The following is a 226684-nucleotide window of genomic DNA, read 5'->3' as shown; positions in this document are numbered from 1 at the left end:
TATCAACAAATCTGGCGTTGATTTTTGGCACGCTGTTGAGTTCTCAAGGAACGGACGCTTCCTTTGTACTCACCCTCTCGGGCTTTCCTCCGGGCGCTTCCCTTCGCTGTTCCAAACTCTATCAGTGTTTTTCCTGCCCCCTGACCACCGTCCGCAGGCATGCAGAAGGTGACCCCGAGATAGGATCTGACAAGTTGGATGCTGCTCAGCCAAGCGAGGCGGTTGATCACGCCGCTCGGTCTCAAGCAGGAGTACGACTGTACAGGGGGCCGCGGAGCCGGGGCAAATCCATGTGAGGTGTGGTCTAGACCTCTAATCGGAGCTATCGTACGCAACTGGTACTACATACGACATACCCTGTTGCTCGGTGCACCTTCGAACACGTGCAGTGACGATCCTTCAAGATCTCCGCCCCTTGGGAGGCCCCATGACCAGCGTGACGTCCCCACTAGATGGACGCGCCATCGGACTGGCAGCGGTGCCTGATCCGGTCTTCTCCGGAGCCATGGTCGGTCCCGGCACCGCCATTGACCCGGTACGTGAGCCTTCAGTGGCGGTGGCGCCGGTGGACGGGGTGATCGTCTCCCTGCACCCCCACGCCTTCGTGGTCGTCGACGACGAGGGGCACGGTGTCCTCACGCACCTCGGTATCGACACCGTGCAACTCAACGGCGAGGGCTTCGAGCTGCTCGTCAACAAGGGAGACACCGTGACCCGTGGTCAGGGTGTCGTGCGCTGGAACCCTGCCGCCGTCGAGGCCGCGGGCAAATCCGCTGTGTGCCCGGTCGTGGCACTGGAAGCCACGGCTGACTCCCTCTCTGGTCTCCGCGACGAGGGCGACGTGAAGACCGGCGACAGTCTCTTCGGCTGGCAGTGAGGTCCTCCCCGTCCTACGACGGGGAGCAGGACACCATCGCGGCGGCGGGACCCGCCGCACTATCGGAGACGGGTGAGATGGAGACAACGCTGCGAGGCGTCGGCGTGAGCCACGGTGTGGCCATCGGCGAGGTTCGGCACATGGGGACGGCGGTGCTGGAACCGCCTGCCAAGCAGATTCCGGCCGAGGACACGGAGCGGGAACAGGGGCGCGCCCACAAGGCCGTGGAAGCCGTGGCGGCCGACCTGATGGCGCGCGGCACCTTGGCCGGGGGTGAAGCCCAGGCGGTACTCGAGGCGCAGGCCATGATGGCCCAGGACCCCGAGCTGATGGCGGACGTGGAACGGCGTATCGCCGTCGGCAGCACCGCCGAGCGGGCCGTGTACGACGCGTTCGCCTCGTACCGCGCCCTGCTCGCGGGTGCCGGGGAGTACCTGGCCGGCCGGGTGGCCGACCTGGACGACGTGCGGAACCGTATCGTCGCCCGGCTGCTCGGGGTGCCGATGCCGGGTGTCCCGGACAGCGACGAGCCGTACGTCCTGATCGCGCGTGACCTCGCGCCGGCGGACACCGCGTTGCTCGACCCGACGCTGGTTCTCGGTTTCGTCACCGAGGAGGGCGGGCCGACGAGTCACAGCGCGATCCTGGCGCGGGCGCTGGGTGTGCCGGCCGTGGTGGCGCTGCCCGGGGCCGGAGAGCTGGCCGAAGGCACGGTGATCGCGGTGGATGGCAGCACCGGCGAGATCTTCGTGGACCCCAGTGCCGAGAAGAGGGCGCAGTTGGAGGCCGCTGCCGCCGAGCGCAGGGCCGCTCTCTCCACTTCCACCGGGCCGGGTGTCACGTCCGACGGGCACAAGGTGCCGCTGCTGGCGAATGTCGGGGGTCCCGCGGACGTGCCGGCCGCCGTCGAGGCCGGGGCCGAAGGGGTTGGCCTCTTCCGAACCGAGTTCCTGTTCCTCGACGACAGTGCCAACGCGCCGTCCGAGGAGAAGCAGATCGAGGCCTACCGACAGGTACTCGAGGCATTCCCCGAGGGCCGGGTCGTCGTACGGGTGCTGGACGCGGGGGCGGACAAGCCGCTGGACTTCCTTACTCCGGCCGACGAGCCGAACCCGGCGCTGGGTGTGCGCGGGCTGCGGACGCTGCTGGATCACCCCGAGGTGCTGCGTACCCAGCTGACGGCGCTCGCGAAGGCGTCGGAGGGGCTGCCCGTCCACCTTGAGGTGATGGCGCCGATGGTCGCGGACCGTGCCGACGCCAAGGCGTTCGCGGACGCGTGCCGTGAAGCCGGCCTGCGGGCGAAGTTCGGTGCGATGGTGGAGATTCCATCGGCCGCGCTGCGGGCGCGCTCGATCCTGCGAGAGGTCGAGTTCCTCTCCCTGGGGACCAACGACCTCGCGCAGTACACCTTCGCCGCCGACCGTCAGGTGGGCGCGGTCTCCCGTCTGCAGGATCCTTGGCAGCCCGCGCTGCTCGATCTGGTCGCGCTGTCCGCCGAGGCGGCGAAGGCCGAGGGCAAGAGCTGTGGCGTCTGTGGTGAAGCCGCGGCCGACCCGCTGCTCGCGTGTGTGCTGACCGGTCTGGGTGTCACCTCCCTCTCCATGGGTTCGGCGTCGATTCCGTACGTGCGGTCGGCGCTGGCCAAGTACACGCTGGCCCAGTGCGAGCGGGCGGCTGCCGCGGCGCGGGCCACGGACAGTGCCGCGGATGCGCGTGCCGCGGCTCAGGCGGTGTTGTCGGGCGAGTAGGCGGCCCCTTCCGGGCGGTTCGCGAGGGGCGCTCCATTTGGTGGGGCGCCCCTCGGGCGTTCAGTGCCGGTGTCCCGCGGGGGCTCCGTCGTCGCCCAGGTCCGGCGGTGCGCAGTAGTCGACGCCTGACTCCGGGGAGATGAGGTCGCCGGATTCGACGTCGGTGCAGTAGGCGTCGAAGACCTCGCCAGCGGTGAGGGGTTCGAGGCTCTCGCCGCGCAGGCGCCAGCCGTAGACGCGGTCGGTGGTGCCCTGGCTGGTGGTGCGCATGACGAGTCCGCCGGGGTCGCGGGTGGCGATGCCCAGGGCCAGGACCGTGGTGAATTCCAGGGCCTCGCCGTCGTCGAGGTGGGTGTTTCCCTCGTCGTCCTGGTCCGCGTGGAGGACGGCGATGAGGGTTTCCGGTGTTCCCGAGACGCTGCAGACCAGGTGCCGGTGTCCCGGCCGTGCCGTGTCGAGGATGCGGACGAGGAGGTCGGAGGCGCGGTGGAAGGCGGCGCGGCCGAGGTCCTCGCCGCAGGAGGCGCAGGTGCCGAGGCGGGCCAGGAGCGTGCTGGCGTACTCCCAGGTCGCCTGGCGGACGGCCTCGTCGACGAGGGCCGGGACCAGGTCGGCCAGGGGCTGGCCCTCGTAGGGCACGGTGGGGCCCGTGGTCGCGAGTTCCGCGGTGAAGCGGGTGCGGCTCGACGGGAGGTCGGGGTCGAGGCTCCTCCGCGCGCAGAAGTCGGCGTACTCCTCGGGGTCGAAGAGGGCGACGGTGGTGTGGCTGCCCTGGGCGGCGCGGGTCTTGAGGAGGGCCTCGACCTGTTCGAGGTAGACGGTGTGGTCGTCGAAGGCGAAGCTGCGGTAGCGCCGCATGACGTGGAAGTCCTGCTCGTCGGTCAACAGGCCGATGGTTCCGGCGAGTTCGCGGCGCAGAACGCGTCGCATGGTCTGGTGGTCGGTGTGTGTCATGTTTCCCCCTGCACGCGGTCGATCAATGCTCACTCACAGTAACCGGCGGCACTGACAACGATGCCGGGGCCAGGCGCTCCTGGCCCGGGCGGGGGGTGTCCGTGTTCAGGCGCGTTTGCGCGCGAGTTCCTCGTAGACGCTCAGCAGGCCGAGGTTGTCGATGGAGCCGGGGTTGACGGCCTTCTCCAGCGGGGTGCCCTGGAGGAGACGCTTGACCGGGACCTCGATGCGTTTGCCGGTGAGGGTGTGCGGGACTCCCGGGACCTCGATGATCTCGTCGGGGACGTGGCGCGGGGAGAGCTGCTCGCGGATGGTCCGCTTGATGCGGTCCAGCAGGGCGTCGTCGAGGCGGTGTCCCGGCGTCAGGTGGACGAAGAGGGGCATCCAGTACCCGCCGTCGGGCAGTTCGACGCCGATGACGAGGGATTCCCTGATCTCGGGGAGCCGTTCCACGGCTTCGTAGATGTCGGCCGAACCCATGCGCACGCCTTGGCGGTTGAGCGTGGAGTCGGAGCGGCCATGGATGATCACGGAGCCGCGCGAGGTGACGGTGATCCAGTCGCCGTGGCGCCACACTCCGGGGTAGGTGTCGAAGTAACTGCCGTGGTAGCGGCTGCCGTCGGGGTCGTTCCAGAAGTGGATCGGCATGGACGGCATGGGGTTGGTGACCACTAGTTCGCCGACCTGGTCGACGAGGGGTTCGCCGTTCGGGTCCCAGGACCGGAGGTCGGTGCCGAGGCCGGGGGCCTGGAGTTCGCCGATGTACACGGGGAGGGTCGGTACGGCTCCCGCGAAGCAGGAGCAGACGTCGGTGCCGCCGCTGACCGAGGCGACCCACAGGTCCGCCCCGCTCTCCGCGAACTCGTCGTGCAGCCAGCGGAATCCGTCGGGTGGCAGCGGCGATCCGGTGGTGGCGACGCACTGCACCCGGGAGAGGTCGAAGTCGCGGGCGGGGTGCACGCCGGCCTTGCGGCAGGCCATGACGTACGCGGCCGAGGTGCCGTAGAGCGTCGCTCCGGTGCGTTCGGCCACCCGCCACTGGGCGCCGGTGTCGGGGTAGCCGGGGCTGCCGTCGTAGAGAACGATCGTGGTGCCGGTGAGGAGGCCGGAGACGAGGAAGTTCCACATCATCCAGCCGGTGGAGGTGTACCAGAAGAAGCGGTCCTCGGGGCCGAGGTCGCAGTGGAGGCCCAGTTGTTTGAGGTGTTCTACGAGGATGCCGCCCTGGGACTGGACGATCGCCTTGGGCAGGCCGGTCGTGCCGGAGGAGTAGAGGACCCACAGGGGGTGCCCGAAGGGGACCTGTTCGAAGTCGGGTTCCGTGTCGGCCGAGGTGAGGGCCGACCACTCCAGGGCTCCTTCGGGGGCGTCGGTCCCCAGGAGGGGGATGTGGACGACGGCGCGCAGGGTGGGCAGGTCGCGACGGAGTTCGGCGACGGTGTCCCGGCGGTCGTGTTCCTTGCCGCCGTAGCGGTAGCCGTCGACGGTGAACAGGACGACAGGCTCGACCTGTTGGAAGCGGTCGAGGACGCTGCGAGCGCCGAAGTCGGGGGCGCAGGAGGTCCAGACGCCGCCCACCGTCGCCGTCGCCAGGAAGGCGACGACGGCCTGGGGGACGTTCGGCAGGTAGCCGCTGACGCGGTCTCCGGGGCGCACGCCGAGGGCGCGCAGTTCGGCGGCGAGGGAGCCGACCTGGCGGCGCAGCGCGTCCCAGGTGACCGGTCGCGGCTCGTGGGTCTCGTCGACATACAGGAGGGCCGGTTCGTCCGCGCGGGTCGTGGCCGCGCGCAGGGCGTGCTCGGCGTAGTTGAGGGTCGCTCCGGGGAACCATTGGGCGCCCGGCATCGCCCGGTCGCCGAGTACGCGCGCGTAGGGGGTGGAGAACCGCACGTCGAACCACTCGGTGACGGCTCTCCAGAAGGTGTCCAGCTCCTCCACCGACCAGCGGTGCAGCGCCGCGTAACCGCCCTCGGCGGGGGCTCCGTGGTGTTCGGCCGCCCAGGACTGGAACCTGGTGATCTGTGCCTGGGCGATGCGTTCCGGCTCTGGCTGCCAGAGCGGCAGGGGGTTCGCGGTCGACATGGGGCGGCTCCCGGACTGTGCGCTTCGTGTGCGTCGGCCGCGCACGGGCGGGGGTGTGCGCGTGACGCGGCTGACACGGACGATGCCATGTGATCGACTCTCGCACCAGGGCGCGTCCTCTGTGGACCCCGACGTGAAGATCTGGTCCCGGGGCGGGTGAACGGAAGTTGAACGACGCGTGGTTGCGCGGCCGGTGGTGACAGGGTGAGCAGCATGAACGGTCGTGACCTGGTGCGTTCGGTGAAGGTGATCGGTTCGACGGGGGCGGCGCAAGGATTGCGTACCGTACGGGCGGCGTGGCGCGGGAGGCGTGCGGATGCCGCCGGGCTGCCCTCCCGGGGGGCCGAGCGGGCGCGGGTACCCGGCCCGGTGCTGGCGGCGGAGCCGGGGCCCGGGGGTGGCGTGATCAAGTTCAGCCGCTCCGAGCTGCGGGTCACCGTCGCGGTGAACGGGGCGGTCTTCTGGGGCTGGGACGGGGCCGGTCCGGAGCCGTCGTACGCGCTGGCGGGGCACTGTCCCGAGCCGGATCCCCGGGCCGCCCTGGAGCCGGACAAGGACGGCGGCTGGCGGGTCGTGGCGGAGCGGGTGACGGTCGTGGTCTCGCGGCACGGCGCGCTCGAGGTATGTACGCCCGGTGGGGTGACGCTCCGCCGTGAGCTGCCGCCGCGCTGGTGGGAACCGGTGGGCGGTGGCACGGCGCGCTGGGCGCAGCGGTCGGAGGTGGCGGCGGACGCCCGCTTCTTCGGCCTCGGGGGGCGTGGGGGCGGGCCCGTACTGCGGGACGGCGTGTACCGGCTGTGGAACACCGCTCCCGGTCGCGCCCCCGGTCCCGGTGACGATCCGCTGTCGCTGACGATGCCGGTGCAGTTGGTGGTGGCGGACGCGGCGACGCATCTGGCGTTCTACGACACCTCGTGGGACGGCACGGTGACGCTGCGGGAGGGCGAGGAGGGCGCCGGTTCGGGGCATGACCGGTGCGGGGGGTCGCAGCTGCGGATGGACGGCGGTCCCCTGCGCTGCTGGGTGATGGTGGGTACTCCCGCGCGCGTGCTGCACGCCTGGGTGTCGCTGACCGGGGCGCCGGCACTGCCGCCGGCGTGGGCGCTGGGTCATCACGTGCGGTGGGGTGCCGGGGGTGAGCGGGAGATACGGCGGTTCGTGGCCGACTGCCGGGAACGCGGTCTGCCGCTGGACGCCGTGCACCTGGACAGCGCTCACCACGACGGGCACCGGGTGTTCACCGTCGACCGGGACGGCTTCGCGCAGGTGCCGGTCCTCGCCGAGGAGCTGCGGCGGGACGGCGTCCGGCTGGTGTCGGTGGTGCAGCCGGGGGTGGAGGCCGCCCCGGGGAACGCCGTTCATGACAGCGGGGCGGCACTGGACGCGTTCGTGCGGGACGCCGCGGGTCGCGTGGTGCGGGGAGTCGCACGGTCCGGGGAGGCCGTTTTCCCGGACTTCACCCACGCGCGCGTGCGGGAGTGGTGGGGGCGGCTCTACGGGGAGCGGCTCTCACAGGGGTTCGCCGGCTTCTGGCACGACATGAACGAGCCCACGTCCTTCGCGGCCTTCGGGGAGTCGACGCTGCCTCGGTCTACCCGGCACTCCCTGGAGGGGCGCGGAGGTGACCATCGCGAGGCGCACAACGTGTACGCGCTGTGCATGGCCAGGGCGGTCCACGAGGGAGTGCGTGAACTGGTGCCCCGGGAGCGGCCGTTCGTCCTCTCGCGCTCGGGCTGGGCCGGGATGCAGCGCTACGGGGGCACGTGGTCCGGCGGGGTGGCGCCCGGCTGGGCGGGGCTTCGGACCGCGCTGTCACTGGTCGTGGGCCTCGGGCTGTGCGGGGTGCCGTACTCCGGGACGGACGTCGGCGGCCCCGACGCGGGCCGGTCGCCCGAACTGTTCCTGCGCCGGCTCCAGTTGGGCGCGTATCTGCCGTTGTTCCGTACGTGGGCGGGGCTCCGGGAGCCCCGGGAGTTCGGGGCGGACGTGGTGGAGCACGCGCGCGTGGCGCTGGTCGAACGGCGGCGGCTGCTGCCGTACTTCATGACGCTGGCCCACGTGGCGCGGTGGACCGGGGCGCCCTATGTGCGGCCGGTGTGGTGGGGGGCGCCGGAGGACCGTGCGCTGCGCGACTGCGAGGACGCCTTCCTGCTCGGCGACTGCCTGCTGGTGGCGCCGGTGCTCGTTCCTGGCGCGGACCGGCGTGCGGTGCAGCTGCCCCGGGGGCGCTGGTACGACACGGCGACCGAGCGGGCGTACGAGGGGCCGGGCCGGGTGCTCGTCGACGCTCCGCTGTCCCGGATACCGGTGTTCGCCCGTGCGGGTGCCGTGCTTCCCGTGCGCGGTGCGGACGGTGGTACGGAGCTGGAGGTATGGGCCCCGGCCCTGGGAGGGACCGGGGGCGGCCTGGTGGTGCCGGACGTGGGCGACGGGTGGGACGAGCCGGAGATCGAGCGTTACGTCGCCCGCTGGGAGCGTCGGCGGGTGGTCGTGGAGCGGGAGCGGGAGGGCGGCGTGGACGAGCCGGGCCGCCCGGTGCGGGTACGGGGGCTGGGCGAGCGCTGAGGCTCAGATGTACCGGCCTTCGAACCAGGCCCGTACCACCAGCGTGTGGAGCGGGAAGGCGAGCTCTTCGGGCCTGCGCAGGAGGTGCCAGCCCTCCGTCTCGTCCGTGGCCGCCGGCTTCGGGAGGCTCTCGGCCGGGCGCTCCGGGAGGAGTCCGAAGAGCAGCAGGTGCCCGTCGGACGAGCTCAGGGCGTCGATGAGGCGTACGTCGCGGCTCGCCGCTTCGATGCCCGTCTCCTCGACGAGTTCGCGGACGAGGGCCTGCCGCCAGTCCTCGCGGTGGTCGAGGTAGCCGCCGGGCAGGGCGATGCCTCCGCGCGCGGGGTCGATGGTTCGGGTGATGACGACGAGGGCGGTGCCCTTCGTGTCGTACACGGGCTGGAGGGCGACCGCTACGGGGAGCGGGTTGCGGTACGCGACGGCGCCGCAGGCCTGACAGCTGCGGGGCCAGTCGGTGACGCCCTCTCCGTAGGGCGACCCGCAGCTCGAACAGTGGGAGTCCGGCGCGGAGTTGGGGACGGAGGCTTGAGTTTCGGACACCCGGCGGACTGTATCCGATCAACCGGAGCACGTCGTACCGGGGCGGGTGAGGAGCGCCCGGAGCCACCCCCGTGGGCCCCGGACGCTCCTCCCGTAACGACGACGCTGGGAGGGCGTCCACGGTTCGCCGGACGCCCTGCCTATTTCCCGGGGCCCGTGGCAGACTTCTGACGTTCCGTCAGATTCGGTGCCCTGGAGGAGACTTGTCGCGCACACGTATGCCTGTGGTCGCCGGGTGGTTCACCGGGGACGGGGACGGTTTCCGGCTGCTCGGCACCCGCTGCTCGGCCTGCGCCTCGGTCTTCTTCCCGCGCGAGGACGGACACTGCCGCAACCCCGCGTGCCCGGGCGGCGAGCTGGAGGAGGTCGGGCTGTCGCGGCGCGGCCGGGTCTGGTCGTACACGGACGGCCGCTACCGGCCTCCGTCACCCTATGTGAGCGATCCGGAACTTCCGTGGGAGCCGTACGCGTTGATCGCTGTGGAGCTGACGGCCGAGCGGATCGTGGTGCTGGGACAGGCGGTTCCCGGGATCACCGTCGCCGATCTGACGGTGGGCATGGAGATGGAGGTCGTCCCCGGTGTGCTCGGTGAGGACGCGGAGACGACCTGGACGACCTGGCACTGGAGGCCCGCGGGGGTGACGGCATGACAGGAGAGGTGGCGGTGCTCGGCGCCGGAATGCACCCCTGGGGTAAGTGGGGGCGCGGCTTCGTCGAGTACGGGACGACGGCGGCCCGCGCGGCCCTCTCCGACGCCGGGCTGGAGTGGCGGGACGTCGGTTCGGTCGTCGGCGCGGACACGGTGCGTGGCGGATACCCGGGGTACGTGGCGGGCGCGACGTTCGCGAAGGCGCTGGGCTGGCAGGGGGCCCGGGTGACGAGTGTCTACGCGGCGTGCGCTTCCGGGGCGCAGGCGATCGACACCGCGCGCGTGCAGATCCTCGCCGGGCGTTCGGACGTGGTGCTGGTGGTGGGTGCCGATGCCGCGCCCAAGGGGTTCTTCCGGCCGGCCGGCGGGGACCGGCCCGACGATCCGGACTGGCTCCGCTTCCGCGTGCTCGGGGCGACCAATCCGACGTACTTCGGGCTGTACGCGCGGCGCCGGATGGCCGTGTACGGCGACACCCCGGAGGACTTCGCCCGGGTCAAGGTGAAGAACTCGGCCTCGGGGGCGCTCAATCCGAACGCCCGCTACCGCAAGCGGGTCACCGCCGAGGAGGTCGCCGCCTCCCCCGTGGTCGCCGATCCGCTGCGCCTGCTGGACATCTGCGCCACCTCGGACGGCGGGGCCGCGCTGGTGCTGACCAGCATGGAGTTCGCCCGCCGGCACGCGAGGACCGAGCCGGTGCGGATCCGGGCGGTGTCCACCGTGACACCCCGGTACCCGCAGACGGTGCTGGACCTGCCGGACATCGCGACCGACTCGGCGGTGGCGGTGGCGCCCCCCGCCGAGACGTTCCGGGCGTCGATCGCGCGCGCGGCCTACGAGGAGGCGGGTATCGGGCCCGAGGACCTGTCCCTGGCCGAGGTGTACGACCTGTCCACCGCCCTGGAGTTGCAGTGGTACGAGGATCTGGGGCTGTGCGGCGAGGGGCAGGGCGCCGAGTTGCTCCTGGCGGGCGTGACGTCTCCGGGCGGTCGCGTCCCGGTCAACGTGAGCGGTGGGCTGGCCTCCTTCGGGGAGGCGGTTCCGGCCCAGGCGATCGCCCAAGTCTGCGAGCTCACCTGGCAGTTGAGGGGTGAAGCGGGTGACCGGCAGGTCGCTGGGGCCCGGGTGGGCATGACCGCGAACCAGGGTCTGTTCGGGCATGGTTCGGCGGTGGTCGCGGTGCGGTGAGGCGAGGGGCGAGGGGGATGAGGTGGAGCAGGACGGAGCGGACGGGACGGGGAGCGCCGGGACCGGGCGCTCCGGGGAGCCGGTGTCACCGTTGGTGCCCGCGACCTTGACGGTCCCCGAGCGCCGGTGAACACTTCCCGGCGCGTGGATCCCGGTGGCGGGGCCGCTGATCGGCGGGGCGCTCGCCGGAGTCGTCCGCAGCGCAGCCTTCCGCGGGACCTGAGGGATCCGAAGGACCGCACGTTCCGGAAGGACACGACAAAGGGGTCGTCATGACGGACAGGTTCGTCGCCGCAATCGACCAGGGCACCACCTCCAGCCGTTGCATCGTCTTCGACCACGACGGCGCGATCGTCGCCGTCGACCAGCGCGAGCACCGCCAGATCTTCCCCAAGCCGGGCTGGGTGGAGCACGACGCCACCGAGATCTGGTCCAAGGTCCAGGCCGTGGTCGCCGGAGCGCTCGCCAAGGCCGGGCTGCGCGCCGACCAGCTCAGCGCGCTCGGCATCACCAACCAGCGGGAGACGACGGTCCTCTGGGACCGCACGACGGGCAAGCCCGTGCACAACGCCATCGTGTGGCAGGACACCCGTACCGCCGCCCTGTGCGACGCACTCGGCGGCTCGGACGGGCAGGACCGGTTCCGCGAACAGACCGGTCTGCCGCTCGCCAGCTACTTCTCCGGGCCCAAGGCGGCCTGGCTGCTCGACAACGTGCCCGGTCTCAGGACCCGGGCCGAACACGGCGAGATCGCCTTCGGAACCATCGACTCCTGGCTGATCTGGAACCTCACCGGCGGCACCGACGGCGGCCGGCACGTCACCGACGTCACCAACGCCGGACGCACCATGCTGATGAATCTGCGGACCCTCCAGTGGGACCCGGCCATCCTCTCCGCGATGGACCTGCCCGAGACGATCCTCCCCGAGATCCGGTCCTCCGCCGAGGTCTACGGCACGGCGGTCGGCCAACTCGCGGGCGTACCCGTGGCGTCGGCCCTCGGTGACCAGCAGGCGGCCCTGTTCGGGCAGGCCTGCTACGGCGTGGGCACGGCGAAGAACACCTATGGCACGGGCAGCTTCCTGCTGCTCAACACCGGTGACCGGCCCGTTCCTTCGAAGAACGGGCTCCTCACCACGGTGGGTTACAAGATCGGCGGGGAGGCGCCGGTGTACTGCCTGGAGGGATCGATCGCCGTCACGGGCGCGCTCGTTCAGTGGTTCCGCGACCAACTCGGCATCATCCGCGACGCCGACGAGATCGAGACGCTGGCGGCGAGCGTCGAGGACAACGGCGGGGCGTACATCGTGCCCGCCTTCTCGGGCCTGTTCGCCCCCTACTGGCGTTCCGACGCGCGAGGTGTCGTCACCGGGCTCACCCGGTACGTCACGAAGGCGCACCTCGCGCGCGCGGTGCTGGAGGCGACGAGCTGGCAGACGCGCGAGGTGGTGGACGCGATGTTCCAGGACTCCGGGGTGCGGATCACCTCCCTGAAGGTGGACGGCGGCATGACCAGGAACAACCTCCTCATGCAGCACCAGGCGGACGTCCTCGGTGTGCCGGTGATCCGCCCGGTGGTCTCCGAGACGACCTGCCTGGGCGCCGCCTACGCGGCCGGACTCGCCACCGGGGTCTGGAACGACCTCGACGAACTCACCTCGCACTGGCGCAAGGACGTCGAGTGGACGCCGTCCATGGAGCCGTCGGCGCGGGACCGCGAACACCACAACTGGCGCAAGGCGGTGGAGAGGAGCTTCGGCTGGGAGGAGGGCGACGCGTAAGGCGTCCTGGGCTCCGGGCGCGTCGAGCGGCCCGGACGGACGGTCGCGCGGAGCGGCCCGAAGGGCGTGGCGGGCTCCCCACACGCGCGTGCCCGTCCGGCGGCTCGTACCCCTGCCCGTGGAGGTACGGGCCGTGGGCGCGGGTCAGGCGGTGGCGCCCCGGCGGGCCGTCGCGTTCTCCATCGCGTGCTGGACGACGCCGATGAGGACCTCCTTGGCCGACGTCCGGTCGCGGGCGTCGCACAGGAGGATCGGTACGTCGTCGTCGAGGTCGAGGGCCTGCCGTATGGCGGATTCGGGGTAACGGGCGGCGTCCTCGAAGCAGTTGACGCCGATCACGAAGGGTATGGAGCGCCGCTCGAAGTAGTCGACGGCGGCGAAGCAGTCCTCCAGGCGGCGGGTGTCGGCGAGGACGACGGCGCCGAGCGAGCCCTCGGACAGCTCGTCCCACATGAACCAGAACCGTTCCTGTCCGGGTGTCCCGAAGAGGTACAGCACGAGGTCCTCGCGCAGGGTGATGCGGCCGAAGTCCATGGCTACGGTGGTGGTGTGCTTGCCCTCCACGCCGCTCGTGTCGTCGACCGGGCGGCCGGCCTCGGTGAGCAGTTCCTCGGTGCGCAGCGGCCTGATCTCACTGACCGCGCCGACGAGGGTGGTCTTGCCCACGCCGAAACCGCCGGCCACCAGGATCTTGAGGGTGACGGGCTCGACCGGGGGCTTGCCACGCTCAGAACGCCCGAAGATCATCGATCTGTTCTCCTGCTTGATGGGGTCGAGGGGCCGCGGCCGGTGCACCGCGCCACCCGGGGATCCGAGGTCGACTCCGTTGCCACGCGCGTCCGTTCACAGCGCCCGGAGGCCGCTTATCACGTCGCGCAGGATACTCTCGTCCACCAGTTCCGCAGGGGGTACGGGACGCGATACATGGACGAGTTCCTCGTCCACGAGGTCCCCGATGAGGACCCGGACGACTCCGATGGCCAGGTCGAGTTCGGCGGCGAGTTCGGCGACCGACTGCGGGGCGTCACGGCAGAGTTCGACGATGCGCACATGCTCCGGGGAGAGCGACTCGTCGGCGCCGGGGTCGTCCGCGTGGGACTCCGCGATCACCACCGCGATCAGGTCGAGGCGGTGCTGGGCCGCGCTGGTGGTGCGGCCGCGTGTCATCGCGTAGGGGCGGACGACCGGTCCGGCCTCGTCGTCGAACCAGTGCCTTCTTCCCTGTCCGTCTCCGCTCATGCCATCCCACTACCCGCCGGAGGGCAGCTCGGTGCGCGGCACGGCGGCGAGATGTACGCCCACGCGCTTGACCAGCAGGGTCATCTCGTAGGCGACCTGGCCCACGTCCGAATCGGCGTCCGAGAGGACGGCGAGGCAGCTGCCGTCGCCCGCGGCCGTCACGAAGAGGAAGGCGTCGTCGAGTTCCACGATCGTCTGCCGTACGCTGCCCGCCTCGAAGTGGCGGCCCACGCCCTTGGCGAGGCTGTGGAACCCGGAGGCAACGGCCGCCAGGTGCTCGCTGTCCTCGCGGGTCAGGTCCTCCGAGAGACCCGTCGGCAGACCGTCGCCGGAGAGCACGAGCGCTTTGCGGATGCTGGCGACGCGCGCCACCAGGTCGTCGAGCAGCCAGTTCAGCTCGCGCTTGTCGCCCTTGGTGCGGCCGGTCGGCTCTGGTGCGGTCATCGACCGTCCCCCTCTGTGGTTCCTTGTGCTGTGCTGCCAGGGGCGTCGTCGCCCTCGGCGTTCTCCTCGCGGCCACGCTGCCAGCCGCGCTGGAGCGAGGCCATACGGCTGCGTACCTCGTCGGCGTCGCGCTCGACGGCCTCGTCGGGGCTCGCCGGGCGCGGTTCGGGGCTCCGCTTCAACTGCGAGGCCAGGCTGGCCTGTCGTACCCGCCGGGGCAGCGCCTCCTGGCCCGGATCCGCGCCTCCCGGCACGGTGGCGGAGCGCAGGCCGGTCTCAGCGGGCTCGCCGCTCCCGAGTGCGGGACGGCGGGAGCGCCGGGGCAGTGTGGGGGCGTCGTGGAGTTCGTCGGGGCCGGGGCCCGGAAATGCGCCGGGGCGGTCGGAGCCGCCCGTCCCGCGTCGCGCCGGTGGGTCGCCGCGCCGGCGCGCGGGCAGTGGCGGCGGCCCTTCAAGACCGGTTCTGCCCGTGCCGGGAACCGCCGGGGGTTCGCCGTCCGTACCGGCCGCCGCGTCCCGTCGGGAGCGCTGCTCGGCCACCGGGCGTCCGTGCGAGCTGACCAGTTTGGGCGTACGGCGACGGGGCAGCGGGACCGGTTCGCCGCGGCGCTCTTCGCCGGTAACCCGGTGCGGCGGTCCCTCGACGGTGTGCGGCTGCTGATCGGCGCGGACCGGCGCGGCGTCGGAATGAAGGGCGGCGGAACGGCGCGGGCGGAAGAGCCGGCCGCCTTCGCCGTCCTCGTCGTCGAGAGCGGCCGGGTAGGTCTCCACGGCGTCCAGTCCGACGGGTGCCTCCAGCTCGACCGGCCCGTCGATGAGCGCCGGGAGGTCGGGCAGCCGTACCGGGACCTGGGAGAGCGCGGCGCGGCGGCTCTCCTCCAGCTCGGCCTCCTTCGTCGGCCGGGGCCGGTCGAGGCGGAAGCCGATGCCGTTGGTGTCCGGTACGTCGTCGGTCAGCAGGGCGTCCGGGACGAAGACCACGGCGGTGGTGCCGCCGTATGGGGAGGGCTGGAGCGAGACGCGGACGTTCTGGCGCTGGGCGAGGCGGCTGACCACGAAGAGGCCGAGCCGGTCGGTGTCGGAGAGTTCGAACTCGGGGGTCTCGGCGAGGCGCAGGTTGGCGTCCAGGAGCGCTTCGGCCGTCATGCCGAGGCCGCGGTCGTGTATCTCCAGGGTGAATCCGTTGGCGACCCGCTCGCCCAGGACGTGGACGGCGGTGTGCGGCGGGGAGAACACCGTGGCGTTCTCCAGGAGTTCGGCCACCAGGTGGGTGAGGTCGGCGACGGCGGGGCCGGTGACGGCGATCCGCGGCAGCCGGCGCACCTCGACGCGTTCGTAGTCCTCGACCTCGGCGACGGCGGCGCGCACGATGTCCATCAGCTGGACGGGCTTGCGCCACTGCCGGGAGGGGGCGGCCCCCGAGAGGATCACCAGGCCCTCGGCGTGGCGGCGCATCCGGGTGGTCAGGTGGTCGAGGCGGAAGAGGTCGGCGAGTTCGTCGGTGTCCTCGGTCCTGCGCTCCATCGTGTCGAGCAGGGTGAGCTGCTTGTGCAGCAGGACCTGACTGCGCCGGGCGAGGTTGACGAAGACCTCGGAGACGCCCGCGCGCAGTTCGGACTGCTTCACGGCGGCCTCGACGGCGGCCCGTTGCAGGGTGTTGAGGGCCTGGCCCACGTCGCCGATCTCGTTCCGGTCGTACTCCAGGCGCGGCACCTCGGTCTCCACGTCGACCTGTTCGCCCGCGGAGAGCCTGCGCATCACGCTGGGCAGCCGTACGCCGGACGCCTCGTGGGCCTCCAGGCGCAGTTGGCGCAGGTCGCGGATGAGGCCGCGGCCGACGCGAACGGAGAGGAAGAGCGAGAAGAGCAGGGCGATCAGACCGAGGATGCCGGCCACGGCCGCCTTGAGGATGACGTCCATCGCGACCGGGTGGACCCGGTCCTGGTAGCGGTCGTTGGCCTGGTCGTCGAGGGTGCCGAGGTCGCCGAGGACATTGCCGGCGGCGGTGTTCCAGGTCTGCGCGGTGACGCCGTGGGGGGTTCCGGAGGCGGCGGAGACGGCCGACTCCTCGGCGACGCGCAGGGGGCCGCTGGCGGCGTTCTTCCAGAAGTGCTCGTAGCGGTCGCGCTCGGAGCCGGGCAGCAGCGGCAGGTTGACGTCGTACAGCAGGGTGCGCTGGGCGATGAGGTCGGAGACGTCGCGGGTCTCGTCACGGGTGAGCGTGCCGACGACGAGGGAGGAGCCGAGCAGGGCGTCCTCGCGGGAGAGGAGTTCGCGGGCGCGGGCGAGGTTGACGAGTGCGCGGTACTCCTTGTCCATCTCCACGTTGTCGACGACGCGGAGGTTGGTGAGCAGGACGTAGCACGGGTCGACCAGGCGGTTGTAGAGGTCGAGGGTCTGGGAGCGGTTGACCGTGCCGTCCTCGATGCTGCGGCGCAGCGAGTTGATGCCGTCGAAGGCGTCGAACACGGCGGTGAGCCGGTCGTCGGTGCCCTGGCCCATCGCGCCGCGCACATCGGGGTTCCGGGCGTTCCTGCGGATCTTGGCGACGGCCTCGTCGGTGGCGGCGCGGCTGCGCCGGAGGTCGACGAGCCCGTCGGCGGCGCGTGGGTCGGCGAGGTAGACGAGCGACTGGCGGCGTTCCCGCTGGAGAACACGGACGGTGTCCTCGGTCGGGTAGCCGATCTTCTCCACGACGGAGGAGACGTGGAACAGCTGCTCCGCCGCACGGCCCGTGAGTACCGTGGCGAAAGCCCAGATCGCGGTCAGGGACACCAGCGGCACGAGAAGCAGCGCCACGATCTTCCGGCGGATCGACTTCCCGCGAAAGCGCATGGCCTCCCCCAGCTCGTCCCCCGTCGGCCGGGGGTACACATGTGCGTCAACAAACGGCGCGAGCCTACTACCGACCCACAGTTAACTCGAAGGCCTGTCCGGAGTCTGAAGTTCCGCTCCCGGGGCGGGATATGGGTACTTGTCGGGAATGCCTGGAGATTGTGGACCGGAATCCGACGGGGAGGCCCGCACACGGTGTGGGCGGGACGGCGGAGCAGTTGGCCGGAATTTTGCCCCCGTTGGGAATCTTCGCGGCATCTCGTTCGTCTTTCTCCACGGGATGTGCGGACGGAGCCGGCCACAGGAGCCGGATCCGGACTCGTGCGGCGTAAAAGAGCGCAAGCCGGGCAGCCAGAGAGATGCGGTGTCTTCGGACGCCGGCTGGGGCGGTCATCCGGCGTTGGGGAGGACACGTTGATGGGCACGGCGGAGCGGCGCGAGGCGCCCGAGGACGGCGCGGGAGCGCGGTCGACGGCGCGACTGCGCCGCCAGGCACCGGATCCCGACATTCCGGCGACCGGTGTCGATCCGGTCCGTGCGAGGGGCGTGCAGGCGCCCCCGGCGGGACGGGGTGCGGCGGTGAGTGCGCCCCGGCGGGCCCGCCGCGGGGAGGAGCGCGAGGAGGAACTGGCCGCCTCCTACCGGACGTTGTGGGTGGAGGAACCGGCGCGTCGGCGCCGGCTGCCTGATCCGGTGCGTACGGCTGCGGTGCGGGCGGTGCTCATCATCGCCGTGACCCTGATGCAGGCGACGGTGGCGTTCCTGTGCACGATGGCCGGGTCCTGGCTGGCGTTCCCGATGGTGATCAGCAGCGTGGCCAGCACGGTGTTGGCCACCTGGGGCGCGCTCGACGTATGGGTGACCCGCCAGATGTGGAACCAGCGCAACGGCGTGATCTCGGAGCCCAGCAGCACGGCGCGCGCGCTGCGCCGCGAGCGCCGCAAGGCCCGTCACCATGCGAAGGCCACGACGCGGCACCAGGAGCGGATACGCCGGCACGGCGGCTCGGGGCAGTTGTCGCACTCCTGAGACGCGGGCGGCTGAGGCGCGGGCGGCGAGAGCTGTTCGTCCGAGACCTGTTCGACTGAGAGCTGTAGGGCAGCCCGAGGCGTCGACGCGCTCACGCCGCCGTGCCCTCCCGCGCCTCGGGGTGTACATGGATGATGCCGTCGTCGACCGTGACGCGGTGGGTGCGGACGGGACGCCGGGCCGGCAGGCAGGTCGGCAGGCCCGTCCGCAGATCGAACGTGGCCGCGTGGAGCGGGCATTCGATCAGGCGGCCCTCCAGCCAGCCCTCGGAGAGCGAGGCGTCCTGGTGGGTGCAGGTGTCGTCGATGGCGTACAGCTCGCCGTCGGCGTTAAACACGGCGATGGGCGGGGTCGTCCCGACACGGACGGACTCGCCCTCGGGGAGTTCTTCGAGGCGGCAGACGGGAATCATGGGCCCCCTCTCGGTCCCGGAGACTGGGTCCGGAATCAACTCGGCGCAGACAAAAGGGAGTTCGGACCGTCGTCGGTCCTCGGAGCGTGACAGGTGCTGAAGCCGTGGACCTTCGTCGGTCCGGTCGTCCGGCCCCTACCGGGCCGCGGACGCTTCGGTAGCATGATGTTTCACATGACGCATGAGCGAGCGCTGTGCGCAACAGAATCCGGGCGGGACGACCGTCGCGTCAAGGGTCTCCCGCAGATGCGGCCCGAACCCGGCCCCACGCGGTGAGAGTTGAGCCATGACCCGCACGCAGAAGCAGCCCGATCGCGACCACGGTGACGCGACCGCCGGGCACCGGGAGAAGCCGGTCGGAAGAGCTGCGGCCGGTGCCGTCCAGTCGGTGGACCGCGCGGTGAGCGTGCTGGAGATCCTGGCCCGGCACGGCGAGGCGGGCGTGACCGAGATCGCCGAGGAGCTGGACGTACACAAGTCCACCGCCTTCCGGCTGCTCGGCGTACTGGAGAACCGCAATCTGGTGACCCAGGCCAAGGACCGCGGCAAGTACTACCTGGGCGCCGGCGTGCTCCGGCTGGCGGGGGCGGCCGCGGTGCGCCTGGACATCTCACAGGAGGGCGTCCCCGTCTGCCGGGAGGTCGCCGACGAACTGGGCGAGACGGTCAACATCGCGGTGCTCGACGACAACGCGGCGGTCAACATCATGCAGGCCAGGGGCACGGCGTCGGTGACCGCGCAGAACTGGCTCGGCCGGCGGACCCCGCTGCACGCCACCTCCAGCGGCAAGGTGCTGCTCGCGCACCTGCCGCCGACGCTCCGCGAGAGCCTGCTCGCGCGTCCGTTGCCGCGGTTCACGGAGCGCACGGTCACCGGGGCGTCGATGCTGCGCGCCGAGTTGGATGCCGTCGTCGAGCAGGGCTACGCCCTCACCGTCGAGGAGCTGGAGCTGGGGCTCACCGCGGTGGCGGCGCCGGTGCGGGCGCACGACGGCAAGGTGATCGCGGCGATCAGCGTGTCGGGGCCGGTCTACCGGCTCGGCGCCGACCGTTTGTCCGAGGTCGCCAAGCGGGCCGTGACGGCCGGGGCGGTGCTGTCCCGCCGTATGGGATACGGCTTCTGACGGAGACGGGAGAAATGTCGGCACGGTGCGGTCAGCGACAGCGGGTGGGCGAGAGCGCGGTGCCGGGGTCGTCCCGGAACCGGGCCGCTGTGTGTCGCCGTTGCGCGTCGCCACTGTGTGTCGTCGTTGCTCATCGGCGCTGTGTGTCCGGCGGGTTTCGTCCCTCCCGTTCCTTTTGCCAAGGGTTAACTTCCGCCTCTTGACGGCTGCTTGCGGGCGTTCAGTATGTTCCTCACAGCGCAACCCACCGTGCACTGCGCAACAGCAGAGGAGCGTGGTCGTGCCCCACGGCCCGATGAAGCTGATCGCCGTCGACTCGCTCGGTGGTCGTCCTGTGCGCCGCGCCGAGCCCGGCACCGTCCCCGGCGCCGACTTCGCCCCCGTTCTCGCTCCCGCTCCCGCTCCCGCTCCCAACACCGTCCCCTGACCCGCGGCCGTCCCGGGCCGCCCTGCGGAGCCCAACTCCGCACGCCGGTCAGCGCGTTCACTCCCCGTCCCGGCAAGGAGGGGCATGTCCAGCACGCCTGCAAACGGCTCGTCCGAACCCGAATCCCCGTCCGGAGACCGTCCCCGGGGCCCCCGCGTGGTCGTCGTGGGCGCCGGCATCGTCGGCTGTTCGCTCGCCGACGAACTGACCGCCCGCGGCTGGACCGACGTCACCGTCCTCGAACAGGGCCCGCTGCCCGCCCCCGGCGGCTCCACCTCGCACGCGCCCGGTCTCGTCTTCCAGACCAACCCCTCCAGGACGCTGACCGCGTTCGCTCAGTACACCGTGGAGAAGTTCTCCGCGCTGGAGACGGACGGCGGCCCCTGTTTCCAGCGGGTCGGCGGCCTGGAGCTTGCGACCACCCCCGAACGCCTCGCCGACCTGCACCGCCGGGCCGGCTACGCGGCCTCCTGGGGCGTCCGGGGCGAGGTCGTGGGCGCCGCCCGCTGCAAGGAACTCTGGCCGCTCATCGACGAGTCGGTGGTCCTCGGCGGCTTCCACACCCCGGACGACGGCCTGGCCCGCGCCCTGTCCGCCGCCCGCGCGCAGCTGGACCGCGCCACCGGCCGGGGCGCCCGCTTCCTGGAGCGGCACACCGTCACCGGCGTCGAGAGCGCGGACGGCAGGGTGACGGGCGTGGTCACGGACCGGGGCACCTTCCCCGCGGACCATGTCGTCTCGGCGGCCGGCTTCTGGGGCCCGGTCATCGGCCGCATGGCCGGCATCGACGTCCCCCTGCAACCGCTCGCCCACCAGTACGCCAGGACGTGCCCGCTGCCGGAACTCGCCGGAGCGACCGCCGAGGCCACGAGACCGATCCTGCGTTTCCAGGACCGCGACCTCTACTTCCGCGAACACACCGACCGCCTCGGCGTCGGCTCCTACGCCCACCGGCCGCTGCTCGTCGACCCGTTCGCCGTCCCGCCCTACGACGAGGCCCGCGCCCGGAACATGGACATGCCGTCCTCGTTCCCTTTCACCGAGGAGGACTGGGCACCGAGCTGGGACGACTGCCGCTGGCTGATCCCGGCGCTGCGCGAGGCGGAGATAGAGGAGGGCTTCAACGGCGTCTTCTCCTTCACCCCGGACGGCATGCCGGTCCTCGGCGAGTCGCGGCGGCTGCGCGGTTTCTGGCTGGCCGAGGCGGTCTGGGTCACCCACTCCGCCGGCGTGGCCAGGGCCGTAGCCGAGTGGATGGTCGACGGCCGGCCCCAACTCGACCTGCACGAGTGCGACCTCACGCGTTTCGAGGAGGCGCAGCGTTCACCGTCGTACGTCCGTGAACGCGGTTCACAGCAGTTCGTCGAGGTGTACGACGTTCTCCACCCGCTCCAGCCGGTGGAGCGGCCACGGCCCCTGCGCGTCAGCCCCTTCTACGCCCGTCAGCAGGAGCTCGGCGCCTACTTCCTGGAGGGCGGCGGCTGGGAACGCCCGCACTGGTACGAGGCCAACGCCCCGCTCACGGACGGGCTGCGCCTCCCCGAGCGGGACGCCTGGTCGGCCCGCTACTGGTCGCCCGTCGCGGCGGCGGAGGCCCGCGCCACCCGGGAGCGGGTCGCCCTCTACGACATGACCCCGCTGCGCCGGCTGGAGGTCACCGGTCCCGGCGCCCTCGACCACCTGCACCGCATGACCACCAACAACCTCCGCAAGAAGCCCGGCGCGGTCACGTACACCCTGCTGCTCGACGAGAGCGGAGGCATCCGTTCCGACCTCACGGTGGCCCGGCTCGCCCCGGACCGCTTCCAGGTCGGCGCCAACTCCCCCGCCGACCTCGACTGGCTCACCCGGCACGCCCCGGACGGCGTCCAGATCCGCGACATCACCGCCGGCACCTGCTGCATCGGGGTCTGGGGTCCCCTCGCCCGCGACCTCGTCCAGCCGCTGGCCCCCGACGACTTCTCGCACGAGGGCTTCGGCTACTTCCGCGCCAAGGAGACGTGGATCGGCCAGGTGCCCGTGACGGCGATGCGGCTGTCGTACGTCGGCGAACTCGGCTGGGAGCTGTACACCACCGCCGATCTGGGCCTGCGCCTGTGGGACACCCTCTGGGCGGCGGGACAGGAGCTCGGTGTCGTCGCGGCCGGCCGTTCGGCCTTCAACTCACTGCGCCTGGAGAAGGGTTACCGCTCCTGGGGCACCGACATGACCGACGAACACCACCCGTTCGAGGCGGGCCTCGGCTTCGCGGTCCGCATGGACAAGGAGTTCGTCGGCCGCGAGGCCCTGGTCGACGCCCCCGTCACCCGCAGGCTCACGCCCCTCCTCCTCGACGACCCCGCCGCCGTGGTCCTCGGCAAGGAGCCCGTCCACGCCCCCGCCCTCGACGCCGCGCGAGGAGGCGCCCCCCTCGGCTCCCCCGCCGGTTACGTGACCAGCGCCTCCTACGGCTACACACTCGGCCGCTGCGTCGCGTACGCCTGGCTGCCGGCCGGCCTCGCCACCGGCGCCACGGTGCACATCGAGTACTTCGGGGAGAGGGTTCCCGCGACCGTCGCCGAAGAGCCGTTGTTCGACCCGAAGATGACCCGCATCCGACGCTAGGGGCAAGCCGTGTCACCCACATACGACGTGATCGTCGTCGGTCTCGGCGGCATGGGCAGCGCCGCCGCCCACCATCTGTCCGCCCGGGGAGCCCGGATCCTGGGCCTGGAGAAGTTCGGTCCGGTGCACCACCACGGCTCCAGCCACGGCGGTTCACGGATCACCCGGCAGTCCTACTTCGAAGACCCCGCCTACGTACCGCTGTTGCTGCGCGCCTACGAGCTCTACGACGACCTGGAGCGGGCCACCGGCCGGTCCATCGCCACCCTGTGCGGCGGGGTGATGGTCGGCCGGCCCGAGTCACGGACCGTCGCGGGTTCCCTGCTCTCGGCCCGGCGGTGGGACCTGCCGCACGAGATGCTGGACGCGGGCGAGATCCGGCGCCGGTTCCCGACGCTCGCGCCGCAGGACGACGAGGTGGCGCTGTTCGAGCCGAAGGCGGGCCTCGTCCGGCCGGAGAACACGGTCGCCGCCCATCTCCAGCTCGCCACCCGGCAGGGCGCGGACCTGCACTTCCAGGAGCCGATGACGCGCTGGGAGCCCTACCGGGACGGCGTCCGTGTGCACACCGCCGAAAACACCTACACGGCGGGACAGTTGGTGATCTGCCCGGGGGCGTGGGCGCCGCGGCTGCTCGGCGACCTCGGCGTGCCGTTCACCATCGAGCGACAGGTCATGTACTGGTTCGAGCCCGCGAACGGCGTCGCCCCCTTCCTGCCGGAGAACCACCCCATCTACATCTGGGAGAAGCCCGACGGCGTCCAGGTCTACGGCTTCCCCTCGATCGACGGCCCTGGTCTCGGCGTCAAGGTCGCCTTCTTCCGCAAGGGGCGGGTGACCACTCCGGAGACGATCGACCGGACGGTGCACGAGGACGAGGTACGGGCGATGGCGGACCAGATGGCCGGCTGCGTCCCGGAGCTGCCCGGCACCTTCCTCAAGGCCGCGACCTGCATGTACTCCAACACCCCGGACGAGCACTTCGTGATCGCGCGGCATCCCGCCCACCCGGAGTCGGCCACCGTCGCCTGCGGCTTCTCCGGGCACGGCTTCAAGTTCGTGCCCGTGGTCGGCGAGATCCTCGCCGACCTGGCGCTGAACGGCACCACCGGGCATCCGATCGGCCTGTTCGACCCCGCCCGTCTCGACCCCGCCCGTCTCGACCCCGCCCGTCTCGACCCCGCCCGTCTCGACCCCACGCCCGCGCGAGGAGCCCGCACGTGACGACGCCCCCGCTCTCCCCGAGCCTGGCCGCCACCCTGCCGGGCCGCTACTACACCGACCCGGCGGTCTTCCGGCAGGAGCAGGAACGCCTCTTCGAGTCGATGTGGTTCTGCGCCGTCCGCGGTTCCGACCTCGACGCGCCCGGCGCCTTCCGGACCGTCCAGATCGGCCGGGAGAACGTGTTGATCACCCGGACCCGCGCGGGTGGGCTGCGCGCCTTCCTCAACGTCTGCCGTCATCGTGGAGCGCGGCTGTGCGCCGAGGAGTCGGGCCGGGTTCGCCGCACCCTCCAGTGCCCGTACCACGCGTGGACGTACGATCTCGACGGCAAGTTGATCGCCGCCCCCAACTTGATCAATATGCCCGACGTTGATCGGGTCGCCTACGGACTGATCAATGTGTCCCTGCGTGAGTGGCTGGGCTACGTGTGGGTGTGTCTGGCCGACGAGCCCCCCTCCTTCGAGGACACCGTGGTGCACGCGGCCGTGGAGCGGCTCGGCTCCGCCGCCGCCATCGAGCACTACGGCACCGAGGACCTCGCCCTCGGCAAGCGCGTCACGTACGACGTGCGGGCGAACTGGAAGCTGATCGTCGAGAACTTCATGGAGTGCTACCACTGCGCGACGATCCACCCCGAACTCACGGACGTACTGCCGGAGTTCACGGACGGCTACGCGGCCCAGTCCTACGTGGGACACGGCGCCGAGTTCGGCGCGGAGGTCAAGGGCTTCACGGTGGACGGCAGCGCGGGCTTCGCCAGGCTGCCTGCCGTCGGTGACGACCAGGACCGTCGCTACTACGCCATCACCGTGAAGCCGACGGTGTTCATCAACCTCGTACCGGACCACGTCATCCTGCACCGCATGTTCCCGCTGGCCCTGGACCGCACGGTCGTCGAGTGCGACTGGCTGTACGCGCCGGAGGTGGTGGCGTCCGGGGCGGACGTGTCGAAGTCCGTGGAACTGTTCCACCGGGTCAACGAACAGGACTTCCGGGCCTGTGAACGAACGCAGCCCGCCATGACGTCGCGGGCGTACCGCAACGGTGGTGTCCTGGTTCCCAGCGAGCACCACATCGGGCTCTTCCACGAGTGGCTGATCGAGACGCTGGGAGGCAGTCGTGCCGGAACTGTTCATTGACGGCGAGTGGAGGGGCGCACTCGACGGGCGCACCCGGGAGATCCGCTGTCCGGCCGACGGCTCCCTCGTCGCGGTGGTGGACGAGGCCGGCGGCAAGGACACCGTCGAGGCGCTCGCCGCCGCCCGCCGCGCCTTCGACGAGGGCCCCTGGCCGCGCACCGCCCCGGGCGACCGCGGTGACCTGCTGCTCCGGGTCGCCGATCTGCTCGTACGGGACAAGGATCTCCTCGCGCGGGCCGAGTCGCTGGACACGGGGAAGCGGCTCGTGGAGAGCGAGTACGACATTGACGACATCGTCAACTGTTTCCGCTACTTCGGGCGGCTGGTCGCGAGCGAGACGGGCCGGGTGATCGACACCGGCACGGCGGGCGTCGACAGCCGGGTCGTCCACGAACCGGTCGGTGTCTGCGCGCTCATCACGCCCTGGAACTACCCGCTGCTCCAGACGGCCTGGAAGGTCGCCCCCGCCCTCGCCGCCGGCAACACCTTCGTCCTGAAGCCGAGCGAACTGACCCCGCACACCGCGATCCATCTCCTGCGGCTCCTCGCCGAGGCCGGGCTCCCCCCGGGCGCGGGCAACCTGATCCTGGGCGCGGGACCGGAGACGGGGGCTCCGCTCGGTGACCATCCGGACGTGGACCTCGTCTCCTTCACCGGCGGCGTGCGCACCGGCCGCCGGCTGATGGCGGCCGCCGCCGCCACGGTGAAGAAGGTCGCCCTGGAACTCGGCGGCAAGAACCCGAACATCGTCTTCGCCGACGCGGACTTCGACACGGCCGTCGACATGGCGCTGACCGCGGTGTTCCTCCACTCCGGCCAGGTCTGCTCGGCGGGCGCGCGGCTGCTGGTGGAGGAGTCGCTGCACGACCGGTTCGTCGACGAGGTGGTACGGCGGGCGCGGGAGATCCGGCTCGGGGGGCCCTTCGACGAGCGGGCGCAGACCGGCCCGCTGATCTCGGCTGCCCACCGGGAGAAGGTCGAGGCGTATGTCGCCCGGGGTCTGGAGGAGGGCGCGGTCCTGCGCTGCGGTGGCGTACGCCCCGCCGGGCCGGGCCTGGACGAGGGGTTCTACTACCCGCCGACCGTGCTGGACGAGTGCACCGGCGGGATGTCGGTGATCCAGGACGAGTCCTTCGGCCCGGTGCTGACCGTCGAACGCTTCACCACCGAGGACGAGGCGGTCCGGCTCGCCAACGACACCGTCTACGGTCTCGCCGGCGCCGTGTGGACCGGCGACGAGGCGAAGGCGGCGCGGGTCGCGGCGCGGCTGCGGATCGGCACGGTCTGGATCAACGACTACCACCCCTACGTGCCGCAGGCCGAGTGGGGCGGTTACAAGCAGTCCGGCTTCGGACGCGAGCTCGGGCCGTCGGGGCTGGCCGAGTACCGCGAGACCAAGCACATCTGGCGCAACACCGACCCCTCCCCGCAGGGCTGGTTCGCCTGACCCACGGGTCAACAGCGCGCGCCTGGCCGCCCTTTCACCCGTTCCATCACCCCCGCACCGATTCAGGCACCGATTCAGGCACCCGCAACGAGCACTCCCTCCCGCCCCCGGCCCCTCTGGAGTCCGCTCATGACGAGAACCGAGCCAACCGAGCCGTCCGCCGGCGCGCAGCACGGTCACGACGACGCCGAACTCGCCGAGTTCGGCTACCGGCCCGAACTCAAGCGCACCCTCGGCAACTTCCACACCTTCGCCGCCGGCATCAGCTACATCTCGATCCTGACGGGCACCTTCCAGCTCTTCTACTTCGGTTACGGCAGCGGCGGTCCCGCCTACTGGTGGTCGTGGCCGATGGTGTTCGTCGGGCAGTTCACGGTCGCCCTCTGCTTCGCGGAGCTGGCGGCCCGGTATCCGGTCGCGGGGTCCGTCTACAACTGGTCGAAGAAGATCGGCAACGCGCACCTGGGCTGGCTGGCCGGGTGGATGATGCTGGTCGCCTCGATCGTGTCGATCGCCGCGGTCGCGCTCGCCTACCAGCTGACGCTGCCGCAGATCTCGTCGACGTTCCAGTTCGTCGGGGACGGCACCGGCACGTACGACGTGGCGACGAACGCGGTCGTCCTCGCGACGGTGTTGATCCTGTTCACCACTCTGGTCAACGCGTTCGGTGTCAAGTTGATGGCCACGATCAACAGCGCGGGGGTGTTGATCGAGTTGATCGCCACCGTCGTGCTGATCATCCTGTTCGCCGTGCACATCACCCGGGGACCGCAGGTGGTGACCGACACCCAGGGCACCGGTGCCGGGCACTCGGCGGGCTACCTGGGCGCGTTCATGGTGGCGTCGCTGGCGTCGGCGTACGTCATGTACGGCTTCGACACGGCCGCCTCGCTCGGCGAGGAGTCCCTCGACCCGTCACGGAACGCGCCGCGCGCCATCATCCGCGCGATCGTCGCGTCGTTCGTCCTCGGCGGGTTGGTGCTGCTGTTCGCGCTGATGAGCGTGAGCAGCCTGAAGGGCGACAAGCTGTCCACGGACGGTCTTCAGTACATCGTGCTGGACGTGCTGGGCCCGACGGCCGGCAAGGCGATGCTGTGGTGTGTGCTGATCGCGGTCACGGTGTGCGCGCTCGCGGTGCACACGGCGGCGATCCGGCTGGCCTTCGCGATGTCCCGGGACAACAACCTGCCGGCCTCCGCGCTGCTTGCCAAGGTCAGCCCGCGCTTCCGGACCCCGGTGCTGCCCGCGGTGGTCATCGGGGTGCTCGCCGTGGCGATCCTGGTGGTCAATATCCGCCAGCCGCAGATCTTCACCGTCGTCACCAGCATCGGCATCATCATGATCTACCTCGCCTACCTCGGCGTCACCGCTCCGATGCTGGTGGCCCGGTTGCGCGGGAAGTGGCAGCCCGCGGGTGACGGCAAGTTCTCGCTGGGCCGCTGGGGGCTGCTCGTCAACCTCGTCGCCGTGGTCTGGGGCGCGGCCATGACGGTCAACCTGATCTGGCCGCGTGCCGAGGTCTACAACGCGACGGCCCCGTTCCACTGGTATCTGCGCTGGGGCGCGGTGCTGTTCGTCGTGGTCATCGCGGGCGGTGGTTTCGCCTACTACTGGTTCGTCCAGCGGCACCGCACCGGCGTCCTGGAGTCGCACCGGCTGGAGAACCCGGCCGAGCCGGCCGGCCCGTTCGCCGCTCCGGCGACCGACTGAAGGGGGTCAACCACCCATGAGCAGCGACGAGTTCGACTACGTCGTGGTCGGCGGCGGTACGGCCGGCAACGTGGTGGCGGCCCGGCTCTCCGAGGACCCGTCCGTCACGGTCTGCGTGCTGGAGGCGGGCCCGAGCGACGTCGGCGACGACGCCGTCCTGCGACTCGACCGCTGGATGGGCCTGTTGGAGTCCGGTTACGACTGGGACTACCCGGTCGAACCGCAGGCCACCGGCAACAGCTTCATGCGACACGCACGCGCCCGGGTGCTGGGCGGCTGTTCCTCGCACAACTCCTGCATCGCCTTCTGGGCGCCGGCCGAGGACCTCGACGACTGGGCGGCCAAGGGCTGTACGGGCTGGAGCGCCGCCGAACTCTTCCCGCTGTACCGGCGGTTGGAGTCGAACGACGCTCCCGGCGACCACCACGGCCGGACCGGCCCGGTGAAACTCCGCACCATCAAGGGCGAAGACCCGTGCGGCACGGCCCTGTTGGCGGCGTGCGCCGAGGCGGGCATCCCGATCACGCCCTTCAACTCGGGCACCACGGTGGTCCGGGGCGCCCACTGGTTCCAGATCAACTCCGACGAGAACAACACTCGTCAGTCGTCCTCGGTCGCCTACCTCCACCCGGTACTCGGCAAGCGGCCCAACCTGGACGTACGGACGGGCGTACGCGCCAAGAGGCTGGTCCTCGACGGCCGGCGGTGTGTCGGCGCCGAGTACCAGGACCCCGGCCTCTTCCACACCCGGACGGTCCGGGCGCGGCGCGAGGTGATCGTGTCGTGCGGCTCGATCGACACCCCCAAGCTGCTGATGCTGTCGGGCATCGGACCGGCCGAGCGGCTGCGCGAGGTCGGCGTCGAGGTGGCCGTCGACTCGGCGGGCGTCGGCGAGAACCTCCAGGACCACCCCGAGGGCGTCATCATGTGGGACGCCAGGCAGCCGATGCCCACCACGTCCACCCAGTGGTGGGAGGCGGGCATCTTCTACGACACCGAACCCGGCCTGGACCGGCCGGACCTGATGTTCCACTACGGCTCGGTCCCCTTCGACATGAACACCGCGCGGTGGGGCTACCCGACCTCCGAGAACGCGTTCTGCCTCACCCCGAACGTGACCCGCGCCAGGTCCCGCGGCACGGTCCGGCTGCGGACCCGCGACCACCGCGACAAGCCCCGGGTCGATCCGCGCTACTTCACCCACGAGCACGACGTGCGGGTGATGACGTACGGACTGCGGCTGGCCCGGAAGATCGCCTCCCAGCCGGCCCTGAGCGGCTGGACGGGCGCCGAACTGGCCCCGGGCCCCGACGTCCGTACCGACGACGAACTGCTCGACTACATCCACCGGACCCACAACACGGTCTACCACCCCTCCTGCACCGTGAAGATGGGCGCGGACGACGACGCCTCCGCCCCGCTCGACGCCCGGTTGCGGGTCAAGGGCGTCGCGGGCCTGCGGGTCGCGGACGGCTCCGTGATGCCCGACCTGATCTCCGTCAACCCGTGCATCACGACGATGATGATCGGCGAGAAGTGCGCCGATCTGCTGAAGGAGGACGCCTAGGGAAGCGCCTCACTGGTGGCGGGCGCGGGCCGCTTGAACATCCGCGTGGCCGTGATCTCGCTGTGCCCCGCCTCCCCGGCGGGGACCGGCAGCCCGGGCCGCAGGTGCTCCTCCACGCTGATGTACTTCAGCCCCGCCCGCAGGTCGGCGTCGTTGCGCAGCCGGATGACCAGGGGGAACTCGGCCAGTGCCGTGGTGTCGAACAGGCCGGTGGTGTACAGGAGTTGCACCCCGAGCGCGTCGGAAACGGCCCGCTGGAGCTCCAGCAGATAGGTGGCGTTGGCCCGGCCGATGGGGTTGTCCAGGAAGAGCGTCCCGGCGTGCCGGTGCTTGTCGCGGCCCCGGTCGTTGGAGCGCAGCGCGGCCATCGTGCAGTACAGGGCGATCGCCGCGGTGAGGAGCTGGCCACCGGAGAACACGTCGCCCATCTGTCCGACCGGTACCCGCTCGGCTCGCAGCACGGCGTCCGGTTTGAGGATCTCCACGGCGACGCCCTTGGGTTCGAGGGCGGCGCCGACTCCCCTCAGCAGCAGGGACACTCCGTCGCGCCGCAGGTCGGAGTTCTTGCGGACAGCGGCCCGGGTCGCCTCGTCGACGACCTCGCCGAGCCGCTCGGTGAGCGTGGCCTGGTCGGGCTCCTCGAAGCGGATCCGCAGGAACTCCTGTCCGGACCACTCCCCGAGTCCCTCGGGCAGCCGGGAGAGCCGCTGCGCGGAGCGGAGGGTGGCGAGGGCGGACTCGACGAGCCCGCGCAGCCGGTCCACGATCGAGTCGCGGTTCCGCTCCAACTGCGCCAACTCGTCGGTGAGAACGCGGAGTCGGGGCGCGAAGGCGTCCGCCCACTTCTGCGCGTGCTCGGGCAGTGTGGCGGCGGGCAGCTCACGGATCTGCTGCCGCGCGGGGGTGCGGACCTGTTCGTACCGCGTCGAGTTGGCGTGCCGTACGAGCACGTCGCTCGCCTCGCGTACGGCGGACTCGGCGGCGGACAGCTCGGCGGCGCAGCCGCGCAGCGAACGGCGGGCCTCCCCCGCCGAGTCGCGGGCCTCCTCCAGCCTGCCGGCGTACGGCTCCGGCTCCTCGGTCTCGTCGTCCGAGGCGTGTTCACGCAGCAGGTCGCGCAGGAGAGCGGCCGTCTCGTCGAAGCCGCCGGCGCCGTCCTCGGCCACGCGGTGGGCATCCTGGAGTTCGGCGTGCGCTTGGCGGGCCCGGCCCAACGCGTCGGTGTACGCGCCGAGTTCGGCCATCGCCGTGCGCAGCAGCGCCTGGGCGTGCTCGGCGTCGCGCGGGACCAGTTCCTCGGCCAGTTCGGTGTGTGCCCCACCGTCCTCGGGGGCGTGCCGCTCGGCCTCGCCGCGCAGTCGGCCGAGCTGCTCGCTCGCGGTCGACACCCGGGTCTCCAGGAGCTGCACCAGTTCCTCGGCGCGGGCCGCGGCGGCCTGCCGGGACGGTCCGTCGGAACCGTCCGGGGACTCCAGCAACTGCGCCGCCCGGGTACGGACCTTGTTGCTCACCCGGTCCAGCTCGGCGATGGCCGCGCTCTCGTCGCTCTCCGCCCGCGCCTGCTCGGCCCGCAGGTCGGCGCCGACGCCGACCTTCTCGTAGAGCTGCGAGGCGGCCCGGTAGGCCTCCCGGAGTGCGGGCAGCGACGACCTGGCCGCCGCGGGATCACCGTGCGGTACGTCGTCGGGGGCACCGGCGATCTCGGAGCGCTCGGCGCGCAGGGCGCGGGCGGTGCGGCGGGCGTCGTCGGCGGCGCGCTGGGCGGCGCGCCGGTCCTCGTCGGCGGCCCGGGCACGCTCCAGACAGGACTGGGCGCGGGCCTCCGACTCCGCTGCCTCGTCGGCGAGTTCACGCAGTTGCACCTGCCAGCCGGCGCGTTCGCGGAGCCGGAAGGCGAGGCCGGCGAGGGCGTCGGCGGCGCGCCGGGCCCGTTGGGCGGCCTCCTGGCGGTCGTCCCGTACCCCGGCGGCCTCGGCGGCCGTCTCGTCGGCCTCGGCCCGCACGACGCGCGCCTCGGCCAGCTCTGCCTCGGCCTCCTCGGCGAACGCGCGCGTCTCCCGCGCGGCCTGGGCCAGCTCCACCAGCCGGCCGGCCGGGCAGCCGGTGCGCCAGGACGCCAGCCGCGCGGCCAGCTCCCGGTCCTTGCCGAGCCGCGCGGCGAGCGCGCGGATCTCCTCGTCCCGCTCGGTGGCCCGGGTCCGCAGCGCCCGCCGCTCCTGGTCCGCGGCGTGCTCGTCGTGCATGGCCGGGTTGGGCGGTACGAGGAAGACGGCGCCGTCGTCCGTGTCGAGCGCGGGGGCCGGTGCGAGCAGGGCGGCGGCCGTGCCGACGGCGACGGCCGACCGGGGCAGCAGCGCCGCCTCGCCGAGCGTCTGCCGGGCCCGGGCGTGGGTGTCCGGGTCGGTGATGATCACGCCGTCGACCAGTTCGGGGCGGGCGGCCAGCACGCGCGCGTGGTCGGCGGGGTCGACGGCCTGGGCGAGGTAGCGCCAGCCGGGCAGCGCGGGGATGCCGTGCTCGCCCAGGAACTCCACGGTGGCCAGCACGTCCGGGCCGGGCGGCAGCAGTCCGCCGTCACCGAGGGCGCCGAGGATCCGGGAGTCGTCGGCCGCGGCGGTCCGCAGTTCGAAGAGCTGCCGTTCGGCGGAGGCCACCGAGTCGTCGAGCAGTTCCCGCAACTCGTCGGCGTACCGGTCGAGTTGCTCGGGGGCGAGCGGACCGTCGGCGCGGGCGGGCGCGGGCCGGCCGGCGTCCCCGGGCCCCGTTCCCTCCGCGGTCCGGGGCATCGGCACTGCGGGGCGGGCGCCGGGCAGGCTGAGCAGTTCCGCGAGCCGCTCCTCCGCGGCGAGGCCGTCGGCGAGGCGCCGCTCGGCTTCGTGGCTCCGCTCGGCGGCGGTCGCCGCGTCGGCGGCCCGGGCGGCCGTGAGTTCGGCGCGGGACTCGGCCGACGCGGCTTCGCGGGCGTGCTCAGCGGTCCGGCGCGCGGCCTCGCGCGCGGTGTCCCAGGCGGCCACGGCGGTCTTCTCCGCGTCGCTGGCCGCGAGCGCGGCCCGGGCGGGGTCGGCGTCGGGGGCGCTGTCGTCGAGCCAGCCCGCGCGCACCGCCTCGGCGGTCTCCTGCTCGACCTCGGACAGGCGCTGGCGCAGATGACCGGCCTCGCTGCGGGCGCGCTGTGCCTCGGTGGCGGCGGAGGTCGCGTCCCGGTGGGAGGTCTCGCCGGCCTCCAGCAGGGCGGCGGAGCGTTCCTCGCCCTCGTTGGCGAGGCTCTCGGCGCTCTCGGCGGCGGCGTGCAGGGCGCCCACGAGGTCGGCGGCGGCCTGGGCGCGGGCGGCGAGCGCCGGGGCGGCGTCCCGCTCGGCCTCGCGGATCGCGACGGCCACGCGCGCGGAGCGGTCGGCGGCGGCCCGGTGGCGCAACACGGCCTCGGCGGCCTGCCAGGCGGCGTGCAGGGTGCGCGCGTCGGCCAGTTCGCGCTTCTGCGCCGCGGCCGACCGCTCGGCGGCGGCGAGCGCCAACGAGGCGTGCCGGTACGCGAGTTCGGCGGCGATCCGCGCGCCGCGCGAGCGGTCACGCTCCGCGTGCGTGACGGCGTCGGCGGCGGCGGTGACCCGCTGGGCGAGGTCGGCGGCCCGGACCCGCTCCAGCGCGCCGCGGGCGGACAGCCGCCGGGCGAGGGCGCGGGTGCGGCGCTCGGCGGCGGTGTGGACGTCACGCGCGCGGGCCCGCGCCTCGGCGGCGTCGACGATCCGGCCGAGGAGGTCGACGGAGCCGGCCGTGAACTCCCGCTCGGCGATCAGCTCGGCCCGTCGCCCCAGCTTGTTGCCGAAGCCGCCGACCAGGTCGGCGAGGCCGTCGGTGTCGCGGGTGTCGGTGACCGCGCGGAGCAGCAGGTCGGTGAAGTCGGAGTCCTTCTTGACCGCGAAGAGGCCGGCGGCCTCGCCCTCGTCGGCGTTCATCTCCCGCTGGTAGCGGAAGAGTTCGGGGTCGAGGGAGAGGTCGCCGAGGTGCTCGATCCAGCGGTCGTGGATCTCCTCCCAGTGCACTTCGAGGTGGGGGTACGCCTTGCCGGCCTCGGTGAGGGCGTCCCGGAAGCCCTTCATCGTGCGCCGTCGGCCCTGGGCGCCGGAGGCGCCCTCGACGGGGCGGCGGACGGCGGTGGACTCCGCGACGGGAAGGCTGTCCAGGCTCAGGCCGGGGCCGGGCCGGAAGGAGTACCAGGCCTCGGCGAACTTCCGCGGGTCGTTGGAGACCTGGCGTCCGCGCCACTCGCTGACCTTGCCGACCACGACGCACTCGCCGGTCAGGGTGTGCTGCCACTCCAGGGCGACGTGGCCGCAGTCGTCCGCGAGGAGGAACTTGCGCAGCACGCCGGAGCTGGCGCCGCCGAGCGTGTTGCGGTGGCCGGGCAGCATCACCGAGAAGATCAGCTTGAGCAGGACGGACTTGCCGCCGCCGTTCTCCAGGAAGAGCACTCCGGCGGGCGCGGGGCGGCGGGGCGGTCCGACGGGCTCGTCCTGGAAGAACTCGGCCTGGGCGGGTGCGGGTTCGGGCACGGGCTCGCCCACGCCTCGCAGGTCAAGCACGGTGTCGGCGTAGCGCGCACCGGCGGGCCCGATGGAGTAGAGGCGGACCCGGGACAGCTCGTACATGGCGGACTCTCGTCGTAAGTCTTCGGCAGGTGTGGGGGGTTCAGGAGTGGAACGGCAGCCCTGCGTCGGCCACCAGCTCCAGGTCGTCGGTCTGCTCGGCGGGCAGCAGCGTCGCGGTGCCGTCGGTGACCGGGACGACGCCCAGTTCCAGCAGCTCGGCGAGGGCGGCGCTGCCGGCCATGTCGCGCACCTGGAGCTGGTAGCGGGCGGTGGTGCGGTACGTGCCGCCGTTGTCGTCGCCGGTGCGCTGGAGGAAGCCGGATTCGGTGAGGAAGGCGGTCGCCTTGCCGACGATGCCGGTGGTCGAACCGGCCAGTCTGCGGGCGTCCTTGGTGGCTCCGGTGGCGCTGCGTCTGACCCAGATCCGCCACGCGGCCTCCAGAGCGGGCGCGTCGGTGGCCGGGTCGGTGTTCTCGCCCTGCTCGTCGGCCCGCTCCTCCAGACGGCGGCAGGCCTGCCGTACGAAGGCGTCGACGCCGTTGACGGTGACGCGCCCGATGTAGCCGTCGTCGGCGAGGTCCTCGGGGCGCGGGAACGCCATGGCGGCGACGGCGAGATGGGCGAGGCCGTGCAGGAAGCGGTCGGCGGCGTCGGCGGAGGTGCGGCGGGCGTAGTCGCCCATGCGGACGGCGAACACCGAGTCCTCGGCGGCGGTCACGGCCATGCCGGCGCGCGGGGACACCTCCAGGACGACCAGGCCGAGTCCGGTGGCGACGGCGTCGGCGAGGCGGGCGAAGGGCGGGTCCTCCCGGTAGCGGCGCAGCAGCTCCGTGTACTCCTGGTCCCGGGCGGGCTGGAGTCTGGGCTGCAGTCCGAACGCGACGAGGCGGGCCGCGTCGGCGGCGTCGGCGGGCGTGACGGGGGTGCTCACCGGTGCGGCGGCGGCCTCCGGCTCGCTCCATTCGACGTGCTCGGTCACGGTCGGGACTCCTTGCTGAGGTGGTGCGCAGGGCGGTGGGTCATGGTTCAGGCGGCCTCCGTCCGGTCGGCCGCCATGCCCGCCGCGTCCAGCAGGGCCGTGCCGACTATGAGGTCGGCCCCGCCGAACTCGATGTCGTCCAGTTCGGTCCCGTCGTCCACGGCGAAGAGCAGCTTCTGCTCGCCCTGCCGGTAGGCGGTGCCGACCGGCGGGCTCGCCGCGTGCACGGCCAACAGGGCTACCAGGTACGGGAGTTCGGCGTCCTTGCGGCGGGCCTCGGCGAGCAGGCCGGAGAGCCGGCGGGGCGCGTCGGCGGGCAGGTCGAGCAACTCCGTGGCGGCCGCCAGCTGTTCCTCGCTGAACCGGCTGTCGTCGGGGGTGGCGATGAGGTCGGGCTCGGGCATCTCCGCGCCGAGGTGCTCCCGTTCGGCGGGCGGGGTGAGGAGGATCTCGACGAGGTCACCGACCCGGACGGAGACGGGGGTGCGCAGTCCGGTGCCGCGCGCGAAGAACGCGTCCGTGACCCGGATCGCCCGCTCCAGGGGCAACGGCATCACGGGGGCGACGAGATGGCCGTAGAGGTCGATCCCCGAGGTGGTCATGGGGGTGGCGAAGGCCTGTCGGTCCTGTTCGGCGCGGAAGAGCGGGCCGGCCTCCAGGAGGCGTGCCTGGAGCTGGGTGTGGCGTCGGATGCAGTCCTTGACGATGTCGACCAGTTCGGCCGCGCGCCGCTTCTGTTCGGGATCCTCGGACTCGTCGCGGGCCTTGCGGATGTTGGTGAGGATCGCGTTCTCGTGGCGGTACCGGTCGGCGACGTGGTCGAGGGCCTCGGCGATCAGGTCGGGCACGGCGTTGAGCCAGTCCACCGCCCGGACGTTGCGCCGGGTGGCGTCCAGGGCGCGGCGGAGCGTCTCCGCGTACTGCACGGTGCGGTAGCGGGCCTGTTCGGCGGCGAGCTGGGCGTCGGCGAGCCGGCCGCGGCTGATCAGCACCTCCAGCTTGACCTCGGCGGCGATCTGCGCGCTGGTGACGTCGGTGTCGAGGGCGCCCACCAGGACGTTGACGGCCTCGTCCGTCGTGCGGAGGTAGACGCCGCCGCCGTAGCCGGGGACCTCCTCGATCAGCTTGAAGTCGTAGTCGCGGCGCACGTAGGTGCCGTCCGTCGTGAACGTGCCGTACACGGCGCGGAAGCCGCGGTCGACGCTGCCGACGTTGATCAGGTTCTCCAACACCCAGCGGGCCACGCGCTCGTGCTCGGCGACGGGCCGCCCCGGCGCCTGCGCGGAGATGCGCGGGATGAGCCTGGCCACTATCTGGTCGTGGTCGGCGCCGGTGTCGAAGTCCATGTTCAGGGTGACGAGGTCGATGGCGGCGAGGGCCACCTCGGCCATGCCGTAGACCGAGTACTCGCCCGCGAGGTTGGCCTTGCGGGCGTCGAGGTCGTGCAGGGGCGCGGTGCAGGCGAGGGCGCGCAGCCGCCGGGCCAGTCCCTCGTCGGCGGCCGGCCCCGGCGCGGGGCGCGGCCCCGCGCTGAACTGGGGCGGAACGCTGTCCGTCGATGCAGGCGAAGTCACGGTGCACAGACTAGGTCCTCGGTCTGACAACGACCCAAACGACGCAGAAGCCACCGCCCGCCGCACCCGCCGTGCCGGGCGCGCGGGGTCAGCCGGGCGACGGGCCGTCCGCGCCGACCCGCCGCCGGTACGCGTCGACGACCCGGTCCAGCGAGTCGTCGAGGTAGACGGCGAGGAGCCGCTCGGCGCCGGCGCGGTCGCCGGCCTCCAGCGCCCGCAGGATCTGCCGGTTTCGCTGGAGGTAGGGCTCGTGCAGCCGCTCGGGGTCGTCCACCAGGTGGAAGGCGAGGCGCAGTTCGGCGAAGACGCTGCGCATCAGCTCGTCGGTGCGGGCGCTGTGGGCGAGCGCGACGAGGCCGCCGTGGAAGTGGATGTTGGCCGTGCCCACCGCTTTCCAGTCATTCTCGGCGGCGGCCCGCTGCCCCTCGACGACGGCGGTGTCCAGTTGTCGGAGGGCGTACGGCGGCTCGGCCAGGCCGCGTACGACGGCGCACTCGACGAGGCGGCGGGTGCGGTAGATGTCCTCGACGTCCTCGACGGTCAGCACCCGGACGAAGACGCCCCGGTTCAGCTCGTGGACGAGCAGCCGCTCGTGGGTGAGCAGCCGGAAGGCCTCCCGGAGCGTGTTGCGGGAGACGCTCAGGGCGCCGCCGATGCTGTCTTCGGAGAGCCGGGTGCCCGGCGGGAAGTAGCCGTCCGCGATCCGGCTCCGGAGGATGTCCGAGACGCGTTCGGCGGTGCTCGTACGGCCCAGGAGGGCGCGGTCGTCGGCCAGTCCCGCCAGCTGATCTGCCATGCCCGGAATTCAACCGCAGAGAGAAGAACGAAACAACATAGGTATTGAAGGATCGTTCAACGATCCTCTACCTTTCTCCTCAGGGCGCCACCCGCTCACCCGGCGCCGACGGCTCCCGCACGGCACGGCTCATCCCTTCCGCACCCTCCGTCCTCCTTCTGCGAGGTGCACATGAGCACCACTCCTCCACCTCAGGCCCTGACCCCCGGCGCACCGCCGGACGGGGACGAACTCACCGCCGACGACGGCACGTTCGCCTGGCTGCGCGCCCTCGGCCCGCAGGGTCGCCGCGCCTTCGGCGGCGCGTTCGGCGGCTACGCCCTGGACTCCTACGACTACTTCACGCTGCCGCTGAGCATGGTCGCCCTGGCCGCCTACTTCGGCCTGGACAGCGGCCAGACCGGCCTGTTCACCACGGTCACCCTGGTCGTCTCGGCGGTCGGCGGCGCCGTCGCGGGCGTCTTCGCCGACCGGATCGGCCGCGTCCAGGCCCTGCTGGTCACGGTGATCACGTACGCCGTCTTCACGGTCGCCTGCGGCTTCGCGCCCAACTACGGGACGCTGCTGGTCTTCCGCGCCCTCCAGGGCCTCGGCTTCGGCGGCGAGTGGGCGGTCGGCGCGGTGCTGGTCGCCGAGTACGCGAGCGCCAGGCACCGCGGCCGTACCCTCGGCGCGGTGCAGAGCGCGTGGGCCGCGGGATGGGCGCTGGCCGCGGTCGTCTACACGCTGGTCTTCTCCTTCGTCGGCGACGACCTGGCCTGGCGGGTGATGTTCTGGACCGGCGCGCTGCCCGCGCTGCTCGTGCTGTGGGTACGGCGCCGGGTGCACGACGCCCCGGAGGCGAAGGCCGCGCGCGAACGGAGCACCCGGAAGGGCTCGTTCGCGGCGATCTTCCGGCCGGCCACCGCGGACACACCGGGGCTGCTGCGCACCACGGTCTTCGCGGGCCTGCTCTCCACCGGCGTCCAGGGCGGCTACTACACCCTCGCCACCTGGGTGCCGACCTATCTGAAGACGGACCGCGGTCTCTCGGTCGTCGGCACCGGCGGCTATCTGAGTTTCCTGATCTCCGGTGCCTTTCTCGGCTATCTCACCGGCGGTCATCTCACCGACCGGCTGGGGCGCAGGCGCACCATCTGGCTCTTCGCCCTGCTCTCGGCGATCTGCGTGGTGGCCTACACGCACATTCCCGACGGCGCCAATACCCTTGTCCTGGTACTGGGTTTTCCGCTCGGGTTCTGCATGTCGGCGATCTTCAGCGGCTTCGGGTCCTACCTGAGTGAGCTGTACCCGACCGCGCTGCGCGGCACGGGACAGGGCTTCACCTACAACACGGGCCGCGCGGTGGGCGCCGTCTTCCCGACCCTGGTGGGCTATCTGGCCGACAGCTGGGGCGTGGGCGGCGCGCTCGTCTTCGGGGCGATCGGCTACGGCATCGCGGCGCTGGCCCTCCTGGGACTGCCGGAGACCCGCGGAAAGGAACTGGAGTGAACCGCACCGAAGACCGCCCGGTGACCGTCGTCGACGACCACGCGCACGCGTGGAGTCCGAAAACCGCCCGGACCCGCTTCCGCAAGGGGCTGACGGGCCCCACGGCCGGGGTCGCGACAGGCCACACCCAGGTCAACCTGATCTCGGTCCCCGCCGACTGGGCGTACGAGATGCTGCTGTTCTGCCAGCGCAACCCCAAACCCTGTCCGGTGCTCGACGTCACCGACGCCGGTTCCTGGACGACGGTGCTGGCCGACGGCGCGGACCTGCGCACGGATCTGCCGCGCTACCGGGTGTGGCGGGACGGCGAGTTGGTGGACGAGCCGACGGACACGCGCGCGTACTGGCGGGGCGACCTGGTGACGTTCCTCATCGGGTGCAGCTTCACCTTCGAGTGGGCGCTGAGCCGGGCCGGCGTCCCGATCCGCCACATCGAGCAGGGCCGCAACGTCCCGATGTACGTCACCGACCGCGCCTGCCGGCCGGCCGGGCGGCTGCACGGGCCGATGGTCGTCTCGATGCGCCCGGTGCCGGCCCGGCATCTGGCGACCGCGATCCGGGAGACCAGTCTGCTCCCGGCGGTGCACGGCTCGCCCGTCCTGTGCGGCGATCCCGCGGCGCTCGGCATCGCGGACCTCGGCCGTCCCGACTTCGGCGACCCGGTCGTCGCCGGGCCGGACGACATCCCGGTCTTCTGGGCCTGCGGAGTGACCCCGCAGGCCGCGGTGATGGCCTCGCGCCCGCCCTTCGCCATCACGCACGCCCCGGGCCAGATGTTCCTCACCGACGCCCGCGACGAGCAGTACCGCGTGGCCTGACCAGGAGTGATGATGATCGATCTGAACGCCGACCTCGGCGAGGGCTTCGGCCGCTGGCGGCTGACCGACGACGAGGAGCTGCTCTCCGTCGTCACCAGCGCCAACGTGGCCTGCGGCTTCCACGCCGGGGACCCGGTCACCATGCGGCGGGTGTGCGAGCTGGCGGCCGAGCGCGGCGTACGGATCGGCGCGCAGGTCTCCTACCGGGACCTGGCCGGGTTCGGCCGGCGCGCGATGGACGTGCCGGCCGCCGAGCTGACGGCCGAAGTGGCTTACCAGATCGGCGCGTTGGAGGTGTTCGCCCGTGCGGCGGGCGCGCGGGTGGCGTACGTGAAGCCGCACGGCGCGCTCTACAACCGGGTCGTGCGCGACGAGGAGCAGGCCGCCGCGGTGGTCGCCGGCGTGCTCCTCGCCGGCGCCACGCTGCCGGTGCTCGGGCTGCCCGGCTCGCGGGTGCTGGCGCTGGCCGCGGAGGCGGGGCTGCCGGCCGTCACGGAGGCGTTCGCGGACCGGGCCTACACCGACGCGGGCACGCTGGTGCCGCGCGACCGGGCGGGAGCGGTGGTCACCGATCCCGACACCGTCGTGGAGCGCTCGCTGGACCTGGCCCGCTCCGGGACGGTCACCGCGCTCTCCGGGACCCGCATCGAGGTACGCGCCCGCTCCCTGTGCCTGCACGGGGACACGCCGGGCGCGGTGGAGCTGGCCCGCCGGGTCCGGGCACGCCTCCTGGAGTCGGGTGTCCGGGTGGGGGCCTTCGTATGAGGGCACTGCCCGTCGGCGACAGCGCGCTGCTCGTCGAGGTCGCCTCCGGGGAGGAGGCACAGGCCGTCCACGCGGAGCTGACGCGCCGCCGCGCGGAGGGCTCGCTGACCGTCCGGGAGCTCGTCCCCGCCGCCCGTACGGTCCTCCTGGACGGCCTCGACGACCCCCTCGGGCTGGCCGCCGAACTGACCGCCGCCGACGTACCGCCCGCTCCCCCGCGCACGGGCGAGGTGGTCCGGCTCCCCGTGCGCTACGACGGTCCCGACCTCGCCGACGTCGCCGCCCTGTGGGGCATCGCCGAACGGGAGGTGGCGCGCGTCCACGCGGAGACCGAGTTCCGGGTGGCCTTCTGCGGGTTCGCCCCCGGCTTCGCCTACCTCTCCGGCCTCCCGGACCGCTACGACGTGCCGCGCCGGGCCACTCCGCGCACCGCCGTCCCGGCCGGCGCGGTGGGCCTGGCGGGTCCGTACACCGGCGTCTACCCGCGTTCGTCACCGGGCGGCTGGCAGCTGATCGGCACGACCGACGCGGTCCTCTGGGACCCCGCACGCGTACCGGCCGCCCTGCTGACACCGGGGACGCGGGTGCGGTTCGTCGCGGAGGGGGGCGCATGACGGACCGCGCGTTGTCCGTCGTACGGGCCGGGGTGCTGACCACCGTGCAGGATCTGGGGCGGTCCGGTCACGCGCACCTCGGGGTGCCGCGCTCCGGGGCGCTCGACCGGCCCGCCGCCGCGCTCGTCAACCGGCTGGTGGGCAATCCGCCCGAGGCCGCCGTCCTGGAGACGACCCTCAACGGGTGTGCGCTGCGGCCTCGTTCGGCGGTCACCGCCGCGGTCGGGGGTGCGCCCTGTCCGGTCACCGTGGACGGCCGGCCGGTCGCCTGGGGTGCTCCCGTGCGCGTGCCCGCGGGGGCCGTCCTGGACGTCGGAACGGCCGTCTCCGGAGTGCGCGGGTATGTCGCCTTCGACGGCGGGGTCGGCGTCGAGCCGGTGCTCGGCAGCCGCTCCACCGACCTGCTCTCGGGGCTGGGCCCGCCACCGCTCACCGACGGCACGGTGCTGCCCCTGGGGACCCCGACCGGTCTGCACGCGTGCGTGGACGTCGCCCCGCAGCCCTCTCCCCCGGCCGAGCTGGTGCTCCGTGTGACGCCGGGGCCCCGGGACGACTGGTTCACCCCGGAAGCGCTGCGCGTGTTCACGTCCCGCGCGTACCGGGTCTCCTCGGCGAGCAACCGCATCGGGCTGCGTACCGAGGGGCCCGCCCTGGAGCGGGCCCTGACCGGTGAACTGGCCAGTGAGGGCATGGTACTTGGCGCTGTCCAGGTACCGCCGGACGGCCGCCCGGTGGTGTTCCTGGCCGACCATCCGACCACCGGGGGCTACCCGGTGATCGCGGTCGTCCGCGCCGCCGACCTGCCTGCCGCCGCCCAGGCGACGCCCGGCACACCGATCCGCTTCGTGGCCGTGCGACGCCGTTGACGGCGAGGGAGACGCCCTTTCGGCGGCATGCCCCCGGGTCGGGCGATGTACGGCGACACCCGGGTCGACCGGCTGGGAACGGCACCACGGAGCGGACGCCTCCGGGACCGGACCGAACGCTTCCGGTGGCGCCCCCCGGACCGGGCTGGTCGCCGCCGCTCCGGAGTCGGCCCCCTCACGCGACGTCCGGGGGCCGGTCGGTCACCGTCAGGGCTGCCAGGGCTGTCGACACCGCGTGCGACGCGCGCAGGTCCAGGCGTCCGCTGGTGCCCCGCGCGCGGTGGCGCAGTTCCTCGGCGGCGAGGTTGAGGAGTTGCGGGAGCAGGTCGGTGCAGCGGCGCGCCACCCAGCCGGTGCCCGCCGTGGCCAGCCACAGCAGACTCGCCGACCTGGTGGGCGCGGGGAACTCGGGCACCGGTGAGGGCGGCGCCCCGGTCGCGAGGCGTTCACTCATGAGCAACGTATGGAAACGGGCGGCCAGTTGACGGTGGCCCCGCTCCCCGGGGTGCAGCCGGTCCGCGCTCCACATCGCGCGCTCCTTGAGCCACGCCCCCTCCGCCGCGTGCAGATGCACCGCCCCGTACCGCTCGGAGAGCGCGTGCACCACGGCGTTGACCGCCCGCTGCCGCCGGGCCAGCGGACGGGCCAGCACACCCGGCAGGCCGAGCCTCGCCCCCGGGTCGGGCAGACAGGCGGTGAGCAGGACCGCGCCCTGGGCGGTGAAGGCCGCGTACACCTCGTCGAGCCGGGCGGCCACGGCGTGGATGTCGAAGGTGCAGCGCAGGGTGTCGTTGACGCCGATGACCACCGACACGACGTCGGGGCGCAGGGCCAGCGCGGCCGGCGTCTGGCGTTCGAGCACGTCCCGGGTCTGGGCCCCGCTGACCGCGAGGTTGGTGAAGTCCACCGATTCCGCCGCGAGTCCGCCGGCCAGCAGCGCGGCCCAACCGCGCCACCCCGCGCCCACGGGGTCGCCGACCCCCTCGGTCAGCGAGTCCCCGAGGGCCACGAAACGGACGCCTCTCACGCCGCGCTCCCGGGCGCCGAGGGAGCGAGACCCCGTGCCGGCACGTCGGCGTCGTGGGCGGTCAGGAAGGCGTCGACCGCGGCGTTCCAGCCGAAGCACTCCGCACGCGCGCGTGCGACCTCGCGCCGCTCGGCCTCGGGCCGGTGCAGGAGCGTCCGCACGGCGTCCGCGAAGGCCTCGCCGTTGTCCGCGGCCATGGCTCCCGCGGGCCCGATGACCTCCGGGAGCGCCGACGAAGCGCTGGCCACCACGGGCGTGCCGCAGGCCATCGCCTCCAGCGCGGCCAGCCCGAACGTCTCGGCCGGCCCCGGCGCCAGACAGACGTCGGCGGATGCCTGGAGCGCGCCCAGCAGCCGCCGGTCGGGGACATGCCCCAGAAAGGTGACCGGCAGCCCGCGGTCCCGGGCCCGCTGGTGCAGCCGGGCCCGCAGCGGCCCGTCCCCGGCCACCACCAGCACGGCCCGTCGCCCGCGCCGCAGCAGCGCCTCCAGGGCGTCCAGCGCGGTACCGGGCCGCTTCTCCACGGAGAGCCGGGTGCAGGTCAGCAGCAGCACCTCGTCCACGCGCGCGTACCGGGCGCGCAGCCCGGGGTCCCGCAGCGCCGGGTGGCGTTCGACCAGATCGACCCCCAGGGGTGCCCGTACGACGTTGCGGGCGCCGATCCGCACGAACTCCCGCTCGGCGAACTCCGTGGTGCACACCACACGCGCGTAGGTGTGCGCCGTACGGAGGTTGAGGGCGTCGGCGGTGCGCCGGGACAGCTCCTCCGACAGCCCCCAGGTGCGCAGCACGCCGTCGGCGCTCTCGTGGGAGACCATCACGGCGGGGACCCGGGCGCGCCGGGCCCACTTGCCGGTCCACCTGAGCGTCGTACGGTCGGACACCTCGATGCGGTCCGGGGCGAGCTGTTCCAGGAGGGCGGCCACGCGCCGTCTGTCGGTGAGCACGCGGTAGCCCCCGGTGCCGGGCAGCAGCGGTCCGGGCAGGGTGATCACGCGGCCCTGCTCGGTCTGCCGGTCGCTGTGGCGTTCGCCGGGGACGACGAGGACGGGGTGGTGGCCGGCCGCCTGGTAGCCCTTGCCCAGTTCACGCAGTGCGGTGCGCAGTCCGCCGGAGGCGGGGGTGACGAAGTTGGCGAGCCGGACGATCCGCAGGGAGGCCGTGTTCATGCCGCCACCGCCGTCCGGCGACCGGCGAGGACATCGCCGTAGTGCGCGATGAGCTGGTCGCCGACCGCCGCCCAGGTGCGTCCCTCGACGGTGGCGCGCCCGGCGGCGCCGTAGGCGGCCCGTAGCACGGGATCGGCGGCGAGGACGCGTACGGCGTCCCGCACGGCGCTGCCGTCGCGGGGTGGGATGAGCAGTCCGGTGCGGCCGTGGGCGACCAGGTCGAGCGGGCCGCCCGCGGCCGGGGCGATGACGGGGACGCCGCTGGCCATGGCCTCCTGGACGGTCTGGCAGAAGGTCTCGAAGGGGCCGGTGTGGGCGAAGATGTCGAACGAGGCGAAGATGCGGGCGAGTTCGTCGCCGGTGCGCCGGCCGAGGAAGACCGCGCCGGGCAGCGCCTCGTCCAGGTGCGGGCGGCTGGGCCCGTCGCCGACCACCACCACGCGGACTCCTGCCACGTCGCAGGCGGCGGCGAGGAGTTCGACCTGTTTCTCGGGGGCGAGGCGGCCGACGTAGCCGACGATCACCTCGCCGTTCGGGGCGAGTTCGCGGCGCAGCGCCTCGTCCCGGCGGGCCGGGCGGAAGCGTGCGGTGTCCACGCCGCGCGGCCAGAGCCGGACCCGGGGCACCCCGTGTGTCTCCAGGTCGCGCAGGGCGGCGGTGGAGGGCGCGAGGGTGCGGTCGGCGGCGGCGTGGACGGAGCGGATGCGGCGCCAGGCGGCGGCCTCGCCGGCCCCCATGTAGGTGCGGGCGTATCCGGCGAGATCGGTCTGGTAGACGGCCACGGCGGGGACGCCGAGCCGGGCGGCGGCCGCCATTCCGCGGACTCCGAGCACGAAGGGACTGGCCAGGTGGACGAGGTCGGCGCCGTGCGCGGTGATCGTCGCGGCGACCCGCCGGGTGGGGAGGGCGACCCGGACCTGGGGGTAGCCGGGGAGCGGGAGGGAGGGGACTCGGATGACGGGGCACGGCGACCGGGCGTCGGACCCGGGACCGGCCGCGGTGGCCGGCGCGACGACGAGCGGATGGTGACCGCGGTCTACGAGGTGCCGGGCGGTCTGGAGGGCGCAGTGGGCCACGCCGTTCACATCGGGGGGAAAGGATTCGGTCACGATGACGACACGCATACCCGTGTTGTCGCCGTACTGGACGTGGCCGCGTCAACGTGGATCTGTGTCGCCGATGAACGTCCCATGAGCGTTGGACTGCTCACCCGCGCGGGGCGGGCCGCGTCCATGCCCAGCCGGTCCGCGGGTCACCCGGTGTTCACGCGGCGGGCTGATCGGGCCCGATCCGGCTCCGTACGGCCGTCTGCACCTCGGCCTCCTCGGCTGGGTCGGCGGCGAGCCGGCGCAGCCGTTCCACGACGCGGGTGTCACCGGTCTCGGCGTGCCGGGCGGCGATCTCGCGGGTGGTCTCCTCGCAGTCCCACAGGCACTCGACGGCGAATCCGGTGGCGAAGGAGGGGTCGGTCGCGGCGAGGGCGCGGGCGGCCCGGCCGCGCAGATGGGACGAGGCGGTCTCGCGGTACACGTGGCGCAGGACGGGGGCGGCGCAGGCGATGCCGAGCCGGCCGGCGCCGTCGACCAGGGTCCAGAGCGTGGGCGCGTCGGGGCCCTCGCCCATGACGGCCTCCCGGAGAGCGCCGAGGACGAGGTCGCTGTCCTGGGCTCCGCCCCGGCAGGCGAGCATCCGTCCGGCCGCGGCGCCCAGCGGGTCGGGGCGGCGGGCCCAGCCGCGGGCCCGGTCGACCGCGGCGGCGGACCGCATCCGTTCGAAGGCGTCCACGGCTGCCTCCACGACCGGCGCGGAACCGGTGGCGACAGCCCGCTCGATCAGGTCGAGGGCCTCGGTGGCGCCGCTGTCGGCCAGATAGCGCAGGGCCGTGCAGCGGGCGCCCTCGCCGCCGTCCCGGGCGGCCTCGACGATCTCGGGCCGGTCCTCGGGACCGGCGACGGCGGAGAGGCAGCGGGCGGCCGGGACATGGAGGGCGGCGCCGCGTTCGACCCCCTGCTGGGCCCATTCGAAGACCGCGCGCACGCTCCATCCGGGCCGGGGTCCGCTGGGTCGCATCTGGCGTTGCCAGCGGTCGAAGCAGCCGGCCTCGTGGGCGGCACGCACGCGTGCGGCGACCGATTCGCGCGGATCCTCGGCCCACAGCCGCCAGGGCCGCGGTTCGAAGGCGTCGCGCACGGTGGCGGCCAGTTCGGCCTCGCCCTCGGGGTCGGCCGTGAACCGGGCCAGGACGGGGGCGGCGAGGGCGCGCAGGCCCGCGTCGTCGTCCCGGAGCGCCAGTTCGTCCAGCGCCCAGGCCCAGTTGGTGCCGTGCGCCGCGTACCTGCGCAGCAGTTCCAGCGCGTCCCGCCGGCCGTAGGAGGCGAGGTGGCCGAGGACGGCGAGCGCGAGGCCGGTGCGGGACTCCTCGGTGTCGAGGACGTCCTCGACGTCGAAGAGGTGGGCCCGGACGGCGTCCAGGTCGCCGTTGAGATCGAGGTAGAGGCGGGCGTAGTAGAGCGAGCGGTTCTCCACCTGCCAGTCGTGGCGGGGGTCGCGCAGCACACAGTGGTTCAGCGCCGCGAGCGCTTCCGCCCGCGGTGCGGTGAGCGCGTGCAGTGTGCCGTCGCCGCGGCCCCGCTGGAGCAGGCCGAGCAGCGTGCCGCTGGGCGCTATGACCGGATCGAACATGGGAAACAGCCTCACATCAAGCGTCGACGCAACCGGGGGACGTGCACTACCTGGCCGCGTGACAACACGTGGGGGCGCCCGCCGTTTCCTGCTTGCTGTGTCCCATTTTCCTCTGCCTCTCGTCGGTGGCCCGTGCGGGCCCTTCACGGGCCGCGCGGTGCGGCAACTCCTGCCCGGCCACCGCGTCCGTGAATCACGACGTCATGATGACCCGGCGGTTCTCGCCGCCGCGACCGAAATTTCGGGCGGCGTCGTGCTGCCTTCCCCCCGTTTTCCCCCGTGATCCCCCGTTTTTCCTTGTGCTGCCTGGTCAGACGGCCTGTTCCGGGCGGCTCCCCGGGCGCGGATCAGCTGGTGCCGAAGAGCGCGAGCAGCTCCGTCTTGCCGAACATCCGGGCCGTGTCGACCGCCGAGGGGGTGCCCGAGGCGGGGTCGGCGCCGGCCTCCAAAAGGGCCTTGATGACCTCTTGCTCGCCCTTGAAGACGGCTCCGGCCAGCGGGGTCTGCCCCCGGTCGTTGATGCGGTCGGCCTCGGCGCCCCGGGCCAGCAGGGCCCGTACCGCGTCGGCGTGGCCGTGATAGGCGGCGAGCATCAGCAGGGAGTCACCGCGGTCGTTGGTGAGGTTCGCCGGAACGCCGGCGTCCACGTACGCCACGAGCGCGTCGGTCCCGCCCTGCCGGGCCAGATCGAAGATCTTGGTCGCGAGCTCCACGACCTCGGGATCGGGGGCTTCACTCATCGGTCCGGCCGCCTCTCACTGGTTCGGGTGAATCGCCAGCGTACTGGCTCGGCGCAGACAGGACGGAGCGCCGGTGAGGCGAAGATCACCCTCCGGGGCGGTCGAGCCCTCACCCCGGCGCGGACCGGCCGGCTGGCTCGGCCATCGGGGGGAAATCCACCAAGATTCACCTAGTTGCACCTTTTATCGTATAGATACATCCTGTGATCCTGGAACAACTCATGGTGACCGTCCCCACGAACCAGGAGAGCTCAAATGATTCTGTCCATGTCAGGCGTCGTCCTTCTCGGCATCATCGTCTTCCTCTTCTTCAAGAAGGACGGCCTCAAGGCCTCCCACGCCGTGGTGGCCGCGCTCTTCGGCTTCTACATGGCCAGCACGGCCATCGCACCGAGCATCAAGGCCGGCGGCGAGAGCCTGGCCAGTCTGCTCGGCGGAATCAAGTTCTGACGCCCCCACCCGTACGCACCTCCAGGAGACAGCAGTGGCCCGGCGCCCCCTCCCCCGCATCCTGAGCAACGGCAGCGCGCAGATCGCCCGGAGCCGGGAGCTGGCCAGGACGGCGGCGGACGGCGCCACCGACGTCCTCCACCCGCTGATCACCATCACGCGCGGGCTGCGCCGGCTGGCATCGGCCGGGCGGCGCAGATGGGCCGCGACCCCCAAGGACAGGCGCGGCCCGCTGCTCTTCCTGGTGGCTTCGGTGGTCCTGGTCATGGCGCTGGTGCCGTACGGACCACTGCTCGCCGTCGTCCTCCTGATGGCGGCGGCGGCATGGCACGGCAGGGACCGGACCCCGGGGTCACCCGAGGGCCCGGACGAGTTCCAGACCCAGCGCCTGCGGTCCCTCTACGAGGCCCTGGTGCCCTACTTCTCGGCCGCCGAGGACCCGGACCCCCTCTTCACCCACGGCGGCGACTGGGAGAAGGCCTTCCCCGACTTCGAGTTCGACGACGAGAACCGTGTCGGCCACCTCGTCATCAGTTACCCGCCGTACTTCACGGACGGCGAGGCCGAATCCCGCGCGCGGATCGAGCAGCTGCTCACCACCAAGGCCGGCCGCGGCCGGGAGTACCACTTCGACTGGGATGAGGAGGGCAACGAGCTCGCGGTCACCGTCCTCGCCCCGCTCCGCACCGACATCGCCGCCCAGCGCTTCGTCACGGCTCCCGGCGAGACCGTCCTCGGCTTCACCGACCCGACCCGGGTCCGGCGCACGCTCCCCCTCGCCCACGGGGCGGAACACCGCGACGTCCCGCCCGTCGTCTGGCGCACCGGCATCCGCTCCACCGAACCGCACCTCCTCGTCATGGGCCAGCCCGGCAGCGGCACCTCCACCCTGCTGCGCTCCATCGCCCTCCAGGCCCTGCGGTACGGCGACGTACTGATCGTCGAGGGCGGCGGCACCGGCGACTACGCCTGCCTCACCGGCCGGGACGGTGTCCTCGGGATCGAGTGCGGGCTGACCGGCGCGCTGGCCAGCCTGGAGTGGGCCGCCCACGAGACGGAGCGCCGGCTGGTCGCCGTCAACCGCGCGCGGTCGGGGGGGCACCCCGCACCGGACGACACCCAACGGCCCCTCTGGCTCCTGCTGGACCGGCCGACCGCCTTCGCGTACGTGGCCGCCGCCGACGGCCGCAAGGACCCCCAGTCCCTGCTCCACGTGCCGCTGCGGCACGGCCGCGCCGCCCATGTGACGGTCGTGGTGGCCGAGCAGTTCGACAGCGCGGAGACCCTCAGCGACGCCGTACGGCAGCACACCCGCGCGCGGGTCGTCCTCGGGCCCGCCACCACCGCCCAGCTGGAGGGCGTACTGGGCGCTCCCCCGCACACCACACCGACCGCCCAGCTGCCCCCGGGCCGCGGCTACGCCCGGCTCGGCAACGGACCGGTCCTCCGCCTCCAGGTCCCGGCGACCCCGGACCCGTACGACGACGCGACGAGCGACGCCGACCGCCAGGCGGTGCTGGCCCTGCTGCCACCCCGCACGACACCCGCGGACGCGGCGGAGCGGCTGCCGGCGGAGACGGCGGTCGAGGCCGCGACGGCGGCGGAGACGTCGTGACAGCCCGGCGACACCGGGCGGAGGGCGGGCCGGGCGGGTCTACGCCACGAAGGTGCGTGGCGACTCGCCGTTCCCGCCGGAAACTCCGCTCTCCACCAGCCGGGCCGCCGCGGCCAGGCGTACGGCGGCCTCCTCGGCGACCGCGCCACCCACGGTGAACGGCAGCCGCACATAGCCCTCGAAAGCCCCGTCGACCCCGAAGCGCGGCCCCGACGGCACCCGTACGCCCACGCGCTCCCCCGCCTCCGCCAGCCGGGACCCGGAGAGGCCGCCCGTGCGCACCCAGAGCGTGAGTCCGCCCCGGGGCACCTCGAACTCCCAGTCGGGCAGCTCCCGCCGGACCGCGGCGACCAGCGCGTCCCGGTTCTCCCGCGCCTGGCTCCGCCGGATCTCCACGGCCTGCTGCCAACCGCCGGTGCTGAAAAGCCAGTTGACGGCGAGCTGTTCCAGTACGGGGGTGCCCAGGTCGGCGTAGGCACGCGCGGCGACCAGGCTGCGGATCACGTCGGGGGCCGCCCGCACCCAGCCGATGCGCATCCCCGCCCAGAACGCCTTGCTGGCGGAGCCGACGGTGACGACCGTCGAGCCGGCGGGGTCGAAGCCGCAGACGGGCCTCGGCATCTCCACGTCCGGGTCGAGCCACAGCTCGCTCATCGTCTCGTCGGCGACCAGCACGGTGCCCGCCGAGCGGGCCGCGTCCACCAGCCGGCGGCGCTGGTCCTCGTCGGCGAGGGCGCCGGTCGGGTTGTGGAAGTCGGCGACGACGTAGGCGATCCGGGGCGCGGCCTCGCGCAGCACCTGGCGCCAGCGGTCCATGTCCCAGCCGGTCAGCCCCTCGGCCATGGCCACGGGGACGAGGCGGGCGCCCGCCTCGCGCATCAGCTGGAGGATGTTGGCGTAGGAGGGCGACTCGACCGCGATGCGTTCACCCCGGCCGGCGAAGAGGTGACAGATCGCGTCGATGGCGCCCATGGCGCCGGTGGTGACCATGATCTGCTCGGGCATGGTCGGGATCCCGCGCAGGGTGTAGCGCTCGGCGATCATCGCGCGCAGCGCGGGCAGCCCGGCGGGATAGTCGCCATGGGTGTGGGCGTACGGCGGCAGCTCCTCCAGGGCGCCCCGGACGGCCCGGGTGAGCCACGGTTCCGGGGCGGGCAGGGCCGCGCAGCCCAGGTCGATCACCGACCCCAGGGCCTCGGGCGGCAGCGGCTCCAGCCCGCGCGCGGGCAGCGGGTTCCCGGCCGGTACGGCGGTCCAGCTGCCGGCCCCGCGCCGGGACTCCAGGAACCCCTCGGCGCGCAGCGCCTCGTAGGCGGCGGCGACGGTGGTGCGGCTGACGGACAGGGCCAGCGCCAGTTCGCGCTCGGCGGGCAGCCGGGCGGCGACCGGTACGCGCCCTTCGAGCACCAGGAGGCGGATGCCGTCCGCGAGGGCCCGGTAGGCGGGCGGGCGGCGCGTGCCGGGGCCGGCCGGACGGTCCTGCTGGGAGTTGAGCAGCCGGGCGAGCTGAGCGGCACCGATCGCCGAGGTCCACTGCGCCATGAGAACCAGTCCACCTTCCCCGAATTGGCCATGGATCACATGCCATCCATGGCCACAGGGTGACATGGGTCAGGCCACTACCACCACCAGGGGGCACCACTTGTCCGCACAGAGCCGTCTCGGGCGACGTCTCGTCCAGCTGTACGCCGGACTCGCGCTGTACGGCGCCAGTTCCGCGCTCCTGGTGAGGGCCGGCCTGGGCATGGAGCCCTGGAACGTGCTGCACCAGGGCCTCGCCGAGCTGACCGGCCTGACGATCGGCGTGGTGTCGATCATCGTGGGCGCCACGGTGCTGCTCCTGTGGATACCGCTGCGCCAGCGCCCGGGCCTCGGCACCGTCTCCAACGTGTTCGTGGTCGGCCTCGCCATGGACGGCACCTTGGCCCTGCTGCCGGACGCGCACGCCCTCGCGGCCAGGGTCGCCCTGCTCGCGGCGGGCATCGTCCTCAACGGCGCCGCCACCGGCCTCTACATCGCGGCGAGCTTCGGGCCGGGACCGCGCGACGGCCTGATGACGGGGCTGCACCGGCGTACCGGCCGCTCGATCCGGTTGATGCGGACGGCCGTCGAGGCGACGGTCGTTGCCACCGGCTTCGCGCTCGGCGGCACGATCGGTGTCGGCACCCTTCTGTACGCCCTGTCGATCGGCCCGCTCGCCCAGCTCTTCCTGCGGATCTTCGCCGTCCGGCCGGCATCCGACGGCGGCGCCCTCGTCGCCGCCGGGTCACCGGGACCGGCGATACTGCCCCGGTGACCACGCGCATACGTCATCCCTACCTCGACCATCCGGGCCCGATCCCGTTCGCCCACCGGGGCGGCGCGGCGGACGGTCTGGAGAACACCGCGCTCCAGTTCCGGCGCGCCGTGGACCTCGGCTACCGGTACATCGAGACCGACGTGCACGCCACCGCGGACGGCAGGCTCGTCGCCTTCCACGACCACAGCCTGGACCGGGTGACCGACGGCGTGGGCCGCATCGCCGACCAGGCGTGGCGCGACATCAGCCACGCGCGCGTGGCGGGCCGGGAGCGGGTGCCCCTCTTCGAGGAACTCCTGGAGACCTTCCCCGGGGTGCGCTGGAACGTGGACGTCAAGGCCGAGGCCGCGCTGCTGCCCCTGCTGGACCTCATCGGGCGGACGGACTCCTGGAACCGCGTCTGCGTCGGTTCCTTCTCCGAGGCCCGCGTGGCGCGTGCCCAGCATCTGGCCGGCCCGCGCCTGGCCACCTCGTACGGCACGCGCGGGGTGCTGAACCTGCGGCTGCGTTCATGGGGCGCACCGGTCGCGGTGCGCCGTTCGGCGGTGGCCGCGCAGGTGCCCGAGGAGCAGTCGGGCATCCCCGTGGTCGACCGGCGCTTCGTCCGCGCCGCCCACGCGCGCGGGGTGCAGGTCCACGTCTGGACGGTCAACGAGGCCGAGCGCATGCACCGGCTCCTGGACCTGGGGGTCGACGGCATCATGACCGACCACATCGACACGCTGCGCCAGGTCATGCGGGACCGGGGCGTCTGGGCCTGAGAGGTCCACTGTCCGGGGTGACCCACCGGCTGACGGGGAGTCATCGGGGCGCGATCATCTCCCTGGTCGTCCTTCTCGCCCTTTCGCCCTCGGGCGCGCCGCTCGCGCGGGTCACCGGTGGGGCGTGCGATCCGCGAGGCGGGGAACGCTGTTCCCGAGACGATTTAGCGCTGAAGGCGAAAGGGCGGTAGTGTACGCGTTTGGCCTGCCAGGCGTACCGTTACTGCGCGTCAAAGATGCCGAAACGGTGGGTGACATCTACTCGTAGATGTGACAAACCGGGCGTCGGTGGGTACAACAAGGGCGGCTATGACGGCGACGCACGACCCGGAACGGGAATCTTTACCGCCGACCGGACGTTGAACGGATGACGACGACAGCGACACCTGTCCTGTGGGCGACAAGCCCGGGAGGCACGATTCATGAGTGAGCGAGCTCTTCGCGGCACGCGCCTCGTGGTGACCAGCTACGAGACGGACCGCGGCATCGACCTGGCCCCGCGCCAGGCCGTGGAGTACGCATGCGAGAAGGGACATCGTTTTGAGATGCCCTTCTCGGTCGAAGCGGAGATTCCGCCGGAGTGGGAGTGCAAGGTCTGCGGGGCTCAGGCACTCCTCGTGGACGGCGACGGCCCAGAGGAAAAGAAGGCCAAGCCCGCGCGTACACATTGGGACATGCTGATGGAACGGCGCACCCGCGAGGAGCTCGAAGAGGTCCTCGCGGAGCGTCTCGCCGTTCTCCGTTCCGGCGCGATGAACATCGCGGTTCACCCCAGGGACAGCCGCAAGTCGGCCTAGTTCCCGGGGAACGGGGCGGTACTACCGAGAACACAGGGATCGCGGACACCGTACGAATGCGTACGGTGCCGCGATCCTGTGCTTTCCGGGGTCAGCGCGCGAGCGGCGGGCGCGGGCCCTGAGAGCCGTCTCCCGGCTCCTCCCGGATGACCTCACCGGGGACGACCTTGCCGTCCGGGCGGCCCATACGGGCCTGCTGGAAGGCGTCCCCGAAGGTGCCCGGGACAGCCTGGCGCAGCTTGCGCTCGACCGTGCGCTCCAGGAAGCGGCTGAGGCCCTTCTGCACCGGCGGGAGGAGCAGGAGCAGGCCCACCGCGTCCGAGAGCAGACCGGGGACGACGAGCAGCAGACCGCCGAGCATCATCGGACCGTTCCCCCCGCCGCCGGCCGGCGCTGGGGTGGCGCCCTGCTGGACCGCGCGGCTCAGGTTCCGGAAGGCCCGCCGGCCCGCCCGCTTGATGACCAGGGCACCCGCCACCAGCCCCGCGACCAGCAGCAGAAGGACCGTGAGCCCGCTCGTCGCGCCGGCCACCACGATCAGCAGCCAGATCTCCAGTACCGCCCACACGGCGAGGCCCAAGGGCAGCGCGGTGCGCAGGCGGAAGCGCCGGGGCCGGGCGGGGGGCGAGGGCGAGGGCGTGGTCGGAACACCAGTCGTCATACGTCCAGTGTGCCTGGGCCCGGCGCCGTGCGGGACGACGGAACGATCAACGACGCCGGTGAGGCGCCGGCGTCACCGCGGTGCGGAGCCGCCCTTGCCGCGCAGCTTGCCGACCCGCTCCCCCACACCCCACGTGGTGACCCGCCACAGCGCCTCGACCAGGATGTCTCGGCTCATCTTGGAGTCGCCCAGCTCGCGCTCCACGAACGTGATGGGCACCTCGACCACGTGGTAGCCGGCCTTGACCGCGCGGCGCGCCAGGTCGACCTGGAAGCAGTACCCCTGGGAGGCCACGTCGTCCAGGCCGAGGCCCTCCAGGGTCTCCCGGCGGAACGCCCGGTAGCCGCCCGTGATGTCACGCAGCGGCAGGTCGAGCGCGAGACGTGAGTAGAGGCTGCCGCCCCGGGAGATGACCTCGCGGGACTTGGGCCAGTTCACCACCCGGCCGCCGGGCACCCAGCGGGAGCCGAGCACCAGGTCCGCGCCCTTGAGGGCGGTGAGCAGCCGGGTCAGTTCCTCGGGCTGGTGGGAGCCGTCGGCGTCCATCTCGACGAGGACCCCGTAGTCGTTCTCCAGGCCCCAGCGGAATCCCGCGAGGTAGGCGGCGCCGAGGCCCTCCTTGCCCTTGCGGTGCAGCACCCGGACCTGTTCGTCCCCGGCGGCCAGTTCGTCGGCCAGCTTGCCGGTGCCGTCGGGGCTGTTGTCGTCGGCCACGAGGACGTGTGCTCGGGGGACCGCCTTCCGGACCCGGCCGACGATGGACTTGATGTTCTCGGCCTCGTTGTAGGTCGGGATGATCACCAGGGCCGTGCCGAGCGGGCCGAACCGCCGCCCCTGGGCCTGTGCCGCGAGGGCTCCGTCGCCGTCGTTCACTGCTGCCCCTTCTGTCCGTACGCAGGGGTCCACCATAGTGGCCGCGGCCTGCGATGACGTGACAGCCGGTTCGTACGGTGGTGTCGATTCCGCAAGAACGGGGTAAGAACACCCTTTTCGCGGCGTGTGCGCGGCGGATGGGGGCCCGGCGCCCTTCGGGCCGACCTGGGGCCCGCTGGCTGCGGGTCGACCGAAAGCCGTTGTCTACTGAACGTCCGGGCCCCACCCGGGTCACACCCAGCCGACCGGAACGTTCCCTCGCCGAGGCGCCGACGCTGAGCCTGGCTCCCAGTGACGGTGCCCCGGTGCGGCACACCGTCCCTCACCCAGCGGCGCTTCGGCGATTGCTCGGAGGTTCCCCGGTCGGACGTCCGGTGGTGGACTCGGACGAACCTACCGGCCCGCCGCCGTCGCCTGTCAACAGCGGTTTGACCTGCGCGTTCGTCAGCAATCAGCTGGTCAGGGCAGACACCGCGCAGGTCGGGCGACAGGGCGGCGGCCGTCGATCGGGAGCGCGCCACCCCGGTAGATCACTCGCCCGGCCGTACGAACACGGGCCGGCCTCCCACCACCGTCCGCAGGCAGACGGGAAGGTCGGCGCCAGGCGTCAGGTCGGGCAGTCCGGGGGTGCCGGAGCGCGGGTCGGTCGACCAGCGCGCGACCCGGTCGTCGGGTGCCTGGACGACGAGGGCGTCGGTGCGCCAGACGGCGTAGTCGGCGGGGGCGCCCGGGACCAGGACACCCGCGTCGTCCCGTCCCACCGCACGCCAGCCGCCGCGCGTATGGGCGGTGAACGCGGCGCGCACGGAGACCCGGTGCTCGGGTGTCCGGTGGAAGGCGGCGGCGCGGACGGCCGCCCAGGGGCCGAGCGGCGTGACGGGGCTGTCGGAGCCGAAGGCGAGCGGGACACCGGCCCGCAGCAGGGCCGCGAAGGGGTTGAGGGTGCGGGCCCGGTCCCCGCCCAGGCGCTGGGCGTAGAGGCCTTCCTCGCCGCCCCACAGCGCGTCGAAGGCGGGCTGCACGGAGGCGGTGAGGCTCAGCTCGGCGAAGGCCGCGACCGTCTCCGGGGTGAGCATCTCGGCGTGTTCGACGCGGTGCCGGGCGGCCCGGATGCGGGGCAGGCCGACCTTCTCGGCGGCGGCGCGGACCCCCTCGACCACGGTGGTCACGGCGGCGTCCCCGATGGCGTGGAAGCCCGCCTGGAGGCCCGCCTCCGTGCAGGCGGTCACGTGGGCGGCGACGGCGGTCGCGTCCAGGTAGGCGGTGCCGGTGTGGCCGGCGTCGGCGTACGGCTGGTGCAGACAGGCGGTGTGCGAACCGAGGGCGCCGTCGACGAAGAGGTCACCGGCGGCGCCCGCCGCGCCCAGCTCCGCCGCCTTCTCCACGTCCGTCTCCGCCCAGTAGCCCACCACGCGCGGGCCCGGTTCCGCCGCGGCCAGCCGCAGCAGGCCGGTGAGGTCGTCCTCGGAGGAGATGTCGGGTCCGGCGCACTCGTGGACCGAGCCGATGCCGAGGGAGGCGGCGTGGGCGAGGGCGGTGCGCTGGGCCTCGGCGCGCTGTGCGGGCGTGACGGCGGCCAGCGCGGCGGCGCGTACGGCGTGGTGGGCGTCCCGGGTGAGCGGGGCGTCCTCGCGGCCGAGGCCCCCCGGAAGTCGGTCGAGGAGGGCCGAGCTGACGACCGCGGAGTGGACGTCGATCCGGCTGAGGTAGAGCGGGCGCCCGCCGGTGGCCGCGTCGAGCTCGGCGCGTGTCGGCGGGCGTCCGCCGGGCCAGCGGGAGGCGTCCCAGCCGTGGCCGAGGAGGACCTGGTCGGCCGGGCGGGCGGCGGCGAAGTCCCGGACTAGGGAGAGGGCCGCCTCCAGGGAGGGCGCGTCGGAGAGGTCGAGGCCGGTGAGCGCGAGGCCGGTGGCGGTGGTGTGCACGTGGGCGTCGGTGAACGCGGGGGTGACCAGCGCCCCGTCCAGGTCGACCACCTCGTCGACGCCGTCCGCGAAGGCGTCGGCGGCCCCCTCGGAGCCGACCCAGGCGACCTGGCCGCGCTCGACGACCATCGCGGTGGCGAAGGGATCGGCGGGACTGTGGACCTCGCCGCGGCGGAGCAGAACGGTTCTCGGCTGGTCGGTGCGCTCACTCATGGGACCAGTCTCGCGTCCCGCGCGAGCGGTCCGGCGCCCGGGGCCGCACTCGGGACCGCGCTCAGGGCCGCCGAACGCCCCCGTGGGTCAGATGCGCGGCGGGCGTGCCTCGTACGGCGTGGAGAGCACCACCGTGGTGCGGGTCGAGACGCCGGCCAGGCCGCGCAACCGGGCGAGCAGTTCCTCCAGCTCGTGCGGGGTGGCCACCCGCACCTTGAGGATGTAGTTCTCCTCGCCCGCCACGCTGTGACAGGCCTCGATCTCGGGCACGTCGGAGAGGCGCTCCGCGATGTCGTCGGGGGCGCTGGGATCGAACGGTTTCACCGAGATGAAGGCCGTCATGGGCAGTCCCACGGCCTCCGGGTCGACGACCGCCGCGTAGCCGCGGATGACGCCACGCTGCTCCAGCCGGCGCACCCGCTGGTGCACGGCCGACGTGGACAGGCCCGTGGCCTTGCCCAGGTCGGTGTAGCTCATCCGCCCGTCCTTGACGAGCAGCTGCACGATCTGTCGGTCCAGCTCCTCCATGGCGCAGAACCTACAGTGCGGCTGATCTCCGGCGATAGCCGAGCGGCGCAGGTCATACCCGGTTCGTGATGTGACCCGCGAGCCCCGCGTGCGGCGCGTGCGGGACGTATCGGCCGCCGGGGGCATCTGCGCACGGCATGTGACGAAGACCACAGGCCGTGGAAGGGGTGTGTGGAGATGGCGTGATTACCGCCGCGACGGGACGGGAAGTGCTTGCTGTGGTCGAGGCCGCAGCGCCTTCAACGGCCCAGCCCATAGGGGGAGTAGCCCATGCAGAGTCTCAAGCGCCCTGGTCGTACCGCACCCAGGCGGTCGCAACTCGTCGTCGAACCCGAGCCGGAGGGCGTCGAACCGGACGGTTTCGAAGCCGAGGAGTTCGACGCGTACGACACCTTGGAGATGTACCGGGTGATCTGCCCGGACTGCGCGCAGCCCATCGCCCTGCTGGCGGACGAGGAGTTCCTGCCCGAGCACGCGCTGTGCGCCTCGCCGTGGAACCCGTTCGGGCTCACGGTCTGCGCCGGTACGGGACGCGAGGCGGCCGAGGCCCGGCCCGCCGACGAGTCGGTGGAGCCTCAGGAGCAGGACACCGCCCTCCTGTTGACGCTCCCGCAGGGACTCGACTGGCGCACCCAGCCCTTCTCGCACGTCGGCGGCCCGGGTTCGCGCCCGATCCGTGTGCCCGACGCGCGCCCCTACGCCGCCTGAGCGCTTCCGCCCGGCGCCCGTTCCCCTACGAGTAACTCGGCCATCCGTCAGCGGACTTGTGCGTACAGCCGAGCCACGCAGCGACCAAGGGCAGCGGTCGTAGACGTAAACGTGGTCGGCGATCGCGGTGCATGTGCCGCACGTAGCAATTCGATTGACGGTACGTCAGCTCACGTACCGTCAATTTGCCCTGCGCACCGGTAGTGCGCCCCGTGGCGCGCCCGGAGAACCCGTCGCACCCGGCGTCACAGCGGCCCGAAGCCCGCCAACCACCTCACTTCGATGCAGAGTTCGGCCGCCCAGGCAGCACGCCGCCAGGCCGTCACGGCACCGGGCGGGGGCGGCCGGGCGGCGCTTCCTCCGGTCGGGGTCAGTCGGTTCGGCGGGCCTCGGGACCGGCGAGGTGACGGGCGATGACCATCCGCTGGATCTGGTTGGTGCCCTCGACGATCTGGAGGACCTTCGCCTCGCGCAGGTAGCGCTCGACCGGGAAGTCCGCGGTGTAGCCGTAGCCGCCGAGCACCTGCACCGCGTCGATGGTCGCCTTCATCGCGGTGTCGGTGCAGTGCAGTTTGGCCATGGCCGCCTGCTTGGCGAAGGGCCGGCCCGCGTCGCGCAGCCGGGCCGCCGCGAGGTACAGCGCCCGGCCGGCCTCGATCTGGGTCGCCATGTCGGCGAGCATGAAGCGCAGTCCCTGGAAGTCGGAGATCGGCCGCCCGAACTGCTGCCGCCCGGTCGCGTACGCCACGGCCTCGTCGAGTGCCGCCTGGGCCAGGCCGATCGCGCAGGCCGCGATGCCGAGCCGGCCGGAGTCGAGCGCGGAGAGGGCGATCGCGAAGCCCTGGCCCTCCTCGCCGATGCGCCGCTCGTCCGAGACCCGGACGCCGTCGAAGTGGACCTGCGCGGTGGGCGAACCCTTCATGCCCATCTTCCGCTCGGGCGGGGCGGCGCTCAGCCCGGGGGCGTCACCGGGCACCAGGAACGCGGTGATCCCGCGCGGCCCCTCCTCGCCGGTGCGGGCCATGACCGTGTAGAAGTCGGCGATGCCGCCGTGGGTGATCCATGCCTTGGTGCCGTCGATGACCCAGTCGTCGCCGTCCCGGACCGCCCTGGTGCGCAGGGAGGCCGCGTCGGAACCGGAGGACGGCTCGGAGAGGCAGTAGGCGCCCAGCAGTCCGCCGCCGAGCATGGCGGGCAGATGCTCCACCTGCTGCTGCTTGGTGCCGTAGCCGGCCAGCGCGTGACAGGAGAGGGAGTGCACGCTCACTCCGAGGCCGACGGTGAGACGGGCCGCGGCTAGTTCCTCCAGGACCTGGAGGTAGACCTCGTAGGGCTGGTCGCCGCCGCCGTACTCGACGTCGTAGGGCAGGCCGAGCAGGCCGGAGCGGGAGAGGAGGGTGAAGACCTCGCGCGGGAAGTGTCCGGCGTCCTCCTGCTCGGCCGCCTCCGGGGCGATCTCGCGCTGCGCGATGTCACGGACGAGCGAGATCAGCTCGCGGGCCTCGTCCGTGGGCAGTTGCCGGTCCACCGGCTGCGGGGCGCGGTCGGGCATGGCGACGCTCTCCTCCCTGTCGGGCAGATCGGCGGGCGTACGCCTTGGGTGGGGCGGCTCCGCCGGGACTCACCAAGCTGCCTGCCGAGGCGCGCGCTCCGGGTCTCGGAAGCGGCTGACCAGCGGCTCTGGGCTGTGAGTATGCCCGATCGGCAGCCCCTCGTCACCAGTTAACGGCCGCTTACTTCGAGAATAGCCTCCCCCTGCTTCCGGCCGGTCCGAACCGCTGAGCGCGGGGGTGGGCCGCGCCACCCGGACGGCGGTCAGCCGTCGCGGCGGGCCGGTCCGGGCGCGGGGTAGGAGGGGTCCAGTTCCTCGATGGCGCGCAGGGCGCCGCCGAGCGTCTTGACGAGGAGTTCGCGCATCCGGTCACGGGAGAGTTCGGGGCGGGCTATCCAGTCCAGGGTGCTGCCCTCGACCGCGCACACCCAGCCCAGCAGGCCCATCCGGGCCAGCGGCGAGATGTCGCTCCGCCCGTAGGCCCCCTCAGCGATGGTGGCGACGATCGCCGCGCGCACCGCGTCCCGGATCGCCTGCACCTCGGTGTCGAAACCGACGCCCCCGCTGACGATGGTGCGGTAGGCGGCCTGGTTGTGTTCGGCGTAACGGAGATAGCCGTCGATGGTGCGATGCACCCGGTCGACGGCCGCCAGCTCGGCGCCGCTCGCCGCGAAGGTGACCAGCCCGGCGACCGAGTCGTTGATGATCGCCAGGTAGTAGCCGCGCTTGGACTGGAAGTAGTAGTAGATCAGCCCCTTGGCGACATGCGCCTGCCGGGCGATGTCGTCCATCGACAGCGCGTCGTAGGACGTGTCGGCGAACAACTTCCGCCCGATGGAGATGAGTTCGGCGCGGCGGGCCAGTGAGCGCTCGGTGCCGCGCGCCCGGGGGCGTACGGCGTCACGTTGTTGACTGATACTCAATGTCGACTCAGGTCTCCAACTGGGCTTGGTCCACCGCAGTATGGCAGGTCCGGAATGCGTCAGGTCACAGCAGACCGACCTGCGTGACGAGCATCGCGACCACCACGACGAGGACCCAGCCCAGGACCTGTTCGGCGATTTTCGGGCCGTCGTCCTTCGGGCCGCCGGTACGGGTGCGGGCGCGGTTCGCGAGCGCCGGGTGTGCGGTCATCGTGGCTCACTGAGGTCGGATGTGCGGTGGACTCCCCCGTTGTGTCCACCTTGCCATCCGACGCGCCTTTTGCCGCCGAGACCTTGGTCACAGCGCCCGGCTCAGCGCACGCCCGCCGCCGCGAGCGCCTTGCGCCGGCGCTCCGACGGGTGCGCGGGGAAGTAGAGGTAGCAGATGCCGCCGGTGCCGGAGACGACCTTGCCCGCGGCGTTGTACCGCTTGGTGCGCAGCCAGATGTTCTCCCACTCGCGCCGGTCGTAGACCCTGCGCACCGCCTCGTCGGTCGCCGAGTTGGGGTCGTTGGCGATCACGTCCCCGTCGGCGGTGAAGCCGATCACGGTCATCAGGTGGCCGGAGGTGCCGTACCCCGCACCGGTCAGCTCGCTGCTGAGGAACGACTGGGACGTTATGGCCGGGATGCCCGCCGCGATCAGCGTCTCCAGGTCGGTGAGCGAGCCGAGCCGGGTGACCACGCCCTGGAGGTCCTGGTAGGTCGCGGCGTAGGCGGCGTTGAAGGGCCAGTTGCCGCAGCCCTGGTACTGGTAGTCGTAGGTGGCGCGGGCCGCCTGGTCCACCTGGGGGTCGGCGTAGGCCGGGTCGACCCAGGCCAGTTGCTCAGGGGTGGGCCGGCCGCCCCAGTACTCGATGATCATCTGCGAGGAGGTGGGGCTGCACCAGGCCTCGCCGCCGTTGTCGTACTCGGGGTACTGGCCGAGGTGGAGCTCCTGCGAGTAGCGCGGGACGATCAGCTCCTGGGCGAGACCGGGCGTGGAGGCCGGCACCGTGAACCGGTCCGGGATGTCGGAGCCCATCGCGCCCAGCCGCCACACCGTGGGGGTCAGCCCGGTGCCGGGCCGGCGGTAGAGGGTCAGCCGCAGCCGGTACGACGTCAGGCGCAGACCCGTGGTGGCGTCGTCGATGGCGAAGGTGTCCGTCCAGACGGTGCTCCTGCCGTCGGTCTGGCCGTCGACGGAGGTCCGCTTGATGTCCCGGTCGCCCGCGGCCCAGCGGCCCATCACGTACCAGGGGGTGTCCGTGCCGTCGGTGTACGTGCCGCGCAGCTCCACCTGGAGCCAGGTACCGGCCGGGGTGTGCGCGTTCCAGGAGGCGATGGCCTCCGTCGCCGGGACCCGCAGCCGGTGCGCGGGGGACGTCCAGGTCGCGTACTCCCAGGTCGCGGTCGTGCCGGTGTGCGGGTCGGTGTACTCGGTGGTGCCGTCGGGGACGCCGACGACCACTCCGGGACGGGCGCCCGCGACGGCCCGCGCGCCCTTCCCCGCTCCGGCGCGCCAGTCGGAGTACGTGGTCCACGACCGGTAGTCGACCGGGCGGGCCGGGGCACCGCCGGCGGCGGCTCGGCGAGCGCCGCCGGCCTCGGTGGCGGCGGTCGCCTGGCCCGTGCCGCTCACCACGGCGGCGGCCACGGCGGCGGCCAGGACGGTTCTGCGGGACGGCTGTTCGGCTCTGCTCATGGGCGGAGGACCCCCAGGTGTCCGAGTCGGAGCGGGACCAGTGCACGGCTGTGCGCCAACTATGGCCGCCCGTACCCCGGCCCGGCCAGCACTTCCGGCCATGCCGCGCCCACGAATATTGGTATCGACCACTGGCATGACCTGGGGCGCGGACCGTCCGGCGGTAAAATGAGGACCGCCCACGTCCGCCCGCCACCCCTCCGGGAACCAGCCATTCACCGTCTCGCCTCCGAACTGCGCGGACTGCCGCCGTCCTGCGGGCCGGTCCGGCTGGTCGGGATCGACGGGCACGCCGGCTCCGGGAAGTCGACGTTCGCCGGCCGGCTCGCCACCGCACTCGGCGGCGCGCCGGTGCTGCGGCTGGACGACATCGCCTGCCACGAGGAGCTCTTCGCCTGGCCCCGGCGCCTCCTCGACCAGGTCCTCACCCCCCTCGGCCGTGGCGAGACCGCCCACTACGCCCCCTACGACTGGACCGCCCGCCGCTTCGGACCTCCCCGGGCCCTGCCGCCGGCCCCGGTGGTCCTGCTGGAAGGGGTCGGCGCCGGACGCCGGGAGCTGCGCCCGTGGCTGGCGCGGCTGCTGTGGATGGAGGTGCCGGCCGAGGAGGCGTGGACGCGCGGGCGGCGGCGGGACGGGACGGCGCAGCGGGAGTTCTGGGACGCGTGGGTCGCGGCGGAACGCAAGCACTTCGCCAAGGATCCCTCAAGACCCCAAGCACACGCCCTGGTACGGCAGTTGACCGTGGGGTACGAGGTGCTCCCGGGGCCTTCCGGGACCCCTGGACCGGACCAGGAAATCACCCACGGTGACGGACCGCCCGCAGTGTGCTGAACTCGTGAAGACCCCTTCACGCGAACTTGCCTGAGTGCCCCAACCCCGCTTGACCGAGGGACCGTACAGGTCTTACGTTCTGCAAGAGCGGCCGTTCGGAGCCGCCCGCAGTCGCGAAGCCCCCGGTTGTTCCCCCGTGATCGGGGGCTTCGTTCTGCCCTCACCACCGTCTTCGGCCGCCTCGGGCGCCGTTCCGCTCACCCTCGGTCACCGGCTCCGGCCCGGCCCGTCCGCTCCCACCTCGTCAAACGGCCTGTGCGCCACCCTTCGGCGGGCCCCTCCCCCGCAGGTACGATGCCCAGGGTGCGACCCTCGGACGGCTGCTTCGCGCACCACTGCAACTCCCGTCCGCAGCACAGCGGTTAGACCCAGACTGCCGACGGGCGCCGGCCCGGCGGTGAATCGACGGGGGCACGGTTTGTGGGGGGACGCGATGGACTTCGGCACGCAGGGCCCCGAGGCCCCGGCCGACCTCGCCTGGCTGCGAGGTGTGGACGCCTACACGATGGGCGCCTATCCACAGGCGGAGGAGGAGTTCAGGACCGCGGTGCGGATGGACCCCGGGATGGCCGACGGATGGCTCGGACTGCACGCGCTGCGCGTCGACACGACGACCGCGCTGCTGCGCATGTACCGCCACCGGGACCGCTTCGGGGAACAGCGCACACGGCACCGCCGCACGCTCAACTCCTGGTACTGGCTGGGCTGGTGGGTGCAGCCGGTACTGGAGAGCCCCCGTGATCTGCTGCTCGCGCACGCCTCGCACTGGCTGGACGGCCGGCATGTGCCGGAGCTGGACCGGGCGCTCGCCGGACTGCCGCCCGTCGACACCGACCACCAGGTGCGGTTCCTGCACGCGTGCCGCGCCTATCTGGTCAAGGACTGGGAGCAGCTGGTCCGGCACACCGACCCGCTGGTCAACGATCCGCTGCTGGGCATCGAGGCGGGGCTCTTCGGCGGGATGGCCCGGGTCCGGCTGGAGATGTTCGGCCAGGCCGAGCCGCTGCTCTCCGCGGCGCTGATGCGCTGTCGCAGCGAGCAGCCGCAGCGCAAGGAGCTGCGGTACTGGCTGGCCCGGGCCCACGAGGGCACCGGCCGCAGCGCCGCAGCGCTCCCCCTGTACCGGGCGGTGCACCGGGTCGACCCCGCGTTCATGGACACCTCGGCCCGGCTCGCCGCGATCTCCGACTCCGACGGGTACGACGGCTACGACGACGCGGCCGACCTCGCGGCGATCACGCTCTCCGGGGCGCAGGACGCGCTGGAGAGTCCCGACGGCCTCGATCCGCTCTTCGGCGGCGAGGGCCGCGACCTGAAACTCTCCGGCCCCGATCTGCCGACGTCGGGCCCGCGCTCCTCGGCGACCGACTCGGTGCGCGAGAAGACGACGGCGCCGGTGGAGCCGCTGCCCACCGGACCCACCGACCCCGCCCTGCTGGAGGAGGCGCTCGACGAGCTGGAGCGGATGGTGGGACTTGAGCCGGTCAAACGCCAAGTCAAGGCGCTGTCAGCCCAGTTGAACATGGCACGGCTGCGCGCCGGACAGGGTCTGCCGGTGCAGCCGCCCAAGCGGCACTTCGTCTTCTCCGGCCCCTCCGGCACCGGCAAGACCACCGTGGCCCGCATCCTGGGCCGGGTCTTCTACGCCCTCGGACTGCTCGGCGGCGACCATCTGGTCGAGGCCCAGCGGGCCGACCTGGTCGGCGAGTACCTGGGCCAGACAGCAGTGAAGGCCAACGAGCTGATCGACTCCGCGATCGGCGGGGTGCTCTTCGTCGACGAGGCGTACTCGCTCTCCAACTCCGGTTACGGCAAGGGCGACGCGTACGGCGACGAGGCGTTGCAGGTGCTGCTGAAGCGCGCGGAGGACAACCGCGACCACCTGGTGGTCATCCTGGCCGGCTACCCCGAGGGCATGGACCGGCTGCTCGCCGCCAACCCCGGACTCTCCTCGCGCTTCACCACCCGGGTCGACTTCCCCTCCTACCGTCCCCTCGAACTCACCTCCATCGGCGAGGTGTTGGCCGCCGAGAACGGTGATGTGTGGGACGAGGAGGCGCTCGACGAGCTGCGCTCGATCGCCGGACACGTCGTGGACCAGGGCTGGATCGACGAGCTGGGCAACGGACGGTTCCTGCGCACCCTCTACGAGAAGAGCTGCGCGTACCGCGATCTGCGGCTGTCGGTCTACCCCGGGAGCCTGTCCCGGGACGACCTGTCCACGCTGCGCCTGCCGGATCTGATGCAGGCGTACGGCGAGGTGCTGTCGGGGCGGGGACCGCAGGATCCGTCGGCACCGTGACGGTTCCCGGGGCCCCGGCCCCGGACGCTCAGCCGGCCAGCGCCTCCTCCTGGGCGCCGCTGACCCGCGGCTCGGCCACCCGTACCTCCGGGGTGTCCCGGTGGGCCGGGTCGTTGACCTCGCCCACCAGCAGTTCCAGGACGTCCTCCAGGGCGACCAGGCCGAGCACCCGGCCGGAGGCGTCGGCGACCTGGGCGAGGTGGGTGGCGGCCCGGCGCATGACCGTGAGGGCGTCGTCCAGGGGGAGTTCGGCCCGCAGGGTCGTCATCGGACGCCAGATGTGCTGGGGCACCGCCCGCTGCGACTCCTCCAGGTCGAGGACGTCCTTCACGTGCAGATAGCCCATGAAGGCCCCGGTCTCCGCGGCGATCGGGAAGCGCGAGTACCCGGTCCGCGCGGTGAGCGCGACGATCCGGCCCGGGGTGACCGCGGGGCTGACCGTCACCAGGGACTCCCGGCGCAGCAGGACGTCCGTCACCGGGCGGGAACCCAGCTCCAGCGCGTCCTCCAGGCGCTCCTGCTCCTCGGGGTCGAGCAGCCCGGCCTGGCCGGAGTCCTCCACCAGCCGGTTGAGCTGCTCACTGGTGAAGACGGCCTCGACCTCGTCCTTGGGCTCCACGCCGAAGAGGCGCAGGATGCCCCGGGCGCAGGCGCCGAGGGCGACGGTGATCGGCCGGCAGACCCGGGCGAAGGCCACCAGCCCCGGACCGAGCCAGAGCGCGGCCTTCTCCGGCGCTGCCATCGCGAGGTTCTTCGGGACCATCTCGCCGATGACGAGGTGGAAGAAGACGACCGCGGCGAGCGCGATGACGTAGCCGAGGGGGTGGATCACGCCCTCGGGCAGGCCCGCCCACGCGAAGACCGGCTCCAGCAGCTGTGCCACCGTCGGCTCGGCGACCGCGCCGAGGGTCAGCGAGCAGACCGTGATGCCGAACTGCGCGGCGGCCATCATCTGCGGAAGCCGCTCCAGGCCGTAGAGGACCTGGCGGGCGCGGGTGGTGCCGACCGGTTCGATCTGGCTGCGGCGGACCGAGACCAGGGCGAACTCGGCGCCCACGAAGAAGCCGTTGGCGAGCACCAGGAGGGCGGCGAAGAGGAGTTGGAGGAGGCTCATCGGGTCGTCTCCGTCACGTTGACCGCGGCGGCGGTGCGGACCAGCCGGACCCGTTCCGCGCGGTAGTGGCCGACCTGGCGCACCGACAGCCGCCAGCCCGGCAGTTCGGCCCGGTCACCGGGGGCCGGGATCCGGCCGAGCAGGTCGGCGACGAGGCCGGCGACCGTCTCGTAGGGGCCCTCGGGCACGTCCAGGCCGATCCGCTGGAGGACGTCGACGCGGCAGCTGCCGTCGGCGTCCCACGCGGGTCTGCCGTCCTCGGACGGGGCGGGGGCGAGCTCGGGCGGTTCGTTGAGCACGTCGTCGTGCTCGTCGCGCACCTCGCCGACGAGTTCCTCGACGATGTCCTCCAGGGTGACCACGCCGGCCGTACCGCCGTACTCGTCGACGACCACGGCGATGGGCTGTTCGCTGCGCAGCCGGGCGAGCAGGGGCTGCACGGGCAGCGTCTCGGGGACCAGCACCGGGACCTTGGCGATCCGGGTGACGGAGGTGCGGAGCCGGTCGTGGGACGGCACCGCCAGGGCGTCCTTGAGATGGACCATGCCGACGATCTCGTCGATCTTCTCGCGGTAGACGGGGAAGCGGGACAGGCCGGTGGCGCGGGTCAGGTTGACCACGTCCTCGGCGGTCGCCGAGGACTGGAGCGCGCTGACCCTCACTCGCGGGGTCATCACGTGCTGCGCGGTGAGCTCGCCCAGTGACAGCGTCCGTACGAAGAGGTCGGCCGTGTCCTGTTCCAGGGTGCCGGCCCGGGCGGAGTGCCGGGCCAGCGAGACGAGTTCGCCGGGGGTGCGGGCGGAGGCCAGCTCCTCGGCGGGCTCGACGCCGAGGGCGCGGACGAGCCGGTTGGCGACCGTGTTCAGCGCGGCGATCACCGGGCGGAACAGCCGCGCGAAGACGTGCTGGGGCCGGGCGACGAAGCGCGCGACCTGCAAGGGCCGCGACACCGCCCAGTTCTTGGGGACGAGTTCGCCGATCACCATCTGTACGGCGGAGGCGAGCAGCATGCCGACGACGACGGCGACACCGGAGACGGCGCCCTCGGGGACGCCGAGCGCGCCGAACGGGCCGTGCAGCAGTTCGGCGAGGGCCGGTTCGGCGAGCATGCCGACGACCAGCGAGGTGATGGTGATGCCGAGCTGGGTGCCGGAGAGCTGGAAGGACAGCTCCTTGAGCGACTCGACGACCGTGGCGGCCCGTCGGTCGCCCTGGGCGGCGGCCTGCTCGGCCTCGGGACGCTCCACGGTGACGAGCCCGAACTCGGCGGCCACGAAGAAGCCGTTGGCGAGAATCAGCAGGATCGCCGCTCCGAGGAGCAGCAGGGGGATGGTCATGCCGCCGCCTCGAAAGGTCGGGGAGGGGCGGCGCAGGTACTACAGGACGATCCGTCCATCGCTGGAGGGAGTCACTCCTCGGGTCGCAGGGGGGCCTCTGAGGACCGGAACGGCAGCAGAGGCGGAGGCGCAACGAGAACGCCTCCGCCAACAGGTTAATCAAGACATGGGTGCGAACGGCAGGGTGGGCCGCCCCGAGTCAGCCCTGATGTTGCCCGGGATCCACCGTGGCGCGGGTTTCGGCGAGCGCGCGCAGGGTCCGCGCGTCGGCGATGGCGCGTTCCTTGGCGATGCCCGGCTGGATGCCGAGCGCGGGCAGGCTGGTGCCGTCAGTGAGGTCGAGGAAGACCCAGGGGTCGCCGGGACGCAGGTTCACCTGGACGATCTCCGCCCACTCCAGGTGGCGTCGGCCGACGATGTTGACGACGGTGACACCGGAGTCGTCGGCGACGACCTTGACGCGGGCGAGCAGGGCGAGGACGCCGAAGAGTACGGCCGCCGTGATGACGAAGCTGAGCCGCTCCCCCGGGCCGAGCTGCTCCAGGAGCAGCGCGACGGCGGTGATGACCACGAAGATCGCGGCGCCGGCGGTGAGCAGCACGGCACGGGTGCGGCCCGGCCGGAACGTGACGGGCAGGGCGGGGAGAGCGGGCTGTGCGGGCATGGCGTACGCGTTCCTCAGAGACGGCAGGCGTGGATGGCCGTCGTCAGGATGGCCCGGGCGCCGATGTCGTACAGGTCGTCCATGATCCGCTGGGCCTCCTTGGCGGGGACCATCGCGCGGACGGCGACCCAGCCCTCGTTGTGCAGCGGGGAGACGGTCGGCGACTCCAGTCCCGGAGTGAGCGCGACGGCCTTCTCCAGCTGCTCGACCCGGCAGTCGTAGTCCATCATCACGTAGGTCCGGGCCACCAGGACGCCCTGGAGGCGGCGCAGGAACTGCTGGACCTTCGGGTCGTCCGCCTCGGCTCCCCGGCGGCGGATGACGACGGCCTCGGACTTCATGATGGGCTCGCCGAACACCTCGAGGCCCGCGTTCCGCAGCGAGGTGCCGGTCTCCACGACGTCCGCGATGACCTCGGCGACGCCGAGTTCGATGGCGGTCTCGACGGCGCCGTCGAGGTGGACGACGGAGGCGTCGATGCCCTGGTCGGCGAGGTGGGCCGCGACGATGCCCTCGTAGGAGGTGGCGACCGTCTTGCCCTTGAGGTCCTGGATGCCGGTGGCCGCGCCGGGACGGGAGGCGAAGCGGAACGTGGAGCGGGCGAAGCCGAGCGGGAGGATCTCCTCGGCGTCGGCACCGGAGTCGACGAGGAGGTCGCGGCCGGTGATGCCGATGTCGAGGCGGCCGGAGGAGACGTAGATCGCGATGTCACGGGGGCGGAGGTAGAAGAGCTCGACCTCGTTGACCGGGTCGACGACCCGCAGCTCCTTGGACTCGCGGCGCTGCCGGTAGCCGGCCTCATGCAGCATGTCCGCCGCAGGTCCTGAGAGGGAACCCTTGTTGGGGACGGCGATGCGCAGCATGAGGTCGGCTTCCTTCGCGTGGTGGGTGGGTCGGTGCGGGGCGGAACGGGTGCGGACTACAGATGGGAGTAGACGTCGTCCAGGGAGATTCCCCGGGCGACCATCATCACCTGGACGTGGTACAGCAGCTGCGAGATCTCCTCGGCCGCCGCCTCCTTGCCCTCGTACTCCGCGGCCATCCAGACCTCGGCGGCCTCTTCGACGACCTTCTTGCCGATCGCGTGGACGCCCTTGCCGACCAGTTCGGCGGTGCGGGACGTGGCGGGATCGCCGGTGGCGGCCTTCTGCTGGAGCTCGGTGAAGAGCTCCTCGAACGTCTTATTGGACATGATGGTGTTCACCCTATGCGCAAGTGCGCCGCGCTCACCGCCAGGGTTCGGATACTGAGCGGAGGGTGGCCGCCGTCGCCACCGCCGCCGTCACCGCCTCGTGCCCCTTGTCCTCGCGGGAGCCGTCGAGACCGGCCCGGTCGAGGGCCTGCTCCTCGGTGTCGCAGGTCAGCACGCCCATGCCGACGGGGACACCGGTCTCCACGGAGACCTGCGTCAGGCCCTGGACCACGCCCTGGCACACGTACTCGAAGTGGGGGGTGCCGCCGCGGATGACGACGCCGAGGGCGACGATCGCGTCGTAGCCCCGGCCGGCCAGCGCCTTGGCGACGACCGGGAGTTCCCAGCTGCCGGGGACGCGGAGCAGGGTCGGCTCGTCGATCCCCAGGTCGTGCAGGGCGCGCAGGGCGCCGTCCACCAGACCGTCCATCACCTTCTCGTGCCACTGCGCCGCGACGACGGCGACCCGCAGGTCCCCGACATCGCGTACGGACAGTTCCGGTGCACCCTTGCCGCTCACGTCTGCTGTCTCCTCGGTTCGCTTGCTTACTGGTTGCCGCAGGCGGACACGGGAACCGTGTCCAGCCAGGGCAGGTCGTGCCCCATCCGGTCCCGCTTGGTCCGCAGGTAGTGGAGGTTGTGCTCGCCCGCCTGTACGGGCATCGGCTCCCGGCCGTTGACCTTGAGTCCGTGCCGGACGAGCGCTTCGCTCTTCTCCGGGTTGTTGGTCATCAGCCGCAGGCTGCGCACCCCGAGATCGGCCAGCATCCGCGCGCCGGCGCCGTAGTCCCGGGCGTCGGCGGGCAGGCCCAGCTCCAGGTTGGCGTCGAGGGTGTCACGGCCGCGCTCCTGGAGCTCGTAGGCCCGGAGCTTGGAGAGGAGGCCGATGCCCCGGCCCTCGTGGCCGCGCAGATAGACCACCACTCCCCTGCCCTCCTGCTGGATGCGCTCCAGGGAGGCCTCCAGCTGGGGGCCGCAGTCGCAGCGCAGGGAGTGGAAGACGTCGCCGGTCAGGCACTCGGAGTGGACACGGACGAGGACGTCCTCGCCGTCGCCGATGTCGCCGTGGACGAGGGCCACGTGCTCGACGCCGTCGGCGACGGAGCGGTAGCCGTACGCCGTGAACTCGCCGTGACGGGTGGGCAGTTTGACCTCGGCCTCGCGGCGGACGGTGGGCTCGGCACTGCGCCGGTAGGCGATCAGGTCCTCGATGGAGATGATCGCCAGGCCGTGCTTGCGGGCGAACGGGATCAGTTCGGGGAGGCGGAGCATACGGCCGTCCTCGCCCGCGATCTCGACGATCGCGCCGACCGGTCGCAGGCCCGCGAGGCGCGCGAGGTCGACGGCGGCCTCGGTATGGCCGTCGCGTGCCAGCACGCCGCCGGAGCGGGCGCGCAGCGGGAAGACGTGGCCGGGTCGGACCAGGTCGTCGGGCTGGGCGTGGCCGCCCGCGAGCAGGCGCAGGGTGGTCGCGCGGTCGGCGGCCGAGATGCCGGTGGTCACGCCGTGGGCGGCCGAGGCGTCGACCGACACGGTGAACGCGGTCTTCATCGACTCGGTGTTGTCCTGGACCATCTGCGGGAGCCGCAGCCGGTCCAGTTCGTCGCCCTCCATGGGGGCGCAGATGAGGCCCCGGCACTCGCTCATCATGAAGGCGACGAGTTCGGGGGTCATCTTCTCGGCGGCCATGACGAGGTCGCCCTCGTTCTCCCGGCTCTCGTCGTCGACGACCACGACCGGGCGGCCGGCCGCGATGTCGGCGACGGCCCGCTCGACGGGGTCGAGTACGAACTCCTCCACGGTGTCCGCGCGTCGGGGGACGGAGGGGGTGGCGGGCTGCGTCTTGTGCGGGGCGGTGACGGGTGCCGGGCGGGCGGTCATGCCGGCGCTCCTTCCAGGACGGGCCGCGGGGTCTCGCGGGAGCGCAGCCACCAGTCGCGCATGCCCCACAGGACGAGCGCGCCGTAGATGACGTAGACGAAGCCGGAGAAGGCGAAGCCGTTGGCGAAGTTGAGGGGGACGCCGACCAGGTCGACGAGGAGCCAGGCGAACCAGAACTCGACCATGCCGCGGGCCTGGGCGTACATCGCGACGACGGTGCCGACGAAGATGTAGGCGTCGGGCCAGGGGTCCCAGGAGAGCGAGGGGAACGCCTTGAAGAGGGCGGCGACGGCGACGGTTCCGACGGCGGCGGTGCCGGCCAGGACCGCGCGCTCGCGCCAGGTGGCGAAACGGGGGACGACGCGGCCGTCGGCGGAGTCGCCCCGGCCGCGGCTCCACTGCCACCAGCCGTAGACGGCGACGACCATGACCACGGCCTGCTTGCCGGCGCTGCCGGAGAGGTGGGCGGTGGCGAAGGCGGCGAAGAGGATGACACCGGAGAGGAACTGGACGGGCCAGCTCCACAGGGAGCGGCGCCAGCCGAGCGCGAGGGCGGCCAGTCCGATCACGTTGCCGGTCATGTCCGACCACTTGATGTGCTGGCCGAACAGGACGAAGGCCTCGGAGTTGAGCCAGTTCACCGCTCGGCCCCCCGGGCGCCGAGCAGCCGCTCCACGTACTTGGCGACGACGTCGACCTCCAGGTTGACCGGGTCGCCCGGCTCCTTGAGGCCGAGGGTGGTCAGGCCGAGGGTGGTGGGAATGAGGCTGACGGTGAAGTAGTCGGGTCCGGCGTCGACGACGGTGAGGCTGATGCCGTCGACGGTGATGGAGCCCTTCTCGACGACGTAGCGCGTGAGGTCCGCGGGGAGCGAGATCTTGACGATCTCCCAGTTCTCGGACGGCTTGCGCTCCACCACCTGGCCGGTGCCGTCGACGTGTCCCTGCACGATGTGGCCGCCGAGGCGGGCGCCGAGGGCCATCGGGCGTTCGAGGTTGACGCGGGCGCCGGCGGTGAGTCCGTCCAGGCTGGAGCGGTTGAGCGTCTCGGCCATGACGTCGGCGGTGAACTCGTCACCTTCGAGGTCCACGACGGTGAGACAGACCCCGTTCACGGCGATGGAGTCGCCGTGCTTCGCGCCCTCGGTCACGACGGGTCCGCGGAGCCTGAAGCGAGAGGCGTCGTCGAGGGTCTCGACGGCGGTTACCTCACCCAGCTCTTCGACGATTCCGGTGAACACTTCCCGGGTCCTCCTGCCACTTGGGGCACGGACTCCGGGGCTGTCGATGACGACAGAGGAACGGACGTGAACACCACGAGCGACGCCGGACGCGGCCCGTCCGGACAGGACGAACCGATACGGCGGCGCGCACGAATGCCCGCCCGCCGCGCACTGCCTCCCATCCGGACTTTAACCGTCGGTCCAGGAATTCCACCTGGTCAACCGGCCGCTGGAAGCGGCCGGGTCGCGGACTATAACCGCCGGTTCGGACTTTCACCGACCCCGGAGTGCGCTGCTACTGATACATCGCAAGTCTGCCACGCCCGGCAAGGGTCCATCCAGGTGGCGGATGTGGGGTGGATCACAGCGCGCCCCGGCATTGACGTATTGGTCTAGTCCTTTTAGGGTGCACGAGGACCCGGCGGCGGTGACGACGGCCCTTGCCCGCCGTCGGGCCACCCCGCCCCGGCCCTATCGCCCCGACGGCGCGAAGAGCTCGTCCTGCGCGCCGTCGCGCGCCGTCAGCAGCGCCCCGCGCAGTACGGCCGCGCCGCCCAGGAGACTCGGCCGCACCTCCGCGGAGAGCGGTGACATCCGGGCGACCCGCGCGGCGACCCGCCGGGCCAGTTCGTCCCCGCCGGCCTGTCCGGCCTCCCCGCCGAGCACCACGCACCCCGGGTCCAGCAGGGCCACCACCGAGGAGACCCCGAGCGCGAGCCGGTCGGCGAGGGCGTCCAGGAAGGCTTCGGCGCCCGGCCGCCCGGCATCGGTCACGGCGGTCCGCACCAGCTGTGCCGCGGTGGCCCCGGCGGGAGCCGACAGGCCGTTCGCGTACGCCAGTTGGACGATCGCCGCCGAGCCGACGAGCGAGTGGAAGCCGCCCGCGCAGTCCGTGGCCGACGGCAGTCCGGTCGTGCCCGGCACCGGCAGGAAGCCGATCTCGCCGGCCCCGCCGGAGGCCCCCCGGCGCAGCGCGCCGTCGAGGACGACCGCGGCGCCGACGCCCGCCCCGAGCCAGAGCAGGACGAAGGTGTCCCGGTCCCGCGCGGCGCCCTCTCGCTGTTCCGCCAGCGCCGCCAGGTTGGTCTCGTTCTCGACGACGACCCGGGCCTCGGGGAGCCGCTCCTGGAGGGCCGCCACCAGCCGGCGGTGCCACTCGGGCAGGCCCGTGGTGTCCCGGAGTTCGCCGGTCGCCGGGTCGACCAGACCGGGCGCGCCGACGCCCACGGTGTGCAACCGCCCCCAGCCGCGCACCAGTTCACGCGGTGGCGCGCCTCCGGCACCGGCTTCCTTCGCGGCCCGTTCGACCAGCGCCACGGCCTGCTCGACCGCCGGTCCGGTGTCCGTGTCGCCGCCGATCGGCAGGGAGGCCTCGGCGAGGACCCGGCCGAGCAGGTCGGAGACGGCGACGGAGACGCCCTCCGTGCGGATGTCCAGCGCGGCCAGATGGGCGCGGTCCGCGACGATGCCGTACAACCGGGCGTTCGGGCCCCGGCGTTGGGCGCCGGACTCGCCGGCCGTCTCGATCAGTCCGGCCTCCGTGAGGCGTTCGACGAGGTCGGCGACGGTCGGCCGGGACAGACCCGTGAGCTGCTTCAACTGGCTTGCCGTCAGGGGGCCTTGCTGCTGGAGCAGGCGCAGGGCGAGCCGGTCGTTGATGGCCCGTGCGGTGCTCGGGGATGCGGGCATGCCGGGAATCCTCCCAGATCGGCGGGGTGCGGCAGGCGGCCGGTGACTCCCTTTCTATCAGGCAGGGTTCCTGATAGTTTACGGCGTCGCGGACGGGGAGCCGAACAGCGGGAGGGGCCGAGGATGAGCGGAACCGGCGAGGGGGCCGAACGCGGTGGAGGCGAGCGCGAGGTGCGGCGCGCCCGGTACGCCGTGGCGGCGGTGTTCGCCGTGCACGGCGCCGTGACCGGTTCGTTCGCGACCCGGGTGCCGTGGATCCAGGACCACGCGCACGTCGGCACTGGGCAGTTGGGCCTCGCGCTCGCCTTCACCGCGTTCGGCGCCTCCTGTTCGATGCCGCTCGCCGGCCGGATCACCCACCGCTTCGGCAGCCGCGCGGCGCTGCGCGGGCTGATCGCGCTCTGGACGCTCTCGCTCGTCCTGCCCTCGCTCGCGCCGAACCTGGGCACGCTCTGCCTGGCGATGTTCGCCTACGGAGCGAGCGCGGGGACGGCCGACGTCGCGATGAACGCGCTCGGGGTCGAGATAGAGCGACGGCTCGGTAAGTCGATCATCTCCGGGCTGCACGGCATGTGGAGCGCGGGCGCGCTGACCGGTTCGGCGGCCGGCACCCTCGCCGCGCACCTCGGGGCGGACGCCCGGCTGCACCACGTACTGGCGGCGGCGGTCCTCACCCTGTTCGGGGTGGGCGCCTGCCGCTGGGTGCTCGACCTCCAGCCGGCCGAGGAGGAGGAGCCGCCGCCCCGGTTCGCGCTGCCGCCCAGGTCGGCGCTGCTGATCGGCGCGGTGGGGTTCTGCGCGGTGTTCGCCGAGGGGGCGAGTCTGGACTGGTCCGCGGTCTTCCTGCGGGACCGGCTCGGCACTTCCGCGGGGCTGGCCGCGGCCTCGACGACCGGGTTCATGCTGACCATGGCGGTGGCCCGGCTGGTCGGCGACGCGGTCGTGAACCGGTTCGGCTCGGTGGGCACGGTCCGCGCGGGCGGCGGTCTGGCCGTCTGCGGCGGGCTGCTGATCGTGGTGGCCAACAGTCCGGCGCTGGCGATGGGCGGCTTCGCGCTGCTCGGCCTCGGTATCGCGGTGGTGGTGCCGCTCTGCTTCGCGGCGGCGGGCCACAGCGGGCCCAACCCGAGCCAGGCCATCGCGGGTGTCGCGACGATCACGTACACCTCGGGGCTGATCGCGCCGAGTCTGATCGGCGGGGTGGCCCAGGCGACGAGCCTGGTGGTGTCGTTCTGCCTGGTGACGGTCGCGGCGGGCGGGCTCGCCGCGTTCGCGGGCGTCCTGCGCGCCGGGGACCGCGACCGCCCGAGACTCAGTCCCGCGAGCGCAGCAGTGCCCGGCCCGCGACCCTGAACCGCTCGCTCCAGGGCGCCGGGCGCAGGGTGTGGGCGTCCAGCCGGACGAGCACCCGAGTGCCGTGCGCGTAGGTCTCCGTGCCGTCGGCCGAGCAGAGGCGGAAGCCGTAGGTCAGGCCGGTGGTGCCGAGCCGCTCCAGCCAGAGGTGGACGGCGTACGCGCCGGGCCGGGTGACCGGTGCCTCGTAGCTGACGCGCAGTTCGCGGACCGCGTGGCAGGCGTCGCCCGCGGCCGCCCAGTCGCCGTCGAAGGTGATGCCGTGTTCCCGCCACAGCTCGGCCCAGGCGCGCTCGGCCATGAGCGGGTAGCGGGCGTTGTGGAGCAGTCCGAGCGCGTCCAGGTCGTCGAAGTGGACGGTGACCGGGATGAGCCGGCCGTACGGCAGGGCGGGGACGAGGGGCGCTTCGGCGGTCACGGGCGGGGCTCCTGGGCGGTGCGGGTGAGGCGGTGGGGACACCTCATCCTAAGCGACCGCTCAGGAGCCCCTGTCGGGAAGGCCCTGGTCAGGGCGGTGGACGGAGTCCGTCAGCCGGCGGCGATGGAGTCGAGCTGCTCCGCCGCCGGGCGCAGCGCCCACAGGTCACCGCCGGGGGGCGCCTCCAGTCGCGGCAGGGCGGCCCGGGCCCTGGCGTCCCCGGCGTCGGCCGCCGCGTGGACGACGTCGCTCGCCGCGTAGCGGTGGAACTCCAGCTCCGGATACGGCCACGCGGCGGCCCCGGTCGCGGCCGGCAGCAGATGGTCGACGGCCTTGAACAAGCTCTGCCCGTCCGGTCCTCGATAGCGCCACAGGTCCACGCCGACGTGACCGCCGATCGCCGCGAGCCGGGTGTAGGCGACCAGGTCGAAGGTCGAGTAGTGCCAGCTCCTGGTCCGCGCCAGCTCCTGCGGCTGGCCGCCGTCGGCCGCGATCTGCGGGTCGATGCGCCGGGCCCGCGCGTCCAGCACGGTCCGGCGGGCCAGCGCGTCGTCGCCGGTCGCGTAGGCGAGGGCGGCGAGCTGCATGTCGTAGAAGGTGCCGTGGTTGTTGGCGGCGGCGTTCTCCTCCTGGCCGAAGGCGCTGTTCTTCAGCCAGCCGAGGAAGTCGGAGTTCCACGTGGTCATGGCGGTGCGGTCGGCCCTCGTCCAGCCGGGGGCGCCGGTGCCGAGGAGCGCGATGGCGTCGACGACGCTGGTGTACGACTGGGAGAAGTCGATGATGCCGATGGCCCGGCCGTCGTACTTGCAGGGGATGAACTGGCCGTGGTCCAGGTCGGGGTTCATCCGGGTGGCCGGGGCGAGGAACCAGGTGCGCAGGACCTGACCGGCCTTCCGCGCGTACCGCTGGTCGCCCGTGTAGTACCAGGCGAGCGAGAGGTCGTAGGTGGAGTCGAAGACCTTCTCCACGTCCTGGCGGTCGGTGCCGGTGTCGACCTCGGGGTTGCGCTGCCCGTCGCGCTGGACGTAGGGGCAGCCCCAGGGGTTGTCGGTGGTCGGGGCGGTCGTGGGCCACCAGTAGGGGGCCTGGCTCAGGTATTCGTGCACATCGCCGCCGGGCGCCGGCTTGGGCTTGTCGACGACCGTCCAGGGGCCCTGGTCGAGCCAGTTGTCGGCCCGCTCCTTCAACTCCTCGACGGAGCGGCGCAGTTGGGGGTCGCCGTGGTCCAGTCGGACCTTGGTCCGCTGGAGCCGGGCGCCGTCCAGGACGGCGGTCCTGGGGACGGGCGGGGCCGCGGCGGGGTGCGCGGCGGCGGGCGGCACACCTGTCGCCGCGAGGCAGACCACGGCGGCGAGGAGGACTCCTAGGCGGGATCCGGCGCGGGCTGGGGCACTCATCAACCAACTCCGATCAGATATGTGAACGCAGTTCATGAGTGGAGCCGTGTGAGCGTAGAACCCCGAGGTACCCGTGACAATGGTGCGGACCATCTTCAGGTACAGAGAAAGCGAATCCCCACCATGGACCTCGGCGTGTGCTGGAAGCTGCACGGTGACGGGCGGTCGCCCGCGCCCGGAGCGGTCGTCCGCCCCGACGAACGGCTCTCCTGGCCCCGCACCATCGGGCTCGGCGCCCAGCACGTGGTGGCCATGTTCGGCGCGTCCTTCGTCGCCCCGGTGCTGATGGGTCTCGATCCCAACCTCGCGATCATGATGTCCGGGGTGGCGACCGTGATCTTCCTGCTCGCCACCCGCGGCCGGGTGCCCAGCTATCTGGGCTGCTCGCTCTCGTTCGTGGGGGTAGCCGCGGTCATCCGCGCGCAGGGCGGCACGAGCGCGACGGTGACCGGCGCGGTCTTCGTCGTCGGGGTCGCGCTGTTCCTGGTGGGCCTGGCCGTACGACGGTTCGGGGCGCGGATCGTGCATGCGGCGATGCCGCCGGTCGTCACCGGCGCGGTGGTGATGCTGATCGGCTTCAACCTCGCCCCGGTGACCGCCGCCACCTACTGGCCGCAGGACCAGTGGACGGCCGTGCTGGTCATGCTCTTCACCGGTCTGGCCGTCGTCTGCCTGCGGGGCTTCTGGTCCCGCGTCGCGATCTTCCTGGGCCTGGTCCTCGGCTACGGCATCTCGTGGGCGTTGGACCGGGTCTTCGGCAGGATCCACTCCCCGAACGCGGCCGGCACGGTCAGCGACCACTGGCGCCTGGACCTCTCCGGTGTCGGCCGGGCCGAGTGGATCGGGCTGCCCCACTTCCACGGGCCGTCCTTCCAGTGGTCGGCGGTCCTGGTCGCGCTGCCGGTGGTGATCGCGCTGGTCGCGGAGAACGCCGGGCACGTGAAGGCGGTCGGCGAGATGACCGGCGACCCCCTGGACGACCGGCTGGGCACCGCGATCTCGGCGGACGGCGTGGCGTCGATGCTCTCCACGGCCGTCGGCGGCCCGCCCAACACCACGTACTCCGAGAACATCGGCGTGATGGCCGCCACCCGCGTCTACTCCACGGCCGCCTACTGGGCCGCCGCCTGCTTCGCGCTCCTCTTCGGCGTGTGCCCCAAGTTCGGCGCGATCGTGGCCGCCGTCCCGGGCGGAGTGCTCGGCGGAATCACCGTCATCCTCTACGGCATGATCGGCCTGCTCGGCGCGCAGATCTGGCTCAACGCCGGGGTGGACCTGCGCAATCCGCTGAACCTGGTGCCGACCGCGGCGGGCATCATCATCGGCGTGGGCGGCGTCTCGCTGAAGTTCACCGACACGTTCACGCTCAACGGGATCGCGCTCGGCACGCTCGTCGTCATCACCGGCTACCACACGCTGCGTCTGCTCGCCCCCGCCCACCTCAAGACGGGGGCACCGCTGCTCGACGAGGGCACGTCGTCCTACGACGCGCCGGCCGACGGCGACGGTGGGCACCCCACGTCGTAGACGTGCGCCGCCCCGACGCGCGGGCCGGGTCCCGTTCCCCCGTTCTGGGGACGCGCCGGGCCCGTCCGCGCTCCCGCCGCTGCCGGGCTGGGACCCTGCCCCCATGCGGCAATCGGCACACTTCACCACACCCGCGGGTGTGGACACGGTCGTCTCCCGGATGCGCGCCCTCGACGAGGCGCTGCCCGGACGGGACGGGGTCGCGGTCTTCAATCGCGTCTACCTCGCCGTCACGGAGGCCGTCGACCGGCGTATCGACAGCGGCCGGCTGGGCGACGCGCGGACCGCGATCGCGCTGGACGTACGGTTCGCGGAGCGCTACCTGACCGCCGTGGACGCGGTGTCGGACGAGCGGCGGCCACCGGCCTGCTGGCGGCCGCTGTTCCAGTTCCGCCGCCATCCCGGGGTACGTCCGCTCCAGTTCGCGCTGGCGGGCATCAACGCGCACATCGGGCACGATCTGGCGCTGGCCGTGGTGGACGCCTGTCGCACGCTCGACTGCGAACCCGCCGACCTCGAGGACGAGTTCGACCGGGTGGGCGAACTCCTCGGCACGCTGGAGGAGCGCATCCGCGAGGAGCTGATGCCGGGCCCCGACCTGCTCCAGATCGCCGATCCGCTCACCCATCTGCTCGGCTCGTGGAGCCTGGAACGGGCGCGGGACGCCACCTGGTCGGCGGCGCGGGCGCTGTGGGCTCTGCGCCGACTCCCCGAGCTGGCCGAGGAGTTCACCGAACGGCTGGACGCGGCGGTGGGGTTCGCCGGGCGCATGCTGCTCACCCCGCTGCCCGAAGTCACCGACCGGACGCGGTGAACCGGGTTCAGTCCTCCGGGAGTTCGACGGGGGCGATCTCGTCGTAGACGTCGCCCGGACCGGGGTTGGCCGGGTCGGTCGTCCCGCCGAGCTGGTGCATGACGCCCCAGACCGCGTTCAGCGCGGTCTGCACGGCACCCTCGGCCCAGCCGGCCGTCCAGGAGATGTCGTCGCCGGCCAGGAAGATGCCCCGCTTGTCCGCGGGCAGCCGGTCCTGCATGAAGTGCGTGAACAGGCGCCGCTGGTAACGGTAGTGGCCCGGCAGGTTGGCCTTGAACGCGCCCATGAAGTAGGGCTCGTTCTCCCAGGAGACGGTCACCGGGTTGCCGATGACGTGCTTCCTGATGTCCACCCCCGGATAGATCTCGCCGAGCGACTTCAGCATGACCTCCATCCGCTCGCCGGCGGAGAGCGGCAGCCACTTGAGGCTGTCGTCGCACCAGGTGTAGGACAGGCAGATCACGGCCGGCCTGTCCGGGCCGTCGTCGAGGAGGTAAGTACCGCGCGTCATACGGTCGGTGAGCGTCATCGACATGACGTCCCGGCCGGTCCGCTCGTCCTTGTCCAGCCAGAACGGCCGGTCCACGGGGACGAAGAGCTTCGAGGACTCCATGTAGTGGGTGCGCTCGATCGCGGTCCAGTGGTCGATCGGGAAGAGCGAGTCGTCGCAGGCGATCTTCGACAGCAGCATCCAGGACTGGGCGGTGAAGACGGCCGCCCGGAAGGTGCGGATGGAGCCGTCGGCGTCGGTGACGGTGATCCCGTTGCCCGCGGTGCGGTGCAGCCGGGTCACGGCCGGGCGGGGCACGCCGCCCTCGTGCAGGGAGGCGAGGGAGGTGCCGTACGGCCAGTGCACGATCTTCTGCGGCTCGCGTTCCCACAGGCGCAGCGGGAGTTGCTGGGAGCCGCCGACGATGCCGCGGTGGTGGTCGTCGGCCTCGGAGTAGACGACGCGCAGGATCTCCAGGATCGAGTTGGGGAAGTCGGTGTCCCAGCCGCCGGTGCCGAAGCCGACCTGGCCGAAGATCTCGCGGTGCCGGAAGGACCTGAACGCCTCGGAGTCGCAGAGGAAGCCGTAGAAGGTCTGGTTGTCGAGCTTCTCCACCAGCCTCGACCAGATCTCCCGGATGCGCGGGACGTCCCGCTCGCGCATCGCCCGGTTCATGTCGGAGAAGTCGGCGCCCTCTTCGAGGCACGCGTTCCAGGCGTGCATCACGTCGCGGTAGACCTGCGGCAGGTCGTCGACGGTGGTCGCGTAGTGCGACTCGCCCTTGAGGTCGACGACGGTCGAAGGCGTCGCCTCCGCGAGGGGGTTGGGGAACGGCCGGGTCTCCAGTCCCACCAGGTCGATGTAGTGCTGGAGCGCGGTGGAGGACGGCGGGAAGCGCATCGCGCCCATCTCGGCGGTGAGGGACGGGTCGCACCCCTCGAAGCCGACCGTGCGCAGTCGGCCGCCGATCCGGTCGGCCTCGTAGACGACGGGCTTCAGGCCCATCTTCATCAGCTCGTAGGCCGCCACGATGCCGGAGAGACCGCCGCCGACGACCGCGATTTCGGTGCCGTGCTCGGTCGCGGGTATCTGGCCGAGACCCGCCGGGTGGGCGAGGAAGTCGTCGTAGGCGTACGGGAAGTCCGGCCCGAACATGGTGATCGGCGGCTGCTGCGCGTCGGCGTGCTGGACGGCGTTGGGCACCGTGGACGTCATGGGGTACGGACTCCTTGCGACAGAACTGCGGTGAGCGGAGGGGAAGTTCAGACGAGGGACCGGTAGAGGCCGGGGCGCCGGTCCGTCAGGTACGGGTTCGCCTCGCGGGAGGCGGCCAGGAACGCGGGGTCCACGTCGGCCAGCAGCAGTTCGGCGGCGCGGCCCGCGCGGGCGCGGGCGACTCCGTCGGGACCGGCCAGGGCGGAGAGGCCGACGAAGTCGAACTCCCCTTCCACGCCGGTCCGGTTGACATACGCGACGTACATCTGGTTCTCGAACGCGCGCACCGGGACGACGGACTCGGCGACGAACTGGAACGGATGCATCTGCGCGGTCGGCACCAGGAGGAGGTCGGTACCGGCGAGGGCGTGGGCGCGGACGTACTCCGGGAACTCGACCTCGTAACAGATCATCAGTCCGACGCGGAGGCCGTTCAACTCGGCCTGAGTGACGGACTGTTCGCCCGGGGTGAAGTGGTCGCGCTCGAAGCGGCCGTAGAGGTGGGTCTTGCGGTGGTTGGCGAGGCGGCTGCCGTCGGCGGAGATCAGCTGGGCCGAGTTGTGGACGGTGGGGCCGTCCTCGTCCGCACGCTCGGGGTAGCCGTAGGCGATGGCGAGGCCGTACCGGGAGGCGGTCTCGGCGACCGCGTCGGCCGACTCGCCGTCGGCCGGCTCGGCGAGCCGGGCGACGTCGTCGCCGATCGCGTACCCGGTCAGGAACAGCTCCGGCACGGCCAGCAGCTCGGCTCCCGCGGCGGCGGCCCGCTCCGCCGCCTCGTCGAGAACCCTGAGGTTCGCGGCGACGGAGCCGGGCCGGCCGGAGCTCTGGAGCAGGGCGGTGCGCATGCGGGTTCCTCACCGGTACGGAGGGGTTCGGGGGTCACTCAGACGGTACGGTCGGCGGCGACCCCCGAACAAGGAGCACCCGTTGCGCACCGACCGGCGAAACGTTGCGTCCGTCCGCCGCTCCCCGGAGATTCGTTGCGCCACCCCCCCTGCGCCCCCGCCACGCCTGCCGCCGGGCCGCGGGTTCAGCTCATGACCGGAGTGCGTACGTCACCATCGCGCGCAGGTCGGCGGGGGCGACCCCGACCAGGCCGGCCCGTACGGTCCGGCCCGGCGCCGGGGTCGATCGGCGCGAGCGAGGGCACCGCGAGCACCGCGCACCCCGCCGCCTCCGCGGAGCTGACGCCGACCTGGGTGTCCTCGACGGCGACGCAGGCGGCCGGATCGACGCCGAGGGCGTGGCAGGCGGCGAGGTAGGGGTCGGGGGCGGGCTTGGTCCGCCCGGTGTCGTCGGCGGTGACGGAGACCGCGAACCGGCCGGCGCCGAGGGCGTCGAGCACCGTGTCGGCGACCGCGCGGGACGGGCCGAGCAGCGCCGGAGTGCGCCACAAGGGTGAGGATGAAGCGGGAACCTGTCCGAACAAGTCGGCCTCAGTACGCCCGTCCACGGTGTCCGGTCCATGAACGCCGCCGGAACCCTGGACCCCGGTTCTCTGCACAGTCCCGACGGCGACGGACCGCGGGCGGAACTGGATTTAGGCTGCTCACGCTGTGCACAGTGACCGACTCAGAGGGGAAGCATGACGGCGCGACACGAGGAGATCGCCGACGAGCTGCGCCGGGCGATCGACCGCGAGGAGTACACGGTCGGCAGTCTGCTGCCCACCGAGACGGACCTCGCCGCCCACTACGGCGTCTCGCGCGGTACGGTCCGCCAAGCCGTCGCGACCCTCACCGCCGAGGGCCTGATCGGCTCCCGTCAGGGCGCCCGCCGGATGGTCCTGGCCAGCCGCCGCAGCCAGAGCTTCGCCGAACTGCGCAGCTTCGCCCAGTGGGCCCGCGCGATGGGCCACGAGGCGACCGGCCGGGTGGTCGCGCAGAGCTACCGGCCGGCCACCAAGGAGGACCTCACGCGCCTCCAACTTCCCCCGGAGTCAACGGTGTTGCACGTCCTGAGGGTACGCGGCCTGGACGGTGGACCGGTGCTCCTGGAGCGGACCGTGTACGCCGGCTGGATCGCCCCCGCCGTCGAGGTGATCGAGGCCGACTGCCCGTCCGTCACCCAGCGCCTCTTCGACGACACCGGCCTGGTCTTCGCCTACGGCGAGCATGTCATCGACGCGGTGTCGGCCGGCGCCCGCGACGCCGAACTGCTCGGCGTGCGGCGCACCAGTCCGCTGCTGCGGGTGCGCCGGGTGACCACGACCCGCGAGGGGCGCCCGGTGGAGTGGTCGGACGACCGCTACCGCTCGGACGCCGTGAGCTTCAGCGTGCACAACTCGATCGGGAACAACGCGCTGGCCCGCAAACCGGTGGAGTGAGCGGCTACGCCGGCGGGCCGGACGAGAAGCGGCGCAGCAGCGGCGAGAGCACCAGCACCGACTTCGTCCGCTCCACGAACGGCTCCCCCGCGATCCGTTCCAGGACCCGCTCGAAGTGGCGCATGTCGGCGGCGAAGACCTGCACGACCGCGTCCGCGTCACCGGTGACGGTGGATGCCGCCACCACCTCCTGGTAGCGCTCCAGGCCCCGTCGGATGGTCTCGGGCGAGGTGTTGTGCCGGCAGTAGATCTCCACGAAGCCCTCGGTCTGCCAGCCGAGCGCCGAGGGGTCCACCCGCACCGTGAAGCCGGTGATGGCACCGGTGGCGCGCAGCCGGTCCACCCGGCGTTTCACGGCCGGCGCGGAGAGCCCGACCAGGTGCCCGATGTCCGCGAAGGAGCGGCGGGCGTCCTCGGCGAGGGCGTGCACGATGCGTTCGTCGAGTTCGTTCAGCACAGGGGTTGATCACATTTCGGGTGGTGCCTGCCGGGACCGGCGAAAGCCGTATACGAAGTAGAACACGAGCCCGACGGCCATCCGGATTCCGCGGACCGCCCAGGTACCGGCCGGCGGACCACCCGCTGTCCGGACGTGCGGGCGTCGTGGCCGGGCGTCGTGGCCGGGCAGGGGCGTTCGTGGCGCGGGCGTCCGTGGCGCGGGCCGCGCGACCCCCCGAACGGCGCTCCAGCCGCTCCAGCGAGAGGGCGCCGCGGCCCGCGGACGGTGGGCCGACGCCCGCGGACGACTTCCGGGTGACCCGGGTGGGGATCAACACGAGTCGTGCACGCGGGAGTTGGGCCTCAGCTCCAGCTGGCGTGGAGCGGCTTGCCCTCGGCGTAGCCGGCCGCGCTCTGGATGCCGACGATCGCCTTCTCGGCGAACTCCTCCAACGAGCCGGCGCCGGCGTAGGTGCAGGAGGAGCGGACGCCCGCGATGATCGAGTCGATCAGGTCCTCGACGCCCGGCCGGCCCGGGTCGAGGTACATGCGGGAGGTGGAGATGCCCTCCTCGAAGAGCGCCTTGCGGGCGCGGTCGTAGGCCGACTCGTCCGAGGTGCGGTTGCGGACCGCGCGGGCGGACGCCATGCCGAACGACTCCTTGTAGAGGCGGCCGTCGGCGTCCTGCTGGAGGTCGCCAGGGGACTCGTAGGTGCCCGCGAACCAGGAGCCGATCATCACGTTCGAGGCACCGGCGGCGAGGGCCATGGCGACATCGCGGGGGTGGCGGACACCGCCGTCGGCCCACACGTGCTTGCCGTGCTTCCTCGCCTCGGCGGCGCACTCCGCCACGGCCGAGAACTGCGGCCGGCCGACGCCGGTCATCATGCGGGTGGTGCACATCGCGCCAGGTCCGACACCGATCTTGATGATGTCGGCGCCCGCCTCGACGAGGTCCCTGACGCCCTCGGCGGCGACGATGTTGCCGGCCGCGAGGGGCACCCGCGGGTCGAGCGCGCGGACCGTACGGACCGCGCTGATCATCGACTCCTGGTGGCCGTGCGCGGTGTCGATGACGAGCGTGTCGACGCCCGCGTCGAGCAGCTGCTTGGCCTTGCCGGCCACATCGCCGTTGATGCCCACGGCGGCGGCGACCCGCAGCCTGCCGTCCGCGTCGACGGCCGGCGAGTAGAGCGTGGCGCGCAGGGCGCCCTTGCGGGTGAGGATGCCGGCGAGCCGGCCGTCCCGGTCGACGGCGGGGGCGTAGCGGCGGTTGGCGCCGTCGAGCCGGTTGAACGCCTCACGCGGGTCGATGTCCGCGTCGAGCAACAGCAGGTCCCGGGACATGACCTCGGAGAGCTGGGTGAAGCGGTCCACGCCGGACAGGTCGGCGTCGGTGACCACACCGACCGGCCGCTGCTCCTCGTCGACGACCACGCCGGCGTTGTGCGCGCGCTTGGGCAGCAGGGCCAGCGCGTCGGCGACGGTCTGGTGCGGGACCAGCCGGATCGGGGTGTCCAGCACCAGATGGCGGCTCTTCACCCAGGAGACGACCTCGGTGACGACGTCGATCGGGATGTCCTGCGGGACGACCACGAGCCCGCCGCGCCGGGCCACGGTCTCGGCCATGCGGCGTCCGGCGATGGCGGTCATGTTGGCGACGACCAGCGGGATCGTGGTGCCGGTGCCGTCCGGGGAGCGGAGGTCCACACCCTGCCGCGAACCGACGGCGCTACGGCGCGGCACCATGAACACGTCGTCGTACGTCAGGTCGTACGGGGGCTGGATGTCGTTGAGGAAACGCACGTGCTGCACATCCCAGTCGATCAGAGGTGGCCCCCGGACCGGCCGGCCAAGGGGAAGAGCACGTACCTCATTGTCCCATGCCGACCGGAACGCACCGCCCCGTACCATCATCCAGGCAGGTCAGAGGCGTCCTTGGAGGAACCTCCGACGGCGAGCAGGACGGCGAGCCCGGGTACCAGGTCCACCGCCCCACCGAACACGTCGAGGGCGGTCGCCCACTCCTCGGGCCGCGCCTTCGCGTACCCGTGCCAGTTCCGTACGACGATCCACAGCCCCTGCTCGGCGGCGGCCTCGGGCCAGACGGAGTGGTCGGTGAGGGAGTCGGCGAGGGCGTCCCAATTGCGGCCGAACCAGTCGGGCAGCTCCAGCGCGCGGACGCAGCGGTCCATCAGGCCGTCCTTGTCCCTGACCCCGTGGAGGTCGAGCGTGACCACGAGTTCCGTCATCTCCGTACCACCCCGAACGACTTGTAGTGATCACCGGTGGAGTGGATCCGGCCGCCCTGTCCGGTGACAATGCGCGGGCGCGCGCGCCCTGTTGAGCCGCGATCGCCTCCGCAACCTACCTTCTGATGCCCCGGTCCGGCGCCCGCGCACCTCCCCTGACATACGCCCCGCACCGACCTTGTTCTTTACGTCGATCGCCGTCACGGAAGTGACACGGTTCGCGGGTCGACGGCGGAGGTCGCCCCGTACCGGCCTACGCTGTGCCGGTGACCAGTGTCGATGTCGCCGCCGGAGCCACCGCCGAGAGCGGTCCCGAGCCGCGCACCCAGTCCCTGATGCTCACCTTCTTCGGCGCTCATGTGCTGGGGCGGCCCATCGCCGTGTCGACGGGCAGCGTGATCGCCGCGCTCGGACGGCTGGGCAACACCGAGGAGGCGGTCCGGACCACCCTCAACCGGATGGTCAAACGCGGCCTGCTGGAACGCAGCCGCCAGGGCCGCAAGACCTACTTCGGGCTGACCCCGCACGCCGTTCAGGTACTGACGGACGGCCGGGACCGGATCTGGCGCACCGGCGCGGTGAACCGGGACTGGGACGGCCGGTGGACGATGGTCGGCTTCTCGCTGCCCGAGGCGTGGAGCCGCGAACGGCACGACCTGCGCTCCCGCCTGCTCTGGGCGGGCTTCGGCCCGCTGCAGAACGGCATGTGGGTGGCCCCGGCGCGCGTCGACGTCCGCGAGATGGTGGCGGGTCTCGGGCTGGAGGCGCACCTGCGGGTGTTCCGGGCGGAGGTGGAGTCGCCGACCGACGTGCGCCAGGTGCTGGAGCAGGCCTTCGACGTCCCGGCCATCGGGGCGAGGTACCGGGCGTTCCTGGAGCGCTGGGACCGCACCGACCCGCTGCCCGCCGCGGCCTCCGGCGACGAGCTCGCCGGCCAGCTCCTGCTCCACACCGACTGGCTGGATCTGGTCCGACGGGACCCGCATCTGCCCGCCGAGCACCTGCCCGGGGACTGGCCCGCCGCGGAGGCGGAGACCGTCTTCCGCGGCCTGGCCAGCCGCTGGGAGCGCCCGGCGGCGCGCGCCGCGGCCCGGCTGCTCGACACCCTGACGCTGGGCTGAGCCCGCGGGCTCCGTGCGCCCACTCCGGGGACCCGGCTGTCCCATTATTGGTCAATCTATTGACGGCCATAAAAAAAGAGACCTACATTCTCAGCGCCCGCCCACCCCAGGCGGGCGCCGAGTCGTGGGGCCTCGGCCGTGCCGCCCTCACCGACCACCGGCCGAGCCGTCCGACCGGTGGTCGCCGACCCCGAGCCCGCCATCACCCCGCCGTCACCCCGCCGTCACCCCGCAGCAGCCCGCACGCCCCAGGAGTCCACCGTGTCGATGACGACCGAACCCACCGCGCCGACCGCCACCGGACGGGGCCTGGCCACAGGCACCCTGGTCGCCGGTCTCCTCGCCGTCTGCCTCGCCCAGATCGGCCTGGCCATACCGGCCACCCTCAACGGGCTGTTCCAGTCCGACCTGCACCCGGTCGGCTCCCAGCTCACCTGGATCTCCGACGCCTTCCTGCTCCCGGTCGCCGTACTGGAGCTGACCTTCGGCCTGCTCGGTGACCTCTTCGGCCGCAAACGCCTGCTGGTCGGCGGCGCCCTGCTGCTGGCCGCGGGCGAACTGGTCAGCGCCACCGCCTCCGGCATCCACCAGCTCTGGACCGGACAGGCCCTGGCCGGGCTGGGCGCGGCGGCGCTCTTCCCGACCTCGCTCGCCATCCTGGCGGCCGGCACCACCTCGCCCGCGCAACGCGCCCGGGTCATCGCGATGTGGGCCGCCCTGCTCTCCACCGGCGGCTTCCTCGCCCCGCTGCTCGGCGGCGTCACCGCCACCTACGGCTCGTGGCGCTGGTCCTTCGTGGTGGTCACCGCCGTCGCCGCGGCGAGCGCCGCCGTCAGCGCCCTGTTCGCCGTCAACTCCAGTGCGCCAGAAGGGCGTTCACTCGACATCGCGGGTCAGCTCAGTATCGGTCTGGGCCTCTTCTCGCTGCTCTACGCGATCATCCAGGGCCCGACGGACGGCTGGGCCTCCCCCTCGATCGTTCTCGCCTTCGTCCTGGCGGCCGTGTTCCTGGCCGCGTTCGTCCTGGCCGAGAAGCGCGCCAAGTCCCCGCTGCTGCGCCTGGACCTGTTCGGCAACCGGGCCTTCGCGGTGGCCTCGGTCGTGGCGGTGGTCGGCATGTTCGCCTTCCTCGGCACCGCCTACTCGGTCAGCATCCGCCTCGGCCCGGTGCAGGACCAGGCACCGATGCGGACGGCCCTGGCGTTCGTCCTGCTCAACGGGATCGCGCTGGTGATGCTGCCGCTGACCGAGCGGCTGCTGAGGACCGTGGCGCCGGGGCTGCTGCTGGGGGCGGGGCTGCTGCTGATCGGTGCGGGCGACTACTGGGCGGCCACCCTCCCGATCACCGACACCGCCTTCACCTCGCTGATCCTGCCGCTCGGCCTGGTCGGCCTCGGCTTCGCGATCACCGTGTCGTCGATCACCGCGACCGCCGTCAACACCGTGCCCGTACACCTGGCGGGCATGGCGAGCGCCACCACCAACCTGCTGCGCGACTTCGGCTTCACCCTCGGCCCGGCCGTCATCGGCGCCGTGGCCCTGAGCCGCGCGGCCGGCAGCTTCTCCACCTCACTGCACGGCTCCGCGCTGCCCCCGGCGCTGAAGGGCGCGGGCACGGCCGTACTGGAGGAGGGCGGCCCGCTGGCGGTCAACGGCGCCTCGGCGGCCTCGCCGAAACTGGCCGACCTGCATCCGCTCGCGCTGGACGCCCTCGGCCACGGCTACTCCGTGGGCTTCGTCGTCTGCGGCACGGCCGCCCTCTTCTCCGCGCTGCTGGCCCTCGTCACCCTCCGAGGACGAGCCGCCGCGCACGAGGAGCCCGCGGCGCGCTAGTGCCGCAAGGGGCAACAGTCGCCCCGTCGTGACGCCATGCACGCACTCTCGCCGCACCGGCCGGGAGCGGATGCGGTGGGTGAACTCGCGTACCAGGGCGGGCCGCTCGCGACCCGGGCCAGGCGCAGAAAGTCAACGCGGTTCTGCGTGACGAGAGTTGCCCGGCCGGCATTGGTGTCTACGGTCAACGCGGCCCGCCACGGCGGAGGTTCATCCCGAGGTCCGGCCGTGGTGGCATCACGCGGATGCCACCACGGCCGGACGGCGCCGGTGTGGGTCAGGGGCCGTCGGGGTCGGTGCGGCTGAGCGCCGACTTGGGCGGGCTGCCCGCCGTCATCAGATAGTCCGCGGCGGACGTGTCCGTCACCAGGCTGGTGACGAGCCCGGACCGCAGGACGGCGTCGATCGCCGCCGCCTTCCGCTGCCCGCCCGCGATCGCGACCACCTCGGGGATACGGCGCAACTGGTCCGCCTTGACGGTGATGCACCGCTCGCCCAGGTCCCGGCCGACCCGGCGGCCCTCGGCGTCGAAGAGGTGGGCGGACGTCTCGGCGGCGACACCCAGGGTGGAGTAGTGGGCCCGCTCCTCATCGCTGAGCATGTCGTACACCGTGGAGATGCCCGGCTCCCAGGAGCCGATGGAGACACAGGCGACGGTGACCTTGTCGAAGTACTCGAAGGCCCGGGCGATCCCCGTCTGGTGGCGCAGCGCCACCGCGGTCGCCGCGTCCGGCAGCAGCATCGGCGCGTAGATGGGGTGGGCGTCGCCGCCCGACACCTGCGCCGCCCGCCGTACCGCCTCGACCGAGCCGCGCTCGGCGGTCCCGGCGTCGTACACCCCCGTCAGCTGGACGACCGTGCAAGGCGGCAGCCGGTCGAGGGCGGCCGCCATGTGAATGGTGGACCGGCCCCAGGCGAGGCCCAGCACAGCGCCCTCGTCCACCAGTTCGCCGAGCAGGTCGGCAGCGACCTCGCCGAGGTTCTCGGGGTCGGGCGACTCCTCGGCGTCGGCCGGGGACTCCACCACGACGGCGTGCCGCAGACCGTAGCGGGCGCGCAGCGCGTCGGAGCGCTCCGCGTCCAGCTCGGCCGGCACCCGGATCTCGATCCGGACGAGATCCCGTTCGAGAGCGGTCTCCAGGACCCGGGCCACCTTGAAGCGGCTGACGCCGAACTCCTCGGCGATCTGGATCTTGGATTTGCCCTCCAGGTAGAAGCGGCGGGCCATGGCCGCCGCCTGCACCAGCTCAGCGGGTCCCATCCGCATGGCTGACCGGCCCGCCGACATACCCGACACGGCGTTCTCCTCACTGCTGTTCACACTCTGGATACGCCGTTCATCCTCGCAGATGCGGCGCATTTGATCAGCCTCGAAGGCCGCCGTTCATATACCTGCCGTTCAGTGGTCGCACGCCCAGGACGCCTTGGCAGTGACCGCCTCCGCCTGGGTGCGCAGTGCACGTACCGCCTGGGCCGGGTCCGATGCCCCGTAGACGGCCGAACCGGCGACGAACACATCCGCCCCCGCCTCCGCGCACCGCTCGATCGTCGACGCCGAAACCCCTCCGTCGACCTGGAGCCAGAGGTCGAGTCCGTGCTTGCCGATCAGCTCCCGGGTCCGGCGGATCTTCGGCAGCATGATGTCGAGGAACGCCTGGCCGCCGAAGCCCGGCTCGACGGTCATGATCAGCAGCATGTCCAGCTCGGGCAGCAGATCCTCGTACGGCTCGATCGGCGTCGCCGGCTTGAGCGCCATGGAGGCACGGGCCCCCTTCGCCCGGATCTCCCGGGCGAGCCGCACGGGTGCGGCGGCCGCCTCGACGTGGAAGGTGACGGAGGAGGCGCCCGCCTCGACGTACTGCGGTGCCCACCGGTCGACGTCCGCGATCATCAGATGGCAGTCCAGCGGGGTGTCCGTCGCCCGCGCCAGTGACTCCACGACGGGCACCCCGAGCGTGAGGTTCGGCACGAAGTGGTTGTCCATGACGTCGACATGGAGCCAGTCCGCCCCTTCGACCGCCTTCGCCTCCTCGGCGAGACGGGCGAAGTCGGCGGACAGGATGCTGGGGTTGATCTGCACGGCCATGCCCCAAGCCTGCCACGACTGGGGACGGTTGTTCGCCCCGATGCCGGGTCGGCCGCTCCGGGCGCGCATCAGACGCCACCGGGGTCCGCCCCGGCGCACCACTCACCTGTGGGTCAGCCGGTCCGGCGGACGAGCGCCAGGTACATGGCGTCGGTCCCGTGCAGGTGCGGCCACAGCTGTACGTCGGGCCCCTCGCCCAGCGCCGGCACGTCCGGCAGGAGCGGGCGGGCGTCGATCAGTTCGGTGTGCGGGTACTGCTTGAGGACGTCGTCCACCACCGCCCGCGTCTCGGCGAGGTGGGGCGAGCAGGTGGCGTACCCGACGACCCCGCCGACCCGTACGGAGTCGAGCGCGGTGCGCAGCAACTCCCTTTGCAGCGGCGCGAATCTCTCCAGATCCTCCGGGCGGCGCCGCCAGCGCGCCTCGGGGCGCCGGCGCAGCGCGCCGAGACCCGTGCAGGGCACGTCCATCAGCACCCGGTCGAAGGTGCCGGGGAGCCACGGCGGCCGGGTTCCGTCGGCGGCGATGACCTGGTAGGGCCCGGGGTTCCCGGCGAGCGTCTTCGCGACCAGGCTCGCGCGGTGCGGCAGCTTCTCGGCGGCGAGCAGCGCGGCGCCGCGCCCGGCGGCGAGCGCGGCGAGCAGGGCGGCCTTGCCGCCGGGCCCGGCGCACCCGTCGAGCCACTTCTCGTCGGGGCCGTCCAGCGGGGCGTTGGCCAGCGCGAGCGCGACGAGCTGACTGCCCTCGTCCTGCACCCCCGCCCGGCCCTGGCGCACGGCGTCGACGGCACCGGGCTCACCGCCCTCACTGAGCCGCACGGCATACGGCGACCAGCGGCCCGGCAGCGCGGCCTCCTCGCGGAGCAGCTCGTCCGTGGTGGCCCGGCCGGGGCGGGCGACGAGGGTCACCTCGGGCCGTTCGTTGTCGGCCGCCAGCAACTCCTCGATGCCGGTCCGGCCGCCGCCCAGCGAGTCCCACAGCGCGGAGACCACCCACCGCGGGTGCGAGTGCACGACGGCGAGATGGTCCTCGGGGTCCTCGTCGTAGGGCGGTGCCACCCGCTCGATCCAGGTGTCGAGATCGTCCTGCGCGACCTTCCGCAGCACGGCGTTGACGAACTTGGCCCGTCCGTCGCCGAGGACGACCCGGGCCAGCTCGACGGAGGCGGAGACGGCCGCGTGGGTCGGGATGCGCGTTCCCAGCAACTGGTGCACGCCGAGGCTCAGCACGTCCAACACCGGCGGGTCGACCTCGCGCAGCGGCCGGTCGACACAGGCCGAGATGATCGCGTCGTACGTGCCCTGCCGGCGCAGCGTCCCGTAGACCAGCTCGGTCGCGAGCGCCGCGTCCCGGGCGTCGAACTTCTCCGGCCCCTCCTTCTCGCGCGCCTTGCGCAGCAGCGGCGGCAGCACGAGGTTGGCGTACGCGTCCCGTTCGTCCACCGCCCGCAGCGCTTCGAAGGCGAGGAAACGGACGGGGTCCTTCTGGGGCCGGCGGTAGGGCTTGCCCGGTTTACGGGGCCGGGCGGACTGCTCGCTCACGAAAAAGGTGCTCCGGTTTTCTGGCCGAGATGTGCGCCCAGCCTACGTCGCACCGCCGGGCCCGTGCGCGGGGAGTCAGCCCGCGAGACCGCCTCCGAGGCTCTCGCCGTCGGCGATCCGCGCCCCGCGGGCCCAGTCCGCCGCGCGCATCGGCTTCTTGCCCTGGGCCTGCACCCACAGCAGCTCGACGGCGTACGAACCGGTGCCGACGTACACGTTGTTCTTGCCGGCGGCGAGCGCGCCGGGCGCGAGGTCGTCCCGCCCGGGGACCGGCACGACGTGGACGAGCTTGAGCCGCTCGCCCCGGAAGACGGTCCAGGCGCCGGGGGCGGGCGTGCAACCGCGCACCACCCGGTCGACCCGCAGGGCGGGCGCGGTCCAGTCGATCCTGGCGTCCTCGACACTGATCTTCGGGGCGAGGGTGACGCCGTCGTGCGGCTGCGGTACGGCCTTCAGGGTGCCGTCCTCGATGCCGTCCATGGTCGCGGCGAGCAGGCCGGAGCCGGCGAACGCGAGTCGGGTGAGGAGGTCGCCGCTGGTGTCGGTGGGCCGGATCTCCTCGGTGACGGTGCCGTAGACGGGCCCGGAGTCGAGTCCCTCCTCGATGAGGAAGGTGGAGGCGCCGGTGATCTCGTCCCCGGACATGACGGAGTGCTGCACGGGGGCGGCGCCGCGCCAGGCGGGCAGCAGCGAGAAGTGCAGGTTGACCCAGCCGTGCGCGGGGATGTCGAGGGCGACCCGGGGCAGCAGGGCGCCGTAGGCGACGACGGGGCAGCAGTCGGGGGCGATCTCCCGCAGCCGCTCGAGGAACTCCGGGTCCTTGGGCTTGAGGGGCCTGAGCACCTCGATCCCCGCCTCGGCGGCCCGCTCGGCGACGGGACTCGCGACCAGCCTGCGCCCGCGCCCGGCCGGCGCGTCGGGGCGCGTGACGACGGCGGCCACCTCGTGCCGCCCGGAGGCGATCAGGGCGTCCAGGGCGGGAACGGCGACCTCGGGGGTACCGGCGAAGACCAGCTTCATGGGTGGGTTCGGGCCTCTCGGGCGGAACGACTGCGGGCAGCGCACCAGTCTATGGCCCCGACGGCACGGCCGCCCGAGGCGGTCGGACAGGTAGTGCGCGGGCAGCGGGGAGGGCGTACGCACATGTCCGTACGCCCCCGCTGCGTGACCAGCGGAGCGAATCCGCGTTGGTCAAGAAAGAGTTGACCACAGCGGGCCGCGAGCGCGCGGCCCGATCCTTTTCAACGCCTGTTCGAGAGGCTTGTTCATGGCCGACCACGCAACCCACGACGCCCAGGCTCGGGCCAGCCTGCACTTGCTGGTGCGGGACATCGAGCGGGTCCGCCGGCAGGTGGACGCACTGCGCACACTCACCGCCCAGCTGGGCAACGTCTACCGCCCGCGCCGCTCGGGCCCCTCCACGGGCTTCGTCGTCTACGGGCGTGCTCCCGCCCCGACGGTCCGGCTCGCCCAGGAACTGCGGGACAGCGTCGAGACCCTGGTCACCGCCGCCGTGGACTTCGACCGCTCGCTCGGCTTCTCGTGGGACGCGGTCGGTTCGGCCCTCGGGGTCACCAAGCAGGCGGTGCACCGCCGTTACGGTGCCCGGCGTGCCGCCGCCCAGGCCGCGGCCGACGCCGAGCGCACGACCGAGGCCGCGGTGACCCGCCCGGTCGGCGTCAACACCGGCCTCCCCCCGATGCCCACGATGCCCACGGTCCCGGCGGCCCGCTCCATGCCCGCCCAGCCGACGGCCGGCAGCCCCACCACCCTCCGCGAGGAAGCCAGGCCGACGGCGTTCCCCGGCCCGCGCAACGGCTGAGTCCCGCCGGAAGCCCCTCCGCACCACCCCCACCGCCTACTTGTCTCGACTGCCTCGACTGCCTCCCGGAGTGCGACCGGGAGGCAGCTGTTGTTATGGGCACGCGCGGAGGTCAGCCTCGTGAGGACGGTCAACGGGCTTTGCACGGAAGGGGGTTGGGCGGACGACGCAGACCCGATCAAGGTGCGCGGCCCACCGCGGGCGGCCGTCAGCCGATGTCCGGGGGATCGATCCGCACCCGCACCGGTTCGTCGCCGCCCCTGGCCATCCGGGCCGCCTGCGCGGCCTTCAGCGCGGCGGCCAACGCGGCCCCGCTCCCCGGGCGTACCCGCACCAGAGCCCGCTCCCAGTGCTCCCCGAGCGGCGGCCCGCCCGCGCGTCTCGGGCGCCCGATCACCGCGTCCGCGACCGGCACCGGCCCCAACACCTGGGCATCCGGGGGCAGTTCGACCGCAGCGAGGAAGTCTGCCACCGCCTCCCCTGACCCGGTGACCGCGGCCATCCGTGACACCGGCGGAAACCCCAGCTCCGCCCGCTCGGAGAGTTCCCGCACCGCGTGCCCGACGGGATCCCACCGCACCAGCGCCTGCACCGGCCGCAACGTGGGCTCCGCGACCACGACCACCGTCCCCCCGGCACCCTGCGGCCGCACCAGCGCGCTCGCCCCGATCCACCGCCGCAGCGCGTCCTCCCCGGCCCGCAGGTCCGGCCGTCCGACCATGGCCCAGCCGTCGAGCAACAGGGCCGCCGCGTACCCCCCGTCGGCGACCGGCTCGGCCCCGGGGGTGCTGACCACCAGCGCGGGCGTCCCCGGCACCGTGTCCAGCACCTGCTCGCGCCCCGACGTGCGCACCGGCACCGCCGGGAACGCCCGCCCCAGCTCCTCGGCCGTCCGCCGCGCCCCGACGATCTGGGCGCGCAGCCGGAACCCCCCGCACTCGGGGCAGTGCCACGCGGTCTCCGCGCGACCGCACCAGGCGCAACCCAGCGCCCCGGCGTCGTGCGCCTCCAGCGGGCCGGCGCAGTGCCGGCAGCGCGCCGCCGCCCGGCACTGGGCGCAGGCCATCCGCGGCACGTATCCGCGCCGGGGCACCTGTACCAGTACGGGCCCGTGCTTCAGCCCCTCCCGCACGGCCTGCCAGGCCAGCGTGGGCAGCCGGGCGGCCCGGGCGGCCTCGTCCCGCGCGAGGTCCCCGTCCCCCACCGTCCGCACCAGCGGAGCCGACTGCCGCACCTGCTCGCGAACGGCGACCAGCGGTCCGGCCCAGCCGCTCTCCACCAGCTGTGCGGCCTCCACCGTGCAGCTCCAACTCCCCAGCAGGAAAGCGCACTTGTCCTGCGCCGCCCGGAGCAGCAGCACTTCGCGCGCGTGCGGCTGCGGGGCGTGCTGCTCGCTGTGGCTGTCGTCCCCGTCCTCCCAGATCGCGACGAGTCCGAGAGCGCGGACCGGGGCGAACATCGCGGCCCGGGTCCCCACCACCGCGCGCACGGAGCCCCGCCGGACGGCCAGCCACTGCCGGTACCGCTTCTCGGGCCCGGCCTCGGCGGTGAGCAGCGCGTGGTGTCCCGTACCGAGCAGGGCCGTCAGCGCGGCGTCGACCCGGGCGGCGGCCCGTCCGTCCGGGACGACGACGAGCGCTCCGCGCCCGGACGCGAGCGTCGCGGCGACGGCCCGCGCCAGTTCCTCGCACCACTCGGGTCCGGGCAGCGCGTTCCACACGGCCCTCGGCGCACCTCCCGTGGCGAGCGCCTCCAGGAACCCGGCCCCCCGCTCGTACCGCGCCCAGGTCCCCACGGCGGGCGCCTCCGGCACCGGCAGCGGGGCGGGCGACGGTTTCTGTTCGGCCCGGGCGCTGCGCGGCGGCACGGCCAGTTGGAGCACGTCGGCGAGGCTTCCGGCGTACCGGTCGGCGACGGCGCGGGCGAGTCCGAGGAGTTCCTCGCTCAGCACGCGCTCCGGTGAGACGACCTGGGCCAGTGCGGCGAGCGGCCCGGCGTAGTCGGACTCGGGGAGCCGCTCCACGAGGAAGCCGTCGATGAGTCCCCCGCCCTCGCGGCGCCCGTCCCGCACCCGGTGCCGCCCGGCCCCGAACCGCACCCGGACCCGCACCCCGGGCTGCGCGTCGGCGTCGAGTTCCTCGGGCACGGCGTAGTCGAAGTAGCGGTCGAGGTGCAGGACGCCCTTGTCGACCAGCACCCGGGCGACGGGCAGCCGCTCGGCGAGCGCCGCCCCCCGCCAGGTCCGGGGCTTGGCGCGGGGGCCCTTGGCCTGCCGCACGCTCTCCCGGATGAGCGCAAGCTGCTCCGGCGGCGCACCCTCCGCACCGCCGTCCCGGTCCCCGTCCTCGCCGCTCACACCTGCATTTTTACCGCACGGCACTGACAACGACGGGCGGCGCCCGTCGCGCGGCCGCCCGGGAACCGGCCGCCCGCCGCGTCCGTCGCGGGCTGTTCCTGCGCCCCGCAACGCCGAAGTCCGGCCCCCCGACGGGAGACCGGACTTCGTCGGTGCGTGCGGGTACGGCGCTGGGACCTACAGGCCCGCCGCCGTGCGCAGGGCGTCCACGCGGTCGGTGCGCTCCCAGGTGAAGTCGGGGAGTTCGCGGCCGAAGTGACCGTAGGCCGCCGTCTGGGCGTAGATCGGGCGGAGCAGGTCGAGGTCGCGGATGATGGCGGCCGGACGGAGGTCGAAGACCTCGTCGATCGCCTTCTCGATCTTCTCGGTGTCGACCTTGGCGGTGCCGAAGGTCTCGACGAAGAGACCGACCGGCTCGGCCTTGCCGATGGCGTACGCCACCTGGACCTCGCAGCGCGAGGCGAGCCCGGCCGCCACCACGTTCTTGGCGACCCAGCGCATCGCGTACGCCGCCGAACGGTCCACCTTCGAGGGGTCCTTGCCCGAGAAGGCACCGCCGCCGTGGCGGGCCATGCCGCCGTACGTGTCGATGATGATCTTGCGGCCGGTGAGGCCGGCGTCGCCCATCGGGCCGCCGATCTCGAAACGCCCGGTCGGGTTGACCAGCAGGCGGTAGCCGTCGGTGTCCAGCTTGATGCCCTCGTCGAGCAGCGCCTTCAGCTCCGGCTCCACGACGAACTCGCGGATGTCCGGGGTCAGCAGCGACTCCAGGTCGATGTCGCTCGCGTGCTGCGAGGAGACGACCACCGTGTCCAGCCGGACCGCCTTGTCACCGTCGTACTCGATGGTGACCTGGGTCTTTCCGTCGGGACGCAGGTAGGGGATCGTCCCGTTCTTGCGGACATCGGAGAGGCGCTTGGACAGGCGGTGCGCGAGGAAGATCGGCAGCGGCATCAGCGTCGGCGTCTCGTCCGTCGCGTAGCCGAACATCAGGCCCTGGTCACCGGCGCCCTGACGGTCCAGCTCGTCGTCGTCGCCCTCGACCCGGTTCTCGTACGCCGTGTCGACGCCCTGCGCGATGTCCGGGGACTGCGCCCCGATCGACACCGACACACCGCAGGAGGCGCCGTCGAAGCCCTTCTTCGAGGAGTCGTAGCCGATCTCCAGGATCTTCTCGCGGACCAGCTGCGGAATCGGCGCGTACGTCTTGGTGGTGACCTCTCCGGCCACATGCACCAGACCGGTGGTGATCAACGTCTCCACGGCGACCCGGGACGTCGGGTCCTCCCGCAGAAGCGCGTCGAGAATGGTGTCGCTGATCTGGTCAGCGATCTTGTCGGGATGTCCTTCGGTCACGGACTCCGAGGTGAAAAGACGACGGGACACAACGCTCCCTGAGGTTGCAGCGGCTGCTGGCTGATCATTGGCGGACGGGACGGGGGCTGCGCCCGGCGTCGTCCAGGAACAGTTTATCGGTCGCGGTCGGTCGGCGGCCTTCCTGTCTCGCTGCTCGGAAGCGCTGTGACCTGCGGCACGGGCATTCTGCCCGCTGCCCTGCCGTGTCCGCCAGGGTCGCCACGCGCCAAAATGGCGGCTTCGGGAAGCCGAGAGACGAATGAAACATTCAGCCCAGACGTTCCGCCACCAGGTCCCACACGGTTTCGGCCAGGGCTTCCTTCGGCCCGTACGGCACGGGCGTCTCGCCGCCGTCGGCGCCCAGCACCACCGCCTCGTTCTCCTCCGAGCCGAAGGTTCTGCGCTCCCCCACCTCGTTCACCACCAGCAGATCGCACCCCTTGCGGGTCAGTTTGGCGCGGCCGTTGGCGAGGACGTCGTCCGTCTCCGCGGCGAACCCGACGATCACCTGGCCGGGCCGGGGCCGGTCGGACGAGATCTCCGCGAGGATGTCCGGATTCCGCACCAGGACCACCGGCTCGGGCTCCTGGCCGTCCTTCTTCTTGATCTTGCCGGTCGCGTACTCCGCCGGGCGGAAGTCGGCGACGGCCGCCGCCATGACGACCGCGTCCGCGTCCGCCGCGGCCTTCAGGACGGCCTCCCGCAGCTGGACGGCGGTGCCGACCGGGACGATGTCCACGCCCGCCGGGTCCGGCAGTGCCGTGTTCGCCGCGATCAGGGTGACCCGGGCGCCCCGGGCCGCCGCCGTACGGGCCAGCGCGTAGCCCTGTTTGCCGGAGGAGCGGTTGCCGAGGAAGCGGACCGGGTCGAGGGGTTCGCGGGTGCCGCCCGCGCTGACGACGACATGGCGGCCCGTGAGGTCGGGCGCGGTGACGCCCCGCGCGAGGACCCGGCGGCAGACCTCGAAGATCTCGGCCGGGTCGGGCAGCCGCCCCTTGCCCGTGTCGGCGCCGGTCAGCCGGCCGACGGCGGGTTCGATGACGAGCGCGCCGCGGCGGCGCAGGGTCGCCACGTTCTCCCGGGTGGCGGGGTGTTCCCACATCTCCGTGTGCATGGCCGGTGCGAAGACGACCGGACAGCGGGCGGTGAGCAGGGTGTTGGTCAGCAGGTCGTCGGCCAGACCGTGGGCCGCTCTGGCGAGCAGGTCGGCGGTGGCGGGGGCCGCCACCACCAGGTCGGCCTGCTGTCCGATGCGCACGTGCGGGACCTCGTGGACGCCGTCCCACACCTCGGTCGACACCGGGTGCCCGGAGAGCGCGGACCAGGTGGCGGCGCCGACGAAGTGCAGGGCCGAGGCGGTGGGGACGACCTGGACGTCGTGACCCGACTCCGTCAGTCTGCGCAGCAGCTCACAGGCCTTGTACGCGGCGATGCCACCGCTGATCCCCAGCACGACCTTGGGCTTGTCCACCGTCTCTCCCCGAGTTCGGAAAACGTACGAGTCCATCGACTCCATGACACACCGCAGGCCCGGCAGTCGCGCTGCCGGGCCTGTGGACAGAATTGTTGCGGTCCGCGGGGACGACTGTCCGCACTGCCCGCGTACGCCTCACGGCGTCGAACCGTCAGGTCGCCGGACCCTCGACCGCCTCGGAGGTCAGCAGACCCGCGTTGATCTCGCGCAGGGCGATGGAGAGCGGCTTCTCGTGCACGTGGGTGTCGACGAGCGGACCGACGTACTCGAGGAGGCCCTCACCGAGCTGCGAGTAGTACGCGTTGATCTGACGGGCGCGCTTGGCGGCGTAGATCACGAGGCTGTACTTCGAGTCGGTGGCCTCGAGGAGCTCGTCGATCGGAGGGTTGATGATGCCCTCGGGCGCGGTGATGGAAGAGGACACGCTCTGCCTTCCGAAAGGGGGAATGGGATCGAAACGATCACACAACTTCCGTCAAGGCTAGCAGCTCGCGTGCCACGTCCTCGACGGAGGTGTTGACCAGGGTCACATCGAACTCGGGCTCCGCCGCCAGCTCGACCCTGGCCGCGGCCAGACGGCGCTCGATCACCTCGGGCGGCTCGGTGCCCCGTCCGGTGAGCCGGCGCACCAGCTCCTCCCAGGAGGGCGGGGCCAGGAACACCAACCGCGCCTCGGCCATGGACTCGCGGACCTGGCGGGCGCCCTGGAGGTCGATCTCCAGGAGTACCGGCGCACCGGACTCCAGGTGCTCCAGGACGGCCGCCCGGGGCGTGCCGTAGCGGTTGCCCGCGAACTCGGCCCACTCCAGCAGCTCGCCGTTGGCGATCAGCTTGTCCATCTCCTCGTCGGTGACGAAGAAGTAGTGGACTCCGTGCTTCTCCCCGGGGCGGGGCCTGCGGGTCGTCGCCGACACCGAGAGCCAGACCTCGGGGTGTTCCTTGCGCATATGCGCGACGACCGTGCTCTTGCCGACCCCGGAGGGGCCGGAGAGCACGGTCAGCCGCGGACCTACGTCCGGGGGCTCGGGGGTCGTCCCCCGGAATGTTGCAGCCATGCGGCGATTATTCCAGCAATTCCGGGGTGTCCGGGACGCCGAGCCCCGGACACCCCGGCACTCAGGAGCCGGTGCTGCCGAACTCACGCTCCAGAGAAGCGATCTGGTTGGAGCCGAGACCACGCACACGGCGGCTCTCGGAGATGCCGAGTCGCTCCATGATCTGCTTGGCGCGGACCTTGCCCACGCCCGGCAGGGACTCAAGCAGGGCGGAGACCTTCATCTTGCCGATGACGTCGTTCTCCTGGCCCTGCTTGATGACGTCGTGCAGGGAGGCGCCGGAGTGCTTGAGTCGATTCTTGACCTCGGCCCGCTCCCGGCGAGCCGCGGCGGCCTTTTCGAGCGCGGCTGCGCGCTGTTCAGGGGTAAGGGGCGGAAGAGCCACGCCTACGTCACCTCGGATGTCGAACTGTCGGATACGGACCGGTGAGGAACCTAGTCGCCCCACACCTGGGGAGCCACGAGCAACACGCTTGCCCGTTGACTCTCGTCGGAGACTAGCGGCCAACTCCGCCGGAGTCAGCGAGAACAGAGGAAAAGTCCTGGTCAGCCTCTGCGAGGCCGGTCATTCCCGACATAACGCCCGGGATTTGAGGATGTATTCAGAATCGAGTCGGTCCGCGGCCACTCATCGGAGGACTGGACCGACCCGTTCGAACACCTCAGACCGCGGCGACCGCGACCCGGATCTCGTCCGCGAAGCGCTCCGCGGCCGACCTGAGCGCGCCCGCGTCGGGACCGTGACGCAGAACACCCCGGCTGACGTTCGGCACGACATTGCGCACCGCGGCCCCGAAGACCTCCGGCAGGTCCGCCGGAGTGGCCCCCTGGGCGCCGATCCCGGGCGCCAGGAGCGGACCGTTGACGTCCAGGTCGTACGAGGACAGATCGCCGAGGGTGGCGCCGACGACCGCCCCGAAGGAACCCAGCGGCTCCTCCCCCGCGTTCTCGGCCGCCAGATGCGCAAGCACCGTCGCTCCGACGTTCCGTCCGTCGGCGCGGACCGCGTGCTGGATTTCGCCGCCCTCCGGGTTGGAGGTCAGCGCCAGCACGAACAGGCCCGCGCCGCTCTCCCGCGCCAGCGCGACCGCCGGGGCGAGCGAGCCGTAGCCGAGATACGGCGAGACCGTGAGCGCGTCCGAGAAGAGCGGGGCGCCCTCCCGCAGGAACGCCTCGGCGTAGGCGGCCATGGTCGAGCCGATGTCGCCGCGCTTGGCGTCCATCACGACCAGCGCGCCGGCCGCCCTGGCCTCCTCGACCGACTTCTCCAGGACGGCGACGCCGCGCGAGCCGAAGCGCTCGAAGAACGCGCTCTGCGGTTTCAGTACGGCGACGCGGTCGGCCAGCGCCTCGACGACCGTGCGGCTGAACCGCTCCAGGCCGGCGATGGAGTCGTCCAGGCCCCACTCGGCGAGCAGCGACGCGTGCGGGTCGATGCCGACGCAGAGCGGGCCGCGCTCGTCCATGGCACGGCGCAGGCGGGCGCCGAAGGGGTCCAGAGCGCTCATGCGGGCTTCCTCACGTCGGCGCCGACCGCGTCGGCGAGGGTGGCGTACGGGCTCGTGCGCAGGCGGGCGGCGAGCCCCTTGTGGACGGCCCGGCCCCAGAGGGGTCCTTCATAGATGAAGGCGCTGTAGCCCTGGACGAGGGTGGCGCCCGCCAGGATGCGCTGCCAGACGTCCTCGGCGTCCTCGACGCCGCCGACTCCCACGAGCGTGACGCGGTCGCCCACGCGCGCGTAGAGGCGGCGCAGCACCTCCAGGGAGCGGGCCTTCAGCGGAGCCCCGGACAGGCCGCCGGTCTCCTTGACGAGGGCGGGCGCGGCGGTCAGCCCGAGTTCCTCGCGCGCGATGGTGGTGTTGGTGGCGATGATGCCGTCCAGGCCGAGTTCGACGGCGAGGTCGGCGACCGCGTCGACGTCCTCGTCGGCGAGGTCGGGGGCGATCTTCACCAGCAGCGGGACCCGGCGGCCGCTCACCGTACGGTCGGCCGCCTCGCGGACGGCGGTGAGCAGGGGGCGCAGCGTCTCGGTCGCCTGGAGGTCGCGCAAGCCGGGCGTGTTGGGCGACGAGACGTTCACGACGAGGTAGTCGGCGTGCCGGGCGAGCCGTTCGGCCGACTTCACGTAGTCGCCGACGGCCTCCTCCTCCGGTACGACCTTGGTCTTGCCGATGTTGACGCCGACGACGGTCCTGAAGACGGCCTCCCGGGCCGCCAGCCGGGCCGCCACCGCGGCGGAGCCCTCGTTGTTGAAGCCCATGCGGTTGACGAGGGCCCGGTCCGGCACGAGCCGGAAGAGCCGTTTCCCGGGGTTGCCGGGCTGCGGCTCGCCGGTCACCGTGCCGATCTCGACATGGTCGAAACCGAGCATCGACATGCCGTCGATGGCGACCGCGTTCTTGTCGAAGCCGGCCGCGAGCCCGAACGGACCGTGCATGCGCAGTCCGAACGCCTCGGTCCGCAGCTCCTCGTAGCGGGGCGCGAGGGCGGCGGCGAGGAACGTGCGCAGGACGGGGAGGCGGGCGGCGAGCCGGATCCAGCGGAAGGCGAGGTGATGGGCCTTCTCCGGGTCCATCCGCTGGAACACCAGACGGAAGAAGAGCTTGTACATCACTGGGTCCTCTTGAAGTGCGGGTGGGCGACGGCGGGCAAGAAGGAGCAAGAAGGAGGGGGACACCGTTGCCGGTGTCCCCCTCCCCAGCGCGCTAGCCGCGGGCCGCTGTCAGGTGTTCGGCGTGTTCCTGGAGCGAGCGGACGCCGACGTCGCCGTGGTTGAGGGCGTCGATGCCCTGGACGGCGGCGGCGAGCGCCTGGACCGTCGTCAGGCAGGGCACGGACCGGGCCACGGCCGCCGTACGGATCTCGTAGCCGTCGAGGCGGCCGCCGGTGCCGTAGGGGGTGTTGACGATGAGGTCGACCTCGCCGTCGTGGATGAGCTGGACGATGGTCTTCTCGCCGTTGGGGCCGGGGCCCTCGGACTGCTTGCGGACGACCGTCGCGTTGATGCCGTTGCGCCTGAGTACCTCGGCCGTGCCGGACGTGGCGAGCAGTTCGAAGCCGTGGGCGACCAGTTCGCGCGCCGGGAAGATCATCGACCGCTTGTCGCGGTTGGCGACCGAGATGAAGGCGCGGCCCTTGGTGGGCAGCGGGCCGTAGGCGGCCGCCTGGGACTTGGCGTACGCCGTGCCGAAGACGGAGTCGATGCCCATGACCTCGCCGGTGGAGCGCATCTCCGGGCCGAGCACGGTGTCGACTCCGCGGCCGTGGATGTCGCGGAAGCGCGACCACGGCATGACGGCCTCCTTGACGGAGATCGGCGCGTCGAGCGGCAGTTCGCCGCCGTCGCCGTGGGCCGGGAGCAGCCCCTCGGCGCGCAGTTCGGCGACGGTCGCGCCCAGCGAGATCCGGGCGGCGGCCTTCGCCAGTGGTACCGCGGTCGCCTTCGAGGTGAAGGGGACGGTACGCGAGGCGCGCGGGTTGGCCTCCAGGACGTAGAGGATGTCGCCGGCCATCGCGAACTGGATGTTGATCAGGCCCCGGACGCCGACGCCCTTGGCGATGGCCTCCGTCGAAGCCCGCAGCCGCTTGATGTCGAAGCCGCCCAGGGTGATCGGCGGCAGCGCGCAGGCCGAGTCGCCGGAGTGGATGCCGGCCTCCTCGATGTGCTCCATGACACCGCCGAGGTAGAGCTCGTGGCCGTCGTAGAGGGCGTCCACGTCGATCTCGATCGCGTCGTCGAGGAAGCGGTCGACCAGGACCGGCCGGGAGGGGCTGATCTCGGTGGACTCCGCGATGTAGGACTCCAGCCGGGTCTCGTCGTAGACGATCTCCATGCCGCGGCCGCCGAGGACGTACGACGGGCGGACGAGGACCGGGTAGCCGATCTCGTCGGCGATGGCCTTGGCGCCGGCGAAGGTGGTGGCGGTGCCGTGCTTGGGGGCGGGCAGGCCGGCCTCCGCGAGGACCTGGCCGAAGGCGCCGCGGTCCTCGGCGGCGTGGATCGCCTCGGGGGGCGTGCCGACGACCGGGACGCCGTTGTCCTTGAGCGCCTGGGCGAGGCCGAGCGGGGTCTGGCCGCCCAGCTGCACGATGACGCCGGCGACCGGTCCGGCCTGCTGCTCCGCGTGGACGATCTCCAGCACGTCCTCCAGGGTGAGCGGCTCGAAGTAGAGCCGGTCGGAGGTGTCGTAGTCCGTGGAGACGGTCTCGGGGTTGCAGTTGACCATCACGGTCTCGTAGCCGGCGTCGCTGAGCGCGAAGGAGGCGTGGACACAGGAGTAGTCGAACTCGATGCCCTGGCCGATGCGGTTGGGGCCGGAGCCCAGGATGATGACCGCGGGCTTCTCGCGCGGGGCGACCTCGCTCTCCTCGTCGTAGGAGGAGTAGAAGTACGGCGTCTTCGCGGCGAACTCGGCGGCGCAGGTGTCGACCGTCTTGTAGACCGGGCGGATACCGAGGGCGTGCCGCACCTCGCGGACGACGTCCTCGCGCAGGCCGCGGATCTCGGCGATCTGCTGGTCGGAGAAGCCGTGCCGCTTGGCCTCGGCGAGCAGGTCGACGTCGAGGCGGTCGGCGGCGGCCAGGTCGTCGGCGATCTCCTTGATCAGGAAGAGCTGGTCCACGAACCAGGGGTCGATCTTCGTGTGGTCGAAGACCTCCTCCCGGGTGGCGCCGGCCCGGATGGCCTGCATCACGCTGTTGATCCGGCCGTCGGTGGGCCGTCCGGCCTCCTCCAGCAGCCGGGTCTTCTCGCCGGGCTCCCGGACGAACGTGAACTGGCTGCCCTTCTTCTCCAGGGAGCGCAGCGCCTTCTGGAAGGCCTCGGTGAAGTTGCGGCCGATCGCCATGGCCTCGCCGACCGACTTCATGGTGGTGGTGAGGGTCGAGTCGGCGGAGGGGAACTTCTCGAAGGCGAAACGGGGCGCCTTGACGACCACGTAGTCGAGGGTCGGCTCGAAGGAGGCGGGGGTCTCGCGGGTGATGTCGTTCGGGATCTCGTCGAGCGTGTAGCCGACGGCCAGCTTGGCGGCGATCTTGGCGATCGGGAAGCCGGTCGCCTTGGAGGCGAGGGCCGAGGAGCGCGAGACGCGCGGGTTCATCTCGATGACGATGACCCGGCCGTCCTCGGGGTTCACCGCGAACTGGATGTTGCAGCCGCCGGTGTCGACGCCGACCTCGCGGATCACGGCGATGCCGATGTCCCGCAGGATCTGGTACTCGCGGTCGGTCAGCGTCATCGCCGGGGCCACGGTGATCGAGTCGCCGGTGTGCACGCCCATGGGGTCGAAGTTCTCGATGGAGCAGACGACCACGACGTTGTCGTTCCTGTCGCGCATCAGCTCCAGCTCGTACTCCTTCCAGCCGAGGATGGACTCCTCCAGGAGCACCTCGGTGGTGGGCGAGAGCGTGAGGCCCTGGCCGGCGATCCGGCGCAGTTCCTCCTCGTTGTGGGCGAAGCCGGAGCCGGCGCCGCCCATGGTGAAGGAGGGGCGGACGACGACCGGGTAGCCGCCGAGCGTCTCGACACCGCCGAGTACGTCGTCCATGGAGTGGCAGATGACCGAGCGGGCCGACTCGCCGTGGCCGATCTTCTGGCGTACGGCCTCGACGACGCCCTTGAAGAGTTCGCGGTCCTCGCCCTTGTTGATGGCCTCGACGTTGGCGCCGATGAGCTCGACGCCGTACTTCTCCAGGGTCCCCGCCGCATGCAGGGAGATCGCGGTGTTGAGCGCCGTCTGGCCGCCGAGGGTGGGCAGCAGGGCGTCCGGCCGCTCCTTGGCGATGATCTTCTCGACGAAGTCCGGGGTGATCGGCTCGACGTAGGTGGCGTCGGCGATCTCCGGGTCGGTCATGATCGTCGCCGGGTTGGAGTTGACCAGGATGACGCGGAGGCCCTCGGCGCGCAGGACGCGGCAGGCCTGGGTGCCGGAGTAGTCGAACTCGGCGGCCTGGCCGATGACGATCGGGCCGGAGCCGATGACCAGGACGGACTGGATATCGGAGCGCTTAGGCACGCTGGCCCTCCATGGGGACGGTGTTCATCAACGACGTGAAGCGGTCGAACAGGTAGGCGGCGTCGTGCGGGCCGGCCGCCGCCTCGGGGTGGTACTGGACGCTGAAGGCCGGCCGGTCGAGCAGCCGCAGCCCCTCGACGACCTGGTCGTTGAGGCAGACGTGGGAGACCTCGGCACGGCCGTAGGGGGTCTCGGAGACCTGGTCGAGGGGCGCGTCGACGGCGAAGCCGTGGTTGTGTGCGGTGACCTCGACCTTGCCGGTCGAACGGTCCTGCACGGGCTGGTTGATGCCCCGGTGGCCGTACTTCAGCTTGTACGTGCCGAAGCCGAGCGCGCGGCCCAGGATCTGGTTGCCGAAGCAGATGCCGAAGAGCGGGGTGCCGCGCTCCAGGACGGCGCGCATCAGGGCGACCGGGTGGTCGGCGGTGGCCGGGTCGCCGGGGCCGTTGGAGAAGAATACGCCGTCGGGCCGGACGGCGTAGATGTCCTCGACGGTCGCGGTGGCCGGCAGGACGTGCACCTCGATGCCGCGCTCGGCCATGCGGTGCGGGGTCATGCCCTTGATGCCGAGGTCGACGGTGGCGACGGTGAACTTCCTCTCACCGATCGCGGGGACGACGTACGCCTCCTTGGTCGCGACCTCGGCGGACAGGTCGGCGCCCGTCATCTGGGGGGCCTGGCGGACCTCGGCCAGCATCGCCTCGTCGGACCGGACGGTGCCGGTGCCGGAGAAGATGCCGACGCGCATGGCGCCGCGCTCGCGCAGATGGCGGGTGAGTGCGCGGGTGTCGATGCCGGAGATGCCGACGACGCCCTGGGAGCGCAGTTCGTCGTCGAGGGAGCGCTGGGAGCGCCAGTTGGACGGCGTGCGCGCGGGGTCGCGCACCACGTAACCGGCGACCCAGATCCGCTTCGACTCGAAGTCCTCGTCGTTGACGCCGGTGTTGCCGACGTGCGGGGCGGTCATCACGACGACCTGGCGGTGGTACGACGGATCGGTGAGGGTCTCCTGGTAGCCGGTCATGCCGGTGGAGAAGACGGCCTCGCCGAAGGTCACCCCCACGGCCCCGTAGGCGCGACCGCGGAAGATCCGGCCGTCCTCCAGGACGAGTACGGCGGGAGCCCTGTCGGCTCCCCTGGTGGAGGTGGTCATCGTGCGCCTTCCGTCTCGTTGATCATGCTGTTCAGGGTCTCGACCCACTCGGTGTGCTCGGCCGCGCGGTCGGAGCGGAAGCCGGAGTCGATCAGCTTGGAGCCGTGCTCCCAGGTGATGACGAGCAGTCCGCCCTCGCTGAGCACCTTCCCGGCGATGCCCTTGCCGAGCAGGGCCTCGCGCAGCGCGCCGACCGGGATGAAGAAGTCGGTGGCGCCGGGCCGTACGACCTCCACGCCCGCCTCCGTCAGGGTCAGCTCGGCCCGGCTCCGGGTGCCCAGGCCGTGCGCGACGATGCGGTCCAGCCACTGACCGGCGGTGGTGGAACCGTGGTAGCGGCCGCTCATGGCCAGTCTCACCGGACCCGGGTCCTCCGGCGCGGTGGGCAGCTCCGGCAGGTCGCCCTGGAGGGTGCCGCGCCACTTCCAGCCCTCGCGCATCAGCCAGTAGACGAGCACGACGAAGAGGGCGAGGCCGACGAGCCAGCCGATACGGGCGGCCCAGTCGGTCACCGGGGCGGACTTCTCCACGGCGGCGAGGTACGTCGGATGCTGAGGTGTCACGTGAGCTTCCCGTCGACGAGCGTGGCCTTGCCCCGGAGCCACGTGTGCGTGACACGGCCCGGCAGCTCACGGCCCTCGTAGGGGGTGTTGCGGCTGCGGGAGGCGAAGCCCGCGGGGTCCACCGACCCACGGTATGCGGTGTCGACGAGGGTGAGGTTGGCGGGCTCACCTGCCGAGACGGGACGGCCGTGGCCGGCGGCCCGGCCGATCGCGGCGGGCCTGACGGACATGCGGTCGGCGACGCCTGCCCAGTCGAGCAGTCCGGTCTCGACCATCGTCTCCTGGACCACCGACAGCGCGGTCTCCAGGCCGACCATGCCCATGGCGGCCGCGGCCCACTCGCAGTCCTTGTCCTCGTGCGGGTGCGGGGCGTGGTCGGTGGCGACGATGTCGATCGTCCCGTCGGCGAGCGCCTCGCGCAGCGCCCGCACGTCCCGCTCGGTGCGCAGCGGCGGGTTGACCTTGTAGACCGGGTCGTACGTGCGGACCAGCTCGTCGGTGAGGAGGAGGTGGTGCGGGGTGACCTCGGCGGTGACGTCGATGCCGCGGGACTTGGCCCAGCGGACGATCTCGACGGAGCCGGCGGTCGAGAGGTGGCAGATGTGGACGCGGGAGCCGACGTGCTCGGCGAGCAGGACATCCCGGGCGATGATCGATTCCTCGGCCACCGCGGGCCAGCCGCCGAGCCCCAGTTCGGCCGAGACGACGCCTTCGTTCATCTGGGCGCCCTCGGTGAGGCGCGGCTCCTGGGCGTGCTGGGCGACGACTCCGCCGAAGGCCTTCACGTACTCCAGCGCCCGGCGCATGATCACCGCGTCGTCGACGCACTTGCCGTCGTCGGAGAAGACGGTGACACCGGCGGCCGACTCGTGCATGGCGCCCAGCTCGGCGAGTTTCCTGCCCTCCAGGCCGACGGTGACGGCGCCGATGGGCTGCACGTCGCAGTAGCCGTGCTCCTGGCCGAGCCGGTAGACCTGCTCGACCACACCGGCGGTGTCGGCGACCGGGAAGGTGTTGGCCATGGCGAACACGGCCGTGTAGCCGCCGCTCGCCGCGGCTCGGGTACCGGTCAGGACCGTCTCGGAGTCCTCGCGGCCGGGCTCGCGCAGATGGGTGTGCAGGTCGACGAGGCCGGGCAGCAGCACCCTGCCGTCGGCGTCGACGACCTCGGCGCCCTCGGACGGCAGACCGGTGCCGACCGCCTCGATCAGCTCGCCGTCGACCAGCACGTCCTGCGGCTCGCCGCCGAGCACCTTCGCACCACGGATCAGGATCTTGCCCATGTGACTTACTTCTCCTCGATACGGCTGTGGCTGACGGCGGGTTCGTTGCCGCCCAGGAGCAGATAGAGCACGGCCATGCGGATGGAGACTCCGTTGGTGACCTGTTCGACGGCCGTGCAGCGGTCGGAGTCGGCGACCTCGGCGGTGATCTCCATGCCTCTGACCATCGGCCCGGGGTGCATCACGATGGCGTGTCCGGGCATCTTCGCCATCCGGTCGCCGTCGAGGCCGTAGCGCCGCGAGTACTCGCGCTCGGTCGGGAAGAACGCGGCGTTCATCCGTTCGCGCTGGACGCGCAGCAGCATCACCGCGTCGGACTTGGCGAGCGTGCCGTCGAGGTCGTACGTGACCTCGCAGGGCCAGGACTCGACGCCGACCGGGACGAGGGTGGGCGGGGCGACCAGGGTGACCTCGGCGCCGAGGGTGTGCAGCAGGTCCACGTTGGAGCGGGCGACGCGGCTGTGCAGGACGTCGCCGACCAGGGTGATGCGCTTGCCGGCCAGGTCCTGGCCGATCCCGGTGTCCCGGCCGACCAGCCGGCGGCGCATGGTGAACGCGTCGAGCAGGGCCTGCGTGGGGTGCTGGTGGGTGCCGTCGCCCGCGTTGATGACGGCGGCGTCGATCCACCCGGAGGTGGCGAGCCGGTAGGGGGCTCCGGAGGCGCCGTGCCGGATGACGACGGCGTCGACGCCCATGGCCTCCAGGGTCTGGGCAGTGTCCTTGAGGGACTCGCCCTTGGAGACGCTCGACCCCTTGGCGGTGAAGTTGATGACGTCCGCGGAGAGGCGCTTCTCGGCGGCTTCGAAGGAGATCCGGGTCCGGGTGGAGTCCTCGAAGAAGAGGTTGACCACGGTTCGGCCGCGCAAGGTCGGCAGTTTCTTGATCGGCCGGTCGGCGACCCGGGCCATCTCCTCGGCGGTGTCGAGGATCAGGACGGCGTCGTCGCGGGTGAGGTCGGCGGCCGAGATGAGATGACGCTGCATCTGTCAGGCTCCGTAAGGCAGTTCAGGTTCGGGGCACGGGGGTCCGGGGGTCTCCCCCAGGTGGCACGGACCGGGCGGGCGTGGGCAGCGGCGTACGGGGGTGCCGTACGCGGGCGTGCTACTGCCGTTCGCCCGGGGCGGGCCGCTTCGCGCCGAGCAGCACGGTGTCGCGACCGTCCTCCTCGGCGAGCTGGACCTTGACCGTCTCCCGCAGCGACGTGGGGAGGTTCTTGCCGACGTAGTCGGCGCGGATGGGCAGTTCGCGGTGGCCGCGGTCGACGAGGACGGCGAGTTGCACGGCACGGGGGCGCCCGATGTCGTTCAGGGCGTCCAGGGCGGCGCGGATGGTGCGGCCGGAGAAGAGCACGTCGTCGACGAGGACGACGAGCCGGCCGTCGATGCCGTCACCGGGGATGTCGGTGCGGGCCAGCGCGCGCGGCGGGTGCATGCGCAGGTCGTCGCGGTACATGGTGATGTCGAGGGAGCCGACCGGGATCGTGCGGTCGGTGATCTCCGCCAGCTTGACGGCGAGCCGCTGGGCGAGGAAGACGCCCCGGGTCGGAATGCCGAGGAGCACCACGTCGTCGGCGCCCTTGGCGCGCTCGACGATCTCGTGGGCGATGCGGGTCAGTACCCGTGCGATGTCAGGGCCTTCGAGTACGGGCCTGGCGTCGGACGCTTGAGTGTCCATGAGAAACGGACCTCCTTCTCCGCCTCACTGGACGGACGTTAAAGGACGTCGGATTTGCGCCATCCACGGTAGCAGGCTCCAGCCGCCCCCCAGATCACCCGTGTGGAGCAATCGGCCACGGCCGCCGCGGAACCGTCGGTGCGGACCATTCGGCTTGACGCAACAGAGTAACGCTGCGTAACCTCACAGTGAGTTACCAGCCGCGCGGCGCGGAACCCAGCCTGCCGCGTCGACACAGTGTCCGGGGAGCCATATGTCCAGCGAATACGCCAAACAGCTCGGGGCAAAGCTCCGGGCCATCCGCACCCAGCAGGGCCTTTCCCTCCACGGCGTCGAGGAGAAGTCCCAGGGGCGCTGGAAGGCGGTCGTGGTCGGGTCGTACGAGCGCGGGGACCGTGCCGTGACCGTGCAGCGCCTTGCCGAACTGGCGGACTTCTACGGGGTCCCGGTGCAGGAGCTGCTGCCCGGCAGCACGCCCGGCGGGGCCGCCGAGCCGCCGCCGAAGCTGGTTCTCGACCTGGAGCGCCTGGCGCACGTGCCGGCCGAGAAGGCGGGCCCGTTGCAGCGCTACGCGGCGACGATCCAGTCCCAGCGCGGTGACTACAACGGCAAGGTGCTCTCGATCCGCCAGGACGACCTGCGCACACTCGCCGTCATCTACGACCAGTCGCCCTCGGTCCTCACCGAGCAGCTGATCAGCTGGGGCGTCCTGGACTCGGACGCGCGGCGCGCGGTCTCCCACGACGAGGGCTGAGCCGCTCCACGCCTGAGCAGAAACGTGCCGCCGGGGCGGCCGGAACTTCACGGTTCCGGCCGCCCCGGCGGCTCTCTGCGGGCCTCGGAGGCCTCACGGGCATCAGGAGACGCCGGAGGGCCCGCAGCATCGGTGACGTCCGTGCTGCGGGCCCTCCGGCGTTCTTCGTACCACCTGTACCGCCTGTACCGCCTGTGGTGCGTGGATCGCCTGAGCCCGAGAGGGCCTAGGACTCGTCCCGGCGCAGCGAAGGCTTGAGGTCCTTGAACCGGCCGAGCAGGCCGTTGACGAACGAGGGCGACTCGTCCGTGGAGAACTCCTTCGCCAGCTGCACCATCTCGTCGAGGACGACGGCGTCCGGGGTCGCGTCGACCCAGATCAGCTCGTACGCCCCCAGCCGCAGGATGTTGCGGTCCACGACCGGCATCCGGTCGAGCGTCCAGCCGACCGAGTACTGCGCGATGAGGTCGTCGATGCGGCGCGCGTGCTGTGCGTACCCCTCGACGAGCTCCATCGTGTACTCGCTCACCGGCGGCTGCCGGGTGTCGTCCCGGGAGAGCCGGATCCAGTCCGCGAGGACGGTCAGGACGTCGGCGTCGCGCTGGTCGCCCTCGAAGAGGATCTGGAAGGCGCGCTTGCGGGCCGTGTTGCGGGCAGCCACGGTTAGCTGTTCACCCGGCCGAGGTAGTCACTGGAACGCGTGTCTACCTTGATCTTCTCACCGGTGGTGATGAAGAGCGGGACCTGGATCTGGTAGCCCGTCTCCAGGGTGGCGGGCTTGGTGCCGCCCGTGGAGCGGTCGCCCTGGAGGCCCGGCTCGGTCTCCTGCACGACCAGTTCGACGGCGGCCGGCAGCTCGACGAAGAGCACCTCGCCCTCGTGCTGGGCGACCGTGGCGGTGAAGCCCTCGATCAGGAAGTTGGCGGCGTCGCCGACGGCCTTGCGGTCGACCATGAGCTGGTCGTAGGTCTCCATGTCCATGAAGACGAAGTACTCGCCGTCCATGTAGGAGAACTGCATGTCGCGCTTGTCGACAGTGGCCGTCTCGACCTTGACGCCGGCGTTGAACGTCTTGTCGACGACCTTGCCGGAGAGCACGTTCTTGAGCTTGGTGCGCACGAAGGCAGGGCCCTTGCCGGGCTTGACGTGCTGGAACTCGACGACGGACCAGAGCTGGCCGCCTTCGAGCTTGAGTACCAGGCCGTTCTTGAGGTCGTTCGTGGAAGCCACGGTTGCGGAATCTCCTGGACTGACGTGGACGACCACGGGGCGGGCGCACAGCGCGAGGCTAGAGCGCGAGCAGCTCCTTGGTCGTGATGGTGAGTAGCTCGGGTCCGCCGTCCGCCTCTGGGCGCACGACGAGCGTGTCATCGATCCGGACACCGCCCCGGCCCGGGAGGTGGACCCCCGGTTCGACGGTGACAGGCACGCAAGCGTCCAGTTTACCCATGGCGGAGGGGGCCAGCTGCGGGTCCTCGTCGATTTCGAGCCCGACCCCGTGCCCGGTGAGCGGTACGAGGTGCTCGGCGTACCCGGCGGAGTCCAGTACCTGGCGGGCCGCGCGGTCCACGTCACGGCAGGCCGCACCGGGTACCAGAGCCTCGCGTCCGGCGCGCTGGGCGGCGAAGACCACGTCGTACAACTCGATCTGCCAGTCGGCCGGAGAGGTGCCGATGACGAAGGTACGGCCGATCTCGCAGCGGTAGCCGCGGTAGGCGGCACCGAGGCAGACGGAGAGGAAGTCGCCCTCCTCGACGCGGCGGTCGGTGGGGGCGTGGCCGCGCCGGCCGGCGTTCGGGCCGGTGGCGACGGAGGTGGCGAAGGCGGGCCCGTCGGCGCCGTGGTCGACCAGCCGCCGCTCCAGTTCGAGGGCGAGATGGCGTTCGGTACGGCCGACCAGGATCGACTCCAGCAGCTCGCCGAGGGCCTGGTCGGCGATCTCGGCGCCGATGCGCAGGCAGGAGATCTCCTCCTCGTCCTTGACCACCCTGAGCTGCTCGACGGCGCCGCCGAGGTCGGCGAGGCGGAGCGTGGGGGCGACCGAGCGGAGGGCGCGGTGGCGGGCGACGGTGAGGTGGTGCTCCTCGACGGCCATCGACTCGGCGCCCTGCGCCGCCGCCAGGCCGGCGGCGGCCACGGCCGGGTCGCCGCCCGGGGCGCCGTCCAGGATGTGCAGGCGGAGGGACTCGTCGGGGCGGCCGTCCGCGGGGCGTTCGTCCGGTGGCCCGGCGCAGAGGAGGAGGTCCTCGCCCCCGCCCAGCAGCAGGACGGCGTCCTGCGGGGCCGCGCCGGTCAGGTAGCGGACGTTCGCGGGGCGGGTGACCAGCGCGGACTGGCTGCCGCCGGCTTGGCCGCGTTCCCTGAGTCGTGCCCGGCGGGCTGCGTAGACCTCTGACATGAGTCGAGCGTAGGAGCGCTGCCGGGATTGTGCCGGTTGGGAGGTCGTTCGGGGGACGGCGGGCGGGCGCGTCCGGCTGGACGCCGGGTGCGGGGCGGCGGGGGCCGGTCGCGTGCTTCTCCGCGCCTCCGGGTGGCAGCGGCCGCCCTCACCACTGGGGCGGGCTCGCTATCGAGCGTGCGAGCACGTCGTCCAGGAGCTGGGCCGTCTGCGCTATGTCCAGCTGGGAGTTGTCGATGATCGGCAGCCCCGACCCGTACCAGCCGGCCATGCGGCCGTGGATACGAGCGACCTCCTCGTCGCTGAGGCGGCGGTTGCCGGAGCGTTCCGCGTTGCGTTCCAGGACGATCTCCAGGCCCGGCAGGAGGACGACGGGGAGGAGGCCGGGGCCGACATGACGCTTCCAGCCGCCGAGGCCCACGACGGGGCGGTCGGGGAAGACGGCGTCGTCGAGGATGCAGGAGATGCCGTTGGCGAGGAAGTTGCGCGCGGCGAAGCCGCAGGTGCGGCGGGCCAGGCGGTACTGCGCCTCCGAGTGGTCGTTCCACCCCGACTGCGGGTCGGCGAAGCCCGAGCGCACCCATTCGCGTACGTCGTCCAGGCTGATGTGGGCGGTGGGCACCCGGCGGTGGTCGGCCCAGTACTTCGCGACGCTCGTCTTGCCGGCGCCCGCGGGGCCGATCAGCAGCACCGCGAGGGTGGTGGACGTCGGGTCGGGGGCGGTCGCGGCCGGCGGTGCGGCGGGCATCGGCACGGGGCCGCCCGGGGGCAGCCGTACGTGGCCGGTGGTGTCCGGGACGGGCGGCGCGACGGGTTGCTGCGGCACGGGCGGCACCGGCCCCACGGAAGGCGGGGCGTAGCCCGGGGGCGCGGGCGGGGGGCCCGGATGGTGCGGACCCGGCTGCTGTCCGGCCGGCGACCAGCCGCCGGGGGGGCCCTGCCCCGGCTGGTGGGGCGGCGGCAGCGGAGACCCCACTGCGTGCTGCATCCGGTGCCACTCCATCTCGTCTGTTCTCGCTCGTTCGCCTCCGGGGCGGCACAGCCGGGGTCGAGTCCGCGACCGTGCTCACCGCACCGGCTCACTCGCAGCGGGCAATGGGCGCTGGCAGCGGGGCACGAACCCCACTCCCTACCGAACGGTACCGTCCCCGGCCGGCATTTGGTGAACGGCCGGGACGGACCCGAAGTGCCCGGCCCCGCACGGCACATGGGGCGGACGGCACCGCCGGAGGCCTACTCCCCCACTTCGCCGTAGGCGGCGAGCAGCACGGCCGGGTCGGGTCCCTCCAGGACGGTGGGCTTGGCGAGGCCGTCCAGGACGATGAAGCGCAGCAGGTCGCCGCGGGACTTCTTGTCGACCTTCATCGCCTCCAGCAGCTTGGGCCACTGGTCGTGGCGGTAGTGCAGGGGGAGGCCGACCGAGGCGAGGACCGCGCGGTGCCGGTCGGCCGTGGCGTCGTCCAACCGGCCCGCCAGGCGGCCCAGTTCGGCCGCGAAGTGCATGCCGACCGAGACCGCCGCGCCGTGCCGCCACTGGTAGCGCTCGTTCTTCTCGATGGCGTGCGCGAGGGTGTGGCCGTAGTTGAGGATCTCCCGCAGGCCCGACTCCTTCAGGTCGGACGAGACGACCTCGGCCTTGACCTTGATGGAGCGCTCGATGAGTTCGGCGGTGTGCGGTCCGGCCGGGGTGCGGGCGGCCTCGGGGTCGGACTCGATGAGTTCCAGGATCGCGGGGTCGGCGATGAAGCCGGCCTTGATGATTTCGGCGAGCCCGGAGACGTAGTCGTTGACGGGGAGGGAGTCCAGAGCGGCCAGGTCGCAGAGCACGCCGGCCGGCGGGTGGAAGGAGCCGACCAGGTTCTTGCCCTCGGCGGTGTTGATGCCGGTCTTGCCGCCGACGGCCGCGTCGACCATGGCCAGCACGGTCGTCGGTACGGCGATCCAGCGCACCCCGCGCAGCCAGGTCGCGGCGACGAACCCGGCGAGGTCGGTGGTGGCGCCGCCGCCCACGCCGACGATGACGTCGGAGCGGGTGAACCCGGACTGGCCGAGCGCCTTCCAGCAGTAGGCGGCGACCTCGGCGGTCTTCGCCTCCTCCGCGTTCGGCACCTGGATGGCGACGGCCTCGAAGCCCTGTCCGGCCAGGTCGGCGCGGAGCGCGTCACCGGTCTCGGCGAGCGCCTCGGGGTGCACGACGGCCACCCGCTTGGCCTTCTCGCCGATCAACCCGCCCAGTTCGCTCAGGAGTTGACGGCCCACCAGGACCTCGTACGGGTCGCTGCCGGCCGTGCCGCCGACCTGGATCCTCGTCACTGACTCGCTCATGCTTCCTTCAACTCCAGTGCGTCCAGGACGGCTTGGGTGACCTCTTCGGGGGTGCGGCCGTCTGTGGCCACCACCGCCCGCGCGACCTCCGCGTACAAGTGGCGCCTGGCGTCCATCAGTTCGCGCCACTGCTTGCGCGGGTTGATGGTGAGCAGCGGCCTGGCCACGTTGAGGCCGGTGCGCCTGACGGCTTCCTCGACGTCCATCGAGAGGTAGACGACCCGGTGTCCGGCGAGCAGGGTGCGGGTGTCCTCGTCGAGGATCGAGCCGCCGCCGAGCGCCAGCACACCGGTGTGGTCGGCCAGCGCCGCACGCACCGCACGCTTCTCCAGGGCACGGAAGACCGGCTCGCCCTCGTCGACGAAGATCTCGGCGATGGTGCGGCCCTCGGCCGCGACGATGTCGTCGTCGGTGTCCCGGTAGCCGACGCCGAGCCGCTCGGCGAGCCGCTGTCCCACGGTGGACTTGCCGACGCCCATCGGGCCGACCAGGACGACGAGCGGGGCGGCGCTCACCGGATGACCAGGTGGTCGAGGTAGGACCGGACGTTGCGGCGGGTCTCGGGGACCGAGTCGCCGCCGAACTTCTCCGCCACCGCGTCCGCGAGGACGAGCGCGACCATGGCTTCGGCGACGATGCCGGCCGCCGGGACGGCGCACACGTCGGAGCGCTGGTGGTGCGCCTGCGTGGCCTCGCCGGTGGCCACGTCCACGGTCCGCAGGGCGCGCGGCACGGTGGCGATCGGCTTCATCGCGGCGCGTACGCGCAGCAGCTCGCCGGTGGTCAGACCGCCCTCGGTACCGCCGGAGCGGCCGGTGGAGCGGCGGATGCCGTCGTCGGTGGTGACGATCTCGTCGTGCGCCTGGGAGCCGGGCACCCGGGCCAGGTCGAAGCCGTCGCCGACCTCGACGCCCTTGATGGCCTGGATGCCCATGAGGGCGGCGGCGAGCCGGGCGTCGAGCCGCCGGTCCCAGTGCACATGGGAACCGAGGCCGACGGGCACGCCGTACGCGAGCACCTCGACGACTCCGCCGAGGGTGTCGCCGTCCTTGTGGGCCTGGTCGATCTCCGCGACCATCGCCTTCGAGGCGTCGGCGTCGAGGCAGCGCACCGGGTCGGCGTCCAGCTTCTCGACATCGGCCGGGGTGGGGTAAACGCCGTAGGGGGCCTTGGCGGCGGCGAGTTCGACGACGTGCGAGACGATCTCGATGCCGGCGGTCTCCTTGAGGTACGACCGGGCGACCGCGCCGAGCGCGACCCGGGCGGCGGTCTCCCGCGCGGAGGCGCGCTCCAGGATCGGCCGGGCCTCGTCGAAGCCGTACTTCTGCATACCGGCGAGGTCGGCGTGGCCGGGGCGGGGGCGGGTCAGCGGGGCGTTGCGGGCCAGGCCGGCCAGGATCTCCGGGTCGACCGGGTCGGCCGCCATGACCTGTTCCCACTTGGGCCACTCGGTGTTGCCCACCATGACCGCGATCGGGGAGCCGAGGCTGAGCCCGTGCCGGACGCCGCCCAGGAAGGTGACCTCGTCACGCTCGAACTTCATCCGGGCACCGCGCCCGTAGCCGAGCCGGCGCCGGGCGAGGTGGTCCGCCACCATCTCCGTGGTGATCGGCACGCCGGCGGGAAGGCCCTCCAGCGTGGCGACGAGTGCGGGCCCGTGGGACTCCCCCGCGGTCAGCCAGCGCAACCTGCTCAACGGTGTGCTCCTCAGTCCTCGCGCCCTGGTTACTGCCCTGCGTACGCGCGTCCTCGCGTACGGCGACGGCGGACCGGGTGCGCGGCCCGGGCACGCCACCACGATCCTCCCATGTCCGGGCCCGAAACCCGGCCGGAGGTCCAGGAAGCGGACACGGGCGGCAGGAAGCTGACAACGGCGGGAGCCGGACGCGGGATCAGCGCCGGGCGAGCGCCTTCTCGCCGGCCCGGCGCATGGCGTCCAGCGGGGCCGGGGTGCGGCCGGTCATCAGCTCCACCTGGAGAACCGCCTGGTGGACCAGGAGGTCGAGGCCGCTGACGACGGCGCCGGCGTAGCCCGACCAGCGGGCCGCGAGGTCCGTGGGCCAGGGGTGATAGAGCACGTCGAAGAGGGTGGCCGGACGTTCCGGAACGGCGGCGGCGAGGGCGTCGGTCGTCCCGGCGGGGGTGGTCGCGAAGACCAGCGGCGCGCGCAGCCCCTCGGCCGCGTCGGCCCAGTCCGCGGTGCGGAGTTCGACGTCGAGCCGCTCGCCCCAGCGGCGCATCTCGGCGGCGCGAGCCTCGCTGCGGACGTAGACGACGACCTCGCCGGTGCAGATCCGGGCCAGGGCGGCGAGCGCGGAGGAGGCGGTGGCACCGGCGCCGAGGATGGCGGCGGAGTCGACCTGTTCGATGCCCTTCTCCCGCAGCGCTGCGACCATGCCGGGGATGTCGGTGTTGTCGCCGTGGCGCCGGCCGTCCGCGGTGCGGACGACCGTGTTGACGGCCTCCACCGACGACGCCGTCTCGCTGATCTCGTCGAGCAGCGGAATGACGGCCCGCTTCAGCGGCATCGTCAGCGACAGCCCCGCCCACTCCGGTCCGAGCCTCTCGAAGAATTCCGGAAGCCCGGCCTCGTCGACGTCGAAAAGGTCGTACGACCAGTCGGCGAGCCCCAGTTCCGCGTAGGCCGCGCGGTGCAGCACCGGGGAGAGGGAGTGGGCGATGGGCGAACCGAGAACGGCCGCCCGGCGGGCGTCAGTTGCCCGAGTTGGCATTGAACTCTTCCTTGAGATGCTGGAATTCGGCGTAGGTCTTGGCGAATTCGGTCTTGTTCTCGCCGTCGGTCGCCACGAAGTAGATCCAGCCGTCGTGCGTCGGATGCAGCGCGGCCTGCAGCGCCTCGTCACCGGGATTGCCGATGGGGCCGGGCGGCAGGCCCTTCTGCGTATAGGTGTTGTACGGGTCCTTGTTGCTGTTGATCTCGGACTCGCTGATGTGGATGTTGCTCTCGCCCTTCAGGTAGTTGAAGGTCGAGTCGAACTGGAGCAGTTGGTTGGTCTCGGTGTTCGTGGGCTTGAGGCGGTTGTAGACGACCTCGGCCATCTTGCGGAAGTCGTCGTGCGTCTTGCCCTCGGCCTGGACGAGGCTCGCGACCGTGATGACCTGCAACGGACTGTCCAGGTTGAGGGCCTTGGCCTTCGCCGCGAGGTCGTAGGCGCCGTACTTCTCAGTGGCCTGCGCGACCATCTGTTTCAGTAGCGTCTCGGGTTTCATGCCCTTGGCCGCGGCATAGGTTCCGGGGTAGAGGAATCCTTCCAGCGGATCCTTGACGTTCTGGTCACTATTGGCCCAGCTGGGCAGACCGAAGGTCCGGTATTCCTTGTGGGCGACGTCCTTGGTGGTGCCGTCGGAGAGCTTGAGCGCCCTGTCGATCGCCTCGTAGACCTTCACGTCCCGCATACCCGGGGGGACGATCAGATTCTGCTGACTCTTGGGATCGAGCATGAGCGTGACAGCGCTCATCCCGGACATTCCCTTTTTCAGCAGATAGACGCCCGCCTGGATTTTCTTCCCGTCGGGGTTCTGCGACTGGGCGGCCACGAACGCGTCGACGCTCTTGACCACGCCCCGCTTCTTCAGCTCCTGGCCGATGGTGTAGCCGCCCGCGCCCTTGGGGATGGTGACGCTCACCGAACCGCTGCCGCTCCCGGCGTAGTCGGGCACCGGCCCGAAACGCGCCTGGTAGAAGTGCCAGCCGAAATAGCCGACGCCGGCCAGGCCGCCGCCGAACACGAGGGCCACGACCAGGCAGGCGCATCCGTTGCGGCTCTTCTTCTTTCCCTTGCCGCCCCGGCCCCGCCGGTCATTGCGGCCGTCCGCCTCATCGTCGTCGTCGGCGGCGTCGTCGTCATCGTCGCCCGCGAAGAAGGCGTGTTCGCCCTGGTCGGGCCCGGGGTCCCAGTCGATCGGCGGCTCGGGCTCCGGTTCCGCGCGACGGCGGCTCGGGGGCTCGGGCGGCGGAAAGGCGTCGGGGGTGCCGTAGTAGTCGGGCTGCTGTTCGCCGTAGGCGACGGCCTGCTGGCCGTACGGGTCGCCCGGGTCGGCGGCGTAGGGAACCTGGGCATGGGTGCCCATGCCGTCCCATACGCCCTGCTGGTACTGCTGCTGACCGGGGTGCTGGCCCTGTTCGGCGTACTGCTGCTGGTGCTGCGGGTCGGGGTACTGCTGCTGGTGGCCCTGGTCGTCGGGGTACTGCTGGTGGCCCTGCTCGTCGTAGACCTGGTACTGCTGGGGGGCATGGCCGTACTCGGGCTGCCGGCCCTGGTCCCAGTCGCCGTACTGCTGCTGCGGCTGCTGCGGGTAGTGCTGCGGCTGGCCGCCGTAGGGGGACTGCGGGGCGACCTGGCCCTGCTGTCCTCCCCATCCGTCGTCCCCGTACAACGGGTCCTCCGGATGCCACGGTTCGGAGCCAGGGCCCCGGCCATACTCAGTCATCGATCCCCTAGAGCCGCGAGGCGGCGGTCGCGGCGCCGGTGACTCGGCCGCCGTCCCGCCTCTTGCTGTGCGGCGGCTGTTCGAACGCCACCGCATTGCGCGGAACGTTACCGTATCGCGATCAGATGACCACTTCGACGCCCTCGCCGGGTGGTTTACCTGACACCCGTTCGGATTCCAGGGCCTGCTGCAGGATGATGACCGCGGCCACCTGGTCGATGACCGACCGGCCCTTCTTCGCCTTCACGCCGGACGCGCGGAGTCCCTGACTGGCCGTCACCGTGGTCATCCGCTCGTCCAGCAGTCTGACCGGAACCGGTGCGATGCCCCTGGCGATCTCCTGGGCGAAGGCCCGCACCTTCACGGCGGCCGGACCCTCGCCCCCCTTGAGGGAGCGGGGGAGACCGACGACGACTTCGACCGGTTCGTACTCCGCGACGAGCTGCCGAAGCCTGCGGTGGGCCGCCGGGACGTCCCGGCCGGGCACCGTCTCGACGGGAGTGGCGAGGATCCCGTCGGGGTCGCACGAGGCGACCCCGATACGGGCGTCCCCGACATCGATCGCGAGCCGACGTCCTCTGCGCATCTTCTCGGCCGTTTCTTACTTGGCCGTGTCGGCGACGAGGCGTTCGACGGCGTCCACGGCCGCGCCGATGGCGGCCGGGTCCTGGCCGCCGCCCTGGGCGACGTCCGGCTTGCCGCCACCGCCGCCGCCGAGGGTCTTGGCCGCCGTACGGACCAGCTCACCGGCCTTGAGTCCGCGCTCACGGGCCGCCTCGTTGGTGGCGATGACGGTGAGCGGCTTGCCGTTGACGGTGGTGAACAGCGCGACGACGGCGGGCCGTCCGCCCTGGATCCGGCCGCGTACGTCGAGGACCAGCCTGCGCAGGTCGTCGGCGCTGGTGCCGTCGGGCACCTGGCCGGTGACCAGGGCGACACCGCTTACGTCCTGGGCGGAGGCGGCGAGACCGGCGGCGGCCTGCAGCACCTTCTCGGCGCGGAACCTCTCGATCTCCTTCTCGGCGTCCTTCAACTTGCCGAGCATGGTGGAGATCTTCTCCGGCAGCTCCTCCGGGCGTCCCTTGACCAGCTCCTGGAGCTGGGCGACGACCGTGTGCTCGCGGGCGAGGAAGTTGTAGGCGTCGACTCCGACGAGCGCCTCGATACGGCGGACGCCGGAGCCGATCGACGACTCACCCAGCAGCTTCACCAGGCCGAGCTGGGCGGTGTTGTGCACATGGGTGCCGCCGCACAGCTCCTTGGAGAAGTCTCCGATGGTCACGACGCGGACCCGCTCGCCGTACTTCTCGCCGAACTCGGCGATGGCGCCCTGCTTCTTGGCCTCGTCGAGGCTGAGGATCTCGGCGTGCACGTCCAGGTCACGGGCGAGCACCTCGTTGATCTTCTGCTCCACGTCCGTCATCACGGCCGTGGGCACGGCGGACGGCGAACCGAAGTCGAAGCGGAACCGGCCGGGCTGGTTCTCCGAACCGGCCTGGGCGGCCGTCGGGCCGAGGGCGTCCCGAAGCGCCTGGTGGGTGAGGTGCGTGGCCGAGTGGGCGCGGGCGATGGCCGTACGCCGGCGGTTGTCGATGGCGGCTTCGACCTTGGCGCCGAGCGTCACCTCGCCGACCTGGACGACGCCCTTGTGGACGTAGACCCCGGGCACCGGCTTCTGGCAGTCGCGGACCTCGATCACGGCACCGGACTCGGCCTTGATCCGGCCGGTGTCGCCGATCTGGCCGCCGCCCTCGGCGTAGAACGGGGTGCGGTCGAGGACGATCTCGACCTCGTCGCCCTCGGTGGCGGCCGGGGAGGAGACGCCGTCGACGAGGATGCCGACGATCGTGGACTCGCCCTGGGTGTCCGCGTAGCCGATGAAGTCGGTCTCGCCGGCGCGGTCGGCGATCTCGCGGTAGGCGCCGAGCGAGGCGTGGCCGGTCTTCTTGGCCCGGGCGTCGGCCTTGGCCTGGTCCCGCTGCTGCTTCATCAGGCGGCGGAAGCCGTCCTCGTCCACGGAAACGCCCTGCTCGGCGGCGATTTCGAGAGTGAGGTCGATCGGGAAGCCCCAGGTGTCGTGGAGCAGGAAGGCCTTGTCGCCGGCGAGCACCGTGCCGCCGGACTCCTTGGTGTCGGTGATGGCCGTGTCGAGGATGTTGGTGCCGGCCCTCAGCGTCTTGAGGAAGGCGGCCTCCTCGGCGAGGGCCACGGTCTCGATGCGCTGCCTGTCGGTGACCAGCTCGGGGTACTGCCGGCCCATCATCGCGATCACGACGTCGATGAGGTCCTTGACGACCGGACCGGTGGCGCCGAGCAGCCGCATGTTGCGGATGGCGCGGCGCATGATGCGGCGCAGGACGTAGCCGCGGCCCTCGTTGCCGGGGCTCACGCCGTCGCCGATGAGCATGACCGAGGTCCGCATGTGGTCGGTGACCACGCGCAGGGAGACGTCGGACCCGTGCGCGTCGCCGTACTCCACGCCGGTCAGCTCGGTGGCCTTCTTGATGACGGCCATCGAGGTGTCGATCTCGTACATGTTCTGCACGCCCTGCAGAATCATCGCGAGGCGTTCCAGGCCGAGGCCGGTGTCGATGTTCTTGCTCGGCAGGTCCCCGAGGATCTCGAAGTCCTCCTTGCCGATACCCTCGCCCCGCTCGTACTGCATGAAGACGAGGTTCCAGATCTCCACGTACCGCTCGTCGTTGACGGCCGGGCCGCCCTCGACGCCGAACTCGGGGCCGCGGTCGTAGTTGATCTCGGAGCACGGGCCGCAGGGGCCGGGGACGCCCATCGACCAGTAGTTGTCCTTCTTGCCCAGGCGCTGGATGCGCTCGGCCGGGACGCCGACCTTCTCCCGCCAGATGGTCTCGGCCTCGTCGTCGTCGAGGTAGACCGTGATCCACAGGCGCTCGGGGTCGAGTCCGTAACCACCCTTGTCCTGGGGCGTGGTGAGCAGCTCCCAGGCGTAGGTGATGGCGCCTTCCTTGAAGTAGTCGCCGAAGGAGAAGTTGCCGCACATCTGGAAGAACGTGCCGTGCCGGGTGGTCTTGCCGACCTCTTCGATGTCGGGCGTGCGTACGCACTTCTGCACGCTGGTGGCGCGCGGCCACGGCGGTTTGACCTCACCGAGGAAGTACGGCTTGAAGGGGACCATGCCCGCGGGGACCAGGAGCAGAGTCGGGTCGTCCGCGATGAGCGACGCCGAAGGGACGACGGTGTGACCGCGCTCCTCGTAGAAGCTCAGCCAGCGGCGGCGGATCTCGGCCGACTCCATCAGTGGTCCTCATTCCGGTTGGGCGAGTGCTGCGTCCTGTCGTTGTCGACGGACCTCGGGTGGGTGTTCTCGATGACGGGATGGCGGCGGGGCGGGGGGAGTTCACGGCCTACGGGGGCGTTGATGCCCAGCGCGTCGCCGAGTTCGGCCTCCCGCTGTGCCATGCCGGCGCGGACGTCGAGCGCGAAGCCCACCGCGCTGTCCTTGAGCCGGTGGCCCGCCTCGATCGCCTTGTTCGCCGCGGAGACGGCGAGGTTCTCGGGCGTCAGCTGCTTCAGCTTGCGGTTGACCTTGGTGGTGGCCCAGACACCGGCGGCGACGCCCGTGCTGAACCAGAACGTACGGCGGAACATCGCTCGCTCAGTCCTTCTTCCGGGTGCGCCTGCCCCGGCGCGCGGCCGGGACGGTACGGCCCACGATCACGGTGCGCCGGGGCGCCTTGACGGGCATCTCCTCGCGGCGGACGCCGAGGGCGCGGCGCACGCCGTAGCCGAAGGCCGCGACCTTCACCAGGGGGCCGCCGAAGGTGGAGGCGACGGTGGTCGACAGCGCGGAGGCGTTGGAGGTGACCTCCTGGACGTCCGAGGCGATCGCGTCGACCCGGTCGATCTGGGTCTGCGCCGAGCGCACCGCGGAGGATGCCTCCGCCAGCAGCGGGACGGCCTGTTCGGTCACGTCCGCCACGAGCTTGGTGGTCGCCTTGAGCGTCTGGGCCAGCCTCACCAGTGCGACGGCGAGGAAGGAGACCAGGATCGCCCAGAAGACGGCCACCAGGATCCCGGCCACCTCACCACCGGACACTGTGTGCACCCGCTCCCTAGACATGCGGTCGACATCGGACCATGAAAGTCAGTGGTCCGAGCCTATCGCGCCGGCAGTCCCGCTCCGAACCGGATTACCGCCTGCCCGTGGCCCCGCCGGGCGCAGCGCTCGTACGGACCGGATCGGGCGCCGTACGCTCCGTGCCCCATCCCGGGTTGTCGGCGCCCCGGCCCGGTCGCACGTGGTCAACTGCCTTTCAGCCTGCGCCCGTTGAGGTCCGCTCGGTCGAACTCGCCGCTCCAATGCGGGCGTTCGTCGCCACACGCCCTGTCGCCCTGGCCCTTCTCGCGCGTCTCGGGTGGGGTGAACTCCCCCTGGCGACGGGCGGATGCGGCGGCGGGCGTGGGTACGCAGAAGCCCGCCGCCTCGCCCGCCCGGAAGGGCGGGGAGACGGCGGGCTGACGCGCTGGTGGTGCTACGGCCGTGAGGTGATCAGCGGGCGTAGTACTCGACGACGAGCTGCTCGTCGCAGATCACCGGGATCTCCTTGCGGTTCGGCTCGCGGTCCAGGCGGAACGCCAGGGCCTTGAGGTTCACCTGGAGGTAGCGCGGGGTCTCGCCGTCGGCGGCGAAGCCACCCTCGCGGGCGATCTCGAACAGCGGCTTGACACGGCTGCGCTCGCGGACCATCACGACGTCGTCGGGACGGACACGGAACGACGGCTTGTCGACCTTGCCGCCGTTGACCTCGATGTGGCCGTGGACGACCATCTGGCGGGCCTGGTAGATCGTGCGGGCGATGCCCGAACGCAGGACCAGCGCGTCGAGACGGCGCTCCAGCTCGATGATCAGGGCCTCACCGGTCTTGCCCTGGACCTTGGAGGCACGCTCGTAGGCGCGGACGAGCTGGCGCTCGGACACGTCGTACTGCGCGCGCAGACGCTGCTTCTCCAGCAGACGGACCTTGTAGTCCGAGTTCTGCTTGCGGCCACGGCCGTGCTCGCCCGGCGGGTAGGGGCGGGCCTCGAAGTACTTGACGGCCTTCGGGGTCAGCGCGATGCCGAGGGCACGCGACTTCTTGACCTTGGGGCGGGGCTGGTTCGCCACTTCTTTTCCTTTTCCTTTTCGGCTGCCTCAGGGTTACGGGAGGTCGCATCCGCAGCCGGGGAATCCCGTCAGGTCCGCGAGGACATGCCGGGTAGCCGTTCCCCTGGTCTGGGCACATACGTGCAGCACACGAACGGCCCACCGACCGGTCCCGGAACCCCGGGTGGTGGTGGGCTGCCCGCGACACCTACGACGGTGCGCGACGCTCCTGGATCAAAAGATCCGGCTGGTTGTCCCGTCTGAGGCGCCGACCGGAGTCGGCACGGGACGCAGCACTTCGCAGGATTCTACAGGGTGGTCAGGACCGCTGACGACCGAGGTGTGCGCGGGTCCACTCCACGGCGTCCGCGTACCGCGCCTCCGCGCCGTGCCGGGTGGGCTCGTAGTACTCGCGGTCCTTGAGCTCCTCCGGGGCGTACTGCTGGGCGGCGATGCCCTCCGGCAGATCGTGCGGGTAGACGTAGCCCTGGGCGTGGCCGAGCTTGGCCGCGCCCTTGTAGTGGCCGTCGCGCAGGTGCGCGGGGACCGGCCCTGCGTGCCCCTTGCGTACGTCCGCCAGGGCGGCGCCTATCGCCGTGGTCGCCGCGTTGGACTTGGGGGCCAGGGCGAGGGCGATGGTGACGTGGCTGAGGGTGAGGGCGGCCTCGGGGAAGCCGATCATGGCGACGGCCTGGGCGGCGGCGACCGCGATCGGCAGGGCGTTGGGGTCGGCGAGGCCGATGTCCTCGCTGGCGGAGATCATCAGCCGGCGGGCGATGAACCGGGGGTCCTCGCCGGCGTCGATCATCCGGGCCAGGTAGTGCAGGGCGGCGTCGACGTCGGAGCCCCGGATGGACTTGATGAGGGCGCTGGCCACGTCGTAGTGCTGGTCGCCGTCGCGGTCGTACTGCACGGCGGCGCGGTCGACCGTCTCCTCCAGGGTCTGGAGGGTGAGCTGCGCCTCGCCCTTGTCGAGGGCGGCTCCGGCGGCGGCCTCCAGGGCGGTCAGCGCGCGCCGGGCGTCGCCGCCGGCGATCCGCAGCAGGTGGTTCTCGCTGTCCTCGGGGAGGGCGACCGCGCCCTTCAGGCCGCGCTCGTCGGCCAGGGCGCGGCGGAGCAGGCCGCGCAGGTCGTCGTCGGTGAGCGATTCGAGGGTGAGCAGGAGGGAGCGGGAGAGCAGCGGGGAGATCACCGAGAAGTACGGGTTCTCCGTGGTCGCCGCGATCAGGGTGACCCAGCGGTTCTCGACGGCCGGCAGGAGCGAGTCCTGCTGGGCCTTGCTGAAGCGGTGGATCTCGTCGAGGAAGAGGACGGTCTCCTTGCCGTAGCCGCCGGTGGCGCGCCGGGCGCCGTCGATGACCGCGCGGACCTCCTTGACGCCGGCGGTGATCGCGGACAGCTCGACGAAGCGCTTGTCGGTGGCCTTCGACACCACGTACGCGAGGGTCGTCTTGCCGGTGCCGGGCGGCCCCCAAAGGATCACCGAGGACGGTCCGGCCGGGCCGCCCGCCCCCTCGCCGACCAGTCTGCGCAGGGGCGAGCCCGGCTTCAGCAGATGCTGCTGGCCCACGACCTCGTCGAGGGTGCGCGGGCGCATCCGCACCGCCAGGGGGCTGCTGGACGGGTCCTTCTCCTGGCGTTCTTCTGCGGCGGCGGTGAACAGATCGGGCTCCACGTACGAAACCCTATGTCACCGCACTGACAATCCCGCCGGGCCGCCGTCAGGCCCAGAGCTGGCTGCCCCAGCGGGTCAGGATCAGCATGGCGATGATGCCGACGTGGGTGACCGGGATGACCCAGGTGAACTCGGCGAGGAAGTTCTTCAGCGGACGCGCGGCCGGCAGGAAGCCGTTGCGGACGTTGAACGACGTCACGTACCAGAACATGGTGATCGTGGCGACCCAGGCGAGCGAGCACCAGAGGCAGAGCGCGTTGATCTTGTACAGGGACTGGTACTGGAGCCAGGTGACGAAGACCACCCCGAAGAGGGTGCCCGCGTTGAAGGTCAGCCAGTACCAGCGCGGGAAGGTGACCCGGGTCAGCAGGGTCACGCCGACGCAGATGACGATGCCGTAGCAGACCAGGCCGAGCATCGGGTTGGGGAAGCCGAAGACCGCGGCCTGCTTGCTCTGCATGACGCTGCCGCAGGACACGATCGGGTTGATGCTGCAGTTCGGGGTGAAGGTCTTGCCCTCGACCTTGGCTTCCAGCAGCTTGAACTTGTCGATCGTGATGACCCACGCGGCGAGCAGGCCGGCCGCGCCGGTGATCACCAGCAGCAGGGCGAAGGCCCGGCTGCCGCCGACCGTCCGCGGCTCCGGGCGCGCGCTTTCCGGCTCGGGCTCGATGGAGACGTCCTTCACTGTCGTCTTGCTCATCACGGCGATCCGTCACTTGAGAGGCTGACCTGCTTCGGGCACGGACATTGTGCCGCACGCGCGCGTGCGTTCACCGTTCGATGCGGATAAGGAAGGCCGCGCGGACGGGCCCGGACGCGCGGTTTCGGCCGGAGCCCGGGGCGGCACCGCACACGCGAACGATCTCGTGGTGGAGGCGGGGGGACGGGACCACCGCAGACGGTAGGGACCCGTCGGTCCGCGGGACGGGGCGTTCGCCCTGCTCCGGCCTCGCGGCGGCCCGCCGCGGCCGGGACGCCGACGAGGCGTCGGTCCCCGGACGGGACCCGGCGACGGCCACGCGCGCGTGGCGTTCACCTGTCGGAATCGTCCGCCAGGACGAACCGGTGTCCGCCAGGTTGACGGCCCGGGAACGCCCGCCTCCGACGGCAGGGGCGCCGGACGCCTCGACGGCATCCGGCGTCCCGACTCCGTCGACTAGCCGAGCCGTGCGGCCAGTTCCGTCACGATCTCGTCCAGGCCGACCGCCGTCTGCTCGCCGGACTCCATGTCCTTGAGCTGTACGACGCCCTCGGTGAGGTCGCGTTCGCCGGCCACGAGTGTGTAGCGGGCGCCGCTGCGGTTGGCGTTCTTCATGGCGCCCTTGAGCCCCTTGGCGCCGTAGGAGAAGTCGGCCGCGACGCCGAGCCTGCGCAGCTCGGTCACCTTGGCGAAGAGGACGCGACGCGCCTCCTCCCCGAGCGGGACCGCGAACACACTGGTGGTGGCGGGGAGTTGGAGTGCGACGCCCTCCGCCTCCAGGGCCAGGACCGTGCGGTCGACGCCCAACGCCCAGCCCACGGAGGGCAGTGCGGGGCCGCCGATCATCTCGGAGAGTCCGTCGTAGCGGCCGCCGCCGCCCACCGCGGACTGGGAGCCCAGGCCGTCGTGGACGAACTCGAAGGTCGTCCGTGTGTAGTAGTCCAGGCCGCGCACCAGCTTCGCGTCGTCCTCGAAGGCGACGCCCGCCGCGGTGATCAGCTCGCGCACCTCCTCGTGGTAGGCCTTGCAGGCGTCGCAGAGGTAGTCGCGCAGCAGCGGGGCGTCCGTCAACTGCTTCTGCACGTCCGGGCGTTTGTCGTCCAGGACGCGCAGCGGGTTGATGTCGGCGCGCCGCAGCGTCTCCTCGTCGAGGTCGAGGCCGTGCAGGAACTCCTGGAGCGCGGCCCGGTAGACCGGACGGCACTCCTTGTCGCCGAGGCTGTTGAGGAGGATGCGGAAGTCGCGCAGTCCCAGGGAGCGGTACGCCTGGTCCGCCAGGATGATCAACTCCGCGTCCAGCGCCGGGTCCTCGGCACCGATCGCCTCGGCGCCGACCTGGGAGAAGTGCCGGTAACGGCCCTTCTGGGGACGCTCGTAGCGGTAGTAGGAGCCCGAGTACCAGAGCTTGACGGGGAGGTTGCCCGCCTTGTGCAGGTTCGCCTCCAGGGCGGCGCGCAGCACGGAGGCGGTGCCCTCGGGGCGCAGCGCGAGCCGGTCGCCGCCCTTGGTCTCGAAGGCGTACATCTCCTTGGTGACGATGTCGGTGGACTCGCCGACACCGCGCGCGAAGAGTTCGACGCTCTCGAAGCCGGGCGTCTCGATGTAGCCGTAGCCGGAGTCGCGCAGCGGGGCCGCGATCGCCTCGCGTACGGCGAGGTACTCGGCGGACTTCGGCGGGATCAGGTCGTACGTGCCCTTGGGGGCCTTGAAGGTGCTCACGGGAGGTCTCTCGTCACATTCCTCGTCGGGGAGCGCCGGGGCCGCCGTGCTCCGGGCGGCCCTCGGCCACCTGCCGGAGATACGGGTTGGCGGCGCGCTCCTGGCCGATGGTCGTCTGGGCGCCGTGGCCGGACAGCACCACGGTCGAGTCGTCGAGCGGCAGGCACACGCGGGCCAGCGAGTCGAGGATCTCGGCGTGGGAGCCGCCGGGCAGGTCGGTGCGTCCGATGGAGCCGGCGAAGAGCAGGTCCCCGGAGAAGAACACGGAGGGGATCTCCGCGCCCTCGGGCAGCCGGAAGGTCACCGACCCTTTGGTATGGCCGGGCGCGTGCGCGACCGAGAACTCCAGTCCCGCCAGCTCCAGGCGCGCACCGTCGGTCAGCTCCCTGACGTCGTCCGGCTCCCCCACGGTCAGCTCGCCCATCAGCGGCATCCCGAGGGAACGGCCGAGCGCCTTCTCCGGATCGCTCATCATGAAGCGGTCCTCGGGGTGGATCCAGGCCGGCACGTCGTGCGCGCCGCACACCGGGACGACCGAGGCCACATGGTCGATGTGGCCGTGGGTGAGAACGACCGCGACGGGCTTGAGCCGATGCTTCCTGAGCGTTTCCTCGACTCCCTGGGCGGCCTGATGGCCCGGGTCGATGACCACGCACTCCTCACCGGCGGCGGGGGCGACGAGATAACAGTTCGTCCCCCAGGCCCCGGCGGGGAACCCGGCAATGAGCACGATCGTCCTTCGTTGTGTCGATACGGGATGGCTTGACGACGGTGCGTCAGTGGTCAGAGCCTACCGGCGCTGCCGAATCCTCAGCGAACCCATATACGGTACGGGGCACACGCAGGCGGTCGACTCACACGACGCACGCGTCCCAGTCGGCGTACGAGACGCATGAGGAGAGAACGCGGTGGTCACCCAGGAACAGCGGAAGCGGCAGCTCGCCCGGGAGAAGTTCTTGCGGCAGCAGCAGCGGCGGACGGCCGCTCGGCGCAAGGCGCGCATGCGCAACTCGGTGATCGCGTCGGTGCTCGGCGTGGTCGTCATCGGCAGCGTGGCGCTGTACACGACCGGGGCCCTCAAGGACGACGGCAAGAAGACCGCCGCGAGTGCCGACGTCACGCCCAGCGCCTCCGCGACCAGCAAGGCGCCCGACCCGTGCGCGAAGCCGGCGTCCGGCAAGGTCAAGACGATGACCTGGAAGAAGGAGCCGGCCGTCACGGTCGACAAGTCGGCGAAGTACACGATGAAGCTCGCGACGACCTGCGGTGACATCGCCATCGCCCTGAAGGCGTCGGTCGCGCCGCACACCGTGAACTCGTTCGCCTTCCTGGCCGGCAAGGGCTACTTCGACCACACGAAGTGCCACCGCCTCACCGACAGCGGCATCTACGTGCTCCAGTGCGGCGACCCGACGGGGACCGGCAGCGGTGGTCCCGGGTACACGATTCCGGACGAGAATCTGAAGGACAAGAGCCTCAAGGGCGGCATCTACCCGGCGGGCACGGTCGCGATGGCGAACACCGGGCAGAAGCACACCGGCGGCAGCCAGTACTTCCTCGTGTACCAGGACAGCCAGCTCCCGGCGAGCTACACGCCGTTCGGTACCGTCTCCGCCTCCGGCATGAAGGTACTGAAGAAGATCGCCGCCGCCGGCGCCCAGGCCGCGGACCCCACGACGGGCAACACCGCGCCGAACGCGACCGTCGTGATCAACAAGGCCACGGTCACCAAGTCCTGAGCTGCGGCCCGGGGTTCGGCACTGCTCCGGGGTGCGAATTTTTCGGTCGCGCGGGATGCGGACAGGCAACCCGCCGGTCGCCTATGTTGGCCGTGACGAAACTGTGGACGATGCCCCGGGACGAAGCCCCGCGCGGGCATCATGTGGAGGAGGCGCTGTGAGCAGCGACCCGTGGGGCCGCGTCGACGAGACGGGGACCGTGTACGTGCGTACGGCCGAGGGCGAGCAGGTCGTCGGTTCCTGGCAGGCGGGCTCCCCTGACGAGGCGCTGGCCTATTTCGAGCGCAAGTACGAAGGCCTGGTTGTCGAGATCGGCCTCCTCGAGAAGCGGGTGAAGACCACCGACCTGTCGTCGAAGGACGCGCAGGCCGCCGTCGGTCATCTGCGGGAGCAGGTCGACGCCCACCACGCGGTGGGCGATCTGGCCGCGTTGCGGGTCCGGCTGGACAAGCTCGTGGAGACCGTCGAGGCGCGCCGTGAGGAGCGCAAGCAGCAGCGCGCCAAGCAGTCCGACGAGGCACGCAACGCCAAGGAAGCGCTGGTCGTCGAGGCGGAGGAGCTGGCCCAGTCCGACCAGTGGCGGGCCGCCGGTGAGCGGCTGCGCGCCCTGGTGGACACCTGGAAGGGGCTGCCGCGGCTGGACCGCAAGTCGGACGACGAGCTGTGGCACCGCTTCTCGCACGCCCGGTCGGCGTTCTCCAAGCGCCGCAAGGCGCACTTCGCCTCGCTCGACGCACAGCGCGAGGAGGCCCGCAGGACCAAGGAGCGGCTGGTCGCCGAGGCCGAGGCGCTGTCGGGCTCGGCGGACTGGGGTCCGACGGCCGCGCGGTACCGCGATCTGATGACCGAGTGGAAGGCGGCGGGCCGCGCCCAGCGCGAGCACGAGGACGATCTGTGGAACCGCTTCCGCGGCGCCCAGGACGTCTTCTTTGCCGCCCGCGGCTCGGTCTTCGCCGAGCGGGACGCGGAGCAGACGGAGAACCTCAAGCTCAAGGAGGAGCTGGCCGAGGAGGCCGAGAAGCTGCTGCCGGTCACGGACCTGAAGGCGGCCCGCGCCGCCTTCCGCTCGATCAACGAGCGGTGGGAGGCCATCGGTCACGTGCCGCGCGACGCCCGGCCGAAGGTCGAGGGCCGGCTGCACACGGTCGAGCGGGCGCTCCAGGAGTCCGAGGAGGTCGAGTGGCGCCGGACGAACCCGGAGGCACGCGCGCGTGCCGAGGGTCTGACCGGTCAGCTCCAGGCCGCCGTGGACAAGCTGACGGGCCAGATCGAACAGGCCCGGGCACAGGGCAACAACTCCCGCGCGGAGAAGCTGGAGCGCGAGCTGGAGGGGCGCAAGGCCCTGCTGGACCAGGCGCTGAAGGGTCTTCAGGAGTTCGGCGGCTGACACCCGCACGCACGGCGAAGGGGCTCCCGTACCTGGTGTACGGGAGCCCCTTCCGCGTCTTCCGCGTATCCGCTAGGACTTGTTGCGCGCCGACGTCACCCGGTAGACGTCGTAGACGCCCTCCACTCCCCTGACCGCCTTCAGGACGTGACCCAGGTGCTTGGGGTCGCCCATCTCGAAGGTGAAGCGGGAGGTGGCGACACGGTCGCGGGAGGTCTGTACGGCCGCCGAGAGGATGTTGACGTGCTGGTCGGACAGGACGCGCGTGACGTCCGAGAGGAGCCGGGAGCGGTCCAGCGCCTCGACCTGTATGGCGACCAGGAAGACCGACGACTGGGTGGGCGCCCACTCCACTTCGAGGATGCGCTCGGGTTCACGGGAGAGCGAGTCCACGTTGACGCAGTCGCTGCGGTGCACCGAGACGCCGCTGCCCCGCGTGACGAACCCGATGATGGGGTCCCCGGGGACGGGTGTACAGCAGCGGGCCAGCTTGACCCAGACGTCGTCGACGCCCTTGACGACCACACCCGGGTCGGCGTTGGAACGGCGCTTGCGACCACGGCCGTGCGCCGACGGCACGCTGTCGTCGATCTCCTCGGTGGCCGCCTCCTCGCCGCCGAGCGCCTGCACCAGCTTCTGTACGACGTTCTGCGCGGCGACATGGCCCTCGCCGATCGCCGCGTAGAGCGAGGAGATGTCCGGGTAGCGCATCTCGTGCGCGAGCGTGACCAGCGAGTCGCCGGTGAGGATGCGCTGGATCGGCAGGTTCTGCTTGCGCATCGCGCGGGCGATGGCGTCCTTGCCCTGCTCGATCGCCTCGTCCCGGCGCTCCTTGGAGAACCACGCCCGGATCTTGTTGCGGGCGCGCGGGGACTTCACGAAGCCGAGCCAGTCGCGGGAGGGGCCCGCGCCGGCCGCCTTAGAGGTGAAGATCTCCACCAAGTCGCCGTTGTCCAGGGTGGATTCGAGCGGTACGAGGCGGCCGTTGACCCGTGCTCCTATGGTCCGGTGGCCGACCTCGGTGTGCACCGCGTACGCGAAGTCCACCGGCGTCGCCCCGGCCGGCAGCGCTATCACGTCGCCCTTGGGGGTGAAGACGAAGACCTCGTTGCGGGAGAGGTCGAAGCGCAGCGACTCCAGGAACTCGCTCGGGTCCTCGGTCTCCTTCTGCCAGTCGAGCAACTGGCGCAGCCACGCCATGTCGTTGACGGTGTCCTGGCCCGCGCTGCCCTTGGCCGCCCGGGGCACGTCGGTACGGATCTTGGAGGAGCCGGCGACCGTCTCCTGCTTGTACTTCCAGTGCGCGGCGATGCCGTACTCGGCGCGGCGGTGCATGTCGAAGGTGCGGATCTGGAGTTCGACCGGTTTGCCGTTGGGGCCGATCACCGTCGTGTGCAGCGACTGGTACATGTTGAACTTGGGCATCGCGATGTAGTCCTTGAACCGGCCGGGGACCGGGTTCCAGCGCGCGTGCACCGTGCCGAGGGCCGCGTAGCAGTCGCGGACGGTGTCCACCAGGACGCGGATGCCCACCAGGTCGTAGATCTCGGCGAAGTCCCGGCCGCGGACGATCATCTTCTGGTAGACGCTGTAGTAGTGCTTCGGCCGGCCGGTGACGGTCGCCTTGATGCGGGCGGCCCGCAGGTCGGCCTGGACCTCGTCGGTCACTATGGCCAGGTACTCGTCGCGCTTCGGCGCCCGCTCGGCCACCAGCCGGACGATCTCGTCGTACATCTTGGGGTAGAGGATCGCGAAGGCGAGGTCCTCCAGTTCCCACTTGATGGTGTTCATGCCCAGGCGGTGGGCGAGCGGCGCGTAGATCTCCAGCGTCTCGCGCGCCTTCTTCTCCTGCTTCTCGCGCTTGAGATAGCGCATGGTGCGCATGTTGTGCAGGCGGTCGGCGAGCTTGATGACCAGGACGCGCGGGTCCTTGGCCATGGCGACGACCATCTTGCGCACGGTCTCGGCCTGGGCGGCCTCGCCGAACTTGACCTTGTCGAGCTTGGTGACGCCGTCGACGAGGAGGGCGACCTGGTCGCCGAAGTCCCGGCGGAGCTGGTCGAGGCCGTACTCGGTGTCCTCGACCGTGTCGTGCAGCAGGCCCGCCATCAGCGTCGCCGGGTCCATGCCCAGCTCGGCGAGGATGGTGGTGACGGCGAGCGGATGCGTGATGTACGGGTCGCCGCTCTTGCGCTTCTGGCCGCGGTGCCAGCGCTCGGCGACCTGGTAGGCGCTCTCGACCTGGCGGAGGGTGGCGGCCTCGATCTTCGGGTCGTTGCTGCGCACTATCCGCAGCAGCGGTTCCAGGACCGGGTTGTAGGGGTTGGAGCGCTGGCCGCCGAGCCGGGCGAGACGGGCGCGGACGCGGTTGGAGGAGCCGCCGGAGCGCGCGGGCTGGCCGGAGCCGGGACGGGCCGCCGGGGTGACCGCGGGGCGCTCGGCCGGAGCCGGGTCGGGGCGCGCGGGCTCGGCCGCCTTGTCGTCGGGCACCGACCGGGCGCGCTCGTCCGTCCCGCCGGTTTCGCTCCGCGTGTCCGGCGCGGGCCGCGCGGGCTCGGCCGAGGGGCCCGGGGCCGGGGTGGGCTCGGGCTTGGCGGCGGTCAGGGGCTGCGCCTCGTCTGCCAAGAGGACTCCTCGTACGCGATCCGGGTCCCCCGGTCAGGCTCCGGGGACCCCATGGTAGCGAGCCCGGGCTCCGGGCTCGCCTTCAGGCCGCTGTGAAGGCCGCACACTCGTGGAACGCGAGAGGCGGGCGCCGGATTCCTCCGGGCCCGCCTCCGCGGTGTCCCGCGGGTGCCTGAGGCCTTTCCCGCGGCTTTCCAGGACCTTGCGCGGGAGTGGCGTACGTGTGGCTCAGACCTTGAGCAGGGCCTCCAGGGGCGCCCCGTCGAGGGACGGTTCCAGCCGGGCCCGCCCGCCGAGGAAGCCGAGCTCCATCAGGACGGCGATGCCCGCGACCTCGGCACCGGCCCTGCGGATCAGCTGGACGGAGGCCTCCGCGGTGCCGCCGGTGGCCAGGACGTCGTCGACGACGAGGACGCGGTCGCCCGCGCTCAGGTCCTCGGCGTGCACCTCGATCTCGGCCGAACCGTACTCCAGGTCGTACGCCTGGCTGAGGGTGGCTCCGGGGAGCTTGCCCGCCTTGCGTACGGGGATGAAGCCGACGCCCGCGCGGACGGCCACCGGGGCGCCGAGGATGAAGCCGCGGGCCTCCAGGCCGACGACCTTGGTGGCGCCGGTGCTCGCGACGATCCCGGCCAGCGCGTCGGTGAGCGCGGTGAAGGCCGCCGGGTCCGCCAGGAGCGGGGTGATGTCCTTGAACATCACGCCCGGCTCCGGGTAGTCGGCCACGTCACGGATACGGCTGAGCAGCAGCTCGCGTACGTCGGTCATCGGCGCTTCCCGGAGGGACGGCCGCGACCCCGGTTGCGGGAGGCGGGCTGGTTGCGCGGGCCGACGACCGCGGCGGCCGAGTCGTCCGGCTCGTCCGACTCGTCGTCGTAGGCGTCGTCCGCCCGCTCGGTGGCGTCGGCAGGCGACGGCTCGCCCTGCGCGGCGGCCTGCGCCCGCTTGGCGAGGACGCGCTTCCTGAGCGCCTTGATCTGCGGCTCGCGCTCCTTGAGGTCGGCGACGAGCGGCGTGGCGATGAAGATCGACGAGTACGCACCGGCCGCGAGACCGACGAACAGCGAGAGCGAGATGTCGTTGAGCATGCCCGCGCCGAGGACGCCGCCGCCGATGAAGAGCAGGGCCGCGACCGGCAGCAGCGCGACCACCGTGGTGTTGATGGAGCGGACCAGGGTGCCGTTGATCGAGCGGTTGGCGACGTCGCTGTAGGTCCAGCGGGTCTGCTTGGTGATGTCCCTGGTCTGCTCCTTGAGGCTGTCGAAGACGACGACCGTGTCGTAGAGCGAGTAACCGAGGATCGTGAGCAGACCGATCACCGTGCCCGGGGTGACCTCGAAGCCGACGAGGGCGTAGATGCCGGTGGTGATGGTGATGTCGTGGATCAGGGCGACGAGGGCGGCGATGGCCATGCGCCACTCGAAGGCGATCGCCAGATAGATCACGACCAGCACCATGAAGATCGCCAGGCCTTCCCAGGCCTTGTTGGCGACCTGGTCACCCCAGCTCGGGCCGACCAGGTCCGCGGCGATGTCCTCGGAGTTGATCTTCAGGTCCTTGGAGAGCTGCGCCTTGATGCCGTCGGACTTGTCGGTGTCGATGCCCGCGATCTGGACGCGCAGGCTGCCGTCACCGAGCTTCTGCACGATGGCGTCATGGCCGGACGCGTCCTCGGCGAACTTCTCGGCCTGGTTCACCGAGACGGTCATGTGCTTCGGGGTGGTGAAGACGGCGCCGCCCTGGAACTCGATGCCCATGTTCAGGCCGCGCACCGCCAGGCCGAGGATGGCCGTGATGGTGATCAGGATCGAGATGCCGTACCAGATCTTGCGATTGCCGACGAAGTCGTACCCGACCTCGCCACGGTGCAGTCGGGCGCCGAGGTTGCCGAGCTTCGACATCTCACGCCTCCTTCGGGTCGACGGGGGCGGAGGAGCGGCGGGTGCGGCGCAGCGGCGGCTTGACGCCCAGGGCCTTCGGGTCGAGGCCGGACAGCTTGTGGCCCTCCGCGAAGAACTTCCTGCGCGCCAGCAGCGTCATCAGCGGCTTGGTGAAGAGGAAGACGACGACGACGTCGAGCACGGTGGTCAGACCGAGCGTGAACGCGAAGCCCTGGACCTTGCCGACCGTGACGATGAAGAGCACCGCGGCGGCGAGGAAGGAGACGAAGTCGGAGACCAGGATCGTGCGCCGGGCACGCGGCCAGGCGCGCTCGACGGCGGGGCGCAGGGAGCGGCCCTCGCGGATCTCGTCCCGGATGCGCTCGAAGAAGACGATGAACGAGTCCGCCGTGATGCCGATCGCGACGATCGCGCCGCAGACGGCCGGCAGGTTCAGCGCGAAGCCGATGGTCGGGCCGAGCAACGCCATGATCACGTAGGTGAGGATCGCGGAGACCAGCAGCGACGGGATCGCGATGACGGACAGGCCGCGGTAGAAGACCAGCAGGTAGATGACGACGAGCGCGAGGCCGATCGCGCCGGCGATCAGACCGGCGTGCAGCTGCTCGCCGCCGAGCGCGGCGGTCACGGTGGTGACGCTGTCCTCCTTGAAGGACAGCGGCAGGGCGCCGTAGGACAGCATGTTGGCGAGGCTCTGGGCCTCTCCCTGGCTGAAGCGGCCGGAGATCTCCGCGTTGCCGCCGGTGATGGACTGGCTGACGTACGGGCTGGAGACGACCTGGCCGTCGAGGACGATGCCGAACTCGTTCTGCGGGGACTGGTTCTTGGCGAGCTGGCCGGTGATCGAGGAGAACTTCTTGGAGCCGCTCCCCGTGAAGTCCATGGTGACCTGCCAGCCGGAGGCACCCTGAGTGTCGTAGACCGCCTGGGCCTTCTTGACGTCGGTGCCGTCCACGGCGGCGGGGCCGAGGAGGTACTTGTACCAGGTGCCGGAGGACTTGCCGCAGGCCACGGTGGAGTCGGTGGGCTTGGCGGTCTTGCCCGCGGTGTTCTGGGTCGCCTTCTTGGAGCAGTCCAGGGCGGTGTACGCGGCTTCGAGCCTGGTCGCCTCGGCGCTGGCGGCGCTGGAGGCGCTCGCCGACGGGGAGGCCGACGAGGAGGCCGAGGCGCTGGACGACGGGGAGGCGCTGGCGTCGGCCTTCAGGGCGTCGGTGACGGCGCGGCCCTGGGCGGTGGCGGAGGACGTCGGGCTCGCGGAGCTCGACGTGGACGCGCTCGCCTTGGGGTTGGCCGAGGACTTGCCCGAGGCGCTGGAGGAGGCGCTGGGCGACGGGGTCGACTTGGCCGCTCCGGCGGAGGCCTCGGTGGCCAGGACCGGGCGGAAGTAGAGCTTGGCCGTGGTGCCGACCTGCTGGCGGGCTTCCTCGGAGTTCGTGCCCTTGGGGATGTTGACGATGATGTTCTTGGAGCCCTGCGTCTGGACCTCGGCCTCCGAGACACCAAGACCATTGACACGGCGGTTCATGATGTCGACCGCGGTGTCCATGTTGGTCTTGTTGATCGAGGACTCCTGGCCGGGTTCCGCGACCGCCCTGAGCGTGATGCTCGTACCGCCGGCCAGGTCGATACCGAGACGCGGAGTGGTGTGCCCGGAGGCGAACATGCCCCCGGTGAGCGCCACGATGGCGATCAGGATGAGGGCCAGCGAGCGCCCCGGCTTGCTCTGGGCGCTCGCGCTACGGCCCCTCTTAGGTGCTGCCACCTTCTCGTACTCCCTCTCGGGCCGCTTCGCGCCGGGTGAACGCGGTGGCGGCCATGACATGGTGTCGGGATCCCGTGCGGGCGACGCACGTGCCCTGGAGCGCGGGGCGCGAGCGGGTCGCGCCCCGCGCCCCCGGGACGTGACTACTTCGCGTCGGTGTCGCCGTCGGTCTTCTTCGGCTCTGCGTCCGTCTTCTTCAGCTCCGCGTCCGTCGTCGGCTCGGCGGCCGTCTTCGGCTCGGTGACCTCGTCGACCGGCTCGCCGGTGGCGTCGGCCGGTCCGTCGGCCGCGTCCTTCTTACCGAGGTCGATGGGCTTGTCGTCGGAGGCGACGGAAGCGTCGGCGGCGGGCTCGTCGGTCTCGGTGAGGGAGGAGGCGTCGTCCGGGACCAGGCCGGCGTCGGCCTTCAGGTCGTGCTCGATGCCGTGGACGATGCGGTTGTACTCGTCGTCGGTGAGGACGGCGCCGATCGAGTTCTTCGCGAAGAGCAGCTCGACGCCGGGACCGGCGTCGAGGAGAACCGTCTCGTCGTTGACCTCCTTGACCGTCGCGAACATGCCCCCGATCGTGCGGACGCCGGTGCCGGGCTGCATGTCGTTGCGCATCGTCGCGGCCGCCGCTTGCTTGCGCTTGGCGGAGCGGGTCATCAGGAACATGGCCCCGATGAGCACGATGAACGGGAGGAGGGTCAGGATATTCACGGGACGGAGTTTCCTTCGCACGACCGGGCGGGGAGCGGCCTGGTGGATGGGGGTGGGTCGGCGCCGCCCACAAAGGCGGCATCGGCGGAGTCTAGGCGAGTCCGCACCGATGGAACAACGCTCAGCATGGCACCGGGGTTCCGCACCCGGCCACTGTCCCTGCCGTCACGCCCCGAACAGGTCCTGTTGTCCGGTTCCCCCGTTTGACGAGCCGGGCGGGGTCAGGCCGAGGTGCGCCCACGCGGCGGGCGTCGCGACCCGCCCGCGCGGGGTGCGGGCCAGCAGTCCCTCCCGTACGAGGAAGGGCTCGGCGACCTCCTCGACGGTCTCGCGCTCCTCCCCCACCGCGACGGCGAGCGTGGACAGGCCCACCGGGCCGCCGCCGAACAGCTTGAGCAGGGCTTCGAGGACTCCGCGGTCGAGCCGGTCGAGGCCGCGGGCGTCGACCTCGTACACCTTGAGGGCGGCTCCGGCGATCTCCCGGGTGATGAAGCCGTCGGCCTTGACCTGCGCGTAGTCCCGTACGCGGCGCAGCAGCCGGTTGGCGATACGGGGGGTGCCGCGGGAGCGGCCGGCGACCTCGGCGGCGGCGTCGGCGGCGATCTCGACGTCGAGCAGGTTCGCCGAGCGGTGGATGACGCGCTCCAGCTCGGCTGGCTCGTAGAACTCCATGTGGGCCGTGAAGCCGAAGCGGTCGCGCAACGGGGGCGGCAGCAGGCCCGCCCGGGTGGTGGCGCCGACCAGGGTGAACGGCGGCAGTTCCAGCGGGATCGCGGTGGCGCCGGGGCCCTTGCCGACGATGACGTCGACGCGGAAGTCCTCCATCGCCATGTAGAGCATCTCCTCGGCGGGCCTCGACATGCGGTGGATCTCGTCGAGGAAGAGGACCTCGCCCTCCTGGAGGGAGGAGAGGATCGCGGCGAGGTCACCGGCGTGCTGGATGGCGGGGCCGCTGGTGATGCGGATGGGGGCGCCCATCTCGGCCGCGATGATCATCGAGAGGGTGGTCTTGCCGAGGCCCGGGGCGCCGGAGAGCAGCACGTGGTCGGCGGTGGCACCACGCGCGCGTGCGGCGCGCAGGACCAGGTCGAGCTGTTCGCGGACCTTCTCCTGGCCGATGAACTCGTCCAGGTCCTTGGGGCGCAGGGCGGCCTCGACGGCCTGGTCCTCGCGGTCGGCGACAGAGCCCACGAGCCGCTCGGGGGCGGTCTCTTCGGTCGTGTCGTCCCAGTTCACTCACGTTCTCCTAGCGGGCGCGGTTCAGGGTCTGCAGGGCCGCCTTCAGCAGCCGGCCCACCTGGGGCGGCCCCGCGGCGGCCTCGGCCTGCGGTGCTACGGCGGCCACGGCCTCGTCGGCCTCGCGGGTGGCGTACCCGAGGCCGACCAGGGCGGCGTGCAGCTGCTCGCGCCAGCCGTCGGTGACCGGGGTGCCGACCGCGGGGGCGCCGACCGGGGCGCCGAGCCGGTCCTTGAACTCCAGCAGCAGCTTCTGCGCGCCCTTCTTGCCGATGCCGGGCACCGCCATCAGCGCCTTCTCGTCACCCGCGGCCACCGCCCGGCGCAGGGCGTCCGGCGTGTGGACGGCCAGCATCGCCTGGGCGAGCCGGGGGCCCACGCCGGTCGCGGTCTGGAGCAGCTCGAAGATCTGGCGCTCGTCGTCGTCCACGAAGCCGTACAGGGTCAACGAGTCCTCGCGGACGACGAGGGAGGTGGCGAGCCGGGCGGGCTTGCCGAGCCGGAGCGTGGAGAGCGTGTTCGGCGTGCACTGGACGGCCATGCCGACGCCGCCGATCTCGATCACCGCGGTGTCGGGAGCGAGGGCGGCGACCGTGCCGCTGACGAAGGCGATCATGCGGGGCGGCCTTTCGGTGCTGTGGCCGCGTGCCGGGCGACGGCCTGCTGGAGTCGGTTCTGCGCGGGGGCGCGCCAGATGTGGCAGATGGCGAGGGCGAGGGCGTCGGCCGCGTCGGCCGGCTTGGGGGGCGCGTCGAGCCGGAGCAGGCGGGTGACCATGGCGCCGACCTGAGCCTTGTCGGCGCGTCCGCTGCCGGTGACGGCGGCCTTGACCTCGCTGGGGGTGTGCAGGGCGACGGGGATGCCGCGCCGGGCGGCACAGAGCATGGCGACGGCGCTGGCCTGGGCGGTGCCCATCACCGTCCGGACGTTGTGCTGGCTGAACACCCGCTCCACGGCGACGAGTTGGGGGCGGTGCTCGTCCAGCCAGGCTTCGATGCCCTGCTCGATCGCGACGAGCCGCAGCCCCAGCTCGGCGTCGGGCGGAGTCCGTACGACGCCGACGCCCACCATCGTGAGCGGCCGGCCCGCGACGCCTTCGACGACTCCGACACCGCACCGGGTCAATCCCGGGTCGACGCCCAGTACCCGCACTTCGGCCCCCTCGTTCGCTCTCCCCCGGCCGCGGCCGGGGGCTTCCCCCGATTCGAGCAGGCTATCGGGTGCCACTGACAGAGCGACGGGCCGACAGGGTGTGTCCCGTCGGCCCGTTCGGCTTGTCGGCGGCTCAGGCGTCGACCTTCTCCATGACTTCGTCGCTGACGTCGAAGTTGGCGAAGACGTTCTGGACGTCGTCGCTGTCCTCCAGGGCGTCGATCAGCTTGAAGATCTTCCGGGCACCGTCCTCGTCCAGCTCGACCTGCATGGTCGGGACGAAGTTGGCGTCGGCGGAGTCGTAGTCGATGCCGGCGTCCTGGAGGGCGGTGCGGACCGCGACCAGGTCGGTGGCCTCGGAGAGGACCTCGAAGGACTCACCGAGGTCGTTGACCTCCTCGGCGCCAGCGTCGAGCACCGCGCCCAGGACGTCGTCCTCGGCGAGCTCGCCCTTGGGGACGATGACGACGCCCTTGCGGTGGAAGAGGTACGAGACGGAGCCGGGGTCGGCCATGTTGCCGCCGTTGCGGGTCATGGCGACGCGGACGTCGGAGGCGGCGCGGTTGCGGTTGTCGGTGAGGCACTCGATGAGCACCGCGACACCGTTCGGGCCGTAACCCTCGTACATGATCGTCTCGTAGTCGGCGCCGCCGGCTTCGAGGCCGGCCCCGCGCTTGACCGCGGAGTCGATGTTCTTGTTCGGGACCGAGCTCTTCTTGGCCTTCTGGATGGCGTCGAACAGCGTCGGGTTGCCGGCCGGGTCGGCACCGCCGGTCCGGGCCGCGACCTCGATGTTTTTGATCATCTTCGCGAAGAGCTTGCCGCGCTTGGCGTCGATCACGGCCTTCTTGTGCTTCGTCGTAGCCCATTTAGAGTGGCCGGACATCTGCCTGTCTCCTTCGCGTAACCCAACTCTTGACGAACCCCAGAGATCCTACAAGGACTCGGCAGTCCGGTTCGCGCGCACCATGTCGACGAAAAGGGAGTGCACGCGGTGGTCGCCGGTCAGTTCGGGGTGGAACGAGGTGGCGAGCGCGTTGCCCTGGCGGACCGCGACGATGTGGCCCTCGTGCTCGGCGAGCACCTCGGTCCCGGCACCGACGGACTCCACCCAGGGGGCGCGGATGAAAACGCCCTCCACGGGGGTGCCCGGAACGCCTCGGACGGCGACCGCGGCCTCGAAGGACTCGTTCTGCCGTCCGAAGGCGTTGCGGCGCACGATCATGTCGATGCCGCCGACGGTCTCCTGGCCCGAGCGCGGGTCGAGGATCTTGTCGGCGAGCATGATCATGCCGGCGCAGGTGCCGTAGACGGGCATGCCGGCGCGCACGCGGGCGCGGAGGGGGTCCATCACTCCGAAGAGGACGGCCAGCTTGGAGATGGTGGTGGACTCGCCGCCGGGGATGACCAGGCCGTCCACCTCGGCGAGTTCCTCGGGGCGCCGGACCGGCCTGGCCACGGCGTCGGCCGCGGCCAGGGCCACGAGGTGCTCCCGTACGTCGCCCTGGAGGGCCAGGACGCCTACGACAGGGGTGCTCATGGGTGACTACCAGCCGCGGTTGGCGTAGCGCTCGGCCTCGGGGAGGGTGTCGCAGTTGATGCCGACCATGGCCTCGCCGAGGTTGCGGGAGGCGTCCGCGATGATCTTCGGGTCGTCGTAGAACGTGGTGGCCTTCACGATGGCGGCGGCGCGCTTCGCCGGGTCGCCGGACTTGAAGATGCCGGAGCCGACGAAGACGCCCTCGGCGCCGAGCTGGCGCATCAGGGCCGCGTCGGCGGGGGTGGCGACGCCGCCCGCGGAGAACAGGACGACCGGGAGCTTGCCGAGTTCGGCGACCTCCTTGACGATCTCGTACGGGGCGCGCAGTTCCTTGGCGGCGGCGTACAGCTCGTTGTTGTCGTAGCCGCGCAGGCGGGCGATCTCGTTCTTGATCTGGCGCAGGTGGCGGACGGCCTCGACGACGTTGCCGGTGCCGGCCTCGCCCTTGGAGCGGATCATGGCCGCGCCCTCGGCGATCCGGCGCAGGGCCTCGCCCAGGTTGGTGGCGCCGCAGACGAAGGGGGTCGTGAAGGCCCACTTGTCGGAGTGGTTGACCTCGTCGGCCGGGGTGAGGACCTCGGACTCGTCGATGTAGTCGACGCCGAGCGACTGAAGGACCTGGGCCTCCACGAAGTGGCCGATACGCGACTTGGCCATCACGGGGATGGAGACCGCGCCGATGATCTCCTCGATCATGTTCGGGTCGGACATCCGGGCCACGCCGCCGTCCTTGCGGATGTCGGCGGGGACCCGCTCCAGGGCCATGACGGCCACGGCACCGGCGTCCTCGGCGATCTTCGCCTGCTCGGCGTCGACCACGTCCATGATCACCCCGCCCTTGAGCTGCTCGGCCATGCCGCGCTTCACGCGCGCGGTGCCGGTCTCGGGAGTCTGGGCGGAGCTGTGGAGCGTGCTGGACACGGGGCGACCTCACTCGGTGGAAAAGGGGTTTCTGCACTTCCGAGGAAACGCCCGAGGCGCAGGCCACAGCAAGGGCCAATGAACAGCCGGTGGATCGTTTTCGAACCGCTGTGCCCTACGCGGCCCGGTCGACCAGGGCCGCCGGAGGCTCGTCGTCCATCTCGAAGGCCATCGGGAACGGGGCGTGGCCGGCCAGCCGGAACCAGCGCACCTTGCGGTGCCGGCGCAGGGCGCGGGCGGCCCGTACGGCGTCGTTGTGGAAGCGACGCGCCATCGGCACCCGGCGTACGGCCTCGGTGAGTTCGTGGGCCGCGGCCTCTCCTCCGGGCGCCTCGCGGACCCCCTCCACCTGCGGGGCCTCGGCGAAGACGGCGCGCAGGGCCTGGCTCAACTCGCTCTCGGCGAACTCCCGTTGCTCCTCCTCGGCCTGCCGCGCGGCGTGCGCGGCCTCGTAGAGGACGATCGAGGCGGCCGGGTCGAGGACGCCGGAGGTCGCCAGTTCCTGGGCCACCGAGGCCCGGCGCAGCAACTGTGCGTCGAGGGCGGCGCGCGCGGCGTCGATCCGGACGTGCAGCCGGTCGAGCCGGCCCGCGCTCCAGCTCAGGTAGAGGCCGATCACGACGAGGGCGACGAGGATCCAGATCAGGGTTGCGGTCACGGGCGGCAAGGCTACCGGGCCGCTCCGCTGGGGTTGGGCGGGTGTCGTGCGGGGCGTTGGAGCAGGGCGCTGATGCGGGCGTCCGGGGGCTGCCGCCCCCAGGTCCCCGCTCCGGCCTGAACGGCCTCGTCCTCAAACGCCGGACGGGCTGGGAGGAGGCGCTCGCCCCGGCCACCGGGCGGGGGCCGCCACCCCCAGGCCCCCGGCTGTCAGTCCCGGGCCAGGCCGAACCGGGCCCGCAGGCCGGTGCGTTCGTCCGTGGCCACCGCCGCCGCCCCGGCCGTCACCGTCTCGTACACGGACAGGATGTCGGCCCCGACGGTGGACCAGTCGAACCGCCGGACGTGGGCGCTGCCGCGGCGGCGCAGCTCGCCCCGCCGTTCGGGGTCGCCCAGGAGCCGTACGGCGGCCTCGGCGAGCGCGTCCGCGTTCTCGTTGGCGAACAGTTGGCCGGCGGCGCCCTGGTCGAGCACCTGGGCGAACGCGGCGAGGTCCGAGGCGAGCACCGGCGCCCCGGCCGAGAGCGCCTCCACGAGGACGATCCCGAAGCTCTCGCCGCCGGTGTTCGGCGCGACGTAGAGGTCGATGCTGCGCAGGAGGCGGGCCTTGTCCTCGTCGCTGATCATGCCGAGGAACTCGACGCGCGAGCGCAGTTCCTCGGGCAGCGTCGCCACGGCCTCCTCCTCGTCCCCGCGCCCGGCGACCAGCAGCCGGGTCCCCGGGCACTCGGCGAAAATCCTCGGCAGGGCCCTCATGAGCACCGGCAGGCCCTTGCGGGGCTCGTCGATCCGCCCGATGAACCCGATGGTGCCGCCCTGCCACTCGGGCTTCGGCTCGGCCCGGGCGAAGAAGTCGACGTCGACGCCGTTCGGGATCACCACGGCGTCCCCGCCGAGGTGTTCGACAAGGGTGCGGCGGGCGTACTCGCTCACGGCGATCCGCGCGCTGATCTTCTCCAGGGCGGCCTGGAGGATCGAGTACGCGGCGACCATCGCCCGGGAGCGCGGGTTGGAGGTGTGGAAGGTGGCGACGATGGGCCCCTGCGCGGCCCAGCAGGTGAGCAGGCCGAGCGAGGGCGCGGTCGGCTCGTGGATGTGCACGACGTCGAACTCCCCGTCGTGCAGCCAGCGCCGCACCCGGGCCGCGGAGAGGAACCCGAAGTTGAGCCGGGCCACCGAGCCGTTGTACGGCACCGGCACCGCGCGCCCGGCGGAGACGACGTACGGCGGCAGTGGGGTGTCGTCGTCGGCGGGTGCCAGGACGGAGACGTGGTGGCCGAGCCGGACGAAGTACTCGGCGAGGTCGCGGATGTGGAACTGGACGCCGCCGGGGACGTCCCAGGAGTAGGGGCAGACGATGCCGATTCTCACGCGGGCCCCTTGCCGGGATCGAGGTCCGCGAGCCACAGCCGCTGGAGCATGTGCCAGTCCTCCGGGTGGTCGGCGATGCCGGTGGCGAAGGTGTCGGCGAGCGCCTGTGTCATGACGGACGTCTTCTCGGTCCGGTCGCCCGACCCGGGGACCTCGACCGGCGGGTGCACGCGCCCCTTCATGACCGGCGACGCGTCGTACCAGAGTGTCACCGGCAGCAGCAGGGCGCCCGTCTGCTGGGCGAGGAGGGCGGGTCCGGCGGGCATCCGGGTGGCCTCGCCGAAGAACTCCACCTCGACGCCGGAGGCCGACAGGTCACGCTCGGCGACCAGGCAGACCACGCCGCCGTCGCGCAGCCGGCGGGCGAGGGTGCCGAAGGCGGTGCCGCCGCTGTGCGGCAGCACCTCCATGCCGAGGCCCTCGCGGTAGGCGACGAACCGGTCGTAGAGCGTCTCCGGCTTGAGGCGTTCGGCGACCGTGGTGAACGGTGTCTCCAGGGCCGTGGTGAGCCAGGCACCCGCCAGGTCCCAGTTGGCCAGGTGCGGCAGCGCGAGGATGACGCCCCGGCCGGCGGCGATGCCGTCGGTGAGATGGTGCAGGTCCTTGGCCTCGAAGCCGGCCCTGATCCGCTCGGCGCTCCAGGAGGGAAGCCGGAAGGACTCCATCCAGTAGCGCAGGTAGGAGCGCATACCGGCCCTGGAGAGCTCGGCGAGGCGCTCTGGGCCGGCGTCGGGCACCACGCGCGCGTAGTTGCTCTCCAGCCGCAGTACGCCCTTGCCGCGCCGCTTCCACGTGAGGTCGGCGATGGTGCGGCCGAGCCGTACGGCGACCGGTTCGGGGAGCTTCTTCACCGTCCCCCAGCCGAGGCCGTACAGCGAGTCGGTCAGCCGCTCGCGGGCACCGCTCACTGGGCGGCCTCGCTGCTGTGCCGGCCGGCGGCCTCCCGCTCGTCGGCAGCGTCGGCCTCGGCGGACTCCCGGCGGACCGTGACGACCCGCTGGACGAGCGTCACCAGGCTGCCCACGGCGACGATCCACAGGGCGCCCGGCAGCAGCCACTGGATGCCCGGTACGCCGAACTTGTGCAGACCGGCGAGACCGGCCGCGACCAGGGAGATCACCAGTCGTTCGGCCCGCTCGACGAGTCCGTTGACCGCCACCGGCAGTCCGATCGACTCGCCGCGCGCCTTGGTGTACGACACCACCTGGCCGCTGGCCAGGCAGAAGATCGACACCGCGCACAGGGCGATGTTGTCGCCGCCGCCCGCGTACCAGAGCGCCAGGCCGCCGAAGACCGCGCCGTCGGCGACCCGGTCGAGGGTGGAGTCGAGGAAGGCACCCCACCGGCTGGACCGGCCGAGCTGACGCGCCATGTTGCCGTCGACGAGGTCGGAGAAGACGAAGAGCGTGATCACGACCGTGCCCCAGAAGAACTCGCCCATGGGGTAGAAGACCAGCGCGCCCGCGACGACTCCGGCGGTGCCCAGGAGCGTGACCGTGTCGGGGCTGACGCCCCGGCGGATCAGAAACGCGGCGAACGGTGTGAGGACACGCGTGAAGAATGCACGCGCGTACTTGTTCAGCATGGCCTTCCCGAGGTTCGGTGTGGCCGCGCGGCCCCTGCTGGCCACCGGCTGGCCCATCGTAGCCACGCGCGCGTACGGGCGGCGGAGGGGCACCGGCGGACGAGGGCCCCGGACCGCGTCCGGCCGGGGTCCCAGGAGCGCGATCACGTCCGCCGTATGGACGCACCGTGACCGGAGTGGAAAGCTCGAAGAACAGCGGGCGTCACCGGAGCCGCACCGCACGGGGGGTCCGCGCATGTCCGCGCCACAGTCCTGATCGACCTCACCGTGTACGGGAGGCAAGGCCATGGGCGACAAGGCGAACGCACACCCCGGAGCCGCCGGCAGGGCGACAGCGGCCGACCACCCCACGTCCGTACGGAACGTGGTGCTGGTCGGCCACTCCGGATCGGGCAAGACCACGCTGGTGGAGGCCCTGGCGCTGACCGCTGGGGCGGTGAACAGGGCGGGCCGCGTGGAGGACGGCGGCACCCTCTCCGACTATGACGAGATCGAGCACCGGCAGCAGCGCTCGGTCCAGCTCTCCCTGGTCCCCGTCGACTGGGACGGATACAAGATCAATCTTCTCGACACCCCCGGGTACGCGGATTTCGTCGGCGAACTGCGGGCCGGTCTGCGAGCGGCGGACGCGGCCCTCTTCGTCGTCTCGGTCTCCGACGGCGTGGACGGCTCCACCCGGATGCTGTGGGAGGAGTGCGCCGCCGTCGGCATGCCGAGGGCCATCGTCGTCACGCACCTGGAGTCCGCGCGCGCCGACTTCGACGACATGACGCGGATCTGTGCCGAGGCCTTCGGCGGCGACGACCCCGACGCCGTACTGCCGCTCTATCTGCCGCTGCACGGCCCGCAGGGGCCCGACGGGCACGCGCCCGTGTCGGGTCTGGTCGGGCTGCTGTCGCGGACGTTGTTCGACTACGCCTCCGGGGAGCGCCGGGAGTCCCAACCCGGCGCCGACCAGCTGCCGCGGATCGAGGAGGCCCGCAACCGGCTGATCGAGGGGATCATCGCGGAGAGCGAGGACGAGACCCTCATGGACCGTTATCTCGGCGGCGAGGAGATCGACTTCAAGACGCTCGTGCAGGACCTGGAGCGGGCCGTGGCGCGCGGCACCTTCTTCCCGGTCCTGGCCGCCGCCCCCGCGGCCGAGGGCGCCCGTCAGGGCCTCGGCACGGTCGAGCTCCTGGAACTGGTCACCGGCGGCTTCCCGACCCCCCTGGAGGGCACCGCCCCGACGGTCACCGCGCCGGACGGCCGGGCGGGCCGGTCGCAGCCCTGCGATCCGGCGGGCCCCCTCGTCGCCGAGGTCGTGAAGACCGCCTCCGACCCGTACGTCGGCCGGGTCTCCCTCGTCCGCGTCTTCTCCGGCACCCTGCGCCCCGACGAGACCGTGCACGTCTGCGGGCACGGCCTCACCGACCCGGGCCACGAGAGCCGCGCCCTGCACGAGGTCGACGAGCGCGTGGGCGCCCTCTCCTCGCCGTTCGGCAAACACCAGCGGCCCCTGACGCACTGCATCGCGGGCGACCTCGCGTGCGTGGCCAAGCTCGGCCGCGCGGAGACCGGCGACACCCTCTCGGCCAAGGACGAGCCGCTGCTCATGGAGGCGTGGGAGATGCCGGACCCGCTCCTGCCGCTCGCCATCCGGGCCCACAGCAAGGCCGACGAGGACAAGCTCTCGCAGGGGCTGGGCCGGCTGGTCGCCGAGGACCCCACCATGCGGCTGGAGCAGAACCGGGACACCCACCAGCTCGTCCTGTGGTGCCTGGGCGAGGCGCACGCGGACGTCGCCCTGGAACGGCTGCGCAGCCGCTACGGCGTCCAGGTCGACGTGGTGGCTCACGCGGTCTCCCTGCGGGAGACGTTCGCGGCCAGGTCGGCGGGGCGCGGCCGGCACGTCAAACAGTCGGGCGGGCACGGGCAGTTCGCGATCTGCGAGATCGAGGTCGAGCCGCTGCCGGGCGGTTCGGGCATCGAGTTCGTGGACAAGGTCGTCGGGGGCGCGGTGCCACGGCAGTTCATCCCGTCCGTGGAGAAGGGTGTCCGGGCCCAGGCGGCGCGGGGCGTGGCCGCCGGCCATCCGCTCATCGACGTCCGGATCACCCTGCTCGACGGCAAGGCGCACTCCGTGGACTCCTCGGACGCCGCGTTCCAGACGGCCGGCGCGCTGGCGCTGCGGGAGGCCGCGGCCGACGCGCGGATCCATCTCCTCGAACCGGTGGCGGAGGTGACCGTGCTGGTCGGTGACGACTACGTGGGCGCCGTGATGAGCGACCTGTCGGGACGGCGCGGCCGGGTGCTGGGCACCGAGCAGCGGTCCGGCGCGCGCACCCTCGTACGGGCCGAGGTGCCCGAGATCGAGATCGGCCGGTACGCCGTCGACCTGCGGTCCCTGTCGCACGGCACGGCCCGCTTCAACCGCTCCTACGCACGGCACGAGCCGATGCCCCAGCAGGTCGCCGACCGGATCCGCCAACAGGCGCACGCCGGGGCGTAGTCGGCGACGGGCGGCGCTCGGCACGCGTGTGCGGAACGGTTGTTCCCGCGTCGGCGGCCCGCTTCGGCGGTCCGCCGACGGATGTCGGTGGCGACGGATACCCTGATCACCTGATCAACAGGTGTGCGGAGCAAGGAAGTCGGGAAGGCCGCAGGAGCGAGGGCGGCGGCGATCGGGGGCGGGTAATGACCGTTGACGGCGGTTACGCGAATTTCTTCGGGCCACAGGTCCCGCTCGCGGGCGACGGCGGCCAGACGCCGACGTTCGCGCTGGCCTCGGCGGCCTACCGCGACAGCCCGGTCGCGGAGATCAAGAAGGCCGACAACGAATGGCACCAGACGGCCGTCAAGGCCGGCCGCGGCTGGGCGACGATCTTCCGCCCCAACCTCGGCGAGGCCTTCTCCGCCGCGGTGGTCGCCCGCATGCTGGGCCCCGGCCGCAAGCCGCTCATCCAGTCCTTCGGCACCGAACCCCAGGCCGTGGTCGAGCACTGCCTCGCGGCGAACAACATCCGCCGGGACCGCGACAACAGACTGTCCATGATCATGGTGCTGTTCGGTCTGGTCTTCCTGCCCGGACTCATCATCTGGCTGCTCATCTTCCAGCTGCGCAGCCTGGTCTCCAAGGGCACCAACAAGCGGGCCGGCGCCCTCGCCACCACCCTGCTCCTGGCGGTGGGCGTCCTCGCCGTCGTCTTCCTGATCCGGATGCCGTTCGGCGGCTTCTGGGCCTGGTACGGGCGCGCGTGCGTCGTCGCCCCCGTGGCCGGCTGGGTGTGGGCCAAGCGGATCTGCGAGCGCACCGCGCACGACCTGCGCAGCCGCTGGGACAGCCTCCTGTCCGGCAGCAGCATCGGCGCCAAGGTGCCCGAGGCGGTGCCGAGCAACCCCGGCGAGACCGCCGCCGAGCAACTGCGCCAGTCCCTCGCCAAGCTCAGCGCGGAGCAGCAGTCCAACGCGGTCTTCTACGCCGGCCCCAAGGGGATACTGGGCATGGGCACCCGGTGGGGCAGCTGGCAGCTCGCCGAGGACCTGGTGGCCCGGGACGCCGACCGGGAGATCCACCCCTTCCGCAGCTGGGACGTCATACGGTCCATCCACGACCGGCTGCGCATGCTGGAGCGCAACACCCTGCACACCGGCGGCTTCCCCAAGCCGTCCGTGCGCCACTGGATCGTCTCCCCGATCGGGGAGAACGCGGGGGCGGTCTCCCGGCCCGAGGGCACCGACGTCGAGGCCTACCAGATCAAGTCGCACGCCATACAGGACATCTGCAACAAGCAGCAGTTCGGCAGCGGTGAACGGCACTACCTGGGCGTCCAATGGACGCTCTGGGACGGCCAGTTGGTCATCACCATGCTGATCACGGTGACCGTGCTGCACGAGACGCTGCGCATCGAGGTCACCGGCCACGCCCTGGGTCCGGTCAACCCGCTCTTCACCACCAAGCCGTCGGCTCCCACGAAGTCCGTGCAGAAGACCTTCAAGCCGTGGGAGAGCCGCTCGGTCAAGCTCCCGCTGGTCACCAGCGACGAGGTGGTGCGCCTCGCGGTGCGCGCCCCGATCACCTGGTACCCGCCCCTGCTGAACTGGCTGGGCGGTTCGATCAGCCTGCCCGAGCCGTTCGGCCTCCGGCACGCCTGGGCCGACCAGCCCTGGCGCCACCGCTTCATGGCGGACGACGCCCTGCGCGCCGCGACCCCCGTGCTGCGGGTGGTGCACGCGGCGGCGATACGCGTCCTGGCGGAGAACGGCGTGGACACCGAGAAGTTCGGCGCCCGCTCGTCCTTCCTCAGCGGCGCGGTCCAGGACCCGTCGCCGAGGAAGGCCGACCTCTACGACGCGTAGCGTCCGCGGGGCGCTGCCGGACCGGCGGGACGGGCCGTGCGGCTCACGCCGCCGGCCACGCCTCCGCCAGCATCTTCCGTGTGTCGGCGAGGAGTTGGGGCAGCACCCGGGTGTGGCCGACGACCGGCATGAAGTTCGTGTCGCCGCCCCAGCGCGGGACGATGTGCTGGTGGAGGTGGGCGGCGATGCCCGCGCCCGCCACCCCTCCCTGGTTCATGCCGATGTTGAAGCCCTGGGCGCCGGACGCGGTGCGCAGGGCGGTCATCGCCTGCTTGGTGAGAGCGGCCAGCTCGACCGTCTCGGCGTCCGTGAGGTCCGTGTAGTCCGCGACATGGCGGTAGGGCACGACCATCAGATGGCCGCCGTTGTACGGGTACAGGTTGAGGACCGCGTACACCTGCTCGCCGCGCCTGACGATCAGCCCGTCCTCGTCGGACTTGGCCGGGATCGAGCAGAACGGACACCCGTCGTCGGCCCCGGGGCCGGTGGGCTTGTTCTCGCCCTGGATGTAGGCCATCCGGTGGGGCGTCCACAGGCGCTGGAACGCGTCCTGCGTCCCCACTCCGATCTGCTGCTCCGGCTCACTCGTCATGCGGGAAAGCATATGGCTTCGCCCGTTCGCGCCGTGGAGCCGGGGCTGCGCACAGGGCCGTCCCGGGCCAAGCTGGGCCGATGGACCACGACAGCCGCAGCGCACGCTGGGAACGGCGCACCGAAGTGCCCCTCGCCGTGGCGTCCCTGGTCTTCCTCGCGTCGTACGCGGTCCGGGTTCTCGGGCACGGGCTGCCGCGGGCGCTGTACGACCTGTGCGCGGCCCTGCTGCCGGCCGCATGGGCCCTGTTCATCGTCGACTACGCCGTGCGCTGGCGGCTCAGCGGAGAGCGGCTGCGCTTCGTACGGACGCACTGGCTGGACACGCTGGTGGTGATCCTGCCGCTGCTGCGCCCGCTGCGGATCGTGCGCGTCTACGAGGCCGTGCAGCGCCGGCACGGCGAGCCGCGGCTGGCGCTGCACGCACGCGTGATCGTCTACGCCGGGCTCTCCGCCCTGCTGCTCGGCCTGGCCGGCTCGCTCGCCGTCTACCAGCAGGAGCACACCGCCCCGGGCGCGACCATGCGCACCTTCGGCGACGCCGTCTGGTGGGCCTGCGCGACCTTCTCCACCGTCGGCTACGGCGACGTCGTCCCCATCACGCCCATCGGGCGCCTGATCGCGGTCGGCATGATGTTCATCGGCCTGGCCCTCCTCGGCGCGGTGACCGGCACGTTCGCCTCCTGGCTGCTCCAGGTTTTCAGCCGGGAGGACGACGAGAGGCGCCCGGGGAGCTGAACTCCCCGGGCGCCCGGAGTCGACCGGATCAGATCTGCGCCCGCTCCACCACGATCTTCTCGATCTTGGCGATGGCGTCGTCGAACGGGATGCCGTTCTCCTGCGAGCCGTCGCGGTAGCGGAAGGAGACCGTGCCGCCGTTCATGTCCTCGTCGCCGACGATGACCATGAAGGGCACCTTCTGCTTCTGGGCGTTGCGGATCTTCTTCTGCATACGGTCCGAGGAAGAGTCGACCTCGACGCGCAGGCCCTTCTTCCTGGCCGCCGCGGCGAACTTCTCCAGGTACTCGACGTGCCCGTCCCCGATCGGGATGCCGACCGCCTGCACCGGCGCCAGCCAGGCCGGGAACGCGCCCGCGTAGTGCTCCAGGAGCACCGCGAAGAACCGCTCGATGGAGCCGAAGAGCGCCCGGTGGATCATGACCGGCCGCTGCTTGGAGCCGTCGGGGCCGGTGTACTCCAGGTCGAAGCGCTCCGGCAGGTTGAAGTCGAGCTGGACGGTGGACATCTGCCAGGTGCGGCCGATCGCGTCCTTGGTCTGGACGGAGATCTTCGGGCCGTAGAAGGCGGCGCCGCCCGGGTCGGGGACGAGGGGCAGCCCCTGCTTCTCGGCCACCTGCCGCAGCGTCTCGGTGGCCTCCTCCCAGGCCTCGTCCGAGCCGACGAACTTCTCCGGGTCCTTGGTCGACAGCTCCAGGTAGAAGTCGGTCAGGCCGTAGTCGCGCAGCAGGCCGAGGACGAAGGTGAGCGTCTTGTCCAGCTCGTCGGCCATCTGCTCGCGGGTGCAGTAGATGTGCGCGTCGTCCTGGGTGAAGCCGCGGGCGCGCGTCAGACCGTGCACGACGCCCGACTTCTCGTACCGGTACACGGTCCCGAACTCGAAAAGGCGCAGGGGCAGTTCACGGTAGGAACGGCCGCGGGCGTCGAAGATCAGGTTGTGCATCGGGCAGTTCATGGGCTTGAGGTAGTAGTCCACGCCCTCGTCGAGCTGCATGGGCGGGTACATGCCGTCGGCGTACCAGTCCAGGTGCCCGGACGTCTCGAAGAGCTTCCCCTTCGTCGCGTGCGGGGTGTAGACGAACTCGTAGCCCTCCTCCTCGTGGCGGCGCCGCGAGTAGTCCTCCATGACCCGGCGGATGATGCCGCCCTTGGGGTGGAAGACGGCGAGGCCCGAGCCGATCTGGTCCGGGATGGAGAAGAGGTCGAGTTCGCTGCCGAGCTTGCGGTGGTCGCGCTTCTCGGCCTCGGCGAGGAAGTCGAGGTGGGCCTTCAGCTCCTCCTTGGAGGGCCAGGCGGTGCCGTAGATGCGCTGGAGCATGGGGTTCTTCTCGCTGCCGCGCCAGTAGGCGGCCGCGTTGCGCATCAGCTTGAAGGCGGGGATGTTGCGCGTGGTGGGCAGGTGGGGACCGCGGCAGAGGTCCTTCCAGCACAGGTCGCCGGTCTTGGCGTCGAGGTTGTCGTAGATGGTCAGCTCGCCGCCGCCGACCTCGACGTCCGCGCCGTCGTCGGCCGACGCGGCGCCCTTGATGCCGATCAGTTCCAGCTTGTACGGCTCGGCGGCGAGCTCCTCGCGGGCCGCCTCGTCGGTGACCACGCGGCGGGAGAACCGCTGCCCGCGCTTCTGGATCTCCTGCATCTTCTTCTCGACGGCCTTGAGGTCCTCGGGCGTGAACGGCCGCTCGACGTCGAAGTCGTAGTAGAAGCCGTCCTTGACCGGCGGGCCGATGCCCAGCTTGGCCTCGGGGAAGAGCTCCTGCACGGCCTGGGCCATCACGTGCGCGGTGGAGTGGCGCAGGATGTCGAGGCCGTCGGGCGAGGAGATCTCGACGGGCTCGACCGCCTCGCCGTCCTTCACCTCGTACGCGAGGTCCTTGAGCTCTCCGGCCACCCGCGCGGCGATGATCGAGCGCTCGCCGGCGAAGAGTTCGGCGGCCGTAGTGCCCGTCGTCACCGTGCGCTCTTCCCGCTCGGAATCGCGTTGGATGATCACACGGACGTCTGACACCGGTCTCTCCTGACTGCAGGGTGGGTACGGCGCCATACCGGGGGCGCGCGCACTGGGGGATGGTACCGGCCGCACGGGTCCGACCGCGAAACGGTTGTTCCCGCCCCCGGCCTCACCGTTCCCCGCCGCACGCCTCCCCGAAGAAGGCCGCGCTGTCCGCGTGTCCCTGGAGCGACTTCATCAGCCGGTCCCGCTCCGCCTCGTCCACCTGAACCGGTACGACCCCGCGGGCGCCGGTGAGCCGCCGGAAGCCGCCCCGGCTCTCCAGCCGCCCGTGCACCCGCACCGGCAGCCCGAGGAGGTGGGCGTGACCGGCCGTCCGGTACGCGTCCTCGTCCAGCACCATCCGCAGGTGCGGGACCTCGGCCCCGGTGATCACCTGGAGTCCCACGCTGCCCTCGCCGCGCGGGGAGGACCTGCGCATCCGCACCACGGACCCGGTGACGCAGACGGGCGTGGACGGCTCGTCGCGCAGATAGCGGGCGCCGGCCTCGCGCAGCGCGGGCAGGTCGCCGGGCGAGAACTCGACGGCCTCGCCGGCGGCGGCACAGCCCTCCGGGACGCCGGCGGCGGGCGCCCAGGCGACGGCGACGCGGGCCCCCTGCGTACCGCGGACCAGGGCCACGAGGGCGTCGGTGAGTTCGCGGCTGACGCCCGCCTCGACGGCGCCGTCGAAGGCGTCCGGGGCGCCGGTGGCCCGCTGGTAGTCGACGGCCTCACGGGCGGCGCACAGGGCCTGGTGGAGGCGTACGGCGAGGGGACGGCCGGTGAGCAGGGGGACGAACGCCGTCAACCGGCGGCCACCGGGCGCGGGGCCGACCAGGACGCTCGCCAGGGAGACGGCCGCCGGGCGGCGGTGCCGGGCGCCGTGGTAGCCGGCCCGCGCGTGGGTGGCGAGCGCGGCGGCGAGGAGCATCTGGCGGGCGGCGGTGCGCAGTTGCTCCTCGACGTTCCAGGAGGCGGTGCCGGCCGGGCCGGTGGGGACGTCGCGGAACCAGCGGATCTCGTCGCTGGGCACGGCGAGGGCGACGAGGACCTCGCGCGCGGAGGGCGTGCCGCTGCGGGCGAGGGCGGTGAGGGCCTCGCCGAGCAGGTCGTCGCTGTCGGGGAAGGCCCGGCTCTCGGGCACCAGGAGGCTGGTGCCCGAACCGCCGGGCCCGGGTGGGGTCCAGCGGCCGTAGCGGCCGGGGGCGCCGCCGCGGCGCCGCCAGCCGTGCCGGTGCAGCAGGGCGCCGAGTACGGCGGGGTCGACCTCGGCGGGCTCGGGCGGGCGGTCCCAGCCGTCGGCGGGCTGGTCGCCGGGGTGCGGCCGGACGGACCGCGAGGTCTCGCCGAGGGGGCGGTGCGTCATGGTCTGCCTCCGGTCCCGACCCGCGTCATGATCTCGCAGAGCGCCCGGTCGTCGAAGATGCGCGCGGTCGGTATGCGCACGGTGGTGCGGGTGCGGCCGGTGATCGGGTGGCCGGCGAGGTTGACCCAGTAGCAGCAGTGTCTGAGGTCCAGGCGGTCGTGGCCGGCCCGCAGCCAGTCGTCCTGGGCTCTGGGGACCAGCATCACGACGAGGATCTTGTGCACGGAGACCGGGGTGCGGGCGAGCTTGCGCAGGTGGTCGTTGTCGAGCGTGAAGGAGAAGGAGCGGCCCGGCGGGTCGGGCGGGACCTGATAGGTGCATTTGAGCTGCACCTTGACGGTGACCTCGTCGTCGACGGTGTGGCCGGGCGAACCGTGGCTGACATGCCAGTCGATGCCGTTGTCCGGGAAGGGCTGGGAGAGCGAGCAGCCGGCCGCCGCAGCGACCGCGTGCAAGTAGCCGACCTGGAGTGTCTCCATGCAGGCGGTGGTGGCGAGGGAGCCGCGCCGGGGTGCCGTCCGCTCGGGCAGCAGCCCGCCCCGCTCGGGCTGCGCTATCGCCATCGCCAAAGAGCCTTCCCCGCCGGATGATTTCTCGCCTCGGGTCGCTGAACTGCAAAGACCCGTACTCCTGTTGTCTCCTTCCGGCGTACGGCGCAAACAGCCCGGGTATCACCAAACAGGCAGAAGACGGTGCGTCAGCTGCCGTAGGTGAACGAGGAGTTGAGTGGGCATGACGTGCTGGTACGAGGGGCCGCTGGCCGCGTTCGACACGGAGACCACGGGTGTGGACGTCGAGTCCGACCGGATCGTGTCGGCCGCCGTCGTGGTCCAGGACGCGGCCGGTCACCGGCCGCGGGTGACCCGGTGGCTGGTGAACCCGGGGGTACCGGTGCCCGCCGGGGCGACGGCGGTGCACGGGCTGACGGACGACTTCCTCCGGCGCAACGGCCGTTGGCCGGCGCCGGTGTTGCGGGAGATAGCCGAGGAGCTGGCCGGGCAGGCGGCGCTGGGGCGTCCGCTGGTGGTGATGAACGCGCCGTTCGATCTGACGCTGCTGGACCGGGAGTTGAGGCGCCATCGCGCCTCCTCGCTGGCGCCCTGGTTCGAGGGATCGCCGCTACGGGTGCTCGATCCGCGGGTGCTGGACAAGCAGCTGGACCGCTACCGCAAGGGCCGTCGCACCCTCACCGACCTCTGCGCGCACTACGGCGTCTCCCTGGAGGGCGCCCATGACGCGGGGGCGGACGCGCTGGCCTCGCTGGAGGTCGTCCGGGCGGTCGGGCGCCGGTTCGCGGCCCGCCTGGAGCGGCTCTCCCCCGCCGAACTGCACGCGCTCCAGTCGACCTGGCACGCGGCGCAGGCGCGGGGACTCCAGGCGTGGTTCGCGCGCAGCGGTACCCCGGAGTCGGTGGACCCGTCGTGGCCGCTGCGCCCGGACCTGACGGCGGAGGCCGCCTGACCGCTCGCACGACGGCACGACGGCACGACGGCACGAAAAAACCGGCCCGCTGCGGCGGACCGGCCTTTCCCGGTGGGCGATACTGGGTTCGAACCAGTGACCTCTTCGGTGTGAACGAAGCGCTCTCCCACTGAGCTAATCGCCCGGGAACGGACTGAACCATACAGGCCCCCGCGGGTTTCCTTCAAACCGCTTTCAGGTACGCGAGGAGCCCGCGCCGGCCGGCCCGCATCATCAGCCGGTGGTTGAGGCGGAAGACGGGACGCCCGGGTACGGCGAGCCGGCGCAGCAGCTCCTTGTTGACCACGACCTCCTGGTCGTAGCGGGCGAGCGTGCCGGCCCCGTCGGGGGTGAGCGTCCAGCGCGCCGAGCCGTCGAGGTCACCGGTCATCGCGGTCTCCAGGACCCCGGCCGCCGGATCGCGCCGCACCTCGCGCACGGTGATCGCCAGCTCGTAGGGGAGGGCGGCGCGGACCCGGACGAGTGCTGTGCGGTCGTCGATCCGGGTGACCTCGCGCACCTGCGGCCACCAGCGGGGGTAGTCCCCGGGCCGGGCCAGGGCGTCGTACACGACGGGGGGCGGGGCGGGCAGTGCCCACAGGCTGCGGAAGCGGTACCGGGTCCAGTCCATGGGCCCGAGTCTGCCCGCCCGCCGCGCCGCCCGCGATCGTCCGCGCGGGCGGCGGGGCCGGGCCGCCCGGCGCGCAGCGGGTCCCGGAAGGGATCAACTTCGGTGTGGCTACGGCATGTTGTCACCGAGCAGGGCCAGATTCTCGATGGCGGCGAGGCCGTAGAGGGCGGTGTCGTTGGAGGAGACCCAGCTCGCCTCGCTGCCCGGGACGAGGGTGACCGGGCCGGTGAGTGCCTCCGTCTTCCAGGGCGCGGACTCCAGGTAGCCGTCGGAGCCGTAGAACTTGCTCCAGGCCCGCCTGGCGAGCGTCGCGTCGCCGGTCTGTACGGCGGCGTAGGCGTCCAGGCGCGAGTGGCCCTGGAAGAGCAGCAGGGTGCCGAAGTTGGTGCCGTAGCGTGCCGCCTGTTCCGTCTTGGAGGCGTTGAAGTAGCGGCAGTACTCCAGGTACGCCTGCTTGAAGGCGTCCATGTCGACCAGGTGGATCAGCTCCGCGCACAGCTCGTTGAGGCCGAAGACCGCCGAGAGGTGCGAGACGGAGACGACGGGTGCGGCGGCGACGGCGAACCTGCCGGTGTCCAGGTCGTACAGGCCGCTGCCCTGGACGAAGCCGTTGGGCTGGGCGGCGATCCCCTCCATCGTGGAGAGGACGCGCGCCTTGGCCTTCTCCCACTTCGGTCCCCGGCGCTCCCACTCGGTCAGCCAGGCCGACACCAGGCCGCTCCAGTCGGTACCGAAGCCGATCGAGAGGGCGTGCCGGTCGGGTGTGTAGGGGTCGGTGCGCACCTTGCGCTGCGGGTCGAGGACGAGGAACGTCTCGTCGGAGTCGACGTTGGCGGCCATCAGGTCGCCGACGCGTTCCTCGGCGGTGAGGAAGTAGTAGTAGCGCCGGTAGGTGGTGTTGGCGATGCGTTGCTGCTTGGCGCTGTCGGCGTAGTGCTGTACGCCGTGCCGGGTGCCGAGGCCGGCCCACTGGCCGAGGTGGTAGACGTCGACCTCACCGGTGTGCCGGGTCAGTGACTCGGCGAAGCGGAAGATGTCCGCGCGGCCGGAGCGCAGGTAGGCGAACCAGAGCCAGATGTCCGGCGACAGTTCGGAGTTGTCCCAGGCGTAGCCGCCGACGTCGTACCGCCACTGGTGGCGCACGGTGTCGTAGGAGTGCATGAAGTCGCCGTACTCCCAGAAGCCGTACCAACGGCGTTGCGCCACCTGGTCCTTGTAGTAGGTGAAGAGGAAGTCGAGGTGGTCCTCGATCCTCGCCTTGGCGGCGGTCGAGCGGTCGGGCTCGGAGTAGAGGTCGGGGCCGAAGACCTTCGCCTCGACGAGTTGCTGCGGCGGGGCGGCGAGTTGGGGCAACACCCGGATGGCCGCGACCTGTTGGGCGAGCGTTTCCGGCGCCGGGGTCGACTCCGCGGCCCAGAAGAGGAGTTCGGAGGTGCGGGCGATGCCGTACGGGGTGCCGAAGCCGGGTTCGTAGTCCTCGTAGGTGATCTCCAGGCCTTCGAGCTGCTTGGCGTACGTGTCCTGGCCCATGCCGTCGTGGTAGAAGCGCAGGTCCATCGGCTGGGCCTGCGGCGACCAGAGCCAGAGGGTGACCTCGGCCTCGGCGGTGTGCGCGTCGCGGATGTCGAGCTGGGCGGGGAACTTCTCCCAGAAGTCCCGCAGCCCGAAGGAGAGTCCGCCGCTCGCACCGCCGACGTACCCGAATCCGGAGGCGTGTCCGCCGCCGCCCGCGGCGATCCAGCCGTGGCCCTTCGTGGTGCGTTTGCGCAGGGTGAAGCCGTCGGCGGAGAGCTGGGAGAGGGTGTAGTCGCCCCACCGCGGGATGTACGGGAGGCGGGTGGTGACGCGCTGGTCCCAGGTGGCGGGGTCGGGCAGCTTCCGGCCCGCGTACTGGGCCGCCTGGACGGCCGCGCCGGGGTCGCGGCGCAGACCCGTGACGCCCTGGACCGCCTCCCGCAGCAGGCCCGTTCCCTCGCCGCCGACGCGAATGTGCCGGTCGTAGGGGGCGTCGCGCATCGGCACGTTGAAGCGGACGCCGAGGCCGCGGACGAAGTCGCCGCTCGCGCGGCCGGGCTCCTGGCTGCCGTCGAAGGTGATGGTGTGCACCATGCGGAAGGAGTCGGCGCCCGCGTAGAAGTAGAGGCGGACGGAGAACGGCAGCCAACTCCGGTCGCCCCTACGGTGTTTGCCGTCGAGGCGGACGACGGCGCGGACCGGGCCGTCCTGTTCGACGGTGACCGAGGAGATGGCTCCGTCGAAGCGTTCGGTCTTCACCGAGCCCTGGTCCTCGTCCTCGATCTCGGGCTGTCGGATCAGGACGAGTCGGCCGTTCCTGGCGATCTCGGTGGAGCCGCGGAGGACCGACTTGATGAGGGTGGAGCCGTTCTTGCCGATCCTCGCGGTGATGACCCCGGTCGACACGTCGACGGTGCCGCCGCTCCTGTCGACGGTGACCCTCCGCTCGGGGACGGCCGCGTCCCCCGCGCTGAGGGTCAGTGCGCCGGAGCCCGAACTCACGGCGTGGGCGGTCCACTTGAGGGAGCCGTCGGGCCAGTAGGCGAGCGGCCAGCTCTGTACGGGCAGCGCGTGGCCGTCGGCGTCCGTCAGCGCGAAGGTCTGGTCCTCCCGGTAGGTGCCCATCGGCCACGGCACGCCGACCGTGCAGCCGGGTGCGGCGCCGAGGCCGCCGTCCTCCAGCCAGTCGAGGGTCACCGGGTCGGCGTCGGCCGCCCCGGCTCCCGGCGCGGCCTGCGCCGGGCCGCCGCCGAGCGCCCGGCTGAACTGCGCGGCGGCTCCGGCGACGGCGGCTGCCTTGAGAAGGGTCCTGCGGGGAATGGGGGACATGGGTTTTCGGCCTTTCCTTCCGTGCGGGGGTCGTACGGGGGCTTTTCCGTCCCACCGGTCCGTTCGAGCGGTCAGGGGCATGACAGGGCAGGGGTGGCGGGGGGCCCGCGCCGGGGGCTCCCTCAGCGGCGCCGGTGACGTTCCTCGACGGCGACGGCCGCGGCGGCCACCGCGCCGAGCGCGGGGATCGCGAGGGGTGCGACGAGCAGGGCGGAGCAGCCGACCAGCACCAGGCCGCCGACGAGCAGGAAGGAACCGGCCGGGTCCAGGACCGTACGGCGGCCGGCCGCCGCCCACAGCGACCGCCAGCTCTCCCCCGGCGTCCAGACCGCCGCCGCGCGCATCCCGGCGACGACGGCCCCGACCAGCGCGAACAGGACGGCGGCACCGACGAGGGGCCCGCCGGGCAGCCCCGCGCGCACGGCCAGGACATCCGTCCGCACGACGGCCGCCGCGGCCCACCCGGCGACCCCGACGACCCATCCGCCGGGCACCGCCGCCCGGAAGTCCGCGACGAACTCCCGCCACCCGCCGCCCTCGTGGGCCGTGCACCTCCTCAAGTGCCGTGCGCCCGCCGCGAAGGCGGCCGGGTAGGTGACAACTCCCAGTGACGCGACAGCGATCCACACTCCGGTGAGCAGGGACTCGGCGAAGACGCCGAACCGTTCGGCGAGGACCGGCTCCGCACGCCTCCGCACACGCTTCGTTGCCATGCCGGCCGCTCAGCCCTTCAGTCCCGAGGTGGCCATCCCGTCGATCAGATACCGCTGGAAGGCGAAGAAGAACAGCAGCACGGGCAGCAGCGCCACCAGCGACATGGCGATCATCCCGCCGTAGTTCGCCGCCACGCCGTCGGAGTCGCGGAACATCATCAGGCCGAGGGAGACGGTGTACTTGCCCGGCTCGTTGAGGTAGATCAGCGGGCCCATGAAGTCGTTCCAGGCGTTGATGAAGGTGAAGATGGCGCTGGTGATCAGCGCGGGCCGGCACAGCGGCAGCACGATCGACCAGTAGATGCGCAGATGCCCGCACCCGTCGAGACGGGCCGCCTCGTCCAGTTCCCTGGGCAGCGCGCGCATGAACTGCACCATGAGGAAGACGAAGAACGCCTCCGTGGCCAGGTACTTGCCGATCAGCAGGGGCGTGTAGGTGTTGATCCAGTGCAGCTTCTGGAACATCACGTACTGCGGGATCAGCAGCACGTGGTACGGCAGCAGGAGCGTGCCGATCATCAGCGAGAAGAGCAGGTTGCGGCCGGCGAACCTGATACGGGCGAAGGCATACGCCGTCAGGGAGCAGGAGACCAGGACGCCAACGACCGAACCCAGCCCGTAGAAAAGGGAGTTCAGGAAGAAGGTCCGGATGGGGACGTCGGCGATGCCGTCCGCGAGGCCCTTGAAGTTGGACAGGATGGGGTGGCGCGGGAACAGCTGGAGGCTGTTGACGATGTCCTTGCTGGGCTTGAACGAGGCGCCGACGACCCAGACGACCGGGTAGAGGATCACCGCGAGGAGCAGCAGGGCGCCCAGGTGCCAGGCGAGCGAACCGCCGCGCCGACGGCCCAGGGCCGCCGGGGGTTCGGTGGTGGCGGCGCTCATCGGGCGTCCTTTCCCTGATCGTCGTGGTCGTCGTGGTCGTCGTAGTGCACCCACTTCTTCTGCGACCAGAAGAGAACGGCCGTGACCAGCGCCACGGCGAGCAGCAGCATCCAGGCCATCGCGGCGGCGAAGCCCATCTGGGAGTCCCTGAAACCCTTCTGGTAGAGGTAACAGGTGTAGACGAGCGTGGCGTCGGCGGGACCGCAGTACGTGTTGGAGACGACGTACGCCGAGCCGAAGACCTGGAACGAGTGGATGGTCTCCAGCAGCACGTTGAAGAAGAGCACCGGGGAGATCATCGGCAGCGTGACGTTCCAGAACCGCCGGAAGGGTCCGGCACCGTCCATCTCGGCGGCCTCGTACAGCTCCTGGGGCACCTGTTTGAGTCCGGCCAGGAAGATGACCATGGGCGCGCCGAACTGCCAGACGGTCAGGGCCACCAGGCAGTAGAGGACCCAGTCGGCGTTGCCGACCCAGCCGCCGACCGGGAAGCCGAGGAAGGACTGCGTACGGTCCACCACGGCGCCGTCGGAGAAGAGCGACCGCCAGACGAAGCCGACCGAGACGCTCGCGCCGATCAGCGACGGGGCGTAGAAGGCGGCCCGGTAGACGGCCTGGCCGCGGCGGCTCTGGGCGAGCAGCAGGGCGACACCGAGTGCGAGCAGCAGCTTCAGGGGGGTGCCGATGACCACGTACTTGGCCGTCACCTCGACCGACTTGCGCCATCGCGGGTCGTCGAACATCGCGGTGAAGTTGTCGAGGCCGACCCACCGGGGACTGTTGAAGAGGTTGTAGTCGGTGAACGCGAAGTAGAGCGAGGCGGCCATGGGGCCCGCCGTCAGGAGCACGAACCCCGCGATCCAGGGGGACATGAAGAGATAGCCGGCGAGGTTCTCCCGGCGGCCCCGCCGCCTGCGGGTGGCGGGGGCGGCGGAGGGAGTCTTCCGGAGGGCGGGTACGGAGTCCTTGACGAGCGTCACGACGGTTCCCCTCGTCAGGACCGGAAGGCGGCCTCGGCCTCGGTGAAGAACTGCTTCACCGCGTCCGCGACCTTCGTCCTGCCCTGGCCGAGGTCACCGCCGACGCGCAGGAAGGCGGCCTCGACGGTGTCGGCGCCGGAGGGATGCGGAGTGATCGTGCCGAGGACGCCGGACTTGGCGGTGCTCGCCTCGTAGGCCGCTATCTCCTTGCTCACCGCGTCGGCCGGCCGGAACGCCGCGTACTGCTCGGTGCTGGCCAGGATCCCGCGGTCGTAGCCCATGATCCGGCCGACCGCCGGGTCGTGGACCATGAAGTCGATGAACCGGGCGGCTTCTTCGGGGTGCGAGGTGTGGGCGGAGGCGCTCAGCATCAGGGAGGCGAGGTACTGGCCGGTGTGCTTGCCGTCCGTGGTGGGGATCGGCGCGAGGCCGTAGGTGCTGGCGCCCTCCGCCGAGTAGCGGACCGTGAAGTTGTCCCAGGTGAACTCCGAGGCGCCGTGCCCGGCCGAGAGCGACGACTTGGGCTGGTCCTGGGAGACGACCTTGGGGTCCGTGACGATTCCGGCCCTGACCCGGCCGTAGCCGTCCGCCCACCACTCCGTCAGATCGGAGCGGTCGAAGCCGAGTCCGTCCTTGGTGAAGAACGCCTTGCCGTTCTGCCGGAGGTAGAGGTCGTACAGGTACATGATGGCGAAGTAGCCCGTGTCGCCGGGCACGCCCGTCCGGTCGTGGATCGTCTTGAGGGCCTTGAAGTAGTCGTCCCAGGTCCAGCCCGCCACCGGGTCGACGCCCGCCCGCTGGAAAACCTTCTTGTCGATGACCAGGGCCATGGTGTTGGAACCGACGGGAACCCCGAGCTGCTTTCCGTCGACCTTGCCCACCTCCGTGACCCCGGGCCGGAAGTGACCGAGGCTCAGATTGCCGGCCTTCACCTGTGAGCCGAGGTCGAGGAGAATGCCTCTCGCGTCGTACTTCCGGAGAAATCCGACGGCATTCTGGAAAACGTCCGGAGGATTTCCGCCCGCGGCCTGCGTCTGGAACTTCTCCCAGAAGGACTGGTACGTCTGAAAGTCCGTCTTCACCTTGATCTTCGGGTACTTCTTCTCGAAGAGGGCGATGGACTGGTTGATCCTTTTCGCCCGCTCCTCGGCGCCCCACCACGAGTAACGGATCGTCACCGTCCCGTCGGCGGAGGTGCCGTGGCCTCCACCGCATCCCGTCGCGGCCAGTCCCAGCGTGACCGCCGAGACCCCCGCCGCCCTTAAGACCGTACGTCTCTCCACCTTCGTGCCGGTTCCCACAGTCGGGCCTCCCCGCAGCTCTGCCACACGTGCGTGAATCGTTTCAAGTAAGCGCTTGCTGGCACAAGCTACGGAGACCCCCGGGGTGCGTCAATGAGGTGCGCAGGAATTTCTCGCGGTCCGGCCCGACAGGTCTCCGGCGGCCCGCGCGGGCCCGTCCGGGCCGCCGGAACGACGTCGCAGGTGAGGGGCGCGTGGTCGGCGGGCCGAACGGGGCGGCACGCGTCGCACCGCCGGGAGATCGGCCGGAAAACGCCTGGACCCCGGCGGGGACGGCCCTCGTGGACGACCCGGGAACGTCGACGGCCCGCCTGGCATGCCAGGCGGGCCGTCGGTCGGGGTGGGCGATACTGGGTTCGAACCAGTGACCTCTTCGGTGTGAACGAAGCGCTCTTCCGCTGAGCTAATCGCCCGGACGCACGGAGAACATTACCCCATGTCAGGGGGTGCCCCCCACCAGCGCGAACGGGGGCCGACGCGGCCCCCGGAGCACGTCGCGCCGGTCACTGGTCCTTGATCTTCCAGGGCATCACCGCGCCGAACCGCCACAGGTAGACCGCGCCGAGGGCCGCGACGATCACCAGGCCGACGGAGGTCAGGACGATGTTGCGGCGGCGCACCGCCGGGTCGAGCGCGCGCCGCGTCGCCTCCGTGACCTTGCGCTTGGTCCAGCGCAGCACCAGCTGGGCCCAGACGAACTCGGTCGCCCAGATCGCCATACCGGCGAAGATCACGACCCAGCCCGGCCCGGGGAGCGGCAGCATGATGACGCCGGCCCCCACCACCGCCAGCCCGAGCACGAAGACGCCGACCTGCCAGCTGAGGTGCAGTGCTCGGCGGCGCTTGACGAATTCCGGCGCCTTGGAACCGAGCCCCTGCTCGTCCCGTGACTCTTCGGCCCCGTCCGACTTCTCCTCCGACACCACGGCGACCTCGCCCGAATCGTCACTCCCCGTATTCATATGACCCAACCCTACCCGAGGGAAACCGGTCACCGGAATGGCCGCACGGACCGCACGGCTTCTCGGCCGGAAGAGTTACGTAAAGGCACGCAAAACACTCAGAGGGGTTTACAACGGCACCGTAGGTGGCATGTCGATTTCGCCGACGTGCGAATCCCCGAGCGCACACTGAGCGAAAGGCCCTGGCGCTTATGAACACCACGGTCAGCTGCGAGCTGCACCTGCGCCTCGTTGTGTCGAGCGAGTCGTCCTTGCCTGTCCCCGCAGGCCTGCGGTACGACACGGCCGACCCCTACGCCGTGCACGCCACCTTCCACACCGGAGCCGAGGAGACCGTCGAGTGGGTGTTCGCCCGTGACCTCCTCGCCGAGGGCCTCCACCGGCCCACCGGCACCGGCGACGTCCGAGTCTGGCCGTCGCGCAGCCATGGTCAGGGCGTCGTCTGCATCGCCCTGAGCTCTCCCGAGGGCGAAGCCCTGCTGGAGGCTCCCGCGCGGGCCCTGGAGTCCTTCCTGAAGCGGACGGACGCGGCCGTGCCGCCCGGCACGGAGCACCGGCACTTCGACCTGGATCAGGAGCTGTCGCACATCCTGGCGGAGAGCTAGGGCCCGGCCCCACCAAGCCGCCCGGCGCCGTCCACTCGGGGAGACGGCTCGGGCTCAGACAACCGCATAGGGCACACACCGGCGCCGTCGCCGCGATTCGTCGCGGGGGCGGCGCCGGTGCGTGATCCAGCCGAGGGCGCGCGCCAGAGTGCGTGGCCGAGTCTCCCCCGCGCACCGTTACTCCGCGTAGTCACGGACGCCGGGCCGCCGGCGGGAACCCGGGGCGACGACGGGGCCGTCGCACCGGAAGCCACTACCATCGGCCAGCATCGGCGGGCGCCGCCCGACCCCAGGCCCAGGGAGCCAACGTGCTGATCACCCACGACACGCGGTGCGCGCTCGACGCCGTGGTGGATCTGGTGAACACCGCGCCGGAGGGGGCCACGACCCCGGACGCACTGCAGGATGTGGCGATGCTCGCGCACTTCGTGGAGAAGCACGCCGTCAGCGACATCGGGGTGCTGTCGGAGTGGGATCTCTCCGCGGTGCGCCGGCTCCGCGGGCGGTTCGCCGCCGTCTTCGCCGCGCCGGACCCACGGACCGCCGCCGGGCTGATCAACGAGCTGATCGCCGCCGCCGGCACCACTCCTCGGCTGACGGACCACGACGGCTACGACTGGCATGTGCACTACTTCGCGCCCGGCGCCTCCGTCGCGGACCATCTCGCCGCCGACTGCGGGATGGCGCTGGCGTTCTTCGTGGTCGCCGGGGAGCAGGAGCGGCTGCGCCGCTGCGAGGCCCCCGACTGCCGGCGCGCCTTCGTCGACCTGTCCCGCAACCGTTCGCGCCGCTACTGCTCCAGCCGCACCTGCGGGAACCGGCTGCACGTGGCGGCCTACCGGGCCCGGCGCAAGGAAGCGGCGAGCTGAGGCCCGTCGTTGGAGGATGAGGTCGTGGTCCCCGGCGGGTGACGCCGGGGACCACGAGTACGGCTCAGAGCATCAGCAGGTCGTGCAGCGAGGCCATGAGCAGCAGACACCCGATCACCGCTAGGAAGATCATCAGCGGTGGCTGGGAAAGGGCGAAAAGGCAGCCACGCGGTTCGTCTTTCGGCGGCGCGGCGTCGCTCTGTGTGGTGTCCAGCATCTCGCGGCGATGATGACGCAGCCGAGACCCTCACCGCGTCCAACGCGCCCGGATTGAGAGGGAGTTCGCTTAATTCCGTATCGCCCGTTACGGGTCGCGTCGGGTCCTGATCGGTTCAGGACAGAGCTCGGTCGCTCTGTGCCGTTTCAGCTCCTCGTACGACAGTCATATGCCGTGCTTCTTCAGAATCGCCTCGATGTCGCTGAAGTCGTCTCCGCTCCCGGACGCGCGGGGTGCGGCGGCGGGCCGGGGCGCCGGACGCGTGGCCGGGCGGGTGGCCGGACCCAGGGAGGGTGCCGAGGACGCCGGGGCCACCGTCTCCGGCCGCGCCGCCTCACGGGCCGCCGCTCTGCGCTCCTTGCGGCTGCCGCCGCGGCGGCGTTCCACCCCACGGGTGCCGGCGAAGAGCAGCCAGGCGCCGGCGAGTACGACCACCCCGGCCCAGGCGGTCGGGCTGAACGCGGTGTGCGCGGCCCAGCCGACGACACCGGTCATCACCAGGCCGATCGGCACCAGCGAGTAGGCGGCGATGCGGGCGGCGGAGAGGAAACGCTTGCGGTAGGCGGTGACCGCGGCGATACCCAGGCCGGCCACGGAGACGGCGGAACAGACGGTCTCGGCAATCATCCGGTCCTCCATGCGGCTCGGGCGGCCACGACGTGCTTGACCCCTCCATCCTGCACCGTTCCCTCCCCGCGAGGCCATGCCCCGGCCCGACATCAGGGACATCTCCGGGTCGGGTCCTCCCCAGGTGCCGGTCGGCGACGGACGCGCTGGCGGGGTCGGCCGGAGAACGCTCCCGCGGGGGACGGTGCGAGCGGGACCGGCGGAGCTGGGAGACTGGGCCCATGAGTGACTCCTCCTCCGAGCCCACCCCCGTCGTCCCCGTTCTCGACGTCTGGTGCGAGCTGCAGTGCCCGGACTGCCGTACAGCCCTGGACGACGTGCGGGCGCTGCGTGCCCGCTACGGCGACCGGTTGGAGCTGCGGTTGCGGCACTTCCCGCTGGAGAAGCACCGGCACGCGTTCGCCGCGGCGCAGGCCGTCGAGGAGGCCGTGGAGCAGGGGAAGGGCTGGGCGTACGCCGAGGCCGTGCTCGGCCGGGTCGCGGAGCTGGACCGGGCGGGGGAACCGTTCCTGATCGAGGTCGCCCGTGAACTCGGCCTGGACGCCGAGGAGTTCGACACCGCGCTGATCGACGGGCGGCACATTCTGATCGTCGACGCGGACCAGGCCGAGGGCAAGGCGATCGGCGTGACCGGGACCCCGACGTACGTCATCGGCGGCGAACGCCTCGACGGCGGCAAGAGCCAGGCGGGGCTGCGGGCCCGGATCGAGGAGATCGCCGACCGGCTGCTGGCCGGGGGTGCGTGAGCCCCGGACCGGGGCCCGGCAGCGCGCGGCTCAGAGCAGGCTCTTGTACAGGTAACGGACGCGCGTCTCGTAGCCGAGCGACTCGTAGAGCCGCTCGGCCGGGATGTTGCCCACGAAGACGTTGAGTCCGATGCCGCTCCAGCCGGCCGCGACGGACTGAGCCTCCGCGAGGAGCATCAGGGTCCGGCCGTGACCCCTGCCCCGGTGCCCCGCGTCGGTCGCCACGTCGTAGACGAAGCCGCCGCCCTCCCGGGGGCCCAGCCAGAGGGTGCCGACGAGTTCGCCCTCGTGCTCCAGGCAGCTGATGAGCATGCCCTCGGTGGCGAGGCCGTCCGGCAGCACCGCGGCGTGGCCCCTCTCGGCCATCGACCGGGCCTCGGCCTCCGGCACCCCGTGCGGGACGCAGCTGCGCGCGTACGTCTCCTTCTCGTGCGCCTGCCAGGGCACGAACTCCTCGGCGGTCATAGGGCGGGCGCGGCTCCCGTCCGGCAGCCGGGGCGGGGTGTCCCCGAGGGGCTTGCCCATGACGCGGCTGCGCGGGACGTAACCGAGGGCCGTCGCCCCCTTGAGCGCCGCCTCGGCGCCGGCCGGCACCGCGACCTCGATCCGGCCGCAGCCCCAGCCGCGCGCGATCTCCTCGGCGGCGAGCGCCGCCACCGTGCCGCGTCCGCGCCGACGGTCCGGTTCCTCGATGCGCAGGTCCCGGATGAGGGCCACCGCCGTACCGAACTGCGGACTCGTGCCGAGGTGGATCGCGCCGACGGGACGGCTGTTCACGCACACCTGGTACCGGCGTGAGAGGGTTCCGTCGGCCTCGCGCTGAAGCGGCTCGGTCGGCCGCAGGGTCGTGGTCATCGGGGGTGTTCTACCCGTGACGGAGCCCCAGGTCAGCCCCGGAGGGCAGGTTTTTACGGATCGAGGTCGTCGCCCGAGCGCTCCTCGAACACCCGCATCGCCTTCGCCGTCACCGGCCCCGGGGCGCCCGGGAGTTCGCGTCCGTCGACGCGGTGCACGGCCTGGACGTCGCGCAGGGTGGAGGTGAGGAAGACCTCGTCGGCCCGCTCCAGGACGTCCAGCGGCAGCTCGGTCTCCCGGGCGCCCGTCCACTCGACGGCGAGGGCGCGGGTGATGCCCGCGAGGCAGCCGGAGGCGACGGGCGGGGTGTGGATCTCGCCGTCCAGGACGACGAAGACGTTCGACCCGGTGCCCTCGCAGAGCTGCCCGACCGTGTTGGCGAACAGCGCCTCGGACGCGCCGTGTTGGCTGGCGCGGGCGAGCGCCACGACGTTCTCGGCGTACGAGGTGGTCTTCAGGCCGGTGAGGGCGCCGCGTTCGTTGCGGGTCCAGGGGACCGTGATCACGGCCGTGGAGTCGGGACGGCGGCCGGTCTCGCCGAGGGCGACGACGAGCGTCGGGCCGCGGTCGCCCCGGTCGGAGCCGAGGGGTCCGTGACCGCCGGTGTAGGTGATGCGCAGCCGGCCGAGCGGCACGGGGCCGGCGTCGAGCACGGCGGCGCAGGCCCGGCGGACCTCGTCGAGGTCGGGCTCGGGGAGGCCGAGGCCGCGTGCCGAGCGGGTGAGCCGGTCCAGGTGCCGGGTGAGCGCGAAGGCCGTGCCGTCGACCGCCTTCACCGTCTCGAAGACGCCGTCGCCCACGGTCAGTCCGTGGTCGAAGACGGAGACACGGGCGGACTCGGTGTCCCTCAGTCCGCCGTCGAGCCAGATCTTCACGTCAGGGTCCCTCCACTCGCTGGTACCCGCCCGACGCTATCGCGAGCAGGCGGGACGCCTTCAGCTCGGTCTCCCGCCACTCGCCCTCGGGGTCGGAGCCCCAGGTGATGCCGGCTCCGGTGCCGAAACGGAGCACGCCGTCGGCGCGGTCGATCCAGAACGTGCGGATGCCGACGGCCAGTTCACCGGTGCCCCGGTCCGCGTCGACCCAGCCGACGCCCCCGCAGTACGGTCCCCGGGGCGCCGTCTCCAACTCGCCGATGACCCGCAGGGCGGCGGCCTTGGGAGCGCCGGTGACCGAACCGGGCGGGAAGGCGGCGGCCAGCAGCCGCGGCCAGCCCACGCCGGGCGGCAGTGCGCCGCGCACGGTGGAGACGAGGTGGACCAGGCCCGGATGCTTCTCCACCACGCAGAGGTCGGGGACGGTGACGCTGCCGGTGGCGCAGACCCGGCCCAGGTCGTTGCGGACCAGATCCACGATCATCACGTTCTCGGCGTGATCCTTCTCCAGCAGGTCCGCCTCGGTCCGGCCGGTGCCCTTGATCGGCCCGGACTCCACGACGGAGCCGGCCCGGCGCAGGAACAGCTCCGGCGACGCGGTGGCCACCTCCACCCCGTGCCCGGGGAGGCGGATCGTTCCCGCGTACGGCGCCGGGTTGCCGCGGGCCAGCAGCGAGGCCAGCGCGTCCACATCGGCGTCCGGGCCGACCGGCGCGGAGAGCACCCGGCACAGGTTCACCTGGTACACAGCGCCGGCCGCGATGCGCCCGCGGATGTGCCGGACCCCGGCGAGGTAGCCGGCGCGGTCCAGGGAGGAGGTCCACTCCCCCGCCGCCGGTCCGCGCCAGGCTCCGGCGGCCGGCGCGGGCACCGGCTCACGGCGTACGTCCCGGAAGCGGGCGCAGGTCAACCGGCCCTCGAAATCCGCGCAGACCGCCCAGAAACCGGACGAGTCGAGAGCCGCCGGGTCACTGGTGACGTCCACCAGACCGGTGGCGACGCGGTCGCCGAACCGGGCGAGGGGAGCGAGAGGGGACACGTCGCCGAGTCTATGGCGGGTGTCTCATGGATGGCTTCGGTATGTCCCCGCGGGTGCCCTGACCACGACGTACGTCCCGTACAGGGCAGCACGCTGCACAAACGTGTTTTTGTGCTGGCCGCGGAATCCGCTAGAGTTCACCACGTCGCCGGGACGCGTGAGCCGACCGAACCGACAGGCGGACGTAGCTCAGTTGGTAGAGCGCAACCTTGCCAAGGTTGAGGTCGCGAGTTCGAACCTCGTCGTCCGCTCGAAGGTACAGGGGATCTTCCCGAACCCCTGCGCTCCTGGTGGAGTGGCCGAGAGGCGAGGCAACGGCCTGCAAAGCCGTCTACACGGGTTCAAATCCCGTCTCCACCTCCAAGGACGATTAGCTCAGCGGGAGAGCGCTTCCCTGACACGGAAGAGGTCACTGGTTCAATCCCAGTATCGTCCACCGAGGCCTCCGGGCCTCTGGAGCCGCAAGGCTTCGACCCGCGCGATTAGCTCAGCGGGAGAGCGCTTCCCTGACACGGAAGAGGTCACTGGTTCAATCCCAGTATCGCGCACGCACCACTCGTGACCCCCGGGTCGCGTCCCGAGGACGATTAGCTCAGCGGGAGAGCGCTTCCCTGACACGGAAGAGGTCACTGGTTCAATCCCAGTATCGTCCACACCTTGAAGCCCCCGGCCGTCTCGTACGGCCGGGGGCTTCTGCCGTGCGCCGGTCAGCTGGAGAACAGCATGTGGCCGAAGCTCTTGTGCCGGTGGTGGCCGCCGTGCCCGCCGTAGTGGCCACCGCCGTGTCCGCCGCCGTGCGGGGCGCCCCAGGCGGGCGCGGGCGGGGCCGGGTACGCCTGCGGGACGCCCGGGGGCGGCGGCGCGGGCTGCTGGTACTGGGACTCCACCCGGGTCAGCGCCTCCAGTTCGCCGTAGTCGAGAAAGATGCCGCGGCAGCCGCTGCACTGCTCGATCTGGATGCCGTTGCGGTTGTACGTGTGCATCGGCGCATGGCACTTCGGACACTGCATGGTCGGCTCAACTCCTCGCCGGTAGGTCCTGCTTGACGTTTCCCCAGGACAGACTCCGTGCGGTCCCGGTCGGTTGCACCCTACTTCGCCGATCCGGCCGCCAACTCCGGCGGGACGGACGCCATTCGCCGGCACGCGTCGACGACGGCCCCCTCCACCTCGTCGAGCGGGCGGTCCGCCGCGATTGCCTTGACTATTGCCAGGGCGGCGGTCTGCGCGGTGAGAGCGCGGGCCGGTACGTCGAGTGCGGGCCACGGGTCGCCGTCGCCGGGGACCGCCGGACCGGCCGCCGCGCGGTAGGCGTCCAGGAACCGGGTCCACTCGTCGGGCGGCAGCAGCCCGCAGGCGTACCAGGCCGCCGGGCGCGCCAGGTCCCACGCAGCGACTCCGGTGCCGAGATCGTCGATGTCGATCAGCAGCCAGGGACCGTCCGGCGCCGGGTGGCGCACGAGCTGGCCGAGGTGGAGGTCGCCGTGGCAGAGGGTGGTGCGGTCGGGCTGCGGGGCTTCGGCGCGGGCCCAGGAGGGGAGGAGGGCCCAGGCCCGCAGGACGGGGGCGGCGGCGGGATGCGGGCCGGCGGCGCGGAGGCGGGCGATGGCCCGGGCCGCCTTGACCGGGCCGCGCATCGAGGGCAGCGGGCCGCCGGGGTGCGCGGCGGGGCCCGAGCCGTGCAGCCGGGCGAGGAGGGTGGCGGCGGCTTCCCAGGGGGCCGCGTCGGGGTCGTCCGGGTCGACGGGGGCGCCGTAGGGCCAGAGGGTCAGCAGGCGGTCGCGCGTGGTGGAGAGGGCCGGGGTGAGCGGGGGCAGGAGGATGCCGGGGAGGCGGGCGGCCGTGATGAGGCGGCGGCCGAGGTCGCCCGGGTCGGTGTCCGGGGCGTGCGCCTTGGCGACCGTGCCGGCGTGCCGCACGACGGTGCCGTCGGGGCGGTCGGCGAGGGTGCCCGTCGGGGCGCACGGGCAGGTCGGGGTCCGGGCGTGGGCGGCGGCCCGGGCCCGGGCGGTCAGCGCGGACAGCAGCGGATCGACGGTCACGGGTCTCCCGGGTCGCGGACGGCTCTGGCCGTGAGCGTACGCAATCGGGTCCGGCACCGGCCGGGGCGGAGGCGGGCATGGCAATGCCGGCGCAGCTCCCCAGCTGCGCCGGCATTTTTTGCCGTCCGCCGCACCCCCGTCCCCACGGGGTTTCCTGGCCGGATGTCCCCGCCCGGACCGCTCTCCGGGCCTGGGGTCGCCGCTCAGCGCCCCAGCATCACGCCCACGGACGACGCCTGTGTGGCCACCGTCTCCCAGCCGTCGAAGACGACGAGGAGGAGAACCGCCAGGGGAAGGGCCATCAGGGTCGCCACCAACGGGTGGCGACGGCCTGTACGGCGGGTGCGGAACGCCGCGGTGTACACCTTGCGTCCCTCGGTGCGGATCGCTGTCCGCGGTGCCGTAAGGGCCATGGCCCCTCTCCTGACCGTGCTTCGGTTGCCTTGCTCGGTTGTCGTTCGCAGCGGCGGGTGTCTGACCTCGGGGGACGAGTGCTGCACCCGCCGCTTGACCTCAAATCTAGGCGCGGGGCGGCGATGGGTCGTCATGCCCTCGTACCGATTGGCGGGCCTCCCGGAGGATGAGCCATGAGCCGCCGACTACTCCCCTGGGTGGAGAAGGCCGCGCGGGTCTCAGGGTGTTCCCGGAGGGGGCGTCCGGAGCGCGGTCCGGTGTGCCCCTACTTTTCCGAGCTGTCCTCGCGGGGCACCGGCTGCTCGACCAGGGCGAGGACGCGGGTGGCCATGAAGCGGGCGGTGCGCACCACCGAGCCGTTTCGGGTGACTTCGCTCACTTCGACCACCCCCCGGCGCACCGCGGTCTCCACCCGGCGGCCCGCTCTGCTCGCCACCATCTCGTAGGTACGGGTCGTGTCACCGGCGTCCACGACTATCTCGACGCGATCACCTTTCACGGTCTCAATCCCCCTTGTGTGAAAGCTGGTTGGGCCGGCCGGTAGCGCCGAGTCCCGCTGTGGGCGCGCTCCCTGACCACCTCTCAAGTCTCCCACCCGGCACTGACAATCCGTCCGGCCGAGAGGGCGCGGCCTCTGCGCGCGGGCGGGCGCGGAAACGTAAGCTGTCGCTCGTCACACGGACCGGGCAGCGGGGATGAACATGGCGATGATGCGCCTGAGGCGCGAGGACCCGCGCGTCGTCGGCTCGTTCAGGCTTCACAGACGGCTGGGCGCGGGCGGGATGGGCGTGGTCTACCTCGGCTCCGACCGCAAGGGCCAGCGGGTCGCGCTCAAGGTCATCCGGCCGGATCTGGCGGAGGACCAGGAGTTCCGGTCGCGGTTCGCGCGCGAGGTGTCGGCGGCGCGGCGGATCCGGGGCGGGTGCACGGCGCGGCTGGTCGCGGCCGACCTGGAGGCGGACCGTCCGTGGTTCGCCACGCAGTACGTGCCCGGGCCCTCGCTGCACGACAAGGTCGCCGACGGGGGGCCGCTCGGCGCCGCCGAACTCGCCTCGATCGGCGCGGCCCTCTCCGAGGGGCTGGTCGCGGTCCACGAGGCCGGGGTCGTGCACCGCGACCTCAAGCCGTCCAACATCCTGCTCTCCCCCAAGGGCCCGCGGATCATCGACTTCGGCATCGCCTGGGCGACGGGGGCCTCGACGCTCACCCATGTCGGTACGGCCGTCGGGTCGCCGGGTTTCCTGGCGCCGGAGCAGGTGCGGGGCGCGGCGGTCACGCCGGCCACGGACGTGTTCTCGCTCGGAGCCACGCTCGCGTACGCCTCGATGGCCGACTCGCCCTTCGGGCACGGCAGTTCGGAGGTGATGCTGTACCGGGTGGTGCACGAGGAGGCGCAGCTTCGGGGGGTGCCGGACGCGCTGGCCCCGCTGGTGCGGGCCTGTCTGGCGAAGGATCCGGAGGAGCGGCCGAGCACCCTCCAACTGTCGTTGCGGCTCAAGGAGATCGCGGCCCGCGAGGCCCACGGCATGGCCGACGTACGGCCGCCCGCGCCGCGCGCCGCCGAGGCGGACCGGCCGACCGGGCGGCTCTCCGAGAGCTACCCGGAGCAGCAGCGCACCCAGGGCCAGAGCCGGCGGCGTCCGCAGGGGACTCCGGCACCGCGCGGTGCGGCCCCCTCCCGGGGCGGCAGCGGGTCGCGCGGCGGCGGTACGGCGTCCCGGGCGGGCGGGCCGCGGGCGACTCCGTCGGGGCGGAACACCCGTTCCGGTGGCGGCGGAAGCCGTCCCGGGCAGCGCGGCGGTCCCGGTCGGCCGGGACCGCGGACCACCGGGACCGGACGGCGGCCCGCCAACCCGCGGCTGCTGCGCCAACGGCTCTTCGTCTTCGTCGTCGTGACGCTGCTCGTCGCGCTCGGCATCGCGGTGGCCCAGGGGTGTTCGGGGCCGGCGCACGGCCTCGGCAACGACGGGCACGGCGCCCGGACGCGGTCGGGACAGGAGCAATCCGTCCGGGCCGGTCCCCGCCCGCCGGACGCGGCGAAGCCCCAGCCCCTCGGCGCCCCCGACAGCTGACGGCCCTCGAAGGGCCTCGGGGTCGCGCTCGCGGGTGACGTCGCCGGTGGACCACCGCGACGAAGGGCGGGGCATCGCCAGCCAACACCCGCTTGCCGCAAGCGAGTTGGCACCCGGAGACCGGCGCCGCGTCGCCGACCGGCGCCGTCGGGCTCCCCCGAACCTCACCGCTCTCCCCGCGTCCGGCGGCGCTTTCGCCGGGTCGCGGCCGAAGCGGGCGCTACAGCTCGGGGCGCCCCGTGGCCACCGCGTAGAAGGCCACCGCCGCCGCCGCGCCGACGTTGAGGGAGTCGACGCCGTGGGCCATGGGGATGCGGACCCACTCGTCGGCGGCCACCAGGGCCTGGGTGGAGAGGCCGTCGCCCTCCGCGCCCAGCATGAGGGCGACCCGGTCCATCCGGTGCGGGGCCGCCTCGTCGAGGCTGCTCGCCTTCTCGTCGGGGGTCAGGGCGAGGAGGGCGAAGCCGGCCTCGCGGACCGACTCCAGGCCCTTGGGCCAGCGGTCGAGGCGGGCGTAGGGGACGGAGAAGACCGCGCCCATCGAGACCTTCACGCTCCGGCGGTAGAGGGGGTCGGCGCAGTCCGGGGAGAGGAGGACCGCGTCCATGCCGAGGGCGGCGGCGGAGCGGAAGATCGCGCCGATGTTGGTGTGGTCGTTGACCGACTCCATGACGACGACACGGCGGGTGGTCTGGAGGAGGTCGGCCGCAGTGGGGAGCGGCTTGCGCTGCATGGAGGCGAGCGCGCCGCGGTGGACGTGGTAGCCGGTGACGCGCTCGGCGAGTTCCGGGCTGACCGCGTAGACGGGGGCCGGGAGTTCGTCGATGACGTCCCGCATCACGTCGACCCACTTCGCCGACAGCAGCATCGAGCGCATCTCGTACCCCGCGCTCTTGGCCCTTCTGATGACCTTCTCGCCCTCGGCGATGAAGAGGCCCTCGGCCGGTTCGCGCTTGCGGCGCAACTCGACGTCGGTCAGGCCCGTGTAGTCGCGCAGACGCGGGTCGTCGGGATCCTCGACGGTGATGAGATCGGCCACAGGGTGATACTGCCTTGTCCTGGGTGTGGTGCCAACGGCTGGGGACGGGTTGTGTTACCCGGGGTTACGCCACTGTCGGCGGCCCGACGGCCACGACCTCGCCGACGACGATCACCGCCGGGGGCCTGACCTCCCGCGCGAGGACCGTCTCGGCGACCGTGGCGAGCGTCGCGTCGACCCGGCGCTGGGCGGCGGTCGTGCCCTCCTGGACGAGGGCGACGGGCGTGTCGGGCGACTTGCCGTGCGCCACGAGCGTCTCGGCTATCTTCCCGATCTTGTCGACGCCCATCAGGATCACCAGCGTGCCGGTGAGCTTGGCGAGGGACGGCCAGTCGACTAGGGAGCGCTCGTCGTCAGGGGCGACATGGCCGCTGACCACCGTGAACTCGTGCGCGACCCCTCGGTGGGTGACGGGGATGCCGGCCGCGCCGGGGACCGAGATCGAGCTGGAGATGCCGGGCACGACCGTGCACGGGATGCCCGCCTCGGCGAGGGCCTGGAGCTCCTCCATGCCCCGGCCGAAGACATAGGGGTCGCCCCCCTTCAGCCGTACGACGGACTTGCCCTGCTTGGCGTGTTCGATCAGGGCGTTGTTGATCGCCTCCTGGGCCATGAAACGGCCGTACGGGATCTTCGCCGCGTCGATCACCTCGACGTGCGGGGGCAGTTCGGCGAGGAGGTCGCGGGGGCCGAGGCGGTCCGCGATGACGACGTCGGCCTCGGCGAGCAGGCGGCGTCCGCGGACCGTGATCAGGTCGGGGTCGCCGGGGCCGCCGCCGACCAGCGCGACCCCGGCGGTGCGGGTGCGGTGGTGGGGCGCGACCAGGGTGCCGTCGCTCAGGCCCGCGACGACCGCGTCCCGGATCGCGGCGGTGCGGCGGGGGTCCCGGCCGCGCGCGTCCGTGGTGAGTACGGCGACGGTGACGCCGCCGCTGTGGCCGGTCGCCGGGGTCCAGGCGGTCGCCACGTCGGCGTCGTCGGAGCGTACGCACCAGACGCGGTGCGTCTCCGCCTCGGCGGAGGCGCGGACGTTCGCCCCGGGGTCGCTGGTGGCGATGAGGGCGTACCAGGCGTCGGCGAGGTCGCCGTCCGCGTAGGGCCGCCGCTCCCAGGTGATCTCGCCGGAGTCCGCCATCGCCTCGACCGAGGGGGTCGCCTCCGGGGAGACGAGGCGGATGTACGCGCCGGCCGCGATCAGGGCCGGGAGACGGCGCTGGGCGACCTGGCCGCCGCCGAGCACGACCACTCGGCGGCCGGCGAGGCGGAGGCCCACGGGGTAGGCGGGGTGTTCGGCCATGGGGGTGCGGCTCCTCGGACGGGCGGGGTGGGCGCTACGGCTCTGGAGCGGCCCTGACGTGCGGATTCACAGGTGCGTTCAGCGTACGGCGGGGGCGGGACGGCCGCGACGGTACTCGGCCGGCCCCGCCCCCGCTCCGGGTCTGCTACTTCTCGGTGACACCGGCCGAGTCGAACGTCGCCACCTCGTGCATCGCCCGCGCGGTGCTCTGCACCAGCGGGAGGGCCAGCAGGGCGCCCGTGCCCTCGCCCAGGCGGAGGTCGAGGTCGACCAGGGGGCGCAGGCCCAGCTTGTTCAGGGCGGCCACGTGACCGGGTTCGGCGCTGCGGTGCCCGGCGATGCAGGCCGCGAGGACCTCGGGGGCGATCGCGCGGGCCACCAGGGCGGCGGCACCCGCGCTGACCCCGTCCAGGATCACCGGCGTACGCAGCGACGCGCCGCCGAGGAGCAGGCCGACCATGGCCGCGTGCTCGAAACCGCCGACCGCGGCGAGCACGCCGATGGGGTCCGCGGGGTCCGGCTGGTGGAAGTCGATCGCGCGGCGCACGACCTCGGTCTTGCGGGCGAGGGTCTCGTCGTTGATGCCGGTGCCCCGGCCGGTGACCTCGGCCGGGTCGGTGTCGGTGAAGACCGAGATCAGCGCCGCGGACGCGGTCGTGTTGGCGATGCCCATCTCGCCGGTGAGCAGCGCCTTGTTGCCCGCCGCCACCAGGTCGCGGGCCGTCTCGATGCCCACCTCGATGGCCTGCTTGGCCTCCTCGCGGGTCATCGCGGGGCCGGTGGTCATGTCGGACGTGCCCGCGCGGATCTTGCGCGGCAGCAGGCCCGGCGTGGCCGGCAGGTCGGAGGCGACGCCCACGTCGACCACGCACACCTCGGCGCCCACCTGTGCGGCGAACGCGTTGCAGACCGCGCCCCCGCCCAGGAAGTTGGCCACCATCTGGGCGGTGACCTCCTGCGGCCAAGGCGTGACCCCCTGCGCGTGCACCCCGTGGTCGCCGGCGAAGATCGCGACGGCCGCGGGCTCCGGGATCGGCGGCGGGCACTGCCGGGACAGCCCGGACAGCTGTGCGGAGATGATCTCCAGCATGCCGAGCGCGCCGGCCGGCTTCGTCATCCGCTTCTGCCGCTCCCACGCCTCGCCGAGCGCCTTGGCGTCCAGCGGGCGGATCCCGGCGACCGTCTCGGCGAGCAGGTCGTGCGGGTCCTCGCCGGGCAGCGCGCGGCGGCCGTACGTCTCCTCGTGCACGACCCAGGAGAGCGGGCGGCGCTTGGACCAGCCGGCCTGCATCAGCTCGGGCTCGTCCGGGAACTCGTCGACGTACCCGACGCACAGGTAGGCGACGACCTCCAGGTGCTCGGGCAGGCCGAGGGCGCGGACCATCTCGCGCTCGTCGAAGAAGCTGACCCAGCCGACGCCCAGGCCCTCGGCGCGCGCGGCGAGCCAGAGGTTCTCGACGGCGAGCGCCGAGGAGTAGGGCGCCATCTGCGGCTGGGTGTGCCGGCCCAGGGTGTGCCGGCCGCCGCGGGTCGGGTCGGCGGTGACGACGATGTTCACCGGGGTGTCGAGGATGGCCTCGATCTTCAGTTCCTTGAACTGCTTGGCCCGGCCCTTGGGCAGCGACTTGGCGTAGGCGTCGCGCTGGCTCATGGCCAGTTCGTGCATGGCGCGCCGGGTCTCGGCGGACCGGATGACGACGAAGTCCCAGGGCTGCGAGTGCCCGACGGACGGCGCGGTGTGGGCCGCTTCGAGGACGCGGAGCAGCACCTCGTGCGGGATCGGGTCGCTGCGGAAGCCGTTGCGGATGTCCCGGCGCTCGCGCATCACCTTGAGCACGGCCTCGCGCTCGGCGTCGTCGTAGCCGGGCGCCGCGGGACCGGTGGACTCTCGTACGCCTTCCACCGCTGGCACGCCCTCTTCTTCCTGGTCGGCGGCGCGGGTGTCCAGGTCGTCCGCCCGCTGTACGAGTCCGGGGTCGTGCTGCCCGGCCGGGGCGGGGTGCGCCTCGCGGGGGGCGGGGACGGCGGCCTCGGGGGCCGGCTCCTCCGTGGGCAGGACCAGGGGGTGCGGCGGGGTCGGGGCGAGGTGCGGGGTGGTGGGCACCGAGCCCTCGACCGGGACGAACCGGCCGAGCGGCGGTTCCTCCGCCGGGTGGGTCGCGTCCGGCGGCGGAACGTGGCCGGGCTCGCCGTGCGCACCGGCGGCCGGCGTCATCACCGGGACGGCGTGCGGGAATTCGGTGTACTGCTGGGCGTCGGTGTGCTGCGTCTGGGGTCCGGCCGGCGGATGCGGCTCGGGAGCGGTGCCGGGCACGGCGGCCTCGATTCCGAATGCTTCGACGGGGACGTGCCGCGCGTCGGGGACGAACTGCGGTTGCGCTACCGGTACTTCCTGCGGCTGCGGCACGTCCGGCGCGAACGGCCCGTCCGCTACGGCGGCTTCGGCGAGGACCGCCATGCTGTCCGCCGCGATGTCCGGGGCGGACGGCGGGGCCGTCGCGAACTCCGGCTCGGGCTCGGGCTCCGGTTCCGGTTCCGGTTCCGTGAACGGGGCCGACTCGGCGAAGTCCGCCGCAGGGGCGGGCTCGGCGATCCGCGCGGCGGTCACGGACTCCGGGACCGCCGGGGTCTCGGCGTACACCGGGGCCGCTGGGCTCGCACCGGTGTCGTGGACCTCGACCGGCTCGGGGACGGCGGCCGTCGGCGCCTCCGGGACGTGCGCGACGACGACGGCGTCGACGGGCTCCGTCGTGACGCCCTCTGCGGGCAGGTGAACGGCCGGTTCGGGAGCGGGCAGGGGCTCGAAGACGGGCTCCGCGTGAGGCGGGGCGAACGGCGCCTCGGGCGCCTGCACAAGGCCCGGAGCGAACACGGTCCCGGCAGCGGCCTCGTCGGGCAGCGGCACAGCCGAGGTCTCCGGAACGGCCACCGGCTCGGCAACGGTGACGGCGGCGGGCTCGGGAACGGCCACAGGCTCAGGAAGCTGCCCGGCCACGGCGGCGACCGCGTCCGGCACCGGCTGCTCGGCCTGCTCCGCGTAGGCGGCCTCGGGGGTCTCGGGCGCCTCGGGGGTTTCGGGCGCCTCGGGGGTCTCAGGGGCCGCGAGCTCGGGAGCCGGGGCGTCCACCGGCGCGTACCCGGTCGCGAGTACGTGCTCCGCGAGCTCGACGTGCACCGCGTGCTCGACGTGCTCGGCCGTCACGGCGTACGCGGGCGCCTCGCCGGCGTCCGGTACGTGAGCGACCGCGTCCGGTACCTGCGCGACGGCCGGTGCCGTGACCGTGGGGTCCGCCGCGGCGTCCGCCGCGCCGACGCCCACCCCGGCGGCATCGGTGGTGAGCCGGGCCACCGCCGCGCGGGCCGCGTCGGCCGGTTCCGCCACCGGGGCGGAGGGAAAGGCCGACAGGTCGGACGGAGCCGGAGCAACCGTTTCCGCACTCCGCACCCCGGCGCTCACCGGCGCCTGCACGGCCGCCGTTCCCCACGGGCTCGCGCCCTGGGGCGGGAGGTCCCGCAGCTGGGAGGCGTCGAGGTAGTCGGGGCCCGTGACCTGCGCCGCGCGGACCGGTGCGCCGGCGGGGCCGCGGTCGGCGAGGGAGCGGACCGGGCTGGCGGAGGCGTCGGGGGTCGGCGGCCCGAGGTGCAGCGGCCGGCGCGGCGCGGCGGAGGCCGTGGCAGCAGCGGGCAGGCGGACGCCGTTGAGGTCGACCGAGCCGCTGTCGCGGCCGTCCGTCTCGTGCGGGCCCGGCTCGTGGACGGCTTCGACGACGGGCTCGGGGACGGGCGGTGGCACCTCGTTGCCCCAGGCGCCCTGGGCGCCCGGCAGCAGCAACAGGTCTTCGTCCTCGGCGGTGGTCTCGGAGAGGTAGGTGTACGCGCCGTGCGCGGGGACGCCCGGCTGTTCCACCATGCCTGCGTTCTCCGGCAGCCCCTCGGCCGGGACCTGGCCGGTGTCGGTCATGCGTACCCCTCGCCCATCGGTTAGTGCTTCTACGACCAGCTCACCGGGAACGGCGCACCGACCGCTCCGCAGTGGAGAACGAGCGTGCGTGTCCAGCGGCACGAACGGTTCGTCGCCGACAGGGCGACGAAGCCACTGGCTCGCATTCTCGCGGCCGTTCCGCCGTCACGACAGCCGGTTCCGCGACGACCCGCTGTGGACTGCGCCACGTTGCGCGTCCTCCGGTTCTGCCGTACCACACCCACCCCAAAAGGGGCGCGTTTTCCGGACATTGGCCTACGAAGTGCCGGGTCACCGGGCGGGGTACAACAGTCGGCCAGCCTACCGCGCGCAGTACGACAACAGGATCACGGGGACGACAGAACGGGTCAGGAGGCGCGGTCCGGCAGCAGGCCGCTGAGCAGGAAGACCACGCTCCGTTCGGTCTCCGTCCAGGCCCGCGTGTCGAGTTCGACGGACTGGAGGAGGGCGCACTCGACCCGGTAGCCGTGCTCGGTGAGGGCGCGGCCGAGCAGCTCGGCCTCGTCGCGGGTCGACGCGTGCGCCACGATGCGCTGCGGGCGCCGGTCGGCGACCGCGGAGACGACGGCCACTCCCCCGGCGCCGACCCGTACGACGTCCGGTTCGGGGAGGTTCTCCAGGATGTGCGGGGCGCTGCCGTGCACGATCTGGACCTGGACGCCGACGCTCCGGGCGGCCGTCTCGGTGCGGACGCAGGCGGGGAGGGCACGGTCGACGGCGATGACGGCGGCGCCGGCCCGCGCGGCCTCGGCGGCGAAGGCACCGGCGCCGCAGCCGATGTCCCAGACCAGGTCGCCCGACCGGGGCCCCAGCCGGGCGAGTTGGGCGGCGCGCAGCAGTTCGGACTCGCCCTCGCCGAGGGCGCCGTCGTAGGTCTCGGCTGGCAGTGTCCAGCCGCGCGGGCCGGCCGACGGGTCACGGCCGGCGATCCAGCCGCCCGCGTCGTGGGCGCCCGCGGGGCCGGTCGGGCCGCCGATGACGATGACGACGTTGGGGTCGCGCCAGATGTGGTCGGCGGCCTTGTCCGAGGTGAGGACGGTGACTTGTTCGCGTTCGGTGCCGAGCTCCTCGCAGATCACGAAGGTGCGGTGCACGCCCTCCATGAGCAGGCCGAGTTCGGCGGGTCCCGCGCCGGGCGAGGTGAGGACGGCGACCTTGGGGTGGGCCCGGCAGACGTTCACCGCGCGGCGCAGGGTGCGGCTGTGGGCGACGACCACCTGCGCGTCGTCCCAGGGCATGCCGGCCCGGGCGAAGGCGGCGGCCACCGCGGAGACGGCGGGCACCACCTCCACCTCCAGGCCGAACTCCGGTGCGTGCAGGGCCCGTACGACTCCGAAGAAGCCGGGGTCCCCGTCGGCGAAGACGACCGCGGTGCCCCGGTGGGCGGCGATCCGGCGGGCGGCGAGGGCGACGCTGCCGAGGCGGACGCGCTCGGCGGTCTCCGCGACTTCGGGAAGTTCCAGGTGGTGGGGGGCGCCGGCCACCAGGGTCGCGGCACCCAGGGCGGAACGTGCCGCGGCGGTGAGCGGAGAGCCGTCCCAGCCGATCACCGTGACGCGGTCGGCCATGGTCCTCAGTCTCCAGGGGTTTTGCGCAAGTCGTCAGGGGATGGGCCCATGTACGGGCTCCGTGAGGGTACCTGGTGGAGCTGGGACGTGCGGCGGGGCGGGGGGCGGCCGGTTCAGTTCCAGTCGGCGAGCGAGGTGAAACCGTCGGCGTCCGCGTGCTGTCCGCCCGCGCCCTCCAGGTCCTCCGGCAGCAGGCTCCACACGATGAAGTCGGTACGGGTGTCGGTCCAGGTGCCGTCGTCGCCGCGGACGTGCGCTATACAGGCGCCCCGCAGGACGCCCTCGCTGATGCAGCCGATCTTCTGGGCGACCTGCTGGGAGGCGGTGTTGTCGGCGGCGGTGCGCAGCTCGATGCGCTCCAACTTCTGGTCCCCGAACAGCCATTGGGCGGTGGCGAGCGCCGCCTCCGAGGCGTAGCCCTCGCCGCGCGCCCAGGGGGCGATGATGTACGACAGCTCGGTGGACCGGATATGCCAGTCGGTCTTGGTCAACTGGACGATTCCGACCAGCCGTTGGGTGAGGAACTCAGTGACGGCGAGGTCCAGGCCGCGGCCGGAGACGCGTTCGGCGGGCGCGTACCCGGTGATCCAGTCACGGGCGGCGGCCCCGGTGAACGGCTGGGGTACGTCGGTCCAGGCGCCGACCTGTTCGTCGTTCATCATCTCGGTCAGGGCGGGCACGTCGTCCTCGTCGAGGGGCCGCAGCACCAACCGCTCCGTGCTGATGGAGATGTTGGGGAAGGTGCTCGTCATGCGCCGCTCCGTAACCTTCGGAAAACCTGCAGTCCTGCTGAACTGCCCAGCATGCAGCATGAAAGCACCGTGCCGCATCACGGGGTCCACCGTGGGTGAGGAGGCGGACCCCGTGAGTTGCGGCGAGTTGTCCGCAAGACGGCTCAGAAGTACGGGACGACTCGGAAGGGCGGAGACGACCCGGAAGTGACGGGACGGCTCAGAAGGACAGGATGACTCAGAAGGACGGGATGACCGAGCCGTCGTACTTGTCCTCGATGAACTTCTTGACCTCGGTCGAGGTGAGGAGCTTGGCGAGCTTCTTCACCCGGGGGTCCTTCTCGTTGCCCTTCTTGACGGCGAGGAAGTTGCCGTACGGGTTGTTCTTCGCGGACTCCAGGACGAGGGCGTCGGTGGCGGGCTTGAGGCCGGCGGAGAGCGCGTAGTTGCCGTTGACGACCGACGCGTCCACGTCGTCCAGGGAGCGCGCGGTCTGCGCCGCCTCGACCTCCTTGAACTTCAGGCCCTTGGGGTTCTTCGCGATGTCCTGCGGGGTCGCCTCGGTGCCGGCGCCGGCCTTGAGGGTGATGAGCCCGTTGGCGGCGAGCAGCTTGAGGGCGCGGGCCTCGTTGACGGCGTCGTTCGGGACGGCGACCGTCGCGCCGCTCTTGAGCGCGTCGGCCGACTTCACCTTGTGCGAGTAGAGGCCGAGCGGCTCCAGGTGCACGGTGACGACGGGCACGATGTGGGTGCCGCGCTTCTTGTTGAAGTCGTCGAGGTAGGGCTGGTTCTGGAAGTAGTTGGCGTCCACCGAGCCGTCCTCGGTGGCGGTGTTCGGGACGATGTAGTCCTGGAACTCCTTGACCTCCAGGTCGAGTCCGGCCTTCTTCGCCAGGTTCTTCTTGACGAAGTTCAGGATCTCGGCGTGCGGGGTGGGGCTGGCGGCGACGATCAGCGGTCCGCTGTGGTCGGCGGCGCCGGAGTCCTTGCCGGAGCCGCAGGCGGTGAGCCCGAAGGTGAGGGCTCCGGCGGCGAGGACGGCGGTGGTGATCTTGGTCGAGTTACGCACGAAAAGTGCCTTTCCTTATGGGTGCAGCGGCCCCGCGAAGGGTGTGCGGGGGGTTCTCGGGGAGGGGTGGCTCAGACGGTCTTGCTCGTCGCGGTGGACGCCTTGAGCAGCCGGAGCCTGGGGGCGGCGCCCGACTGGCCGGCACGCCGGTGCAGCGAGCGGGCCGCGTAGTCGCCGGCGAACTGGATCAGCGAGATGACGACCGCGAGGATGGCCACGGTGATCCACATCAGCTGTGTCTCGAAGCGCTGGTAGCCGTAGCGGATGGCGATGTCACCGAGGCCGCCGGCGCCGACCGTGCCGGCCATGGCGGAGTAGCCGATGAGCGCGACGACCGTGGTGGTGGTGCTGGAGATCAGCGAGGGCAGCGACTCCGGTACGAGGACCTTGCGCACGATCGTCCAGGTGTTGCCGCCCATCGCCTGCACGGCCTCGACGAGCCCGCCGTCCACCTCGCGGACAGCCGTCTCGACGAGCCGGGCGAAGAACGGGATGGCACCGATGGCGAGCGGCACGATGGCGGCCTCGCGGCCGATGGTCGTCCCGGTGACGGTCCGGGTGAAGCCCATCAGCGCGACCATCAGGATGATGAAGGGCAGCGAGCGGCCGACGTTCACGATCTGCCCGATGACCCTGTTCGCGACGAGGTTCTGCAGCAGTCCGCCCCGGTCGGTGAGGACGAGGACGATGCCGAGCGGAAGTCCGCCGACGACGGCGATGAGCGTGGACCAGCCGACCATGTAGAGGGTGTCCCAACACGCCTGGGACAGCAGGGGCTGCGCTTCGGACCAGGTCACTCGGCACCTTCCTCGGTCGGCTGGGCCTCGCCCACCACGTCGATCTGGAGTCCCTGTTCGCGCAGGAAGCCGATCGGTACGACGTTCTCCTCGTAGCGGCCTGGCAGTTCGATGCGCATGCGGCCGATCTGGAGTCCGCCGACGGTGTCGATGGCGGCCCCGAGGATCGATATGTCGATGTTGTAGGTGCGGGAGAGCCGGGAGATGACGGGCCGGGTCGCGGCCTCGCCGTGGAAGGTGACGTCGACGACGGTGCGGTCCTCGCCGGTGGCTTCGCCGTCGAGCGGGAAGAGCGCGGCGGCCAGCGTGGAGCCCGGGGTCGCGAGCAGTTCGCTCACGGTGCCGGACTCGACGATGCGGCCCCGCTCCATGAGGGCAGCGGAGTCGCAGACGTGCTTGACGACGTCCATCTCGTGGGTGATGAGCAGGACGGTGAGTCCCAGCTGCCGGTTCAGGTCGCGGAGCAGCTGGAGGATGGAGCGGGTGGTCTCCGGGTCGAGGGCGCTGGTGGCCTCGTCGGAGAGGAGCACCTTGGGGTCGCCGGCGAGCGCGCGGGCGATGCCGACGCGCTGCTTCTGGCCGCCGGAGAGCTGTGCCGGGTAGGCCCTGGCCTGGTCGGCGAGGCCGACGAGGTCGAGCAGTTCCCCGGCCTTCCGCGAGCGCTCCCGGCCGGTCCTGCCGAGGATCTCGAGCGGCAGCTCGATGTTGTCCTGGACGGTCCGGGAGGAGAGCAGGTTGAAGTGCTGGAAGACCATGCCGATACGGCTGCGCGCCCGGCGGAGATCGCGGCCGGCCCGGGGGCCGGGTCCGGCGAGGGCGGTGAGGTCCTCTCCGGCGACGGTCACCGTGCCGGCGGTGGGCCGTTCCAGGAGGTTGACGCAGCGGATGAGCGAGGACTTGCCGGCGCCGGACTGGCCGATGACGCCGTACACCTCGCCTTCGCGGACGTGCAGGTCGACGCCGTCGAGGGCGGTGACCTCACGGCCGCGTGAGCGGTAGACCTTGGTCAGGCCCGATGTGGTGATCACTGGGGTTCCATGACTGTCGAGTACGCGGGCGTGGGTGTGCCCCGTACGGGGAGGAAGGATGTGCGCGGGAGGCTCGGTCACCTACGCGTGACGGCGTACGGACATGCCTCTACTGCCGGCTTCGGGGGCGATGCCCGGGGGTGGTGCGGGGCCCTCTAGAAGGCGCACATTCGACACATACAACGAGCACCGGGCGTCAGGGTCGCCTCGGTCGCAGAGCTGCGGTTGCTCGTCATGGTCATACGATCAGTAAAGCAGACGTACAGGCTCGACAAAGCGCGGCTGTCCGCATGATGGACAGCGGCGGACGTCCGTCAGCCGCGCGCGGAGATCTCCACTCCCGCGTCGGTGACCAGCGCCGACAGGGCCGACAGGTCCCTGACCACGAGGTCGGCGTCGAGCTCGTGGACCTGGTGGGTCGTGGCCAACGCCACCGTGGTCATGCCCGCCGCACGGCCGGCCCGCAGTCCGGCCGGGGCGTCCTCGAAGACGACACAGCGGGCCGGGTCGGTCCCCAGCCGGCGGGCGGCGAGCAGATACGGCTCCGGGTCGGGCTTGCCCCGGGTGACGTCCTCGGCGACGACCAGCACCCTGGGCAGGATGCCGGCCGCGGCGAGCCGGGCCTCGGCGAGCCGCCGGGTGGCGGAGGTCACGACGGCCCAGCGGACGGCGGAGGGCAGCGCGTCGAGGAAGTCCCGGGTGCCGGGGAGCAGCACCGCGCCGCCGTTGGGCACGTCCGCCACCTCCAGCGCCTCGATCCGCGCCACCGCCTCGGCGACGCGGGCCGCGGGCAGCAGGTCGGCGGCTATCTCCCCGGCGGTCCGCCCGTGCAGCTCGACCCGCGCGAACTCCTCGGCGGCGATCCCGAACTCCGCCGCCCAGCGCGCCCAGCACCGGCGCACCGATTCGAGGGAGGAGACAAGGGTGCCGTCGTTGTCGAAGAGGAGGGCCTCAGCGTGGATCTTCATGTTCCCGACCCTACGGTCACCGGGTCTTTTGGCCCGTAATAGGGTCGCGGCATGGTTGATGCCCTGACGCTGGTGACCGGTGTCGCCGCGCTGCTGCTCGCCGCCTGGTGCGGCTGGGCGGCCTACCGAGACCAGCCGACGAAGGACTGGCACTTCATCGCGATGGCGGTGGTCACCCTGCTGGCGACCGTCCAGCTGGTGATCGGGATCGTGGAGCTGGCGCGGGGCGAGAAGGCGGAGCAGGGCACGACGATCTTCGTGGCGTATCTGTTGGGCGCGTTCGCGTGCGTCCCGGCGGCGGGCTTCATGTCCCTCGCGGAACGCACCCGTTGGGGTTCGGTGACGGCCGCGGCCGGCGGGATCGTCCTCGCCGTTCTCGAAGTGCGGCTCTACGACATCTGGGGAGGCTGAGTTGACCGCCACGGACGACATGTCCCAGCCCGGCGCGGACGACGCGGCACAGAAGAAGCCGCCCAGGACCCGCCTCATCGGCGGCCCCGGCATGCTGCTCGTCTGGTTCTACGGCGTGATGGTCGTCGGCGCGGTGTCGCGCTCGGCGGTGCAGATCTCCACCGACTTCGGCCGGGCGCCGCTCGCCTACTCGCTCTCGGCGGTGGCGGGCCTGGTCTACGGCTTCATCACGTACTCCCTGGTGCGCGGCGGCGAGACGGCCCGCCGGGCGGCCCTGGTCTGCTGCGCGGCCGAGCTGGCGGGCGTGCTCATCGTCGGCACCTGGACGCTGGCCGACCCGTCCGCCTTCCCCGACTCGACGGTCTGGTCGGACTACGGCATGGGGTACGTCTTCATCCCGGTGCTGCTGCCGCTCTCCGCGCTGTACTGGCTGCGCAAGGCCGCCGCCCGACGGCGACAGCCGGGCGCGGCAGCCTCCTAGCGCGGCGGCACCGGCGCGTCACGCCGTCGCGACGTACGCCTCGACGGGCTTCTCCAGGACGATCATCGGTACGCCGTCGTCGCCCTCGGAGGTGCCTACGGCCTGGTAGCCGACGCGGCGGTAGAGGCGGAGGTTTCCCTCGCTGCGGTGGCCGGTGTGGAGCCGGAACCGCTTGGCGCCGCGCTCCTCGGCGAGGGCCGCTTCCGCCGCGCGGAGGAGGCGGGCGCCGATGCCGTGGCCCTGGAGACGCGGGTGGACGCAGAGTTTGCCGATGGCCGCGGCGCCGTCGCCGGTCACCGTGCCGCGCACCGAGCCGACCACTTCCTCGCCCAGCCGGGCGACGAAGACACAGTCGGAGGCGACCTCTTCGCGGACCGAGTCCAGGCTCTGGACGAGCGGGTCGATCCGGTAGTTGCCGTACAGCGCCGCCTCGCTCTGGAAGCACAGGTACTGCAGCCTGAAGATCTGCTCTGCGTCCTGCTCGGTCGCCACCGAGATGGTCACGCTCATGCCCATGTGCGCACGCCTCCCGCTCACCTGATCACCGTCTGTCCCTCACTCCTATCCCCGTGGTTCACCGGTCGCAACCTCCGGCGCCAGCAATCGCCGCAGACATGCCAGACATCTGGAACGTTCCGGGCCGAGACTTCCCTGTGAGATACCCAACTCCCCCGCGATCTCGCGGTAGGTGAGGTCCTCGGCTGACAGGAGGGCCGCCAGCAGACGCGGGCAGCGGCCCGGCAGCCGGGCCACCGCGTCGTGCAGCGCGCGGTGCCCGGCCGCGGTGACGGCACGTTGCTCGGGACCGCGGTCACCGTGGTCCGCGGGATCGTCCCGGTAGCCCTGTTCCAGGCGGGCGGTGCGGCGGGTGCGGCGGGCCTCCGAGCGGACGGCGCGGCGCAGCCAGCGCTGCGGGTCGACGGGCGGGCCGGCGGCGTCGAGGCGCTCCAACAGGCGCAGCCAGACGGCCTGTTCGAGGTCGCCCGGTTCCGTTCCGGAGGCATGTGCCTCGGCTGAGGCCTCGGCGGTGAGCAGCGGGCGCAGGGCGGTGAGCAGGTCGGGTGTCATATGCGGCACGACGCGGCCGTCCCGGCGTCGGTTGCCGGGACGGCCGGCTGTCACCCCAACCGGGGCCGCGGGCTCAGCCGTTGACGAAGTCCGCGCGGGCCAGCAGGCCGGTGTCGGCGTTGTCGGTGAAGACACCGTCGATGCCGGTCGCGAAGTACGTCCTGAACGCGCCGAACGCGTCGCCGTAGGCGTCCGCCGCCGTGCCCTTGCGGAACTCCGCCGGCAGGAAGGGGTTCTCGTTGCGCATGGTGTACGGGTGGAGGACCAGCCCCGCCCGGTGGGCGTCGGCGACGAGGGCGCTCGGCGCGGCGAGGGTGCCGTCGGCGTTCTTCGGGATGACCAGGTCGAGCGTGGGGCCGATGCCCTGCGCGTAGCGGGCCAGTTCGGCGAGGCCCTTCGGGGTGATCAGGTCGTCGACCGTGCGCGGGTCACCGGTGCTGACGAAGTCCCAGGGACGGGTGCCGGTGCCGGAGAGCAGCACCACGAGCGGGTTGCCGACGAGCTTGTTCAGGCGCTGGATGCTGGTCGGTTCGAAGGACTGGATGAGGACCGGCGCGTTCTTGCCGTCCTTGCCGTGCCGGCGCAGCGACGTGGCGAGCAGGTGCTCCACGTCGTGGCCGAGCGCGCGGAAGTAGGTGGGGTGCTTGGTCTCGGGGTAGATCAGGACCTGCTTGCCGCGCTTGCGGGTCTGCTCGTCCTGCCACCGGAGCACCTCTTCGAAGGTGGGGATCTCCCAGCGGCCGTTGTAGAGGGTGTTGTGGGGGCGGTTGGCCGGAATCCGCTCGATCGCGCGCAGCGTCTTCAGCTCGGCGAGCGTGAAGTCCTCGGTGAACCAGCCGGTGATGGAGACGCCGTCCAGCAGTTTGGTGGTCCTGCGGGCGGCGAACTCGGGGTGGTCGGCGACGTTCGTGGTGCCGCCGATCTCCGGCTCGTGCCGGCAGACCAGGTGGCCGTCCTTGGTGGGGACCAGGTCACCGGCCTCGACGATGTCGGCGCCCAGGTCGAGGGCGAGCTGGTACGAGCCGAAGGTGTGCTCGGGGCGGTAGCCGCTGGAGCCCCGGTGGCCGATGATCGCCGGGACGGGCAGGCCCTTGAGGACGCTCCCGTGACCGGTCGCGCCGGCGGCCCCGGCGGCTCTCGCGGTGCCCGCGGACCCCAGGGCCGCGGCGCCCGCGCCGAGCACCGCCGCGCCTAGCAGCGCCCGCCGTCCGGTCCCGCGTCCTCGCTCGTTCGGCCCCTGTGTCGCCTGCGTGTCCATGAGTCCTCCGTGCGTCCGCCCGTCCGTGCGCGCCGATCGTATGGGCGTGAGCATGACGGGCGGGAGACGTCGGCCGGAACACGGCGGTGACGGTGGATGTCGTACGGGATACGGGGTTTGACGCCGCGTGGGCCCGGTACGCGATGTCCGTCACATCGTTGCGGCCGTGTTTCCGGTCGTCAGCCGTACGCCACCGCAGGTGAACCCGCGTCAACACCGTGTAAGACACCCGTGAACCCGATGTGCGATTCCCCCGGGCCCGCGAGTATCGTCCTCACCTGCACAGACTCAACCGAATACCTCGACATATCCCGGCTTGCCTCGTCACTCGCCCGACACCGGAGGAACCGTTGTCCCGCTTCGCGCTCATCAAGGCACTGCTCGGACCGATCATGCGCCTGATGTTCCGCCTCCAGGTGGAGGGTGTGGAGCACGTTCCGGGCGACGGTCCGGTGATCCTGGCCGGCAACCACCTCACGTTCATCGACTCGATGATCCTTCCCCTCGTCTGCGACCGGCAGGTGCTCTTCATCGGCAAGGACGAGTACGTCACCGGCAAGGGGCTCAAGGGCCGCCTGATGGCCTGGTTCTTCACCGGTGTCGGCATGATCCCGGTGGACCGGGACGGGGCGAACGGCGGTGTGGCGGCCCTGATGACCGGGCGCCGCGTCCTGGAGGAGGGCAAGGTCTTCGGGATCTACCCCGAGGGCACCCGGTCGCCCGACGGACGGCTGTACCGGGGCCGCACCGGGATCGCGCGGCTCACGATGATGACCGGGGCGCCGGTGGTCCCGTTCGCGATGATCGGCACCGACAAGCTCCAGCCGGGCGGGTCGGGGATGCCCCGGCCGGGGCGGGTCACCGTCCGGTTCGGCGCGGCGATGGAGTTCTCCCGGTACGAGGGGATGGACCGCGACCGCTATGTGCTGCGGGCCGTGACGGACTCCGTGATGACCGAGGTCATGCGGCTGTCCGGGCAGGAGTACGTGGACATGTACGCCACGAAGGCGAAAGCGGCGTAACCCCGCCTCACCGGCCCGGCCGCGGACGCGTTCGCCCGCGTCCGTGCCGCGCGCTCGCCTACCCGGCGTCTGCCAGTTCCTGGCCCTTGAGCAGGAACCAGGCCGCCAGCGCCGTCGCCAGCAGCACCGCCGCTCCCGCGCCCGCCGCCAGGGTGAGGCCGTGGACGAAGGCGTCTCGCGCCGAGGTCAGCAGGGCGTCGGCGGTGCGGGGCGGGAGGCCCGCCGCCGCCTCCACCGCGCCGCCCAGGGACTCGTGGGCGCCGGACGGGGTGCCCGCCGGAGCGGCGAAGCCCCGGTAGACGCCCGTCACGATCGACCCCAGCAGGGCGATGCCGAGGGCCGCCCCGAGTTCGTAGGCCGTCTCCGAGACCGCCGAGGCCGCGCCCGCCTGGTCGCGGGGGACGCTGGAGAGGATCACGTCGGCGGTCACCGTGAACGAGAAGCCCGCGCCGACGCCGACGACGAGCAGGGCCGCGCCGAGCAGCGGGTAGCCGGTGGACCGGGTGAGCAGGGTGAGGACGGCCAGGGCGACGCCCACGGCCGCGAGGCCGCCGGAGACCACCGCCCGGACCGAGTAGCGGCGGGCCGTCGCACCCGCGACCAGACCGGCGGCCACCGCGCCGACGGCGGCGGGCAGTTCGGCCAGCCCCGCCTCGAACGGGCGCCTGCCCTGGACGAGTTGCAGGTACTGGGAGAGGAAGAAGACCAGCCCGGAGAGGCCGAGGACGGTCAGCAGGTCGGCGAGGACCGCCCCGCTGAAACCCCGGTCGCGGAAGAGCCGCATGTCCAACAGCGGCACGGGCATGGTCAGTTGGCGGCGGACGAAGCCGTACAGCGCTCCGGTGCCGAGCAGCGCCGCGGCGCCGGTCTGCCAGGTGAGGCCGTGGGTCGCCGCCTCCTTGACGGCGTAGACGACGGCGATCACGCCGACCAGGGAGAGGACGACACTGCGCGAGTCCCAGGGGCCCGGGTGGGGGTTCTTGGACTCGGGGAGCATCCTGCTGCCGACCAGCACCAGGACCACCATCACCGGCAGGTTGATCAGGAAGACCGAGCCCCACCAGAAGTGTCCGAGCAGGAAACCGCCCGCCACCGGACCGACCGCCGTGCCGGCGGAGGCGGTCGCGCCCCAGATGCCGACGGCCAGGCTCCGTTCGCGCGGGTCGTGGAAGAGGTTGCGGATCAGGGCGAGGGTGGCGGGCATCAGGGTCGCGCCCGCGACGCCGAGCAGCGCCCGCGCCAGGATGAGCAACTCCGGTGTGAACGCGTAGGCGTTGAGGAGCGATATCGCGCCGAAGGCCGTGGCGCCGACGAGCAGGATCCGCTTGCGGCCGATGCGGTCGCCGAGGCTGCCCATGGAGACGAGCAGACCGGCGATGACGAAGGAGTAGACGTCACCGATCCACAGGAGCTGGGTGCCGGTGGGGTTCAGGTCCTCGCTGATGTAGGGGGTCGCCAGGCCGAGGACGGTCGCGTCGACGGCCACCAGCAGCACGGCGAGCACGAGGACGCAGAGCGCGAGCCAACGGCCCGGGCGCCTCTCCGTCTCCGGCACGCTCACCGGCCGCAGGGTGCTGGTCATGATTCCTCTCTCCGGGTCGCACCGCCGAGCAGCAGCTCGACGATCATGTGGGTGAAGTCGTTGGCGGCGACGCGTCCTTCCGTCACGGCCCAGGCGCCGGAGGCCAGCAGCCCGTACAGGGCCTCGGTGAGCCAGACGGGGGTGAGGTCGATACGGAACTCGCCGCTCCGCTGGCCGCGCCGGAAGAGGTCGGCGATCCGCTGGTCGATACGGGTCCAGCCCGCGTTCTGCCGCTCGCCCTCGAAGAGCTGGTTCTCGCTGTAGAGGAAGGCGAGCAGGCCGGCCGCGGGCTCGATCGCCCGTACCAGCCGCCGTACGGCGTCGCCGGCCGGGCCCTCGTCGAGGCGGGCCGCGTCGAGGGCGGCCTCGCACTCCTCGATGCCGAGCGTCTCCAGCGCCCGGACGAGCGCGTCGCGGCCGGCGAAGTGCCGGTGGAGCGTGGCCCGGCTGATGCCGGCGGCCCGGGCGACCTCGTCCATGGTGGACGTGGCCCTCCGGGTCAGCAGGGCGGCCGCACTGCGCAGCACGTGGTCACGGTCGACAGCCATGAGACAATACTAACCCACATGAGACACAGACGTCTCAGCATGGGCACACGGGTCCGAGTCGCGTCCGGCGACCGTCCCGTACCGGACGAGTCAGTGCCAGGGCAGCCGCCCGCGCCGCTCCCAGTAGGCGCGCGGTTCCTCCACGAGCGCGCCGAGGCGGGCCAAGCCGGTCCTCGTCGAGGTCGACCACTGCCGCGTGCAGATTGGAGGCGAGCTGCTCCGAGGTCGCGGCGCCGGAGAGGACCACCCCCGCCCACGGCATGCGCAGGACGAGGCCCAGCGCCACGGCGTCGGCGCCGAGGGAGAGCTCCGCGGCGACCGCCGCGAGCGCCTCCGGGGCGTAGGGCCCGGCCAGCCGCCCGTTGGCCGTGCCCTCCTTCACGATCACCGTCAGGCCCGCGTCGTGCGCCTCCGCGAGGGCCGGTCCCGCCGAGGTCTCCAGGGCGTTGTAGGTGGACTGGACGGTACGGAAGAGGGGCTCGCCGTCGACCGTCACGGCGAGGGCGGCGCGGATCGCGTCGGCCTGCGCGGGGCCGCTGGTGGAGAAGCCGACGGTGACGCCCGCCGCCGCGGCCTCGGCGAGCCGCGCGTGCAGTTCCTTGTCGGTGAGGGCCGGACTGTCCGGGGTCACCGAGTGGATCTGGTAGAGGTCGAGTCGGTCGCCGAGGAGTTCGGCGGTTTCGGCGCGCTGCCGCTCGTACGTCCCGAGGCCGTGGTCCTTGACCTCGTGCCGCTCGGCGTCGGTGGTCCAGCCGGCGGTGTAGGTGTAGCCCCACTTGCTGCCGACCACGATGTCGTCGGCCTCGGGCCGGCCCTTCAGCCAGTCGGCGAGGAACTCCTCGGAGCGGCCGTAGGAACGGGCCGCGTCGAAGTAGCGCACGCCCTGGGCGTAGGCGGCGTCGAGGAGTTCGTGGGTCCGGGCGCGCATCGCCTCGACGCCCCGGCCGGCCGGGAGGTCCTGGTCGCGGCCGAGGTTGATGTACCCAGGGCGGCCGACGGCGGCCAGGCCGAGACCGAGACGGGCGGTGGGGGTGGTGGCGCTGGCGAGGCGGGCGAAGGACATCGCGGGCTCCGTTCGGTCGGCTCCTTGACGGCGTGCGACCAACGTAACCCGCGATGACCTTGGCGCGACCGGAGGGCTACTTCCGCTGCTTCGCGGTCGCCCACGCGTGCTGTGCGGCCACGTCCGTCCGCACCTCGGCGAGCTGGACGGCGACCGCGCTCGGCGCCGTACCGCCGCGGCTGTCGCGGGAGGCGAGGGCGCCGGGGACGTTGAGGACACCGCGCACCTCGGGGGTGAGGTGGGCGGAGATCTTCGCGAACTGCTCGTCGGTGAGGCCGTCCAGCTCGACGCCCTCGGCCTCGGCCACCTTCACGCACTCACCGGCGACCTCGTGCGCCACCCGGAACGGCACGCCCTGCCGGACCAGCCACTCGGCGATGTCGGTGGCGAGCGAGAAGCCGGCCGGGGCCAGCTCCTCCATGCGCTCGCGGTGGACGGTGAGGGTCGCCATCATGCCGGTGAACGCGGGCAGCAGGACCTCCAGCTGGTCGCAGGAGTCGAAGACCGGCTCCTTGTCCTCCTGGAGGTCGCGGTTGTACGCGAGCGGAAGCGCCTTGAGGGTGGCCATCAGGCCCGTCAGGTTGCCGATCAGCCGGCCGGACTTGCCGCGCGCCAGCTCCGCGATGTCCGGGTTCTTCTTCTGCGGCATGATCGAGGAGCCGGTGGAGAACGCGTCGTGCAGGGTGACGAAGGAGAACTCCTTCGTGTTCCAGAGGATGATCTCCTCGGCGATCCGGGAGAGGTTGACGCCGATCATCGCGGTGATGAAGGCGAACTCCGCGACGAAGTCACGCGAGGCCGTGCCGTCGATGGAGTTGGCCACCGACCCGTGCTCGAAGCCGAGGTCCTTGGCCACCGACTCGGGGTCGAGACCGAGCGAGGACCCCGCCAGCGCGCCCGAGCCGTACGGCGAGACGGCGGTCCGCTCGTCCCACTGACGCAGCCGCTCCGCGTCCCGCGAGAGGGACTGCGCGTGGGCGAGGACGTGGTGGGCGAAGAGCACCGGCTGGGCGTGCTGGAGGTGCGTACGGCCGGGCATCGCCACGTCCGGGTGCGCATCCGCGAGGCCGATCAGCGCGTCCTGGAGGTCGGCGATCAGGCCGCCGATGATCCGGGCGTGGTCGCGCAGATACATCCGGAAGAGGGTGGCGACCTGGTCGTTGCGGGACCGGCCGGCGCGCAGCTTGCCGCCGAGGTCCGCGCCGAGCCGCTCCAACAACCCGCGCTCCAGGGCCGTATGGACGTCCTCGTCGGCGATCGTGCCCACGAAGGAGCCGTCGGCGACGTCCGCCTCCAGCCGGTCCAGACCGGCGAGCATCCGGGTCAGCTCGTCGTCGTCGAGGAGGTGCGCCTTGTGCAGCACGCGCGCGTGGGCGCGGGAGCCGGCGATGTCGTAGGGCGCGAGCCGCCAGTCGAAGTGGACTGAGGCGGAGAGCTTGGCCAGGGCCTCGGAGGGGCCGTCGGCGAAGCGCCCGCCCCAGAGCCGTACGTCACCGCTGTTGCTGCTCACTTGCGCTGCTCCTCAAGGCTGGGGACGGGCCGCCGTGGTGCGTCCTGCGGCATGCATGATTATGCAGAGCTCTGCATGTTTCGTCAATCTCGCCGACTCTTGAACGACCGCAACCGCTTACCCGTATCTCTCGCCGAACGCAGGCGCCGCGTTTCGCACAGCAGTCACACCTGTCGCCCGTCCCACCTGACCCGAGTGAGGCATCCGCATGTCCAGGGCTCTCCCCAAGTACAACAAGCGTCGCGTCGTGTTGATCGGCGGTGCCGCCGCCGTGGTGCTCTCCGGCGCGGTGATCGCCGGGTCCGCGCTCGCCGGGACACCCGACAAGGGCACCACGCAGAGCGCCCGGACGCTGGCCGACCCCGGGACCATCTCCTGCCCCGACGTGAAGTCGCAGCTCCCCGCGGTCCCCGCCACCGCCCAGGCCGAGGTCGACCGCAACCTCACCCTCCTCGACACCCAGATCACCGAAGCCAACCAGCGGCTCGTCGACACCGTCGGCCAGGGCGGAGCCAACTTCGTCCAGAACGCCATCCTCGGCCCCCTCAAGGACAAGCGCGTCTCCACCATCGACCGCATCGCCATCGCCATCGGCCGCCAGGGCACCAAGCCCCAGGGCCTCGACGCACTGGCCGCCTGCACGCTGAACGCGGCCGGAACGACGAACACGGGCGGCACGGCCACCGGCGGCACCGCCACCGCGGCCCCGAGCGCCACGGCGGCGGCCACCCAGGCGGCGGGCGGCACGGCCGCCACCGCGGCCGGGACCATCTCCTGCCCCGACGTGAAGTCGCAGCTCCCCGCGGTCCCCGCCACCGCCCAGGCCGAGGTCGACCGCAACCTCACCCTCCTCGACACCCAGATCACCGAAGCCAACCAGCGGCTCGTCGACACCGTCGGCCAGGGCGGAGCCAACTTCGTCCAGAACGCCATCCTCGGCCCCCTCAAGGACAAGCGCGTCTCCACCATCGACCGCATCGCCATCGCCATCGGCCGCCAGGGCACCAAACCCCAGGGCCTCGACGCACTGGCCGCCTGCACGCTCACCAAGTGACGTGACAGGCAGCTGTGGCCGCCCCGATGAACGCCGGCCGGGGCGGCCACAGCGGATGTCGTCGATAATCCCCGGACATGGGAAAGACTTATGAGCGCATAGACGGCAGGCTCCGTACGTTCATCGAGAGTCAGCCGGTCTTCTTCACCGCGACCGCCCCCCTCGCCGGGGACGGCACCGTCAACCTCTCCCCCAAGGGCCTCAAGGGATCGTTCGCCGTGCTCGACGAGACGACCGTGGCCTACCTGGACTTCGCCGGATCCAACGCCGAGACCATCGCCCACCTGCGGGAGAACGGCCGGATCACCCTGATGTGGTGCGCCTTCCAGGGACCGCCCAGCATCGTGCGGGTGCACGGCCGCGGCGAGCCGGTGTTCCGGGACGATCCACGCTTCCCCGCCCTCCTCGCCCGCTTCCCGGACATCGACCCGGCGCGGCACGGGCTGCGCGCGATCGTCGTCGTCCGGGCCGAACTCGTCCGGGACACCTGCGGTTACGCGGTGCCCTTCATGACGTACGACGAGGACCGCGATCTGCACGCGCGGCGGTTCGAGCGGGAGGACGACGCGTCCCTGAGCGACTACTTCCGGGGGAAGGAGCATGTGGCGAGCAGCCTGGACGGCCTACCCGGGCTGCCGCTCCCGCTGCCGCCTTCTACCGTCTGAGCCATGCGCCCCGGTGTCGTCGCCCTCGTCTCCGCCTGCCTCCTCGTGGCCGGCGCCGCGCCCGGCGACGGCGGGCCCCCGGCGCCCGCGCGCCTGGCCGACACCGGGGGCGGCGACCAGCTGCTCCTCGCCGAGGCGGCCCGTCCCGCCGCCACCTCGGGGACGCTGAGCTGGTGGGAGCGGCGGAACGGGACGTGGGTGCGGGCCGGTTCCGCCCCGGCTCGGTTCGGGGCGCGCGGCCTCGTCGAGGGGAGCGCGCGCCGGCAGGGCACCGACACCACCCCCACTGGGCTCTACGACCTGCCGTACGCCTTCGGCAGCGAGCCGGCGCCGCCCGGGACGATGGTCAAGTACCGCCGGGTGACGCCGAGTTCATGGTGGTGCGAGGACACCCGGTCGCGGTCCTACAACCGGTGGAGCGAGCCGCTGGCCGGGGACTGCCGTGCCGCCGAGTCCGAGCGGCTGCTCGACTACGGGACGCGGTACGCGTACGGGTTCGTCATCGGCTTCAACTACCACCGGCCGGTGCGCGGACGCGGCGCCGGGATCTTCCTGCACGTCAACGGGCTTGGCGCGACGGCCGGTTGTGTGTCCGTGCCGGCGGCGGCGATGCGGGCGCTGCTGGCGTGGGCCGATCCGGCCCGGGCGCCGCACATCGCCATCGGCACGGCGGGCGGGGCGACGGCGCTCACCCGGTACTGAGCCGCACCGTGAACGTCGTCGATCCCGGACGGCTCTCCAGCTGCACGCCGCCGCCGTGCGCCTCCGTCACCGCGGCCACGATCGACAGGCCGAGACCGGCTCCGCCGCCCGTCCCCTCCGCGCGGCGGCGGTCCGCCCGGGTGAAGCGTTCGAAGACTCCGGGCCGTACGTCCGCGGGGACGCCGGGGCCGTCGTCGTGGACCTTCAGCTCGACCGTCGTACCGTCGGTCTCCAGCGAGACCGTCACCTTCGTGCCCACGGGTGTGTGCGAACGCGCGTTGGCCAACAAGTTGGCCAACACCTGTTGCAGACGGTGCGCGTCGCCCGTCACCGTCACCGGCTCCTCGGGGAGTTCGAGAGCCCAGCGGTGCCCGGGCCCCACCGCCCGCGCGTCGGTGACCGCGTCGAGGACCAGGCGGGTGAGGTCGACGGGCAGGCTCTCCAGCGGGCGGCCCGCGTCCAGCCGGGCGAGCAGCAGCATCTCGTCGACCATCACGCCCATGCGCGCGGACTCCGCCTCGATCCGCTCCAGCGCCCGGGTCACCTTGGGCGGCACGGGGTCGGGGTGGAGCAGCGCCAGTTCGGCATGGCCGCGGATCGACGCCACCGGGGTGCGCAGCTCGTGGCTGGCGTCGGCGGCGAAGCTGCGCAGCCGCTCCTCGCTGGCGTGCCGCTTGGTGAGCGCGTCCTCGACATGGCCGAGCATCCGGTTGAAGGCGCCGGCGACCTGGCCCACCTCGCTGCGCGGGTCGGACTCCGGCGCCCGTGGCGGCAGGGCCACCTCGCCGCTGGCGAGCGGGAGTTCACTGACCCGGGTGGCGGTGGCGGCGACCCGGCTCAACGGCCGCAGCGACCAGCGCACCCAGAGCGCGCCCACCACCCCGGCGATCGCGAGGGCCACGCCGAAGACCACTCCCGCCACCAGTTCCAGGCGGTGCATGACGGCCTCCACCGGTTCCATCGGCAGGCCGGTGATGAGGACGTCGCCGTCCAGTCCCCGGGCGGCGAGCACCCGGTACGTGCGCAGGGTGGAGAGGTGGACGGTGTGGGCCCGGCCGTCGACCGGGACCGCCGCGAGTTCCGCCTTGTCGTGGCCGGTGAGGTCGACGTCCAGATCGGTCGCGGCGGTGTCGGTGTCGGCGGGCACGACCCCCGTGTTGGTCACCGTGCCGCCGACCAGCCGGGCGCCGAACGTTCCGGCCGCCTGCCGCCGGGTGTCGCCGTGCACGTTGTCGCTGTCGTGGTCGTTCGGAAGCTTCCCGCCGTGCTCCAGGCTGGCCGGGAACCGGGTGCCCACGTCGGTCAGCTGCTGGTCGATCCGCCCGGTGAGGAAGCCGGCCACCTCGACCACGGCGGCCACGCCGACGGCCGCGCAGCTCACCGCGAGCAGGACGACCAGCCCCGCGGTCAGCCGGGCCCGCAGGGTGTGCGCCCTGGGCACCCTCCTCAGCAGGCGCCGGGCTCCGCGCAGCGCCGCCCTCACCGGACGGCCGGCTTGAGCACGTAACCGGCGCCGCGCATGGTGTGGATCATGGGTGCCCGGCCCGCGTCCACCTTTTTGCGCAGATACGAGATGTACAGCTCGACGACGTGGGCCTGCCCGCCGAAGTCGTAGGACCAGACGCGGTCGAGGATCTGTGCCTTGCTGAGCACCCGGCGGGGGTTGCGCATGAGGAAGCGGAGCAGTTCGAACTCGGTCGGCGACAGCTCGATCAGTTCGCCGGCCCGGGTGACCTCGCGGGACTCCTCGTCCATCACCAGGTCCCCGACGGTCATCCGGGGCCCCTCCTCCAGCTGGCGGGCCATGCCCGCGCGGCGCAGCAGCCCGCGCAGCCGGGCGACCACCTCCTCCAGGCTGAAGGGCTTGGTGACGTAGTCGTCGCCGCCCGCGGTGATGCCGGCGATCCGGTCCTCCACGGTGTCGCGCGCGGTGAGGAAGAGCACGCACACGTCGGGCTTCACCTCGTGCAGGGAGCGCAGGACGGTGAGGCCGTCGGTGTCCGGGAGCATCACGTCCAGGACGACGGCGTCGGGCAGCAGCTCGCGCGCGCCGGTGACCGCGGCGGCTCCGTCGCCGGCCGTGCGCACCTCCCAGCCCTCGTAGCGGAGGGCTCCGGAGAGCACCTCGGCCAGATCGGGGTCGTCGTCGACGACGAGGACGCGCAGCGGGGTGCCGTCGGGGCGGGCGAGGGCCGGTCGGCCGGAGCGGGTCGTGTTCATCTCGCCTACCAGCATCACCCCCGGTCACGCCGACGGGCACACCGGGCCGCTCTGAGTCTCCTCTGAGTTCGCTGTGAAGGGGCCGCCGGGGCGTCCGCTCAGAGGTCCCTGAGAGGTTCCGCCCGCACAGTTGCGTACAGGACGACCGAAAGGACGCGTTGATGACCACCGTGTACGAGCGGCGGACGGCACCGCCCGTACCGCTGACCGCCCGGCGCTCGCCGGCGGGCCCGGTACTGGCGCTGCTGTGGGCGGGCGCGGCGGCCATGGTCGCCCTGTGGTGGACGGACACCGGTTCGGTGGTCGGCGCGGCCGGCTGGCTGACCGGCGCCGGACGGATCGCCGGACTGCTCTGCGGGTACGCCTGCGCCGTCCTGGTGGGTCTGATGGCGCGGGTGCCGCTGCTGGAGCGCCGGATCGGCTCGGACCGGGTGGCGCGCTGGCACGCGATGGCCGGCCGCTACACGGTCTGCCTGCTGGTGGCGCACATCGTCCTCATCCTCCTCGGGTACGCCGCCCAGGACCGCGCCTCGATCGTGCACGAGACGGTCACGGTGGTCCTGGACTACCCGGACATGCTCAAGGCGGCCTTCGGCACCCTGATCCTCTTCGCGGTCGGCGTCACCTCGGCCCGCGTCGCGCGCCGCAGGCTCGGCTACGAGTTCTGGTACTACGTCCACCTGCTCACCTACGTCGCCGTCTTCCTCGCCTTCTTCCACCAGCTGACGCTGGGCAACGAGTTCAACGGCCACGCGGGAGCCACCGCCGCCTGGTACGCGCTGTACCTCGGTGTCGCCGCCCTGGTCCTCTGGTACCGGATCCTCGCCCCGGTGCGGTTCAACCTGCGCCACCGGCTGCGGGTCGACTCCGTGCACAGGGAGGCGCCGGGCGTGTACTCCGTCGTCGTCCGCGGGCGCCGGCTCGACGAGATGGGCGCGGAGGCCGGGCAGTTCTTCCGCTGGCGGTTCTTCGGCGAGGGCCTGGGCTGGACCTCGACGCCGTACTCCCTGTCGGCGCCGCCCCGTCCGGAGCGGGTGCGGATCACCGTCAAGGCGCTCGGTGACCACAGCGCGGGCGTGGCCCTGCTGCGGCCGGGCACCCGGGTGTGGGCCGAGGGCCCGTACGGGGCGCTCACCGCCGACCGGCGCACCTCGTCCAAGTCGCTGCTGATCGCGGGCGGGGTCGGCATCACCCCGCTGCGGGCGCTCTTCGAGACGCTGCCCGGCCAGGTGACGCTGCTCTACCGGGCGCGTACGGCCGAAGACCTGGCGCTGGGCGCCGAGTTGGAGGCGATAGCGCAGTGGCGCGGGGGGAAGGTGCTGTACGCGCTGAACGGGCCGCGGGGTGAGCGGCCGAGGCTGACCGCCGCCTCCCTGCGCGAGGCGGTCCCCGATCTCTCCGGCCACGACGTGTACCTCTGTGGTCCGCACGCGTTCGCCCAGGATCTCTACGAGCAGTTGCGCGCGGCCGGTGTGCCGGACCGCCGTATCCACCACGAGTCGTTCGAGCTGTGAGGCCGCCGTGCACCCTCTGAAGAAGAACCGTCCGCTGCGCCGCGTCGTGCTGGCGAGCGCGGCCACCGCCTCCGGCCTGGTGATGCTGCTCTCGCTGAAGCCGCACACCGCCCCCGAGATCGCGGCGGCCCCGGCGCCCGCGCCGTCCAGCAGTGCGAGCGCGTCCAACGGCTCGGGTGGTTCCGGCAGTTCGAGCGGTTCGAGCGGTTCGAGCGGTTCGAGCGGCAAGGCCACCACCGGCACCAAGACCGTCACCGGCAGTACCGCGCAGACCCGTTGGGGCCCCGTCCAGGTGCGGATCACCGTGCAGAACGGCAAGGTCACCGATGTCACGGCGGTCCAGTCCCCGTCGGACAATCCGCGCGACCAGGAGATCAACTCCTATGCCCTGCCCGAGTTGCGGAGCGAGGCGCTCGCCGCGCAGAGCGCGAACATCGACACCGTGTCGGGCGCCACCTACACAAGTGACGGATACCGCACCTCACTTCAGTCCGCACTCGACTCCGCGAATCTCTGAACGCACGGGCGCGACGGCACGTACTTCAGGGCCAAGGGACCAGCCACCCCCCTTGCCCCGTCCACGGAGGAACCGTGACCACCACGCTCGCAGGCGGACGTGCCGCCCGCCGCCAGACGATGCGCCGCATCCGCCCGCGCCGCTCCCCAGCGACCCTGCTGCTGCTCGCCGTCTGGGCGGGCGCGGCGGGGGTGCTGTGGCTGTGGTGGACCAACACCCCGTCCATCGCCGACACCAACGGCAAGATCCTCAACGCGGGCCGGATCACCGGCCTGCTCGCCGGCTATCTGATGGCGCTCGTGGTGCTCCAGATGGCCCGGGTGCCCGCCCTGGAACGCCGGGTGGGCTCGGACCGGGTCGCCCGCTGGCACGCGATGAGCGGCCGGTACACCCTCTGCCTGGTCTTCGCCCACGTCTTCCTCATCATGTGGGGCTACGCCCTCCAGGCGGGCAAGTCGCTCGGCGACATCGTCCAGCAGACCATCGACTCCATCAACCAGCTGCCCGACATGGGCAAGGCCGCCATCGGCACCGGCCTGCTGGTGCTGATCGGGCTCTCCTCGATCGGCGGCGTCCGCCGCAGGCTGCCGTACGACACCTGGTACCACGTGCACCTGTTCACGTACGCGTCGGTCTTCCTGACCTTCTGGCACCAGCTCACCACGGGCAACGACTTCGCCCTGACGCCGGTCGCCAAGACCGTCTGGTACGCGCTGTACGGCTCGGTCACCGCGCTGGTGGTCTGGTACCGGATCCTCACCCCGATCCGGCTCAACCTGCGCCACCGGATGCGGGTCGAGGCGGTCATCGAGGAGACGCCCGGCATCGTGTCGGTGCTGATCAGCGGCCGGAAGCTGCACCGGATGGGCGCGGAGGCCGGGCAGTTCTTCCGGTGGCGGTTCCTGGCGCCCGGCATGCGCTACAGCTCCCACCCGTACTCCCTGTCGGCGGCGCCCCGCCCGGACATGCTGCGGATCACGGTCAAGGCGATCGGCGACCACAGCGCCCGGCTGCGCGAACTGCGCCCCGGCACCCGGGTCTGGGCCGAGGGCCCGTACGGCGCCCTCACCGCCTCCCGGCGCAGCCGCGGCAAGGTGCTGCTGGTGGCCGGCGGGGTCGGTATCACGCCGATGCGGGCGCTGTTCGAGACGCTGCCCGGCGCGGCCGGGGACATCACCCTGCTCTACCGGGCCAACAGCACCCAGGACCTCGCGCTCTGGGACGAGCTGGCGAAGATCGCCGACGAGCGCGGCGCCCGGCTCATGTACGCGGTCAACAGCCCCGACGGGGAACGCCCCGACATCTCGGCGGAGTCACTGCGCCGGAAGATGCCCGACATCGACGACCATGACGTCTTCATGTGCGGGCCGCCCGGCTTCGCGCAGTCGGTCTACGAAGCACTGCGCGGCGCGGGGGTTCCCGCCCGCCGCATCCATCACGAGTCGTTCGAGATGTGAGCGACGGGAGCCAGGAGCGATGAAGAAGAGCCACCCCATCCGGCGTGTCGTGCTCGCCAGCGCCGCCACCGTGTCCGGGATCGTGCTGCTGCTCTCCCTGAAGCCGGCGTCGGACCCCACCTCCGCGTCCGCCCAGGGAGCGGCGGCCCAGGGGGCCGCCGCCGCGCAGGAGTCGCCGCAGGGCGGCACCGCGGGCGCGGGTGCCTCGACGGTGACCGGCGCCGTGGCCCAGACCCAGTACGGGGCCGTCCAGGTACGCCTCACGGTGAGCGGCGGGAAGATCACCAAGGCGGAGGCGGTGCAGGCCCCCAAGGGCGGCACCAGCGACCAGAAGACCGCCCTGTCGGTGCCCAAGCTGAACCAGGAGGCGGTCGCCGCGCAGAGCGCGCAGATCGACTCGGTGTCGGGCGCCACCTACACCAGCGGCGGCTACAAGCAGTCCCTCCAGTCCGCGCTGGACAAGGTGAAGACGGCTGCCGGGAGCGGCGGCGCGGCGGCCTCGCCGTCGCCGAGCGCGAGCGGTGCGCAAAGTGGCAGCGGCTCCGGTACCGGTACCGGTTCCGGCTCCACGGCCGCCCAGGCGAAGACCGTCACCGGTGCGGTCGCGCAGACCGAGTACGGACCGGTCCAGGTGCGGATCACCGTCACCGACGGGAAGATCACCAAGGCCGAGGCGGTGCAGGCCCCGAAGGGCGGCACCAGCGACCAGAAGACCGCCCTGTCGGTGCCCAAGCTCAACCAGGAGGCCGTGGCCGCCGGCAGCGCGAAGATCGACTCGGTGTCGGGCGCCACCTACACCAGCGGCGGCTACAAGCAGTCCCTCCAGTCCGCGCTGGACCAGGCCGGTGGCTGACACGATGACCGGGTCCGCGGAGGCGCCGGCCGCGGTGCGGCACGCCGAGGAGGTCATGGGGACCGTTTTCTCCTTCGACATCCGCGGCGGGCAACCCGAGCCCGTCCAGGCCGCGTTGGAGCAGGCGGTCGCCCAACTCCACCGCGTGGACGAGGTGTTCAGCACCTACCGCGAGGACAGCCAGCTCTCCCGGCTCGCCCGGGACGAGCTGACCGTGCGCGAGTGCGACCCCGAGATCGCCGAGGTGCTCGAACTCGCCGCCGAGGCCGAGCGGTTGAGCGAGGGCTGGTTCAGCACGCGGTACCGGGGACCGCTCGACCCGACCGGCATCGTGAAGGGCTGGGCCGCCGAACGGGCGGCCCGGATGATCGCGGCGGCCGGGGTGCGCGGGGTCAGCGTGAACGGCGGCGGTGACGTCCAGATGCTCGGGACGCCCGGACCGCACCGCCCCTGGCGGGTCGGGGTCTCCGATCCGCTGCGCCCGGGCGGTCTCGCGGCGGTGATCTCGACCGCCGGCGCAGACGAGCTGGCCGTGGCCACCTCCGGTACGGCGGAGCGCGGCGCGCACATCGTGGACCCCCGCACGGGCAGGTCGGCGGTGACCGACCTGGTCGCGGTGACGGTGGTCGCGCCCCGGCTGACCTGGGCGGACTGCTGGGCCACGGCCGCGTTCGCGATGGGCGCGCGGGAGGGGCTCCGGTGGCTGGAGTCGCTGCCGGACGTCGAGGCGCTGCTCATCACGGCCGGCGACGAGGTCCGCTGCACCGGAGGGCTGGCGGCCCGGCTGGGCTGAGACTCCCCCATGCGAGTCGGGGGTGCACCGGGAAACTCCGGTGCACCCCCGACTCGTCGGCGCGGGTCAGTGGTGGTTCTGTGCCAGCCGCAGCAGATGGTCGGCCAGCGCCTGGCCGCCGGTCGGGTTCCGGCTGATCAGCAGCAGGGTGTCGTCGCCGGCGATGGTGCCGAGGATGTCCTGGAGCTCCGCCTGGTCGATCGCCGAGGCGAGGAACTGCGCGGCGCCCGGAGGGGTGCGCAGGACCACCAGGTTGGCGGAGGCCTCCGCGGAGATCAGCAGCTCCGCCGAGAGCCGCCGCATCCGCTCCTCCTTCGCCGACTCCCCCAGCGGGGCGCGCGGGGTGCGGAAGCCGCCCTCGCTCGGTACCGCGTAGATGAGGTCGCCGTCGTTGTTGCGGATCTTCACCGCGTTCAGCTCGTCGAGGTCGCGGGAGAGCGTCGCCTGGGTGACGCTGAGCCCGTCGTCAGCCAGCAGCTTCGCCAACTGGCTCTGCGAGCGCACCGGTTGGCGGTTGAGGATGTCCACGATCCGGCGGTGGCGGGCGGTGCGGGTCTGCGGCACGGCCGGTCCCGCGACGTGCTCGTGCTCCTGCGCCTGACTCATCGTCGTCTCATTCCCCGGATCATCCGTCCCCCTCGGTCACGTCCAGAATGCCGGGCAGTGCCTGGAGGAAGGCGTCCGCCTCGTCGTCGCCGAGGTTCAGCGGCGGCATCAGTCGTACGACATCGGGGGCGGGCGCGTTCACCAGGAAGCCGGCGTCCTGAGCCGCCTGCTGCGCCCGGGGCGCGAGCGGCTCGGTGAGCACGATACCCAGGAGGAGGCCCGCGCCCCGGACATGGTCGACCAACGGGTGGGCGAGCGACTCGATTCCGCCGCGCAGCTTCTCGCTCTGCCGCTTCACGTTCGCCAGCAGTCCCTCGGCCTCGATGGTGTCGAGTACGGCGATTCCGGCGGCGCAGGCGACCGGGTTGCCGCCGAACGTCGTGCCGTGCTGGCCGGGCTGGAGCAGCTCGGCGGCGCGTCCGAAGGCGACGGTGGCGCCGAGCGGCAGCCCGCCGCCGAGTCCCTTGGCCAGGGTGACGACGTCCGGCAGGACGCCGTCGTGGGCCTGGTACTCGAACCAGTGCCCGGTACGGCCGATTCCGGTCTGCACCTCGTCGAGGACGAGCAGCGACCCGGAGGCCGCGGTGATCGCGCGGGCCGCCTTCAGATAGCCGGAGGGCGGTACGACGACCCCGTTCTCGCCCTGCACCGGTTCGATGATCACGAGGGCGGTCTCCGGGGTGACCGCGGCGGCGAGGGCCTGCGCGTCGCCGTAGGGCACGTGGGTGACGTCGCCGGGCAGCGGCCGGAAGGGCTCCCGCTTGCCGGGCTGGCCGGTCAGCGCGAGGGAGCCCATGGTGCGGCCGTGGAAGCCGCCCTCGGTGGCGACCATGTGGGTGCGGCCGGTCAGCCGGCCGATCTTGAAGGCGCCCTCGTTGGCCTCGGCGCCGGAGTTGCAGAAGAACACCTTGCCGTCGCGGCCGAAGCGCTGGAGCAGCCGTTCGGCGAGGGCGACGGGCGGTTCGGCGATGAAGAGGTTGGAGACGTGGCCGAGGGAGGCGATCTGCCGGCTGACGGCCTCGACGACCGCCGGGTGGGCGTGGCCGAGGGCGTTGACGGCGATGCCGCCGACGAAGTCGGTGTACCGCTTGCCGTCGGCGTCCCAGACCGTGGCGCCCGCGCCGCGGACGAGGGCCAGGCGCGGGGTGCCGTAGTTGTTCATGAGCGCACCCCGCCAGCGCGCGGTCAGTTCCTGGTTGTTCACAACTCCCCCTGTGCGTCCGGGTTTTCGTCGGGCTTGCGGTCGGGCACGACCATCGTGCCGATGCCCTCGTCGGTGAAGATCTCCAGCAGGATCGAGTGCGGGACCCTGCCGTCGATGACCCGGGCGGTGTTGACGCCGTTGCGCACGGCGTGCAGACAGCCCTCCATCTTCGGCACCATGCCGGCGGACAACTCCGGCAGCAGCTTCTCCAGTTCGGCGGCGGTGAGGCGGCTGATCACCTCGTCGCTGTGCGGCCAGTCCTCGTAGAGACCCTCGACGTCCGTGAGGACCATGAGGGTTTCGGCCCCCAGTGCCGCAGCGAGTGCCGCAGCCGCCGTATCAGCATTGACGTTGTAGACATGCCCGGTGTCCCCTTCGTCCTGGCTGCGGGCGATCGACGAGACGACCGGGATACGGCCGTCGGCGAGCAGCGCCTCGATGGCGCCGGTGTCGATCGCGGTGATCTCGCCCACCCGCCCGATGTCGATCAACTCCCCGTCGATCTCGGGCTGGTGCTTGGTGGCGGTGATGGTGCGCGCGTCCTCGCCGGTCAACCCGACGGCGAGCGAGCCGTGTTGGTTGAGCAGCCCGACCAGTTCGCGCTGCACCTGTCCGGCGAGCACCATGCGGACGACGTCCATGGCCTCCTCGGTGGTGACGCGAAGGCCGGCCTTGAACTCGCTGACGATGCCGTGCCGGTCGAGGGCGGCGCTGATCTGCGGGCCGCCGCCGTGCACGACGACGGGCTTGAGGCCGGCGTGGTGCAGGAAGACGACGTCCTGGGCGAACGCGGCCTTCAGCTCGTCGTCGACCATGGCGTTGCCGCCGAACTTGATGACGACCGTCCTGCCGTTGTGCCGGGTCAGCCAGGGCAGCGCCTCGATGAGGATCTGCGCCTTGGGGAGCGCGGTGTGCTTCCTGGTCACGTTGGTCATGAGGAGTACGCGCTGTTCTCGTGGACGTATTCGGCGGTGAGGTCGTTGGTCCAGATCGTCGCGGTCTCGGTGCCGGCGGCGAGGTCGGCGACGATGTGCACCTCGCGGTAGCGCATGTCGACCTTCTCCCGGTCCTCGCCGACACCGCCGTTCTTGCACACCCAGACGCCGTTGATCGCCACGTTGAGCCGGTCGGGTTCGAAGGCGGCGGCGGTGGTGCCGATCGCGGACAACACCCGTCCCCAGTTGGGGTCTTCGCCGTGGATCGCGCATTTGAGGAGGTTGTTGCGGGCGATGGAGCGGCCCACCTCGACGGCGTCGTCCTCGGTCGCGGCGTTCACCACCTCGACCTTGATGTCCTTGCTGGCGCCCTCGGCGTCCCGGATCAGCTGCTGCCCGAGGTCGTCGCAGACGGCCCGCACCGCCTCGGCGAACTCGGCCTCGTCCGGGACGAGTCGGGAGGCGCCGGAGGCGAGCAGCAGCACGGTGTCGTTGGTGGACATGCAGCCGTCGGAGTCGACCCGGTCGAAGGTGGTCCGGGTGGCGGCGCGCAGCGCCCCGTCCAGCGTCTCGCTGTCGAGGTCGGCGTCGGTGGTGAGGACGACGAGCATGGTGGCGAGGCCCGGGGCGAGCATGCCGGCGCCCTTGGCCATGCCGCCGACGGTCCAGCCGTCCTTCGTCACGACGGAGGTCTTGTGGACGGTGTCGGTGGTCTTGATCGCGATGGCGGCCTTCTCCCCGCCGTGCGGCGAGAGCTGGGCGGCGGCGGCGTCGACTCCCGGGAGCAGCTTCTCCATCGGCAGCAGCTGCCCGATCAGACCGGTGGAGGCGACGGCGACCTCGGCGGCGTTGTGGCCGAGCACGGCGGCGGTCCGTTCCGCCGTGGCATGGGTGTCCTGGAAGCCCTTGGGTCCCGTACAGGCGTTGGCGCCACCGGAGTTGAGGATCACGGCGGAGACCCGGCCGCCCTTGAGGACCTGCTCGGACCAGAGGACCGGGGCGGCCTTGACGCGGTTGGAGGTGAAGACGCCCGCGGCGGCGAGGCGGGGCCCGTTGTTGACCACGAGGGCCAGGTCCGGGTTGCCGTTCTCCTTGATTCCGGCGGCGATGCCCGCCGCCGTGAATCCCTGTGCTGCCGTGACGCTCACGGTGCGACTCCGATCGTGGAAAGCCCGGTGGTCTCGTCGAGCCCGAGGGCGATGTTCATGCTCTGTACGGCACCGCCCGCGGTGCCCTTGGTCAGGTTGTCGATGGCGCTGATCGCGATGATGCGGCCCGCGTCCCCGTCGTACGCGACCTGCACCTGAACGGCGTTGGAACCGTGGACGGCCGCCGTCGCCGGCCACTGCCCCTCGGGCAGCAGGTGGACGAACGGCTCGTCGGCGAAGGCCTTCTCGTAGGCGGCGCGCACCGCGTCGGCGGTGACGCCGGGCCTCGCCTTGGCGCTACAGGTGGCGAGGATGCCGCGGGACATCGGCGCGAGGGTGGGCGTGAAGGAGACGGTGACCGGCTCGCCGGCCGCGGCGCCGAGGTTCTGCACCATCTCGGGGGTGTGCCGGTGGCCTCCGCCGACGCCGTACGGCGACATGGAGCCCATGACCTCGCTGCCCAGCAGATGCGCCTTGGGGGACTTGCCCGCCCCAGAGGTGCCGGAGGCGGCGACGATCACGGCCTCGTTCTCGGCGAGCCCGGCCGCGTACGCGGGGAAGAGCGCGAGGGAGGCCGCGGTCGGGTAACAGCCGGGCACCGCGATGCGCTTGGTCCCCTCCAACGCGGCCCGCGCGCCCGGCAGTTCGGGGAGGCCGTAGGGCCAGGCGCCGGCGTGCGCGGAACCGTAGAACCGCTCCCAGTCGGCCGCGTCCCGCAGCCGGAAGTCGGCGCCCATGTCGACGACGAGGACGTCCGGGCCGAGCCGCTCGGCGACGGCGGCGGACTGTCCGTGCGGCAGCGCGAGGAAGACGACGTCGTGTCCGGCGAGGGTCTCGGGGGTGGTGTCCGCGAGGACCCGGCCGGCCAGCGGCAGCAGGTGCGGCTGGAGCGCGCCGAGCCGCTGTCCGGCGTTGGAGTTGCCGGTCAGGACGCCGATCTCGACCTCGGGGTGGGTCAGGAGCAGGCGCAGCAGCTCCCCGCCCGCGTACCCGCTCGCTCCGGCCACTGCCGCACGTACCGTCATGGAACCCTCCTCCTGGGATGGCATGACTATACGTTTCGCTGCACGTTTATGCAATCTTGGGGTCACCCGGAACCATCGGCTGCTGTGACCGGGCGCCCCCTTCGGCCGGTACGGCACCGGTCGCCCCGATCACGGTGATCTTCACTCGGCTTCCTTCTCCTCTCTGGCGAGGCGGAGCGGGAGGGGGGCCAGCGGGAAGTTGGCCCAGACGTACGTGTCCATCTGGTGTTGGTCGCCGCTGAGGTTGACCACTCGGTCGACCCGGCCGTCGGCGTCGAAGTGCCACACCAGCGCCCACATCGTGTCGACCTCGCCCACGCCCCGGGTCGTCCAGCCTCGGTGGATGTCGACGACGTACTCGCCGTCGCTGCCGAGGAACACGGGTTCGGCCTGGAAGCCCGCCCTGCCGAGCTGGTCGAAGAAGCTGACCACTTCGTCGAGTCGTCTGCTGAGGTACTTCGCCGCGGTGGTCGAGGAGGGCAACCTCACGCGGGCCGCCGAGCGCCTCCACCTCTCGCAGCCCGCGCTGACGAAGCGGATACGGCAGCTGGAGGCCCAGCTGGGAGTGGACCTGTTCGTCCGTTCGCGCGCCGGGATGGCCCGCACCGAGGCCGGTGAGGCTCTGGCCGCCCACGCCGGCGCCGTGCTGACGGCCTGGGAGCGTGCGCTGCGCGGCACCCGGGGCGCCACCGCCCGGGCCGCCCGCACGCTACGGGTCGGCTTCGTGGCCAGCGCCGCGAACGAGCGCACGCTTCTACCAGCGCCCGGACGTCGTCTACCGGCCCGTGACGGGTGTCAGTCCCAGCCGGATCGGTGTCGCCCGGCCCCGCACCCCACTCGACGACGCCGTCGACGCCTTCGTCCTCAGCTGCCGTGCCGTATGCGGCGACGGCGGCCTCGCGCCCGGCCCGGCCACGGACAGCTGACCACGCCGGGCCACCCTCCTCCTTCCCGTTCGGTAGCGCTCGACCGGCCAGGCACGGCACTCACCTGCCAGGCCCTCGGAAGGCAGCCCTTGACCTGGCGCGCGCTCCAGGTTCTACGGTTGCGTCCATGAGCAGCGGACAGCCCCTCCCCCAGGGCCGGGGACCGACCCTGACCATCGCGCAGGTGGCCGAGCGGACCGGACTCTCGCACGACACGTTGCGCTACTACGAGCGGGCCGGCCTGATCGAGCGGGTCGGGCGGAGCACCGGGAACCAGCGGCGCTACCAGGCGGCGGATCTGGCCTGGCTGGAGTTCTTGCTGCGGCTGCGGGAGACAGGCATGTCGGTCGCGGACATGCGCCGGTTCGCCCGGTTGCGGGCGGCGGGGAACGTCACGGTCGCGGACCGGCTGGCGCTGCTCCGCACGCACCGGGCCGAACTGGCCGACCGCATCGAGGCGTTGAGCCGTGACGCGGTCGCGCTGGACGACAAGATCGACCACTACGAACGGCTGCTCGGCGACGAGCCGCCGGAAACGGACGGACCGACATGAGCGGCACCAGCACCGCAGGCACCGGCGAGACCGGCGAGACCGGCGACACGAACGAGAGCACCACCCGTGCGGAGCGCTTCGCCCACGGACTGGAGGTCCTGCGCGCTGTCGACGGCGAGGCCGGGCAGCGGGTCATCGACTCCCTCTCCGACGTCAGCCCGGAACTGGGGCACGCGATCGTCGCCTGGGGCTTCGGCGAGATCTACTCCCGGCCCGGACTGGCGCCCCGCGACCGCCAGTTGGTGACACTGGGCATGCTCACCGCGCTCGGCGGCTGCGAGCCCCAGCTGGAGGTGCACATCAACGCGGCGCTCAACGTCGGTCTCACCGCGGCGCAGATCACCGAGGCACTGCTGCACTCCGCCGGGTACTGCGGCTTCCCCAAGGCCCTGAACGCCACGTTCGTCGCCAAGAAGGTCTTCGGTGAGCGCGGGCTGCTGCCCGTGGAACAGCGGCAGGAGGCGTGAGCACCGCGGAGGGGCCCGTGGCGGGGACGTAGGGTCGACGGCATGCGCGTGGTGCCGAGGAGGGTGTGACGATGGGCGAGTACTGGCCCGTGCCGGACGTGCTGGCCCATCTCGCCGGACGCTGGCGGGTGGAGCGCGTCGTACGGGATCTGGCGGGCGGCCACGAGGGGCACTTCGCGGGCGTCACCGCTTTCTCCCCGCTGGAGCGAGGCCTGCTGCACAGCGAGTCCGGCACCTTCACCTGGCAGGGGGTGGCCCGGCCCGCCGAACGGACGCTGCGCTTCCTGCCGGGCCGCGCGCCGGGCACGGCGGACGTCCGCTTCGCCGACGGGCGCCCCTTCCACGAGCTGGACCTGAGCTCCGGCCGGTACCTCGCCGACCACCCCTGCTCGGCGGATCTGTACCGGGGCGAGTTCACCGTCCTCGACGCGGACCGCTGGCGCACGGTGTGGCGCGTCGGCGGCCCCGCCAAGGATCTCCTGCTCGTCACCGACTACGCGCGCGAGGGCTGAACCGCCGCCCCCTCGATGCGCAGGCTCCAGCGTCCCGACCAGCCCATGACGGTGGTCGTCGACAGCGGCCGTACGTCGATGTTCCAGTAGGTCGAGGGGGCCGCTTTCAGGGCGTAGACGAGGGCCGCGCGGATCACCGCGGGTTCGGCCACGGCGACGATCCGGCCGCCGTCCTCGACCGGCCGGGTGTCGAGCCAGCCGCCCACCCGGGAGATGAAGGCCAGCAGCGACTCGCCGCCGTGCGGGGTGGAGCGCGGGTCCGCGAGCCAGGCGTCCACCGCTGCCGGTTCGCGGGCCATCGCCTCCCCCAGCGTGAACCCCCGCCACCGGCCCATGTCGCAGTCCCGCAGGGCGAGTTGGACCAGCGGCGCGTAACCGAGGGCGGCACCGGTCTCCCGGCTGCGCGGGGTGGGCGCGCAGTAGCGCAGTTCGGCCGCGGCGAGCGGCAGCAGACCCGGTGCGGCGCGCTGCGCCTCCTCCCAGCCCGCCTGGTCCAGCGGGCGGTCGTCCTCGAAGCGTTCCGCGAGCAGCGAGGAGCTGCGCGCGGCGGCGACGAACGTGACCCGAAGTGGCATGCGGCGATGGTGTTCCGCAAAGGTAGGCAGGTCAAGGGTGGGCGGCCGGGATGCGGCCAGGACGGGCGAAACCTTACTTCGAAGTCAGGACCAGCCCGGACAAGTCACTCGAAAACCAGGGCCATCCACTGGTCGGGCCGTTCCAGTGGCCTGAATCCCAGCTTCTCGTACACCCCGTGCGCGTCGTGGGTGGCGAGCACGATCCGGCGCAGCCCGCAGGGCCGCAGCTCCTCCCGTACGGCACCCACGAGCGCCGTGCCGATGCCCTTGCCGCGCACCGACGGGTCCACGTACACATCGCACAGCCAGGCGAACAGCGCCCCGTCGGTCAGCACCCGCGCGTACGCCACCTGCTCCCCCGAAGCCGTGTCGTACACCCCGAAGTTCAGGGAGGCCGCGACCGCCCGCTCGTGCTTCTCCCGGGAGCGGCCGAGCGCCCAGTAGGCGTCGGTGGACAGCCAGCGATGCGTGCGCTCGACGTCCACGCGGGCGGGGTCGGCGGAGAACTCGTAGCCCTCGGGAAGGCGGGTGAGGTCGGTCATGCCGGGAGACTCGCAGGCGGGGGGTGGCCGAGTCGAGCGGATTTGCCGGGCGGGGCGGGCTCGGTGGTGCGGCCGGGTCGTGGCGCGGATGACGTCAGTGTCCTCGTGGAGGTACCGGTACGTCGTGGGGCCGATCCCGGCGAAGTCGGTCACGGCTAGGTCGATCCCGGCGAAGCCGGTCACGGCCTACGCCCTGGTCAAGGTCTCGGCGACGCTCCCCACCCGCTCGCGCCCCTTCGGCGGCCCGCCCGCGGCCCCGACGCCTCCATGTCAGTCCCCTCGTCTAGGGTCTGCGCATGATTTCCGAGATGTGGAACCTGTTACGTCCGTTCCGTGACGAGGCGGTCGCGCGGGACATACCCGCCGACGATGTGGAACGGTGGCTGGCCACCGCCCGCCCGCGTGTGACGCTGACGCGGGACGGGGACGGACCGGTCGTCGGCCGGTTCGGCGGTCCGCTCCTGCTGCCGGCCGAACTGCCGGACCCCGCCTACCCGTTCGTCGCCTCCCTCGACCTCGCGGCCCTGCCCGCCGACGCGACGGACCTGCCGCTGCCCGCCGACGGCCAGCTGCTGCTCTTCGCCTTCCCGGAGTCCGCCGGCGCCTACGAGACCATGGGCGCCGTGGTGCACGTCCCCGCCGGCGCGGCCGTGACGGAGCGGGACAGGAACGCCTGGAACCCCTACGACATCGACGACTTCGAGACGATGTTCGCGGCCTTCCCGCAGGGCCCGCTGCGCGCGGTGACCGGTCCGTCGCTGCCCTACCACCACGCGGTCGACCTCGCCCGCGCACCGTGGAGCGAACCGCTTCCCGGGCACCCCCGCGCCGAGGAACTCGTCGAGGTCTGGGAGTCCGTCCAGGACGCCGTCGCCCCCGCCGGATCGCTGCGGATCGGGGGATACGCCGACGAGGAGGCGATCTACACCGACCCGGTCGCCCGTGCCGCCTCCTCCGCCGTGGAAGCGGCCGGAGCGGGCCGGTGGGACGGTGAGGTCTCCGCCGACGTCTCGGACTGGGTGCTGCTCGCCGACTGGCACGCCGGCGCGGACGTACAGGGGTGGGAGAGCGCGTCCGTCCACTGGGTGATCCAGCGCGCGGACCTGGCCGCGGGGCGCTTCGACCGTACGTTCACCGATGTCTTCTACAACCCCTGATCCGGACCCGGTCGACGACGGGCGGCACGGACCCGGCCGTCAGTCGCTTACGGACTGGCCGGGGCGGTCCGGGGCGGCGGGGGTGGCGGGGGCCAACTCGGGCTCGGGGTCGGTGAGTTCGGGTTCCAGTCCCTCCTTCAGCGGGGCCGGTCCGCGGCCCGTTTCGGTGCGCCAGGCCTCGAAGGCCCAGGTGGTGAGGGCGGCGACGGCGAGACCGAGGAGCCAGCCGCCCACGACGTCGCTGAACCAGTGCACGCCGAGGGCGACCCGGGTGAAGCCGACTCCGACCACGGAGACGACCGCGACGCACCAGCACAGCGGTCGCACGGCACGCGGCACCATCGGCAGCAGGACCAGCAGCAGGATGGCGAACGACGTGGTCGCCGTCATCGCGTGGCCCGAGGGGAAGGAGAAGCCCGGTGCGTGCGCGACCGGGTCCACCAGGGACGGCCGGGCCCGCTCGACCACCATTTTGACCAGCAGCCCGATGAGCCCGCCGGCCACGGCCGTCACCGCCGACCACGCGGCGAGCCGCCAGGCCCGGCGGTACAGCAGCCATCCGGTGAGCAGCGCGACGACCGTCCGCAGGGTGGTCGGGTCCCACACCCGGTCGGAGAGGAAGCGCAGGGTGTCCGTCCACGCCGGGTGGCCGAGGGCGGTCGCGTGCAAGCGCCGGGCGGCGCCCACGTCGAGACGGCGCAGCGGCCGCCACTGCCCCTCGATGAGGACGAGCAGCAGACCGAAGGGGACGGCGGCCACGGCGGCGACGGCGGCCGAGCCGAGCAGGTGGATGCCGAACCGCCGGTCGGCCGTCCGGCGGCGGCTGTCACGAAGGCGCTGGGCCGTGGCACGGACGACCATTCAGACTCCCGGGTCGGGTGTGATCGGACCGGGCCGCCGTGCCCGCGCGGCCTCCAGCTGCGCGGCGAAGGACAGGCCCAGGAAGAGGGCGATGGAGGTGAGGTAGGCCCAGAGCAGCAGCGACATGAAGGCGCTGAGCGGACCGTAGATCGTGTCGAAGGAGCCGCTGATGTCCAGGTACAGGCTCAGTACCCAGGTCAGGGCGGTCCACAGCACGAGGTACACGGCGGCGCCGAAGGCCAGCCAGGTGTAGCCGGGCTGCCGGCGGCGCGGGGAACGGCGGAAGATCGCGCTCGCCGAGAGGAGGGCGAGCAGCAGGCCGAAGGGCCAGCGCAGGATCTGGCAGACGGTCTTGGCGCCGCCGTCGAGGTGGTACACCGTCACCGCCGCGGCGGCCAGGTCGCCGCCGGCCACCATCACGATGAAGCCGAGGCCGAGCGGGATGCCGGCGCTGACGGACATCACGAGTCCGCGCAAGTACTTGTACTGGAAGGGGCGGTCCCGTTCGTTGCCGTAGATACGGTTGGCGCCGCGTTCGATCTGGCACATCGCGGTGGTGACGTTGACGAGGGAGAAGAGCAGACCGAACCAGAGGGCGATCTGGGCACCGTCGCCGGCGCTGCGGCGGCTGCGGGCCAGCGCGTCGTCGACGACGTCGGCGCTGGGCCCCTGCGCGAGCCGGTGGATGGTCAGTTCGGCGAGCCTGCCGATGTTCTCCGTGTGCAGCGCGGTGGAGAGCCCGACGAAGGCGATGGCCAGCGGGATCACCGACAGCACCGTCTGGAGGGCGAGCGCGCGGGAGTGGCTGAAGCCGTCGGCGTAGCGGAACCGGACGAAGGAGTCGCGCAGCAGCGGCCAGCCGCCGTAGCGGCGCAGTGAGGTGAGCGCCTCGTCGGCGGAGAGTTCGTCGCCGGCCATGTCGCGGGTCTCGGGAACCTTGGTGGCGGTGCCCATTCACTTCTCCCGGGTGGGCAGCATGACCGTCAGCGCGCCGGGCCTGACCTCGGCGGTGAGGCGCCGGCCCGGGGTGACGGGGTCGCCGTCGAGTTCGCGTGACTGCGGTGCGGCGAAGGCGAGTTCGGCCCGCCGGAAGGTGAGGAACTCCACCGGTACGTCCTTGGTGCCGGCACCCTCGGGGAGCGGCGTCCGCACGGTGGCGGGCCGCGCCTGCCGCCCGCCGCCGCGCACCAGGGTGCCCAGGGCGCGCAGCCAGCCGCCGGGGCCGCGCGGGTCGAGGATCAGCAGGTCGAGCCGGCCGTCGTCGGGGCGGGCCGCCGGGAGGAGCGTGAGACCGCCTTGTACGGTGCCGACGTTGGCGAGGAGCACCATGCGGGCCGTGCGGTGCAGGACGGGCCCGTCGTCGAGCCGGACCGTCAGCCGCATCCGGGGCGTGCGCAGGGTGGTGACGGCGGCGAGTACGTAGGCGGGCCAGCCGACGGCGGACTTGGCGCGGTCGCCGGTGTTCTCCAGCATCGCGGCGTCGAGTCCGGCGCCGGACATCGCGGCGAAGTGGGTGGGGGCGAGGTCGTCGCCCTCGATGCGGCCGAGGTCGAGGCGGTGCGGGGTGCCGGACAGCGCGGCGTCGAGCGCGGCGTCGGGGGTGAGCGGCAGGCCGAGGTTGCGGGCCAGCAGGTTGCCGGTGCCGCAGGGCACCACGACGAGCGGTACGCCGGTGCCGGCCAGCGCGTCGGCGGCGGCCCTGACGGTGCCGTCGCCGCCGCAGACCACGACCAGGGTCGCTCCGTCCCGGACCGCGGCGGCGGCCTGTCCGGTGCCGGGGTCGTCGGGGGTGGTCTCGATGAACTCCGGTGCGTGGTGGCCGTGTTGGGCGAGAGTGCGCCGCAGCTTCTCGCGGGCCGCTTCGCCGGTCACGGTGGGGTTGTAGATCACGGCGGTGGTGCCGGACTCGGCCTCGGCGGTGGCGTCGGTCGCGTCGGTGTGCTCGGCGCGCGGCGCGGGGATGGCGGTGGCGGTCACGGAGGTGTCGGCGAACAGGGCACGGCCGACGATCAGCAGGGAGAGGGTGCCGTTGACCATTCCGCCGATCACGTCGGTGGGGTGGTGCATGCCCCGGTAGAGGCGGGAGACGGCGACGGCGACCGGTACCAGGAAGAGCAGTGCGGCCAGCGGCCACCGCCAGGGCCGGCGGACCCGGGAGAGCACGAGCACCGCGAGTCCGGCGTAGAGCGCGGTGGCCGCGCCGGTGTGGCCGGAGGTGTAGCTGGACGTGGGCGGGGAGGCGTCGAGGCGGTGCACGTGCGGGCGGTGGCGGTCCACCGAGGAGGTGACGGCCAGGAACACCAGCGACTGGAGCGAGACGGCGACGGCGAGGAAGACCGCCTGGCGCCACATCGGCAGCCGGGGTACGAACAGCAGGGCCGCGCAGCTCAGCAGGGTGATGGCGATCACCGTGAGGGTGTTGCCCGCCTGCGAGCCGAGGTAGGACAGGGTGGTGAGCCGGGCCGTACGCAGGTGGACGAAGCCCTCGTTGACGTGGTCCTCGACCGTCATCGGCCACACGTGGCGGGCGGGGCCGGTGATCAGGAGTCCGAAGCCGACCATCAGGGCGGCCTGGCAGACGGTCAGTACGCCGATCCGCGCGGCGGTGATGCCGGTACCGCGGGGGAGGACGGACGAGTGGTCCGCCGGGACCGCCCGGGTTCCTTCTCCGGTTGTCTCAGCGGCTCTTTCCGGCACGGCGGTCGGCATCGGGGCTCCCACGGGTCGGCGCCTCGCGGCGGTCTGCGGCGGGTGCCGTTCGCACCCGGTCCACGGCCGTCTGCCCCCGAAGCGCGGACACAGACGCGCGGCGCCGCGGAAACCGTCACATGAGGTCCGACGGGACCTCAACTCGCGCCGGAACGACGGGGATTGGGGCCGGTCTGCCCGTTTCGCGGCGCCATCCGTCTCCTCGGCGCGCAGCGCTTCCATGGTCGTAGGCAGCGATGACGGCCACGCCGACCACTTCCGCGCCGACAAGGCGCGGCTGTACATCGTGATCCTCACCGTCGGCTACATGATCAGCCGAGGCCTCGCCAAGTCCGGGAGCCGCGAGCCCTCCAACGAATCCCGCTGAGCGCGGCCGTGCTTCAGCTCGTCGGGCCGGCCTCGTCCCACGCGGTCCGCAGGCGTCGTACGCCTTCGGTCAGCTCGGCCGGGCCGGCGACCGCCGCGAAGCTCAACCGGACGTGCGGGGCCGGGGGTTCGGCGCTGAAGTAGGGGCGGCCCGCAGTGATCGCGACGCCGGCGCGGAGCGCGGCCGAGGTCAGGGCGGACTCGGCCGTGCCGTCGGGCAGCCGGAGCCAGAGGTGGTAGCCGCCGGACGGAAGGTGCGGGAGGGCGAGCGCGGGGAGGCCGAGGCGCAGGGCGGTCGTCATCTGCGTGCGGCGGTTGCTCAACTCGGCCGATATGGCGCGGAGATGGCGTGGCCAGGCCGGTGAGCCGACCAGTTCGAGCGCTGCCTCCTGGAGCGGCCGGGGCACGAAGAAGGTGTCGACGACCTGAATGGCGCGCAGCCGTTCCAGCACCGGTCCGTGGGCGGCGAGCGCGCTCACCCGGAAACTGGGCGAGGTCGCCTTGGTGAGCGAACCGACGTGGACGACGACACCGTCGGGGTCGTCGGCGGCCAGCGGCCGGGGCAGCGGGCCCGCGTCCTCGTGGACCATCAGCCGGGCGAAGTCGTCCTCCACGACGAACGCGCCGGCCTCACGGGCGATGCGCAGCACCTCCGGCCGGCGCTCGGGGGCGAGTACGGCACCGGTCGGGTTCTGGAACAGCGGCTGGCAGACGAACACCCGGGCGCCGGTCGCGCGGAACGCGTCGGCGAGCAGCGCCGGCCGCACCCCGTCCGCGTCCACCGGTACCGGGACCGGGCGCAGCCCCGCGGCCCGGGCGATCGCCAGCATCCCCGGATAGGTGGGGGATTCGACGAGCACCGCCGCGCCGGGCGGTGCCAGCGCGCGCAGGGCGGTGGTCAGTCCCGACTGGCCGCCCGCCGTGATGAGCACCCCGGCGGCGGTGACGGTGCCGCCGATACTCCGCGCGAACCACTCACGCAGCTCCGGCAGCCCTTCCATCGGCGGCCGTCCCCACGCGCCGGGACGACGGCCCGCGCGGGACAGGGCGGCCGCCATCGCGCGCTCGGGCTGCAACGAGGGATGCAGGTAGCCGCCGGTCAACTCGATGACGCCGGGCGGCGGTTGGGCGAGGGTGGCCAGCACGCCGGAGGCGTCGACCGTGCGCGGTACGAGGTCGGCGGCGCCGTCCGCGCTGAGGGCGACCTCCTGCCAGGAGGTGTCGCCGCCCGCCGTCGCGGCCGGCGGGGGCGCGGCACGGAAGGCGCCGGCGCCGGGGCGGGTGACCACGAGGCCCTCGGCGGCGAGCTGTCCGAGGGCGCGCGAGACGGTCACCGGGCTCACCCGGAACCGTTCGACGAGCGCCCGGCTCGACGGCAGCTTTCCGCCGGGTGAGTAGCGGTCGAACTCCTGCCGCAGCTGGTGGGCGAGTTCTCCGACGCTGCTACGCTCATGCATGACAGCACACGATAGCGCTACCCCCGTCTCCTCGGTAGCGGTCGACACCCCCGCCTCCCGGGTCCCCGCCGGAACCGTGCTGGCCGCGCTCGGCGTGGTCGCCTTCTCGCTCACCTTCCCCGCCACCGCGTGGGGCCTGGAGGGGTTCGGACCCTGGTCGCTGGTGGCCGTGCGGAGCGTGCTCGCGGCCCTCATCGCCGGCGGCTGTCTGCTCGCCCTGCGGATACCGGTGCCCGCCCGCCGCCACTGGGCCGGGCTCGCCGTCGTCGCGGCCGGGGTCGTCGTCGGCTTCCCGCTCCTCACCACGCTCGCCCTGGAGACCTCGACCACCGCCCACGCGGCCGTGGTGGTGGGCCTGTTGCCGCTCACGACCGCGGTGTTCTCCGCGCTGCGCACCGGGGTCCGGCCCTCCCGGACCTTCTGGATCGCGGCGCTGGCCGGTGCCGCCGCCGTGCTCGCCTTCACCGTCCAGCAGAGCGGCGGTGCCGTCTCCACCGCCGACCTGTACCTGCTGGCCGCCCTGCTGATCTGCGCGGCCGGATACACCGAGGGCGGCCGGCTGGCCGGGGTCATGCCCGGCTGGCAGGTCATCGGCTGGGCGCTGGTGCTCTGCCTGCCCGTCGGGGTGCCCGCCGCCGTGGTCGCGCTGGCCTACGAGCCCCCGCACCCGACCGCCCACAGCGTGCTCGGGCTGCTGTGGGTCGCGGTGGGTTCGCAGTTCCTGGGGCTGGTCGTCTGGTACCGGGGCATGGCGGTCATCGGGGTGCCCAAGGCGAGCCAGTTGCAGCTGGCGCAGCCGCTGCTCACCCTGGTCTGGTCGGTCCTGCTGCTGCACGAACGGCTCTCCCCGGCCGCCCCGCTGACGGCGGCGGCCGTGCTGGTGTGCATCGCGGTCACCCAGCGGTCACGGAGCTGAGCGGGGCCGTACGGGGGCTACGAGCGCTACGAGCCCGCGCGCGCGACGAGGGCGACGAGGGCGAAGTCGGGGGCGGAGGGCGCGCGGGCCCGGGGGGCCCCGGGGGGGGGGGCCGGGGGGGGGGAACCCGCCCCGGGGGGGGGGGCCCCGGGCGGGGAGGATGGGC

At 72.2% G+C, this 226684-nt stretch carries 207 protein-coding genes, 7 tRNA genes, 3 pseudogenes and 1 riboswitch; of the genes and pseudogenes, 70 read left to right on the top strand and 147 right to left on the bottom strand.

The genetic code is table 11. From position 1 onward, the window contains the following. Positions 1–427 precede the first annotated feature (427 nt). Complete coding sequence (locus ABZT12_RS11045; RefSeq protein WP_356380844.1) at positions 428–877, top strand: PTS glucose transporter subunit IIA; 450 nt, start codon at positions 428–430, stop codon at positions 875–877. 77 nt (positions 878–954) lie between these two features. Beyond that, complete coding sequence (ptsP, locus tag ABZT12_RS11040; RefSeq protein ID WP_356380880.1) at positions 955–2625, top strand: phosphoenolpyruvate--protein phosphotransferase; 1671 nt, start codon at positions 955–957, stop codon at positions 2623–2625. 60 nt (positions 2626–2685) lie between these two features. On the opposite strand, the gene ABZT12_RS11035 is transcribed toward ptsP, so the two are convergent. Together ABZT12_RS11035 and ABZT12_RS11030 are read right to left on the bottom strand one after the other, a co-directional pair. Next, a complete protein-coding gene (locus ABZT12_RS11035; protein WP_356380841.1) occupies positions 2686–3579 on the bottom strand; it encodes a hypothetical protein in 894 nt (297 codons plus the stop codon). Between the two features lie 105 nt (positions 3580–3684). After that, complete coding sequence (locus ABZT12_RS11030; protein WP_356380838.1) at positions 3685–5661, bottom strand: acetoacetate--CoA ligase; 1977 nt, start codon at positions 5659–5661, stop codon at positions 3685–3687. Between the two features lie 213 nt (positions 5662–5874). Here ABZT12_RS11030 and ABZT12_RS11025 point away from each other — a divergent pair, with 213 nt between their 5' ends. Further along, positions 5875–8226, top strand: a complete 2352-nt coding sequence (locus ABZT12_RS11025) for a TIM-barrel domain-containing protein (protein ID WP_356380835.1) — start codon at positions 5875–5877, stop codon at positions 8224–8226. A gap of 3 nt (positions 8227–8229) precedes the next feature. Here ABZT12_RS11025 and ABZT12_RS11020 read toward each other — a convergent pair whose 3' ends face one another. After that, positions 8230–8766 carry an NUDIX domain-containing protein gene (locus ABZT12_RS11020; protein ID WP_356380832.1) on the bottom strand — a complete coding sequence of 179 codons (537 nt, stop codon included), beginning with the start codon at positions 8764–8766 and terminating at the stop codon, positions 8230–8232. Positions 8767–8990: 224 nt separating this feature from the next. Here ABZT12_RS11020 and ABZT12_RS11015 point away from each other — a divergent pair, with 224 nt between their 5' ends. The 3 genes from ABZT12_RS11015 (at position 8991) to glpK (ending at position 12384) form a co-directional block, all read left to right on the top strand. Beyond that, entirely contained in the window at positions 8991–9416 is a 426-nt protein-coding gene (locus tag ABZT12_RS11015; protein ID WP_356380877.1) for a zinc ribbon domain-containing protein, read from the top strand. Beyond that, complete coding sequence (locus ABZT12_RS11010) at positions 9413–10603, top strand: lipid-transfer protein (RefSeq protein ID WP_356380829.1); 1191 nt, start codon at positions 9413–9415, stop codon at positions 10601–10603. The genes ABZT12_RS11015 and ABZT12_RS11010 overlap by 4 nt, the downstream gene beginning before the upstream one ends. 272 nt (positions 10604–10875) lie before the next feature. Further along, on the top strand, positions 10876–12384 hold the full coding sequence (gene glpK, locus ABZT12_RS11005; RefSeq protein WP_356380826.1) for a glycerol kinase GlpK: 1509 nt from the start codon (positions 10876–10878) through the stop codon (positions 12382–12384). 144 nt (positions 12385–12528) lie between these two features. Here glpK and ABZT12_RS11000 read toward each other — a convergent pair whose 3' ends face one another. The 4 genes from ABZT12_RS11000 to ABZT12_RS10985 all read right to left on the bottom strand — a co-directional run bounded on the left by ABZT12_RS11000 (position 12529) and on the right by ABZT12_RS10985 (position 16901). Continuing rightward, positions 12529–13131: an ATP/GTP-binding protein gene (locus tag ABZT12_RS11000; RefSeq protein WP_356380823.1), complete on the bottom strand. Its 603-nt coding sequence runs from the start codon at positions 13129–13131 to the stop codon at positions 12529–12531. A gap of 96 nt (positions 13132–13227) precedes the next feature. After that, on the bottom strand, positions 13228–13623 hold the full coding sequence (locus ABZT12_RS10995) for a DUF742 domain-containing protein (protein ID WP_356380820.1): 396 nt from the start codon (positions 13621–13623) through the stop codon (positions 13228–13230). 9 nt (positions 13624–13632) lie between these two features. Beyond that, the gene (locus ABZT12_RS10990; RefSeq protein WP_356380817.1) at positions 13633–14067 is read right to left on the bottom strand and encodes a roadblock/LC7 domain-containing protein; all 435 of its coding nucleotides are present in this window, start codon (positions 14065–14067) and stop codon (positions 13633–13635) included. Then, a complete protein-coding gene (locus tag ABZT12_RS10985) occupies positions 14064–16901 on the bottom strand; it encodes a nitrate- and nitrite sensing domain-containing protein (RefSeq protein ID WP_356380814.1) in 2838 nt (945 codons plus the stop codon). Before ABZT12_RS10985 ends, ABZT12_RS10990 begins: the two co-directional genes overlap by 4 nt. Before the next feature lie 417 nt (positions 16902–17318). Here ABZT12_RS10985 and ABZT12_RS10980 point away from each other — a divergent pair, with 417 nt between their 5' ends. Further along, positions 17319–17930, top strand: a complete 612-nt coding sequence (locus ABZT12_RS10980; RefSeq protein WP_356380811.1) for a hypothetical protein — start codon at positions 17319–17321, stop codon at positions 17928–17930. Positions 17931–18021: 91 nt separating this feature from the next. Here ABZT12_RS10980 and ABZT12_RS10975 read toward each other — a convergent pair whose 3' ends face one another. Beyond that, positions 18022–18342, bottom strand: a complete 321-nt coding sequence (locus tag ABZT12_RS10975; protein ID WP_356380809.1) for a bifunctional 3-phenylpropionate/cinnamic acid dioxygenase ferredoxin subunit — start codon at positions 18340–18342, stop codon at positions 18022–18024. Between the two features lie 286 nt (positions 18343–18628). On the opposite strand from ABZT12_RS10975, the gene ABZT12_RS10970 reads away from it, so the two are divergent. From ABZT12_RS10970 to ABZT12_RS10935, 8 genes are all read left to right on the top strand, one after another. Then, positions 18629–19465: an IclR family transcriptional regulator gene (locus tag ABZT12_RS10970; protein ID WP_356380806.1), complete on the top strand. Its 837-nt coding sequence runs from the start codon at positions 18629–18631 to the stop codon at positions 19463–19465. 280 nt (positions 19466–19745) lie between these two features. Further along, entirely contained in the window at positions 19746–19892 is a 147-nt protein-coding gene (locus ABZT12_RS10965; protein ID WP_356380803.1) for a hypothetical protein, read from the top strand. An 84-nt stretch (positions 19893–19976) separates the two neighbouring features. Further along, positions 19977–22496: an FAD-dependent oxidoreductase gene (locus ABZT12_RS10960; protein ID WP_356380800.1), complete on the top strand. Its 2520-nt coding sequence runs from the start codon at positions 19977–19979 to the stop codon at positions 22494–22496. Between the two features lie 9 nt (positions 22497–22505). Beyond that, complete coding sequence (solA, locus tag ABZT12_RS10955) at positions 22506–23720, top strand: N-methyl-L-tryptophan oxidase (protein WP_356380797.1); 1215 nt, start codon at positions 22506–22508, stop codon at positions 23718–23720. Further along, on the top strand, positions 23717–24859 hold the full coding sequence (locus ABZT12_RS10950) for an aromatic ring-hydroxylating dioxygenase subunit alpha (RefSeq protein ID WP_356380794.1): 1143 nt from the start codon (positions 23717–23719) through the stop codon (positions 24857–24859). Before solA ends, ABZT12_RS10950 begins: the two co-directional genes overlap by 4 nt. Next, on the top strand, positions 24840–26306 hold the full coding sequence (locus ABZT12_RS10945; protein WP_356380791.1) for an aldehyde dehydrogenase family protein: 1467 nt from the start codon (positions 24840–24842) through the stop codon (positions 26304–26306). The genes ABZT12_RS10950 and ABZT12_RS10945 overlap by 20 nt, the downstream gene beginning before the upstream one ends. A 129-nt stretch (positions 26307–26435) precedes the next feature. After that, complete coding sequence (locus ABZT12_RS10940) at positions 26436–28016, top strand: amino acid permease (RefSeq protein ID WP_356380788.1); 1581 nt, start codon at positions 26436–26438, stop codon at positions 28014–28016. Positions 28017–28032: 16 nt separating this feature from the next. Continuing rightward, positions 28033–29583, top strand: a complete 1551-nt coding sequence (locus tag ABZT12_RS10935) for a GMC family oxidoreductase N-terminal domain-containing protein (RefSeq protein WP_356380785.1) — start codon at positions 28033–28035, stop codon at positions 29581–29583. On the opposite strand, the gene ABZT12_RS10930 is transcribed toward ABZT12_RS10935, so the two are convergent. The 4 genes from ABZT12_RS10930 to ABZT12_RS10915 all read right to left on the bottom strand — a co-directional run bounded on the left by ABZT12_RS10930 (position 29580) and on the right by ABZT12_RS10915 (position 37521). Further along, positions 29580–34232 (bottom strand): hypothetical protein, encoded by a 4653-nt coding sequence (locus ABZT12_RS10930; protein ID WP_356380782.1) that lies wholly within the window; start codon positions 34230–34232, stop codon positions 29580–29582. The genes ABZT12_RS10935 and ABZT12_RS10930 overlap by 4 nt on opposite strands. Before the next feature lie 40 nt (positions 34233–34272). Then, positions 34273–35151: a hypothetical protein gene (locus ABZT12_RS10925; protein WP_356380779.1), complete on the bottom strand. Its 879-nt coding sequence runs from the start codon at positions 35149–35151 to the stop codon at positions 34273–34275. 47 nt (positions 35152–35198) lie between these two features. Next, the gene (locus ABZT12_RS10920; protein WP_356380776.1) at positions 35199–36725 is read right to left on the bottom strand and encodes a hypothetical protein; all 1527 of its coding nucleotides are present in this window, start codon (positions 36723–36725) and stop codon (positions 35199–35201) included. Positions 36726–36813: 88 nt separating this feature from the next. Then, positions 36814–37521: a GntR family transcriptional regulator gene (locus tag ABZT12_RS10915; RefSeq protein WP_356380773.1), complete on the bottom strand. Its 708-nt coding sequence runs from the start codon at positions 37519–37521 to the stop codon at positions 36814–36816. 171 nt (positions 37522–37692) lie between these two features. Between ABZT12_RS10915 and ABZT12_RS10910 the strand changes: the two genes are divergently transcribed. The 5 genes from ABZT12_RS10910 to ABZT12_RS10890 are packed head-to-tail and all read left to right on the top strand — an operon-like array spanning position 37693 to position 42075. Further along, complete coding sequence (locus ABZT12_RS10910) at positions 37693–39012, top strand: MFS transporter (RefSeq protein WP_356380770.1); 1320 nt, start codon at positions 37693–37695, stop codon at positions 39010–39012. Further along, positions 39009–39830: a putative hydro-lyase gene (locus ABZT12_RS10905; RefSeq protein ID WP_356380767.1), complete on the top strand. Its 822-nt coding sequence runs from the start codon at positions 39009–39011 to the stop codon at positions 39828–39830. Before ABZT12_RS10910 ends, ABZT12_RS10905 begins: the two co-directional genes overlap by 4 nt. Positions 39831–39836: 6 nt before the next feature. Continuing rightward, complete coding sequence (locus ABZT12_RS10900) at positions 39837–40595, top strand: 5-oxoprolinase subunit PxpA (protein ID WP_356380764.1); 759 nt, start codon at positions 39837–39839, stop codon at positions 40593–40595. Beyond that, positions 40592–41209, top strand: coding sequence for a 5-oxoprolinase subunit PxpB (gene pxpB / locus ABZT12_RS10895; RefSeq protein ID WP_356380762.1), 618 nt, complete (start codon positions 40592–40594; stop codon positions 41207–41209). Before ABZT12_RS10900 ends, pxpB begins: the two co-directional genes overlap by 4 nt. After that, positions 41206–42075, top strand: a complete 870-nt coding sequence (locus ABZT12_RS10890) for a biotin-dependent carboxyltransferase family protein (protein ID WP_356380759.1) — start codon at positions 41206–41208, stop codon at positions 42073–42075. The genes pxpB and ABZT12_RS10890 overlap by 4 nt, the downstream gene beginning before the upstream one ends. A 175-nt stretch (positions 42076–42250) precedes the next feature. Here ABZT12_RS10890 and ABZT12_RS10885 read toward each other — a convergent pair whose 3' ends face one another. The 5 genes from ABZT12_RS10885 to ABZT12_RS10865 all read right to left on the bottom strand — a co-directional run bounded on the left by ABZT12_RS10885 (position 42251) and on the right by ABZT12_RS10865 (position 47693). Next, positions 42251–43102 (bottom strand): SGNH/GDSL hydrolase family protein, encoded by an 852-nt coding sequence (locus tag ABZT12_RS10885; RefSeq protein ID WP_356380756.1) that lies wholly within the window; start codon positions 43100–43102, stop codon positions 42251–42253. Next, the gene (locus ABZT12_RS10880) at positions 43099–44271 is read right to left on the bottom strand and encodes a glycosyltransferase (protein ID WP_356380753.1); all 1173 of its coding nucleotides are present in this window, start codon (positions 44269–44271) and stop codon (positions 43099–43101) included. Before ABZT12_RS10880 ends, ABZT12_RS10885 begins: the two co-directional genes overlap by 4 nt. Further along, positions 44268–45395: a glycosyltransferase family 1 protein gene (locus tag ABZT12_RS10875; RefSeq protein WP_356380750.1), complete on the bottom strand. Its 1128-nt coding sequence runs from the start codon at positions 45393–45395 to the stop codon at positions 44268–44270. Before ABZT12_RS10875 ends, ABZT12_RS10880 begins: the two co-directional genes overlap by 4 nt. A gap of 139 nt (positions 45396–45534) precedes the next feature. Then, positions 45535–46953: a HEAT repeat domain-containing protein gene (locus ABZT12_RS10870; RefSeq protein ID WP_356380748.1), complete on the bottom strand. Its 1419-nt coding sequence runs from the start codon at positions 46951–46953 to the stop codon at positions 45535–45537. A gap of 347 nt (positions 46954–47300) precedes the next feature. After that, positions 47301–47693, bottom strand: a complete 393-nt coding sequence (locus ABZT12_RS10865; protein WP_356380745.1) for an ankyrin repeat domain-containing protein — start codon at positions 47691–47693, stop codon at positions 47301–47303. A 255-nt stretch (positions 47694–47948) separates the two neighbouring features. On the opposite strand from ABZT12_RS10865, the gene ABZT12_RS10860 reads away from it, so the two are divergent. Further along, positions 47949–48143 carry a hypothetical protein gene (locus tag ABZT12_RS10860; protein ID WP_356380742.1) on the top strand — a complete coding sequence of 65 codons (195 nt, stop codon included), beginning with the start codon at positions 47949–47951 and terminating at the stop codon, positions 48141–48143. A 34-nt stretch (positions 48144–48177) separates the two neighbouring features. Continuing rightward, the gene (locus ABZT12_RS10855; RefSeq protein ID WP_356380739.1) at positions 48178–49758 is read left to right on the top strand and encodes a hypothetical protein; all 1581 of its coding nucleotides are present in this window, start codon (positions 48178–48180) and stop codon (positions 49756–49758) included. 39 nt (positions 49759–49797) lie between these two features. Here ABZT12_RS10855 and ABZT12_RS10850 read toward each other — a convergent pair whose 3' ends face one another. Next, entirely contained in the window at positions 49798–51300 is a 1503-nt protein-coding gene (locus ABZT12_RS10850) for a PLP-dependent aminotransferase family protein (RefSeq protein ID WP_356380736.1), read from the bottom strand. A 64-nt stretch (positions 51301–51364) separates the two neighbouring features. Between ABZT12_RS10850 and ABZT12_RS10845 the strand changes: the two genes are divergently transcribed. The 3 genes from ABZT12_RS10845 to ABZT12_RS10835 all read left to right on the top strand — a co-directional run bounded on the left by ABZT12_RS10845 (position 51365) and on the right by ABZT12_RS10835 (position 53615). Further along, the gene (locus tag ABZT12_RS10845) at positions 51365–52054 is read left to right on the top strand and encodes a hypothetical protein (protein ID WP_356380733.1); all 690 of its coding nucleotides are present in this window, start codon (positions 51365–51367) and stop codon (positions 52052–52054) included. Next, positions 52051–52818, top strand: a complete 768-nt coding sequence (locus ABZT12_RS10840) for a glycerophosphodiester phosphodiesterase (protein WP_356380730.1) — start codon at positions 52051–52053, stop codon at positions 52816–52818. The genes ABZT12_RS10845 and ABZT12_RS10840 overlap by 4 nt, the downstream gene beginning before the upstream one ends. A gap of 422 nt (positions 52819–53240) precedes the next feature. After that, a complete protein-coding gene (locus ABZT12_RS10835) occupies positions 53241–53615 on the top strand; it encodes an RNA polymerase-binding protein RbpA (protein ID WP_030677841.1) in 375 nt (124 codons plus the stop codon). Positions 53616–53706: 91 nt separating this feature from the next. Here ABZT12_RS10835 and fxsA read toward each other — a convergent pair whose 3' ends face one another. The 4 genes from fxsA to ABZT12_RS10815 all read right to left on the bottom strand — a co-directional run bounded on the left by fxsA (position 53707) and on the right by ABZT12_RS10815 (position 57812). After that, positions 53707–54276 carry an FxsA family membrane protein gene (fxsA, locus tag ABZT12_RS10830; RefSeq protein ID WP_356380726.1) on the bottom strand — a complete coding sequence of 190 codons (570 nt, stop codon included), beginning with the start codon at positions 54274–54276 and terminating at the stop codon, positions 53707–53709. 72 nt (positions 54277–54348) lie between these two features. Next, complete coding sequence (locus tag ABZT12_RS10825; protein WP_356380724.1) at positions 54349–55149, bottom strand: polyprenol monophosphomannose synthase; 801 nt, start codon at positions 55147–55149, stop codon at positions 54349–54351. Between the two features lie 530 nt (positions 55150–55679). Continuing rightward, positions 55680–57284: an amidohydrolase gene (locus tag ABZT12_RS10820; RefSeq protein WP_356380722.1), complete on the bottom strand. Its 1605-nt coding sequence runs from the start codon at positions 57282–57284 to the stop codon at positions 55680–55682. 87 nt (positions 57285–57371) lie between these two features. Further along, positions 57372–57812 carry an Lrp/AsnC family transcriptional regulator gene (locus tag ABZT12_RS10815; RefSeq protein WP_356380719.1) on the bottom strand — a complete coding sequence of 147 codons (441 nt, stop codon included), beginning with the start codon at positions 57810–57812 and terminating at the stop codon, positions 57372–57374. Between the two features lie 270 nt (positions 57813–58082). On the opposite strand from ABZT12_RS10815, the gene ABZT12_RS10810 reads away from it, so the two are divergent. After that, entirely contained in the window at positions 58083–58520 is a 438-nt protein-coding gene (locus ABZT12_RS10810; RefSeq protein ID WP_356380716.1) for a hypothetical protein, read from the top strand. 370 nt (positions 58521–58890) lie between these two features. Here the strand turns inward: ABZT12_RS10810 and ABZT12_RS10805 are convergent, their stop codons facing one another. From ABZT12_RS10805 to ABZT12_RS10790, 4 genes are all read right to left on the bottom strand, one after another. After that, positions 58891–60072, bottom strand: a complete 1182-nt coding sequence (locus tag ABZT12_RS10805; protein ID WP_356380713.1) for an acyl-CoA dehydrogenase family protein — start codon at positions 60070–60072, stop codon at positions 58891–58893. 263 nt (positions 60073–60335) lie between these two features. Beyond that, positions 60336–60995 (bottom strand): TetR/AcrR family transcriptional regulator, encoded by a 660-nt coding sequence (locus ABZT12_RS10800; protein WP_356380710.1) that lies wholly within the window; start codon positions 60993–60995, stop codon positions 60336–60338. A gap of 64 nt (positions 60996–61059) precedes the next feature. Then, positions 61060–61206 (bottom strand): SCO1431 family membrane protein, encoded by a 147-nt coding sequence (locus ABZT12_RS10795; protein WP_356380707.1) that lies wholly within the window; start codon positions 61204–61206, stop codon positions 61060–61062. Between the two features lie 101 nt (positions 61207–61307). After that, a complete protein-coding gene (locus ABZT12_RS10790; protein ID WP_356380705.1) occupies positions 61308–62678 on the bottom strand; it encodes a peptidase C39 family protein in 1371 nt (456 codons plus the stop codon). A 168-nt stretch (positions 62679–62846) separates the two neighbouring features. Between ABZT12_RS10790 and ABZT12_RS10785 the strand changes: the two genes are divergently transcribed. Both ABZT12_RS10785 and ABZT12_RS10780 read left to right on the top strand, forming a co-directional pair. After that, entirely contained in the window at positions 62847–63512 is a 666-nt protein-coding gene (locus ABZT12_RS10785) for a hypothetical protein (RefSeq protein WP_356380702.1), read from the top strand. 433 nt (positions 63513–63945) lie between these two features. Beyond that, positions 63946–65814, top strand: a complete 1869-nt coding sequence (locus ABZT12_RS10780; protein WP_356380700.1) for an AAA family ATPase — start codon at positions 63946–63948, stop codon at positions 65812–65814. 28 nt (positions 65815–65842) lie between these two features. On the opposite strand, the gene ABZT12_RS10775 is transcribed toward ABZT12_RS10780, so the two are convergent. The 10 genes from ABZT12_RS10775 to ABZT12_RS10730 all read right to left on the bottom strand — a co-directional run bounded on the left by ABZT12_RS10775 (position 65843) and on the right by ABZT12_RS10730 (position 74913). Then, positions 65843–66928 carry a hemolysin family protein gene (locus ABZT12_RS10775; RefSeq protein WP_356380697.1) on the bottom strand — a complete coding sequence of 362 codons (1086 nt, stop codon included), beginning with the start codon at positions 66926–66928 and terminating at the stop codon, positions 65843–65845. After that, complete coding sequence (locus ABZT12_RS10770) at positions 66925–68265, bottom strand: hemolysin family protein (protein ID WP_356380694.1); 1341 nt, start codon at positions 68263–68265, stop codon at positions 66925–66927. Before ABZT12_RS10770 ends, ABZT12_RS10775 begins: the two co-directional genes overlap by 4 nt. A gap of 199 nt (positions 68266–68464) precedes the next feature. Then, a complete protein-coding gene (locus tag ABZT12_RS10765; RefSeq protein WP_356380691.1) occupies positions 68465–68929 on the bottom strand; it encodes a PH domain-containing protein in 465 nt (154 codons plus the stop codon). A gap of 14 nt (positions 68930–68943) precedes the next feature. After that, a complete protein-coding gene (gene hisG, locus ABZT12_RS10760) occupies positions 68944–69792 on the bottom strand; it encodes an ATP phosphoribosyltransferase (RefSeq protein ID WP_356380688.1) in 849 nt (282 codons plus the stop codon). Between the two features lie 56 nt (positions 69793–69848). After that, positions 69849–70121, bottom strand: coding sequence for a phosphoribosyl-ATP diphosphatase (locus ABZT12_RS10755; RefSeq protein WP_326724407.1), 273 nt, complete (start codon positions 70119–70121; stop codon positions 69849–69851). A gap of 34 nt (positions 70122–70155) precedes the next feature. Next, positions 70156–70641, bottom strand: a complete 486-nt coding sequence (gene ribH, locus ABZT12_RS10750; protein ID WP_356380684.1) for a 6,7-dimethyl-8-ribityllumazine synthase — start codon at positions 70639–70641, stop codon at positions 70156–70158. 26 nt (positions 70642–70667) lie between these two features. Beyond that, a complete protein-coding gene (locus ABZT12_RS10745) occupies positions 70668–72002 on the bottom strand; it encodes a bifunctional 3,4-dihydroxy-2-butanone-4-phosphate synthase/GTP cyclohydrolase II (protein WP_356380681.1) in 1335 nt (444 codons plus the stop codon). Further along, positions 71999–72643, bottom strand: a complete 645-nt coding sequence (locus ABZT12_RS10740) for a nicotinamide mononucleotide transporter family protein (RefSeq protein ID WP_356380678.1) — start codon at positions 72641–72643, stop codon at positions 71999–72001. The genes ABZT12_RS10745 and ABZT12_RS10740 overlap by 4 nt, the downstream gene beginning before the upstream one ends. Beyond that, positions 72640–73242: a riboflavin synthase gene (locus ABZT12_RS10735; protein WP_356380676.1), complete on the bottom strand. Its 603-nt coding sequence runs from the start codon at positions 73240–73242 to the stop codon at positions 72640–72642. The genes ABZT12_RS10740 and ABZT12_RS10735 overlap by 4 nt, the downstream gene beginning before the upstream one ends. Before the next feature lie 146 nt (positions 73243–73388). Next, positions 73389–73519, bottom strand: a riboswitch (FMN riboswitch). Positions 73520–73695: 176 nt separating this feature from the next. Then, positions 73696–74913 carry an ROK family transcriptional regulator gene (locus ABZT12_RS10730; RefSeq protein ID WP_356380673.1) on the bottom strand — a complete coding sequence of 406 codons (1218 nt, stop codon included), beginning with the start codon at positions 74911–74913 and terminating at the stop codon, positions 73696–73698. 123 nt (positions 74914–75036) lie between these two features. Between ABZT12_RS10730 and ABZT12_RS10725 the strand changes: the two genes are divergently transcribed. Next, on the top strand, positions 75037–76266 hold the full coding sequence (locus ABZT12_RS10725) for an MFS transporter (RefSeq protein WP_356380670.1): 1230 nt from the start codon (positions 75037–75039) through the stop codon (positions 76264–76266). Here ABZT12_RS10725 and ABZT12_RS10720 read toward each other — a convergent pair. Beyond that, on the bottom strand, positions 76226–76684 hold the full coding sequence (locus ABZT12_RS10720) for a thioesterase family protein (protein ID WP_356380667.1): 459 nt from the start codon (positions 76682–76684) through the stop codon (positions 76226–76228). The genes ABZT12_RS10725 and ABZT12_RS10720 overlap by 41 nt on opposite strands. Positions 76685–76794: 110 nt before the next feature. After that, positions 76795–78081, bottom strand: a complete 1287-nt coding sequence (locus ABZT12_RS10715) for an alginate lyase family protein (RefSeq protein WP_356380664.1) — start codon at positions 78079–78081, stop codon at positions 76795–76797. A 123-nt stretch (positions 78082–78204) separates the two neighbouring features. Here ABZT12_RS10715 and ABZT12_RS10710 point away from each other — a divergent pair, with 123 nt between their 5' ends. Together ABZT12_RS10710 and ABZT12_RS10705 are read left to right on the top strand one after the other, a co-directional pair. Then, entirely contained in the window at positions 78205–79608 is a 1404-nt protein-coding gene (locus ABZT12_RS10710; RefSeq protein WP_356380661.1) for a solute carrier family 23 protein, read from the top strand. A 103-nt stretch (positions 79609–79711) separates the two neighbouring features. Further along, on the top strand, positions 79712–80422 hold the full coding sequence (locus ABZT12_RS10705) for a DUF5995 family protein (protein WP_356380658.1): 711 nt from the start codon (positions 79712–79714) through the stop codon (positions 80420–80422). 7 nt (positions 80423–80429) lie between these two features. Here the strand turns inward: ABZT12_RS10705 and ABZT12_RS10700 are convergent, their stop codons facing one another. The 3 genes and pseudogenes from ABZT12_RS10700 to ABZT12_RS10690 form a co-directional block, all read right to left on the bottom strand. Then, complete coding sequence (locus ABZT12_RS10700) at positions 80430–82127, bottom strand: NAD(P)/FAD-dependent oxidoreductase (RefSeq protein WP_356380655.1); 1698 nt, start codon at positions 82125–82127, stop codon at positions 80430–80432. Between the two features lie 47 nt (positions 82128–82174). Continuing rightward, positions 82175–82972 carry a carbon-nitrogen hydrolase family protein gene (locus ABZT12_RS10695; protein ID WP_356380652.1) on the bottom strand — a complete coding sequence of 266 codons (798 nt, stop codon included), beginning with the start codon at positions 82970–82972 and terminating at the stop codon, positions 82175–82177. Positions 82973–83180: 208 nt separating this feature from the next. After that, positions 83181–83490 (bottom strand): annotated as a pseudogene (locus tag ABZT12_RS10690) (HAD family phosphatase); the annotation flags it as partial. Positions 83491–83712: 222 nt separating this feature from the next. Here ABZT12_RS10690 and ABZT12_RS10685 point away from each other — a divergent pair. Next, positions 83713–84453: a GntR family transcriptional regulator gene (locus tag ABZT12_RS10685; RefSeq protein ID WP_356380649.1), complete on the top strand. Its 741-nt coding sequence runs from the start codon at positions 83713–83715 to the stop codon at positions 84451–84453. Positions 84454–84457: 4 nt separating this feature from the next. Here the strand turns inward: ABZT12_RS10685 and ABZT12_RS10680 are convergent, their stop codons facing one another. The 3 genes from ABZT12_RS10680 to ABZT12_RS10670 form a co-directional block, all read right to left on the bottom strand. Continuing rightward, positions 84458–84910 (bottom strand): Lrp/AsnC family transcriptional regulator, encoded by a 453-nt coding sequence (locus ABZT12_RS10680; RefSeq protein WP_356380646.1) that lies wholly within the window; start codon positions 84908–84910, stop codon positions 84458–84460. A 344-nt stretch (positions 84911–85254) separates the two neighbouring features. Next, positions 85255–86697, bottom strand: a complete 1443-nt coding sequence (locus tag ABZT12_RS10675; protein WP_356380874.1) for a GuaB1 family IMP dehydrogenase-related protein — start codon at positions 86695–86697, stop codon at positions 85255–85257. 107 nt (positions 86698–86804) lie between these two features. Then, positions 86805–87143 carry a barstar family protein gene (locus ABZT12_RS10670; protein WP_356380643.1) on the bottom strand — a complete coding sequence of 113 codons (339 nt, stop codon included), beginning with the start codon at positions 87141–87143 and terminating at the stop codon, positions 86805–86807. Between the two features lie 260 nt (positions 87144–87403). On the opposite strand from ABZT12_RS10670, the gene ABZT12_RS10665 reads away from it, so the two are divergent. Both ABZT12_RS10665 and ABZT12_RS10660 read left to right on the top strand, forming a co-directional pair. After that, complete coding sequence (locus tag ABZT12_RS10665; protein ID WP_356380640.1) at positions 87404–88264, top strand: PaaX family transcriptional regulator C-terminal domain-containing protein; 861 nt, start codon at positions 87404–87406, stop codon at positions 88262–88264. Between the two features lie 267 nt (positions 88265–88531). Continuing rightward, complete coding sequence (locus tag ABZT12_RS10660) at positions 88532–90097, top strand: MFS transporter (protein WP_356380637.1); 1566 nt, start codon at positions 88532–88534, stop codon at positions 90095–90097. 277 nt (positions 90098–90374) lie between these two features. Here ABZT12_RS10660 and ABZT12_RS10655 read toward each other — a convergent pair whose 3' ends face one another. The 4 genes from ABZT12_RS10655 to fmt form a co-directional block, all read right to left on the bottom strand. Then, positions 90375–91418, bottom strand: a complete 1044-nt coding sequence (locus ABZT12_RS10655; RefSeq protein ID WP_356380871.1) for a sugar-binding domain-containing protein — start codon at positions 91416–91418, stop codon at positions 90375–90377. A gap of 78 nt (positions 91419–91496) precedes the next feature. Continuing rightward, positions 91497–92183 (bottom strand): ribulose-phosphate 3-epimerase, encoded by a 687-nt coding sequence (rpe, locus tag ABZT12_RS10650; protein WP_356380634.1) that lies wholly within the window; start codon positions 92181–92183, stop codon positions 91497–91499. A 113-nt stretch (positions 92184–92296) separates the two neighbouring features. Further along, positions 92297–93724 (bottom strand): transcription antitermination factor NusB, encoded by a 1428-nt coding sequence (locus tag ABZT12_RS10645; RefSeq protein WP_356380631.1) that lies wholly within the window; start codon positions 93722–93724, stop codon positions 92297–92299. 75 nt (positions 93725–93799) lie between these two features. After that, the gene (gene fmt / locus ABZT12_RS10640; RefSeq protein WP_356380628.1) at positions 93800–94744 is read right to left on the bottom strand and encodes a methionyl-tRNA formyltransferase; all 945 of its coding nucleotides are present in this window, start codon (positions 94742–94744) and stop codon (positions 93800–93802) included. A 247-nt stretch (positions 94745–94991) separates the two neighbouring features. Here fmt and ABZT12_RS10635 point away from each other — a divergent pair, with 247 nt between their 5' ends. Beyond that, positions 94992–95546 (top strand): hypothetical protein, encoded by a 555-nt coding sequence (locus ABZT12_RS10635; RefSeq protein WP_356380625.1) that lies wholly within the window; start codon positions 94992–94994, stop codon positions 95544–95546. 208 nt (positions 95547–95754) lie between these two features. On the opposite strand, the gene ABZT12_RS10630 is transcribed toward ABZT12_RS10635, so the two are convergent. From ABZT12_RS10630 to pyrR, 14 genes are all read right to left on the bottom strand, one after another. Beyond that, positions 95755–97902 (bottom strand): primosomal protein N', encoded by a 2148-nt coding sequence (locus tag ABZT12_RS10630; protein ID WP_356380622.1) that lies wholly within the window; start codon positions 97900–97902, stop codon positions 95755–95757. Positions 97903–98079: 177 nt separating this feature from the next. Beyond that, positions 98080–99288, bottom strand: a complete 1209-nt coding sequence (metK, locus tag ABZT12_RS10625; protein WP_356380619.1) for a methionine adenosyltransferase — start codon at positions 99286–99288, stop codon at positions 98080–98082. Positions 99289–99526: 238 nt separating this feature from the next. Then, positions 99527–100729 (bottom strand): bifunctional phosphopantothenoylcysteine decarboxylase/phosphopantothenate--cysteine ligase CoaBC, encoded by a 1203-nt coding sequence (gene coaBC / locus ABZT12_RS10620; protein WP_356380615.1) that lies wholly within the window; start codon positions 100727–100729, stop codon positions 99527–99529. Between the two features lie 154 nt (positions 100730–100883). Then, the gene (rpoZ, locus tag ABZT12_RS10615; protein ID WP_019059732.1) at positions 100884–101156 is read right to left on the bottom strand and encodes a DNA-directed RNA polymerase subunit omega; all 273 of its coding nucleotides are present in this window, start codon (positions 101154–101156) and stop codon (positions 100884–100886) included. A 37-nt stretch (positions 101157–101193) separates the two neighbouring features. Beyond that, positions 101194–101787, bottom strand: a complete 594-nt coding sequence (gene gmk, locus ABZT12_RS10610; RefSeq protein ID WP_356380612.1) for a guanylate kinase — start codon at positions 101785–101787, stop codon at positions 101194–101196. A 61-nt stretch (positions 101788–101848) separates the two neighbouring features. Next, on the bottom strand, positions 101849–102172 hold the full coding sequence (locus ABZT12_RS10605) for an integration host factor (RefSeq protein WP_019059734.1): 324 nt from the start codon (positions 102170–102172) through the stop codon (positions 101849–101851). A 277-nt stretch (positions 102173–102449) separates the two neighbouring features. Further along, positions 102450–103295, bottom strand: coding sequence for an orotidine-5'-phosphate decarboxylase (gene pyrF, locus ABZT12_RS10600; RefSeq protein WP_356380609.1), 846 nt, complete (start codon positions 103293–103295; stop codon positions 102450–102452). Further along, a complete protein-coding gene (locus ABZT12_RS10595) occupies positions 103292–104398 on the bottom strand; it encodes a quinone-dependent dihydroorotate dehydrogenase (RefSeq protein ID WP_356380606.1) in 1107 nt (368 codons plus the stop codon). Before ABZT12_RS10595 ends, pyrF begins: the two co-directional genes overlap by 4 nt. A gap of 94 nt (positions 104399–104492) precedes the next feature. Continuing rightward, positions 104493–107801: a carbamoyl-phosphate synthase large subunit gene (gene carB / locus ABZT12_RS10590; protein WP_356380603.1), complete on the bottom strand. Its 3309-nt coding sequence runs from the start codon at positions 107799–107801 to the stop codon at positions 104493–104495. Further along, positions 107794–108954 carry a glutamine-hydrolyzing carbamoyl-phosphate synthase small subunit gene (carA, locus tag ABZT12_RS10585; RefSeq protein ID WP_356380600.1) on the bottom strand — a complete coding sequence of 387 codons (1161 nt, stop codon included), beginning with the start codon at positions 108952–108954 and terminating at the stop codon, positions 107794–107796. The genes carB and carA overlap by 8 nt, the downstream gene beginning before the upstream one ends. Then, positions 108951–109517 carry a hypothetical protein gene (locus ABZT12_RS10580; RefSeq protein WP_356380597.1) on the bottom strand — a complete coding sequence of 189 codons (567 nt, stop codon included), beginning with the start codon at positions 109515–109517 and terminating at the stop codon, positions 108951–108953. Before ABZT12_RS10580 ends, carA begins: the two co-directional genes overlap by 4 nt. After that, positions 109514–110800, bottom strand: coding sequence for a dihydroorotase (locus tag ABZT12_RS10575; protein WP_356380594.1), 1287 nt, complete (start codon positions 110798–110800; stop codon positions 109514–109516). The genes ABZT12_RS10580 and ABZT12_RS10575 overlap by 4 nt, the downstream gene beginning before the upstream one ends. A 5-nt stretch (positions 110801–110805) precedes the next feature. Continuing rightward, entirely contained in the window at positions 110806–111783 is a 978-nt protein-coding gene (locus ABZT12_RS10570) for an aspartate carbamoyltransferase catalytic subunit (RefSeq protein ID WP_356380591.1), read from the bottom strand. A gap of 118 nt (positions 111784–111901) precedes the next feature. Next, a complete protein-coding gene (gene pyrR / locus ABZT12_RS10565) occupies positions 111902–112474 on the bottom strand; it encodes a bifunctional pyr operon transcriptional regulator/uracil phosphoribosyltransferase PyrR (protein WP_356380588.1) in 573 nt (190 codons plus the stop codon). A 253-nt stretch (positions 112475–112727) separates the two neighbouring features. Here pyrR and bldD point away from each other — a divergent pair, with 253 nt between their 5' ends. Then, positions 112728–113228, top strand: coding sequence for a transcriptional regulator BldD (gene bldD, locus ABZT12_RS10560; RefSeq protein ID WP_356380584.1), 501 nt, complete (start codon positions 112728–112730; stop codon positions 113226–113228). 226 nt (positions 113229–113454) lie between these two features. Here bldD and nusB read toward each other — a convergent pair whose 3' ends face one another. The 18 genes from nusB to ABZT12_RS10470 all read right to left on the bottom strand — a co-directional run bounded on the left by nusB (position 113455) and on the right by ABZT12_RS10470 (position 132352). After that, positions 113455–113889 (bottom strand): transcription antitermination factor NusB, encoded by a 435-nt coding sequence (gene nusB / locus ABZT12_RS10555; protein WP_356380581.1) that lies wholly within the window; start codon positions 113887–113889, stop codon positions 113455–113457. A 2-nt stretch (positions 113890–113891) separates the two neighbouring features. After that, complete coding sequence (gene efp, locus ABZT12_RS10550; protein WP_356380578.1) at positions 113892–114458, bottom strand: elongation factor P; 567 nt, start codon at positions 114456–114458, stop codon at positions 113892–113894. 58 nt (positions 114459–114516) lie between these two features. Then, positions 114517–115626, bottom strand: a complete 1110-nt coding sequence (locus ABZT12_RS10545) for an aminopeptidase P family protein (RefSeq protein ID WP_356380575.1) — start codon at positions 115624–115626, stop codon at positions 114517–114519. Between the two features lie 148 nt (positions 115627–115774). Further along, positions 115775–116614: a Pro-rich N-terminal domain-containing protein gene (locus tag ABZT12_RS10540; protein ID WP_356380572.1), complete on the bottom strand. Its 840-nt coding sequence runs from the start codon at positions 116612–116614 to the stop codon at positions 115775–115777. A gap of 245 nt (positions 116615–116859) precedes the next feature. Beyond that, positions 116860–117951: a 3-dehydroquinate synthase gene (aroB, locus tag ABZT12_RS10535; RefSeq protein ID WP_356380569.1), complete on the bottom strand. Its 1092-nt coding sequence runs from the start codon at positions 117949–117951 to the stop codon at positions 116860–116862. Beyond that, positions 117948–118430: a shikimate kinase gene (locus ABZT12_RS10530; protein WP_356380868.1), complete on the bottom strand. Its 483-nt coding sequence runs from the start codon at positions 118428–118430 to the stop codon at positions 117948–117950. Before ABZT12_RS10530 ends, aroB begins: the two co-directional genes overlap by 4 nt. 32 nt (positions 118431–118462) lie before the next feature. Next, positions 118463–119647 (bottom strand): chorismate synthase, encoded by a 1185-nt coding sequence (gene aroC / locus ABZT12_RS10525; protein WP_356380566.1) that lies wholly within the window; start codon positions 119645–119647, stop codon positions 118463–118465. 196 nt (positions 119648–119843) lie between these two features. After that, entirely contained in the window at positions 119844–120683 is an 840-nt protein-coding gene (locus ABZT12_RS10520) for a shikimate dehydrogenase (RefSeq protein ID WP_356380563.1), read from the bottom strand. After that, on the bottom strand, positions 120664–122403 hold the full coding sequence (mltG, locus tag ABZT12_RS10515) for an endolytic transglycosylase MltG (RefSeq protein WP_356380560.1): 1740 nt from the start codon (positions 122401–122403) through the stop codon (positions 120664–120666). Before mltG ends, ABZT12_RS10520 begins: the two co-directional genes overlap by 20 nt. Before the next feature lie 121 nt (positions 122404–122524). Then, complete coding sequence (gene ruvX, locus ABZT12_RS10510; protein WP_356380557.1) at positions 122525–122989, bottom strand: Holliday junction resolvase RuvX; 465 nt, start codon at positions 122987–122989, stop codon at positions 122525–122527. A 15-nt stretch (positions 122990–123004) separates the two neighbouring features. Next, on the bottom strand, positions 123005–125677 hold the full coding sequence (gene alaS / locus ABZT12_RS10505; RefSeq protein WP_356380554.1) for an alanine--tRNA ligase: 2673 nt from the start codon (positions 125675–125677) through the stop codon (positions 123005–123007). After that, on the bottom strand, positions 125677–126030 hold the full coding sequence (locus ABZT12_RS10500; RefSeq protein WP_356380551.1) for a hypothetical protein: 354 nt from the start codon (positions 126028–126030) through the stop codon (positions 125677–125679). Before ABZT12_RS10500 ends, alaS begins: the two co-directional genes overlap by 1 nt. A 7-nt stretch (positions 126031–126037) precedes the next feature. After that, on the bottom strand, positions 126038–126502 hold the full coding sequence (locus tag ABZT12_RS10495; RefSeq protein ID WP_356380548.1) for a DUF948 domain-containing protein: 465 nt from the start codon (positions 126500–126502) through the stop codon (positions 126038–126040). Between the two features lie 429 nt (positions 126503–126931). After that, positions 126932–127546, bottom strand: coding sequence for a 30S ribosomal protein S4 (gene rpsD, locus ABZT12_RS10490; protein ID WP_356380545.1), 615 nt, complete (start codon positions 127544–127546; stop codon positions 126932–126934). 298 nt (positions 127547–127844) lie between these two features. Beyond that, positions 127845–129200, bottom strand: coding sequence for a replication-associated recombination protein A (locus ABZT12_RS10485; RefSeq protein ID WP_356380542.1), 1356 nt, complete (start codon positions 129198–129200; stop codon positions 127845–127847). Between the two features lie 46 nt (positions 129201–129246). Continuing rightward, complete coding sequence (locus ABZT12_RS10480; protein WP_356380539.1) at positions 129247–129903, bottom strand: vitamin K epoxide reductase family protein; 657 nt, start codon at positions 129901–129903, stop codon at positions 129247–129249. A gap of 456 nt (positions 129904–130359) precedes the next feature. Then, the gene (gene hisS, locus ABZT12_RS10475) at positions 130360–131622 is read right to left on the bottom strand and encodes a histidine--tRNA ligase (protein ID WP_356380536.1); all 1263 of its coding nucleotides are present in this window, start codon (positions 131620–131622) and stop codon (positions 130360–130362) included. Positions 131623–131635: 13 nt separating this feature from the next. Further along, positions 131636–132352 carry an MBL fold metallo-hydrolase gene (locus ABZT12_RS10470; RefSeq protein WP_356380533.1) on the bottom strand — a complete coding sequence of 239 codons (717 nt, stop codon included), beginning with the start codon at positions 132350–132352 and terminating at the stop codon, positions 131636–131638. A 178-nt stretch (positions 132353–132530) separates the two neighbouring features. Between ABZT12_RS10470 and ABZT12_RS10465 the strand changes: the two genes are divergently transcribed. Both ABZT12_RS10465 and ABZT12_RS10460 read left to right on the top strand, forming a co-directional pair. Next, the gene (locus tag ABZT12_RS10465) at positions 132531–133361 is read left to right on the top strand and encodes a peptidylprolyl isomerase (protein WP_356380530.1); all 831 of its coding nucleotides are present in this window, start codon (positions 132531–132533) and stop codon (positions 133359–133361) included. 157 nt (positions 133362–133518) lie between these two features. Continuing rightward, positions 133519–134748 carry a DUF349 domain-containing protein gene (locus ABZT12_RS10460; protein WP_356380527.1) on the top strand — a complete coding sequence of 410 codons (1230 nt, stop codon included), beginning with the start codon at positions 133519–133521 and terminating at the stop codon, positions 134746–134748. Positions 134749–134820: 72 nt separating this feature from the next. Here the strand turns inward: ABZT12_RS10460 and ABZT12_RS10455 are convergent, their stop codons facing one another. The 15 genes from ABZT12_RS10455 to pgsA all read right to left on the bottom strand — a co-directional run bounded on the left by ABZT12_RS10455 (position 134821) and on the right by pgsA (position 150256). Beyond that, entirely contained in the window at positions 134821–137373 is a 2553-nt protein-coding gene (locus ABZT12_RS10455) for a RelA/SpoT family protein (protein ID WP_356380524.1), read from the bottom strand. Positions 137374–137601: 228 nt separating this feature from the next. Next, on the bottom strand, positions 137602–138141 hold the full coding sequence (locus tag ABZT12_RS10450; protein WP_356380521.1) for an adenine phosphoribosyltransferase: 540 nt from the start codon (positions 138139–138141) through the stop codon (positions 137602–137604). Then, positions 138138–139274, bottom strand: coding sequence for a protein translocase subunit SecF (gene secF, locus ABZT12_RS10445; RefSeq protein ID WP_356380518.1), 1137 nt, complete (start codon positions 139272–139274; stop codon positions 138138–138140). Before secF ends, ABZT12_RS10450 begins: the two co-directional genes overlap by 4 nt. A gap of 1 nt (position 139275) precedes the next feature. Beyond that, positions 139276–141036 (bottom strand): protein translocase subunit SecD, encoded by a 1761-nt coding sequence (gene secD / locus ABZT12_RS10440; protein WP_356380515.1) that lies wholly within the window; start codon positions 141034–141036, stop codon positions 139276–139278. 143 nt (positions 141037–141179) lie between these two features. Continuing rightward, positions 141180–141737, bottom strand: coding sequence for a preprotein translocase subunit YajC (gene yajC / locus ABZT12_RS10435; RefSeq protein ID WP_356380512.1), 558 nt, complete (start codon positions 141735–141737; stop codon positions 141180–141182). Between the two features lie 165 nt (positions 141738–141902). Then, positions 141903–142973, bottom strand: coding sequence for a Holliday junction branch migration DNA helicase RuvB (gene ruvB, locus ABZT12_RS10430; protein WP_356380509.1), 1071 nt, complete (start codon positions 142971–142973; stop codon positions 141903–141905). A gap of 10 nt (positions 142974–142983) precedes the next feature. Next, positions 142984–143589 (bottom strand): Holliday junction branch migration protein RuvA, encoded by a 606-nt coding sequence (ruvA, locus tag ABZT12_RS10425; RefSeq protein WP_356380506.1) that lies wholly within the window; start codon positions 143587–143589, stop codon positions 142984–142986. Further along, positions 143586–144125: a crossover junction endodeoxyribonuclease RuvC gene (ruvC, locus tag ABZT12_RS10420; RefSeq protein WP_356380503.1), complete on the bottom strand. Its 540-nt coding sequence runs from the start codon at positions 144123–144125 to the stop codon at positions 143586–143588. Before ruvC ends, ruvA begins: the two co-directional genes overlap by 4 nt. 133 nt (positions 144126–144258) lie before the next feature. Continuing rightward, positions 144259–145011 carry a YebC/PmpR family DNA-binding transcriptional regulator gene (locus ABZT12_RS10415; protein WP_356380500.1) on the bottom strand — a complete coding sequence of 251 codons (753 nt, stop codon included), beginning with the start codon at positions 145009–145011 and terminating at the stop codon, positions 144259–144261. Between the two features lie 48 nt (positions 145012–145059). After that, on the bottom strand, positions 145060–145665 hold the full coding sequence (pdxT, locus tag ABZT12_RS10410; RefSeq protein ID WP_356380497.1) for a pyridoxal 5'-phosphate synthase glutaminase subunit PdxT: 606 nt from the start codon (positions 145663–145665) through the stop codon (positions 145060–145062). A gap of 6 nt (positions 145666–145671) precedes the next feature. Beyond that, complete coding sequence (gene pdxS, locus ABZT12_RS10405) at positions 145672–146586, bottom strand: pyridoxal 5'-phosphate synthase lyase subunit PdxS (RefSeq protein WP_356380494.1); 915 nt, start codon at positions 146584–146586, stop codon at positions 145672–145674. Positions 146587–146701: 115 nt separating this feature from the next. Beyond that, complete coding sequence (locus ABZT12_RS10400; protein ID WP_356380491.1) at positions 146702–147244, bottom strand: hypothetical protein; 543 nt, start codon at positions 147242–147244, stop codon at positions 146702–146704. 209 nt (positions 147245–147453) lie between these two features. Further along, complete coding sequence (locus tag ABZT12_RS10395) at positions 147454–148614, bottom strand: glycosyltransferase family 4 protein (RefSeq protein WP_356380488.1); 1161 nt, start codon at positions 148612–148614, stop codon at positions 147454–147456. Next, entirely contained in the window at positions 148611–149522 is a 912-nt protein-coding gene (locus tag ABZT12_RS10390; RefSeq protein ID WP_356380485.1) for a phosphatidylinositol mannoside acyltransferase, read from the bottom strand. Before ABZT12_RS10390 ends, ABZT12_RS10395 begins: the two co-directional genes overlap by 4 nt. Next, on the bottom strand, positions 149519–150256 hold the full coding sequence (gene pgsA / locus ABZT12_RS10385; RefSeq protein WP_356380865.1) for a phosphatidylinositol phosphate synthase: 738 nt from the start codon (positions 150254–150256) through the stop codon (positions 149519–149521). The genes ABZT12_RS10390 and pgsA overlap by 4 nt, the downstream gene beginning before the upstream one ends. 229 nt (positions 150257–150485) lie before the next feature. Here pgsA and ABZT12_RS10380 point away from each other — a divergent pair, with 229 nt between their 5' ends. Both ABZT12_RS10380 and ABZT12_RS10375 read left to right on the top strand, forming a co-directional pair. Continuing rightward, positions 150486–152693: an elongation factor G-like protein EF-G2 gene (locus ABZT12_RS10380; protein ID WP_356380482.1), complete on the top strand. Its 2208-nt coding sequence runs from the start codon at positions 150486–150488 to the stop codon at positions 152691–152693. A gap of 185 nt (positions 152694–152878) precedes the next feature. Further along, on the top strand, positions 152879–154540 hold the full coding sequence (locus ABZT12_RS10375; RefSeq protein ID WP_356380479.1) for a hypothetical protein: 1662 nt from the start codon (positions 152879–152881) through the stop codon (positions 154538–154540). A gap of 43 nt (positions 154541–154583) precedes the next feature. Here the strand turns inward: ABZT12_RS10375 and ABZT12_RS10370 are convergent, their stop codons facing one another. Further along, on the bottom strand, positions 154584–155132 hold the full coding sequence (locus tag ABZT12_RS10370) for an HIT domain-containing protein (protein WP_356380476.1): 549 nt from the start codon (positions 155130–155132) through the stop codon (positions 154584–154586). 80 nt (positions 155133–155212) lie between these two features. Between ABZT12_RS10370 and ABZT12_RS10365 the strand changes: the two genes are divergently transcribed. Further along, complete coding sequence (locus tag ABZT12_RS10365; RefSeq protein WP_356380473.1) at positions 155213–155869, top strand: potassium channel family protein; 657 nt, start codon at positions 155213–155215, stop codon at positions 155867–155869. 28 nt (positions 155870–155897) lie between these two features. Here ABZT12_RS10365 and thrS read toward each other — a convergent pair whose 3' ends face one another. From thrS to ABZT12_RS10350, 3 genes are all read right to left on the bottom strand, one after another. Continuing rightward, complete coding sequence (gene thrS, locus ABZT12_RS10360; protein WP_356380470.1) at positions 155898–157874, bottom strand: threonine--tRNA ligase; 1977 nt, start codon at positions 157872–157874, stop codon at positions 155898–155900. 112 nt (positions 157875–157986) lie between these two features. Then, a complete protein-coding gene (locus tag ABZT12_RS10355; RefSeq protein WP_356380467.1) occupies positions 157987–159225 on the bottom strand; it encodes a hypothetical protein in 1239 nt (412 codons plus the stop codon). After that, positions 159222–159788, bottom strand: a complete 567-nt coding sequence (locus tag ABZT12_RS10350; RefSeq protein ID WP_356380464.1) for a DUF4365 domain-containing protein — start codon at positions 159786–159788, stop codon at positions 159222–159224. Before ABZT12_RS10350 ends, ABZT12_RS10355 begins: the two co-directional genes overlap by 4 nt. Before the next feature lie 169 nt (positions 159789–159957). Between ABZT12_RS10350 and ABZT12_RS10345 the strand changes: the two genes are divergently transcribed. Further along, positions 159958–160686: a 3'-5' exonuclease gene (locus tag ABZT12_RS10345; RefSeq protein ID WP_356380461.1), complete on the top strand. Its 729-nt coding sequence runs from the start codon at positions 159958–159960 to the stop codon at positions 160684–160686. Between the two features lie 73 nt (positions 160687–160759). Here the strand turns inward: ABZT12_RS10345 and ABZT12_RS10340 are convergent. From ABZT12_RS10340 to ABZT12_RS10300, 9 genes are all read right to left on the bottom strand, one after another. Continuing rightward, positions 160760–160831, bottom strand: a tRNA-Val gene (locus ABZT12_RS10340). 39 nt (positions 160832–160870) lie between these two features. Beyond that, positions 160871–161317 carry an SRPBCC family protein gene (locus ABZT12_RS10335; RefSeq protein ID WP_356380458.1) on the bottom strand — a complete coding sequence of 149 codons (447 nt, stop codon included), beginning with the start codon at positions 161315–161317 and terminating at the stop codon, positions 160871–160873. A 108-nt stretch (positions 161318–161425) separates the two neighbouring features. Then, complete coding sequence (locus ABZT12_RS10330; RefSeq protein ID WP_356380455.1) at positions 161426–164161, bottom strand: Tat pathway signal sequence domain protein; 2736 nt, start codon at positions 164159–164161, stop codon at positions 161426–161428. A 122-nt stretch (positions 164162–164283) separates the two neighbouring features. Then, positions 164284–164874, bottom strand: a complete 591-nt coding sequence (locus tag ABZT12_RS10325) for a hypothetical protein (protein ID WP_356380452.1) — start codon at positions 164872–164874, stop codon at positions 164284–164286. A 9-nt stretch (positions 164875–164883) separates the two neighbouring features. Further along, positions 164884–165759, bottom strand: a complete 876-nt coding sequence (locus ABZT12_RS10320) for a carbohydrate ABC transporter permease (RefSeq protein ID WP_356380449.1) — start codon at positions 165757–165759, stop codon at positions 164884–164886. Next, positions 165756–166739: a sugar ABC transporter permease gene (locus ABZT12_RS10315; protein WP_356380446.1), complete on the bottom strand. Its 984-nt coding sequence runs from the start codon at positions 166737–166739 to the stop codon at positions 165756–165758. Before ABZT12_RS10315 ends, ABZT12_RS10320 begins: the two co-directional genes overlap by 4 nt. A gap of 14 nt (positions 166740–166753) precedes the next feature. After that, on the bottom strand, positions 166754–168040 hold the full coding sequence (locus tag ABZT12_RS10310) for an extracellular solute-binding protein (protein ID WP_356380442.1): 1287 nt from the start codon (positions 168038–168040) through the stop codon (positions 166754–166756). Between the two features lie 341 nt (positions 168041–168381). Beyond that, positions 168382–168453, bottom strand: a tRNA-Val gene (locus ABZT12_RS10305). 90 nt (positions 168454–168543) lie between these two features. Beyond that, positions 168544–169002: a TIGR02611 family protein gene (locus tag ABZT12_RS10300; protein ID WP_356380439.1), complete on the bottom strand. Its 459-nt coding sequence runs from the start codon at positions 169000–169002 to the stop codon at positions 168544–168546. Positions 169003–169193: 191 nt separating this feature from the next. On the opposite strand from ABZT12_RS10300, the gene ABZT12_RS10295 reads away from it, so the two are divergent. Beyond that, positions 169194–169607, top strand: coding sequence for an SsgA family sporulation/cell division regulator (locus ABZT12_RS10295; protein WP_004002642.1), 414 nt, complete (start codon positions 169194–169196; stop codon positions 169605–169607). 308 nt (positions 169608–169915) lie between these two features. Further along, positions 169916–170476: a CGNR zinc finger domain-containing protein gene (locus ABZT12_RS10290; protein ID WP_356380436.1), complete on the top strand. Its 561-nt coding sequence runs from the start codon at positions 169916–169918 to the stop codon at positions 170474–170476. Between the two features lie 64 nt (positions 170477–170540). Here the strand turns inward: ABZT12_RS10290 and ABZT12_RS10285 are convergent, their stop codons facing one another. Both ABZT12_RS10285 and ABZT12_RS10280 read right to left on the bottom strand, forming a co-directional pair. Then, a complete protein-coding gene (locus ABZT12_RS10285; protein WP_019059824.1) occupies positions 170541–170693 on the bottom strand; it encodes a hypothetical protein in 153 nt (50 codons plus the stop codon). Positions 170694–170858: 165 nt separating this feature from the next. Further along, positions 170859–171320 carry a hypothetical protein gene (locus tag ABZT12_RS10280; protein ID WP_356380433.1) on the bottom strand — a complete coding sequence of 154 codons (462 nt, stop codon included), beginning with the start codon at positions 171318–171320 and terminating at the stop codon, positions 170859–170861. A gap of 221 nt (positions 171321–171541) precedes the next feature. Here ABZT12_RS10280 and ABZT12_RS10275 point away from each other — a divergent pair, with 221 nt between their 5' ends. Further along, on the top strand, positions 171542–172066 hold the full coding sequence (locus tag ABZT12_RS10275) for a DsbA family protein (protein ID WP_356380430.1): 525 nt from the start codon (positions 171542–171544) through the stop codon (positions 172064–172066). A gap of 30 nt (positions 172067–172096) precedes the next feature. Here ABZT12_RS10275 and ABZT12_RS10270 read toward each other — a convergent pair whose 3' ends face one another. Genes ABZT12_RS10270 through ABZT12_RS10260 form a run of 3 tightly spaced genes read right to left on the bottom strand, consistent with a single transcriptional unit; the run spans position 172097 to position 174835 of the window. Next, a complete protein-coding gene (locus ABZT12_RS10270; RefSeq protein ID WP_356380428.1) occupies positions 172097–172921 on the bottom strand; it encodes a GNAT family N-acetyltransferase in 825 nt (274 codons plus the stop codon). A gap of 53 nt (positions 172922–172974) precedes the next feature. Beyond that, positions 172975–173796, bottom strand: coding sequence for an aminodeoxychorismate lyase (locus ABZT12_RS10265; RefSeq protein WP_356380425.1), 822 nt, complete (start codon positions 173794–173796; stop codon positions 172975–172977). A gap of 1 nt (position 173797) precedes the next feature. Then, positions 173798–174835 (bottom strand): chorismate-binding protein, encoded by a 1038-nt coding sequence (locus tag ABZT12_RS10260; RefSeq protein ID WP_356380422.1) that lies wholly within the window; start codon positions 174833–174835, stop codon positions 173798–173800. Positions 174836–175013: 178 nt separating this feature from the next. Between ABZT12_RS10260 and ABZT12_RS10255 the strand changes: the two genes are divergently transcribed. The 5 genes from ABZT12_RS10255 (at position 175014) to ABZT12_RS10235 (ending at position 175488) form a co-directional block, all read left to right on the top strand. Continuing rightward, positions 175014–175086 (top strand) — tRNA-Gly (locus ABZT12_RS10255). A 38-nt stretch (positions 175087–175124) separates the two neighbouring features. Beyond that, positions 175125–175198, top strand: a tRNA-Cys gene (locus tag ABZT12_RS10250). 1 nt (position 175199) lies between these two features. Continuing rightward, positions 175200–175271, top strand: a tRNA-Val gene (locus ABZT12_RS10245). A 40-nt stretch (positions 175272–175311) separates the two neighbouring features. Beyond that, positions 175312–175383 (top strand) — tRNA-Val (locus ABZT12_RS10240). 33 nt (positions 175384–175416) lie between these two features. After that, positions 175417–175488, top strand: a tRNA-Val gene (locus ABZT12_RS10235). 54 nt (positions 175489–175542) lie between these two features. On the opposite strand, the gene ABZT12_RS10230 is transcribed toward ABZT12_RS10235, so the two are convergent. The 4 genes from ABZT12_RS10230 to ABZT12_RS10215 all read right to left on the bottom strand — a co-directional run bounded on the left by ABZT12_RS10230 (position 175543) and on the right by ABZT12_RS10215 (position 177789). Beyond that, entirely contained in the window at positions 175543–175845 is a 303-nt protein-coding gene (locus tag ABZT12_RS10230; RefSeq protein WP_356380420.1) for a zf-TFIIB domain-containing protein, read from the bottom strand. A gap of 80 nt (positions 175846–175925) precedes the next feature. Further along, positions 175926–176876, bottom strand: coding sequence for an aminoglycoside phosphotransferase family protein (locus ABZT12_RS10225; RefSeq protein ID WP_356380417.1), 951 nt, complete (start codon positions 176874–176876; stop codon positions 175926–175928). Between the two features lie 203 nt (positions 176877–177079). After that, a complete protein-coding gene (locus ABZT12_RS10220; protein ID WP_356380415.1) occupies positions 177080–177289 on the bottom strand; it encodes a hypothetical protein in 210 nt (69 codons plus the stop codon). 266 nt (positions 177290–177555) lie between these two features. After that, positions 177556–177789, bottom strand: a complete 234-nt coding sequence (locus ABZT12_RS10215) for a hypothetical protein (protein WP_356380413.1) — start codon at positions 177787–177789, stop codon at positions 177556–177558. 196 nt (positions 177790–177985) lie between these two features. On the opposite strand from ABZT12_RS10215, the gene ABZT12_RS10210 reads away from it, so the two are divergent. Continuing rightward, positions 177986–179362 carry a serine/threonine-protein kinase gene (locus tag ABZT12_RS10210; protein WP_356380411.1) on the top strand — a complete coding sequence of 459 codons (1377 nt, stop codon included), beginning with the start codon at positions 177986–177988 and terminating at the stop codon, positions 179360–179362. 220 nt (positions 179363–179582) lie between these two features. Here the strand turns inward: ABZT12_RS10210 and ABZT12_RS10205 are convergent, their stop codons facing one another. From ABZT12_RS10205 to ABZT12_RS10165, 9 genes are all read right to left on the bottom strand, one after another. Next, positions 179583–180401 carry an RNA methyltransferase gene (locus ABZT12_RS10205; protein ID WP_356380408.1) on the bottom strand — a complete coding sequence of 273 codons (819 nt, stop codon included), beginning with the start codon at positions 180399–180401 and terminating at the stop codon, positions 179583–179585. Between the two features lie 64 nt (positions 180402–180465). After that, positions 180466–181698, bottom strand: coding sequence for a uroporphyrinogen-III C-methyltransferase (cobA, locus tag ABZT12_RS10200; RefSeq protein WP_356380405.1), 1233 nt, complete (start codon positions 181696–181698; stop codon positions 180466–180468). A gap of 145 nt (positions 181699–181843) precedes the next feature. After that, positions 181844–185659, bottom strand: a complete 3816-nt coding sequence (gene cobT / locus ABZT12_RS10195) for a nicotinate-nucleotide--dimethylbenzimidazole phosphoribosyltransferase (protein WP_356380402.1) — start codon at positions 185657–185659, stop codon at positions 181844–181846. A 368-nt stretch (positions 185660–186027) separates the two neighbouring features. Then, the gene (gene cbiE, locus ABZT12_RS10190) at positions 186028–187248 is read right to left on the bottom strand and encodes a precorrin-6y C5,15-methyltransferase (decarboxylating) subunit CbiE (RefSeq protein WP_356380399.1); all 1221 of its coding nucleotides are present in this window, start codon (positions 187246–187248) and stop codon (positions 186028–186030) included. Positions 187249–187361: 113 nt separating this feature from the next. Next, positions 187362–188000, bottom strand: coding sequence for a GNAT family N-acetyltransferase (locus ABZT12_RS10185; protein WP_356380396.1), 639 nt, complete (start codon positions 187998–188000; stop codon positions 187362–187364). Positions 188001–188217: 217 nt separating this feature from the next. After that, positions 188218–189048 (bottom strand): MetQ/NlpA family ABC transporter substrate-binding protein, encoded by an 831-nt coding sequence (locus ABZT12_RS10180; protein WP_356380393.1) that lies wholly within the window; start codon positions 189046–189048, stop codon positions 188218–188220. 71 nt (positions 189049–189119) lie between these two features. Continuing rightward, positions 189120–189845 (bottom strand): methionine ABC transporter permease, encoded by a 726-nt coding sequence (locus ABZT12_RS10175; RefSeq protein ID WP_356380390.1) that lies wholly within the window; start codon positions 189843–189845, stop codon positions 189120–189122. Further along, positions 189842–190873, bottom strand: coding sequence for an ATP-binding cassette domain-containing protein (locus tag ABZT12_RS10170; RefSeq protein ID WP_356380387.1), 1032 nt, complete (start codon positions 190871–190873; stop codon positions 189842–189844). The genes ABZT12_RS10175 and ABZT12_RS10170 overlap by 4 nt, the downstream gene beginning before the upstream one ends. A gap of 314 nt (positions 190874–191187) precedes the next feature. Beyond that, complete coding sequence (locus ABZT12_RS10165; protein WP_356380385.1) at positions 191188–191841, bottom strand: HAD-IA family hydrolase; 654 nt, start codon at positions 191839–191841, stop codon at positions 191188–191190. Between the two features lie 51 nt (positions 191842–191892). Between ABZT12_RS10165 and ABZT12_RS10160 the strand changes: the two genes are divergently transcribed. Together ABZT12_RS10160 and ABZT12_RS10155 are read left to right on the top strand one after the other, a co-directional pair. Next, the gene (locus ABZT12_RS10160) at positions 191893–192252 is read left to right on the top strand and encodes a hypothetical protein (RefSeq protein WP_356380382.1); all 360 of its coding nucleotides are present in this window, start codon (positions 191893–191895) and stop codon (positions 192250–192252) included. Between the two features lie 19 nt (positions 192253–192271). Next, the gene (locus ABZT12_RS10155) at positions 192272–192733 is read left to right on the top strand and encodes a hypothetical protein (protein WP_356380862.1); all 462 of its coding nucleotides are present in this window, start codon (positions 192272–192274) and stop codon (positions 192731–192733) included. An 18-nt stretch (positions 192734–192751) separates the two neighbouring features. Here ABZT12_RS10155 and ABZT12_RS10150 read toward each other — a convergent pair whose 3' ends face one another. The 3 genes from ABZT12_RS10150 to ABZT12_RS10140 form a co-directional block, all read right to left on the bottom strand. Then, entirely contained in the window at positions 192752–193249 is a 498-nt protein-coding gene (locus ABZT12_RS10150) for a GNAT family N-acetyltransferase (RefSeq protein WP_356380859.1), read from the bottom strand. A gap of 45 nt (positions 193250–193294) precedes the next feature. Then, the gene (locus tag ABZT12_RS10145) at positions 193295–193801 is read right to left on the bottom strand and encodes a sigma-70 family RNA polymerase sigma factor (protein WP_356380856.1); all 507 of its coding nucleotides are present in this window, start codon (positions 193799–193801) and stop codon (positions 193295–193297) included. Positions 193802–193874: 73 nt separating this feature from the next. Continuing rightward, positions 193875–195059 (bottom strand): glycerophosphodiester phosphodiesterase, encoded by a 1185-nt coding sequence (locus ABZT12_RS10140; RefSeq protein WP_356380379.1) that lies wholly within the window; start codon positions 195057–195059, stop codon positions 193875–193877. Positions 195060–195451: 392 nt separating this feature from the next. Here ABZT12_RS10140 and ABZT12_RS10135 point away from each other — a divergent pair, with 392 nt between their 5' ends. After that, positions 195452–196081 (top strand): lysophospholipid acyltransferase family protein, encoded by a 630-nt coding sequence (locus ABZT12_RS10135; protein ID WP_356380853.1) that lies wholly within the window; start codon positions 195452–195454, stop codon positions 196079–196081. Between the two features lie 58 nt (positions 196082–196139). On the opposite strand, the gene ABZT12_RS10130 is transcribed toward ABZT12_RS10135, so the two are convergent. The 4 genes and pseudogenes from ABZT12_RS10130 to argH form a co-directional block, all read right to left on the bottom strand. After that, a complete protein-coding gene (locus ABZT12_RS10130) occupies positions 196140–197663 on the bottom strand; it encodes an MFS transporter (RefSeq protein ID WP_356380376.1) in 1524 nt (507 codons plus the stop codon). Next, entirely contained in the window at positions 197660–198211 is a 552-nt protein-coding gene (locus tag ABZT12_RS10125) for a helix-turn-helix domain-containing protein (protein ID WP_356380372.1), read from the bottom strand. Before ABZT12_RS10125 ends, ABZT12_RS10130 begins: the two co-directional genes overlap by 4 nt. 90 nt (positions 198212–198301) lie before the next feature. Continuing rightward, a pseudogene (locus ABZT12_RS10120) lies at positions 198302–199274 on the bottom strand (aldo/keto reductase). Between the two features lie 76 nt (positions 199275–199350). Continuing rightward, positions 199351–200784: an argininosuccinate lyase gene (gene argH / locus ABZT12_RS10115; protein ID WP_356380369.1), complete on the bottom strand. Its 1434-nt coding sequence runs from the start codon at positions 200782–200784 to the stop codon at positions 199351–199353. A 208-nt stretch (positions 200785–200992) separates the two neighbouring features. Between argH and ABZT12_RS10110 the strand changes: the two genes are divergently transcribed. The 3 genes from ABZT12_RS10110 to ABZT12_RS10100 all read left to right on the top strand — a co-directional run bounded on the left by ABZT12_RS10110 (position 200993) and on the right by ABZT12_RS10100 (position 203205). Next, complete coding sequence (locus ABZT12_RS10110; RefSeq protein ID WP_356380366.1) at positions 200993–201838, top strand: hypothetical protein; 846 nt, start codon at positions 200993–200995, stop codon at positions 201836–201838. Between the two features lie 77 nt (positions 201839–201915). After that, positions 201916–202503, top strand: a complete 588-nt coding sequence (locus tag ABZT12_RS10105; RefSeq protein WP_356380363.1) for a pyridoxamine 5'-phosphate oxidase family protein — start codon at positions 201916–201918, stop codon at positions 202501–202503. Between the two features lie 3 nt (positions 202504–202506). Next, entirely contained in the window at positions 202507–203205 is a 699-nt protein-coding gene (locus tag ABZT12_RS10100) for a L,D-transpeptidase family protein (protein WP_356380360.1), read from the top strand. On the opposite strand, the gene ABZT12_RS10095 is transcribed toward ABZT12_RS10100, so the two are convergent. Next, positions 203192–204655 (bottom strand): HAMP domain-containing sensor histidine kinase, encoded by a 1464-nt coding sequence (locus ABZT12_RS10095; protein ID WP_356380850.1) that lies wholly within the window; start codon positions 204653–204655, stop codon positions 203192–203194. The two genes, ABZT12_RS10100 and ABZT12_RS10095, sit on opposite strands and share 14 nt — an antisense overlap. A gap of 29 nt (positions 204656–204684) precedes the next feature. Then, positions 204685–205425, bottom strand: a complete 741-nt coding sequence (locus ABZT12_RS10090; RefSeq protein WP_356380357.1) for a response regulator transcription factor — start codon at positions 205423–205425, stop codon at positions 204685–204687. A gap of 161 nt (positions 205426–205586) precedes the next feature. Here ABZT12_RS10090 and ABZT12_RS10085 point away from each other — a divergent pair, with 161 nt between their 5' ends. The 5 genes from ABZT12_RS10085 (at position 205587) to ABZT12_RS10065 (ending at position 210559) form a co-directional block, all read left to right on the top strand. Then, positions 205587–206939 (top strand): ferric reductase-like transmembrane domain-containing protein, encoded by a 1353-nt coding sequence (locus ABZT12_RS10085; protein ID WP_356380354.1) that lies wholly within the window; start codon positions 205587–205589, stop codon positions 206937–206939. 7 nt (positions 206940–206946) lie between these two features. Continuing rightward, complete coding sequence (locus ABZT12_RS10080; protein ID WP_356380352.1) at positions 206947–207456, top strand: FMN-binding protein; 510 nt, start codon at positions 206947–206949, stop codon at positions 207454–207456. A gap of 74 nt (positions 207457–207530) precedes the next feature. Further along, complete coding sequence (locus ABZT12_RS10075) at positions 207531–208913, top strand: ferredoxin reductase family protein (protein ID WP_356380349.1); 1383 nt, start codon at positions 207531–207533, stop codon at positions 208911–208913. Between the two features lie 19 nt (positions 208914–208932). Continuing rightward, positions 208933–209766, top strand: a complete 834-nt coding sequence (locus ABZT12_RS10070; RefSeq protein ID WP_356380346.1) for an FMN-binding protein — start codon at positions 208933–208935, stop codon at positions 209764–209766. 4 nt (positions 209767–209770) lie between these two features. Beyond that, positions 209771–210559, top strand: a complete 789-nt coding sequence (locus ABZT12_RS10065; protein ID WP_356380847.1) for an FAD:protein FMN transferase — start codon at positions 209771–209773, stop codon at positions 210557–210559. 66 nt (positions 210560–210625) lie between these two features. Here ABZT12_RS10065 and ABZT12_RS10060 read toward each other — a convergent pair whose 3' ends face one another. The 6 genes from ABZT12_RS10060 to ABZT12_RS10035 form a co-directional block, all read right to left on the bottom strand. Beyond that, positions 210626–211165, bottom strand: coding sequence for an arginine repressor (locus ABZT12_RS10060; protein WP_356380342.1), 540 nt, complete (start codon positions 211163–211165; stop codon positions 210626–210628). Between the two features lie 19 nt (positions 211166–211184). Continuing rightward, the gene (locus tag ABZT12_RS10055) at positions 211185–212369 is read right to left on the bottom strand and encodes an acetylornithine transaminase (protein ID WP_356380339.1); all 1185 of its coding nucleotides are present in this window, start codon (positions 212367–212369) and stop codon (positions 211185–211187) included. Beyond that, complete coding sequence (gene argB / locus ABZT12_RS10050; RefSeq protein ID WP_356380336.1) at positions 212366–213304, bottom strand: acetylglutamate kinase; 939 nt, start codon at positions 213302–213304, stop codon at positions 212366–212368. The genes ABZT12_RS10055 and argB overlap by 4 nt, the downstream gene beginning before the upstream one ends. Next, positions 213301–214452, bottom strand: a complete 1152-nt coding sequence (gene argJ, locus ABZT12_RS10045) for a bifunctional glutamate N-acetyltransferase/amino-acid acetyltransferase ArgJ (protein ID WP_356380333.1) — start codon at positions 214450–214452, stop codon at positions 213301–213303. The genes argB and argJ overlap by 4 nt, the downstream gene beginning before the upstream one ends. Beyond that, positions 214449–215477, bottom strand: coding sequence for an N-acetyl-gamma-glutamyl-phosphate reductase (argC, locus tag ABZT12_RS10040; protein WP_356380330.1), 1029 nt, complete (start codon positions 215475–215477; stop codon positions 214449–214451). Before argC ends, argJ begins: the two co-directional genes overlap by 4 nt. A 141-nt stretch (positions 215478–215618) precedes the next feature. Beyond that, complete coding sequence (locus tag ABZT12_RS10035; protein WP_356380886.1) at positions 215619–215966, bottom strand: hypothetical protein; 348 nt, start codon at positions 215964–215966, stop codon at positions 215619–215621. Between ABZT12_RS10035 and ABZT12_RS10030 the strand changes: the two are divergent. The 5 genes and pseudogenes from ABZT12_RS10030 to ABZT12_RS10010 all read left to right on the top strand — a co-directional run. Continuing rightward, positions 215902–216228, top strand: a pseudogene (locus ABZT12_RS10030) (LysR family transcriptional regulator); the annotation flags it as partial. The gene ABZT12_RS10035 and the pseudogene ABZT12_RS10030 sit on opposite strands and share 65 nt — an antisense overlap. 34 nt (positions 216229–216262) lie before the next feature. After that, entirely contained in the window at positions 216263–216403 is a 141-nt protein-coding gene (locus ABZT12_RS10025) for a hypothetical protein (RefSeq protein WP_356380883.1), read from the top strand. Positions 216404–216530: 127 nt separating this feature from the next. Then, positions 216531–216956, top strand: a complete 426-nt coding sequence (locus ABZT12_RS10020) for a MerR family transcriptional regulator (RefSeq protein WP_356380327.1) — start codon at positions 216531–216533, stop codon at positions 216954–216956. Next, the gene (locus ABZT12_RS10015; protein ID WP_356380324.1) at positions 216953–217423 is read left to right on the top strand and encodes a carboxymuconolactone decarboxylase family protein; all 471 of its coding nucleotides are present in this window, start codon (positions 216953–216955) and stop codon (positions 217421–217423) included. Before ABZT12_RS10020 ends, ABZT12_RS10015 begins: the two co-directional genes overlap by 4 nt. 71 nt (positions 217424–217494) lie before the next feature. Further along, positions 217495–217935, top strand: a complete 441-nt coding sequence (locus ABZT12_RS10010) for a DUF6314 family protein (protein ID WP_356380321.1) — start codon at positions 217495–217497, stop codon at positions 217933–217935. Here ABZT12_RS10010 and ABZT12_RS10005 read toward each other — a convergent pair. Together ABZT12_RS10005 and ABZT12_RS10000 are read right to left on the bottom strand one after the other, a co-directional pair. Next, positions 217917–218510 carry a histidine phosphatase family protein gene (locus ABZT12_RS10005; protein WP_356380318.1) on the bottom strand — a complete coding sequence of 198 codons (594 nt, stop codon included), beginning with the start codon at positions 218508–218510 and terminating at the stop codon, positions 217917–217919. The two genes, ABZT12_RS10010 and ABZT12_RS10005, sit on opposite strands and share 19 nt — an antisense overlap. A 104-nt stretch (positions 218511–218614) precedes the next feature. After that, positions 218615–219052, bottom strand: a complete 438-nt coding sequence (locus ABZT12_RS10000; RefSeq protein ID WP_356380316.1) for a GNAT family N-acetyltransferase — start codon at positions 219050–219052, stop codon at positions 218615–218617. A 296-nt stretch (positions 219053–219348) separates the two neighbouring features. Here ABZT12_RS10000 and ABZT12_RS09995 point away from each other — a divergent pair, with 296 nt between their 5' ends. Then, a complete protein-coding gene (locus ABZT12_RS09995; protein ID WP_356380313.1) occupies positions 219349–220209 on the top strand; it encodes a DUF1963 domain-containing protein in 861 nt (286 codons plus the stop codon). Between the two features lie 39 nt (positions 220210–220248). Here ABZT12_RS09995 and ABZT12_RS09990 read toward each other — a convergent pair whose 3' ends face one another. Genes ABZT12_RS09990 through ABZT12_RS09980 form a run of 3 tightly spaced genes read right to left on the bottom strand, consistent with a single transcriptional unit; the run spans position 220249 to position 223779 of the window. After that, positions 220249–221070: a phosphatase PAP2 family protein gene (locus ABZT12_RS09990; protein WP_356380310.1), complete on the bottom strand. Its 822-nt coding sequence runs from the start codon at positions 221068–221070 to the stop codon at positions 220249–220251. Next, positions 221071–222024: a YihY/virulence factor BrkB family protein gene (locus ABZT12_RS09985; protein ID WP_356380308.1), complete on the bottom strand. Its 954-nt coding sequence runs from the start codon at positions 222022–222024 to the stop codon at positions 221071–221073. Then, positions 222025–223779 (bottom strand): diacylglycerol kinase family protein, encoded by a 1755-nt coding sequence (locus ABZT12_RS09980; RefSeq protein ID WP_356380305.1) that lies wholly within the window; start codon positions 223777–223779, stop codon positions 222025–222027. Between the two features lie 220 nt (positions 223780–223999). On the opposite strand from ABZT12_RS09980, the gene ABZT12_RS09975 reads away from it, so the two are divergent. Continuing rightward, on the top strand, positions 224000–224146 hold the full coding sequence (locus ABZT12_RS09975; RefSeq protein WP_356380302.1) for a hypothetical protein: 147 nt from the start codon (positions 224000–224002) through the stop codon (positions 224144–224146). 13 nt (positions 224147–224159) lie between these two features. Here ABZT12_RS09975 and ABZT12_RS09970 read toward each other — a convergent pair whose 3' ends face one another. Then, positions 224160–225602, bottom strand: coding sequence for a PLP-dependent aminotransferase family protein (locus ABZT12_RS09970; RefSeq protein ID WP_356380299.1), 1443 nt, complete (start codon positions 225600–225602; stop codon positions 224160–224162). Here ABZT12_RS09970 and ABZT12_RS09965 point away from each other — a divergent pair. Continuing rightward, positions 225601–226518: a DMT family transporter gene (locus tag ABZT12_RS09965; RefSeq protein WP_356380296.1), complete on the top strand. Its 918-nt coding sequence runs from the start codon at positions 225601–225603 to the stop codon at positions 226516–226518. The genes ABZT12_RS09970 and ABZT12_RS09965 overlap by 2 nt on opposite strands. Positions 226519–226684: the final 166 nt, after the last annotated feature.

The sequence above is a fragment of the Streptomyces sp. NPDC005423 genome, from assembly GCF_040606415.1.
GTDB lineage: Bacteria > Actinomycetota > Actinomycetes > Streptomycetales > Streptomycetaceae > Streptomyces.
The sequence above is the reverse complement of the archived record's forward strand: the minus strand, read 5'-3'. Positions and strand labels throughout refer to the sequence as shown.

Excerpts from the sequence above, each read along its gene's own strand:
- ABZT12_RS10820 (WP_356380722.1), bottom strand. The coding sequence starts at position 57,284 with ATGAGTGAGCGCACCGACCAGCCGAGAACCGTTCTGCTCCGCCGCGGC.
- aroB (WP_356380569.1), bottom strand. The coding sequence starts at position 117,951 with ATGAGCGAGTCAGTGACGAGGATCCAGGTCGGCGGCACGGCCGGCAGC.
- mltG (WP_356380560.1), bottom strand. The coding sequence starts at position 122,403 with ATGACTGAGTATGGCCGGGGCCCTGGCTCCGAACCGTGGCATCCGGAG.
- ABZT12_RS10185 (WP_356380396.1), bottom strand. The coding sequence starts at position 188,000 with ATGACGAGCACCTTCCCCAACATCTCCATCAGCACGGAGCGGTTGGTG.
- ABZT12_RS10765 (WP_356380691.1), bottom strand. The coding sequence starts at position 68,929 with ATGCCCGCACAGCCCGCTCTCCCCGCCCTGCCCGTCACGTTCCGGCCG.
- ABZT12_RS10860 (WP_356380742.1), top strand. The coding sequence starts at position 47,949 with ATGATTCTGTCCATGTCAGGCGTCGTCCTTCTCGGCATCATCGTCTTC.
- ABZT12_RS10135 (WP_356380853.1), top strand. The coding sequence starts at position 195,452 with ATGCGCCTGATGTTCCGCCTCCAGGTGGAGGGTGTGGAGCACGTTCCG.
- ABZT12_RS10995 (WP_356380820.1), bottom strand. The coding sequence starts at position 13,623 with ATGAGCGGAGACGGACAGGGAAGAAGGCACTGGTTCGACGACGAGGCC.
- ABZT12_RS10020 (WP_356380327.1), top strand. The coding sequence starts at position 216,531 with ATGAGCAGCGGACAGCCCCTCCCCCAGGGCCGGGGACCGACCCTGACC.
- ABZT12_RS10355 (WP_356380467.1), bottom strand. The coding sequence starts at position 159,225 with ATGACGCACCGCCCCCTCGGCGAGACCTCGCGGTCCGTCCGGCCGCAC.
- glpK (WP_356380826.1), top strand. The coding sequence starts at position 10,876 with ATGACGGACAGGTTCGTCGCCGCAATCGACCAGGGCACCACCTCCAGC.
- ABZT12_RS10990 (WP_356380817.1), bottom strand. The coding sequence starts at position 14,067 with ATGACCGCACCAGAGCCGACCGGCCGCACCAAGGGCGACAAGCGCGAG.
- hisG (WP_356380688.1), bottom strand. The coding sequence starts at position 69,792 with ATGCTGCGCATCGCCGTCCCCAACAAGGGTTCCCTCTCAGGACCTGCG.
- ABZT12_RS10865 (WP_356380745.1), bottom strand. The coding sequence starts at position 47,693 with ATGAGTGAAGCCCCCGATCCCGAGGTCGTGGAGCTCGCGACCAAGATC.
- ABZT12_RS10005 (WP_356380318.1), bottom strand. The coding sequence starts at position 218,510 with ATGCCACTTCGGGTCACGTTCGTCGCCGCCGCGCGCAGCTCCTCGCTG.
- ABZT12_RS10890 (WP_356380759.1), top strand. The coding sequence starts at position 41,206 with ATGACGGACCGCGCGTTGTCCGTCGTACGGGCCGGGGTGCTGACCACC.
- secF (WP_356380518.1), bottom strand. The coding sequence starts at position 139,274 with ATGTCGAAGCTCGGCAACCTCGGCGCCCGACTGCACCGTGGCGAGGTC.
- ABZT12_RS10970 (WP_356380806.1), top strand. The coding sequence starts at position 18,629 with ATGACCCGCACGCAGAAGCAGCCCGATCGCGACCACGGTGACGCGACC.
- argC (WP_356380330.1), bottom strand. The coding sequence starts at position 215,477 with ATGACGGTACGTGCGGCAGTGGCCGGAGCGAGCGGGTACGCGGGCGGG.
- ABZT12_RS10670 (WP_356380643.1), bottom strand. The coding sequence starts at position 87,143 with ATGACGGAACTCGTGGTCACGCTCGACCTCCACGGGGTCAGGGACAAG.
- ABZT12_RS10500 (WP_356380551.1), bottom strand. The coding sequence starts at position 126,030 with ATGTTCCGCCGTACGTTCTGGTTCAGCACGGGCGTCGCCGCCGGTGTC.
- ABZT12_RS10065 (WP_356380847.1), top strand. The coding sequence starts at position 209,771 with ATGACCGGGTCCGCGGAGGCGCCGGCCGCGGTGCGGCACGCCGAGGAG.
- ABZT12_RS10880 (WP_356380753.1), bottom strand. The coding sequence starts at position 44,271 with ATGAACACGGCCTCCCTGCGGATCGTCCGGCTCGCCAACTTCGTCACC.
- ABZT12_RS10070 (WP_356380346.1), top strand. The coding sequence starts at position 208,933 with ATGAAGAAGAGCCACCCCATCCGGCGTGTCGTGCTCGCCAGCGCCGCC.
- gmk (WP_356380612.1), bottom strand. The coding sequence starts at position 101,787 with ATGGCTGCAACATTCCGGGGGACGACCCCCGAGCCCCCGGACGTAGGT.
- ABZT12_RS10745 (WP_356380681.1), bottom strand. The coding sequence starts at position 72,002 with ATGACCGCCCGCCCGGCACCCGTCACCGCCCCGCACAAGACGCAGCCC.
- ABZT12_RS10930 (WP_356380782.1), bottom strand. The coding sequence starts at position 34,232 with ATGTACGAGCTGTCCCGGGTCCGCCTCTACTCCATCGGGCCCGCCGGT.
- pxpB (WP_356380762.1), top strand. The coding sequence starts at position 40,592 with ATGAGGGCACTGCCCGTCGGCGACAGCGCGCTGCTCGTCGAGGTCGCC.
- ABZT12_RS10320 (WP_356380449.1), bottom strand. The coding sequence starts at position 165,759 with ATGAGCGCCGCCACCACCGAACCCCCGGCGGCCCTGGGCCGTCGGCGC.
- ABZT12_RS10350 (WP_356380464.1), bottom strand. The coding sequence starts at position 159,788 with ATGGCGATAGCGCAGCCCGAGCGGGGCGGGCTGCTGCCCGAGCGGACG.
- ABZT12_RS10530 (WP_356380868.1), bottom strand. The coding sequence starts at position 118,430 with ATGGGCGTCGGCAAGTCCACCGTGGGACAGCGGCTCGCCGAGCGGCTC.
- ABZT12_RS10345 (WP_356380461.1), top strand. The coding sequence starts at position 159,958 with ATGACGTGCTGGTACGAGGGGCCGCTGGCCGCGTTCGACACGGAGACC.
- ABZT12_RS10480 (WP_356380539.1), bottom strand. The coding sequence starts at position 129,903 with ATGAGCAAGACGACAGTGAAGGACGTCTCCATCGAGCCCGAGCCGGAA.
- ABZT12_RS10160 (WP_356380382.1), top strand. The coding sequence starts at position 191,893 with ATGGTTGATGCCCTGACGCTGGTGACCGGTGTCGCCGCGCTGCTGCTC.
- ABZT12_RS11030 (WP_356380838.1), bottom strand. The coding sequence starts at position 5,661 with ATGTCGACCGCGAACCCCCTGCCGCTCTGGCAGCCAGAGCCGGAACGC.
- ABZT12_RS09985 (WP_356380308.1), bottom strand. The coding sequence starts at position 222,024 with ATGGGCACCGCCACCAAGGTTCCCGAGACCCGCGACATGGCCGGCGAC.
- ABZT12_RS10870 (WP_356380748.1), bottom strand. The coding sequence starts at position 46,953 with ATGTTCGATCCGGTCATAGCGCCCAGCGGCACGCTGCTCGGCCTGCTC.
- ABZT12_RS10850 (WP_356380736.1), bottom strand. The coding sequence starts at position 51,300 with ATGGCGCAGTGGACCTCGGCGATCGGTGCCGCTCAGCTCGCCCGGCTG.
- ABZT12_RS10810 (WP_356380716.1), top strand. The coding sequence starts at position 58,083 with ATGCAGAGTCTCAAGCGCCCTGGTCGTACCGCACCCAGGCGGTCGCAA.
- ABZT12_RS10790 (WP_356380705.1), bottom strand. The coding sequence starts at position 62,678 with ATGAGCAGAGCCGAACAGCCGTCCCGCAGAACCGTCCTGGCCGCCGCC.
- cbiE (WP_356380399.1), bottom strand. The coding sequence starts at position 187,248 with ATGGCCGACCGCGTCACGGTGATCGGCTGGGACGGCTCTCCGCTCACC.
- ABZT12_RS10960 (WP_356380800.1), top strand. The coding sequence starts at position 19,977 with ATGTCCAGCACGCCTGCAAACGGCTCGTCCGAACCCGAATCCCCGTCC.
- ABZT12_RS10700 (WP_356380655.1), bottom strand. The coding sequence starts at position 82,127 with ATGACGTCCACGGTGCCCAACGCCGTCCAGCACGCCGACGCGCAGCAG.
- ABZT12_RS10575 (WP_356380594.1), bottom strand. The coding sequence starts at position 110,800 with ATGGGCAAGATCCTGATCCGTGGTGCGAAGGTGCTCGGCGGCGAGCCG.
- ABZT12_RS10795 (WP_356380707.1), bottom strand. The coding sequence starts at position 61,206 with ATGACCGCACACCCGGCGCTCGCGAACCGCGCCCGCACCCGTACCGGC.
- ABZT12_RS10210 (WP_356380411.1), top strand. The coding sequence starts at position 177,986 with ATGAACATGGCGATGATGCGCCTGAGGCGCGAGGACCCGCGCGTCGTC.
- ABZT12_RS10230 (WP_356380420.1), bottom strand. The coding sequence starts at position 175,845 with ATGCAGTGTCCGAAGTGCCATGCGCCGATGCACACGTACAACCGCAAC.
- pdxT (WP_356380497.1), bottom strand. The coding sequence starts at position 145,665 with ATGAGCACCCCTGTCGTAGGCGTCCTGGCCCTCCAGGGCGACGTACGG.
- ABZT12_RS10545 (WP_356380575.1), bottom strand. The coding sequence starts at position 115,626 with ATGTCAGAGGTCTACGCAGCCCGCCGGGCACGACTCAGGGAACGCGGC.
- ABZT12_RS10710 (WP_356380661.1), top strand. The coding sequence starts at position 78,205 with ATGGACCTCGGCGTGTGCTGGAAGCTGCACGGTGACGGGCGGTCGCCC.
- ABZT12_RS10325 (WP_356380452.1), bottom strand. The coding sequence starts at position 164,874 with ATGGCAACGAAGCGTGTGCGGAGGCGTGCGGAGCCGGTCCTCGCCGAA.
- ABZT12_RS10685 (WP_356380649.1), top strand. The coding sequence starts at position 83,713 with ATGACGGCGCGACACGAGGAGATCGCCGACGAGCTGCGCCGGGCGATC.
- ABZT12_RS10335 (WP_356380458.1), bottom strand. The coding sequence starts at position 161,317 with ATGGACTGGACCCGGTACCGCTTCCGCAGCCTGTGGGCACTGCCCGCC.
- ABZT12_RS10725 (WP_356380670.1), top strand. The coding sequence starts at position 75,037 with ATGAGCGGAACCGGCGAGGGGGCCGAACGCGGTGGAGGCGAGCGCGAG.
- ABZT12_RS09970 (WP_356380299.1), bottom strand. The coding sequence starts at position 225,602 with ATGCATGAGCGTAGCAGCGTCGGAGAACTCGCCCACCAGCTGCGGCAG.
- ABZT12_RS10365 (WP_356380473.1), top strand. The coding sequence starts at position 155,213 with ATGGACCACGACAGCCGCAGCGCACGCTGGGAACGGCGCACCGAAGTG.
- ABZT12_RS10015 (WP_356380324.1), top strand. The coding sequence starts at position 216,953 with ATGAGCGGCACCAGCACCGCAGGCACCGGCGAGACCGGCGAGACCGGC.
- ABZT12_RS10330 (WP_356380455.1), bottom strand. The coding sequence starts at position 164,161 with ATGTCCCCCATTCCCCGCAGGACCCTTCTCAAGGCAGCCGCCGTCGCC.
- ABZT12_RS10220 (WP_356380415.1), bottom strand. The coding sequence starts at position 177,289 with ATGGCCCTTACGGCACCGCGGACAGCGATCCGCACCGAGGGACGCAAG.
- ABZT12_RS10275 (WP_356380430.1), top strand. The coding sequence starts at position 171,542 with ATGAGTGACTCCTCCTCCGAGCCCACCCCCGTCGTCCCCGTTCTCGAC.
- ABZT12_RS09980 (WP_356380305.1), bottom strand. The coding sequence starts at position 223,779 with ATGCCGACCGCCGTGCCGGAAAGAGCCGCTGAGACAACCGGAGAAGGA.
- rpe (WP_356380634.1), bottom strand. The coding sequence starts at position 92,183 with ATGGCCGTGCAGATCAACCCCAGCATCCTGTCCGCCGACTTCGCCCGT.
- ABZT12_RS10125 (WP_356380372.1), bottom strand. The coding sequence starts at position 198,211 with ATGGCTGTCGACCGTGACCACGTGCTGCGCAGTGCGGCCGCCCTGCTG.
- ABZT12_RS09975 (WP_356380302.1), top strand. The coding sequence starts at position 224,000 with ATGGTCGTAGGCAGCGATGACGGCCACGCCGACCACTTCCGCGCCGAC.
- pyrF (WP_356380609.1), bottom strand. The coding sequence starts at position 103,295 with ATGAGCGCTCTGGACCCCTTCGGCGCCCGCCTGCGCCGTGCCATGGAC.
- ABZT12_RS10060 (WP_356380342.1), bottom strand. The coding sequence starts at position 211,165 with ATGAGTCAGGCGCAGGAGCACGAGCACGTCGCGGGACCGGCCGTGCCG.
- ABZT12_RS09965 (WP_356380296.1), top strand. The coding sequence starts at position 225,601 with ATGACAGCACACGATAGCGCTACCCCCGTCTCCTCGGTAGCGGTCGAC.
- ABZT12_RS10415 (WP_356380500.1), bottom strand. The coding sequence starts at position 145,011 with ATGTCCGGCCACTCTAAATGGGCTACGACGAAGCACAAGAAGGCCGTG.
- ABZT12_RS10295 (WP_004002642.1), top strand. The coding sequence starts at position 169,194 with ATGAACACCACGGTCAGCTGCGAGCTGCACCTGCGCCTCGTTGTGTCG.
- ABZT12_RS10285 (WP_019059824.1), bottom strand. The coding sequence starts at position 170,693 with ATGCTGGACACCACACAGAGCGACGCCGCGCCGCCGAAAGACGAACCG.
- ABZT12_RS10980 (WP_356380811.1), top strand. The coding sequence starts at position 17,319 with ATGGGCACGGCGGAGCGGCGCGAGGCGCCCGAGGACGGCGCGGGAGCG.
- ABZT12_RS10755 (WP_326724407.1), bottom strand. The coding sequence starts at position 70,121 with ATGTCCAATAAGACGTTCGAGGAGCTCTTCACCGAGCTCCAGCAGAAG.
- ABZT12_RS10985 (WP_356380814.1), bottom strand. The coding sequence starts at position 16,901 with ATGCGCTTTCGCGGGAAGTCGATCCGCCGGAAGATCGTGGCGCTGCTT.
- ruvX (WP_356380557.1), bottom strand. The coding sequence starts at position 122,989 with ATGCGCAGAGGACGTCGGCTCGCGATCGATGTCGGGGACGCCCGTATC.
- ABZT12_RS10940 (WP_356380788.1), top strand. The coding sequence starts at position 26,436 with ATGACGAGAACCGAGCCAACCGAGCCGTCCGCCGGCGCGCAGCACGGT.
- ABZT12_RS10915 (WP_356380773.1), bottom strand. The coding sequence starts at position 37,521 with ATGGCAGATCAGCTGGCGGGACTGGCCGACGACCGCGCCCTCCTGGGC.
- ABZT12_RS10570 (WP_356380591.1), bottom strand. The coding sequence starts at position 111,783 with ATGCAGCGTCATCTCATCTCGGCCGCCGACCTCACCCGCGACGACGCC.
- ABZT12_RS10815 (WP_356380719.1), bottom strand. The coding sequence starts at position 57,812 with ATGGAGGAGCTGGACCGACAGATCGTGCAGCTGCTCGTCAAGGACGGG.
- ABZT12_RS10695 (WP_356380652.1), bottom strand. The coding sequence starts at position 82,972 with ATGCGCACCGCCCTGCTCCAGAGCTCCGGCCGGCCCGGCTCCGTCGCC.
- ABZT12_RS10370 (WP_356380476.1), bottom strand. The coding sequence starts at position 155,132 with ATGACGAGTGAGCCGGAGCAGCAGATCGGAGTGGGGACGCAGGACGCG.
- ABZT12_RS10140 (WP_356380379.1), bottom strand. The coding sequence starts at position 195,059 with ATGGACACGCAGGCGACACAGGGGCCGAACGAGCGAGGACGCGGGACC.
- ABZT12_RS10090 (WP_356380357.1), bottom strand. The coding sequence starts at position 205,425 with ATGAACACGACCCGCTCCGGCCGACCGGCCCTCGCCCGCCCCGACGGC.
- ABZT12_RS10835 (WP_030677841.1), top strand. The coding sequence starts at position 53,241 with ATGAGTGAGCGAGCTCTTCGCGGCACGCGCCTCGTGGTGACCAGCTAC.
- ABZT12_RS10660 (WP_356380637.1), top strand. The coding sequence starts at position 88,532 with ATGACGACCGAACCCACCGCGCCGACCGCCACCGGACGGGGCCTGGCC.
- carA (WP_356380600.1), bottom strand. The coding sequence starts at position 108,954 with ATGACCACCTCCACCAGGGGAGCCGACAGGGCTCCCGCCGTACTCGTC.
- ABZT12_RS10165 (WP_356380385.1), bottom strand. The coding sequence starts at position 191,841 with ATGAAGATCCACGCTGAGGCCCTCCTCTTCGACAACGACGGCACCCTT.
- alaS (WP_356380554.1), bottom strand. The coding sequence starts at position 125,677 with ATGGAGTCGGCCGAGATCCGCCGCCGCTGGCTGAGCTTCTACGAGGAG.
- ABZT12_RS10780 (WP_356380700.1), top strand. The coding sequence starts at position 63,946 with ATGGACTTCGGCACGCAGGGCCCCGAGGCCCCGGCCGACCTCGCCTGG.
- ABZT12_RS10805 (WP_356380713.1), bottom strand. The coding sequence starts at position 60,072 with ATGCCCGACCGCGCCCCGCAGCCGGTGGACCGGCAACTGCCCACGGAC.
- pyrR (WP_356380588.1), bottom strand. The coding sequence starts at position 112,474 with ATGGACACTCAAGCGTCCGACGCCAGGCCCGTACTCGAAGGCCCTGAC.
- ABZT12_RS10975 (WP_356380809.1), bottom strand. The coding sequence starts at position 18,342 with ATGATTCCCGTCTGCCGCCTCGAAGAACTCCCCGAGGGCGAGTCCGTC.
- ABZT12_RS10130 (WP_356380376.1), bottom strand. The coding sequence starts at position 197,663 with ATGACCAGCACCCTGCGGCCGGTGAGCGTGCCGGAGACGGAGAGGCGC.
- ABZT12_RS10540 (WP_356380572.1), bottom strand. The coding sequence starts at position 116,614 with ATGCAGCACGCAGTGGGGTCTCCGCTGCCGCCGCCCCACCAGCCGGGG.
- fxsA (WP_356380726.1), bottom strand. The coding sequence starts at position 54,276 with ATGACGACTGGTGTTCCGACCACGCCCTCGCCCTCGCCCCCCGCCCGG.
- bldD (WP_356380584.1), top strand. The coding sequence starts at position 112,728 with ATGTCCAGCGAATACGCCAAACAGCTCGGGGCAAAGCTCCGGGCCATC.
- ptsP (WP_356380880.1), top strand. The coding sequence starts at position 955 with ATGGAGACAACGCTGCGAGGCGTCGGCGTGAGCCACGGTGTGGCCATC.
- cobT (WP_356380402.1), bottom strand. The coding sequence starts at position 185,659 with ATGACCGACACCGGCCAGGTCCCGGCCGAGGGGCTGCCGGAGAACGCA.
- ABZT12_RS09995 (WP_356380313.1), top strand. The coding sequence starts at position 219,349 with ATGATTTCCGAGATGTGGAACCTGTTACGTCCGTTCCGTGACGAGGCG.
- ABZT12_RS09990 (WP_356380310.1), bottom strand. The coding sequence starts at position 221,070 with ATGGTCGTCCGTGCCACGGCCCAGCGCCTTCGTGACAGCCGCCGCCGG.
- ABZT12_RS10935 (WP_356380785.1), top strand. The coding sequence starts at position 28,033 with ATGAGCAGCGACGAGTTCGACTACGTCGTGGTCGGCGGCGGTACGGCC.
- ABZT12_RS10085 (WP_356380354.1), top strand. The coding sequence starts at position 205,587 with ATGACCACCGTGTACGAGCGGCGGACGGCACCGCCCGTACCGCTGACC.
- ABZT12_RS10000 (WP_356380316.1), bottom strand. The coding sequence starts at position 219,052 with ATGACCGACCTCACCCGCCTTCCCGAGGGCTACGAGTTCTCCGCCGAC.
- ABZT12_RS10380 (WP_356380482.1), top strand. The coding sequence starts at position 150,486 with ATGGGCGACAAGGCGAACGCACACCCCGGAGCCGCCGGCAGGGCGACA.
- ABZT12_RS10730 (WP_356380673.1), bottom strand. The coding sequence starts at position 74,913 with ATGCCCGCATCCCCGAGCACCGCACGGGCCATCAACGACCGGCTCGCC.
- ABZT12_RS10375 (WP_356380479.1), top strand. The coding sequence starts at position 152,879 with ATGACCGTTGACGGCGGTTACGCGAATTTCTTCGGGCCACAGGTCCCG.
- ABZT12_RS10110 (WP_356380366.1), top strand. The coding sequence starts at position 200,993 with ATGTCCAGGGCTCTCCCCAAGTACAACAAGCGTCGCGTCGTGTTGATC.
- ABZT12_RS10595 (WP_356380606.1), bottom strand. The coding sequence starts at position 104,398 with ATGTACAAGCTCTTCTTCCGTCTGGTGTTCCAGCGGATGGACCCGGAG.
- ABZT12_RS10520 (WP_356380563.1), bottom strand. The coding sequence starts at position 120,683 with ATGCCAACTCGGGCAACTGACGCCCGCCGGGCGGCCGTTCTCGGTTCG.
- ABZT12_RS10155 (WP_356380862.1), top strand. The coding sequence starts at position 192,272 with ATGTCCCAGCCCGGCGCGGACGACGCGGCACAGAAGAAGCCGCCCAGG.
- argB (WP_356380336.1), bottom strand. The coding sequence starts at position 213,304 with ATGACCAACGTGACCAGGAAGCACACCGCGCTCCCCAAGGCGCAGATC.
- ABZT12_RS10105 (WP_356380363.1), top strand. The coding sequence starts at position 201,916 with ATGGGAAAGACTTATGAGCGCATAGACGGCAGGCTCCGTACGTTCATC.
- ABZT12_RS10300 (WP_356380439.1), bottom strand. The coding sequence starts at position 169,002 with ATGAATACGGGGAGTGACGATTCGGGCGAGGTCGCCGTGGTGTCGGAG.
- ABZT12_RS11035 (WP_356380841.1), bottom strand. The coding sequence starts at position 3,579 with ATGACACACACCGACCACCAGACCATGCGACGCGTTCTGCGCCGCGAA.
- ABZT12_RS10495 (WP_356380548.1), bottom strand. The coding sequence starts at position 126,502 with ATGTCTAGGGAGCGGGTGCACACAGTGTCCGGTGGTGAGGTGGCCGGG.
- ABZT12_RS11045 (WP_356380844.1), top strand. The coding sequence starts at position 428 with ATGACCAGCGTGACGTCCCCACTAGATGGACGCGCCATCGGACTGGCA.
- cobA (WP_356380405.1), bottom strand. The coding sequence starts at position 181,698 with ATGGCCGAACACCCCGCCTACCCCGTGGGCCTCCGCCTCGCCGGCCGC.
- ABZT12_RS10715 (WP_356380664.1), bottom strand. The coding sequence starts at position 78,081 with ATGAGTGCCCCAGCCCGCGCCGGATCCCGCCTAGGAGTCCTCCTCGCC.
- ABZT12_RS10010 (WP_356380321.1), top strand. The coding sequence starts at position 217,495 with ATGGGCGAGTACTGGCCCGTGCCGGACGTGCTGGCCCATCTCGCCGGA.
- ABZT12_RS11010 (WP_356380829.1), top strand. The coding sequence starts at position 9,413 with ATGACAGGAGAGGTGGCGGTGCTCGGCGCCGGAATGCACCCCTGGGGT.
- pgsA (WP_356380865.1), bottom strand. The coding sequence starts at position 150,256 with ATGGGCCAGCCGGTGGCCAGCAGGGGCCGCGCGGCCACACCGAACCTC.
- ABZT12_RS10845 (WP_356380733.1), top strand. The coding sequence starts at position 51,365 with ATGGGTCAGGCCACTACCACCACCAGGGGGCACCACTTGTCCGCACAG.
- ABZT12_RS10910 (WP_356380770.1), top strand. The coding sequence starts at position 37,693 with ATGAGCACCACTCCTCCACCTCAGGCCCTGACCCCCGGCGCACCGCCG.
- ABZT12_RS10100 (WP_356380360.1), top strand. The coding sequence starts at position 202,507 with ATGCGCCCCGGTGTCGTCGCCCTCGTCTCCGCCTGCCTCCTCGTGGCC.
- fmt (WP_356380628.1), bottom strand. The coding sequence starts at position 94,744 with ATGAAGCTGGTCTTCGCCGGTACCCCCGAGGTCGCCGTTCCCGCCCTG.
- ABZT12_RS10705 (WP_356380658.1), top strand. The coding sequence starts at position 79,712 with ATGCGGCAATCGGCACACTTCACCACACCCGCGGGTGTGGACACGGTC.
- ABZT12_RS10145 (WP_356380856.1), bottom strand. The coding sequence starts at position 193,801 with ATGACACCCGACCTGCTCACCGCCCTGCGCCCGCTGCTCACCGCCGAG.
- ABZT12_RS10785 (WP_356380702.1), top strand. The coding sequence starts at position 62,847 with ATGAGGACCGCCCACGTCCGCCCGCCACCCCTCCGGGAACCAGCCATT.
- ABZT12_RS10635 (WP_356380625.1), top strand. The coding sequence starts at position 94,992 with ATGGCCGACCACGCAACCCACGACGCCCAGGCTCGGGCCAGCCTGCAC.
- ABZT12_RS10775 (WP_356380697.1), bottom strand. The coding sequence starts at position 66,928 with ATGAGCCTCCTCCAACTCCTCTTCGCCGCCCTCCTGGTGCTCGCCAAC.
- ABZT12_RS11025 (WP_356380835.1), top strand. The coding sequence starts at position 5,875 with ATGAACGGTCGTGACCTGGTGCGTTCGGTGAAGGTGATCGGTTCGACG.
- ABZT12_RS10270 (WP_356380428.1), bottom strand. The coding sequence starts at position 172,921 with ATGACCACGACCCTGCGGCCGACCGAGCCGCTTCAGCGCGAGGCCGAC.
- ABZT12_RS11000 (WP_356380823.1), bottom strand. The coding sequence starts at position 13,131 with ATGATCTTCGGGCGTTCTGAGCGTGGCAAGCCCCCGGTCGAGCCCGTC.
- ABZT12_RS10150 (WP_356380859.1), bottom strand. The coding sequence starts at position 193,249 with ATGGGCATGAGCGTGACCATCTCGGTGGCGACCGAGCAGGACGCAGAG.
- ABZT12_RS10875 (WP_356380750.1), bottom strand. The coding sequence starts at position 45,395 with ATGCGTGTCGTCATCGTGACCGAATCCTTTCCCCCCGATGTGAACGGC.
- ABZT12_RS10450 (WP_356380521.1), bottom strand. The coding sequence starts at position 138,141 with ATGACCGACGTACGCGAGCTGCTGCTCAGCCGTATCCGTGACGTGGCC.
- ruvA (WP_356380506.1), bottom strand. The coding sequence starts at position 143,589 with ATGATCGCCTTCGTCAGCGGCACGGTCGCCGCCCTCGCTCCCGACACC.
- ABZT12_RS10280 (WP_356380433.1), bottom strand. The coding sequence starts at position 171,320 with ATGATTGCCGAGACCGTCTGTTCCGCCGTCTCCGTGGCCGGCCTGGGT.
- ABZT12_RS10770 (WP_356380694.1), bottom strand. The coding sequence starts at position 68,265 with ATGACCATCCCCCTGCTGCTCCTCGGAGCGGCGATCCTGCTGATTCTC.